This is a genomic window from Halomonas sp. NO4, from assembly GCF_010994375.1.
GTDB lineage: Bacteria > Pseudomonadota > Gammaproteobacteria > Pseudomonadales > Halomonadaceae > Halomonas.
Window position 1 is genome coordinate 54788 of record NZ_WHMA01000002.1, and the last position, 220226, is coordinate 275013.

The 220226-nt window shown below is 66.6% G+C and carries 239 protein-coding genes, 3 tRNA genes and 1 pseudogene (2 of these 243 running past the window's edge); 159 read left to right on the forward strand and 84 right to left on the reverse strand.

Going from position 1 to position 220226, the window contains the following annotated elements; genetic code table 11:
• The 3 genes from groL to FEF15_RS01780 form a co-directional block, all read right to left on the reverse strand.
• Window positions 1–887, reverse strand: partial view of a chaperonin GroEL gene (groL, locus tag FEF15_RS01770; RefSeq protein ID WP_163557376.1) — the 5' portion only. 757 nt of this gene lie to the left of the window's left edge; 887 of the gene's 1644 nt are visible here — the first part of the coding sequence; it begins with the start codon at window positions 885–887; the stop codon falls past the left edge of the window.
• A gap of 60 nt (window positions 888–947) precedes the next feature.
• A complete protein-coding gene (locus FEF15_RS01775; RefSeq protein ID WP_043518768.1) occupies window positions 948–1241 on the reverse strand; it encodes a co-chaperone GroES in 294 nt (97 codons plus the stop codon).
• A gap of 230 nt (window positions 1242–1471) precedes the next feature.
• Window positions 1472–1981, reverse strand: a complete 510-nt coding sequence (locus FEF15_RS01780; RefSeq protein WP_163557377.1) for an FxsA family protein — start codon at window positions 1979–1981, stop codon at window positions 1472–1474.
• A gap of 257 nt (window positions 1982–2238) precedes the next feature.
• On the opposite strand from FEF15_RS01780, the gene FEF15_RS01785 reads away from it, so the two are divergent.
• Window positions 2239–3000, forward strand: coding sequence for an SDR family oxidoreductase (locus FEF15_RS01785; protein ID WP_163557378.1), 762 nt, complete (start codon window positions 2239–2241; stop codon window positions 2998–3000).
• An 89-nt stretch (window positions 3001–3089) separates the two neighbouring features.
• On the opposite strand, the gene FEF15_RS01790 is transcribed toward FEF15_RS01785, so the two are convergent.
• From FEF15_RS01790 to phhA, 3 genes are all read right to left on the reverse strand, one after another.
• A complete protein-coding gene (locus FEF15_RS01790) occupies window positions 3090–3368 on the reverse strand; it encodes a ComEA family DNA-binding protein (RefSeq protein ID WP_163557379.1) in 279 nt (92 codons plus the stop codon).
• Between the two features lie 288 nt (window positions 3369–3656).
• Window positions 3657–3995: a 4a-hydroxytetrahydrobiopterin dehydratase gene (locus tag FEF15_RS01795; RefSeq protein ID WP_163557380.1), complete on the reverse strand. Its 339-nt coding sequence runs from the start codon at window positions 3993–3995 to the stop codon at window positions 3657–3659.
• Window positions 3996–4035: 40 nt separating this feature from the next.
• Window positions 4036–4875, reverse strand: a complete 840-nt coding sequence (gene phhA, locus FEF15_RS01800) for a phenylalanine 4-monooxygenase (RefSeq protein ID WP_163557381.1) — start codon at window positions 4873–4875, stop codon at window positions 4036–4038.
• Between the two features lie 313 nt (window positions 4876–5188).
• Here phhA and FEF15_RS01805 point away from each other — a divergent pair, with 313 nt between their 5' ends.
• From FEF15_RS01805 to FEF15_RS01815, 3 genes are all read left to right on the forward strand, one after another.
• Window positions 5189–6751 carry a sigma-54-dependent transcriptional regulator gene (locus FEF15_RS01805; protein WP_163557382.1) on the forward strand — a complete coding sequence of 521 codons (1563 nt, stop codon included), beginning with the start codon at window positions 5189–5191 and terminating at the stop codon, window positions 6749–6751.
• A 127-nt stretch (window positions 6752–6878) separates the two neighbouring features.
• Window positions 6879–11384, forward strand: a complete 4506-nt coding sequence (gene gltB / locus FEF15_RS01810) for a glutamate synthase large subunit (RefSeq protein WP_205598456.1) — start codon at window positions 6879–6881, stop codon at window positions 11382–11384.
• The gene (locus FEF15_RS01815; protein WP_163557384.1) at window positions 11384–12865 is read left to right on the forward strand and encodes a glutamate synthase subunit beta; all 1482 of its coding nucleotides are present in this window, start codon (window positions 11384–11386) and stop codon (window positions 12863–12865) included. The genes gltB and FEF15_RS01815 overlap by 1 nt, the downstream gene beginning before the upstream one ends.
• A gap of 60 nt (window positions 12866–12925) precedes the next feature.
• Here the strand turns inward: FEF15_RS01815 and FEF15_RS01820 are convergent, their stop codons facing one another.
• Window positions 12926–14878, reverse strand: coding sequence for an ATP-dependent DNA helicase RecQ (locus tag FEF15_RS01820; protein WP_163557385.1), 1953 nt, complete (start codon window positions 14876–14878; stop codon window positions 12926–12928).
• Window positions 14879–14906: 28 nt separating this feature from the next.
• Here FEF15_RS01820 and FEF15_RS01825 point away from each other — a divergent pair, with 28 nt between their 5' ends.
• The 9 genes from FEF15_RS01825 to FEF15_RS01865 all read left to right on the forward strand — a co-directional run bounded on the left by FEF15_RS01825 (window position 14907) and on the right by FEF15_RS01865 (window position 26133).
• Entirely contained in the window at window positions 14907–15488 is a 582-nt protein-coding gene (locus tag FEF15_RS01825) for a DUF99 family protein (protein ID WP_163557651.1), read from the forward strand.
• Between the two features lie 90 nt (window positions 15489–15578).
• Window positions 15579–16226: an alpha/beta family hydrolase gene (locus tag FEF15_RS01830; protein ID WP_163557386.1), complete on the forward strand. Its 648-nt coding sequence runs from the start codon at window positions 15579–15581 to the stop codon at window positions 16224–16226.
• Between the two features lie 135 nt (window positions 16227–16361).
• Window positions 16362–20027 carry an ATP-binding protein gene (locus FEF15_RS01835; protein ID WP_163557387.1) on the forward strand — a complete coding sequence of 1222 codons (3666 nt, stop codon included), beginning with the start codon at window positions 16362–16364 and terminating at the stop codon, window positions 20025–20027.
• Between the two features lie 11 nt (window positions 20028–20038).
• Complete coding sequence (locus FEF15_RS01840; RefSeq protein ID WP_163557653.1) at window positions 20039–20665, forward strand: hypothetical protein; 627 nt, start codon at window positions 20039–20041, stop codon at window positions 20663–20665.
• Entirely contained in the window at window positions 20662–21906 is a 1245-nt protein-coding gene (locus tag FEF15_RS01845) for a hypothetical protein (RefSeq protein WP_163557388.1), read from the forward strand. The genes FEF15_RS01840 and FEF15_RS01845 overlap by 4 nt, the downstream gene beginning before the upstream one ends.
• Window positions 21903–22775: a hypothetical protein gene (locus FEF15_RS01850; RefSeq protein WP_163557389.1), complete on the forward strand. Its 873-nt coding sequence runs from the start codon at window positions 21903–21905 to the stop codon at window positions 22773–22775. The genes FEF15_RS01845 and FEF15_RS01850 overlap by 4 nt, the downstream gene beginning before the upstream one ends.
• A 44-nt stretch (window positions 22776–22819) precedes the next feature.
• Complete coding sequence (locus FEF15_RS01855) at window positions 22820–23128, forward strand: MTH1187 family thiamine-binding protein (RefSeq protein ID WP_163557390.1); 309 nt, start codon at window positions 22820–22822, stop codon at window positions 23126–23128.
• Window positions 23129–23412: 284 nt separating this feature from the next.
• A complete protein-coding gene (gene hppD / locus FEF15_RS01860; protein ID WP_163557391.1) occupies window positions 23413–24519 on the forward strand; it encodes a 4-hydroxyphenylpyruvate dioxygenase in 1107 nt (368 codons plus the stop codon).
• Between the two features lie 153 nt (window positions 24520–24672).
• Window positions 24673–26133, forward strand: a complete 1461-nt coding sequence (locus FEF15_RS01865) for a sodium-dependent transporter (RefSeq protein WP_163557392.1) — start codon at window positions 24673–24675, stop codon at window positions 26131–26133.
• Between the two features lie 79 nt (window positions 26134–26212).
• Here FEF15_RS01865 and FEF15_RS01870 read toward each other — a convergent pair whose 3' ends face one another.
• Genes FEF15_RS01870 through FEF15_RS01885 form a run of 4 tightly spaced genes read right to left on the reverse strand, consistent with a single transcriptional unit; the run spans window position 26213 to window position 29944 of the window.
• Window positions 26213–27301, reverse strand: a complete 1089-nt coding sequence (locus FEF15_RS01870; RefSeq protein WP_163557393.1) for an ABC transporter substrate-binding protein — start codon at window positions 27299–27301, stop codon at window positions 26213–26215.
• Window positions 27298–28671: a sensor histidine kinase gene (locus tag FEF15_RS01875; protein ID WP_163557394.1), complete on the reverse strand. Its 1374-nt coding sequence runs from the start codon at window positions 28669–28671 to the stop codon at window positions 27298–27300. Before FEF15_RS01875 ends, FEF15_RS01870 begins: the two co-directional genes overlap by 4 nt.
• Complete coding sequence (locus tag FEF15_RS01880; RefSeq protein ID WP_163557395.1) at window positions 28668–29330, reverse strand: response regulator transcription factor; 663 nt, start codon at window positions 29328–29330, stop codon at window positions 28668–28670. The genes FEF15_RS01875 and FEF15_RS01880 overlap by 4 nt, the downstream gene beginning before the upstream one ends.
• Window positions 29327–29944, reverse strand: coding sequence for a helix-turn-helix domain-containing protein (locus tag FEF15_RS01885; protein WP_163557396.1), 618 nt, complete (start codon window positions 29942–29944; stop codon window positions 29327–29329). The genes FEF15_RS01880 and FEF15_RS01885 overlap by 4 nt, the downstream gene beginning before the upstream one ends.
• A 192-nt stretch (window positions 29945–30136) precedes the next feature.
• Between FEF15_RS01885 and FEF15_RS01890 the strand changes: the two genes are divergently transcribed.
• From FEF15_RS01890 to FEF15_RS01965, 16 genes are all read left to right on the forward strand, one after another.
• A complete protein-coding gene (locus FEF15_RS01890; protein WP_163557397.1) occupies window positions 30137–31123 on the forward strand; it encodes a tripartite tricarboxylate transporter substrate-binding protein in 987 nt (328 codons plus the stop codon).
• Complete coding sequence (locus FEF15_RS01895; RefSeq protein ID WP_163557398.1) at window positions 31123–31575, forward strand: tripartite tricarboxylate transporter TctB family protein; 453 nt, start codon at window positions 31123–31125, stop codon at window positions 31573–31575. The genes FEF15_RS01890 and FEF15_RS01895 overlap by 1 nt, the downstream gene beginning before the upstream one ends.
• Window positions 31575–33101 (forward strand): tripartite tricarboxylate transporter permease, encoded by a 1527-nt coding sequence (locus FEF15_RS01900; RefSeq protein WP_163557399.1) that lies wholly within the window; start codon window positions 31575–31577, stop codon window positions 33099–33101. Before FEF15_RS01895 ends, FEF15_RS01900 begins: the two co-directional genes overlap by 1 nt.
• A 411-nt stretch (window positions 33102–33512) precedes the next feature.
• Complete coding sequence (gene urtA, locus FEF15_RS01905) at window positions 33513–34781, forward strand: urea ABC transporter substrate-binding protein (protein WP_240454052.1); 1269 nt, start codon at window positions 33513–33515, stop codon at window positions 34779–34781.
• An 86-nt stretch (window positions 34782–34867) separates the two neighbouring features.
• Window positions 34868–36469, forward strand: a complete 1602-nt coding sequence (gene urtB, locus FEF15_RS01910; protein WP_163557401.1) for an urea ABC transporter permease subunit UrtB — start codon at window positions 34868–34870, stop codon at window positions 36467–36469.
• 3 nt (window positions 36470–36472) lie between these two features.
• Window positions 36473–37603 carry an urea ABC transporter permease subunit UrtC gene (gene urtC / locus FEF15_RS01915; protein ID WP_163557402.1) on the forward strand — a complete coding sequence of 377 codons (1131 nt, stop codon included), beginning with the start codon at window positions 36473–36475 and terminating at the stop codon, window positions 37601–37603.
• Window positions 37600–38439 carry an urea ABC transporter ATP-binding protein UrtD gene (gene urtD / locus FEF15_RS01920; RefSeq protein ID WP_163557403.1) on the forward strand — a complete coding sequence of 280 codons (840 nt, stop codon included), beginning with the start codon at window positions 37600–37602 and terminating at the stop codon, window positions 38437–38439. Before urtC ends, urtD begins: the two co-directional genes overlap by 4 nt.
• Window positions 38439–39137 (forward strand): urea ABC transporter ATP-binding subunit UrtE, encoded by a 699-nt coding sequence (urtE, locus tag FEF15_RS01925; RefSeq protein WP_163557404.1) that lies wholly within the window; start codon window positions 38439–38441, stop codon window positions 39135–39137. Before urtD ends, urtE begins: the two co-directional genes overlap by 1 nt.
• Window positions 39138–39406: 269 nt before the next feature.
• A complete protein-coding gene (locus FEF15_RS01930; RefSeq protein WP_163557405.1) occupies window positions 39407–40294 on the forward strand; it encodes an urease accessory protein UreD in 888 nt (295 codons plus the stop codon).
• A gap of 29 nt (window positions 40295–40323) precedes the next feature.
• The gene (locus FEF15_RS01935; RefSeq protein WP_163557406.1) at window positions 40324–40626 is read left to right on the forward strand and encodes an urease subunit gamma; all 303 of its coding nucleotides are present in this window, start codon (window positions 40324–40326) and stop codon (window positions 40624–40626) included.
• Window positions 40627–40636: 10 nt separating this feature from the next.
• Window positions 40637–40972, forward strand: a complete 336-nt coding sequence (locus tag FEF15_RS01940; protein WP_163557407.1) for an urease subunit beta — start codon at window positions 40637–40639, stop codon at window positions 40970–40972.
• Window positions 40969–42684 carry an urease subunit alpha gene (ureC, locus tag FEF15_RS01945; RefSeq protein WP_163557408.1) on the forward strand — a complete coding sequence of 572 codons (1716 nt, stop codon included), beginning with the start codon at window positions 40969–40971 and terminating at the stop codon, window positions 42682–42684. The genes FEF15_RS01940 and ureC overlap by 4 nt, the downstream gene beginning before the upstream one ends.
• A gap of 11 nt (window positions 42685–42695) precedes the next feature.
• On the forward strand, window positions 42696–43199 hold the full coding sequence (gene ureE / locus FEF15_RS01950; protein ID WP_163557409.1) for an urease accessory protein UreE: 504 nt from the start codon (window positions 42696–42698) through the stop codon (window positions 43197–43199).
• On the forward strand, window positions 43189–43893 hold the full coding sequence (locus tag FEF15_RS01955; protein ID WP_163557410.1) for an urease accessory UreF family protein: 705 nt from the start codon (window positions 43189–43191) through the stop codon (window positions 43891–43893). Before ureE ends, FEF15_RS01955 begins: the two co-directional genes overlap by 11 nt.
• A 22-nt stretch (window positions 43894–43915) precedes the next feature.
• Window positions 43916–44554, forward strand: coding sequence for an urease accessory protein UreG (ureG, locus tag FEF15_RS01960; protein WP_163557411.1), 639 nt, complete (start codon window positions 43916–43918; stop codon window positions 44552–44554).
• A 35-nt stretch (window positions 44555–44589) separates the two neighbouring features.
• Window positions 44590–44811, forward strand: coding sequence for a hypothetical protein (locus FEF15_RS01965; RefSeq protein ID WP_163557412.1), 222 nt, complete (start codon window positions 44590–44592; stop codon window positions 44809–44811).
• A 17-nt stretch (window positions 44812–44828) separates the two neighbouring features.
• Here the strand turns inward: FEF15_RS01965 and FEF15_RS01970 are convergent, their stop codons facing one another.
• A complete protein-coding gene (locus tag FEF15_RS01970; protein ID WP_163557413.1) occupies window positions 44829–45758 on the reverse strand; it encodes a YihY/virulence factor BrkB family protein in 930 nt (309 codons plus the stop codon).
• 116 nt (window positions 45759–45874) lie between these two features.
• Here FEF15_RS01970 and FEF15_RS01975 point away from each other — a divergent pair, with 116 nt between their 5' ends.
• The 5 genes from FEF15_RS01975 to dcd all read left to right on the forward strand — a co-directional run bounded on the left by FEF15_RS01975 (window position 45875) and on the right by dcd (window position 50079).
• Window positions 45875–46432: a YqhA family protein gene (locus FEF15_RS01975; RefSeq protein WP_163557414.1), complete on the forward strand. Its 558-nt coding sequence runs from the start codon at window positions 45875–45877 to the stop codon at window positions 46430–46432.
• Window positions 46433–46525: 93 nt separating this feature from the next.
• Complete coding sequence (locus FEF15_RS01980; RefSeq protein ID WP_163557415.1) at window positions 46526–47158, forward strand: hypothetical protein; 633 nt, start codon at window positions 46526–46528, stop codon at window positions 47156–47158.
• 143 nt (window positions 47159–47301) lie between these two features.
• Window positions 47302–48456 (forward strand): hypothetical protein, encoded by a 1155-nt coding sequence (locus FEF15_RS01985; protein ID WP_163557416.1) that lies wholly within the window; start codon window positions 47302–47304, stop codon window positions 48454–48456.
• 155 nt (window positions 48457–48611) lie between these two features.
• Window positions 48612–49415, forward strand: coding sequence for an iron-sulfur cluster carrier protein ApbC (gene apbC, locus FEF15_RS01990; protein WP_163557417.1), 804 nt, complete (start codon window positions 48612–48614; stop codon window positions 49413–49415).
• Between the two features lie 97 nt (window positions 49416–49512).
• Window positions 49513–50079 carry a dCTP deaminase gene (gene dcd, locus FEF15_RS01995; protein WP_163557418.1) on the forward strand — a complete coding sequence of 189 codons (567 nt, stop codon included), beginning with the start codon at window positions 49513–49515 and terminating at the stop codon, window positions 50077–50079.
• A gap of 159 nt (window positions 50080–50238) precedes the next feature.
• Here the strand turns inward: dcd and purN are convergent, their stop codons facing one another.
• Both purN and purM read right to left on the reverse strand, forming a co-directional pair.
• On the reverse strand, window positions 50239–50970 hold the full coding sequence (gene purN, locus FEF15_RS02000) for a phosphoribosylglycinamide formyltransferase (RefSeq protein WP_163557419.1): 732 nt from the start codon (window positions 50968–50970) through the stop codon (window positions 50239–50241).
• A complete protein-coding gene (gene purM, locus FEF15_RS02005) occupies window positions 50967–52031 on the reverse strand; it encodes a phosphoribosylformylglycinamidine cyclo-ligase (protein ID WP_163557420.1) in 1065 nt (354 codons plus the stop codon). Before purM ends, purN begins: the two co-directional genes overlap by 4 nt.
• 138 nt (window positions 52032–52169) lie before the next feature.
• On the opposite strand from purM, the gene FEF15_RS02010 reads away from it, so the two are divergent.
• Both FEF15_RS02010 and hda read left to right on the forward strand, forming a co-directional pair.
• Window positions 52170–53264: an AI-2E family transporter gene (locus tag FEF15_RS02010; RefSeq protein ID WP_163557421.1), complete on the forward strand. Its 1095-nt coding sequence runs from the start codon at window positions 52170–52172 to the stop codon at window positions 53262–53264.
• Complete coding sequence (gene hda / locus FEF15_RS02015; RefSeq protein ID WP_163557422.1) at window positions 53261–53962, forward strand: DnaA regulatory inactivator Hda; 702 nt, start codon at window positions 53261–53263, stop codon at window positions 53960–53962. Before FEF15_RS02010 ends, hda begins: the two co-directional genes overlap by 4 nt.
• Window positions 53963–53977: 15 nt before the next feature.
• Here hda and ehuB read toward each other — a convergent pair whose 3' ends face one another.
• From ehuB to FEF15_RS02030, 3 genes are all read right to left on the reverse strand, one after another.
• Window positions 53978–54841, reverse strand: a complete 864-nt coding sequence (gene ehuB / locus FEF15_RS02020; RefSeq protein WP_163557423.1) for an ectoine/hydroxyectoine ABC transporter substrate-binding protein EhuB — start codon at window positions 54839–54841, stop codon at window positions 53978–53980.
• A gap of 100 nt (window positions 54842–54941) precedes the next feature.
• Window positions 54942–55493: a carboxypeptidase-like regulatory domain-containing protein gene (locus tag FEF15_RS02025; protein WP_163557424.1), complete on the reverse strand. Its 552-nt coding sequence runs from the start codon at window positions 55491–55493 to the stop codon at window positions 54942–54944.
• Window positions 55494–55650: 157 nt separating this feature from the next.
• On the reverse strand, window positions 55651–56019 hold the full coding sequence (locus FEF15_RS02030) for a phasin family protein (protein ID WP_163557425.1): 369 nt from the start codon (window positions 56017–56019) through the stop codon (window positions 55651–55653).
• 265 nt (window positions 56020–56284) lie between these two features.
• Here FEF15_RS02030 and FEF15_RS02035 point away from each other — a divergent pair, with 265 nt between their 5' ends.
• Window positions 56285–57034 (forward strand): cyclic nucleotide-binding domain-containing protein, encoded by a 750-nt coding sequence (locus tag FEF15_RS02035; RefSeq protein WP_163557655.1) that lies wholly within the window; start codon window positions 56285–56287, stop codon window positions 57032–57034.
• Between the two features lie 26 nt (window positions 57035–57060).
• On the opposite strand, the gene FEF15_RS02040 is transcribed toward FEF15_RS02035, so the two are convergent.
• Entirely contained in the window at window positions 57061–57549 is a 489-nt protein-coding gene (locus FEF15_RS02040; protein ID WP_163557426.1) for a hypothetical protein, read from the reverse strand.
• A gap of 245 nt (window positions 57550–57794) precedes the next feature.
• Between FEF15_RS02040 and FEF15_RS02045 the strand changes: the two genes are divergently transcribed.
• Window positions 57795–59174, forward strand: a complete 1380-nt coding sequence (locus tag FEF15_RS02045; RefSeq protein ID WP_163557427.1) for a class II fumarate hydratase — start codon at window positions 57795–57797, stop codon at window positions 59172–59174.
• Window positions 59175–59193: 19 nt separating this feature from the next.
• Here FEF15_RS02045 and glpD read toward each other — a convergent pair whose 3' ends face one another.
• On the reverse strand, window positions 59194–60696 hold the full coding sequence (gene glpD, locus FEF15_RS02050) for a glycerol-3-phosphate dehydrogenase (protein WP_163557428.1): 1503 nt from the start codon (window positions 60694–60696) through the stop codon (window positions 59194–59196).
• Window positions 60697–60850: 154 nt separating this feature from the next.
• Window positions 60851–61609, reverse strand: a complete 759-nt coding sequence (locus FEF15_RS02055; RefSeq protein WP_163557429.1) for a DeoR/GlpR family transcriptional regulator — start codon at window positions 61607–61609, stop codon at window positions 60851–60853.
• A 246-nt stretch (window positions 61610–61855) separates the two neighbouring features.
• On the opposite strand from FEF15_RS02055, the gene glpK reads away from it, so the two are divergent.
• The 3 genes from glpK to FEF15_RS02070 all read left to right on the forward strand — a co-directional run bounded on the left by glpK (window position 61856) and on the right by FEF15_RS02070 (window position 63681).
• Window positions 61856–63340 carry a glycerol kinase GlpK gene (glpK, locus tag FEF15_RS02060; RefSeq protein ID WP_163557430.1) on the forward strand — a complete coding sequence of 495 codons (1485 nt, stop codon included), beginning with the start codon at window positions 61856–61858 and terminating at the stop codon, window positions 63338–63340.
• Between the two features lie 156 nt (window positions 63341–63496).
• Window positions 63497–63573 (forward strand) — tRNA-Val (locus tag FEF15_RS02065).
• 31 nt (window positions 63574–63604) lie between these two features.
• Window positions 63605–63681: transfer RNA gene (locus FEF15_RS02070), tRNA-Val, on the forward strand.
• Between the two features lie 41 nt (window positions 63682–63722).
• On the opposite strand, the gene FEF15_RS02075 is transcribed toward FEF15_RS02070, so the two are convergent.
• The 4 genes from FEF15_RS02075 to FEF15_RS02090 all read right to left on the reverse strand — a co-directional run bounded on the left by FEF15_RS02075 (window position 63723) and on the right by FEF15_RS02090 (window position 66985).
• On the reverse strand, window positions 63723–64181 hold the full coding sequence (locus tag FEF15_RS02075; RefSeq protein ID WP_163557431.1) for a GAF domain-containing protein: 459 nt from the start codon (window positions 64179–64181) through the stop codon (window positions 63723–63725).
• Between the two features lie 70 nt (window positions 64182–64251).
• Window positions 64252–65046, reverse strand: coding sequence for a MetQ/NlpA family ABC transporter substrate-binding protein (locus tag FEF15_RS02080; protein ID WP_163557432.1), 795 nt, complete (start codon window positions 65044–65046; stop codon window positions 64252–64254).
• Window positions 65047–65283: 237 nt separating this feature from the next.
• Entirely contained in the window at window positions 65284–65937 is a 654-nt protein-coding gene (locus tag FEF15_RS02085; protein WP_163557433.1) for a methionine ABC transporter permease, read from the reverse strand.
• Window positions 65918–66985, reverse strand: a complete 1068-nt coding sequence (locus tag FEF15_RS02090) for a methionine ABC transporter ATP-binding protein (protein ID WP_163557434.1) — start codon at window positions 66983–66985, stop codon at window positions 65918–65920. The genes FEF15_RS02085 and FEF15_RS02090 overlap by 20 nt, the downstream gene beginning before the upstream one ends.
• 399 nt (window positions 66986–67384) lie before the next feature.
• Here FEF15_RS02090 and FEF15_RS02095 point away from each other — a divergent pair, with 399 nt between their 5' ends.
• The 14 genes from FEF15_RS02095 to FEF15_RS02160 all read left to right on the forward strand — a co-directional run bounded on the left by FEF15_RS02095 (window position 67385) and on the right by FEF15_RS02160 (window position 81383).
• A complete protein-coding gene (locus tag FEF15_RS02095) occupies window positions 67385–68017 on the forward strand; it encodes a riboflavin synthase subunit alpha (RefSeq protein WP_163557435.1) in 633 nt (210 codons plus the stop codon).
• A gap of 182 nt (window positions 68018–68199) precedes the next feature.
• The gene (locus tag FEF15_RS02100) at window positions 68200–69501 is read left to right on the forward strand and encodes an NCS2 family permease (RefSeq protein WP_163557436.1); all 1302 of its coding nucleotides are present in this window, start codon (window positions 68200–68202) and stop codon (window positions 69499–69501) included.
• A 23-nt stretch (window positions 69502–69524) separates the two neighbouring features.
• Entirely contained in the window at window positions 69525–70070 is a 546-nt protein-coding gene (locus FEF15_RS02105) for an adenine phosphoribosyltransferase (RefSeq protein ID WP_163557437.1), read from the forward strand.
• 7 nt (window positions 70071–70077) lie between these two features.
• A complete protein-coding gene (gene gpt / locus FEF15_RS02110; protein WP_163557438.1) occupies window positions 70078–70557 on the forward strand; it encodes a xanthine phosphoribosyltransferase in 480 nt (159 codons plus the stop codon).
• Between the two features lie 3 nt (window positions 70558–70560).
• Window positions 70561–71259: a uracil-DNA glycosylase gene (gene ung, locus FEF15_RS02115; protein WP_163557439.1), complete on the forward strand. Its 699-nt coding sequence runs from the start codon at window positions 70561–70563 to the stop codon at window positions 71257–71259.
• A gap of 97 nt (window positions 71260–71356) precedes the next feature.
• Entirely contained in the window at window positions 71357–71986 is a 630-nt protein-coding gene (upp, locus tag FEF15_RS02120; protein ID WP_163557440.1) for a uracil phosphoribosyltransferase, read from the forward strand.
• A 276-nt stretch (window positions 71987–72262) separates the two neighbouring features.
• Window positions 72263–73351 (forward strand): ABC transporter ATP-binding protein, encoded by a 1089-nt coding sequence (locus FEF15_RS02125; RefSeq protein ID WP_163557441.1) that lies wholly within the window; start codon window positions 72263–72265, stop codon window positions 73349–73351.
• A gap of 1 nt (window position 73352) precedes the next feature.
• Window positions 73353–74453: an ABC transporter ATP-binding protein gene (locus FEF15_RS02130; protein WP_163557442.1), complete on the forward strand. Its 1101-nt coding sequence runs from the start codon at window positions 73353–73355 to the stop codon at window positions 74451–74453.
• Window positions 74446–75327 carry a sugar ABC transporter permease gene (locus tag FEF15_RS02135; RefSeq protein WP_205598457.1) on the forward strand — a complete coding sequence of 294 codons (882 nt, stop codon included), beginning with the start codon at window positions 74446–74448 and terminating at the stop codon, window positions 75325–75327. Before FEF15_RS02130 ends, FEF15_RS02135 begins: the two co-directional genes overlap by 8 nt.
• 1 nt (window position 75328) lies before the next feature.
• Window positions 75329–76222, forward strand: a complete 894-nt coding sequence (locus tag FEF15_RS02140) for a carbohydrate ABC transporter permease (RefSeq protein WP_163557443.1) — start codon at window positions 75329–75331, stop codon at window positions 76220–76222.
• A 13-nt stretch (window positions 76223–76235) separates the two neighbouring features.
• Window positions 76236–76508 carry a DUF2160 domain-containing protein gene (locus tag FEF15_RS02145; RefSeq protein WP_163557444.1) on the forward strand — a complete coding sequence of 91 codons (273 nt, stop codon included), beginning with the start codon at window positions 76236–76238 and terminating at the stop codon, window positions 76506–76508.
• A 58-nt stretch (window positions 76509–76566) separates the two neighbouring features.
• On the forward strand, window positions 76567–78306 hold the full coding sequence (locus FEF15_RS02150) for an ABC transporter substrate-binding protein (RefSeq protein ID WP_163557445.1): 1740 nt from the start codon (window positions 76567–76569) through the stop codon (window positions 78304–78306).
• A 139-nt stretch (window positions 78307–78445) separates the two neighbouring features.
• Complete coding sequence (locus tag FEF15_RS02155) at window positions 78446–80059, forward strand: FAD-dependent oxidoreductase (protein WP_163557446.1); 1614 nt, start codon at window positions 78446–78448, stop codon at window positions 80057–80059.
• A 64-nt stretch (window positions 80060–80123) separates the two neighbouring features.
• On the forward strand, window positions 80124–81383 hold the full coding sequence (locus FEF15_RS02160) for a uracil-xanthine permease family protein (protein WP_163557447.1): 1260 nt from the start codon (window positions 80124–80126) through the stop codon (window positions 81381–81383).
• Here the strand turns inward: FEF15_RS02160 and FEF15_RS02165 are convergent.
• The gene (locus FEF15_RS02165) at window positions 81374–81955 is read right to left on the reverse strand and encodes a cupin domain-containing protein (protein ID WP_163557448.1); all 582 of its coding nucleotides are present in this window, start codon (window positions 81953–81955) and stop codon (window positions 81374–81376) included. The two genes, FEF15_RS02160 and FEF15_RS02165, sit on opposite strands and share 10 nt — an antisense overlap.
• A gap of 170 nt (window positions 81956–82125) precedes the next feature.
• Between FEF15_RS02165 and mobA the strand changes: the two genes are divergently transcribed.
• The 7 genes from mobA (at window position 82126) to FEF15_RS02200 (ending at window position 87296) form a co-directional block, all read left to right on the forward strand.
• On the forward strand, window positions 82126–82719 hold the full coding sequence (gene mobA, locus FEF15_RS02170) for a molybdenum cofactor guanylyltransferase MobA (RefSeq protein WP_163557449.1): 594 nt from the start codon (window positions 82126–82128) through the stop codon (window positions 82717–82719).
• Between the two features lie 8 nt (window positions 82720–82727).
• Window positions 82728–83318, forward strand: coding sequence for a molybdopterin-guanine dinucleotide biosynthesis protein B (mobB, locus tag FEF15_RS02175; RefSeq protein ID WP_163557450.1), 591 nt, complete (start codon window positions 82728–82730; stop codon window positions 83316–83318).
• Window positions 83315–84571, forward strand: a complete 1257-nt coding sequence (gene glp, locus FEF15_RS02180; protein ID WP_163557451.1) for a gephyrin-like molybdotransferase Glp — start codon at window positions 83315–83317, stop codon at window positions 84569–84571. Before mobB ends, glp begins: the two co-directional genes overlap by 4 nt.
• A gap of 12 nt (window positions 84572–84583) precedes the next feature.
• Window positions 84584–85405: a cyclic pyranopterin monophosphate synthase MoaC gene (gene moaC / locus FEF15_RS02185; protein WP_163557452.1), complete on the forward strand. Its 822-nt coding sequence runs from the start codon at window positions 84584–84586 to the stop codon at window positions 85403–85405.
• Between the two features lie 2 nt (window positions 85406–85407).
• Window positions 85408–85857 (forward strand): molybdopterin synthase catalytic subunit MoaE, encoded by a 450-nt coding sequence (moaE, locus tag FEF15_RS02190; protein WP_163557453.1) that lies wholly within the window; start codon window positions 85408–85410, stop codon window positions 85855–85857.
• Between the two features lie 2 nt (window positions 85858–85859).
• Window positions 85860–86852: a GTP 3',8-cyclase MoaA gene (gene moaA, locus FEF15_RS02195; RefSeq protein ID WP_163557454.1), complete on the forward strand. Its 993-nt coding sequence runs from the start codon at window positions 85860–85862 to the stop codon at window positions 86850–86852.
• A gap of 153 nt (window positions 86853–87005) precedes the next feature.
• On the forward strand, window positions 87006–87296 hold the full coding sequence (locus tag FEF15_RS02200) for an H-NS family nucleoid-associated regulatory protein (RefSeq protein WP_163557455.1): 291 nt from the start codon (window positions 87006–87008) through the stop codon (window positions 87294–87296).
• 90 nt (window positions 87297–87386) lie between these two features.
• Here the strand turns inward: FEF15_RS02200 and FEF15_RS02205 are convergent, their stop codons facing one another.
• On the reverse strand, window positions 87387–88979 hold the full coding sequence (locus FEF15_RS02205; RefSeq protein WP_163557456.1) for a ribonuclease J: 1593 nt from the start codon (window positions 88977–88979) through the stop codon (window positions 87387–87389).
• Between the two features lie 232 nt (window positions 88980–89211).
• On the opposite strand from FEF15_RS02205, the gene purU reads away from it, so the two are divergent.
• Together purU and FEF15_RS02215 are read left to right on the forward strand one after the other, a co-directional pair.
• Window positions 89212–90066: a formyltetrahydrofolate deformylase gene (purU, locus tag FEF15_RS02210; protein WP_163557457.1), complete on the forward strand. Its 855-nt coding sequence runs from the start codon at window positions 89212–89214 to the stop codon at window positions 90064–90066.
• Between the two features lie 20 nt (window positions 90067–90086).
• Entirely contained in the window at window positions 90087–90758 is a 672-nt protein-coding gene (locus FEF15_RS02215; protein ID WP_163557458.1) for an energy-coupling factor ABC transporter permease, read from the forward strand.
• Between the two features lie 3 nt (window positions 90759–90761).
• On the opposite strand, the gene dinB is transcribed toward FEF15_RS02215, so the two are convergent.
• Complete coding sequence (dinB, locus tag FEF15_RS02220) at window positions 90762–91826, reverse strand: DNA polymerase IV (protein WP_163557459.1); 1065 nt, start codon at window positions 91824–91826, stop codon at window positions 90762–90764.
• Complete coding sequence (gene lexA / locus FEF15_RS02225; protein ID WP_163557460.1) at window positions 91807–92451, reverse strand: transcriptional repressor LexA; 645 nt, start codon at window positions 92449–92451, stop codon at window positions 91807–91809. Before lexA ends, dinB begins: the two co-directional genes overlap by 20 nt.
• Before the next feature lie 192 nt (window positions 92452–92643).
• Between lexA and FEF15_RS02230 the strand changes: the two genes are divergently transcribed.
• From FEF15_RS02230 to FEF15_RS02245, 4 genes are all read left to right on the forward strand, one after another.
• A complete protein-coding gene (locus FEF15_RS02230) occupies window positions 92644–93312 on the forward strand; it encodes a TetR/AcrR family transcriptional regulator (protein WP_163557461.1) in 669 nt (222 codons plus the stop codon).
• Complete coding sequence (locus FEF15_RS02235; RefSeq protein WP_163557462.1) at window positions 93312–93830, forward strand: L,D-transpeptidase; 519 nt, start codon at window positions 93312–93314, stop codon at window positions 93828–93830. The genes FEF15_RS02230 and FEF15_RS02235 overlap by 1 nt, the downstream gene beginning before the upstream one ends.
• Window positions 93831–93897: 67 nt before the next feature.
• Window positions 93898–94911 carry a beta-N-acetylhexosaminidase gene (gene nagZ, locus FEF15_RS02240; protein WP_163557463.1) on the forward strand — a complete coding sequence of 338 codons (1014 nt, stop codon included), beginning with the start codon at window positions 93898–93900 and terminating at the stop codon, window positions 94909–94911.
• A 51-nt stretch (window positions 94912–94962) separates the two neighbouring features.
• Window positions 94963–95541, forward strand: coding sequence for a hypoxanthine-guanine phosphoribosyltransferase (locus FEF15_RS02245; RefSeq protein WP_163557464.1), 579 nt, complete (start codon window positions 94963–94965; stop codon window positions 95539–95541).
• Between the two features lie 168 nt (window positions 95542–95709).
• Here the strand turns inward: FEF15_RS02245 and FEF15_RS02250 are convergent, their stop codons facing one another.
• Both FEF15_RS02250 and FEF15_RS02255 read right to left on the reverse strand, forming a co-directional pair.
• Window positions 95710–97410, reverse strand: coding sequence for an AMP-binding protein (locus FEF15_RS02250; protein WP_163557465.1), 1701 nt, complete (start codon window positions 97408–97410; stop codon window positions 95710–95712).
• 51 nt (window positions 97411–97461) lie between these two features.
• Complete coding sequence (locus tag FEF15_RS02255) at window positions 97462–97908, reverse strand: MerR family DNA-binding transcriptional regulator (RefSeq protein WP_205598458.1); 447 nt, start codon at window positions 97906–97908, stop codon at window positions 97462–97464.
• Between the two features lie 273 nt (window positions 97909–98181).
• Between FEF15_RS02255 and FEF15_RS02260 the strand changes: the two genes are divergently transcribed.
• The 6 genes from FEF15_RS02260 to FEF15_RS02285 all read left to right on the forward strand — a co-directional run bounded on the left by FEF15_RS02260 (window position 98182) and on the right by FEF15_RS02285 (window position 105470).
• Window positions 98182–99348, forward strand: coding sequence for an acyl-CoA dehydrogenase family protein (locus tag FEF15_RS02260; protein ID WP_163557466.1), 1167 nt, complete (start codon window positions 98182–98184; stop codon window positions 99346–99348).
• A gap of 19 nt (window positions 99349–99367) precedes the next feature.
• A complete protein-coding gene (locus FEF15_RS02265; protein ID WP_163557467.1) occupies window positions 99368–100522 on the forward strand; it encodes an enoyl-CoA hydratase/isomerase family protein in 1155 nt (384 codons plus the stop codon).
• 63 nt (window positions 100523–100585) lie between these two features.
• Window positions 100586–101488, forward strand: coding sequence for a 3-hydroxyisobutyrate dehydrogenase (mmsB, locus tag FEF15_RS02270; RefSeq protein WP_163557468.1), 903 nt, complete (start codon window positions 100586–100588; stop codon window positions 101486–101488).
• A 67-nt stretch (window positions 101489–101555) separates the two neighbouring features.
• The gene (locus FEF15_RS02275; RefSeq protein WP_163557469.1) at window positions 101556–102953 is read left to right on the forward strand and encodes an MATE family efflux transporter; all 1398 of its coding nucleotides are present in this window, start codon (window positions 101556–101558) and stop codon (window positions 102951–102953) included.
• 103 nt (window positions 102954–103056) lie between these two features.
• Window positions 103057–104238 carry an acyl-CoA dehydrogenase gene (locus FEF15_RS02280; protein WP_163557470.1) on the forward strand — a complete coding sequence of 394 codons (1182 nt, stop codon included), beginning with the start codon at window positions 103057–103059 and terminating at the stop codon, window positions 104236–104238.
• Between the two features lie 11 nt (window positions 104239–104249).
• Window positions 104250–105470, forward strand: coding sequence for a CaiB/BaiF CoA-transferase family protein (locus tag FEF15_RS02285; protein WP_163557471.1), 1221 nt, complete (start codon window positions 104250–104252; stop codon window positions 105468–105470).
• Window positions 105471–105478: 8 nt separating this feature from the next.
• Here the strand turns inward: FEF15_RS02285 and FEF15_RS02290 are convergent, their stop codons facing one another.
• A complete protein-coding gene (locus FEF15_RS02290) occupies window positions 105479–106243 on the reverse strand; it encodes a DUF3750 domain-containing protein (protein WP_163557472.1) in 765 nt (254 codons plus the stop codon).
• A gap of 6 nt (window positions 106244–106249) precedes the next feature.
• On the reverse strand, window positions 106250–107083 hold the full coding sequence (locus tag FEF15_RS02295) for a pyruvate, water dikinase regulatory protein (protein ID WP_163557473.1): 834 nt from the start codon (window positions 107081–107083) through the stop codon (window positions 106250–106252).
• A 236-nt stretch (window positions 107084–107319) separates the two neighbouring features.
• Between FEF15_RS02295 and ppsA the strand changes: the two genes are divergently transcribed.
• Both ppsA and ggt read left to right on the forward strand, forming a co-directional pair.
• Complete coding sequence (ppsA, locus tag FEF15_RS02300; RefSeq protein WP_163557474.1) at window positions 107320–109692, forward strand: phosphoenolpyruvate synthase; 2373 nt, start codon at window positions 107320–107322, stop codon at window positions 109690–109692.
• Between the two features lie 127 nt (window positions 109693–109819).
• Window positions 109820–111649, forward strand: coding sequence for a gamma-glutamyltransferase (ggt, locus tag FEF15_RS02305; protein WP_163557475.1), 1830 nt, complete (start codon window positions 109820–109822; stop codon window positions 111647–111649).
• A 36-nt stretch (window positions 111650–111685) separates the two neighbouring features.
• Here ggt and FEF15_RS02310 read toward each other — a convergent pair whose 3' ends face one another.
• The 3 genes from FEF15_RS02310 to FEF15_RS02320 form a co-directional block, all read right to left on the reverse strand.
• Window positions 111686–113569, reverse strand: coding sequence for a glycerophosphodiester phosphodiesterase family protein (locus tag FEF15_RS02310; RefSeq protein ID WP_163557476.1), 1884 nt, complete (start codon window positions 113567–113569; stop codon window positions 111686–111688).
• A 99-nt stretch (window positions 113570–113668) separates the two neighbouring features.
• Window positions 113669–114157, reverse strand: a complete 489-nt coding sequence (gene rraA / locus FEF15_RS02315) for a ribonuclease E activity regulator RraA (protein WP_163557477.1) — start codon at window positions 114155–114157, stop codon at window positions 113669–113671.
• 88 nt (window positions 114158–114245) lie between these two features.
• Window positions 114246–116321 (reverse strand): sensor domain-containing diguanylate cyclase, encoded by a 2076-nt coding sequence (locus tag FEF15_RS02320; RefSeq protein ID WP_163557478.1) that lies wholly within the window; start codon window positions 116319–116321, stop codon window positions 114246–114248.
• Window positions 116322–116558: 237 nt separating this feature from the next.
• Here FEF15_RS02320 and FEF15_RS02325 point away from each other — a divergent pair, with 237 nt between their 5' ends.
• Window positions 116559–117149, forward strand: coding sequence for a biliverdin-producing heme oxygenase (locus FEF15_RS02325; protein ID WP_163557479.1), 591 nt, complete (start codon window positions 116559–116561; stop codon window positions 117147–117149).
• A 101-nt stretch (window positions 117150–117250) separates the two neighbouring features.
• Here the strand turns inward: FEF15_RS02325 and acnB are convergent, their stop codons facing one another.
• Window positions 117251–119854, reverse strand: a complete 2604-nt coding sequence (gene acnB / locus FEF15_RS02330) for a bifunctional aconitate hydratase 2/2-methylisocitrate dehydratase (RefSeq protein ID WP_163557480.1) — start codon at window positions 119852–119854, stop codon at window positions 117251–117253.
• A 285-nt stretch (window positions 119855–120139) separates the two neighbouring features.
• Here acnB and FEF15_RS02335 point away from each other — a divergent pair, with 285 nt between their 5' ends.
• Entirely contained in the window at window positions 120140–120793 is a 654-nt protein-coding gene (locus tag FEF15_RS02335) for a tRNA-(ms[2]io[6]A)-hydroxylase (protein WP_163557481.1), read from the forward strand.
• A 30-nt stretch (window positions 120794–120823) separates the two neighbouring features.
• Window positions 120824–124735 carry an AAA family ATPase gene (locus FEF15_RS02340; RefSeq protein ID WP_163557482.1) on the forward strand — a complete coding sequence of 1304 codons (3912 nt, stop codon included), beginning with the start codon at window positions 120824–120826 and terminating at the stop codon, window positions 124733–124735.
• Between the two features lie 47 nt (window positions 124736–124782).
• Here FEF15_RS02340 and FEF15_RS02345 read toward each other — a convergent pair whose 3' ends face one another.
• The 4 genes from FEF15_RS02345 to queC form a co-directional block, all read right to left on the reverse strand.
• Window positions 124783–125061, reverse strand: a complete 279-nt coding sequence (locus FEF15_RS02345; protein WP_240454054.1) for a YkgJ family cysteine cluster protein — start codon at window positions 125059–125061, stop codon at window positions 124783–124785.
• A 62-nt stretch (window positions 125062–125123) separates the two neighbouring features.
• Window positions 125124–125969, reverse strand: a complete 846-nt coding sequence (locus tag FEF15_RS02350; protein WP_163557484.1) for a 6-carboxytetrahydropterin synthase — start codon at window positions 125967–125969, stop codon at window positions 125124–125126.
• Window positions 125969–126613, reverse strand: a complete 645-nt coding sequence (queE, locus tag FEF15_RS02355) for a 7-carboxy-7-deazaguanine synthase (protein ID WP_163557485.1) — start codon at window positions 126611–126613, stop codon at window positions 125969–125971. Before queE ends, FEF15_RS02350 begins: the two co-directional genes overlap by 1 nt.
• Window positions 126613–127311: a 7-cyano-7-deazaguanine synthase QueC gene (gene queC, locus FEF15_RS02360; RefSeq protein WP_163557486.1), complete on the reverse strand. Its 699-nt coding sequence runs from the start codon at window positions 127309–127311 to the stop codon at window positions 126613–126615. The genes queE and queC overlap by 1 nt, the downstream gene beginning before the upstream one ends.
• Window positions 127312–127558: 247 nt before the next feature.
• On the opposite strand from queC, the gene yegQ reads away from it, so the two are divergent.
• On the forward strand, window positions 127559–128977 hold the full coding sequence (gene yegQ, locus FEF15_RS02365; RefSeq protein WP_163557487.1) for a tRNA 5-hydroxyuridine modification protein YegQ: 1419 nt from the start codon (window positions 127559–127561) through the stop codon (window positions 128975–128977).
• A 1-nt stretch (window position 128978) separates the two neighbouring features.
• Here the strand turns inward: yegQ and FEF15_RS02370 are convergent, their stop codons facing one another.
• The 13 genes from FEF15_RS02370 to pilB all read right to left on the reverse strand — a co-directional run bounded on the left by FEF15_RS02370 (window position 128979) and on the right by pilB (window position 139647).
• A complete protein-coding gene (locus FEF15_RS02370; RefSeq protein WP_163557488.1) occupies window positions 128979–129776 on the reverse strand; it encodes a universal stress protein in 798 nt (265 codons plus the stop codon).
• Window positions 129766–132183: an ATP-binding protein gene (locus tag FEF15_RS02375; RefSeq protein ID WP_240454047.1), complete on the reverse strand. Its 2418-nt coding sequence runs from the start codon at window positions 132181–132183 to the stop codon at window positions 129766–129768. Before FEF15_RS02375 ends, FEF15_RS02370 begins: the two co-directional genes overlap by 11 nt.
• A 73-nt stretch (window positions 132184–132256) precedes the next feature.
• The gene (locus FEF15_RS02380) at window positions 132257–133138 is read right to left on the reverse strand and encodes a DNA replication terminus site-binding protein (protein ID WP_163557489.1); all 882 of its coding nucleotides are present in this window, start codon (window positions 133136–133138) and stop codon (window positions 132257–132259) included.
• A gap of 1 nt (window position 133139) precedes the next feature.
• Window positions 133140–133580 carry a DUF86 domain-containing protein gene (locus FEF15_RS02385; protein ID WP_163557490.1) on the reverse strand — a complete coding sequence of 147 codons (441 nt, stop codon included), beginning with the start codon at window positions 133578–133580 and terminating at the stop codon, window positions 133140–133142.
• Complete coding sequence (locus tag FEF15_RS02390; RefSeq protein WP_163557491.1) at window positions 133573–133977, reverse strand: nucleotidyltransferase domain-containing protein; 405 nt, start codon at window positions 133975–133977, stop codon at window positions 133573–133575. Before FEF15_RS02390 ends, FEF15_RS02385 begins: the two co-directional genes overlap by 8 nt.
• A gap of 34 nt (window positions 133978–134011) precedes the next feature.
• Window positions 134012–134230, reverse strand: coding sequence for a DNA gyrase inhibitor YacG (yacG, locus tag FEF15_RS02395; protein ID WP_163557492.1), 219 nt, complete (start codon window positions 134228–134230; stop codon window positions 134012–134014).
• Window positions 134231–134258: 28 nt separating this feature from the next.
• Window positions 134259–134879, reverse strand: coding sequence for a dephospho-CoA kinase (gene coaE / locus FEF15_RS02400; RefSeq protein WP_163557493.1), 621 nt, complete (start codon window positions 134877–134879; stop codon window positions 134259–134261).
• Between the two features lie 26 nt (window positions 134880–134905).
• A complete protein-coding gene (locus FEF15_RS02405) occupies window positions 134906–135751 on the reverse strand; it encodes an A24 family peptidase (RefSeq protein ID WP_163557494.1) in 846 nt (281 codons plus the stop codon).
• Window positions 135751–136095, reverse strand: a complete 345-nt coding sequence (locus FEF15_RS02410) for a HigA family addiction module antitoxin (protein ID WP_163557495.1) — start codon at window positions 136093–136095, stop codon at window positions 135751–135753. Before FEF15_RS02410 ends, FEF15_RS02405 begins: the two co-directional genes overlap by 1 nt.
• 11 nt (window positions 136096–136106) lie before the next feature.
• Window positions 136107–136388: a type II toxin-antitoxin system RelE/ParE family toxin gene (locus tag FEF15_RS02415; protein WP_163557496.1), complete on the reverse strand. Its 282-nt coding sequence runs from the start codon at window positions 136386–136388 to the stop codon at window positions 136107–136109.
• A 24-nt stretch (window positions 136389–136412) separates the two neighbouring features.
• Window positions 136413–136568, reverse strand: a complete 156-nt coding sequence (locus FEF15_RS02420; RefSeq protein WP_163557497.1) for a hypothetical protein — start codon at window positions 136566–136568, stop codon at window positions 136413–136415.
• A 9-nt stretch (window positions 136569–136577) separates the two neighbouring features.
• The gene (locus FEF15_RS02425; protein ID WP_163557498.1) at window positions 136578–137813 is read right to left on the reverse strand and encodes a type II secretion system F family protein; all 1236 of its coding nucleotides are present in this window, start codon (window positions 137811–137813) and stop codon (window positions 136578–136580) included.
• 40 nt (window positions 137814–137853) lie between these two features.
• Entirely contained in the window at window positions 137854–139647 is a 1794-nt protein-coding gene (pilB, locus tag FEF15_RS02430) for a type IV-A pilus assembly ATPase PilB (protein WP_163557499.1), read from the reverse strand.
• Window positions 139648–140050: 403 nt separating this feature from the next.
• Between pilB and FEF15_RS02435 the strand changes: the two are divergent.
• The 7 genes and pseudogenes from FEF15_RS02435 to FEF15_RS02465 all read left to right on the forward strand — a co-directional run.
• Window positions 140051–140155, forward strand: a pseudogene (locus FEF15_RS02435) (prepilin-type N-terminal cleavage/methylation domain-containing protein); the annotation flags it as partial.
• Window positions 140156–140392: 237 nt separating this feature from the next.
• Complete coding sequence (locus tag FEF15_RS02440) at window positions 140393–141784, forward strand: O-antigen ligase family protein (protein WP_163557500.1); 1392 nt, start codon at window positions 140393–140395, stop codon at window positions 141782–141784.
• Window positions 141785–141856: 72 nt separating this feature from the next.
• A complete protein-coding gene (locus tag FEF15_RS02445; RefSeq protein WP_163557501.1) occupies window positions 141857–142240 on the forward strand; it encodes a prepilin-type N-terminal cleavage/methylation domain-containing protein in 384 nt (127 codons plus the stop codon).
• 264 nt (window positions 142241–142504) lie between these two features.
• On the forward strand, window positions 142505–142759 hold the full coding sequence (locus FEF15_RS02450; protein ID WP_163557502.1) for a type II toxin-antitoxin system prevent-host-death family antitoxin: 255 nt from the start codon (window positions 142505–142507) through the stop codon (window positions 142757–142759).
• A complete protein-coding gene (locus FEF15_RS02455; protein WP_163557503.1) occupies window positions 142756–143010 on the forward strand; it encodes a Txe/YoeB family addiction module toxin in 255 nt (84 codons plus the stop codon). Before FEF15_RS02450 ends, FEF15_RS02455 begins: the two co-directional genes overlap by 4 nt.
• Before the next feature lie 51 nt (window positions 143011–143061).
• Entirely contained in the window at window positions 143062–143298 is a 237-nt protein-coding gene (locus FEF15_RS02460) for a hypothetical protein (RefSeq protein WP_163557504.1), read from the forward strand.
• A gap of 60 nt (window positions 143299–143358) precedes the next feature.
• Complete coding sequence (locus FEF15_RS02465) at window positions 143359–143736, forward strand: histone-like nucleoid-structuring protein, MvaT/MvaU family (RefSeq protein WP_163557505.1); 378 nt, start codon at window positions 143359–143361, stop codon at window positions 143734–143736.
• Window positions 143737–143887: 151 nt separating this feature from the next.
• Here the strand turns inward: FEF15_RS02465 and FEF15_RS02470 are convergent, their stop codons facing one another.
• The gene (locus FEF15_RS02470) at window positions 143888–144706 is read right to left on the reverse strand and encodes an AraC family transcriptional regulator (protein WP_163557506.1); all 819 of its coding nucleotides are present in this window, start codon (window positions 144704–144706) and stop codon (window positions 143888–143890) included.
• A gap of 392 nt (window positions 144707–145098) precedes the next feature.
• On the opposite strand from FEF15_RS02470, the gene FEF15_RS02475 reads away from it, so the two are divergent.
• The 3 genes from FEF15_RS02475 (at window position 145099) to FEF15_RS02485 (ending at window position 148791) form a co-directional block, all read left to right on the forward strand.
• Window positions 145099–145383 (forward strand): hypothetical protein, encoded by a 285-nt coding sequence (locus tag FEF15_RS02475; protein ID WP_163557507.1) that lies wholly within the window; start codon window positions 145099–145101, stop codon window positions 145381–145383.
• A 7-nt stretch (window positions 145384–145390) separates the two neighbouring features.
• Entirely contained in the window at window positions 145391–145852 is a 462-nt protein-coding gene (locus tag FEF15_RS02480) for a hypothetical protein (protein WP_163557508.1), read from the forward strand.
• 251 nt (window positions 145853–146103) lie between these two features.
• Complete coding sequence (locus tag FEF15_RS02485; RefSeq protein ID WP_163557509.1) at window positions 146104–148791, forward strand: EAL domain-containing protein; 2688 nt, start codon at window positions 146104–146106, stop codon at window positions 148789–148791.
• A gap of 128 nt (window positions 148792–148919) precedes the next feature.
• Here the strand turns inward: FEF15_RS02485 and FEF15_RS02490 are convergent.
• Window positions 148920–148996: transfer RNA gene (locus FEF15_RS02490), tRNA-Pro, on the reverse strand.
• A 317-nt stretch (window positions 148997–149313) separates the two neighbouring features.
• Between FEF15_RS02490 and FEF15_RS02495 the strand changes: the two genes are divergently transcribed.
• Both FEF15_RS02495 and FEF15_RS02500 read left to right on the forward strand, forming a co-directional pair.
• Window positions 149314–149676, forward strand: coding sequence for a CidA/LrgA family protein (locus FEF15_RS02495; protein WP_163557510.1), 363 nt, complete (start codon window positions 149314–149316; stop codon window positions 149674–149676).
• Window positions 149673–150404 (forward strand): LrgB family protein, encoded by a 732-nt coding sequence (locus FEF15_RS02500; RefSeq protein ID WP_163557511.1) that lies wholly within the window; start codon window positions 149673–149675, stop codon window positions 150402–150404. The genes FEF15_RS02495 and FEF15_RS02500 overlap by 4 nt, the downstream gene beginning before the upstream one ends.
• Window positions 150405–150461: 57 nt before the next feature.
• On the opposite strand, the gene FEF15_RS02505 is transcribed toward FEF15_RS02500, so the two are convergent.
• Window positions 150462–150818, reverse strand: coding sequence for a hypothetical protein (locus FEF15_RS02505; protein ID WP_163557512.1), 357 nt, complete (start codon window positions 150816–150818; stop codon window positions 150462–150464).
• 197 nt (window positions 150819–151015) lie between these two features.
• Between FEF15_RS02505 and FEF15_RS02510 the strand changes: the two genes are divergently transcribed.
• The 5 genes from FEF15_RS02510 (at window position 151016) to FEF15_RS02530 (ending at window position 155674) form a co-directional block, all read left to right on the forward strand.
• The gene (locus FEF15_RS02510) at window positions 151016–151189 is read left to right on the forward strand and encodes a DUF2970 domain-containing protein (RefSeq protein WP_163557513.1); all 174 of its coding nucleotides are present in this window, start codon (window positions 151016–151018) and stop codon (window positions 151187–151189) included.
• Window positions 151190–151378: 189 nt separating this feature from the next.
• Window positions 151379–152503, forward strand: coding sequence for a cytochrome c oxidase subunit II (gene coxB / locus FEF15_RS02515; RefSeq protein ID WP_163557514.1), 1125 nt, complete (start codon window positions 151379–151381; stop codon window positions 152501–152503).
• Window positions 152504–152560: 57 nt separating this feature from the next.
• Entirely contained in the window at window positions 152561–154192 is a 1632-nt protein-coding gene (ctaD, locus tag FEF15_RS02520) for a cytochrome c oxidase subunit I (protein WP_163557515.1), read from the forward strand.
• Window positions 154193–154223: 31 nt separating this feature from the next.
• Window positions 154224–154820, forward strand: a complete 597-nt coding sequence (locus FEF15_RS02525; protein WP_163557516.1) for a cytochrome c oxidase assembly protein — start codon at window positions 154224–154226, stop codon at window positions 154818–154820.
• Entirely contained in the window at window positions 154814–155674 is an 861-nt protein-coding gene (locus FEF15_RS02530) for a cytochrome c oxidase subunit 3 (RefSeq protein ID WP_163557662.1), read from the forward strand. Before FEF15_RS02525 ends, FEF15_RS02530 begins: the two co-directional genes overlap by 7 nt.
• A gap of 20 nt (window positions 155675–155694) precedes the next feature.
• Here FEF15_RS02530 and FEF15_RS02535 read toward each other — a convergent pair whose 3' ends face one another.
• Entirely contained in the window at window positions 155695–155889 is a 195-nt protein-coding gene (locus FEF15_RS02535) for a DUF2909 family protein (protein WP_163557517.1), read from the reverse strand.
• On the opposite strand from FEF15_RS02535, the gene FEF15_RS02540 reads away from it, so the two are divergent.
• The 6 genes from FEF15_RS02540 to FEF15_RS02565 all read left to right on the forward strand — a co-directional run bounded on the left by FEF15_RS02540 (window position 155888) and on the right by FEF15_RS02565 (window position 160787).
• On the forward strand, window positions 155888–156676 hold the full coding sequence (locus FEF15_RS02540; protein ID WP_163557518.1) for an SURF1 family protein: 789 nt from the start codon (window positions 155888–155890) through the stop codon (window positions 156674–156676). The two genes, FEF15_RS02535 and FEF15_RS02540, sit on opposite strands and share 2 nt — an antisense overlap.
• Window positions 156661–157176 carry a hypothetical protein gene (locus FEF15_RS02545; protein WP_163557519.1) on the forward strand — a complete coding sequence of 172 codons (516 nt, stop codon included), beginning with the start codon at window positions 156661–156663 and terminating at the stop codon, window positions 157174–157176. The genes FEF15_RS02540 and FEF15_RS02545 overlap by 16 nt, the downstream gene beginning before the upstream one ends.
• A 43-nt stretch (window positions 157177–157219) precedes the next feature.
• A complete protein-coding gene (locus FEF15_RS02550; protein WP_163557664.1) occupies window positions 157220–158323 on the forward strand; it encodes a COX15/CtaA family protein in 1104 nt (367 codons plus the stop codon).
• Window positions 158316–159281, forward strand: coding sequence for a heme o synthase (gene cyoE, locus FEF15_RS02555; RefSeq protein WP_163557520.1), 966 nt, complete (start codon window positions 158316–158318; stop codon window positions 159279–159281). Before FEF15_RS02550 ends, cyoE begins: the two co-directional genes overlap by 8 nt.
• Before the next feature lie 95 nt (window positions 159282–159376).
• Window positions 159377–159844, forward strand: a complete 468-nt coding sequence (locus FEF15_RS02560; protein WP_163557521.1) for a DUF2489 domain-containing protein — start codon at window positions 159377–159379, stop codon at window positions 159842–159844.
• A 262-nt stretch (window positions 159845–160106) separates the two neighbouring features.
• Window positions 160107–160787: an OmpA family protein gene (locus FEF15_RS02565; RefSeq protein ID WP_163557522.1), complete on the forward strand. Its 681-nt coding sequence runs from the start codon at window positions 160107–160109 to the stop codon at window positions 160785–160787.
• A 367-nt stretch (window positions 160788–161154) separates the two neighbouring features.
• Here the strand turns inward: FEF15_RS02565 and FEF15_RS02570 are convergent, their stop codons facing one another.
• The 22 genes from FEF15_RS02570 to FEF15_RS02670 form a co-directional block, all read right to left on the reverse strand.
• The gene (locus FEF15_RS02570) at window positions 161155–161382 is read right to left on the reverse strand and encodes a helix-turn-helix domain-containing protein (protein WP_163557523.1); all 228 of its coding nucleotides are present in this window, start codon (window positions 161380–161382) and stop codon (window positions 161155–161157) included.
• Between the two features lie 30 nt (window positions 161383–161412).
• Window positions 161413–161619, reverse strand: a complete 207-nt coding sequence (locus FEF15_RS02575; RefSeq protein ID WP_163557524.1) for a hypothetical protein — start codon at window positions 161617–161619, stop codon at window positions 161413–161415.
• 10 nt (window positions 161620–161629) lie between these two features.
• Window positions 161630–161785 (reverse strand): hypothetical protein, encoded by a 156-nt coding sequence (locus tag FEF15_RS02580; RefSeq protein ID WP_163557525.1) that lies wholly within the window; start codon window positions 161783–161785, stop codon window positions 161630–161632.
• A gap of 13 nt (window positions 161786–161798) precedes the next feature.
• Window positions 161799–162110 carry a hypothetical protein gene (locus FEF15_RS02585; RefSeq protein WP_163557526.1) on the reverse strand — a complete coding sequence of 104 codons (312 nt, stop codon included), beginning with the start codon at window positions 162108–162110 and terminating at the stop codon, window positions 161799–161801.
• On the reverse strand, window positions 162088–162375 hold the full coding sequence (locus FEF15_RS02590) for a hypothetical protein (protein WP_163557527.1): 288 nt from the start codon (window positions 162373–162375) through the stop codon (window positions 162088–162090). Before FEF15_RS02590 ends, FEF15_RS02585 begins: the two co-directional genes overlap by 23 nt.
• The gene (locus FEF15_RS02595) at window positions 162372–162650 is read right to left on the reverse strand and encodes a hypothetical protein (RefSeq protein WP_163557528.1); all 279 of its coding nucleotides are present in this window, start codon (window positions 162648–162650) and stop codon (window positions 162372–162374) included. The genes FEF15_RS02590 and FEF15_RS02595 overlap by 4 nt, the downstream gene beginning before the upstream one ends.
• A gap of 3 nt (window positions 162651–162653) precedes the next feature.
• Window positions 162654–163064: a hypothetical protein gene (locus FEF15_RS02600; RefSeq protein ID WP_163557529.1), complete on the reverse strand. Its 411-nt coding sequence runs from the start codon at window positions 163062–163064 to the stop codon at window positions 162654–162656.
• A 96-nt stretch (window positions 163065–163160) separates the two neighbouring features.
• Window positions 163161–163595 (reverse strand): hypothetical protein, encoded by a 435-nt coding sequence (locus FEF15_RS02605; RefSeq protein ID WP_163557530.1) that lies wholly within the window; start codon window positions 163593–163595, stop codon window positions 163161–163163.
• A gap of 36 nt (window positions 163596–163631) precedes the next feature.
• A complete protein-coding gene (locus tag FEF15_RS02610) occupies window positions 163632–164033 on the reverse strand; it encodes a hypothetical protein (RefSeq protein ID WP_163557531.1) in 402 nt (133 codons plus the stop codon).
• Window positions 164030–164236, reverse strand: a complete 207-nt coding sequence (locus FEF15_RS02615) for a type II toxin-antitoxin system HicA family toxin (protein ID WP_163557532.1) — start codon at window positions 164234–164236, stop codon at window positions 164030–164032. The genes FEF15_RS02610 and FEF15_RS02615 overlap by 4 nt, the downstream gene beginning before the upstream one ends.
• Window positions 164199–164540: a hypothetical protein gene (locus FEF15_RS02620; protein ID WP_163557533.1), complete on the reverse strand. Its 342-nt coding sequence runs from the start codon at window positions 164538–164540 to the stop codon at window positions 164199–164201. The genes FEF15_RS02615 and FEF15_RS02620 overlap by 38 nt, the downstream gene beginning before the upstream one ends.
• 1 nt (window position 164541) lies before the next feature.
• Window positions 164542–164736: a hypothetical protein gene (locus FEF15_RS02625; RefSeq protein ID WP_163557534.1), complete on the reverse strand. Its 195-nt coding sequence runs from the start codon at window positions 164734–164736 to the stop codon at window positions 164542–164544.
• 239 nt (window positions 164737–164975) lie between these two features.
• Window positions 164976–165101 (reverse strand): hypothetical protein, encoded by a 126-nt coding sequence (locus tag FEF15_RS19585; protein ID WP_276208184.1) that lies wholly within the window; start codon window positions 165099–165101, stop codon window positions 164976–164978.
• Between the two features lie 3 nt (window positions 165102–165104).
• Complete coding sequence (locus FEF15_RS02630; RefSeq protein WP_163557535.1) at window positions 165105–165311, reverse strand: hypothetical protein; 207 nt, start codon at window positions 165309–165311, stop codon at window positions 165105–165107.
• A gap of 248 nt (window positions 165312–165559) precedes the next feature.
• A complete protein-coding gene (gene dut / locus FEF15_RS02635) occupies window positions 165560–166066 on the reverse strand; it encodes a dUTP diphosphatase (RefSeq protein ID WP_205598459.1) in 507 nt (168 codons plus the stop codon).
• Between the two features lie 16 nt (window positions 166067–166082).
• Window positions 166083–166883, reverse strand: a complete 801-nt coding sequence (locus FEF15_RS02640) for a transposase (RefSeq protein WP_163557536.1) — start codon at window positions 166881–166883, stop codon at window positions 166083–166085.
• A gap of 295 nt (window positions 166884–167178) precedes the next feature.
• Window positions 167179–167757 (reverse strand): single-stranded DNA-binding protein, encoded by a 579-nt coding sequence (ssb, locus tag FEF15_RS02645; RefSeq protein WP_163557537.1) that lies wholly within the window; start codon window positions 167755–167757, stop codon window positions 167179–167181.
• Window positions 167758–167765: 8 nt separating this feature from the next.
• Window positions 167766–168533 (reverse strand): lambda exonuclease family protein, encoded by a 768-nt coding sequence (locus FEF15_RS02650; protein WP_163557538.1) that lies wholly within the window; start codon window positions 168531–168533, stop codon window positions 167766–167768.
• Window positions 168520–169446: an ERF family protein gene (locus FEF15_RS02655; RefSeq protein WP_163557539.1), complete on the reverse strand. Its 927-nt coding sequence runs from the start codon at window positions 169444–169446 to the stop codon at window positions 168520–168522. The genes FEF15_RS02650 and FEF15_RS02655 overlap by 14 nt, the downstream gene beginning before the upstream one ends.
• A gap of 82 nt (window positions 169447–169528) precedes the next feature.
• Window positions 169529–169843 (reverse strand): hypothetical protein, encoded by a 315-nt coding sequence (locus FEF15_RS02660; protein WP_163557540.1) that lies wholly within the window; start codon window positions 169841–169843, stop codon window positions 169529–169531.
• A gap of 9 nt (window positions 169844–169852) precedes the next feature.
• Entirely contained in the window at window positions 169853–170098 is a 246-nt protein-coding gene (locus FEF15_RS02665) for a hypothetical protein (protein WP_163557541.1), read from the reverse strand.
• 809 nt (window positions 170099–170907) lie between these two features.
• The gene (locus tag FEF15_RS02670; protein ID WP_163557542.1) at window positions 170908–171426 is read right to left on the reverse strand and encodes a helix-turn-helix transcriptional regulator; all 519 of its coding nucleotides are present in this window, start codon (window positions 171424–171426) and stop codon (window positions 170908–170910) included.
• A 705-nt stretch (window positions 171427–172131) separates the two neighbouring features.
• Here FEF15_RS02670 and FEF15_RS02675 point away from each other — a divergent pair.
• From FEF15_RS02675 to FEF15_RS02750, 16 genes are all read left to right on the forward strand, one after another.
• A complete protein-coding gene (locus FEF15_RS02675; protein WP_163557543.1) occupies window positions 172132–174135 on the forward strand; it encodes a DEAD/DEAH box helicase family protein in 2004 nt (667 codons plus the stop codon).
• Entirely contained in the window at window positions 174132–175073 is a 942-nt protein-coding gene (locus FEF15_RS02680) for a toprim domain-containing protein (RefSeq protein WP_163557544.1), read from the forward strand. Before FEF15_RS02675 ends, FEF15_RS02680 begins: the two co-directional genes overlap by 4 nt.
• Window position 175074: 1 nt before the next feature.
• On the forward strand, window positions 175075–175446 hold the full coding sequence (locus FEF15_RS02685; RefSeq protein WP_163557545.1) for a hypothetical protein: 372 nt from the start codon (window positions 175075–175077) through the stop codon (window positions 175444–175446).
• Between the two features lie 9 nt (window positions 175447–175455).
• Window positions 175456–175758 (forward strand): helix-turn-helix domain-containing protein, encoded by a 303-nt coding sequence (locus FEF15_RS02690; RefSeq protein WP_163557546.1) that lies wholly within the window; start codon window positions 175456–175458, stop codon window positions 175756–175758.
• Complete coding sequence (locus FEF15_RS02695; RefSeq protein ID WP_163557547.1) at window positions 175755–176090, forward strand: hypothetical protein; 336 nt, start codon at window positions 175755–175757, stop codon at window positions 176088–176090. The genes FEF15_RS02690 and FEF15_RS02695 overlap by 4 nt, the downstream gene beginning before the upstream one ends.
• A complete protein-coding gene (locus tag FEF15_RS02700; protein ID WP_163557548.1) occupies window positions 176087–176428 on the forward strand; it encodes a hypothetical protein in 342 nt (113 codons plus the stop codon). Before FEF15_RS02695 ends, FEF15_RS02700 begins: the two co-directional genes overlap by 4 nt.
• A gap of 2 nt (window positions 176429–176430) precedes the next feature.
• Complete coding sequence (locus FEF15_RS02705; RefSeq protein ID WP_163557549.1) at window positions 176431–176697, forward strand: hypothetical protein; 267 nt, start codon at window positions 176431–176433, stop codon at window positions 176695–176697.
• Window positions 176694–177152, forward strand: a complete 459-nt coding sequence (locus FEF15_RS02710; protein ID WP_163557550.1) for a hypothetical protein — start codon at window positions 176694–176696, stop codon at window positions 177150–177152. Before FEF15_RS02705 ends, FEF15_RS02710 begins: the two co-directional genes overlap by 4 nt.
• The gene (locus tag FEF15_RS02715) at window positions 177149–177583 is read left to right on the forward strand and encodes a hypothetical protein (RefSeq protein ID WP_163557551.1); all 435 of its coding nucleotides are present in this window, start codon (window positions 177149–177151) and stop codon (window positions 177581–177583) included. The genes FEF15_RS02710 and FEF15_RS02715 overlap by 4 nt, the downstream gene beginning before the upstream one ends.
• Window positions 177583–177768, forward strand: a complete 186-nt coding sequence (locus tag FEF15_RS02720) for a hypothetical protein (RefSeq protein ID WP_163557552.1) — start codon at window positions 177583–177585, stop codon at window positions 177766–177768. Before FEF15_RS02715 ends, FEF15_RS02720 begins: the two co-directional genes overlap by 1 nt.
• Complete coding sequence (locus tag FEF15_RS02725; RefSeq protein ID WP_163557553.1) at window positions 177768–178100, forward strand: nuclease domain-containing protein; 333 nt, start codon at window positions 177768–177770, stop codon at window positions 178098–178100. Before FEF15_RS02720 ends, FEF15_RS02725 begins: the two co-directional genes overlap by 1 nt.
• Window positions 178097–178336, forward strand: coding sequence for a hypothetical protein (locus tag FEF15_RS02730; protein WP_163557554.1), 240 nt, complete (start codon window positions 178097–178099; stop codon window positions 178334–178336). Before FEF15_RS02725 ends, FEF15_RS02730 begins: the two co-directional genes overlap by 4 nt.
• Complete coding sequence (locus FEF15_RS02735) at window positions 178317–178694, forward strand: hypothetical protein (protein WP_163557555.1); 378 nt, start codon at window positions 178317–178319, stop codon at window positions 178692–178694. The genes FEF15_RS02730 and FEF15_RS02735 overlap by 20 nt, the downstream gene beginning before the upstream one ends.
• Window positions 178687–178893 (forward strand): hypothetical protein, encoded by a 207-nt coding sequence (locus tag FEF15_RS02740; protein WP_163557556.1) that lies wholly within the window; start codon window positions 178687–178689, stop codon window positions 178891–178893. Before FEF15_RS02735 ends, FEF15_RS02740 begins: the two co-directional genes overlap by 8 nt.
• Window positions 178894–179034: 141 nt before the next feature.
• Window positions 179035–179343 (forward strand): hypothetical protein, encoded by a 309-nt coding sequence (locus FEF15_RS02745; protein WP_163557557.1) that lies wholly within the window; start codon window positions 179035–179037, stop codon window positions 179341–179343.
• Window positions 179344–179399: 56 nt separating this feature from the next.
• Window positions 179400–180059 (forward strand): hypothetical protein, encoded by a 660-nt coding sequence (locus tag FEF15_RS02750; protein ID WP_163557558.1) that lies wholly within the window; start codon window positions 179400–179402, stop codon window positions 180057–180059.
• A 2-nt stretch (window positions 180060–180061) separates the two neighbouring features.
• Here the strand turns inward: FEF15_RS02750 and FEF15_RS02755 are convergent, their stop codons facing one another.
• Genes FEF15_RS02755 through FEF15_RS02765 form a run of 3 tightly spaced genes read right to left on the reverse strand, consistent with a single transcriptional unit; the run spans window position 180062 to window position 180930 of the window.
• The gene (locus FEF15_RS02755; protein ID WP_163557559.1) at window positions 180062–180274 is read right to left on the reverse strand and encodes a hypothetical protein; all 213 of its coding nucleotides are present in this window, start codon (window positions 180272–180274) and stop codon (window positions 180062–180064) included.
• A 22-nt stretch (window positions 180275–180296) separates the two neighbouring features.
• On the reverse strand, window positions 180297–180485 hold the full coding sequence (locus FEF15_RS02760; protein ID WP_163557560.1) for a hypothetical protein: 189 nt from the start codon (window positions 180483–180485) through the stop codon (window positions 180297–180299).
• Window positions 180486–180540: 55 nt separating this feature from the next.
• Window positions 180541–180930: a hypothetical protein gene (locus FEF15_RS02765; protein WP_163557561.1), complete on the reverse strand. Its 390-nt coding sequence runs from the start codon at window positions 180928–180930 to the stop codon at window positions 180541–180543.
• 179 nt (window positions 180931–181109) lie between these two features.
• Here FEF15_RS02765 and FEF15_RS02770 point away from each other — a divergent pair, with 179 nt between their 5' ends.
• The 39 genes from FEF15_RS02770 (at window position 181110) to FEF15_RS02960 (ending at window position 217925) form a co-directional block, all read left to right on the forward strand.
• Window positions 181110–181934: a DUF932 domain-containing protein gene (locus FEF15_RS02770; RefSeq protein ID WP_163557562.1), complete on the forward strand. Its 825-nt coding sequence runs from the start codon at window positions 181110–181112 to the stop codon at window positions 181932–181934.
• A gap of 40 nt (window positions 181935–181974) precedes the next feature.
• The gene (locus FEF15_RS02775) at window positions 181975–182313 is read left to right on the forward strand and encodes a hypothetical protein (protein WP_163557563.1); all 339 of its coding nucleotides are present in this window, start codon (window positions 181975–181977) and stop codon (window positions 182311–182313) included.
• Window positions 182314–182354: 41 nt separating this feature from the next.
• Window positions 182355–182537 carry a hypothetical protein gene (locus FEF15_RS02780; protein ID WP_163557564.1) on the forward strand — a complete coding sequence of 61 codons (183 nt, stop codon included), beginning with the start codon at window positions 182355–182357 and terminating at the stop codon, window positions 182535–182537.
• Between the two features lie 71 nt (window positions 182538–182608).
• Window positions 182609–182914, forward strand: coding sequence for a hypothetical protein (locus FEF15_RS02785; protein ID WP_163557565.1), 306 nt, complete (start codon window positions 182609–182611; stop codon window positions 182912–182914).
• Window positions 182911–183126 (forward strand): helix-turn-helix transcriptional regulator, encoded by a 216-nt coding sequence (locus FEF15_RS02790; protein WP_163557566.1) that lies wholly within the window; start codon window positions 182911–182913, stop codon window positions 183124–183126. The genes FEF15_RS02785 and FEF15_RS02790 overlap by 4 nt, the downstream gene beginning before the upstream one ends.
• A 302-nt stretch (window positions 183127–183428) precedes the next feature.
• Entirely contained in the window at window positions 183429–183977 is a 549-nt protein-coding gene (locus FEF15_RS02795; RefSeq protein WP_163557567.1) for a glycoside hydrolase family 104 protein, read from the forward strand.
• Complete coding sequence (locus FEF15_RS02800) at window positions 183970–184353, forward strand: hypothetical protein (RefSeq protein ID WP_163557568.1); 384 nt, start codon at window positions 183970–183972, stop codon at window positions 184351–184353. Before FEF15_RS02795 ends, FEF15_RS02800 begins: the two co-directional genes overlap by 8 nt.
• A gap of 1 nt (window position 184354) precedes the next feature.
• A complete protein-coding gene (locus tag FEF15_RS02805) occupies window positions 184355–184702 on the forward strand; it encodes a hypothetical protein (RefSeq protein ID WP_163557569.1) in 348 nt (115 codons plus the stop codon).
• A 4-nt stretch (window positions 184703–184706) separates the two neighbouring features.
• Window positions 184707–185297 carry a hypothetical protein gene (locus tag FEF15_RS02810; protein ID WP_163557570.1) on the forward strand — a complete coding sequence of 197 codons (591 nt, stop codon included), beginning with the start codon at window positions 184707–184709 and terminating at the stop codon, window positions 185295–185297.
• 7 nt (window positions 185298–185304) lie between these two features.
• The gene (locus FEF15_RS02815; RefSeq protein ID WP_163557571.1) at window positions 185305–185508 is read left to right on the forward strand and encodes a hypothetical protein; all 204 of its coding nucleotides are present in this window, start codon (window positions 185305–185307) and stop codon (window positions 185506–185508) included.
• Complete coding sequence (locus tag FEF15_RS02820) at window positions 185508–185726, forward strand: hypothetical protein (RefSeq protein ID WP_163557572.1); 219 nt, start codon at window positions 185508–185510, stop codon at window positions 185724–185726. Before FEF15_RS02815 ends, FEF15_RS02820 begins: the two co-directional genes overlap by 1 nt.
• The gene (locus tag FEF15_RS02825; RefSeq protein WP_163557573.1) at window positions 185727–185918 is read left to right on the forward strand and encodes a hypothetical protein; all 192 of its coding nucleotides are present in this window, start codon (window positions 185727–185729) and stop codon (window positions 185916–185918) included. It abuts the gene before it with no gap.
• A gap of 75 nt (window positions 185919–185993) precedes the next feature.
• Window positions 185994–186200, forward strand: a complete 207-nt coding sequence (locus FEF15_RS02830; protein ID WP_163557574.1) for a hypothetical protein — start codon at window positions 185994–185996, stop codon at window positions 186198–186200.
• A 260-nt stretch (window positions 186201–186460) separates the two neighbouring features.
• Window positions 186461–186736, forward strand: a complete 276-nt coding sequence (locus FEF15_RS02835) for a hypothetical protein (protein ID WP_163557575.1) — start codon at window positions 186461–186463, stop codon at window positions 186734–186736.
• Window positions 186737–186876: 140 nt separating this feature from the next.
• Complete coding sequence (locus FEF15_RS02840) at window positions 186877–187452, forward strand: hypothetical protein (protein WP_163557576.1); 576 nt, start codon at window positions 186877–186879, stop codon at window positions 187450–187452.
• Entirely contained in the window at window positions 187445–189829 is a 2385-nt protein-coding gene (locus FEF15_RS19215) for a hypothetical protein (RefSeq protein WP_205598460.1), read from the forward strand. The genes FEF15_RS02840 and FEF15_RS19215 overlap by 8 nt, the downstream gene beginning before the upstream one ends.
• Window positions 189830–189847: 18 nt before the next feature.
• Window positions 189848–190291 (forward strand): hypothetical protein, encoded by a 444-nt coding sequence (locus FEF15_RS02850; RefSeq protein ID WP_163557577.1) that lies wholly within the window; start codon window positions 189848–189850, stop codon window positions 190289–190291.
• Window positions 190284–192566 carry a hypothetical protein gene (locus tag FEF15_RS02855; RefSeq protein WP_163557578.1) on the forward strand — a complete coding sequence of 761 codons (2283 nt, stop codon included), beginning with the start codon at window positions 190284–190286 and terminating at the stop codon, window positions 192564–192566. Before FEF15_RS02850 ends, FEF15_RS02855 begins: the two co-directional genes overlap by 8 nt.
• Window positions 192567–192784: 218 nt before the next feature.
• Entirely contained in the window at window positions 192785–193780 is a 996-nt protein-coding gene (locus FEF15_RS02860) for a hypothetical protein (RefSeq protein ID WP_163557579.1), read from the forward strand.
• 154 nt (window positions 193781–193934) lie between these two features.
• Entirely contained in the window at window positions 193935–194777 is an 843-nt protein-coding gene (locus FEF15_RS02865) for a hypothetical protein (protein ID WP_240454048.1), read from the forward strand.
• A 60-nt stretch (window positions 194778–194837) separates the two neighbouring features.
• On the forward strand, window positions 194838–195158 hold the full coding sequence (locus FEF15_RS02870; RefSeq protein ID WP_163557581.1) for a hypothetical protein: 321 nt from the start codon (window positions 194838–194840) through the stop codon (window positions 195156–195158).
• A 20-nt stretch (window positions 195159–195178) separates the two neighbouring features.
• On the forward strand, window positions 195179–195892 hold the full coding sequence (locus FEF15_RS02875) for a DUF6682 family protein (protein ID WP_163557582.1): 714 nt from the start codon (window positions 195179–195181) through the stop codon (window positions 195890–195892).
• A 3-nt stretch (window positions 195893–195895) separates the two neighbouring features.
• On the forward strand, window positions 195896–196462 hold the full coding sequence (locus tag FEF15_RS02880) for a hypothetical protein (protein ID WP_163557583.1): 567 nt from the start codon (window positions 195896–195898) through the stop codon (window positions 196460–196462).
• A gap of 27 nt (window positions 196463–196489) precedes the next feature.
• Window positions 196490–196870, forward strand: a complete 381-nt coding sequence (locus FEF15_RS02885; protein WP_163557584.1) for a hypothetical protein — start codon at window positions 196490–196492, stop codon at window positions 196868–196870.
• Between the two features lie 445 nt (window positions 196871–197315).
• Window positions 197316–197477 carry a hypothetical protein gene (locus FEF15_RS02890; protein ID WP_163557585.1) on the forward strand — a complete coding sequence of 54 codons (162 nt, stop codon included), beginning with the start codon at window positions 197316–197318 and terminating at the stop codon, window positions 197475–197477.
• A gap of 19 nt (window positions 197478–197496) precedes the next feature.
• Complete coding sequence (locus tag FEF15_RS02895) at window positions 197497–197883, forward strand: hypothetical protein (RefSeq protein WP_163557586.1); 387 nt, start codon at window positions 197497–197499, stop codon at window positions 197881–197883.
• Between the two features lie 12 nt (window positions 197884–197895).
• Window positions 197896–199071: a hypothetical protein gene (locus FEF15_RS02900; protein ID WP_163557332.1), complete on the forward strand. Its 1176-nt coding sequence runs from the start codon at window positions 197896–197898 to the stop codon at window positions 199069–199071.
• Window positions 199072–199100: 29 nt separating this feature from the next.
• Window positions 199101–199367, forward strand: a complete 267-nt coding sequence (locus FEF15_RS02905) for a hypothetical protein (RefSeq protein WP_163557587.1) — start codon at window positions 199101–199103, stop codon at window positions 199365–199367.
• A gap of 2 nt (window positions 199368–199369) precedes the next feature.
• Window positions 199370–200986, forward strand: coding sequence for a hypothetical protein (locus FEF15_RS02910; RefSeq protein ID WP_163557588.1), 1617 nt, complete (start codon window positions 199370–199372; stop codon window positions 200984–200986).
• A complete protein-coding gene (locus FEF15_RS02915; protein ID WP_163557589.1) occupies window positions 200983–203079 on the forward strand; it encodes a hypothetical protein in 2097 nt (698 codons plus the stop codon). The genes FEF15_RS02910 and FEF15_RS02915 overlap by 4 nt, the downstream gene beginning before the upstream one ends.
• Complete coding sequence (locus FEF15_RS02920) at window positions 203076–203480, forward strand: hypothetical protein (RefSeq protein ID WP_163557590.1); 405 nt, start codon at window positions 203076–203078, stop codon at window positions 203478–203480. The genes FEF15_RS02915 and FEF15_RS02920 overlap by 4 nt, the downstream gene beginning before the upstream one ends.
• On the forward strand, window positions 203473–203616 hold the full coding sequence (locus FEF15_RS02925) for a hypothetical protein (protein ID WP_163557591.1): 144 nt from the start codon (window positions 203473–203475) through the stop codon (window positions 203614–203616). The genes FEF15_RS02920 and FEF15_RS02925 overlap by 8 nt, the downstream gene beginning before the upstream one ends.
• Window positions 203616–204008 carry a hypothetical protein gene (locus FEF15_RS02930; protein ID WP_163557593.1) on the forward strand — a complete coding sequence of 131 codons (393 nt, stop codon included), beginning with the start codon at window positions 203616–203618 and terminating at the stop codon, window positions 204006–204008. Before FEF15_RS02925 ends, FEF15_RS02930 begins: the two co-directional genes overlap by 1 nt.
• A 34-nt stretch (window positions 204009–204042) precedes the next feature.
• Window positions 204043–204429 (forward strand): hypothetical protein, encoded by a 387-nt coding sequence (locus FEF15_RS02935; protein ID WP_163557594.1) that lies wholly within the window; start codon window positions 204043–204045, stop codon window positions 204427–204429.
• A complete protein-coding gene (locus FEF15_RS02940) occupies window positions 204422–205075 on the forward strand; it encodes a hypothetical protein (RefSeq protein ID WP_163557596.1) in 654 nt (217 codons plus the stop codon). Before FEF15_RS02935 ends, FEF15_RS02940 begins: the two co-directional genes overlap by 8 nt.
• An 11-nt stretch (window positions 205076–205086) precedes the next feature.
• Complete coding sequence (locus FEF15_RS02945) at window positions 205087–205569, forward strand: hypothetical protein (protein WP_163557597.1); 483 nt, start codon at window positions 205087–205089, stop codon at window positions 205567–205569.
• A complete protein-coding gene (locus tag FEF15_RS02950; RefSeq protein ID WP_163557598.1) occupies window positions 205566–205823 on the forward strand; it encodes a bacteriocin in 258 nt (85 codons plus the stop codon). Before FEF15_RS02945 ends, FEF15_RS02950 begins: the two co-directional genes overlap by 4 nt.
• A 9-nt stretch (window positions 205824–205832) precedes the next feature.
• Complete coding sequence (locus FEF15_RS02955; protein WP_163557600.1) at window positions 205833–207104, forward strand: hypothetical protein; 1272 nt, start codon at window positions 205833–205835, stop codon at window positions 207102–207104.
• Window positions 207105–207122: 18 nt separating this feature from the next.
• Entirely contained in the window at window positions 207123–217925 is a 10803-nt protein-coding gene (locus tag FEF15_RS02960; protein ID WP_163557602.1) for an LPD38 domain-containing protein, read from the forward strand.
• On the opposite strand, the gene FEF15_RS02965 is transcribed toward FEF15_RS02960, so the two are convergent.
• Both FEF15_RS02965 and FEF15_RS02970 read right to left on the reverse strand, forming a co-directional pair.
• Window positions 217895–218482, reverse strand: coding sequence for a hypothetical protein (locus FEF15_RS02965; RefSeq protein ID WP_163557603.1), 588 nt, complete (start codon window positions 218480–218482; stop codon window positions 217895–217897). The genes FEF15_RS02960 and FEF15_RS02965 overlap by 31 nt on opposite strands.
• Window positions 218483–218513: 31 nt before the next feature.
• Window positions 218514–219818 (reverse strand): tyrosine-type recombinase/integrase, encoded by a 1305-nt coding sequence (locus FEF15_RS02970; protein ID WP_163557605.1) that lies wholly within the window; start codon window positions 219816–219818, stop codon window positions 218514–218516.
• A 336-nt stretch (window positions 219819–220154) separates the two neighbouring features.
• Here FEF15_RS02970 and thrS point away from each other — a divergent pair, with 336 nt between their 5' ends.
• A protein-coding gene (gene thrS / locus FEF15_RS02975; RefSeq protein WP_163557606.1) for a threonine--tRNA ligase crosses the window boundary here: on the forward strand, window positions 220155–220226 show its beginning. It continues 1830 nt past the right edge of the window; only the first 72 of its 1902 coding nucleotides appear in the window; it begins with the start codon at window positions 220155–220157; the stop codon falls past the right edge of the window.

The window sequence follows — 220226 nt, forward strand, 5'->3', positions numbered from 1 at the left end:
GTGAGGATGGCGATATCCTGCAGCATGGCCTTGCGACGGTCACCGAAGCCGGGTGCCTTGGCGGCGGCGACCTTGACGATGCCGCGCATGGTGTTGACTACCAGCGTGGCCAGGGCCTCGCCCTCGATGTCCTCGGCGATGATCGCCAGCGGCTTGCCGGCCTTGGCGACGGCTTCCAGCGTCGGCAGCAGCTCGCGGATGTTGGAGATCTTCTTGTCGACCAGCAGGATGTACGGGTCTTCCAGCTCGACCTGCATGGTGTCCTGGTTGGTGACGAAGTAGGGCGACAGGTAGCCGCGGTCGAACTGCATGCCTTCGACGACTTCCAGCTCGTCTTCCAGGCCGCGACCCTCGTCGACGGTGATCACGCCTTCCTTGCCGACCTTCTGCATGGCGTCGGCGATGATCTCGCCGATATTGGCGTCACCGTTGGCGGAGATGGTGCCGACCTGGGCGATGGCCTTGGAGTCGGTGCAGGGCACGGAAAGGTCGCGGATCGCCTGGACGGCAGTGACCACGGCCTTGTCGATGCCGCGCTTGAGATCCATCGGGTTCATGCCCGCGGTCACGCCCTTCATGCCCTCGGTGATGATCGCCTGGGCCAGCACGGTGGCGGTGGTGGTACCGTCGCCGGCGTCATCGGAGGTCTTGGAGGCAACTTCCTTGACCATCTGGGCGCCCATGTTTTCGAACTTGTCCTTGAGTTCGATCTCCTTGGCCACGGAGACGCCGTCCTTGGTCACGGTCGGTGCACCGAAGGACTTCTCGAGGACCACATTGCGGCCCTTGGGGCCCAGGGTAGCCTTGACGGCATTGGCCAGCAGATCGACGCCGCGGGCCATGCGCTTGCGGGCATCATCGGAGAACTTGACTTGTTTCGCTGCCATTTTTCGTGTCTTCCTGTGAGTTCGTGAACGTCTTGGGGACGGGTTGAGTGCCGTGGCGGCTTAGCCTTCGACGACGGCGAGAATGTCGGACTCGCTCATGATCAGGACTTCTTCGCCATCGATCTTCTGTTTCTCGACGCCGAAGCCTTCCTTGAAGATCACGGTGTCTCCGACCTTGACGTCCAGCGGACGGACGTCGCCGCTGTCGAGAATCCGGCCGTTACCGACGGCGAGAACTTCACCACGAGTCGGTTTTTCCTGGGCGTTGCCCGGGAGCACGATGCCGCCAGCGGTCTTTTGCTCTTCCTCAACGCGACGGACGACGACGCGATCGTGCAAGGGACGGATGTTCATTGCTCACGTTCTCCTGATGGTTTGCTGTGCCGGGAAAGGGCCCGGCGGTTCATCATCATCCTTCCAGAACTCCCTGGAAGGTGGAGGCGAAGGTCGCCTTCCTTGTCGAAAGTGTCGAGACGACTCGACACCGTAACCTGTTGCTGACCGTGAAATGGGGACGGGCCTATGCCTTTCAAGGGGGAGGTATGAAAAAAATTGCTCTCCTCGGACGCGGTCAGGGGGTGCCCTCAGCGACGGGGCTCGTCGCGGCTGATGAAATCCCCCTCCAGCGGTGCATCGCTGCCTCTCTGCTCGGAACCCTGTTGCCGTTCCGTGTCCGGCCGGGTGCGTTCCCAGCCGGCTTCGCTGCTGCTGTGCGTGGTGCGATGCGCATAGGCCATGCCCCGCACGCCGAGGTTGAATCGGGCCAGCACGCGCGCGACCACCCGGCGGGCACCGGGGATCACGCACACGAATCCCAGGGCATCGGAAACGAAACCCGGCGCCATCAACAGGGCGCCGCCGAAGATCAGCGCGGCACCGGTGAGTAGCTCACCCGAGGGCACCTCGCCCTGTTCCAGGCGTTGACGGGCGCGGGCGAAGGTGGCCGCTCCCTCACGGCGCACCAGGTGCAGGCCGAGAAAACCGGTGGTGAGAATCAGCCCGAGGGTGGTCAGCAGGCCGATCTGGCCGCCCACCGAGAAGAGAATGACGAAGTCGAGCAGGGCAAAGAGGGTGAAGAAGAGCAGGAAAGGCATGTCGGCTCCTGACAGTCGGTTTTTCAGGAAGTGGGGGTGGGCGTCGGAAATTCAAGGCAGCCGTCGCCAGTGAAGGCGGTCAATGATGCAGCGCATCATGAGTGATAGGCTGTTTCGTGAGGGTGCCGCTCAAGTTCGAGGTGGTGGCAGCCGAAGAATAGGCTGACAGCCACCGCGGCCGGCAACTCTCGCCGGCCGGGCCGTTCCACGGCGGTCGGCACTTTTCTACGCAGCGGATTCAAGAACTGGGGAAAACCATGCAACTCGACAATCGTGTGATCGCCATCACCGGAGGGGCCCGTGGCCTCGGCTATGCCATGGCCGAGCACCTGGGACGCCAGGGCGCCCGACCGGCGCTGCTTGACGTCGACCGCCAGGCACTCGACGAGGGCGTGTCACGGCTGCACCAGGCGGGCATCGAGGCCGGTGCCTTCGTGGTGGACGTGGCTGACGAGGCGTCGGTGCAGCAGGCATTCGCCGACGTGGCCGCCTCGCTGGGGCCGGTCAGTGGGCTGGTGAACAATGCCGGCATCCTGCGCGATGCCCTGCTGGTCAAGGCACGTGACGGCAAGGTGGAGAAGCGCATGTCGCTCGAGCAGTGGCAGCAGGTGATCGACGTGAACCTGACCGGCGTCTTCCTTTGCGGGCGCGAAGCGGCCACGCAGATGATCGAGGCGGGCCACGAGGGCGTGATCGTCAACATCTCCAGCATTTCGCGGGCCGGCAACATGGGGCAGAGCAACTACGCCGCCGCCAAGGCCGCGGTGGTATCGCTCACCACCACCTGGGCGAAGGAGCTGGCACGCTACGGCATCCGGGTGGGCGCCGTGGCGCCGGGCTTCATCGAGACCGACATGACCGCCTCGATGCGTCAGGACATGCTCGACAAGCTCACCGCCGGGGTACCGCTGCAGCGCTTGGGGCAGCCGGAGAACATCGCCCAGAGCGTGGCCTTCATCTTGGCCAACGACTACTTCACCGGTCGCGTGATCGAGTGTGACGGTGGCCTGCGTCTGTAACACCCGAGTCGTGATGCAACGACGCCGCCAACCCAGGCTGGCGGGGTCGCGGTCTTGACCTGCGGGTGGCTTGGTTGGTGAGACGACTGTCAGAATTCGACCTGGTCGGCCAGCCCTTCCACGGTGGCCGGGCCGATGCCGCTGACGCGGGTCAGGTCCTCGGTATTCTCGAAGGCGCCGTTGGCGTCGCGCTCCTCGATGATCGCCGCGGCACGGCTCGGGCCGATGCCGGGCAGTTCCGCCAGCAGTTCGGCATCCGCGGTGTTGACGTTGATCGGGGCCAGGTCCTGGGCCATGCCCAGCGGGGCAAGGGCCAGCAGCGCTCCCAGCAGCAGGCCCTGTGCCAGTCCCCGTCCGTGGCGCTTCATGGATGACATTCCCTTCATGACTCCTCCCTGTGATTTCGGCTCTGTCGGTAACACCGGCAGCCATACCGGCACGGTGTCCCGACTCAAGCTAGCCGAGGCGTCCGAGCCTGGGGCGAATCCCTGAGTCGTTAGTTATGTAAGATATGTCTCATTTTTGTGTTGGCATTCGTCGGTTGAAGGTGTCATGGCGCCTGGGACGCCTACCCGGGGCGCAAACGACAACGCCCCTCCATGGCACGGCCATTCGCGGGGCGCAAGAAGGTCTGGCAGGGGATGCCAAGGGCTCGATCAGCCGGCTGCCTCATCGGTGCGGGCGGCCATGACGAAGTCGTTCTTGTGCAGCCCCTTGATCTTGTGCGACCACCAGGTGACGGTCACCTTGCCCCACTCGGTGAGCAGGGCGGGATGGTGGCCCGCCTCTTCCGCCAGGGCACCGACGCGGTTGGTGAAGTCGAGCGCTTCCTGGAAGTTGCCGAACTTGAAGACGCGCTCCAGCTGCTGGACGCCGTCACGTTCGACCAGCTCCCAGTCGGGAATATCGGACCGGTAGCTGGCGAGCTCCTCTTCCGTCACTCGGGGGGAGTCGGCGCGGCAGGCCTCGCACGACTGTTGGGAAAGTTGACTCATGGTGCCTCCTTGTCGTTGGGGATACTGAATTCATGGGGGCTCAGGCGCTGGCTTGGGCGCTGTGTGGAGCCGGTGAGAAGCGCGGCGCGTGCAGGCCCAGCGCCATGGCCCGGTGCACCAGATCCATGATGTCCTGTCGGGAAAGGTCGTGCAGGGTCGCGAGATCGTCAAGCACGTAGTAGAGCGGCTGAAGGATATCGATGCGGTAGGGCGTGCGCAGCGCCTCGATGGGGTCGAAGGGCAGGTGATCGGGCGTGTCGGACAGGGCGTGGAGCGTCTCCTTCGGCGAGGAGATGATGCCGCCGCCGTAGATGCGCCGGCCCTGCGGGGTGTCCACCAGCCCGAACTCCACGGTGAGCCAGTAGAGCCGCGCCAGTGAGACCCGCTCCTTGGGCGAGGCGGCCAGGCCCAGCCGGCCGTAGGTGGCGGTGAACTCGGCGAAGGCCGGGTTGGTGAGCATCGGGCAGTGGCCGAAGATCTCGTGGAAGATGTCCGGCTCCTTGAGGTAGTCCAGCTCCTGCGGTGAGCGGATGAAGGTGGCCACCGGGAAGCGGTGGGCGGCCAGCAGTTCGAAGAAGGTATTGAAGGGAATCAGTGCCGGGACCTGGGCGGTCTCCCAGCCCGTGGTGGCCTTGAGCACCCGGTCGATGTCGGCGAGCTGGGGCACGCGATCCAGGGGGAGTGCCAGCCGTTCCAGGCCGTCGAGGTACTCTTGGCAGACGCGCCCTTCGATCACGTCGAGCTGGCGCTGCATCAGCGTCTGCCAGGTGGCATTGTCCTCGTCGGGCCAGGCGATGTGACCGTTGGCGTCGGGCAGTCGTGCCCGGTAGCCGGTCTTGCTGGCGACGTCGCTCAAGCGGGCATGGGGTATCGTCGTCATGGGGGCTCCCGTGGGGTTGGAATTGTTCGGGTTCGTAGGGGCGGGATACTTGGGAGTCTAGGCGTTCGCTCTCGGGCAAGGCTCGCGTTCGCGGCCGACCGCCGTCACCGGCGAGGCAGGGAGTGTCACGGTTTCATGACGCATAGCGTCGCGTGGCGCGTTGCTCGGCGGAAATCGGCACGCCCGGGCGGTTGTGGGAGGGTAGGTGTCACGATATGTTGACAGATGAGTCACGGCGGCTTGACGCCGAATTCGTCCGGTCGGCGTGACGTCACGACGGCATCACGACAACGACCCCTAACCGAGTCCTTCGATGAGACTGAGATTCCACTGCCAGAACCGCATCGGCATCCTGCGCGACATCGTCTCGCCCTTCGTCGATTACGGCCTCAACGTGGCCCGCGGCGAGGTCGGCGGGGAGCACGGCAACGCCATCTACCTGCATGTGCCGCACCTGCTCAACGCCCAACTGGCCACCCTCAAGCCGGTGCTGGAGGCGGTGCCGGGGGTGTTCAGCCTGCGTCGCGTCAGCCTCATGCCCAGCGAGCGGCGCCATCTCGAGCTGGACACGCTGCTCTCCTCGCTGACCGATCCGGTGATGTCCATCGACATGGACGGCCATATCGTGGCGGCCAACCGCGCTGCCGGTCAGCTGCTTGGCGTGCGCCTCGACGAGGTGCCCGGCCTGTCGCTGGACCGCTACCTCCCCGACCTTGACCTGCCGGCGCTGATCCGGCGCAACAATGCCCGAGTCAACGGCTTGCGCATCAAGCTCTACGAGGCGACCTTCCTGGCCGACATCGCGCCGCTGCATCGCGAGCACCACGACGACGTGGGTTCGCTGGCCGGTGCCGTGGTGACCCTGCACCGCGCCGACCGTATCGGCGAGCGCATCTACCAGGTTCAGCGCCAGGAGTTGCGGGGCTTCGAGGCGATCTTCCAAGCCAGCCCCCGACTCGCCGACCTGATCCGCGAAGCGCGGCGCATGGCGCCGCTCGATGCCCCGCTGCTGATCCAGGGCGAGACCGGCACCGGCAAGGAGCTGCTGGCCCGTGCCTGCCATGCCGCAAGCGCCCGCGGCCAGGCGCCCTTCATGGCACTCAACTGCGCCGGCCTGCCGGAATCCATGGCCGAGACGGAGCTCTTCGGCTATGCGCCGGGCGCCTTCGAGGGGGCGCGGGCCGAGGGCAAGCTGGGGCTGCTCGAGCTCACCGCCGGCGGCACCATCTTCCTCGACGAGGTGGGGGAGATGAGCCCGCGGCTGCAGGTCAAGCTGCTGCGCTTTCTGCAGGATGGCGGCTTCCGCCGGGTGGGCAGTGACGAAGAGACCTACCTCGACGTGCGGGTGATCTGCGCCACCCAGCAGGATCTGCCGCGGCTGTGTGCCGAAGGGCACTTCCGCCAGGATCTCTACCACCGCCTCAACGTGCTGTCGCTGGCCGTGCCGCCGTTGCGCGATTGCCTCGACGGCATCGAGGCGCTGGGCGAGCACTTCATCGACCGCGCCGCGCGCCAGATCGGCTGTGCCCTGCCGGACCTCTCGCCGGCGGCGCTGGCGCGGCTCTCCAGCTACCACTGGCCAGGCAATGTGCGCCAGTTGGAGAACGTGCTCTTCCAGGCGGTGTCGCTGTGCGAGACGAGCACCATCGAGCCGTCGCACCTGCGCCTGCCGGACGTGGGGCAGGCGCCGGGGTTGTCGGGCCTCGACCTGGATGGCAGCCTGGCCGAGATTCTCGGCGAGGTGGAGCGGCGCGTGCTGGCCACGCTCTATCCCGACTACCCCTCGAGCCGCCAGCTCGCCCGGCGGCTCGGCGTGTCGCACACCACCATCGCCAACAAGCTGCGCCGTCACGGTATCGGGGGCGAGTCGGACTGAGCCACCCCTGTCGCCGACGCGAAACTGACCTAGTATGGCTAGGGTACAGCCACCGGCAGGGGTAACGACGTTGATGCGATACCCGGCAGGCAAGACTGGCAAGACCTCCCCAGAGTTGCGAAATGAGTTGCGACACGGCCACGCCCACTGCGGCGTGGGCGCCCTGGTCAGCCTGCGCGGCGAGGCGACCCATGCGCTGGTCGCGGACGGGCTGCGGATGCTGCGCCACCTCGACCACCGCGGCGCCCGCGGGGCCGAGGAGAACACCGGCGACGGCGCCGGCCTGCTGCTGCAGGTGCCGCACCGCTTCTTCGCCGAGGAGGTGCCCGAGCTGCCCGAAGCCGGCACCTATGGTGTCGCCCAGTGCTTTCTGCCCCGCGACGAATCGCGCCGCCACGCCATCCAGCAGCTGATGGAAGCGGCTGCCGCCGAGCTTGGCCATCGCCTGCTCGCCTGGCGGCGGGTGCCCACCGACAACCGCGGCCTGGGGCGCACCGCGCTGGCGTCCGAGCCGGTGGTGATGCAGGCCTTCATCGCCCCCGAGACACCGCTGGCCCCCGAGGCGCTGGATGTCGCCCTCTACGTACTGCGCTGCGAGATACAGAATCGCGTGCGCGACCAGGGGCTGGGCGGCGAGGGCGCCGAGCTCTTCTATCTCTGCAGCCTCGATCGGCGCCGCATCGTCTACAAGGGGCTTTTGACCTGCGCCCAGTTGGCCAGCTACTACCCCGACCTGGGCGATGGGCGGGTGGAAAGCGCCCTGGTGCTGGTGCACTCGCGCTTCTCCACCAACACCCTGGGCGCCTGGGAGCTGGCCCACCCCTACCGCACGCTGGTTCACAACGGCGAGTTCAACACCCTGCGCGGCAACGTCAACTGGATGCGCGCCCGCGAGGCGCAGCTGGCGAGCCCGCGTTTCGGCGAGGCCATCGAGCGCATCAAGCCGGTTCTCGCCGAGGACGAGCAGAGCGATTCCGCCGACTTCGACCACGTGCTGGAACTGCTGCTCGCTGGTGGGCGTTCACTACCCCATGCGCTGCGCCTGCTGATCCCCGAGGCCTGGGAGAAAGATGCCGCCATGGCGCCGGAGCGCCGCGCCTTCTACGACTATCATGCCACCCTCATGGAGCCGTGGGACGGGCCGGCGCTGGTGGTGGCCACCGACGGCGAGAGCGTGGGCGCGGTCATCGACCGCAACGGCCTGCGTCCCTGCCGCTACTGCGTGACCCGCGACGACACCCTGATCATGGCCAGCGAGTCCGGCACCCTGGACACCCCGGTCGACGATATTGTCACGCAGGGGCGACTCAGACCCGGCCAGCTGCTGCTCGCCGATACCCGCGAGGGGCGCCTGGTGCCCGAGGCGGAGGTCTTCGATCGCCTGACCCGCGCCGCGGCCTACGGCGACTGGCTGGCCCGCCACCGAGTGGCGCTCGCCGATCTCGCCGCGGCTGCCCCGGAACCGGCCATCGAACCGCTCGACTCGGCTACGCTGGATGCCCACCAGTGCGCCTTCGGCTACACCCTGGAAGGGCTTCGCGTTCTGCTCGGCCCCATGGCCGAGTCCGGCAAGGATCCGCTGGGGGCGATGGGCAACGACACCCCGCTGGCGGCCCTCTCGGCGCATCGCAAGCCGCTCTTCGCCTACTTCCACCAGCTATTCGCCCAGGTGACCAATCCGCCGCTGGACTACCTGCGTGAGGCGCTGGTCACCTCGCTAACAACCCACCTCGGCGCCCAGCAGAACCTGCTCGTCGAGACGCCCGAGCACTGCCGGCGCCTGCGCCTCGACAGCCCTATCCTCGACGACCGTGAGTTCGCCACCCTGGCCGCCCTCGATCGCGACGGGCTGGTGGCACGCACGCTCGACACCACCCATCCACCGGGCGAGGGCCTGGCCGCGGTGATCGCTCGCCTGCGCCGCGAGGCCGAGGCCGCCGTGGACGCCGGCGCCACCCTGCTGGTGCTCGACGACCGGCGCGTGGGGCCCGAGCGCGTGGCGGTGCCGTCGCTGCTTGCCGTGGGCGCCGTCCACCACGGCCTGATTCGCGCCGGCAAGCGCACCCGCGCTTCGCTGGTGTTGGCCAGCGGCGAGCCCTACGCCGTGCACCATGTCTGCACCCTGTTCGGCTACGGTGCCGATGCGCTCTATCCGTGGCTCGGCTATCGCAGCCTGGAGCGGTTGCAGTTCGAAGAGGCGCTGCGCGAGGTGGCGTCGCCCGAGGCGGCGTGTCATGCCTACCGGGCGGCCCTCGAGGACGGCCTGCTCAAGGTGATGGCCAAGATGGGCATCTCCACCCTGGAGAGCTACAAGGGCGCGCAGGTCTTCGAGTGCATCGGCCTTGACAGAGAGCTGGTCGACGACTGCTTCGCCGGCACCCCGGCGCACCTCTACGGAGTGGGGCTCGACACCCTCGCGGAAGAGGCGGAACAGGCCCACACCGTGGCCTACAGCCAGCGCATCGCCGGCAGCCTCCAGCTGCGCCAGGGCGGCGATTTCTACTGGCGCCGCGACGGCGAGTGGCACCAGTGGAACCCGAGCACCATCGGCTACCTGCAGCAGGCGGCGCGCCAGAACGACGCTGCCAGCTACCGACGCTTCGCCGAACTCGCCAACGCCCCGACTCCCAGCCTGCAGACCCTGCGCGGCCTGCTCGCCTTCGATGTCGAGGTGGAGGACGGAGCGTCGCGCGCCATTCCCCTCGACCAGGTCGAGCCGGTGGAGGCGATCCTGCCGCGCTTCGGCACCGGCTCGATGTCCTTCGGGGCGCTCTCCCGGGAGGCTCACGAGGCCATGGCCGTGGCCATGAACCGCATCGGCGGCAAGGCCGGCAGCGGCGAGGGAGGCGAGCAGGTCGAGCGCTTCGGCACCGAGGCGGAAAACTCCATGAAGCAGTGCGCTTCGGGGCGCTTCGGGGTCACCGCCCACTACCTGGCCAACGCCCGTCAGATCGAGATCAAGATGGCCCAGGGCGCCAAGCCGGGGGAGGGTGGCGAGCTGCCGGGCGGCAAGGTCGACGAAGCCATCGCCGAGGTGCGCTTCACGGTGCCCGGGGTGGGGCTGATCTCGCCGCCGCCGCATCACGACATTTACTCCATCGAGGACCTGGCGCAGCTGATCCACGATCTCAAGTGCGCCAACCCCGACGCCGAGATTCACGTCAAGCTGGTCTCCAAGGCCAATGTCGGCACCATCGCCGCCGGGGTGGCCAAGGCGCGCGCCGATGCGGTGCTGATCTCCGGCGATGCCGGCGGCACCGGGGCGGCCAAGAAGACCTCGATCAAGCACACCGGCACGCCCTGGGAGCTGGGTCTCGCCGAGACCCATCGCGTGCTGATGGCCAACGACCTGCGCTCGCGGATCAGCGTACGCGTCGACGGCGGCATGAAGACCGGTCGCGACGTGGCGATCGCTGCCCTGCTGGGGGCCGAGGAGTTCGGCTTCGGCACCGCGCCCATGGTGGTGGTGGGCTGCCTGCTGCTGCGAAAGTGTCACTGCAACACCTGCTCGGTGGGGGTAGCGACCCAGGATCCCGAACTGCGCGCCCGTTTCGACGGCGCCCCCGAGCACATCGTCACCTACCTGCGCTTCGTCGCCGAGGAGCTGCGCGAGATCATGGCCGAACTGGGCTTCACCACGGTCCGCGAGATGATCGGGCGCGTCGACCGGCTGCGCCGGCGCGAGGTGGCCCACCCGCGCGGTATCGACCTCGATGTCAGCGAGCTGCTCGCCGGCGTGACCTCGGACGACACGCCCTACCAGGTGCGCGCGCAGAACCACCAGCTCGACGACAAGCTCGACCAGCGCTTGATCGCCGAGGCGGCGCCGGCGCTCGAGCGCGGCGAGGCGGTGCGCCTCGAGGCGTCGGTGTGCAACCGCGACCGCAGCGTCGGCACGTTGCTGTCATCGGCGCTGGTCAATCGCTGCGGCGCCCACCTGCCGCCCGACGACACCCTGGAGGTGCGACTGACCGGCACCGCCGGCCAGAGCTTCGGCGCCTTCGTCGCCCGTGGCATCAGCCTGCACCTCACCGGCGAGGCCAACGACTACGTCGGCAAGGGGCTCTCGGGCGGGCGGCTCAGCGTGCGTACTCCGCCAGCGGCCGGCTTTGCAGCCGACGACAACGTCATCATCGGCAACGTGGCACTGTTCGGCGCCACCAGTGGCGAGGCCTACGTCAATGGCCTGGCCGGCGAGCGCTTCTGCGTGCGCAACTCCGGGGCGCTGGCCGTGGTGGAGGGCGTCGGCGACCACGGCTGCGAATACATGACCGGCGGGGTGGCGCTGATCCTCGGCCCCTGCGGCAAGAACTTCGCCGCCGGCATGAGCGGCGGCGAGGCCTACCTGCTCGACGAAGCCGGTGACCTTGCCGAGCGCATCAACCCTGATCGTGTCGGCCTTGAAGCGGTGACGGCACAGCGCGACATCGCCCTGGTCCAGCGCCTGCTGGAGAACCACCTGGCCTATACGGGAAGCCGCCGCGCGGCGGCATTGCTCGACGATTGGCCTGCTGCCGTGCAGACGCTGGTCAAGGTGGTGCCCGAGGCCTATGCCGAGGTGGTGAACCGTGAGCTCGCCCGCGGGCGCGACATCCGCGTCGTCCCGCCGGCGCCGGCCCGGGAGGTGGCCTGATGGACGAGAACCATCCCGACGGTTTCCTCAAGCACCCACGCGCGCCCATCGGCAAGCGCGACCCACGCGAGCGCATCGGCGACTACCGCGAGATCTATGCGCCGAGCTGGCGCGAAGAGCATCTGCGCGAGCAGGGCGAGCGCTGCATGGACTGCGGTGTGCCCGCCTGCATGGGCGGCTGCCCCATCGGCAACCTGATTCCGGACTGGAACGACCTGGTGCATCGCGGCCGCTGGCGCGAGGCGCTCGACCGCCTGCACGCCACCAACAACTTCCCCGAGTTCACCGGCTACACCTGCCCGGCACCCTGCGAGCCGGCCTGCACGCTCGCCTACAACGCCGACGCCGTGGCCATCAAGAGCCTCGAGCGGGCGATCGTCGACCGTGGCTGGGAGCAGGGCTGGATTCGCCCCGAACCGCCGGCGCGGCGCACCGGCAAGCAGGTCGCCGTGGTGGGTAGCGGGCCGGCGGGGCTCGCCTGTGCGCAGCAGCTCAACCGCGCCGGCCATGCGGTGACGGTCTTCGAGCGCGACGAGGCGCTGGGCGGGCTGATGACCCTGGGCATCCCCGACTTCAAGTTCGCCAAGTCTCAGGTCGAGCGGCGCCTTGAGCAGCTGCGCGGCGAAGGCATTGCTTTTCGCACCGGCGTCGAGGTGGGCCGCGACCTCACGCTCACCGAGCTGCGCGGACGCTTCGACGCGGTATGCCTGGCGACCGGCGCCCAGGCGCACCGCGACGTGCAGGTGCCGGGGCGCGAGCTGGCCGGCATCCACTTCGGCATGACCTACCTCACCGCCGAGAACCGCCGCCAGGCGGGGCGGGAAGGGGCCATGATCGACGCGCGGGACAAGCGGGTGGTGGTGCTCGGCGGCGGCGATACCGGTGCCGACTGCGTGGCCACGGCGCACCGCCAGGGGGCGGCGGACGTGGCGCAGATCAGCGTGCGCGACCAGCCGCCGCTGTCGCGCCCCGCCGACAACCCCTGGCCCTGGCAGCCGCGCACCTTCGAGCAGACCTACGCCCTGGAGGAGGGTGGCCGGGCGCTCTACGCGCTGGATGTCACCGCCTTTGTCGACGAGAATGGCGACGGCGCCGTGGACGCGCTCAGCGCCGAGCGCGTGCGCTGGACCCTCGATGAGCAGGGGCGGCGCGTCGACAAGACGGTGCTCGAGGCGGACATCCGCCTGCCCGCCGAGCTGGTGCTGATCGCCATCGGCTTTGCCGGCACCGAGGGGCAGCGGCTGGGCGAGCAGGGCGTGGTGCTGAGCCAGCGTGGCCTGCTCGCTGCCGACGCGACCATGATGACCGAGCTCGATGGCGTCTTCGCCACCGGTGACGCTCGCCGCGGGGCCTCGCTGGTGGTCTGGGCGATCGGTGAGGGGCGCGACGCCGCCCGCCACATCGACCGCTACCTGATGGGCGACTCGCGGCTGCCGCCGAGCCTCGAGACGCTGACGCCGCCCACCGATGACGAGCGCTGATGATCTCCTCTGCGCCCTGTCCCCGGCGCGGTATCAGCTTTCTCCGATTGCAGGGTCGTTTCAGCCGGCGGCCAGCCGCGCTCGCACCGCGGCGTAGGGGTAAGCCTCCAGCGCCGCGAAGCCGGGCAGCTGCCGCGCCTTGAGGCGGGTGAGCAGGGGGCTTGTCAGGCCGCACAGAAAGCGCGCCAGCCGGTCGGGCGTGGCGGGGTGGGCGTCGCCGTGCTCGACCAGGCGCTGTCGGAAGGGCTCGCACAGCGCTGCCAAGTCGTGGCACTCCAGCGGTTCGCCCGGTGCGGCCGCGGGCAGCTTGGCCACCTGGCCGCGGCAGGCCGAGCAGTGGCCGCAGCGTTCGGGGGTGCGGTCGTCGCCGAACCATTCGGCTAGCCGACGGGAGAGGCAAGAGTCGGCTTCGAAGAGCGCCAGCATGGCGTGCAGCCGCGCGATCTCGGCGCACTCCTTGTCGCGGAAGTAGCCATGCAGTTCATCGGTCAGCGCCGCCGCGTCGAGGTCGTCGCGCAGCACTGCGTAGACTTCGGTCATCTGCTTGCTTTCCAACATCATCCAGCCCTGGTCGACGAAGTAGTCCAGGGCGGTGAGTACCCGGGCCCGGGCGGTGTCCAGGCCGCGCTCGGCGCCGAGCCGGTCCAGGACCGCGAAGTCGAGGTTGTACCAGGTGCGCGCCTGGCTGGCTGCGTCGAGGATTGCCTGAACGAAGGCGCGCCGTTCGCCCTGGAAGCGGGCGACCAGCGCCTCGGGCTCGATGCCGAGCTTGAAGCGGTAGTCGGCGAAGTAGCTGTAGCGAGGGGCGATGATGCCGCGCAGCTCCAACTGGACGAGCAGCGTCTTGAGCGGCAACGGGCGGATGTCGCTGGCCTGCGAGAGGCGGTTGAGCACCAGCTCCCATTCGCGACCGGCGCTTTGCAGTTCGTCGATCACACGGCGGATACCGTGGGACTCCGGGGTGTCGCCGTAGACGAAGTTCTCGAGCACATGGAGGTGGTCACGGCCGGCCAGCATCAGGCAGTCGGATGGCTGGCCATCACGCCCGGCGCGGCCGATCTCCTGGCTGTAGTTCTCGATCGACTTGGGCAGGTCGAAGTGCACCACATTGCGGATATCGCTCTTGTCGATGCCCATGCCGAAGGCGATGGTGGCGACGATACAGGGCGTCTCGCCCGCCATGAAGGCGCGCTGGATGGCATCGCGGCGCTCGCCGTCGAGCCCGGCATGGTAGGCGGTGGCGGCAAGTCCCGCCTTGTTCAGGTAGGCGGCCAGGCGCTCGGCGGTCTGCTGCTGGGTGACGTAGACGATGGTGGGCTGAGGCGTGTCGGCCGCGAGCCGCGGGCGCAGCCACTCAACCAAGGCGCGCGGGCGCGTCTCGGCCGGCACCGGGGCGACCTCCAGGTACAGGTTGTCGCGGTAGAAACCGGTGGCGGTGACGTCGCTCTCTGCGATATCGAAGCGGTCGCGCATGTCGGCGATCACCTTGGGGGTGGCCGTGGCGGTGAGCAGCAGTACCTGGGGGATGGCGAACTCGCGGCGGTAGTCGGGCAGCTTGAGGTAGTTGGGGCGGAAGTTGTGGCCCCACTCGGAGATGCAGTGCGCCTCGTCCACCACCATCAACGAGATCGGCACGCGGCGGATGAAGGCGCGAAAGCGCTCGTTCTTGAGGCGCTCCACCGAGACCATCAGGATGCGGATCTCACCGCGCGTCACCCCGGCCATCACCGCTGCGGCCTCCTCGCGGCTCTGGCCCGAGTCGAGGCTGGCGGCGGCGATGCCGTGACGGGCGAGAAAGGCCAGCTGGTCCTGCATCAGCGCCAGCAGCGGCGAGATCACCAGCGTCAGGTGGGGCAGGTGCAGGGACGGCAGCTGGTAGCACAGCGACTTGCCCGAGCCGGTGGGGAAGATCGCCGCCGCCGAGCGGCCTTCCACCACTGCCTCGATCACCGGGCGCTGGCCGGGGCGGAAGTCGGGGTAGCCGAAGACCTGCTGTAATGTCTGCTGGATCATGGGATGGCACTCCCTGGCCATGGGGGGAATGGTGAGCCTGCAACGACCCCGCGCATTCTCGCATATCGTCGGCTTCGACGACGGCCCCTTTCCCCGCGGGCATCGCGGGGAGGTGCCCGTCGTGGGCGCGGTCTACTCGGGGCTTCGCCTCGAGGGCGTGCTCACCGGTCGAGTGCAGCGTGACGGCAGCGACGGTACGGGCGAGCTGGTGCGCCTGGTGCGCGACTCGAAATTCGCCGCCCACCTGCAACTGGTGCTGCTGCAGGGCATTGCCCTGGCCGGCTTCAACGTCATCGACGTGCCGCGGCTCGCCGCCGAGCTGGGGCTGCCGGTGCTGGTGGTGGCGCGCCGGGCGCCGCGCCGGGAGGCCATGCGCGACGCACTGCTGAACCACATCGCCGAGGGCGAAGGCAAGTGGGCGTCGATCGAGGCGCTGGGTCCCATGGAGCCGCTGGGCGGGGTCCATGTTCAGCGCTGGGGGCTCGACCGCGAGGAGGCGGCCGAGGTGCTGCGTGCCACGGCCGTCAACGGCGCGATTCCCGAACCGTTGCGCGCCGCGCACTTGATCGCCGGCGCCCTGGCCACCGGGGAGAGCCGCGGTCGGACCTGAGCTGGAGGCGAAGGGGGCCGGCTTTCTACACTGAAACAAGAGACGCAACCCCACGGCTCAGGATTCACGGCTCACACGAGGGTGGCAACCATGACCATTGCCGAGAGAGGTGTCGCGATCGAGCTGGCCGAGGCGACCCTGCAAGGGGATCTGCTGATGCCCGAGGGCGCCAACGGCATCGTGGTCTTTGCCCACGGCAGCGGCAGCAGCCGTTTCAGCCGACGCAACCAGCAGGTGGCCCGCTATCTCAGCGAGCAGGGGCTCGCCACGCTGCTCTTCGACCTGCTCACCCCCGAGGAGAACGTGATCGACGAGCGCACCCGCGAGCTGCGCTTCGACATCCCACTGATCGGGCGGCGCATGACCGGTGCGGTGGACTGGGTGGCCCGTGCCGAGGCGACCCGCGCGCTGCGCATCGGCCTGTTCGGCGCCAGCACCGGGGCAGCTGCCGCGCTGATCGCCGCCGCCGAGTGCCCCGAGAGCGTCGCCGCCGTGGTGTCGCGTGGCGGCCGGCCGGATCTCGCTGGCGAGGCGCTCGCGCGGGTGGCGGCCCCGACGCTACTGCTGGTGGGTGGCCAGGACGGTCCGGTGATCGAGCTCAACGAGCAGGCCCGGGCGCAGATGCACGCCCCCTGCGAGCTCACCATCGTGCCCGGCGCTACCCACCTCTTCGAGGAGCCCGGCAAGCTCGAGGAAGTCCAGGAGCACGCCGCGGGCTTCTTCCTCGATCACCTGTGACTTCTCCATGCCCCTGCGGGCCTTGGTTGGCCGGCTTGGCCGGGGCTCGGTGTCCGTTGTGCCTGGCGTGCATGCCGCTGCGCCCTCTCTCTGGCAAGATAGGCGTTTCAGATGTCAAACCATCAAGGACGCGGCATGGCCCACCTGTTACGTATCGTGATGATCCACGGCCACCTCGAGGGCGTGGTGGAGCTGAGTGTGGACGGCCACACCAACATCTGCGGCACCAACGCCTCGGGCAAGACCACCCTGCAGCGCCTGGTGCCGGTCTTCTACGGCGAGCTGCCCAACCGGGTGGTGCCCAAGACCCGCCTCAAGTTCGATGCCTTCTATCTGCCGCACCGCAACAGCTACTTGGTCTACGAGTATCGTCGCGAGGAGGGTGACGTCTGCCAGGCGGTGCTGACCCGCAAGAGCGAGGGCGGGGTGGAGTACCGCTTCGTGGGTGCGCCCTACAGCCCCGAGGACTATCTGGTGGCGAGCGAGGCCGGTGTCAGCGCCCTGGACTACGCCCAGTGGGCCAACGGCCTGCGCCGCCAGGGAGTCACGGTGTCACCCAAGCTTGGCGCCACCTCGGAATACCGCTCGGTGATCCAGAACGATTTCACCCAGCACCACGGCAACAGCCGCGAGGGGCTGCGTCTGCGCCAGGTCGCCGCCCGCTTCAGCCTGGTCCGTCCCGGGCAGCGCATCCGCCACATGGAGAAACTGGTCTCGGCGGTGCACGCCAAGGAGGGCAAGATGGACACCCTCAAGACCATGCTGGCGGCGATCTTCGAGGAGGACGGCGTCGAGCTGCCGGTGACCCGTATCCGCAACACCAAGGCGCGGGAGTGGATTGCCCGCATGCGCCAGTCCATGCGCCTGGAGCCCTTGCAGCAGTCGCTGACCCGCCTGGAGAGCCTCGACCGCGAGATCGCCGACCTCGAGGCCGCGCTGTGGCAGCTCAGGCCCCAGCTCGAGGCCGACCGCCACCGAGCCGAGCGCAGCCGGACCGACCTCGAGGCGCAGATCAAGTCGCGCCAGCGCGACTTTCAGGCCCGTGAGCAGGCCTACCAGGAGACCCGCGACGCCTTGAACGACCGCGTCAGCGAGCTGGACAGCGAACTGGACAAGACCCGCGATGACCTGGATGACCTGCAGCGTCGCTTCGAGGAGTATGAAGCGGCCGACATGCCGGGCCTCGAACAGGACCTGAAGGCGCTGCCCCAGTGGCGCGAGCAGCAACAACAGCTACGCGACCACCTCGACCTCATGGAGCAGGCGTTCAAGGAGAGCAAGGCCCGGCTGGAGGCGCGCCTGGTGGAGCTGGGCGACCTGCTCGAACAGCGTCGCGACGAGATCCAGGCGCTGATCGACGCCCTGGGCGAGGAGAAGGAGGCGTGCCGCGAGCAGCAGCGCGAGGCGGAAAGCCGCCTGGACGCCGACTACCAGGCTCGCCGCCAGTCGCTGGACGACGACTACCGCAGCCGCCTGGAACAGGGCACCGCCCGGCTCTCCGAGCTCAAGGCCCAGCTCTCCCACAGTGCCCAGACCCCGGAAGAAGCGCGCGAGGCCGAGCAGGTTCAGGCACGCCTCGACCAGGCCCAGAGCGAGCAGAGCGCCGCGGCGGCCACCCTCGAGAGTGTGCGCGGCGAGCTCGACGAGCGTAAGCAGGAGCGGGAGGCCGCCGATCGCGAGCTGGAGCTGGCCCGAGCACAGCGCTCCCGGGCCGAGGCCCATCGCGACGCCCTGCTGCTTCAGCGCGACCCTGCCCAGGGCAGTCTGCGCCAATTCCTGCGCCACCACCGCCCGGGCTGGGAGCAGAGTCTGGGCAAGGTGATCGCCCCAGAGCTGCTCGAGCGTCGTGACCTCGCCCCGCAGTTCAACGACGCCGCCAGCGACGACCTCTATGGCCTGGCGCTGGACCTGGCCGCCATCGCGCTGCCCGACTACGCCCAGGACGAGGTCAGTCTGCTGGCCGAGATCGAGGCCGCCGAGGAGTCGCTGAACGCGGCCCAGGCCGCGGTTCAGGCGGCGGAAAAGGCCCTCAAGGTGCGCCATGAGCGCGTGCAGGAGGCTTCCGCACGTCTCGATCGCGCGCGCAGCGCAAGCCGCCGCGCCGCCGAGGAGGTGGAGTACGCCCTGCAGGCTCGCCGCCAGTGCCAGGAGCGCCAAGCCGCCGCGCAGAAGGCGCGCCAGAGCGCCCGCCGCGAGGCCCTCGAAGAGCAGGAGGCCGTGCAGCAGGCGCTGCGCGACGAGCAGCACCAGGCACTGGAAGCGCTCGCCGAGACCCACCGCGCCCAGCGCCTGGAGCTTACTGCCGACCACCAAGGCCGGCTTTCCAGCTTCGAGCAGCAGATTGCCCAGCACCGCCGCCAGCTCGCCGAACTCAAGGAGGAGAATCGCCGCCAGCGCGAGGAGCTGCAGGCTGCCTTCGATCGCGAGCTGGCAGAACAGGGCGTCGACACGCTGCGCCTTGGCGAGACCCGCTCACGCCTCGAGGCGCTGGGCAAGCGCATTCGCCAGACCGCCGATCGCCAGGATGAGTTGAGGGAGTACCGCCACTTCATGCGCGTAGAGTGGGGCGAGCGCAAGCCGCGCCTGGTGGAGAAGGAAGCCGAGCTCGCCCGTGAACGCCAGGCCGCCGAGCGCGAGCGCGAGCAGCACAAGGCCGACTTCCGCGCGGCCAGCAGCGAGCACCAGGCAGCGATCGGCGAGCTGAAGGGGCGCCGGGATGCCGAGCAGGCACTGGTCGAGACCCTGGCGCCGTTGCTCGACAAGCTCGAGTCCCTGGTGCTGGAGCCGGCGCCCGAGCCCCTCGGTGAGGCGCCGGGCGACGCTGACGAGCGCATCGAGCGGGCTCGCCAGGCGCTGGCGGACCACGCCCGGGGCCTCGACGAGCTGCGCCGCGGCTGCGAGAAGATCGAGGTCGATCTGGTCAAGGGCGCCAGCAGCGACTTTCAGGATGCCCTGGAGGCCGAGCGCGCCAAGCTCGAGGATTCGAGCCCGCGGCGTCTGCTGGCCGTGCTGCGCGACATGCTCCAACTCCTCGAGGGTCAGCAGCAGCAACTGCTGCAGGAGGGCCGCAACCTAAGCGATGACCTCGACAAGTTCTTCACCGTGTTTCGCGACCTCAACCGGCGCATCAGCGCCCAGAGCCGGCGGCTCTCCGACGAGGTGGCCGACGACCTGCGCCTGGAGGGCATCGGCCGCGCCGAGGTGAAGATCCAGTCGACCATCGACGAGCTGGGCTTCTGGGAGCCGCTCAAGCGCTTTGCCCAGTGCTACCGCGAGTGGCGCGAATCCGGTCAGCCGCTGCCCGGCGACGACTATCTCGACGCCCTGGCCGACGTGGTGGAGCTGTTGCGCAGCGACCAGCAGTACAGCTTCGAGAGCCTGCTGCGCCTGGAACTGCACCTCAACGAGGGCGGCACCGACCTGGTGATTCGCAACGACCGCCAGCTGCTGGAGTCCTCCAGCCACGGCATGGCCTACCTGATCCTGTGCAAGTTCCTGCTCGCCTTCACCCGGCTGCTGCGTGGCCAGGCAGAGGTCGCCATCCACTGGCCCATCGACGAGATCGGCACCCTGGCCTACCACAACGTCGAGAAGCTGTTCGATGCCTGCGACAACAACCGCATCCATATCGTCGGTGCCTTCCCCAACCCGGAGTCGGACGTGCTGCTGCTGTTCCACAACCGCTACCTGATCGACCGCGACGAGGCCGACCCTGGCAAGCGTCGTCTCAAGCGTATCGAACCTCGCCTCAGCCGCCTGGCGCAGCGCCTGCAGGCCCGTGCCGAGGAGGCTGCCTCATGATCGAGCGCTCAATGATCGAACAGGGCCCCCTGCTGGAACGCCTGCTAGCCGGCGAGTTCATCTGTGCCATCAGCGACGAGACCGCCTTCCGTCGCCTGCAGGACGACGAGACCCGCGAGCAGCTCGACGCCTACCTGCGCCCGCTCAACCGTCGCCTGGCGACCAACGACGAAGGCAGCGTCTACTTCCTGGCCTGGCGTCAGCTCGACGAGGCTGCCCGCGAGCAGCTCTCGCGCCAGCTGGCGGACACCGTCAATAGCCTGCTGCCGCTGCTGGAGTGGCTGCAGCTGGTGCAGGAGACCCTGGGACGCGACGGCCTGGCCGCCCCCGGCGACGTGCTCAAGCCCGCCGACTTCAGCTCGCGCTGCGAGGACAACCAGGGGCTGCGCGAGCGCCTGGAACGCCTGGCCACCGACCCCTTCTTCGGCTCCCAGAGCGACCAGCTCGACGCCCAGATCAAGCAGGTCTTCAAGCGCTTGAAGGAGCACGGCTACCTGATGCAGCCCCATGCCGATCGGCAGTACTTCGTGGTCACCGCCAAGATCGACTACCTCGTCGACCTGGCGCGCTTCATCCGCGACGAGGAGAATCTGCCCGTCGACGAGGCGGTTCCCAGCAGCCAGGAGAGTCTGCTGTGAGCGGTGACGCCCATGTCCTGGAGAGCCGCCTGATCGGCACCGGTGTCGAGCGCCTGGCACTGCTCGGCAAGCACGCCGAGGCCCTGATGGCCGGCTATGCCCGCGACGAGGTGCCCCTGGAGGGGCTGAGCACCACCGCGCTGAACCGGCTGTTGGCGGCGCGCATCCTGTGGCGGCCCGATGAACAGGGTGGCGTCAAGCTCGCCCCCAAGGTGCGCGAGCTGATCGCCGAGATGCTCGCCGACGAGACCCGCCGCCATGTGAATGCCGACGTCGCCGAGACCCTGGAGCTCCTGCGTAGCCTGGTACAGAGCTACCGCGAGGCGCGCGATGCCGGCGAGTACTGGCGTCAGGAGCAGCAACTGTTGCGCCTGCGTCAGGAGGTGGACGATCTCAACGGCCGCTTCGCCGATGCCATCGACAGCCTGTGGCGACGTCTCAACAGCGACTTCGGTTTCGTCAGCCGCCTGGGCGACAAGATCCGCGAGAACGAGCGCGCCCAGAAGCAGATCGTGCGCCTGCTCGACGGCCTGGCGCTGATCGACTTCGACGAGCTGATCGAGTTGGTGGGCAGCGACGGTGCCCTGCGCAAGCTGCTGGTCAGCGGGCTTCAGCACCAGCTCACCCAGCACTACACCAGCCTGCGCGAGGTGCAGCGGCGGATGATCGAACTGCTGGCGCGCTTCCGCCAGCAGCAGTCGCGCAGCCGTCTGGTAGCCGGGATGGCCGCCTTCCTGCGCGAGCATCCCGATTTCGTGCCCGGCAACTACGCCCGGCGCAGCGAGGTGCCGGCGCTGGTCAACCGCGCCGCGCCGGTGATTGCCGCGGGTGCCGTGGCCCTGGATCACGCCCCCGACGCCCGCGTGCTCACCGAGCTGCTTCACCACTTGCCCAGGCCCGCTCAGCGTCCCGAGCCCGTCACCGCCGCCGGTGCCGCCGCACTGCACGAGGATACCCTGGTGGCCGCTCGCCAGCAGGCGCTGAAGGAGGACGTGGAGCGCTTCTACCTGACGGTGGTGGACCGCGGCGGCGAGTCGGTGAGTGCGCTGGCGTACCTGCAGGAGGGCGAGCTTGAGTGGGGCGAGGAGATATGGCTCTTCCAGGTGATCGCCGAGTACCAGGGCCTACCGAGAGGCGAGCAGCGTGCTTTCCGACTGCGCCAGCAGGAGACCCAGGCGAGCCCCTTCAACCACCTGCGGCTGATCCACGACGTCAGCCTCGAGCTGCAGGCGGAGCCATGAGTCTCTCGCCGCGCGCGCGAAACCTGCTTCGCGATGTCGCCCAATCGCTGCGGCGCGAGCCTCGCATAGAGAAGCGTCGCACCCCGGTGGTGGGGGAGGTCGTCGCCTGGTGTGCGGCGCACGATATCGAACTGGGCGCATGCTTGACCCACGCCCGGCTGCGTTTCGATCGGGACCTGCTGGCCCAGGTCGACGACACCCTGGCCGCCCTGGGGGAGCCAGGCATCAGCATCGAACTGCGCGGCCTGACCAGCGCCGAGCAGGCCCGTCATGGCACCCGCGAGGAGAAGAGCGTGCGTGAGTCGCCGCGCGAGCACCGGGTGCTGGCCAGCCTGCCTGCTGGTGCGCCCCGGACTGGCATCGCGGCACGCGCCCGCGACGTTCTCGATATCGACTGGCGCGATATCAGCCTGGAGACCTTCGATGTGCTGGTGCAGGTCGAGAACCTAGACAGTTTCTACGCCTTCGAGCCGGGGATTCCCGCCTTGAGCCACTGGCCCTGCCCCTTGGTGGCGTATCGCGGCGACAAGCACTATGGCGGCGGTTCCGCCAAGCTGGCCGAGGCGTGGGCGGCGACGGGGAAACCGCAGGTCTATGCGGGGGATTTCGATGCCGAAGGGGTGCGTATCGCCCTCGGCAGCCAGGCGACGCACCTGCTCCTGCCGCCGTTGGAGTGGCTGCAAGCGCACGCCACCGCCGGTCACTTGCCGGCCGGGCAGATGAACGCCCAGGCCGTGCTGCGCCGCTGCTTTGCCGCCCGGCCTGCTGGCCACCCCCTGCCGGCCTACCTGTCGATCCTGGTGGAAGAGCAGCGCGGCTTGAAGCAGCAGTGGTTTGACCATGACCTGATCCTGGTGCCGCTCGGCTGAGAGCCGGGCTTACACCCTTTTCCATGCTGCAAGGAGGATTTCTCATGCACGTCATCATCGATCTCTGCGTGGTGCCGTTGGGCGGCAGCGTCTCGGTTTCCGAGGAGATCGCCGCCTGCCAGCGGGTGATCAAGGCGTCCGGTCTCGCGCACCAGATGCACGCCTACGGCACCAACATCGAAGGCCCTTGGGACGAGGTCATGGCGGTGGTGAAGCGCTGCCACGAGGTGGTGCACGACATGGGCGCGCCGCGCATCACCACCACCCTCAAGCTGGGCACGCGGACCGACCGGGAGCAGTCCATGGCCGACAAGGTAGAAAGCGTGGAGGAGAAGCTGCGCAACCGGTCGTGACCAGCGAATCCCTCGCGAGTGGCAAGCTGTCTTGCTTGGGTGTCAATATTTCGTTACGCCTTGTCAGGGTTTTTCGCCACACCGGCAGGCGGTAAGCAAGCGCGGCGCACGGTGTCACGATTTCTTTACAATAAGGCTGCCCAATGCGGTGTCTGGCGGGTCGGATTACCACCAGGCAGGCATTCCGGTCGAGGCGGGGCCGGCACTAGTCTGGGGGCAAATCGACGCCGTCGCGGCGGCGTCGTCAGCCAGCGTTTCACAACAACAGACCCCTGGAGGCATTCATGAACGCGCCCGCCATCAAAGACAGCGTGCAGCCCATCACCCGCGACAACCCCATCGGCACCGATGGCTTCGAGTTCGTCGAGTACAGCGCGCCCACCGCTGAGGGCATCGAGGAACTGCGTGCGCTCTTCCAGCGTATGGGTTTCACCGAGACCCGTCGGCACCGCTCCAAGCAGGTCACGTTGTTCCAGCAGGAGAACGTCAACTTCGTGCTCAATGCCGAGCCCGACAGTCACGCCGCCGAGTTCGCCCGTGTCCACGGTCCCAGCGCCTGCGCCATGGCCTGGAAGGTGGCCGACGCCCGGCAGGCCTTCGACTACGCCGTGGCCCACGGCGCCGAGCCGGTGGACAACCCGGTCGGCCCCGGCGAGGTGGGCATCCCGGCGGTGCGGGGCATCGGTGGCTCGCTGCTCTACTTTGTCGACGAGCAGGTCGACGACGCCGGCCGTACCATCTACGACATCGACTTCGAGGCGATTCCTGGCCGTTCGCCCCGCGACAACAGCGTGGGCCTCAAGGTGCTCGACCACTTGACCCACAACGTCGACCGCGGCCGCATGGATCCCTGGGCGGATTTCTACACCGAGATCGCCAACTTCCGCGAGAATCGCTACTTCGACATCAAGGGCAAGAAGACCGGCCTGCATTCCCGCGCCATGACCGCGCCCTGCGGCAAGATGCACATCCCGATCAACGAGTCCGCGGACGATACCTCGCAGATCGCCGAATTCCTGCGTGAGTACAACGGCGAGGGCATCCAGCACCTGGCCATGGCCACCGACGATATCTACGCGACGGTGCGGGCGCTGCGGGCCAACGGCGTGACCTTCCTCTCCACCCCGGACACCTACTACGAGAAGGTGAACCAGCGGGTGCCCAACCACGCAGAGAACGTCGAGGACTTGCGCGAGCTCAGCCTGCTCATCGACGGCGGCCCGGACGAGGGCGTGCTGCTGCAGATCTTCACCGAGACGGTGATCGGCCCGATCTTCTTCGAGATCATCCAGCGCAAGGGCAACGACGGCTTCGGCGAGGGCAACTTCAAGGCGCTGTTCGAATCGATCGAGGAGGATCAGATTCGCCGCGGCGTCCTCAAGGACGACTGAGCGTATCGCCCCCGCTTCTCGGCGGGGGCTTTTGTCCACCGTCAGGATGCATCACTGATTAGGTGGTAAATAATGACAAATACCATTGCAATACCCGAATAGAGCCGTGCATATTGCTGCATCGGCACATAACAACGATTCCCTGGTGACGTAATGACGACTCCCCAACAACCTCGCGCCCAGTGGCTCGGCCGCTGGGGCTTCGTGCTGGCGGCCACCGGCTCCGCCGTCGGCCTGGGCAATATCTGGAAGTTCCCCTATATCACCGGCGAGCACGGCGGTGGCGCCTTCGTACTGATCTACCTGGCGTGCATCCTGGCGGTGGGCGTGCCGGTGATGATGACCGAGATCGCCTTTGGCCGGCGTGGCCGCGGCAGCCCCATCGACGCAGTGCGCCGGGTGGTCACCGAATCGGGGCGTTCCTCGCTCTGGTCGCTGCTGGGCTGGATGGCGATGCTCGCTGGCTTCATGATCCTGTCGTTCTACGTGGTGGTGGCCGGCTGGTCCTTCGCCTACCTGTGGAAGGCCGTGAGCGGCGGGCTGGCCGGCGCCAGCGTCGACGACATGGCGGCCATCTTCGCCGCCAACAACGCGAACCCGCTGAATCTGGGCTTCTGGAGCACCCTGGTGACGCTGGCCACCATGCTGATCGTCGGCAAGGGGGTGCAGGCCGGCATCGAGAAGAGCGTGCGCTGGATGATGCCGGGCCTGGTGGTCATGCTGGTGATCCTGATCGGCTATGGGATGTTCTCCGGCGGTTTCATCGACGCACTGCGCTTTTTGTTCGTCTTCGATGCAGGGAGCCTCTCCAGCGACGGCATGCTCGCCGCCCTTGGCCACGCCTTCTTCACTCTGTCGCTGGCCTCGGGGGCGATCCTCACCTACGGCAGCTACCTGCCGGCGCGGGCGTCGATCGCCCGTACCACCGTCACGGTGGCCATCGCCGATACCCTGGTGGCGCTGATGGCGGGGCTGGCCATCTTCCCGGTGATCTTCGCCAATGGCATGAGCCCTGAAGGGGGCCCGGGGCTGCTCTTCATGAGCTTGCCGCTGGCCTTCCAGGCGATGCCGCTGGGCGGGCTCTTCGCCATCCTCTTCTTCGTCATGCTCTCCATGGCGGCGCTCACCTCGGCGATCTCCATGGTCGAGGCCACCGTCTCCTGGCTGGTCGACAACAAGGCCGTCTCGCGGCGCACCGCGGCCTGGGGCACCGGTATCGTGCTGTGGCTGGTGAGCACCCTGGCGATGCTCTCGTTCAACGTCGGTGCCGACTGGACGCTCGCCGGCCGCCACTTCTTCGACTGGCTCGACTACCTCACCTCGCGCTGGATGATGCCGCTGGGCGGGCTGGGCATGGTGCTGCTGGCCGGTTTCGTGCTCAACAGCGCGACCTTCCGCGACGAGCTGGGCCTCTCGCCGCGCTGGCACGCGCTGTGGCTCTTCATGGTGCGCTACGTGAGCCCGCTCGGCATCCTGGTGATCTTCGTCGATGCGCTGGGCATCGCCCGCATCGAGTTCGGCGCCCACTGGCCGTGGCTCGCGGCGGTGCTGGTAGCGATCAGCGTGATCGGTGAACTGGCGAGCCCCAGGCTGCGTCGCACCCTGGCCGGTTGATGCGTGCCGCTCTCTGGTCCCCCTCGCCCCCGCCCGTGTGCGGGGGCGAGGCCTTTTGGGGCCCGCAAGGGGCACAATATCAGCGGAATGCCGGTCCCTGGCGCCCGAACTCGCGCTGCCAGCGGCTGAGTAGGGCCTGACGCTTGAGATCGTCGAGGGTGGCGAGCAGGCCCGGCCCCAGGGCGATGGGGCGCAGGGCGTCGCCCAGCTCGCTACGCAAGGCGGCAGCAGTGCCCGGCCCGTCGAGCACCGGATGGACGGCACCGAGCTCGGTATGCTCGGCGATCGTGCGCTGGCCGGCCTCGCCGATCAGGTAGTCGAGGAAGAGGGCCGCCGCCTCGGGATGCGGTGCCTGGCGCGGGATGAATGCCAGACGCTGGGTGACCAGGGCATAGTCCTCGGGCACCACCACGGCCAGCTCGGGGAGGGCGGCCACGGCGTCGCGCACGTAGCTACCTAACAGGTTGTAGCCTACCAGGTAGCGCCCTTCCGCCAGCCCCTCGAGCATCTCGCCGGTGGTGTCGGCCAGCGCCGCGCGGGCCTGGCCCAGAGCGGCGATCAGGTCCCAGTAGCGCGGCGAGATGCGCGACTCCTCGATGGCGTAGGTATAGCCCGCCCCGCTGCGTGCCGGGTCGTAGGTGACCACGCGCCCGGCCAGAGCGCGCGGGTGGGTCGCGAGGTGCTCGAGCAGGTCGCCGTGACTTTCGAGCGCGCCGAAACGCTCGGTGAAGTCGCGGTGCACCACCATGACGATGGGCTCGAAGGTGAAGGCGAAAAGCTCGTTGCGCCAGCGCGCCCAGGCGGGCCAGGCGCGGGCTGTGTCGCTGTCCAGCGGCTGGGCGTGGCCATCGTTGGCCAGGAGGTACTGCCACGGCATGGCCGAGGAGAGCACCACGTCGGCGGCGTCGGGTGTTTCCAGGAAGCGCTGATGCAGTTCGAGTGTGGTCAGGTTGCGATAGGTGATGTCGAGATGCGGGTGTCGACGGTGGAACGCCTCGAGCAGCGGGCGCGCCTGGGGCAGGTCCAGGGCGGCGTGGACGACCAGCGGCTGGAACGGGCCAGCGTCAGGGGCGGCGGGCAGGTGCAGTGACTCCTCGCCGCTGGCCGCGAGGCTCCACAGGGCGAGGCAGAGTGCGCCGGTCCAGCGCCGCAGGGCGTGCAGGCTCATGAGGCCTCCCGGGGAAAGGTCAGCGAGACGACCAGGCCACGGTTGTGTTCGCCACTGGCCAACTGCAGCCGGGCGCCGTGCGCGCGAGCGATGCCGTCGACGATGGCCAGGCCCAGACCGGAACCGTCGCCGTCGTCATGGCCGCGGTGGAAGGGGCGCAGTACCAGCAGGCGGCGGGCTTCGGGAATCCCCGGGCCGTCGTCCTCCACCGCCAGGGTGGGCGGGTTGGCGCGGGTGCGTACAGTGATGTGCCGGGCGCCGTAGCGGCGTGCGTTGTCGATCAGGTTGCCCAGTGCCTCGCCAAGTTGCCACTCGACGCCGCGCACGCGAACGCCGGTGGCGTCGCTCTCCACGCCCAGGTCGACGCCGTCGCGGTGACAGCTGGTCCAGTGCTCGCGCACCGCCTGGCGCGCTACCTCGGCGAGATCGAGCTCGATGAGTTCCGGCGTGTATTCGGGGTTGTCCAGCCGGGTCAGCGAAAGCAGCTGCATGGCCAGCCGGGCGGTGCGTGCGCTGGTGGCCTGCATGGCGACCAGCGCGTCGCGCCACCGGGTCGGCTCGTCGTGGCGCAGGGCCAGCTCGGCGCGGGCCGAGAGGCCGGCCAGCGGGGTGCGCAACTGGTGGGAGGCATCGCCGATGAAGCGTTCCTGATTGGCGCGCACGCGGCGCATGCGCGCCAGCAACTCGTTGAGGGTCTCGCGCAGTTCGGCCAGTTCGCGGGGCAGCGGCAGGTCGAGCGGAGCCAGGGTGCGCGGGTCGCGGGCGCGGATGGCACGCCGCAGGCGGGTCAGCGGCGCCAGGGCCGCGCGGAGGGCGGTCAGCAGCACCACCACGGCGAGTGCCGCCATGGCCAGGATGTAGGCGAGATTGGCGCGCAGCAGTTCACTTGCGAGGGCGTCGCGCCCCTCCCGGCTGTGGGCGACGCGGATCTCGAAGGGCTCGCTCAAGCGCCAGTCCTCCAGCTGCGAGCGGCGCACCCCCTGGCGCAGCGCCAGCTCCTGCCACGCGATGTCGCGGTAGAGCAGGGTGTCGCCGCCCGCGCTGTCTGCCCGGGGGTCGCCGGGCAGCTCGGCGTTGCCGGTAACGCGGCGACCCTCGCGATCGACCAGGCTGTAGAAGACGCGCTCCTCGGCGTCGGTGGCGAGCATCTCCAGTGCTGCCGGGGGCAGGTCGAGCCACAGGCGCTCGTCCTGCCACTGCACCTGCTCGGCGATGGCCAGGCTGGCGGCTTCGAGCAGCCGGTCGAAGGCGCGATCGGCGGTGCGTCGTGCCTCCAGCCAGGCCTGTACCACCATCAGCCCGCCCAGGGCCAGCAGCGGCACCAGCAGCCAGGTGAGCAGTCGGCGGTAGAGGCTGTCGCCGCGCGTCACACGCCCTCCAGCAAGTAGCCGAGGCCGCGTACGGTGCGCAGCGCCACGCCGCTGTCGGCGAGGCGCTTGCGCAGCCGGTGCACGTAGACCTCGATGGCGTTGGCGCCCATGGGCTCGCCCTGGAAGGCCTCATCGGCCAGGCGCGCCTTGTCCACCGGCTCGCCGGCGTGGTGCATCAGGCAGGCCAGCAGGCGCTGCTCGCGGGGTGGCAGGGCCAGCGTCTCGCCGTCGAGGGTGAAGCGCTGGGCCAGGCCGTCGAAGGCCAGGGGACCCACCTGCAGCGCCTGACTCCTTCCGCGGCGCCGCAGCAGGGCGCGCACCCGGGCTTCCAGCTCGTCCAGGGCGAAGGGCTTGGCCAGGTAGTCGTCGGCGCCCAGGTCGAGCCCGCGCACGCGATCCTGCACGGCACCGCGGGCGGTGAGGATCAGCACCGGGGTGTCGCGGTCGTGTTCGCGCAGCGTCTCGAGCACCTCGAGACCGCTGGCGCCGGGCAGGTTGAGATCGAGCAGCACCAGGTCGTGGCCGTGTTCGGAAACGGTGAGCCGTGCCCGGGCCGTGTCGCCCTCGGGCAGGTGCGTCACCGCGTAGCCGGTGAGCGTCAGGGCGTCCACCAGCGTCTCGGCCAGCAGCCGGTCGTCTTCCACCAGCAGCAAGTTCATGGCGCGGCCTCCGCGGTACGTGCCTCGCCCGGACGGGTGGCCAGCGCTTGCTCGGCGGTGGCCAGGGCGACACTGGCCTGCTCGGCAACCAGGCGCCCGGCCGGGCCGGAGAGCGCCAGCCAGCGCGGCGGTTCGCCGGGCGGTGTGGCCAGGCGCTGCACGACCATGCGGCCACCGGGCAAGTCGGGACAGGGATTCTCGTCGTCGCGCAGCGGCCAGCGGCTGCCGGGGCGCAGGTCGTGGCGCAGCGAAGTCTCGGGCAGGGCGGCCAGACGGACCTCGACCCGGCCGCCCTGGGCCTCCAGCAGGGCCGCGGTCTCGCCGGTGTCCGCGGCCAGGCCTTCGAGCAGTGGTTGTACCCGGGCGGCCAGGTGGAGGCTGGGCGGGTGGCGGCGAGCCAGGCGCAGCGGCGTGGGGCCGAGCTGCCAGCGGCCGTCGGCGGCGCGTTGCACATAGCCGAAGCGGGCCAGTGAGCCGAGCAGGCGCAGCAGGGTGCTCTTGTAAAAGCCGGTGACCTGGGCCAGTTCGGCCAGGCTGAAGGCCTCCTGGGGGGAGTCGAAGGTCTCGAGCACCGTCAGTGCCCGTTCCACGGCTTCGACGCGGTCCTGTGCCATGAGTGTCGTGCCTCTGGTAGCGTGAGGGGCAGCGTTGAACTTTCGTCGCAATTCATGCGCAAAGCGTTGACGCCGCCCTGGCAGACGCCTAGCTTTTCATCCTGAAGAACGTTGTTCTGCCTTACAGAATTGTAAGCCAGCTGACAGCGTCCTGCAAGCCACGAGTCACTGTCCGACAGGAGGACAACAACAATGTCCACGAGAACGCCACTCAAACTGATCGCCATCGCCGCCCTGACCGTCAGTGCCGGTACTGCCGCCGCCTTCGAACCCCAAGGCAAGGTGGAGTGCCTGGCCCCCGCTGATCCGGGCGGTGGCTGGGATTTCACCTGCCGCAGTGTCGGCAAGGTGATGGAGGATCTGGATATCGTTCCGCGCAGCGTGCAGACCATCAACATGGCCGGTGCCGGTGGCGGGGTAGCCTTCGGTCATACCGTCAGCAAGCGAGCCGGCGATGAGCAGTTGCTGGTGGCGGCGTCCACCGCGACCACCACACGACTGGCCCAGGGGCAGTTCCCCAACATGAACGCCGACATGGTCAACTGGATCGGGGCGCTGGGTGCCGACTACGGCATCATCGCCGTGTCGGTGGATTCCGAGTACGAAGATCTCAATGAACTGATGGATGCCCTCAAGGAAGACCCGCGCAGCGTCAAGTTCGCCGGCGGTAGTGCCAAGGGGGGCTGGGACCACCTCAAGGTGCTGATCGCCGCCCAGGCCGCCGATGTCGAGAACCTGCCGCGCATACCCTACCTGTCGTACAACAACGGTGGGGAGGCACTGACCCAGGTGATCGGGGGGCACGTGGACGCCTTCACCGGTGACATCACCGAGGCCCAGGGCTTCATGGAATCCGGTGACCTCAAGGTGCTTGCCGTGCTGTCCGAGGAGCGCCTGCCCGGTGAGTTCGAGGATATTCCCACCGCCATGGAGCAGGGTATCGACGCGCTCGGCCCCAACTGGCGCGGCTTCTACATGCCGGCGGAGATCTCCGACGACGCTCGCGACTACTGGGTCAATGCCATGGATACGATCTATGAGAGCGAGGAGTGGAAGAACGTCATGAAGCAGAACGGCCTGATGCCGTTCCACATGAGTGCCGGTGAGTTCGAATCCTTCGTCAAGGACCAGATCACCGAGATCGAAACCCTCTCCAAGGACATCGGGCTGATCCAGTGATGACCTTCAACGACCGCATCTTCGGGATTCTGATGATCGTCCTGGCCGTCGCGTACGGCTGGGGCACCACTCAGTTCCCGGAACCCTTCGGCGGGACCGAGGCTGTCGGTCCCGAGACCTTTCCCCGCCTGCTGGCCGTGGTGCTGGCACTCTCCAGTCTCTACATGGTCGTACGGCCGGATCCGGATAACGCCTGGCCGTGGAGCCGCACCGGCATCGAGTTGATCGTTGCCGTGGTGGTGCTGGTGCTCTATGCGGCGCTGTTGCAGCCGCTGGGCTTCATCATCAGCACCACCCTCGCCGTGGGCACCCTGTGCTGGCGCATGGGCTCCGCCCCGGTGCGAGCCTTCGTCACCGGCGCGGCGTCGGGCGTGGTGGTTTTCCTGCTCTTCAACTTCGCCCTCGACCTGGCGTTGCCGCTGGGCCTGCTCTCGTTCCTGGAGGTGAGCTGATGGAGACCCTTGGCTTCCTGATCGACGGCTTCGGGGTGGCGCTCGCCCCGCACAACCTGATGTTCGGCCTGCTGGGTGCCTTCCTGGGCACCCTGATTGGTGCCCTGCCGGGGCTCGGCCCGGCCAACGGCGTGGCCATCCTGATCCCGCTGGCCTTTACCCTGGGACTGGCCCCGGAGACCGCGATGATCATGCTCACCGCGGTCTATGCCGGCGCCATGTACGGCGGGCGCATCTCGTCGATCCTGTTGAACATTCCCGGCGACGAGCCGGCGATGATGACCTGCCTCGACGGCTATCCCATGGCCCAGCAGGGCAAGGCCTCCGAGGCCCTGGCGATCTCCGCCGTGGCCTCCTTCATCGGCAGCTTGGTCGCCACCATCGGCTTGATCCTGCTGGCGCCGCTGCTCGCCGACTTCGCCTTGACCTTCGGCCCGGCCGAGTACTTCGCGCTCTTCCTGCTGGCCTTCGCCACCCTCGGCGGTATCACCGGCAAGAACCCCATGAAGACCGTGGTGGCTGCCGCCATCGGGTTGATGATCGCCACCGTGGGCATCGACTCCACCGGTGTGCAGCGCTACACCTTCGGGACCCTGGAGCTCTACGAGGGCGTGGACTTCATCATCGCCATCGTCGGGCTGTTCGCCATCTCCGAACTGCTGTTCTTCATCGAGGAGAAGGCCGGCGGCGGCAAGGCGAAGATGGCCGTCAACAAGCTCACGCTCACCTGGAAGGACATCCGCAACATCCTGCCTTCCAGCTTCCGGGGCGGTGTGCTGGGCTTCATCGCCGGCGTGCTCCCCGGTGCTGGGGCCTCGCTGGGCAGCTTCATCGGCTATACCCTCGAGAAGAAGGTGGTCGGCAAGAAGGGCTACTTCGGTAAAGGCGACCCGCGCGGCGTGGCCGGCCCCGAGGCCGGCAACAACGGCGCCTCGAGCGGGGCTCTGGTGCCCATGCTGACCCTGGGCGTGCCGGGCAGCGGCACCACCGCGGTGCTGCTGGCGCTGCTGATCTCGCTCAACATTACTCCCGGACCGCTGATGTTCACCCAGAACGCCGACATCGTCTGGGGCGTGATCGCCGCGCTGCTGATCGGCAACTTCCTGCTGCTGATACTCAACATCCCGCTGGTGGGCATCTTCGTCAAGCTGCTCTCGGTGCCGCCGATGTACCTGCTGCCGGTGGTGACCATGATCGCCTTCGTGGGTATCTACTCGATCAGCAACACCACCTTCGATCTCTACTTCATGGTGGCCTTCGGCGTGGCCGGGTACATCTTCCGCAAGTTGGAGATCCCGCTGGTGCCGATCATCCTCGGCCTGCTGCTGGGGCCGGAGATGGAGAAGAACCTGCGCCATGCCATGGACATCTCCGACGGCGACTGGACCATCCTGTGGGACAGCGGCCTGGCCATCGGCCTGTGGGTGTTCGCCGGCCTGGGGCTGATCCTGCCCTATATCGTCGGGCCGATCCTGCGTCGGCGGATGCGCGCCAGCATGGGCTCCGGCAGTCCTGAGAGCGACTGAGTCGCCACTCCATCCACCAACCGCAGCGGGGCGCCGAGGGATCGGCGCCCCGTTGTCATTAATGGGGCGGTTCGCCAGGCCGGTGCAGGGGAGGCACAGCGGTGGTGCAGCCTGGTGGTGCGTCGGGCCTGGCTCGCCAGGCGTGCCTGCACAGGTACGGTGCATCGTGATGGGTAGCCAGGTTTTGAAAGCTTCGCAGTGCATTGAAAAAACAGGTTAAAACCGTTTTTTGATGCGAGTGGCGCGGTCGTTGCTACGGATTGTGTGCCCTGTGATGTGCCGCCCGGTTATTCCGGGTGGCGCGTCGACACCACAACAAGTCCTTCATCGACAGGACGCAAGGAGGTTCAAGTGACCACTCTCCCGCGCAAGACACACCCCTCACGCTGGTTCGCGGCTTCCCTGCTCAGCATGGCGGTCGCGACCCCGGCGCTGGCCCAGGACGATGACCCCATCAAGGTGGGGATCCTGCACTCCCTCTCCGGCACCATGGCGATCAGCGAGACGGTGCTCAAGGACACCGTGGAGATGCTGATCGAGCAGCAGAACGCGGCCGGCGGCCTGCTGGGCCGCGAGCTCGAGCCGGTGGTGGTCGACCCCGCTTCCGACTGGCCGCTGTTCGCCGAGAAAGCGCGCGAGTTGCTCGCCCAGGAGGAGGTCGACGTCATCTTCGGCAACTGGACCTCGGTGTCGCGCAAGTCGGTGCTGCCGGTGGTCGAGGAGCTCAACGGCCTGCTCTTCTATCCGGTGCAGTACGAGGGGGAGGAGTCCTCCGAGAACGTCTTCTACACCGGCGCGGCGCCCAACCAGCAGGCGATCCCCGCCGTCAACTACCTGCATGATCAGGTCGGCGTTGAGCGCTGGGTGCTGGCCGGCACCGACTACGTCTACCCGCGTACTACCAACAAGATCCTCGAGTCCTACCTCCAGGACGAGTTCGGTGTCGCCGAAGACGACATCATGGTCAACTACACGCCGTTCGGCCATTCGGACTGGCAGAACATCGTCTCCGAGATCAAGGCGTTCGGCAGCCAGGGCAAGAAGACCGCCGTGGTCTCGACCATCAACGGCGACGCCAACGTGCCGTTCTACCGCGAGCTCGGCAACCAGGGGATCGACGCCGCCGATATCCCGGTGGTGGCCTTCTCGGTGGGCGAGCAGGAGCTCACCGGCATCGACACCGCGCCCCTGGTGGGTCACCTGGCGGCCTGGAACTATTTCATGAGCGTCGATACCGACGCCAACTACGACTTCATCGACGCCTGGATCGAGCACACTGGTGACGAGATGGCGGTCACCAACGACCCAATGGAGGCCCACTATATCGGCTTCAACATGTGGACCGAAGCGGTGCGCAAGGCCGGCACCACCGAGGTCGACGCGGTCAAGGACGCCATCATCGGCGTCTCGGTGCCCAATCTCTCCGGCGGCTATGCGGCCATGATGCCCAATCACCACATCACCAAACCGGTGCTGATCGGCGAGATCCAGGACAACGGCCAGTTCTCCATCGTCTGGGAGACGCCCTCCACCGTGGCGGGTGACGCCTGGTCCGACTACCTGGAAGGCTCCAGGGACCTGATCAGCGATTGGCGAGCGCCCATGGAGTGCGGCAACTACAACGTGGTGCGCGGCAGCTGCGGCGGCAGCCAGGCCGAGGAAGAGGCGCCCGAAGAATAAGCCCCGCCGAGGTCCCACCGGGCCGACGAGTCGGCCCGGTGGCATATCGACACACGCCAACTCCCCATCCCCGACAGGACACGCCCATGAGGATGCTCCCACGCTTCCTGCCAGGCCTGCTGTGCCTCTGCCTGCTGCTCGGTCTGCCGCTGGCCGCCCAGGCGCAGGAGGAGGCCGGCCAGGCCTTGCTGGAATCCCTCGACACCGACGCCTACGCCGAAAAGGGGGAGGCGATCGAGGCAATAATAGAAAGCGGCGACCCGCGCAGCCGCCGCTGGCTCGAGGCGCTGCTCGGCGGCAAGCTGCAGCGTCACAAGGACACCGGCCAGTTCGTCGTGGTCGTCGAGAATCGCGGCCGCAGCTGGCCGGTGGTCGATGCCCTGAGCTTCGAGGACGCCGGCGAGATGTCGCGCCGCGAGCTGGACCGCATCGGTATCAACAACGCCCTGCGCGGCCAGTTGCAGGGGGCGCTGGCGGTGCTCGACCTGCATGCCGAGGCCGTCGACGAGCGCCGCGAGGCGGCCCGCGCGCTGCTCGGCGACGTCGACGCCAGCCTGGCCGAGCCGCTCCGTGCGGTCATCGACGGCGAAGCGGATGACGAGGTGCGTCGCCTGCTCGAACAGGCCCTGGCCATCCATCGCCTGGAACAGGGCGATACCGCCGCCGTGGACGCCCTGGCCGGCAGCCTCAACTCCCGGGTGCGAGCGGCGCTCAATACCGCGAGCCGCAGCGACGACCCTCAACTGGCCCAGGCCGCGACGGCGGCGCTGGCCGACATTGAACAGAAGATGCGCCTCAACAGCGGCCTCGAAACCCTCTACTTCGGTCTCTCGCTGGGCTCGGTGCTGGTACTGGCCGCCATCGGCCTGGCGATCACCTTCGGGGTCATGGGGGTGATCAACATGGCCCACGGCGAGCTGATCATGCTCGGTGCCTACACGACCTGGGCCATGCAGCAGCTGCTGCCCGGCCAGCCCGGCCTGGCGCTGCTTCTCGCTATTCCCGGCGGGTTCCTGGTGTCGGCGCTGGCCGGCGTGGCCATCGAGCGCGGCGTTATCCAGTTCCTCAAGGGGCGCCCGCTCGAGACGCTGTTGGCCACCTTCGGCGTCAGCCTGATCCTCCAGCAGTTGGTGCGAACGGTGATCTCGCCGCAGAACCGCACCGTGGTGACGCCCGACTGGCTGAGTGGCTCGGTGATGCTCAACGAGGGGCTGTCGCTGACCCTCAACCGCCTCTACGTGCTGGGCTTCGCCCTGGTGGTGTTTGCCGGCCTGATGCTGGTGATGCGGCGCACGCGCCTGGGCCTGGAAGTGCGTGCCGTGACCCAGAACCGCGCCATGGCGCGCTCCATGGGCATCCGTGCGACCCGCGTCGACATCCTCACTTTCGCCCTGGGTTCCGGGGTCGCCGGCCTGGCGGGTGTCGCGCTCTCTCAGCTCACCAACGTGGGACCCAACCTGGGCCAGAACTACATCATCGACTCCTTCATGGTGGTGGTGTTCGGGGGCGTCGGGAACCTCTGGGGCACCCTGGTGGCGGGCCTTTCGCTGGGGGTGATCAACCAGATCCTCGAGCCCTGGGCGGGCGCTGTGCTCGCCAAGATCATCGTGCTCGTCTTCATCATCCTGTTCATCCAGAAACGCCCCCGCGGACTCTTTCCGCAGAAGGGCCGTGCGGCGGAGGGCTAGACGATGTGGCTGACACAACCTTTCACTGAGCGCTCCACGCAGCTCTTCATCGGCGTGCTTCTGGCCGCCCTGGCCCTGGTCACGGTGCTGCACCTGGCCGTGCCGGAAGGCCATCCCCTGCATGTCACGGCCTATACCGTCAACCTGTTCGGCAAGTACCTGAGCTATGCCCTGCTGGCGGTGGCGGTGGATCTGGTCTGGGGGTATCTCGGCATCCTCAGCCTCGGGCACGGCGCCTTCTTCGCCCTGGGCGGTTATGCCATGGGCATGTACCTGATGCGCCAGATCGGCGATCGCGGGGTCTATGGCCACCCGGTCCTGCCGGATTTCATGGTGTTTCTCAACTGGGAGAGCCTGCCCTGGTACTGGGCCGGCTTCGACATGGCCTGGTTCGCCTTTCTCATGGTGCTCCTGGCCCCGGGCGCGCTGGCGCTGGTGTTCGGCTTTCTCGCCTTTCGCTCGCGGGTTACCGGGGTCTATCTGTCGATCATCACCCAGGCGCTGACCTTCGCCCTGATGCTGGCCTTCTTCCGCAACGAGATGGGCTTCGGCGGCAACAACGGCCTCACCGACTTCCGCGATATCCTCGGGTTCAGCCTGCGCAGCGATGCCACCCGCCTGGGGCTGTTCCTCGCCACCGGCGTGGCGCTGGCGCTGGGCTACGTGGTCTGCCGGGCCATCGTCGGCAGCAAGCTGGGGCGGGTGTGCGTGGCGACCCGGGATGCCGAGTCGCGTACGCGTTTTCTCGGCTATCGGGTCGAGCGCTTCCAGCTCTTCGTCTTCGTGGTCTCGGCCATGCTGGCGGGGCTTGCCGGGGCGCTCTACGTGCCCCAGGTGGGGATCATCAACCCCAGCGAGTTCTCGCCGATCTTCTCCATCGAAATCGTGCTCTGGGTGGCACTGGGCGGACGGGCAACCCTGTATGGCGCCGTGATCGGGGCGATTCTCGTCAACTACGCCAAGACGGTGTTCACCGGGGTGATGCCCGACGCCTGGCTGTTCGCGCTCGGGGCCATGTTCGTGCTGGTCACCGTGTTTCTGCCCAAGGGCGTGGCGGGGCTGCTCGCCTACCGCGTCAAGCGCCCGCGACACTCGTCGGATGACACCTCGACACCCCAGGAGGCAAGCGCATGAGTCTTCTCAGTTCCCTGGCCGACCGTGACCGGGTCTTCGACTTCCTGGTGCCGGCAGCGTCTCCCGTGGACGTGCGCCACGGGCCGATCCTCTACCTGGAGGACGTGACCGTGAGCTTCGACGGCTTCAAGGCCATCGACAACCTCAACCTCACCATCGACGATGGCGAGCTGCGCTGCATCATCGGCCCCAACGGTGCGGGCAAGACCACCATGATGGACATCATCACCGGCAAGACGCGCCCTGACAGCGGCTCGGTATGGTTCGGCAGCCGCCACGACCTGCTGACGCTGAACGAGCCGGAGATCGCCAGCCTCGGCATTGGCCGCAAGTTCCAGAAGCCCACGGTCTTCGAGGCGCTGACGGTCTTCGAGAACCTGGAGTTGGCCATGGCCGCCGACAAGCGGATTCTGCCGACCTTGACGGCGCGCCTGACCGGTGAGATCCGTGACCGCATCGGAGAAATCCTCGTCACCATCGGCCTGGCCGATCTGCGCAACCGCCCGGCGGGTATCCTCTCCCACGGCCAGAAGCAGTGGCTGGAGATCGGCCTGCTGCTGATGCAGCGGCCGCGCCTGCTATTGGTGGACGAGCCGGTGGCCGGCATGACCGAGCAGGAGATGGAGCGTACCGCCGAGCTGCTCACCGGCCTGGCCGGCAAGGGCAAGCAGTCGGTGGTGGTGGTGGAGCACGACATGGGCTTTGTGCGCTCCATCGCCCGCCAGGTGACGGTGCTGCACCAAGGCAGCGTGCTGGCCGAGGGCAGCATGGATCAGGTTTCCAACGACCCGAAGGTCATCGAGGTCTACCTGGGCGCCGAAGAGGAGGCCGCCTGATGCTGACCGTCGACACCCTCAACCAGTACTACGGCGAGAGCCACACCCTCTGGGACCTCGACCTCGAGGTGCCCGATGGGCAGTGCACCTGCGTGATGGGGCGCAACGGGGTGGGCAAGACCACCTTGATGAAGGCGATCATGGGCGAGGTCGCGGTGAGCTCGGGCCGCATCCGCTATGCCGACGATGTCGAGCTGACCCAGCGCCCCGTGGAGGCACGCTCGCGGCTGGGGATCGGTTACGTGCCCCAGGGGCGGCAGATATTCCCGCTGCTCACCGTGGAAGAGAACCTGCGTACCGGTCTTGCCGCCCGGGGGGACGGCCGCCGCACCATTCCCGAGCGCGTCTATGAGCTCTTTCCGGTGCTCGAGGAGATGCGCCATCGCCGCGGCGGGGATCTCTCCGGTGGGCAGCAGCAGCAGCTGGCCATCGGTCGCGCCTTGGTGCTCGAGCCGCGGTTGCTGATCCTCGATGAGCCGGGAGAGGGCATCCAGCCCAATATCGTCACCCAGATCGGCGAGGTCATTCGCCGGCTGATCGCCGAGGACGGCCTGACCGTGCTGCTGGTGGAGCAGAAGCTGCCCTTCGCGCGCAAGTACGCCGACCGTTTCGTGATCATGGATCGCGGCCGGCCGGTGGCTAGGGGGCCCATCGGCGAACTCTCCGACGCGCTGATCAAGGAGCATTTGACCGTCTAGCCTTCCAGCACCCAGCCTCCAACGCCCGCTTCGGCTCTCGCCGAAGCGGGCGTTTTGCATCATGGTGGTGCGTGTATCGATGGCGTGTATCGGATTGGTGCAAGAGCCCGGCCACCCAGGCGCATCGCTGGTGCGCTCGGTATCCGAATCGCTCTTTGTGTACAAAACAAGCCTCTGTTTAATAACAGGTTTTCGGGTAATTCACCATCTTGGTACGCGGCTTGCTCTGGGAGAGGAAACTCTCACCGGACGCACAGGACCCTTTGTCAATGACGGCCATCCCGCGCGCCATCCCTTCTTGTTCCGAGTCGGGCCACCGTTTCGACGCCGGACGCCGCTGGGCGGCCTCCCTCGAGCTCGCCTTCGCCACCCGCCAGGGTGCCACCCGGATGGTCACCGCGCGACATCAGGGCCCGCTGCGGGTGCAGCGCCCCTTTCATCCCGAGGGCCATGCGGGCACCTGCCACGTCTATCTGCTGCATCCCCCCGGCGGCCTGGTCAGCGGCGATGCCCTGGCCATCTCGGCACGGGTCGAGGCGGGGGCACAGGCGTTATTGACCACCCCCGCCGCCAACAAGCTCTACGCCGCCGACAGCCATGGCGTGGCCTGGCGCCAGCACACCCGGCTGAGCGTCGCCAGTGGCGGGGCGCTGGAGTGGCTGCCCCAGGAGACGATTGCTTTCGACGGCACCACGGGCGAGCAGGCCACCGAAATCGACCTGGCCGCGGGGGCTCGCTGCCTGGGCTGGGAGGTGCTGGCGCTGGGGCGGCCAGCCAGTCGGCTGCCCTATGTCACCGGGCGCATCGAGCAGCGATTCCGCCTGATCCGCGACGGGGCGCCGCTGTGGCTGGAGCGCCAGCCGCTCGACCCCGGCCACTCGCGTTTTCTCGGTCGCTGGGGGCAGGGCGGGGCCAGCGTCCAGGCCACGCTCTGGGCGGTGGGGCTGGCCGACGAGGCGGGTGCCATTGACGCCCTGCGAGAGGCCCTGCCGGGCTCGCCCCGCTGGGCGGTCACTGTGCGCCACGGCGTGCTGCTGCTGCGCTACCTGGGCCAGGCGCGCAACGAGGCCTGGGACCTCTGCCAGCAGGCCTGGGAGACCCTGCGCCCCGGACTGCTCGGCAAGCCGGCGCAGGTGCCGCGAATCTGGTTGACCTGAATCTTCCCCCTCACGACGGAGACGCCACCATGGAATTGACCCCCAGAGACAAGGACAAGCTGCTGCTCTTCTCGGCCGCCCAGCTTGCCGAGCGACGCCTGGCGCGCGGCTTGAAGCTCAACTACCCCGAGGCCGTGGCGCTGATCAGCTTCGAGATCCTGGAAGGAGCCCGCGACGGCAAGAGCGTGGCCGAGCTGATGAGCACCGGCCGCGAGATTCTGACCCGCGACGACGTCATGGAGGGGGTGGCCGAGATGGTCGATGAAGTTCAGGTCGAGGCCACCTTCCCGGACGGCACGAAGCTGGTCACCGTCCACGAACCCATCGTTTAAGGAGCTCCCGATGATTCCTGGTGAATATCAGTTGAAGAATGGCGAGATCGAGCTCTGCGCGGGGCGCGAACGGATCAGCGTCGAGGTCGCGAACACCGGCGACCGACCCATCCAGGTGGGGTCCCACTATCACTTCGCCGAGACCAATCCGGCGCTGCGTTTCGACCGTGACAAGGCGCGTGGTTACCGCCTCGACGTGGCCGCCGGCACGGCGATCCGCTTCGAGCCGGGCCAGACCCGTGAAGTCACGCTGATTCCCTATGCCGGTAGCCGGCACATCTATGGCTTTCGCGGCGAGGTGATGGGCAGCCTCGGTCAATCCAGCCAGACAGGAGGGCAGCCGTGAAGTCCGTTAACAAGATCAGTCGCCAGGCCTATGCCGACATGTACGGCCCCACGGTGGGCGACCGGGTGCGCCTGGGCGACACCGAGCTGTGGATCGAGGTGGAGCGCGATGCCACCCACTACGGTGACGAGGTGAAGTTCGGCGGCGGCAAGGTGATCCGCGACGGCATGGGGCAGAGCCAGCGTCATGACGGCAGCGTGATGGACACCGTGATCACCAACGCCCTGATCCTCGACTGGTGGGGCGTCGTCAAGGCCGACGTCGGCCTCAAGGGCGGACGCATCGCGGCCATCGGCAAGGCCGGCAATCCGGATACCCAGCCCGACGTGGCGATCGTCATCGGCCCCGGCACCGAGGTGATCGCGGGGGAAGGCAAGATTCTCACCGCCGGCGCCCTGGACGCCCATATCCACTTCGTCTGCCCGCAGCTGGTGGAAGAGGCGCTGATGAGCGGTATCACCACCATGCTCGGCGGGGGCACCGGCCCGGCGACGGGCACCAACGCCACCACCTGCACGCCCGGCGAATGGCATATCGGAAAGATGCTGCAGGCCGTCGATGAGCTGCCGATGAACATCGGCTTTCTCGGCAAGGGCAACGCCAGCCTGCCCGAGGCGCTGGAGGCGCAGCTCGAGGCCGGCGCCATGGGCCTCAAGTTGCACGAGGATTGGGGCACCACCCCGGCGGCCATCGACAACTGTCTCGCCGTGGCCGAGCGCTACGATGTCCAGATCGCCATCCATACCGATACGCTCAACGAATCAGGTTTCGTGGAGGATACGCTGGCCGCCTTCAAGGAGCGCTGCATCCACACCTACCACACCGAGGGCGCCGGGGGCGGCCACGCGCCGGACATCATCACCGCCTGCGCCAAGCCCTACGTGCTGCCGTCATCCACCAACCCGACCCGGCCCTACACGGTCAACACCATCGACGAGCACCTCGACATGCTGATGGTGTGCCACCACCTCGATCCCGGGATTCCCGAGGACGTGGCCTTCGCCGACTCGCGCATCCGTCGCGAGACCATCGCCGCCGAGGACATCCTTCATGACCTGGGGGTGATCTCGATGATCGCCTCCGACTCCCAGGCCATGGGGCGGGTGGGCGAGGTGGTATGCCGCACCTGGCAGACCGCCCACAAGATGAAGGTGCAGCGCGGCCTGCTGCCGGAGGACGAGACCCGCGGTGCCGACAACTTCCGCGCCAAGCGCTATATCGCCAAGTACACCATCAACCCGGCGATCACCCATGGCATCGCCCACGAGGTGGGATCCATAGAGGTGGGCAAGCTCGCCGATCTGGTGCTCTGGAAGCCCGCCTTCTTCGGGACCAAGCCGGCCATGATCCTCAAGGGCGGCATGATCGCCGCGGCGCCCATGGGCGACCCCAACGGCTCCATTCCCACGCCGCAGCCGGTGCACTACCGCGCCATGTTCGGTGCCCTCGGGCGTGCGGCGAGCCAGACACGGCTCAGCTTTGTCAGCCAGGCGGCGCTGGATGCGGGCATCAAGGAGCGATTGGGCCTGCATAGCCCGCTGTCGGCCTGCCGCGATGTCCGGGGCGTGAGGAAGGGCGATATGAAGCTCAACGATGCCTGCCCCGATCTCGAAGTCGACCCGCAGACCTACGAGGTGCGCTGCGACGGCGAGCTGCTGACCTGCGAGCCGGCCACCGAGCTGCCGCTGGCCCAGCGCTACCACCTGTTCTAGGAGAGCCCGACATGCTGAGACTGACCGAACGCCTGGGGCCCATCGCGGTGGACCAGGCCGTCGACACCCTGACGTTGCCTTATGAGCAGCGCGTGCTGGGCCGCCTCAAGGTGGTGAGCGACGCCGGTCGCGAGCTGGGGCTCTTCCTCGATCGCGGCCCGGTGCTGCGCGACGGCGAGGGGCTGCGCGCCGAGAGTGGCGAGATCGTGCGAGTGAGGGCCGCCGACGAGCCGGTGGTCACCGCCCGCGTGGCCGTTGGCTTGCCGCTGGCACGTCTCGCCTATCACCTGGGCAATCGCCATGTGCAGCTGGCACTGGGCGAGGACGAGAAGGGCGGTTTCGTGCGCTTTCCACCGGATCATGTCCTGGAAGCACTGGCCGAGCGACTGGGGGCAAGCCTTGAGCGGCACGAGGCACCGTTCGACCCCGAGCCCGGCGCCTATAACCAGCTGGGCCACGCTCATTCCCACTCTCATGGCCACCATCATGAACATGACCACAGCCATGCGCACTGATCCGGCCCCGTCGTTGACAGAGCAGGGCGGTGACCTGGCGCTGCTGGGGCTGTTGCAACTGGTCAGCCCGGCGCTGCCGATCGGCGCCTTCGCGTTCTCGCAGGGGTTGGAGAGCGCCTTCGAGCTGGGCTGGGTGTGCGATGAAGAGAGCCTCGGCGAGTGGCTCGCCGGCGTGCTGGAGGACGGCTTGACCCGCTGCGAGCTGCCGGCGCTGGCGCGGTTGCAGCAGGCTTGGGCGAATGGTGACGGCGAGACGGTAGCCGAGTGGGATCAGTGGCTTGCCGCCAACCGCGAGACGGCCGAGCTTGCCGCCGAGGATGCGCGCCTGGGGGCGTCGCTGGCGCGACTGCTGGGCAGCCTGGCACTGCTGCCGAGCGAGCCAGCATCGCCACCCGGGGCGGGTTACGTCACGTTTTTCGCCTGGGCCGTCCACGTCCGCGGCATTCCGCCACGTCAGGCCCTGCTCGGCTTTGCCTGGGCGTGGCTGGAAAACCAGCTGGCGGTGGCGTGCAAGGCGCTGCCGCTGGGGCATACCGCCGCCCAGCGGCTGGTCGAGCGGCTGCGCCCGGCGCTGGTCGCGGCGGTGGACAAGGCGCTGGCACTGCCCGACGGCGAACTCGGCCCCGCGCTGCCCGGCCTGGCCCTGGCCAGCGCCCTGCACGAGACCCAGTACTCACGACTGTTTCGAAGCTAGTGTAAAACACCAGGAGAACGACATGACCCATTGCCTGCGTATCGGCGTCGGCGGCCCGGTGGGCTCCGGCAAGACGGCCCTGCTCAAGCAGCTCTGCCGGGCGCTGCGCGACCACTACGACATCGCCGTGGTCACCAACGACATCTATACCCGCGAAGACGCCGACTTCCTGCTCAAGCACGAGGCGCTGCCCGCCGATCGCATCCTCGGCGTGGAGACCGGCGGCTGCCCGCACACGGCGATCCGCGAGGACGCCTCCATGAACCTCGCCGCCATCGACGAGTTGCAGGAGCGCCACCCGAACCTCGAGTTGGTGCTGGTGGAGTCCGGGGGCGACAACCTCTCGGCCACCTTCAGCCCCGAGCTTTCGGATCTCACCCTCTACGTGATCGACGTCTCCGCCGGCGACAAGATTCCGCGCAAGGGGGGGCCGGGCATCACCAAGTCAGACCTGCTGATCATCAACAAGATCGACATCGCCGAGCAGGTCCACGCCTCCCTGGAAGTGATGGAGCGCGATTCGCGCAAGATGCGCGGCGAACGCCCGTTCGTCTTCACCAACCTCTACGATGGCGTGGGGCTGGAAACCATCATCCAGTTCATCCTCGACCGCGGCATGCTCCCGGAGCGCCGGCCACGGACCGAAGCCGCCGCCAGCTGAGCCTATTACCCCACCCCTGCACAAGGAGATTCGTCATGACGTTACCCATGCGTTCTGTTGCACGCCTTGCCCCAGCTTCGCTGCTGCTGGTCGCCGGTTCGGCCCTGGGCCATTCCGGGCACGGCGCCCCGTCAGTGCACGCCCACACCGGCAGCCCCTCGCTGCTGGCAGTGCTGGCCATTGTCGCCCTGGGCGTGGCGGCGCTGGTGCCGCTGGCACGCCTTGCCCTGCGTCGCCGGCGCCGCCGCCAGCGCTGATAGTGCCGGGCGGTGGCTCAGTCCAGGTGGGTCACTGCTTCGCGCCGCGGGTCTACGTGCCAGGGCAGCCCGCGGCGGGCGTTGTGTTCCAGTTCGGCGATCACCTGGGCGCCCAGCAGCAGGATGATCGCGCCTACCTCCAGGCTCAGCAGCACCACGATCAGGGTGGCCAGCGAGCCGTAGACGGCGTTGACCAGCGACAGGTTGGCAAAGTAGAAGACCAGCAGCAGCCGTATCCCCTCCCACAGCAGCGCCGCCACGAAGCCGCCGACGACAGCGCGGCGCAGGGCGATGCGCACCAGCGGCAGCACCTTGTAGATGGCGCTGAACAGGATGAAGACGCCGCCGAAGCTGAACAGGTTGAGCGCTGTTTCCGAGAGGCCGGCGAGGGGCAGGTCGCTGCCGAAGAGCGCCAGCCACAGGCTGTTGAGCGCGCCCGCCAGGGTCACCAGCAGCGTCAGGGCCAGCAGGCCGGCGCCGAGTACCAGCATGAACACATAGGGCAGCAGCACCGAGACCCAGACGCTACGCCCCACGTGGGCGTCGGGTGCATGGAAGATGATCGCCAGGGCATCCTCCAGCATGCGAAAGGCGAAGGAGCTAAACACCAGCAGCACCAGGATGCCGAACAGGCCGATGACCTCCGGCGTATCGACCAGGGTGCGCACGGCATCGAGCAGCACCTCGGCGTGGGCCGGGGCGAGATGGCGCGCCTGCACGCTGAGCACATTGAACAGGGTCTGCTCGTCGACCACCTGGGTGAGCAGCACGGCGAGCAGGGCGAACAGCGGCACGATGGAGAGCAGAATGTTGTAGCCGACGCCGCCCGCCAGCAGAATGCCGCGATTGCGCAGGAAGGCCGTCAGCACGCGCCACAGGAAGCTCGCGATCCGCGGTAGCAGAACGAAGGCCAGGTGGCGAGAGCGAGTCGGTGGTCGAGAGGCCATGCGCTATCCCTGTCGGGGCTCTATCCGGCATGATACGTGCTGTTCGACATCGACGGTCAAACGAATCCCGATATCGCCGTCGTCAGTCGCCGCCCATTCGCCACAAGGAACCCGTCATGAGCGAGGCGCTGCCGCCCGAGAAGCCCCGTCCCGACACCCCGCGAAGCCGTCTCGAGCGGCGTTTCGAGCATTTTCTCTGGCAGTCCCGCCTGCTGGTGTTGCTGGCGGTGATTCCCGCACTGCTCGGCGCCCTGGTGCTCTTCGTGATTGCCAGCCTCGATATCCTCGGCGTGGTAGCGAGTACCTGGCGACACTACCTCGACGGCGGCCACGACATCCACAAGAGCGTGGTCACCGACATCATCGTTGCCATCGACATCTACCTGATCGCCCTGGTGCTGATGATCTTCGGGCTCGGCGTCTACAAGCTCTTCGTGTCTCGCATCGAGCCCGCCGAGGGGCGCGATCCGTCCCATCCCTTCAACGTCCGGTCGCTGGACCAGCTCAAGGACAAGATCGCCCGGGTGGTGATCCTGGCGGTGATCATCGAATTCTTCCGGGCGGTGGTGGGCATCCAGTTCGATACCCCGCTCGATGCCATCTACCTGGCGCTCTCGGTGCTCGCCCTGGCCCTGGCGCTCTACCTCATGGCGCTGGCGCACAAGGCCGAGTGAGCCTTGCCAGGTGTCCGGAAGAGGCCACCGCGACCACGGGGACTGCCTTGCGACTATACTGGCTGGCACTTCCTGTCTTGCGGGTGCGATGTCATGACGGTCAGGCGCACACCACGGCGGCACTGCCGCTGCGACCCCGCAAAGAAGGCGCGCCGCGCCGGTGTCGCTCTGCTGCTGGCGGCTTGCGTGCTGCTGCTCACGGGCTGTGCCGGCCGGCTGGTGCCGCCCGCCGAGGTGGCCGATCCGGTGGACGTCTACCTGCTCGACCATGGCCGCCACGCCAGCCTGGTGCTGCCCCACCATGAGAGCGGGGTGGTGCGCTACAGCTACGGCGACTGGCAATGGTACGTGGAGGGGCAGCGGCACCTGCTGTCCGCGACGGCGGCGATGCTGTGGCCCACGTCTGGCGCCCTGGGGCGGCGCGTCGATGAGGGGCTGGCGCTTCCCCGAGAGCTCTCCCGGCTGGCCCCCGAAGGGGTGGCGGAAAGCTATTCGCTGGTCGTGGAACGGTCGCGCGCCAGGGCACTGAGCCGACGACTGGATGCTCGCTTTGCCGCGGCCGCCCCCGGGGTGGAGAGCCCGACGTTCAACTTGGTCTTCGTGCGCGACCCGCGCGGCTATTGGCTGGCCCATCAGTCCAACCTGGTGGTCGCGGACTGGCTGGAGGAGCTGGGCGTCGAGGTGCAGGGGCTTCCCTGGCTGTCGCGTTGGCGCCTCGACCCCTGAGCGTTGAAAGACTGATGCCGATCATCTCCGGGTCGGTGCAAGACTGTGGGAACGTATCAGTGTGTGTATGCTGATGAGTCGACGGCACGAGCTTGTCGCGGCTCTGGCGACAGGCGTCATCGATCAACTGGAGGGTCCAGCCCATGTCGGATAACCCCAACAGCTCACCATTCAAGGACAATCGCGTCAGGGCGCTGGCCGCCGTGGCGGTGGTGGCCATCATCTGGGCGATCTTTGCCCACACTAGCGGCAGCTCCTATCGCGAGCACAGCGAGGCGCTCGAGTCGCAGCTCTCGGACCTGGAAGCCGAGAATCAGGCGCTCACCAGCCAGTTGGAGGAGCGTGAGTCCCAGCTCGACGCCAATGCCGAGGCGGGTGAGGATCTGGATGCGCTCGAGACGCAGATTGCCGAGCTCGAGGAAGAGCGTGACGCCATGCAGTCGGCCATGGCCGAGGAGCAACAAGCCGCCCAGGAGGAGCTGGAGCAGCTGCAGGCCGAAGTGGCGGACACCGAGTCGAATCTCGCCGAACTGCGCGAGCAGCAGGAATCGCTGCAGGCCGATATCGAAGCCCGTCAGTCTGAGCTCGCCGAGGCGGAAGAGAGCCTGGCGGCGGTGCGCGAGGAGCAGCAGTCCGCCGAGCAAGCCCTCGAGGAGGCTGTTTCGGCGCGCGCAGAAGCTGTCCAGGAGCGCGAAGAGGCCGAGGTGGCCCGCGATGATGCCATCGAGGCGCAGGAGAGCGCCGAGGCGGCGCGCCAGGAGGCCGAGGTGGCGCGCGACCTGGCGGACAATGAGCTGGCCGCCATCGAGGACGAGATCACCGCGGCCCTGGAGCGCCTGGAGTCCCTCGAGGCCAACATCGCCGAGCGCGAGACCGAGCGCGAGGCCCTCGAGAACGACATCGCCGCGCTGGAAACCTGGCGTGACGAGGTGGCCGACGAGGTGGCCGCCGTGCGCGAGGAGCGCGATGCCCTCCAGACCGAGGTGGAGCAGGCGCGGGTCAACCTCGACGACACCATGGCCGCCATGCAGATCGGTCGTGAGGAGATGGCCAGCATCGAAGAGCAGATCGACCAGCGTGAAGCCCAGCTGTCACGTCTCGAGTCGCAGCTGGCCAACTGGCGCAACGAGCTGGAGCAGCTCCAGCAGCGCACGGCCTCTGATGAGGCGTCAACTTCTGAATCCGAGGCAACGGCGGAATCTGACGACAGGGCTGGCGATGAAGAGGCTGGCGAGGTCGACTCCGCCATGGATGCCCAGGCCGAAGCCCTCGATGAACAGACTGCTGAACAGCAATAATCGGCTAAGCCAACAAAACAGGACAGTAGGAAGTCACGAACGGTGAGCCAGGCTCGCCGTTCGTCGTTTCGGGCCCCTGGAAGGGCGCGTTATACTGCCAGGAAAGCTTACCGTTGCGGCGGTTGCCGCTTCGCCATCAGCACGAGGAGTCAATCGTGATCGAAGGGGTCAAGCATATCGTTGCCGTGGCATCCGGCAAGGGCGGGGTCGGCAAGTCGACCGTCACCGTCAACCTGGCGCTGGCCGCGGCCGCCGAGGGCTACCGGGTGGGCATCCTGGATGCCGACATTCACGGCCCCAGCCAGGCGCAGATGCTGGGCGTCGGCGAAGGCGTGCGTCCCCAGGCTGCCGGCGAGAACCGCATGCGCCCGCTCGAGGCCCACGGCATCCAGGCCATGTCCATGGCCTTCATGGTCGACATTCGCGAGCCGATGGTATGGCGCGGGCCCATGGTGGCAGGGGCGTTCCAGCAGCTGCTCACCCAGACCGTGTGGGACGACCTGGACATGCTGTTCATCGACATGCCGCCGGGGACCGGCGATATCCAGCTCACCCTGGCCCAGAAGGTGCCGGTGAACGGCGCGGTGATCGTCACCACGCCCCAGGACATCGCCCTGCTGGATGCCCGCAAGGGCATCGAGATGTTCCGCAAGGTCAACGTGCCGGTGCTGGGCGTGGTGGAGAACATGAGCCTGCACGTCTGCTCGAACTGTGGCCACAGCGAGCCGATCTTCGGCGAGGGGGGCGGGGAGCGCATCGCCGGTGAATATGAGACGCGGGTGCTGGGGCAGCTGCCGCTTACCCTCGCCATTCGCGAGCAGGCCGACGGCGGGCGGCCCACCGTGGTGGCCGAACCGCAGAGCGAGGTTACCGCCACCTTCCGCGACATGGCTCGCCAGGTGGCGGCGCAGCTGGCGGATCAGTCGGCCGAGGGGCCGTCCATCTCGTTCAGCGAGTGAGGCGGCGCTACCCCCGTGACGCCCGACCCCGGGGCCGCTATCATGGCGGCCCCGGTGCCGTGAGGCCCCTTTGTCAACCCCAGCAGGAACCGTCCCGATGAGCATCAAGTCCGACAAGTGGATTCGCCGCATGGCCGATCAGCAGGGAATGATCGAGCCTTTCGAAGCCGACCAGGTTCGCTACGTGAACGATCGGCGGGTGATCTCCTACGGGACGTCCAGCTATGGCTACGATGTGCGCTGCGCCGACGAGTTCAAGGTGTTCACCAACATCCATTCGGCGGTGGTCGACCCCAAGGGCTTCGACGAGAAGAGCTTCGTCGACATCAAGGGCGATGTCTGCGTGATTCCGCCCAACTCCTTCGCCCTGGCGCGCACCGTGGAGTACTTCCGCATCCCGCGCAGCGTGCTGACCATCTGCCTGGGCAAGTCGACCTACGCGCGCTGCGGCATCATCGTCAACGTCACGCCCCTCGAGCCGGAGTGGGAAGGGCACGTGACGCTGGAGTTCTCCAACACCACCAACCTGCCGGCCAAGATCTACGCCAACGAGGGCGTGGCGCAGATGCTCTTCCTGGAGTCCGACGAGGTGTGCGAGACCTCCTACAAGGACCGCGGCGGCAAGTACATGGGACAGCGGGGCGTCACGCTCCCACGTACGTGAGGCTCTGCGACCAGTTGCAAGGCACGAGGAGCGAGGTTCAAGGGAACCCCTTGGCTCGCTTCTTGTTCATGGTTCAGGCAATACTGCCTCTCGAACCTCGAACCTCGAACCTCGAACCTCGAACCTCGAACCTCGAACCTCGAACCTCGAACCTCGGTGCTACTCCTCGTCGAGCTCTTCCGCGGCGTCGGCGTGGGACATGCGCAGCCCGTGTGGCGGCAGCGTCATGCCGTCGAAGGTGGCGCCGCCGTTGGCGAACCGCAGGCGGCCCTCCAGGCACCATCTCACGGCGATGGGGTAGATCAGGTGCTCGCGGGCGTGCACCTTGGCCTTGAGGCTCTCCTCGGTCTCGTCCTCGGCCACCTCGACCACGGCCTGTAGCACCACGGGGCCGCCGTCCAGTTCCTCGGTGACGAAGTGCACGCTGCAGCCGTGCTCGGCCACGCCGTCGGCCAGCGCCCGGGCGTGGGTGTCGAGCCCCTGGTAGGCGGGCAGCAGCGAGGGGTGGATGTTGAGCATCCGCCCAAGGAAGCGTTGCACGAAGCGCGGCGTCAGGATGCGCATGAAGCCGGCCAGCACGATGAGGTCAGGCTCGTGGCGCTCGATCACCTTGATCAGGGCGCCGTCGTAGGCGTCGCGGCTGTCGTACTCGCGATGCGGCAGAACCACCGCCTCGATGCCGGCCTCACGGGCGCGGTGCAGGCCATAGGCGTCGGGCTCGTTGGAAACCACGGCGACGATCTCGCCGCCCAGACGGTCGTGAGTCTGCTCGTCGATCAGCGCCTGGAGGTTGCTGCCGTTGCCGGAGATCAGCACCACGACCCGGCGCACGTCGGCGGGCTGCGGCGTCATGTCGTTGAGGGTGTCGCTCCCGTAGTCGCTGTCGCTCATGCCGTGAGGTGCTCCAGCTGGACCGGTTCCTCGCCGTCGCCCTGGGCAACGATCTCACCGATGCGGAACACCGCCTCGCCCTGGGCCTGCAGGTGGGCCCGCGCCTGGTCGGCCTTGTCGGCCGGCACCACCACCACCATGCCGATGCCGCAGTTGAGGACGCGGTACATTTCGCGTTCGTCGACGTTGCCCTGACGCTGCAGCCAATCGAACACTGCCGGGCGCTCCCAGCTTGCGACGTCAACGCGCGCGGCGAGGCCGTCCGGCAGGACCCGGGGCAGGTTCTCGGTGAGGCCGCCGCCGGTGATGTGGGAGAGAGCATGCACCGGCACGCCGCTGTCACGGATCAACGACAGCAGCGGCTTGACGTAGATGCGGGTGGGGGCGAGGAGGGCATCGGCCAGCGGCTGGCCGTCGATGGCGGTGTTGAGGTCGGCGCCGCTCACCTCGAGGATCTTGCGGATCAGCGAGTAGCCGTTGGAGTGGGGGCCCGAGGAGGCGATGCCCAGCAGCACGTCGCCCTCGGCCACGCGGCTGCCGTCGAGAATCTCGGACTTCTCCACCACGCCGACACAGAAGCCGGCCAGGTCGTAGTCGCTGCCCTGGTACATGCCGGGCATCTCGGCGGTCTCGCCGCCCACCAGGGCGCAGCCGGCCTGCTCGCAGCCCTCGCCGATGCCGGTGACCACGTCGGCGGCGATGTCCACCTCGAGCTTGCCCGTGGCATAGTAGTCGAGGAAGAACAGCGGCTCGGCGCCGGCCACCACCAGGTCATTGACGCACATCGCCACCAGGTCGATGCCGATGGTGTCGTGACGCTCCAGGTCCATGGCCAGGCGCAGCTTGGTGCCCACGCCGTCGGTGCCGGAGACCAGCACCGGCTCCCGGTAGCCGGAAGGTAGCTGGCACAGGGCGCCGAAGCCGCCCAGGCCGCCCAGCACTTCGGGGCGGGTGGTGCGCTTGGCCACGCCCTTGATGCGGTCGACCAGAGCGTTACCGGCATCGATGTCGACGCCGGCATCCTTGTAGCTGAGCGAGGGACGGGAAGGGGAATCGGTCATCTCGGGTCCTGTCGTGGGTCGTCGGCCGTGGGTGTCGCGCGCCGGCCGACAGGCAGTGGGCAAGATCGGGGCAGGAATTGTAGCATCATGGCACGCGACTGGCAGCCGCCAGCGGCGCTGCGATACAGGGAGAGCGGGATGCGCAGAGAGTGGTGGGTGGCCATCGGCCTGACAGCGCTGGTGCTGTGGTTTTTCGTCAGCATCGAGCCGGTGCTGATGCCGTTTTTCGTCAGCATGATCCTCGCCTACCTGGGCGATCCCCTGGCCGATTGGCTGGAGTGCCGCGGCCTGTCGCGCCGCCTGGCAGTGGCCATGGTCTTCCTGCTGTTGACGCTCGTCGTGGTGATCACCCTGCTGCTCGTGGTGCCCGTGCTTGGTCGCCAGCTTGGACAGCTGCTCGACTCTCTGCCGGCGGTGCTCAACTGGGTCGAGCAGAGCGTGGTGCCGCGGGTCCGGGCGCTGACCGGCCTGGACCTCTCCACCGACATCGGCCAACTGCGCCAGGCGGTGGTCGACAACTGGCGGGAAACCGGCACCGCGGCGGCGTCGCTGCTGGCCCAGGTGTCACGCTCGGGGCTTGCCCTGGTGGCGTGGATCGGCAACCTGGCGCTGATTCCGGTGGTCACCTTCTACCTGCTGCTCGACTGGGACATCATCGTCGCCAAGGTGCGCGAGGCGCTGCCGCGGCGCTGGGAGCCCGATGCGGTGCGCCTGGCTGGCCAGTGCGACGAGGTGCTGTCGGCCTTCCTACGCGGCCAGCTGATCGTGATGCTGTGCCTGGGCGTCATCTATGCCGTCGGCCTGACGCTGCTGGGCGTGCGTTTCGGCCTGCTGATCGGCCTGCTCTCCGGCCTGGCGAGCATCGTGCCCTACCTGGGGGTGATCGTGGGGATCAGCGTGGCCGGGCTGGTGGCGTTCTTCCAGGCCGGCGATTGGCTGATGTTGCTCGGCGTCGCTGCGGTGTTCGCCTTCGGTCAGGTGGTGGAGAGCGTGGTGCTCCAGCCCAAGCTGCTCGGCGACAAGATCGGCCTGCATCCGGTGGCGGTGATCTTTGCCGTGCTGGCCGGCGGCAACCTCTTCGGCTTCACCGGCGTGCTGCTGGCGCTGCCAGCGGCCGCGGTGATCATGGTACTCTTGCGAGAACTCCACGACCGCTACAAGCGCAGCCGCTTGTACGATGCCAGCCAGGTCGGGGAATTTCCCCGCCACCCCCGGGACGAGGAGTCGCCATGAGCCGAGCACCCGCGCAGCTGCCGCTGGGCGTGGGGCTGCGCGATGACGCCACCTTCGCCAACTTTCACGCCGGCCCCAACGCGAGCCTGGTCGACCGCCTCGAGCGTCAGCTGGATGGCGAAGGCGAGCCGTTTCTCTATCTGTGGGGCGCTGCGGGCACGGGGCGCAGTCATCTGCTGCAGGCGGCCTGCCATGCGGCCTCCGGCCGCGATCGCCGCGCCCTTTACCTGCCGCTGCGCGAGCTGGGCCATTTTCCGCCGCTCATGCTGGAGGAGGTCGAGCGCCTCGACCTGGTGGCGATCGACGACCTGGAAACCGTGGTGGGGCGCCGGCGCTGGGAGGAGGGGCTCTTTCATGCCTTCAATCGGCTGCGCGACGCCGGGCGGCGGCTGGTGATGGCGGCCGATGCCCCGCCGCGTCAGCTGCCGGTCAAGTTGCCGGATCTCGCCTCGCGGCTCACCTGGGGCATGACCTTCCACGTCAAGGCACTCGACGACGAGCAGCGCCTGGCCGCCCTGCAGCTGCGCGCCCGAGGGCGCGGCATGCAGCTACCCGACGAAGTGGCGCGCTATATCCTGCATCGCGGGCCGCGCGAGCTGGGCGAACTCTGCGAGTCGCTGGCCGTGCTCGACCGCGCCTCGCTCTCCGCCCAGCGCAAGCTGACCATTCCCTTCGTCAAGCAGGCGCTGGGGTGGTAGCCGCCGCGGCGAGGCTCACCCTTGGCAGAGCTCTTCGGTGGAATACTTGAAGGAGTTGAGCACATCCTCCTGGGTGAAGCCATGGGCGGTGAGGGTGTCCTCCCAGGCATCGGTACGCTTGTACGCCAGCAGGGCCTCGTTGACGGCGTCGCGCAGCGCCTCGGCCTCGGGGCCGAAGGCGAAGCCGCCCCAGCTTCTCACTTCCTCGCCCTCGATCACCGGGTCGCTGAAGTTGCGTGCGGCTTCCACCTCACGGCTTTGCTGCTCGAGCGTGGTCACCGTGAGACCGGTGGCGGCATAGGCATCGGCCTCGCCGTTGACGATGGCGTCGATGGCCTGCTCATTGCGCTCGATGGTGACGATCTTATCCTCGGGTACGCCGAGGGTCGTCAGGATCTCCCGCTGATCCGCTCCGGCCATCACCGCCACGCGATACTCATTGCGCCCCGCTAAGTCGTCGTAGGCGGTCAGCTCTTCCGGATTGCCGGCGCGGACCAGCAACCCCTCGCCATAGGTGGTGTTGGGCACGGAATAGAGCACCTGCTCGCAGCGTTCGGGAAGAATCGCCATCTCCGCGGCGGCCATGTCGAAGCGCCCTTCGCGCAGGCCGGGAATGAGGTCGCTGAAGTCGGTGACGATCCACTCGATGGAGCCGATGCCCAGTTCCTCCATCAGGTGCATGGCGACTTCCGGGCCGGCGCCGTGGGCGTCGCCCTGCTCGTCGACGTAGCCGTAGGGCTCTTCGTTGGCCACGGCGATGCGAATGCTGTTCTGTTCGCGAATCGTCTCAAGATCGGCAGCGCTGGCCGTCGCCAGGCCGGCCAGCAGCGTGGCGGCAGCGACCTGTATCGCTCGGCCGGTCAGGCTGTGGTGGCGCATGTCCGAACCTCCCTTCCTGGTGCATCATGGCCCCGACGGATGCCGGCCGGCCCTCTGGCATCAACATAGGTGAGAGGCCCAAGCGCCGCCAGCCGGGACCTCAGCGCCTCAGGTTGACTTGGAGGTTGCGGCCGCTGCCCAGCGATACCTGGCGGATGATGATCCTGGGCTCGCCGCTGCGAGGATCGCGCAGGCTGCCGGAGACGTAGAACTCGCCGGATGGCAGGCCGTTCAAGCTGAAGCGACCGCTGCCGTCGGTGCGCGTGGTGTGGGTATACTCCCGGGCGCGCGGGTCAGCGGGTGCCACGGCGATGCCGGCCAGCGCCTTCTCGGCGGCCTCGGCGGAGTAGGTGGTGACCGGCGCCACCGAGATGCCGGCATTGGGAACCGGTCGGCCGTCGAGGGTCAGTTGACCGCTGATCGAAGCCGTACCGCGCTTCTCGAGCCGGGCGTATTCGCCCTCGGGAAAGGCGACGTCGCGTGCCACTCGGCCCGGTGCGGTGGTCGGCGCCTCGGGTTCGGCTTCGCGCGGCGCAGGCTCGCCGCGGTCGATGATTTCGATGCGCTCGGGGGAAGTGGCGGGGCGGGGCTCCATCATCTGGCAGCCGGCCAGGGCCAGGCCCAGCAGCAGTGCGATGATCCAGGCTTTCATGGTGAGCTGTCCTCGTGGTCGTGGGCCCCGTGCCTTGCAGAGGATAGCCGATGCGACCCCGTGGCCGACAGCCGGGGAATCGGAGGGTGCCGCACAAACGCGCGGGGCCCGCCGGTTGGCGGGCCCCGCGATCAGCAACGTCGCGCGATGGCGGGCGTTACTTGGTGGCCTTGGTGGCCGCTTCCTGAGCCTGCTTGACGTTGGACTCGGTCAGCTTCTGGCTCTGCTGCACGAAGTCCTGCTGCAGGGCGACGACCTTCTCGGCGTTGCCTTGCAGGCGCTCGGTCAGCTCCTTGGCGACCTTCTGCTGGCCTTCCAGGTAGCTGCGCAGGCTCTCGGCGTCCTTGACGTCGAGCAGGTTGCGCACCTGGGTCAGGCTGGTGTCGGCATACGCCTTGGTGGCGTCAAGCTGGGCGTTGACCAGCTTCTCGGTATAGTCGACGCTCAGCGCGGCATAGGCACGTGCCGGGCCGAAGAAAAGGGATTCGAACTGTTGGCTGAACTGCTCGGTGCTGAAGTTGGCCATGGGGGCCTCCGTTTGCTCGTATGAGTGGGGTTGGGTGGCGTGTCATCACGCCCTGTGTTCTTGTGCGTCGCAGCATAACAGCTGTGCTTTGTGCAGTGCAATATCCGTGACTGCATTCAATCAATGGCGTCCGCTTCGACTCGGCGAGAGCGCGCCTCCAGTCCCTGGGCAGATACCAAAGGACCAGAGGATTCATCGTCTTGCGTCTTCGCAGCGCGACTACACTGCAGGGTGACAGCCCAAGGAAACATTGGGGGTGTCGACCATGACCAGCATCGGCAAGCCGCTGCACGCGGCGAGGCTGCAGGGTGCCGATTGCAAGTCGTGCTATCTGAATTCGCTGTGCCTGCCGGGTGAGCTCTCCGACACGGAAGTCGTCGAACTGCAGGCCATCGTTCGGCCCTTGATCCGGCTGGCCAAGCATGAGGTGCTCTACGTGCAGGGCGCCCCCTTCAGCAGCCTCTACGCCGTGCGCTCCGGTAGCTTCAAGCAAGCCACCACGGCCGAGTCGGGTGAGTACCTGGTTACTGGCCTGTTCCTGCCCGGTGAACTGCTCGGTCTCGACGCCATGGCGGAAAAGCGCTATTCCGGCACTCTGGTGGCGCTCGAGACCAGCACCGTCTGTGAACTACCGTACCAGGCGCTCGTAACGCTGTGCGATCGCCTGCCCGCGCTGCGCCATCGCCTGCAGCGCAGCCTGAGCCGGGAGATTCACGACGAGCGGCTGCGACTTTGCCGGTTGCTGCGCCGCACCGCCGATCGCCGCCTGGCCTGCTTCCTCACGTCGGTATCGAAGCGATTTCAGCATCGCGGTTACTCGCCGTATCGCTTCCGTGTGAGCCTGTCGCGCGCCGACCTGGGCAGTTACCTGGGACTGACGGAGGAGACCGTCGGCCGTGCCCTGAAACGCTGCGAGGAAGACGGCCTGCTCACCGTACACGGGCGCGAGTTTCATCTGAAGGACCTGCCGCGGCTGGAGCACCTGGCCCGGGCCAGCGGTCGGCGCAAGGCGTAGGCGGGCCACGGTTATCGGCCCAGTGCCTAGGGAAGGCGGGCTTCGAGATGCCACTCCTGGCGGCGCTCTTCGAGTACCTGCCACTCGGCGTGCTTCTGCTGGACAAAGGCGTGCAGCGGGCGATAGAGCTCGGGGGTGGCATTGGTGGCCAGCAAGGCGTCGAAGAAATGCCAGGAGTGGTGCGCCGCCTCCACGGCCTCATCGAGCACGTCACCGGCCATGTGTCCGTTGACGACGAAGAAGTGGCGGCGGCTGGGTGCCAGGGGGGTGGCAGTCTTGGACTCCTTCTCGCCGAGGCAGGCAGCGAAACCCAGCTTTTCGGCCACCGCGTTGAGCACCTCGAGGCGCTGTTCGCACTCGATCCCCAGCGCCACCATCAGACGGCTGATGTCGGGGGCGGTAGGCAGCAGGCGCAGGGCGAGCTGCCGATAGCGCCGCATCTCTGCCTGCTCGTGAAGATGGGCGAGGGTAAGCTGTTCCTGGGGCAGCAGGTTGGGGCTCTTCGAGTTGATCATGGGCGCAGTACCGTTGTGGTTGTGAGGTAGTTTGGGCCTGGCTCGGTGGGCGCTGTCTTTCACGAAGGGATCGTAGGCGGTGTCTGTCGATGCTGGCCACGACAGTTGTCACCTTTCGCGCGATCGGCGCCGCGAAGCTGCCGGGCGGCCACAGAACGCATCACCACGGTGCACGCCGGACCTTGAAAGCCACCGAGCAGGGCACGATGCTGCAATCAGGTCCTCGAGACAGCCAGGAGCGAGCCATGAGCGAATACCGCATCGAGCGCGACAGCATGGGCGAGCTGCAGGTGCCGCGCGATGCCCTTTACGGCGCCCAGACGCAGCGTGCCATCAACAATTTTCCGGTCTCCGGTCAGGCGATGCCGGCGGCCTTCATCCACGCCATTGCGCGGGTCAAGCTGGCAGCGGCGCGGGTCAATGCCGACCTGGGGTTGCTTGACGCGTCGCGCGCCGAGGCGATCGCAGAGGCGGCCCAAGCGATCATCGATGGCCGGCACGACGACCAGTTTCCGGTGGATGTCTTCCAGACCGGCTCGGGTACCTCGAGCAACATGAACGTCAACGAGGTGATCGCCCACCTGGCCAGTCGCGACGACCTGGCGGTGGGGCCCAACGATCACGTCAACATGGGGCAGTCAAGCAACGACGTCATTCCCACCGCGCTGCATCTGTCGGCGGCGCTGGCGGTGACCGCGCGACTGCGACCGGCACTGGTGCACCTGCGCGAGACGATCGATGCGCGGGCGGCGGAGCTCAACGGCGTGGTGAAGACGGGGCGCACCCATCTGATGGATGCCATGCCGTTGCGGATGAGCCAGGAGCTGGGCGGCTGGTCGAGTCAGGTGGGCCAGGCGATCGAGCGCTTCGACGCCGCCATGCTGCGCCTGACCCGGCTGGCCCAAGGCGGCACGGCGGTGGGCACCGGCATCAATGCCCATCCCGAATTCGCGGCACGCATGGCGCGCGCCTTGAGCGATCAGACCGGCCTGTCGTTCGCGCCCAACGACAGTTTTTTTGCCAGTCTGGGCAGCCAGGACGCCGCCGTGGAGCTCTCCGGTCAGCTGCGCGGCCTGGCCTGCGTGATCATGAAGATCGCCAATGACCTGCGCTGGATGAACTCCGGCCCGCTGGCCGGTCTCGGCGAGATCGAGCTCGAGGCGCTGCAGCCGGGCAGCTCGATCATGCCCGGCAAGGTCAATCCGGTGATTCCCGAGTCCGCTGCCCAGGCGGCGGCCCAGGTGATGGGTCTCGATACCGCGGTGACCGTGGCCGGGCAGAGCGGCAACTTCCAGCTCAACGTCATGCTGCCGCTGATCGCCAACAACCTGCTTACCCAGATCACCCTGATGACCAGCACGGCGCGGCTGCTCGCCGACCGGGCCATCGCCACCTTTCAGGTGCGCGAGGGGAACCTGGCGGAGCCGTTGTCGCGCAATCCCATCCTGGTCACGGCACTCAATTCGGTGATCGGCTACGACGCCGCGGCGGCCATCGCCAAGCAGGCCTATCAGGCGGGGCGGCCGATCATCGACGTGGCCGAGGAGCAGACCGACCTGTCGCGCGACGAGCTCGAGCGGCTGCTCGACCCCGCGACGCTGACGCGGGGCGGCATTCCGGAATAATGAGCGGCCGTGGTAACCCTCAGGCCGCGACAGCGCGCCGGTGGTGCGCGATATAGCGCGCTAGGCGCTCGGCCTGGTCGGGCGTGAGGCGCAGCCCGAGCTTGGTGCGCCGCCACAGGATGTCGTCGGCATCACGGGCCCATTCGTGGTCGATCAGGTAGTCCACCTCGGCGCGGGTCAGGCCGGCGCCGAAGTGCTCGCCAAGGTCGTCCGGGCGCTTGGCATCGGCCAGGAAGTGGTGGCACAGCGAGCCATAGGTGCGAGCGAAGCGGCGGACCTGTCCGTCGCTCAGGAAGGGATAATCGCTGTGCAACGCGGTCCGGAAGCCCTCCTGGGTGCCGATGTCGCCGCCCGGCAGCGGCGCGGCGGCCGTCCAGGGAGCGCTCATGGGCGGCAGGTGGGGGGCCAGGCGCTCGAGCGCCGATTCAGCGAGCTTGCGGTAGGTGGTGATCTTGCCGCCGAACACCGAGAGTAGCGGGACGCCGTCGTCATCGAGATCGAGGGTGTAGTCGCGGGTCATGGCGGTGGGGTCGGCGGACTCGTCGTCACACAGCGGGCGTACCCCGGCGAAGGTGTGCAGCACATCGGCGCGCGTGAGCGGGGTGCGGAAGTGATCGTTGACCACCGCGAGCAGGTAGTCGATCTCCGATTCGCTGGCCGTGACCCGTCCGGGATCGCCGTCATGGCGGCAGTCGGTGGTGCCGATCAGACTGAAGTCGTCCTCGTAGGGAAGCACGAAGACGATCCGGCGATCCGTGTTCTGGAGGATGAACGCGCGTTCGTCGAGGTTGCGCCGGGGCACGATGAGGTGGCTGCCGCGAATCATGCGCACCGCGTAGCGCGATCGGCGGTGGGATCGGTCGCGCACCACCTGCTCCACCCAGGGCCCGGCGGCGTTGACCAGCGTGCGGGCCTGGCGGACGACTCGCTGGCCGGTGGCCATGTCCTCCAGGGTGAGCTCCCAGTGACCGCCCACCTCGCGGGCGTCCACGCAGCGCGTGCGTACGTGAATCTCGGCGCCGCGCTGGTGTGCCTGAAGGGCATTGAGGAGCACCAGGCGGGCGTCATCCACCCAACAGTCGGCGTACTCGAAGCCGCGGGAAATGTCCGGTGCCAGGCCCTGGTCGGCGGTGAAACGCACGCTTCGCGACGCCGCCAGTTGCTGCCGCCGGCCCAGGTGGTCATAGAGAAAGAGGCCGGCACGCAGCATCCAGGCGGGGCGCAGGTGGGGACGATGGGGCAGGAGGAAGCGCAGTGGCCAGATGATATGAGGTGCCTTGGCCAGCAGTATTTCGCGCTCGTGCAGCGCCTCGCGGACCAAGCGGAATTCGCGATGCTCCAGGTAGCGAAGTCCGCCGTGGATCAGCTTGCTGCTCGCCGAGGAGGTGGCGCCGGCCAGGTCGCCCTGCTCGCACAGGGCCACCGAGAGGCCGCGACCGGCGGCGTCGTTGGCAATGCCGGTACCATTGATGCCGCCTCCGATCACGAACAGGTCGACGGTGCCGCTTGTGGTGTCGTTCATGCGCTCTCCCGCGCCTCCCCATGCAAGGGGGTACGTGAATGTTTGAAAGCGAAAATAGACGATAAGAAAGCGAACATCAAGCGGTCGCGCGGATCCTCGTGTCGGCTGTCAGGGGACTGGGCGGTCGGCAGGATGGGAGAGGCGAGCGGTTCGCTCAGGCGACGTGGAGGGCGACGTCGTGCTGCTGGAGCAGGCGCTGGATGGACTCGGGGGGCGCGCGGTCGGTGAACAGGGCGTCGAGCTGGGCGAGGTTGCCCTGGCGTACCACCGGGTTGCGCTGGAATTTGGAGTGGTCAGTGGCCAGGAACACCTGCCGCGAGTTGCGGATGATGGCCTGGGCGACACGCACCTCCTGGTAGTCGAATTCGAGCAGTGAGCCGTCCTCGTCGATGCCGCTGATGCCGATGATGCCGAAGTCCACCTTGAACTGGTTGATGAAGTCGATGGTGGCCTCGCCGATGATGCCACCGTCGCGGGAACGCACCTGGCCGCCGGCGATGATGACGTTGAAGTCCTCCTTGTGCTGGAGGATGGCGGCGACATTGAGGTTGTTGGTGATGACTTCCAGTTCGTGGTGATGCAGCAGCGCTTCGGCAATCACCTCGTTGCTGGTGCCGATGTTGATGAACAGCGAGGCCTGGTCGGGTATGTGCTGGGCCACCAGGGCGGCGATGCGCTGCTTGGCATCCAGGTTGAGCGTCTTGCGCGTGGAGTAGGCGGTATTGACGGTGCTCGACTCCAGGCCGGCGCCGCCGTGGACGCGACGAATCAGCCCCTCGGCGGAGAGGGCGTTGAGGTCACGACGGATGGTCTGGGGAGTGACCGCGAAGTGGTCGGTGAGCTGCTCGATACTGGCGTAACCCTGCCGGCGTACCAGCGCGATGATGGCGTCCTGTCGGTGTTGCTGATTCATGGCGTCTCCTCGGCTGGTCCGGATTCTACGCGATCCGCTGAGCCGCTGCAGGCGGTTGCGGGCCGCTTCCGGCTGCACCGAACGTCGTAGCGGTCTGCCCGGAGCGATAATTGAGCGTGCTGACCGGCTGGAGTAGGCTGTTATGATCGTAAACGAACATTTGCGTTGAAAACCGAAATCTACCGGTCACGGCGTTCGTCGCCGCCCAGGCGTCATCACAACCACAATCACGACAGGATGCTTGCCATGGCTTCTTACCTGCTGGCCATCGACCAGGGCACGACCAGTTCGCGCGCCATTCTCTTCGACCGTCAGGGCGCGGTTGCCGCCACGGCGCAGCGCGAGTTTCCGCAGCAATTTCCCCATGATGGCTGGGTCGAGCACGACCCCGAGGCGATCTGGGATTCGGTGCTCGCGACCAGCCGCGAGGTGCTCGACACCGCCGGCGTGTCGCTCGACCAGGTCGACGGGTTGGGCATTACCAACCAGCGCGAGACCACGCTGCTGTGGGATCGTCGTACCGGGGAGCCGTTGTACAATGCCATCGTCTGGCAGGACCGGCGTACCGCCGATACCTGCCGGCGACTGCGCGAGGCGGGGCATCTCGATACCGTCCAGGCGCGGACGGGCCTGCTGATCGATCCCTATTTTTCGGCGACCAAGCTGGCCTGGCTGCTGGACGAGGTGCCGGACGCCCGGGAGCGCGCCGAGCGCGGCGAGCTCGCCTTCGGCACGGTCGATACCTTCCTGATCTGGCGCCTAACGGGAGGGCGCGTTCACGCCACCGATGCCACCAATGCCTCGCGTACCTCCTTGTTCAACATCCACGACCAGTGCTGGGATGCGCAACTGCTCGAGCTCTTCGGTATTCCCGAGTCGCTGCTCCCCGAGGTGAAGGACTCCAGTGACGACTTCGGCACCGTCGAGGAGCAGTGGCTGGGTGGGGAGCTGCCGATTGCCGGGGTGGCCGGCGACCAGCAGGCGGCGCTGATCGGCCAGGCGTGCTTTACCCCCGGCATGGGCAAGAGCACCTACGGCACCGGCTGCTTCATGGTGGTCAATACCGGTGGCACGGCCGCGCAGTCGCGCAATAAGCTGCTGACCACCGTGGCCTATCGCCTGGCCGGACGGCCCACCTATGCCATGGAGGGCAGCATCTTCGTGGCGGGTGCGACGGTCCAGTGGCTGCGTGACGGCCTGCAGCTGTTTCGGGACGCGGCCGAGACCGAGACCCTGGCGCGCCAGACCCGCAGCGGACACAGCGTCTATCTGGTGCCGGCCTTCACCGGCCTGGGCGCCCCGCACTGGGACCCTCAGGCGCGCGGCGCCATCTTCGGCCTGACGCGGGATACCGGGATCGCCGAGATCGTTGCCGCCGGCCTGCAGGCCGTCTGCTACCAGACCCGCGACCTGCAGGCGTGCATCAGTGACGACATGACCATGCCGCCGGGCACGCTGCGGGTGGATGGCGGCATGGTGGCCAACAACTGGCTGATGCAGTTTTTGGCCGACATGCTCGGCGTTCAGGTGGATCGCCCCACGGTGCTCGAGACCACGGCGCTCGGCGCCGCCTACCTGGCCGGCCTGCACCTGGGCTGGTATCGCGACCTGGACGAGATCGCCGAGCTCTGGCAGTGCGAGCGCGCCTTCGTGCCGCGCATGGAAGAAGCGGAGCGCGAGCGTCTCTACGAGGGCTGGCTCGAGGCCGTGGAGCGGGTGCGCACCCAGTAGGCCAAGTCCTTGATGCACCAGTCCCGGATGCTCGGCCGACGAGGCGTTACGAAAGGCAGGGAAGGCTTGCATTCACGGCGCGAATGGGTAGAATACGCATCCGTTGCCACGGCAGTGATGCCGCCACGCGTGACAAGATCGCGTGACCGAATAGATAGGACCATAGCTCAGTTGGTTAGAGCGCCACGTTGACATCGTGGAGGTCGGCGGTTCAAATCCGCCTGGTCCTACCAGTCACCCCGCAGTCACCTTGGCAACCGCTTCAGGACCATAGCTCAGTTGGTTAGAGCGCCACGTTGACATCGTGGAGGTCAGCGGTTCAAATCCGCTTGGTCCTACCAGCTTTCCGAAACGCCCCGCAGCCACGCTGCGGGGCGTTTCGCTATGCGAGATCGGTACGCTCGATGAACACCGCCACCAGGGCTTCGATGCCGGCCTGATCCGCTGCATTGAAGCGCCCCTTCACCGGGCTGTCCAGATCGAGTACCCCCCAGAGGTGACCGTTCACCGAAATCGGCACGACCAGCTCGGCGTTGGAGGCCGCATCGCAGGCGATGTGGTCGGCCACGGCGTGGACGTCGTCGACGCGCTGGGTCTGCTGGGTGCGCGCCGCGGCCCCGCACACCCCCTTGGCGAAGGGGATGGGGTGGCAGGCCGGCTTGCCCTGGAAGGGGCCGAGCGAGAGCACCTCGGGCTGGCGCTGGAGGTAGAAGCCCACCCAGTTGAGGTCGGGGATCTCCTGCATGATGAAGGCGCAGGTCTGGGCGCTGTTGGTCAGCCAGTCGCGGCCGTCGAGCAGGGCCTCGAGCTGGCGGGCGAGCAGGGCGTAGTCAATCGGCATGGGTAGGGCTCCGTAAAACAGAAGGGCCGGCTCTGCGGCCGGCCCGAACCAAGGATGACTGTCGATGGGCTTATTTCCAACCCGGGACTGCCTGCGCCCCGAACAGCTCCTCCGCCTTGGCCTCGACCTCCTCGGTCTGATAGGCGTCGACCAGCTGCCGGATCGCTTCGCGGTCCTGGTCACCTTCACGCACCGCGATCAGGTTGACGTAGGGCGACTCCGGGCCCTCCTTGATCAGGGCGTCGTCCAGGGTCAGGCCGGCGGGCTGGGCGAAGGTGTTGTTGATGAAGGCCATGTCCACGTCGGGCAGCACGCGCGGCAGCTGGGCGGCCTCGATCTCGCGGAAGCGGAAATCATGGGGGTTCTCCGCCACATTGAGCGGGGTGGCCTCGAGGTTTTCCGGGTCGTCCAGCTGGATCAGTCCTTCGTTGTGCATCAGGATCAGCGCCCGCCCTTCGTTGGAGGGGTCGTTGGGCAGGGCGATCTGCGCCCCCTCGGGCAGCTCGTCGATGCTGTCGTGCTTCTCCGAGTAGGCGCCGATCGGGTAGACGAAGGTGTAGCCGGCGACGGCGAAGTCGTAGCCGCGGTCCTCCACCATGGAGCGCATGTAGGGCTCGTGCTGGTAGGCGTTGGCGTCCAGGCTGCCGTCGGCCAGGGCGGCGTTGGGGGTGACGTAGTCGGTGAACTCGACGATCTCCACGGTCAGGCCGTATTCGCGCTGGGCGATTTCGGCGGCCACTTCCATCACCTCGGTCTCGGGGCCGGCCACGGTGCCGACCTTGATGCTGTGCTCGTCGGCGAGGGTGCTGCCGGCGCCGAGGGCCAGGCTGGAGGCGAGCAGGGTGCGGATCAGTGTCTTGCGCATGACGGGTCTCCTGTGATGATGATTCGATGATAACGGAATAAAAAAAATAATTTAAATAGCAAAAGGCTATTGATAGTGGCGGAAAAGGGACTGATTTACGTAGCGAGCGAAGTCAGGCCGGTCGCCGCCGCAGCGCAGCTCCCGGAGTGTAGCCTGCTACATGAGGAGAGCGACGGTCCGACGCTTCGGCAGCGCCGGCGGCCGGGATGTCGAGCGCAGCAGGAAATCAGTGCTCTTTTATTTGTGGTCGCTCTTACGCACCAAATAATCCCCCAGGCTCTGGAAGCCCTGCACCATCACCACCAGGATCGCCACGGTGATCAGCATGATGGTGGGGTTGAAGCGGTTGTAGCCGTAGCGAATGCCCAGGTCGCCGAGGCCGCCGCCGCCCACGGCGCCGGCCATGGCCGAGTAGCTCACCAGCGTCACCACGGTGACGGTCAGGGCGGTGAAGATGCCGCCGCGCGCCTCGGGGAGCAGCACCTTGGTGATGATCTGCCAGGGGGTGGCTCCCATGGACTGGGCGGCCTCCACCAGGCCGGGATTGATCTCGTTGAGCGCGCCCTCCACCAGGCGGGCGATGAAAGGGATGGCGGCGATGGTCAAGGGGACGGCGGCCGCGTTGGTGCCGATGGACGTGCCGACCAGTGCGCGCGTGAAGGGAATGATCGCCACCATCAGGATGATGAAGGGGATGGAGCGACCGATGTTGGTGATCACGCCCAGCACGGCGTTGGTCACCGGCTGGGCCAGCACCTGGCCCGGCCGGGTGACGTAGAGCAGCACGCCCAGGGGAATGCCGATCAGGGCGGCAATCGTTCCGGAGACGGCCACCATGTAAAGGGTATCGAGCGTGGCCCGGAGGATCAGGTCAATCATCGCGCTGGACATGGCCGAGCACCTCCACGTGCAGATCATGGGATTCGAGGTAGTCGAGGGCTTCGCGGGTCTTGGCTGGCGAGCCCATCAGTTCGGCGATCATCAGGCCAAGCGTGCGCTCCTGGATCGACTCCACCTTGGCCTGGAGAATGCTCACGTCGACCCCGCACTCCCGGGCGAGGCGCGAGATGAGCGGCGTGGAGACGGCGTCGCCGGAAAAGGCCAGGCGCACCACCGGGTGGGAATGCTCGCCGGGGGCTTCCTCCAGGCGTTCGATCAGAGCCCGCGGCGGCTCCAGCTTGAGAAAGTCGTTGAGGAACTCGCGGCCCAGCTGCGTCCGCGGGGCGGTGAAGAAGTCCCCCACGTCCGCTTCCTCCACCAGCTCGCCGCCGGAGATCAGGCTGACCCGGTGGCAGATCGACTTGACCACCTCCATCTCGTGGGTGATCAGCAGGATGGTCAGCCCCAGCTTCTGGTTGATGTCGCGCAGCAGGGCGAGGATCGAGCCGGTGGTCTGGGGGTCGAGCGCCGAGGTCGCCTCGTCGCACAGCAGCACCTTGGGCCGGCTGGCCAGCGCGCGGGCGATGGCCACGCGCTGTTTCTGGCCGCCGGAGAGCTGGGCCGGGTGCTGGCTCGCCTTGTCCGCCAGGCCGACCAATTCCAGCAGCGGGGTGACGCGCTCGCGGATCGCCGCGCGTTTCATGCCCATCAGCTCCAGCGGCAGGGCGACATTGGCGAAGACGGTGCGATTGGTCAGCAGGTTGAAGTGCTGGAAGATCATGCCGATGCCGTGGCGCGCCTCGTTGAGCGCCTGGCCGGAGAGGGCGGTGAGCTCCTGGCCGTTGATCGCCACCGTGCCGGTGGTCGGGCGTTCGAGCAGGTTGACGCAGCGAACCAGGGTCGACTTGCCAGCCCCGGAAAGGCCGATCACGCCGTGGATCTGTCCTTGGGGGACATGGAAGTCGATAGCCTTCAAGGCCTGGACAGTGCGGGGCGCGCTGCCGTCATCTCGGCGCCCCTTGATGGCGTAGGTCTTGGATACGTTGTGGAGTCGAATCATGGGTGCCACCGCAGGTGGGCGCCGGGCGGGCGAGTGCGGCGGGCGAAAAAAAGGCCACCCTGGCGGGTGGCCATCAACGCTGGACACACCCTTTTAGCTGCACTTCACGCCGAGGAAGGCCTCGTCGCAGGCGCCCGCAATCCGGGTACAAATCGGCGCCAAAAATGGTGCGGCGAATCCTAAGACCAAAGGTGGGGCTTGTCAATGCCTCCTGGATGGCTTTGGCGCCATGCGGGAAAAGTGCAGAAGTATCCACTAGATCATGCTGTCTGTTTCATAAGATGTCCTGTCTTGAGTGGTGTGGGTCGGCCGGGTGGATGGACGCCACGGCCGTGACTACCTACACTGCACCGCTCGATTCCATCTTCCCGACTCGCGGGAGCAGCGTGAGGAGCGCCCATGTTCACAGGCATCATTCAGGGAATGGCCGAGATCGTCGCCATCGAGGAGGCGGAGGCGTTTCGCACGCACGTGGTGATCTTGCCGGAAGCCCTGCGCCAGGGCCTTGAAACCGGGGCGTCGGTTTCCCACAACGGGGTCTGCCTGACGGTGACGGCCATCGACGGAGAGCGGGTCAGCTTCGATCTGATGCGCGAGACCCTGGCCGTGACCAATCTCGGTGCACTGGCGGTGGGCGACCGCGTCAACGTCGAGCGAGCGGCGCGCTTCGGCGACGAGGTGGGTGGTCACGCCATGTCGGGCCATGTCATGGCGATGGGCGAGCTGGTCGAGCTCGATGAAGCCCCCAACAACCGCCGCCTGTGGTTCGAGGTGCCGTCGCCGCTGGGCCGTTTCCTGTTCGCCAAGGGCTATATCGGCGTGGACGGCGCTAGCCTGACCGTCGGTGCGGTGCGCCCGGCCGCGGCCGATCATGGGCCGCGCTTCTGCGTCGACCTGATTCCCGAGACGCTCTCGCGCACCACCATGGGCGAGCGTGCCCCCGGCGATCGCGTCAACATCGAGATCGACCCGCAGACCCAGGCCATCGTCGAGACGGTGGAGCGCGTACTGGCGTCCCGCTTCCCCGGCTGAGGCGGCGTCGGGCCTGCGTTGGCCGTCATGCTGGCGTATGGCCCGCACTTTGCTTATACAGAGCGAACCGTGCCGCCAACCGGTGGCCTTGGCGGCCTCGCATCGCGGGGCCCCTTTGGTTACCATGTGCGGCTTTTCTCGCCCCTGCTGGAATACCAGCCCAAGTGCGCAGGAATACCAAGATGAAGAACCTGATCGACAGCCACTTCAAGCTCACCGAGCACAACACCAGCGTGAAGACCGAGGTCATTGCCGGGATTACCACCTTCCTGACCATGGCCTACATCATCTTCGTCAACCCCAGCATCCTGTCCCAGACCGGCATGGATTCCGGCGCCGTCTTCGTGGCCACCTGTCTGGCGGCAGCGTTCGGCTGCTTGATCATGGGGCTGTGGGCCAACTACCCGATTGCCCAGGCACCCGGCATGGGCCTCAACGCCTTCTTCACCTACGGCGTGGTGATGGGCATGGGCTACAGCTGGGAGGCCGCGCTGGGGGCGGTGTTCTTCTCGGGCTTCATCTTCTTCCTGCTCAGCGTGTTCAAGGTGCGCGAGTGGATCATTCACTCCATTCCACTCTCGCTGCGCCTGGGCATTGCCGCCGGCATCGGCCTCTTCCTGGCCATGATCGCGCTGCAGAACGCCGGCATCGTGGTGGCCAACGAAGCGACCTTCGTGGCCTTGGGCGATCTCTCCGAGCCGGCGGCCATCTATGCCTTGCTGGGCTTCTTCGCCATCACCGCCATGGCCTACCTCAAGGTCACCGGGGCAGTGATGATCGGTATCCTGGCGATCACCGTGCTGGGCATGGTGCTGGGGCACAACGAGTACGGCGGCCTGCTCTCCATGCCGCCTTCCATCGCGCCCACCTTCATGGCGCTGGATCTCGCCGGCGCGCTGGATGTCGCCATGCTCAGCGTCATCTTCGCCTTCTTGTTCGTCGACCTCTTCGATACCTCCGGCACCCTGGTGGGCGTGGCGCAGCGCGGCGGCCTGCTCGACAAGGACGGCAAGCTCCCGCGCCTCAATCGCGCCATGATGTCCGACAGCAGCGCCTCCATGGCGGGGGCGCTGCTGGGTACCTCGACCACCACCAGCTACATCGAATCGGCGGCTGGCATCGCTTCCGGCGGGCGTACCGGCCTCACCGCCGTGGTGGTGGCGATCCTCTTCCTGGTGAGCCTGTTCTTCGCGCCGCTGGCCGGGTCGATCCCCGCCTACGCCACGGCCGGTGCTTTGCTTTACGTGGCCGTGTTGATGGCCGGCAGCCTGGCGCATGCCAACTGGGAGGATCCCACCGACGCTGCCCCGGTGCTGATCGCGGCGCTCGCTATGCCGCTGACGTTCTCCATTGCCGAGGGCATTGCGCTGGGCTTCATCAGCTATGCTGCGATCAAGACGCTCTCCGGGCGTTTCCGGGACCTCAACCCCGCAGTGGTCGTGCTGGCGATCCTCTTCGTGCTGAAATTCCTGTTCCTTGACTGATCACCCTTCCACCGAGACCTGCGATGAGCATCTACGGCGACTACATCAAGTCCGTGATTCGAACCGTCCCCGACTGGCCGCAGCCGGGGGTCAATTTCCGCGACATCACCCCGTTGCTGCAGAACAGTGCGGCGTTTCGCAAGCTGATCGACAGCTTCGTGCACCGCTACCAGGAGATGGAGATCGATGCTGTCGCCGCCATCGATGCGCGCGGGTTCATCATCGGTGCGCCGCTGGCCTACGAGCTGGGCTGCAGCTTCGTTCCGGTGCGCAAGAAGGGCAAGCTGCCGTTTCGCACCATCAGCGAGACCTACACCCTGGAATACGGCCAGGCCGAGGTGGAGCTGCATTCCGACGCCTTCCGCGAGGGCGACCGTATCCTGATCATGGACGATCTCATCGCCACCGGCGGCACCATGCTGGCGGCGGCCAAGCTGATCACTCGCAGCGGCGGCCAGGTGGTGGAAACCGCCACCATCATCGACCTGCCCGATATCGGCGGGTCGGAGAAGATCCGCGAGGCGGGCTACAGCGTCTTCGCGGTCTGTTCCTTCACCGAGGACGAGTGACGCGGCCATGAGTACCCATCGCTACCACCAGCATTTCACCGTCTCCTGGGACCAGCTGCACCGCGACGTGCGCGAGCTGTGCCACCGCCTGATCGAACGCGACTTCCAGGGCATCGTGGCCGTCACCCGCGGGGGCCTGATCCCTGCGGCCCTCTTTGCCCGCGAGCTTAACGTGCGGCTGATCGACACCGTCTGCATCAAGAGCTACGACCATATGGACCAGGGCGGCCTCAAGGTGCTCAAGGGCGTGGATCACGACGGCGAGGGCTGGCTGCTGGTCGACGATCTGGTGGACACCGGCAAGACCGCCCGCAAGGTGCGCGAGATGCTGCCCAAGGCGCACTTCGTCACCGTCTACGCCAAGCCCGAGGGCAAGCCGCTGGTCGACCAGTACCTCACCGAGGTGGCCCAGGACTGCTGGATCCAGTTCCCCTGGGACATGGGCGTGGCCTACGTGGAGCCCCTGGCCGACCAGGTCAAGCGCTGAGCCATGGGCACGCCGCTTCCCGACAGCTGGCAGCAGTGGCTGGGCAGTGAATTCGGCGCGCCCTACATGCAGGCGCTGCGCGACTTCCTGGCCGCCGAGAAGGCGGCCAGGAAGGTGATCTACCCGTACTCGTCGGACTGGTTTCGCGCCTTCGAGCTCACGCCGCTCGACCGTGTCAAGGTGGTGATCCTCGGCCAGGATCCCTATCACGGCCCGGGCCAGGCCCACGGCCTGTGCTTCTCGGTACGCCCCGGCGTTCGTGTGCCGCCTTCGCTGGTCAATATCTACAAGGAGCTCGCCGCCGACGTCGGCTTTCGGCCGGTCGATCACGGTTGCCTGGAGCACTGGGCGCGCCAGGGCGTGTTGCTGCTCAACACCTCGCTGACGGTGGAAGAGGGCAACGCCGGCTCGCATCGCGGCAAGGGCTGGGAGACCTTCACCGATCGCGCCATCGAGACCGTCAACGCCCATGCCGAGCCCTCGGTGTTTCTGCTGTGGGGCAGCCATGCCCGCCAGAAGAAGGCGCTGGTGGATACGTCCCGACACCTGGTGCTGGAGTCGCCCCACCCGTCGCCGCTCTCCGCCCATCGCGGCTTCTTCGGCAATCACCACTTCTCGCGGGCCAACGCTTTCCTCGAGCAGCACGACCGCGAGCCCATCGACTGGCAGCTGCCCGACCGTCCCGACGAGTGTGCGCCTTAACCTCAACGCGGGATGCGGGTAGAATGGCGCGCAATTTGTCGGTGCCGTCCATCCGACCAAGGTCGCCCCCCTTCACTCCGTCGCAATGAGGTCCCCCATGAGCGTACATGCCATCCAGCACCCCCTGGTCCAGCACAAGCTGGGACTGATGCGCGAAGCCGGCATCAGCACCAAGAGCTTCCGCGAGCTGGCCGGGGAACTGGCCAAGCTGCTCACCTACGAGGCGACCCAGGACCTGGAGCTCGAGACCCAGCAGATCGATGGCTGGAGCGGCAACAAGATTCCCGTCCAGTTGCTGAAGGGTAAGAAGGTCACCATCGTGCCGATCCTGCGTGCCGGGCTCGGCATGCTCGACGGGGTCACCGACCTGATTCCCAGCGCGCGCATCAGCGTGGTGGGGCTCTACCGCGACGAGGAGACGCTGGAGCCGGTGCCCTATTTCGCCAAGTTTGCGGGTGACCTCGACGAGCGCCTGGCCATCGTCATCGATCCCATGCTGGCCACCGGCGGGACCATGGTGGCGACGCTGGACATGCTGCGCGAGCGCGGCTGTGAGCACATGAAGGTGATCGTGCTGGTGGCCGCTCCCGAGGGGATCAAGCGCGTTCAGGATGCCTATCCGGACATCGAGATCTACACCGCCGGGGTGGACGATCACCTCGACGAGAATGGCTATATCGTGCCGGGGCTGGGTGATGCGGGGGACAAGATCTTCGGTACGCGCTGACAGCCGCTTGCTGCGCTGGCCGGGCGCGATGTTCGTATGCGAACATCGCGCCCGGCTTTTTCGTGGCTGGGGTCCCCGGTGATGCCTTAGCCAAAAGTTCTATATCTGGTATTAATACCTACAAAACAGTGCATTGGAAGGGTGATTGCGGACCTCGCTCTCCCTGAGTGGGCGTTTTCGGTAATACACATTTGTGTAAGAAAGCGAATCTCGACTATCGTGAATCCACGCCGACCTTGCGCGTATTCACACAACGAAGAACAGCCGAGATCCGCAATGTCATTGATCCTCGACAACATCGACCTGGTGGTCGGTGGCGCCACTCATATCGAGGGAGTGAACCTGGAGCTCAAGCCTGGCTCCTTCAACGTGCTATTGGGGCGCACCCTCGCAGGGAAGACCACCCTGATGCGCCTGATGGCCGGACTCGACAGGCCCTCCCGCGGGCGTGTGCTCATGGAGGGGCGGGACGTCACCGGGGTGTCGGTAAGGCACCGCAACGTGTCGATGGTCTATCAGCAGTTCATCAATTACCCCGGCCTCAGCGTCTACGACAACATCGCCTCCCCGCTGCGGCTGGCCAGGGTGGACCGGGCCGAGATCGACCGACGCGTGCGCCAGACCGCCGAGCTATTGCACATCGAGCATCTGCTCGAGCGCTCCCCCCTGGAGCTTTCCGGCGGCCAGCAGCAGCGCACCGCCATGGGCCGGGCGCTGGTCAAGGATGCCGATGTCATTCTCTTCGACGAGCCGCTGGTCAACCTCGACTACAAGCTGCGTGAGGAGCTGCGCGAGGAGCTTCGCACCCTGTTCGACGAGCGCCGCTGCATTGCCGTTTATGCCACCACCGAGCCGGCGGAGGCGCTGGCCCTCGGGGGCAACACGGCGGTGCTGCATGAAGGGCGCCTGCTCCAGTACGGGCGCACGGAGGATGTCTACCATCGACCGGCCAGCCGGTCGAGTGCCGAGATGTTCTCGGAACCGCCGATCAACATGATCCGCGGCCTGATCTCCGGCAGCGAAATCTCCTTCGATCGTCGGGTAGCCTTTCCCCTCAGCGATGACCTGCGCTCGCTGCCCCCCGGGGAGTACCACTTCGGCGTGCGCCCCTCGCACATCTCCCTGCAGCCCCGAGACGATGACGATCTGGCGGTCGAGGTAAGCGTCGAGCTGGCCGAGATCAGCGGCTCGGAGACCTTTCTGCACGTGGCCAACGACCTCTTCGCCATGGTGGTGCACTTGAGCGGCGTGCACGAGTTCGATGTCGACCAGCGCATCACCATCCACTTCCCGATCCATAAGGTATATGCCTTCGACCGTCATGGTGACGTGGTGCATATCCCTTCCCACCTGGGAGGCCTGTGACATGGCGGAAATCACCCTCAAGTCCTTGGCCCATACCTACCTGGCCGAACCCGCGGGCCCCGAGGATTACGCCATCCGCGAGATGGATCATGTCTGGCAGCAGGGCGGGGCCTATGCCCTGCTGGGGCCTTCCGGCTGCGGGAAGTCGACGCTGCTCAACATCATCTCGGGGCTGCTGCAGCCGTCCAGCGGTGAGGTCCTGTTCGATGGCCGCAGCGTCAATGCGCTGCCACCGGAAGAGCGCAACATCGCCCAAGTGTTCCAGTTCCCCGTGGTCTACGACACCATGACGGTCTACGACAATCTCGCCTTCCCGCTGCGTAACGTGAAGACCCCGGAGTCGCGCGTCCACGAGCGCGTGACGGAAGTGGCCGACGTGCTCGAGCTGACCGCCCAGCTCAAGCGCAAGGCGCGCAACCTCACTGCCGACGAGAAGCAGAAGGTGTCGATGGGGCGCGGCCTGGTGCGCGAGGACGTAACCGCGATCCTCTTCGACGAGCCCTTGACGGTGATCGATCCGCAGCTGAAGTGGAAGCTGCGCCGCAAGCTCAAGGAGATTCATCGCCGGTTCAACATCACCATGGTCTACGTCACCCACGACCAGCTCGAAGCGTCGACCTTTGCCGACAAGATCGCGGTGATGTACGAGGGGCAGGTGGTGCAGTTCGGTACACCGCGCGAACTCTTCGAGCGGCCTTCCCACACCTTCGTCGGCTACTTCATCGGCAGTCCCGGGATGAACTTCCTCGACGTGGCGCTGCGCGGCGGGGCGGTGATGGCCGGCGATGTCGCCCTTCCCGTGAGCGGCGCACTGCGCGATGCCATCGCCGGGGCGCGATCCTCCAACGTCAAGCTGGGCATTCGCCCCGAGTTTATCGAGGTCCACCCCGAGCCGGTGGCCGGCAGCGTCATGGCCGACGTGGAGGACGCCCAGGATCTCGGCACCTACCAGATTCTCTCCCTGCGCCTGGGTGAGCACGCCCTGAAGGCTCGCGTCGAGGAGGGCGGGGCGGTGCCGCGACGCACGGCCCACCTGCGGTTCCCCGAGGAGCGGCTCGGGTTGTACGTCGACGACTTCCGCGTGGAGATCGATCATGAATAAGGTCTACAACAATCGGGCATGGCTGCTGATCCTGCCCATGCTGCTGCTGGTGGCGTTCTCGGCGATCGTGCCGCTGATGACGGTGGTCAACTACTCGGTGCAGGATGTGTTCGACACCCATACGCGCTTCTTCACCGGTACCGAGTGGTTCGAGGCCACCCTCAACGATCCGGCCTTGCAAGCCGCCCTGCTGCGCCAGTTCGCCTTCTCCTTCACCATTCTGGCCATCGAGGTGCCGCTGGGCATCGGCATTGCCCTGCTGATGCCCAAGCAGGGCTGGCGCGCTTCGGCGGTGTTGATTCTGGTCACCTTGCCGCTGCTCATTCCCTGGAATGTGGTAGGCAGCATCTGGCAGATATTCACTCGCGGCGATATCGGCCTGATGGGCTGGAGCCTGCGCGAGCTGGGCTACAGCTACAACATCACCCGCAGCGCCGTGGATGCCTGGGCCACCATTGTTCTGATGGACGTGTGGCACTGGACCCCGCTGATCGCGCTGCTCTGCTACAGCGGACTGCGCTCCATTCCCGACGCCTACTACCAGGCAGCGCGCATCGACCGGGCGTCGCGCTGGGCGGTGTTCCGCTACATCCAGCTGCCCAAGCTCACCAACGTGCTGGTCATCGGCGTGCTGCTGCGCTTCATGCACTCCTTCATGATCTACGCCGAGCCTTTCGTGCTGACCGGCGGGGGACCGGGCAGTTCTACCACTTTCCTGAGTCAATCGCTGACCACCATGGCCATTGGTCAGCAGGACCTGGGCCCCTCGGCGGCCTTCTCGCTCATCTATTTCCTGATCATCCTGCTGGTCTGCTGGGTCTTCTACACCGCCATCATGAACCTGCAGAAAGACAAGCAAGAGAGGGGGGGCTGACATGTCCGATTCGCTGCCCACCACGCCGGAAGCCGTGCGCCGTCGCGCGGCGGCGATGGCCGCCAAGCGCCGCCGCCAGGCCCGTCCGGCCGTCCGCCAGTGGCGTCGCACCGGGCTGATGACGGCCTACATCTTCTTCGTGCTGTTGCCGATCTACTGGCTGCTGAACATGTCGTTCCAGTCCAACAGCGAGATCCTCGGTGCCCTGACGCTGTGGCCGAGCGACTTCACCCTGGAGCACTACGCGAAGATCTTCACCGATGCCAACTGGTACATGGGCTACGTCAACTCCATCACCTACGTGCTGATGAACATGCTGATCAGCATCGTGGTGGCGCTGCCCGCGGCCTATGCCTTCAGTCGCTTCAAGTTCATCGGCGACAAGCACCTCTTCTTCTGGCTGCTGACCAACCTGATGGCCCCGCCGGCGGTCTTTCTGCTGCCCTATTTCCAGCTCTACTACACCGTTGGCCTCTTCGATACCCACGTGGCCGTGGCCCTGGCACATTGCCTGTTCAACATTCCACTGGCGGTATGGATTCTCGAAGGCTTCATGAGCAGCGTGCCCAAGGAGATCGACGAGACCGCCTTCATCGACGGCTACAGCTTCCCGCACTTCTTCGTGAAGATCTTCATCCCCATGATCCGCTCGGGCATCGGCGTGACCCTGTTCTTCCTGTTCATGTTCTCGTGGGTCGAGCTGCTGCTGGCCAGCACCCTGACTTCCACCGGGGCTCAGCCGATCGGCTCGGTGATGACCCAGACCAAGGGGGCCTCGGGGATCGACTGGGGCGCGCTGTCGGCGGCGGGGGTGCTCACCATCCTGCCGGGAATCGTGGTGGTCTACTTCGTGCGCAATCACATCGCCAAGGGCTTCGCCCTGGGTCGTACCTGAGGGGGCCGACGTTATGGAATGGATGGTATGGACCACACCCACGGCGCTCTTCTTCGCGGCCATTGCCGCCATCCTGCTGGGCATGACCGCCTGGGAGGTCGTCTCGCCGACGGTGGAGCGCAAGGGCTTTCTGCCGATCGCCACCAGCCGCGGCGACCGCCTCTTCATCGGGCTGCTCACCTCCGCCTACATCCATCTGGTGGTGGTGGGCTTCACCCCGCTGAGCATCTGGCTTGCTCTCGGTGCATCGGTCGTGTGGTTGCTCGTACTGCTGCGCTGGGGCTGACCGGGAATCATGGAACCAATCGTTCAGGGAACGAACCACAACAACCAATGAGGTCAACATGAAATCGATAACAATACGACTCTCGCTACTCGCTAGCGGCGTCATGCTGGCAAGCGCGCCACTGCACGCCGACAACCACGATGCCCGCGCCATTGCCGAGCGCCTGGTGGACGAACACTTCCAGAATTCGACCCTCAGCCGCGAGCAACAGATCGAGGAGCTGCTGTGGTTCGCCGAGGCGGCCGAACCGTTCCGCGGCATGGAAATCAACACCGTCGCGGAAGGGCTCACGACCCACATCTACGAGCGTGACGTGCTGGCCGAGGCCTTCACCGAGCTGACCGGCATCGAGGTGACCCACAACATCATCGGCGAGGGCGACGTCGTCAACAACATGCAGACCCAGATGCAGTCAGGGCGCAACATCTACGACGGTTACGTCAACGATTCCGATGCCATCGGTACCCATATTCGCTACGGCACCACCATCAATCTCTCCGAGGCGATGGAGAACGAGTGGGCCGATTACACCCTGCCGACGCTGGATCTGGATGACTTCATCGGCATTCAGTACACGACCGGCCCTGACGGCAGTATCTATCAGCTGCCGACCCAGCAGTTCGCCAACCTCTACTGGTTTCGCTACGACTGGTTCCAGCGCGAGGACTTCCGGGAGCAGTTCCGCGAGATCTACGGTTATGACCTGGGAGTGCCGACCAACTGGACCGCCTACGAGGACATCGCCGAGTTCTTCACCGAACATGTCGGCGAGATCGACGGCGAGAGGGTCTACGGTCACATGGACTACGGCCGTCGCGATCCCTCCCTGGGCTGGCGCTTCCACGACTCCTGGCTATCCATGGCCGGCATGGGCAGTCCCGGGGTGCCATTCGGCAATCCGGTCGACGACTGGGGCATCCGCGTCGATGAGGAGAGTCGCCCGGTGGGGGCCAGCGTCAGCCGCGGCGGGGCGACCAACTCGCCCGCTTCGGTGTTCGCGGTGACCAAGATGGTCGAATGGCTCGACCAGTACGCTCCCCCCGAGGCCCAGGGCATGACCTTCGGCGAGGCCGGGCCGGTGCCGGCCCAGGGCAACGTGGCCCAGCAGATCTTCTGGTACACCGCGTTCACCGCGGACATGACCGATCCCGGGCTGCCGGTCACCGAGGAGGACGGCACACCCAAGTGGCGGATGGCGCCATCGCCTACCGGCCCCTACTGGGAGGAGGGCATGAAGGTGGGCTATCAGGACGTGGGCTCCTGGACCTTCTTCGACTCCACCCCGGAGGATCGGCGCACGGCGGCCTGGCTGTTCGGCCAGTTCACCACCGCCAAGACGGTGTCGCTGGAGAAGCTGATGGCCGGGCTGACGCCGATTCGCGAATCGGACATCTTCTCCGACCAGATGAGCGAGATGGCGCCCAAGCTGGGAGGCCTGGTGGAGTTCTACCGCAGTCCCAACGAGTCCAACTGGACGCCCTCGAGCACCAACGTGCCGGATTACCCGCGCATGGCGCCGCTTTGGTGGCAGAACCTGGCTCCGGCGGTCAGTGGTGAAATCGAGCCTCAGGAGGCGCTCGACAACCTGGCGGGCGACATCGACAACGTGATGGCGCGCCTCGCCCGGGCCGGCGTCTTCCAGGTCTATGCGCCGCAGCTCAATGAGGAGCAGGACCCCGAGGTGTGGCTCTCGCAGCCCGGGGCGCCGAAGGCCAAGCTCGATGATGAAATGCCGCAGGGCACCACCGTCCCCTACGAGGAGATGATGGAGGAGTGGATGGCGGCCGGTACGCGCTGAAACCCGACGGCGGGCCGCCGCCCGCCGTCACCCGGCCCGGCCGGGAGCACGATACCCGTGTGACCGGTTGCCCGAACGGGACCCAGGCCCCGCTCGGCTAGCGCCGAGCGGGGCCTTTCGCTGCAGAGAAGGGCTACACATGCAACTTCGCCAGAACAACCTCCGAAAGCTGCGCGAGCATACCTTCGATGTGATGATTGTCGGCGGCGGCATCAACGGTGCCGCGGCGGCCGCTGCCTTGAGCGGCAAGGGCGTCAGCGTCGCGCTGATCGACAAGGGGGATTTCGCCAGCAGTACCAGCATGCACTCCTCCAACCTGGTGTGGGGCGGTATCAAGTACCTGGAGAGCCGTGACTTCGCCCTGGTGCGCAAGCTGTGCAAGAGCCGCAACCACTTGATCAAGAGCTATCCCTCCACGGTGCAGGAGATTCGTTTCCTCACCACCGTCAATCGAGGTTTTCGTTACCACCCCGCCTACCTCTGGGCCGGCACCTGGCTCTACTGGCTGATGGGCAGCATGTTCACGCGGATTCCGCACTACCTGCGCCCCGCAGATATCCGCCGCCGCGAGCCGATCATCGATACCGCCGAGGCGGTGGGGGGCTTCGAGTATTCCGATGCCTATCTGCACGACAACGATGCCCGTTTCGTCTTCAATTTCGTGCGCGATGCCATGGACTATGGGGCGGTGGCGGCCAACTACGTCGAGTCGCTCGGCGCGAGCCGCGACGGCGATAGCTGGGTGGCCCGCGTGCACGACCGCATGAGCGGCGCGCACTTCGACCTGCGCTCGCGGGTGCTGATCAACGCCGCTGGCCCCTGGGTGGATGCGCACAATGCGCTCTCCGAGCAGCGTACCGAGCATCGCCATCTCTTCTCCAAGGGCATCCACCTGATCGTGCCGCGTCTCACCGACAGCCAGCGCGTGCTGGCCTTCTTCGCCGACGACGGACGCCTCTTCTTCGTGATCCCCATGGGCACGCGCACCTGCATCGGCACCACCGATACCCGGGTTGAGCAGCCCGACGTCGATGTCGAAGCCGAGGACGTCCGCTTCGTGCTTGACAACATCAACAAGCGGCTGCGACTCGACAGGCCGCTCGACGCGCGTGACATCATCGCCACGCGCTGCGGGGTGCGTCCCCTGGCGGTCAAGGCCAGCGCGGGCGGCGATCGAGACTTTCTGCAACTGTCGCGCAAGCACGCCATCGACATCGATGAGGCCAGGTGTCACCTGAGCATCTTCGGGGGCAAGCTCACCGACTGTCTCAATGTCGGCGAGGAGATCGTCGCCGCCGTGGCGGAGCTTGGCGTGGCCGTGCCTCATCCGCGCTTTCGCTGGTACGGCGAACCGCCGGCGTCGCTGCACCGCGATTTTCTGCATCAGGCCCAGCGCATGCGACTCGATGCCATGACCGCGGCCGATGCCTCGGAGCCGCTCAGCTCGCGCCTGTGGCGACGCTATGGCACCCAGGCCATCGAGCTGCTCGAGGACATTCGCCAGGACCCCGGTCAGGGCGAGGTACTGATCGAGGGGACCGAATACTTGCGCTGCGAGCTCCAGCAGGCGCGTCGTCGTGAAATGGTCACCCGCCTGGAGGACTTCCTGCGCCGGCGTTCCAAGATCGCCCTGGTGGTACCCGAATCCAGCATCCGCGACTCTCCGGGGCTGCGGGAGGCGTGCCGCATCCTCTTCGGCGACGCGGCCGAGGAGCGCCTCGAGGAATACCTTCAGGAGTCGGTTGTAGGGTAGACTGCGCCGCGGACGGGCTCGGCCTCGTCCGAACCGCCCGACCTGACGACCTGGAGACGCTCCCATGACCGACCACGCAGCGGCCGCGACGAGGCCAGCCGACTCCCTGCCACGTACCCTGCTGACCGGGGCCCAGATGCTGTTCGTGGCTTTCGGCGCCCTGGTGCTGGTACCCCTGCTGACCGGTCTCGATCCCAGCGTGGCCCTGTTCACCGCCGGCATCGGCACCCTGATCTTTCACGGCGTGACCCGCGCCAGCGTGCCGGTCTTTCTCGCCTCGTCCTTCGCCTTCATCGCGCCCATCCAGGGTTCGGTGGCAAGCTTCGGCATCTCCGCGACCCTCGGCGGGCTGCTCGCCGCCGGCCTCCTCTATGTGGCGATCGCCCAGTTCGTGCGCCTCAAGGGCACCGCCTGGCTGCATCGGCTGCTGCCGCCGGTGGTGGTGGGGCCAGTGATCATGGTGATCGGCCTCGCCCTTGCGCCGGTGGCGGTGGACATGGCCACCGGCGAGACTAGCGATCACATCGGCTACGGGCGGGCCATCCTGCTTTCCATGGCGAGCCTGCTGGTGACGCTGGTGCTGGCAGTGTTCGGCCGCGGCCTTCTGCGCCTGGTGCCGATCATGGGGGGCATTGTCAGCGGCTATGCCCTGGCCCTGATCATGGGCGTGGTCGACTTCACGCCGGTGCACGACGCGGCCTGGCTGTCGCTACCCAACTTCACGGCCCCGAGCTTCCACTGGGCGGCGATCCTCTTCATGATTCCGGTGGCCATCGCGCCGGCCGTGGAGCACATCGGCGACATGATCGCCATCGGCTCGGTGACGCGCAGGAACTACCTCGACAAGCCCGGCCTGCACCGCACCCTGCTCGGCGACGGCCTGGCGACCTCGGCGGCGGCCCTGTTCGGCGGCCCGCCCAACACCACTTACTCCGAGGTGACCGGGGCGGTGACCCTGACCCGCGCCTTCAATCCCAAGTTCATGATCGTCGCGGCCTGCCTGGCGGTGGCGCTAGCGTTCATCGCCAAGCTCGGCGCCCTGCTGCAGACCATTCCCGGGCCGGTGATGGGCGGCATCATGACGTTGCTGTTCGGCTCCATCGCCGTGGTGGGCATGAACACCCTGGTGCGCGCCGGCCATTCGCTCACCGCGCCGCGCAACCTGGTGGTGGTGTCACTGATTCTGGTATTCGGGATCGGCGGCATGCAGTTCGGCGGGGGCCAATTCACCCTGCAGGGCGTGAGCCTCGCCGCCCTGGTGGGCATCGTGCTCAACTGGGTGCTGCCGGGCAGCGAGGAGGACACCCCGCCCGCTCACGCATGATGCTGCTCGCGGCCGGCGTCGGAGAAGGAGGGTGGCGTGTTGGCGCTGACGATCACGCACGCCGTCTCGCCGGGGTTGCGGAAGCGGTGGGGCAGCCGCGAGTCGAAGTAGTAGGCATCGCCGGGGCCGAGGACCTGGACGTCGCCGGCCACGGTGATCTCGATCTCGCCGGCGATCACCACGCCGCCTTCCTCGCCCTCGTGTTCGAGCATCTCCTCGCCGCTGTCGGCGCCGGAGGGATAGCGCTCGTGGATGATCGAGATGCTGCGCCCGGGGCGCCGAGCAGCCACCAGGCGCCAGGAGAGATAGCCGTCGCCGATCTCGGTGAGTTCCTCGGCCTTGTAGAAGTGGCGCGGCGCCGCCGGCTGATCGCCGGCGAAGAAGGCGCTGATCGACACCGGCAGGGCGTCGAGGATCTTCTTCAGCGAGCTCACCGAGGGGCTCACGCTGTTCTGTTCGATCAGGGATATGGTGCTGTTGGTGACGCCGGCCCGCTTGGCCAGCTCACGTTGGGAGAGCCGGCGCGCCTGGCGCAGCTCTCGCAGGCGTCCGCCCACATTGAATCCTTCCATTGCTCTGTCTGCCGTCAAGCGTTCGATTTGTTTGACGGATGATACCCGCTCGAGGCGCTCCATCTCCATGGCAGATGACCGACGTCATGGCGCACCGCGGCGGGCGTGGCACGCCGACGCTCGCTGAGGCATCATGGGGCGAGATGTCGAGCGGTCGAGCAGGAGCGGCGATGAACCCACGACAGGAAGTGACCGGCCTGATTCTCGCCGGCGGCCAGGGGCGCCGCATGGGCGGGCGCGACAAGGGGCTGGAGCCCTTTGCCGGACGGCCGTTGGTCACCCATGTGCAGGCGCGCCTGGCAGGGGAGGTGGCGGCGGTGTGGATCAATGCCAATCGTCACCTGGCGGACTACGAGTCGCTGGCCGAGCGGGTGGTACGCGACCGCGAGACAGGCTTCCAGGGGCCCCTGATGGGCATCTACAGTGGCCTGTGTGCCGCCGCCACCCCCTGGGTGCTGGTGGTGCCCTGCGACAGCCCGGCACTCCCGCCCGACCTGGTGGCACGGCTGGTGGCGGGTATCGGCGACGCCGATATCGCCGTGGCCCACGACGGTGAACGGCTCCACCCGGTGGTGGCCTTGATTCGCACCGCCCTGGCCGAGGACCTGGGCGCGGCCCTGGCGGGCGGCGAGCGCAAGATCGACCGCTGGTACGCCCGCCACTACTGGCAGGCGGTCGACTTCAGCGACTGTCCCGAGGCCTTCGCCAATCTCAACACCGACGACGAGAAGCAGCGCCTCGAGGCGCGCTTGAGCGAGGAGTGACGCCTGCCATGAGTGTCGTGATCGACGCGCCCCTGCCTTTCGACGACGACCTGCCCCTGCTGGGTATCGCGGCCTGGAGCGGCACCGGCAAGACGACCCTGCTCGAGCAACTGTTGCCGCAGTTGGCCGAACGGGGGCTGCGCACGGCGGTGATCAAACATGCGCATCACGCCTTCGATGTCGACCAGCCGGGCAAGGACAGCCACCGCCTGCGTCAGGCCGGGGCCTCCCCCATGCTGGTCGCCTCGCGGGCGCGCCTGGCGCTGATGATGGAGACGCCCGATCAGGAGGAAGCCGACCTGGCCCAGCTGATCGCGATGGTGCGCCTCCAGTGCCCCGACCTGGTGCTGGTCGAGGGGTTCAAGGCGTGGCCTCTGCCCAAGCTGGCCCTGCACCGCGAGGCCGTGGGCAAGCCCCTGCGTGTGGACGCCGACCCCTGGATCAAGGCGGTGGCCAGTGCCGAACCGCTGGCACTGCCCCCGGGTGTGGACGCCCTGGCTCTGGACGACCTGGCGGCGATCGCCGACTGGGTGGCCGCCTGGCCGGCGCGTTGGCCGCACGAGCAAAGACCACGCCCGCTGGCGGAGGAGCAGGCATGAGCCTCTCCTGCTTCGATCTCGGTGAGCGCATGCTGAGCGTGGCCGAAGCGTGCGAGGCCACGGCCGCGCTGGCCGTGGCGCCGTTACCCGCCGAGTGGCAGCCCCTGGCGCACCTTCACGGCCGGGTGCTGGCTGAATCGCTGATCTCGCCCATCGACGCTCCCCAGAACACCAATGCCGCCATGGACGGCATCGCCTTGGCGTGGCCGGCAAGGGAAACGCCTCCCGAGAGCTGGCCGCTGGTCGGCGAGGTCTTCGCGGGTCGCTGTCATCCGACACCGCTGGCGCCCGGCGAGTGCGTGCGCATTACCACCGGCGCCCCGTTGCCCGCGGGCGCCGACACCGTGATCATGCGCGAGCAGCTCGACGAGGCGGCCGGCCGCGTTCGGGTGCGTCACCCCGATCGCGTACGTACCGGCCAGAACGTGCGCGCGGCCGGCGAGGACATTGCCTGCGGCGCCACGGCCCTGGCCGCCGGTGTGCGCCTGGGCGCCGCCGAACTCGGCCTGCTGGCCTCCCTGGGGCTGGCCGGTGCCCTTGTGCACCGCCGCCCGCGGGTGGCGCTCTTCTCCACCGGTGACGAAGTGACCGCGCCGGGCGAGGCGTTGCCGCCGGCCGGCATCTTCGACGCCAACCGCTTTTCGCTGCGTGGCCTGGTGGCCGAGTGCGGTGGGGAGGTCATCGACCTGGGCATCCTGCCCGACGACCAGCCTCGGATCGTTGCGGCGCTCGCCGCGGCAGCCCACGAGGCCGACCTGGTGATCACCAGTGGCGGCGTCTCGGTGGGCGAGGCGGACCGGGTGCGGGCGGCGCTGGCCGAAGTGGGGGAACTGGGCTTCTGGAAGATCGCCATGCGCCCGGGCCGGCCGCTCGCCTGCGGACGACTCGGGGAGTCGGGAACGCCCTTCTTCGGGCTGCCCGGCAACCCGGTGGCGGCCATGGTCACCTTCCTGCAGTTCGTCGCCCCGCTGCTGAGGCGCCTGCAGGGGGTGCGAGACGCCTGGCCACGGCGCTTGACCGCCCTGGCCGGCGAGGCGCTCGCCAGCCGTGCGGGGCGCGTGGATTTCCTGCGCGGGGTGCTGGAAAGCGACCCCGAGGGCCGCCTCTGGGTGCGCAGTACCGGCCGGCAGGGATCCGGCATTCTCACTTCCATGGTGGCCGCGGACTGCCTGATCGAGATCGATGCCGAGCGTGACGGCGTCGATTGCGGCCAGCCCGTCACCGTGCAACCGTTATCCGATCACCTGTTCTGAGGCGTTGCGGACATGACCCTGACCCATCTCAACCAGCGCGGCGAAGCCAACATGGTGGACGTCGCCGACAAGCCGGAAAGCCGCCGCGAGGCGACCGCCTCCGGCTACATTGCCATGCAGCCGGAAACCCTGGCACTGCTCGCCGAGGGCGGCCTGCCCAAGGGGGACGTGCTGGCCACGGCGCGCATTGCCGGCATCCAGGCGGCCAAGCGCACCCATGAGTTGATCCCTCTCTGCCACGCTCTTCCGCTCTCCAAGGTAAGCGTGGATTTTCACCTCGACGAGGAGAGCTCGCGGGTCGAGGTGAGTGCCACCTGCCGCCTGAACGGACGCACCGGCGTGGAAATGGAGGCGCTGACCGCCGTCTCCGTGGCGTGCCTGACGCTCTACGACATGTGCAAGGCGGTGGACAAGAGCATGGAGATCGGCGCCATTCACTTGGACGCCAAGAGCGGTGGCCGTTCCGGCGACTATCGGCGCGAACCGGAGGCCAGCGTGGCACCTCCCGAGGCGCCGATCGTCACCGGCGAGGGGGCGGCTGGCGAAGTGTCGGTGGGGTCGCGCTGCGACCTGTCGGCCCACTGCGTGCGCGTCAAGTGCCTGGCTGAGCTGCGCGAGAGCCTCGGGGTCAGCGAGCTCACCGTGCCCCTCGACGACCTGCCTACGGCGGACGTGGGTGGGCTCAAGGCGGCGCTGATCGAGCGCGACGCGCGCTTCACGCGGCTCTCCAAGAGGCGGGTACTCTGTGCCGTCAACCAGGTGATGGCGGTGGATGCTACGCCGATTACCGACGACGACGAAGTGGCCTTCTTTCCGCCGGTCACGGGAGGCTGACCATGATCCGGGTACAGCAGGCGCCCTTCGATGCCGGCGCGGAACAGCGCGCCCTGCTCGAGGGGCGCTCGGATATTGGTGCCGTGGTGAGCTTCACGGGGCTGGTTCGCGACTTCAACGAGCGACCGGAGGTCAATGCCCTGACCCTGGAACACTATCCCGGCATGACCGAGGCGGCGCTCGGCGAGATCGTGAGCGAAGCCGAGGCGCGCTGGGCGTTGCAGGGAATCAGCGTGATCCACCGAGTTGGACGGCTGGCCCCGGGTGATCCTATCGTACTGGTAGTCGTGGCCAGCGCGCACCGACGCGAGGCCTTCGAGGCCTGTGATTTCATCATGGATTATCTCAAGACCCGGGCGCCTTTCTGGAAAAAGGAACACAGCGCCAGCGGTGACTACTGGGTCGCCGAGCGCGAGTCCGACCAACGGGATGCCAGCCGCTGGGAGACATGAGAATGGATCGGGAGCTGATCGACGATTTCGGCCGCCGCGTTCGCTATGTGCGGATCTCGGTGACGGATCGTTGCGATTTTCGCTGCGTCTACTGCATGAGTGAGGACATGACCTTCCTCCCTCGTGCTCAGGTGCTCACCCTCGAGGAGCTTGCCACCGTGGCGCGCGCCTTCGTCGAACTGGGGGTGGAAAAGATTCGCCTCACCGGCGGGGAGCCGCTGGTACGACGCAACATTGGCCATCTGGTGTCGGAGATCGGTGCGCTTCCCGGGCTCAAGGACTTCGCCATGACCACCAACGGGGCAGGGCTCGGCAAGCACGCCGTCGCCCTGCGCGATGCCGGTCTCCAGCGCCTCAATATCAGCCTGGATTCGCTGGATCCGGAGCGCTTTCGTCGCCTCACGCGCACCGGTGATCTCGAGCGGGTGCTGGCCGGCATTCGCGCCGCCCGCGATGCCGGCTTTGGGCGCATCAAGCTCAATGCCGTCATTCTCAAGGGGCGCAACGACGACGAGGTGATGGATCTGGTCGACTTCGCCCGCGACGAGGGGCTGGACATCAGTTTCATCGAGGAGATGCCGCTGGGGGATGTCTCCGACCATTCCCGAGCCGAGACCTACTGTTCCAGCGATGAGGTCCAGGACCTGATCGAGGCGCGCTATCCGCTCTTGCCCACGGCGGAGAGTACACTCGGACCCTCGCGCTACTTCCGCATGCCCGACAGCGAGACGCGTATCGGTTTCATCTCGCCGCACAGCCACAACTTCTGTGCCAGCTGCAATCGCGTTCGTGTCACCGTGGAAGGGCGGCTGTTGCTGTGTCTCGGCAACGAGCATTCAGTGGATCTTCGTGCGGTACTGCGCCGCCATCCGGGGGATCTCGACGCCCTCAAGGAAGCCATTGTGAACGCCATGCCCCTCAAGCCGGAACGCCACCACTTCACCACCGACGGCGATGTTCAGGTAGTGCGCTTCATGAACATGACCGGGGGATAATCGCTCCCGGACAATGCTGTCGAACGACCAACACCGCGGAAAACCCGCGGTGTTTTTTTATGCACCTTTTCTTGCCAAGGCGCCGTCAACGCATATACTTTTGACGAGAAAGCCATCAGGCTCTTTTGTCGTTTTCCTGCATGGAGGAGGCCAATGTCCAGCGAAACCCTGGAGCGTATCGCCCGCAACAAGAACGTGGCTCGAGCCGCTGCCCGTCAGTTGAGCATGGAGCAGCTGCACAAGCTTTCCGATGTCATTGGCGAAGTCATCGAGCAGAAGAAAGAAGAAGAGAAGCTTCGCGAGCAGGAGGAAGCGGACAAGGAAAGAAAGCTGGCCGAGATTCGCGAGGCCATGCAGGATGCCGGCCTCTCCGTGGAGGATCTCGTGGGGGAGCCGCCGCGTCGGCGTCGCGGTCGGCCTCCCAAGAATGCCAACGGCAATTGAGCGCCTGGCGCGCCAGCGTGGCGTACCATCGGGGGCCGGCCGTCAGGTCGGCCCCCTTGCTTGCTGGCCACAGGGCCAGGGACTCGGGGCTCAGCGCGAGGCGTCGAAGGCGGGGGATTCCACGGCCATCAACTGCAGGTGCACGTCGGGTAGCTGACGCAGCCGCTCGCTCAGCCAGGCGGTAATGACGGGCTGCAACTGCAGGCGCAGTTCGGCGAGGGTCTCGGCCGTCAGGCTGTCGAGTCGTTCGTCCAGCCAGTCGCTGAAGGCGTCCTCATCCAGCGGGCGCATGTGATGGGCATCCAGCATCAGGCGGCCCAGGCGCGTCCAGCCGCTGCCGGTTGCGGCGACGGGAATGGCGAGGTAGAGGATGCCATGGCGCGACGAGCCGTGCTCGGCGGCCAGGCCGGGCAGGGGCGCGACCCCATCCTGGCTGACGATGCAGGGGCGCTGCGGGTGGCGCGACACCCGGCTCAGGCCGTCCGCGTCCAGGCGGATCAGGTCGCCGTTGACCGGCGACAGCGGGGCCTGGATGCCCAGCGATTCGGCGAGCTCGCGATGCGCCCGCTGGTGGCGCGCCTCGCCATGTACCGGCAGCAGGTGGCGGGGCCTGACCCAGCCGTAGAGGGTACGCAGTTCGTCCTGAGCCGGGTGGCCGGAGGCGTGGAGTTCGGGATGGTTGAACTCGTCCCAGATGGTGACGCCGAGCTGGCGCAGGCGGTGCTTGAGGCGTTCGATGAGCGGCTCGTTGCCGGGTATCGCCTTGGCCGAAAAGATCACGGTGTCGCTCGGCAGCAGTTCGAAGCTGGCATGGCGGCCGCTGGCCAGCCGGTTGAGGGCCGCGCGCGGCTCCCCCTGGCTGCCGGTGGCAATCACCAGCACCTCCTCCGGGGGGAGGTAGCCGAGGTCCTGCACCGGCACCAGGGGCGGCATGTCGTCAAAATACCCCAGTCCCCGCGCCACGCCCACCATGCGCTCCATGGCGCGTCCCATCAGGCTGACTCGTCGGCCACAGCGCTCGGCGGCCTGGGCCACGGCGAGCAGTCGCGCCAGGTTGCTGGCGAAGCAGCTCACCACCACGCGACCGGTACAGTCGGTCAGGGTGCGCTCCAGGGCGCGTGCCACCTCGCCCTCGCTGCGCGAATGGCCGGGCAGGGGGGCATTGGTGGAGTCACCGACCACCAGGTCGAGCGGCGCCAGGGCGCGCAGGCGGTCGCCGTGGATGGGCGGTCCGATCAGGGGTTCCGGGTCCAGCTTCCAGTCGCCGGTGTGCAGCACGCGGTAGTCGCCCACGGCGATCAGCAGGGCGCAGCTCTCGGGAATGGAGTGGGTGAGCGGGAGGAAGCGGATCGTGAAGGCGCCGCACTCCAGCGCCTCACCGGGTTCGATCACCCGAATGGCATCGGTTGAGAGCCCCCGATCGACGAACTTGGTGCGCAACAGACCGGCGGCGAGGGGAGTGGCGTGAATGGGGCAGCCCCATTGCGGCCACAGCCAGGCCGCGGCGCCGATGTGGTCCTCGTGGCCGTGGGTGATGAACAGCGCCGAGGGCGTGATATCGAGCGTTTCGAGTGTCTCGACGCTGGGTACCTGCAGGGGGGTGTCGGGCAGGTCCTGGCGCAGCATCATGCCGCAGTCCACCGCGATCCAGGCGTCCTCGTGGCCGTAGAGTCCGAGGTTCATGCCGATCTCTCCGCAGCCGCCCAGGGGGAGGTAATGCAAGGGCGGGCGGCGGCGGGGGCGGATCGTCACACGGGGTGGATGCATCGGCAGTTCTGGGTCGATCAATGGGTCTTTCACTATACGGGATGGCCCCGCGGCTCCACAATCCGCTCCGCCCCGGCGCTGCCAAGGCGGCGGCATCTTCGCTACAATGCCTGCCCCGTTCCTCCCGAACTGCACAGCGTTGGCCGCCATGCCCCACTACTATCGCCTGGTTGTTTCCTGTCCCGATCGTCGCGGCATCGTGGCCCGCGTGTCCGGCTTCATTGCCGGGCACGGCGGCTCCATTACCGAGGCGAGCCAGCATTCCGACCTGGAGTCGGGGCGCTTTTTCATGCGCTACGAGATTCTCGCCGACTCCATCGGTATGACCGCCGATGAACTGCGCGAGGCCTTCGCGCCGGTCGCGCGGGAGTTCGACATGCAGTGGGCACTGCGGGATACCCGCCATCGCCCGCGAGTCGTGGTGATGGTCTCCCGTGAGCGCCACTGCCTGGTCGATCTGCTGTATCGCTGGACGGCCGGCGAACTCGAGGGGGATATCGTCGGGGTGATCTCCAATCACGACGACATGCGCGGCCTGGTGGAGTGGCACGGGCTGCCCTACCACCATGTCCCGGTACCTGCCGATGACAGGGACGCGGCCTTTGCCAAGGTGGAAAGTCGCCTCGAGGCGCTGGGCGCCGATACCGTGGTGCTGGCCCGCTACATGCAGATCCTGCCGCCGGGGGTGTGCCGTCGCCATGCCGGTCGGGTGATCAACATCCATCACAGCTTTCTGCCCTCCTTCGCCGGGGCTCGCCCCTATCACCAGGCCCATGCCCGGGGAGTCAAGCTGATCGGGGCGACCTGCCACTACGTGACCGAGGAGCTGGACGCCGGCCCGATCATCGAGCAGGACATCCACCGGGTGAGCCACTGTCATACCACCGGGGATCTGGTGCGCTTCGGTCGCGACGTGGAGCGGGCCGTGTTGGCGCGGGGCCTGCGCTGGCACCTGGAGGATCGCGTGCTCATCCATGGCAACAAGACGGTGGTGTTCGCCTGACATCACCGTGGGAGGCAGCCGTGACCTTCTCCGAGACCCTGCTCGAGCCCTGGCTGCTGCTGCTGGCCGGCGTCGTGGCGCTGGCGGTGGTGGGGCTCGCCCTGGCGCAGCGCCCCTGGCAGGCACTGCTGACCGACAGCGGCCTGCAGCATCGCTGGCTGGCGGCCACGGTGGCGGTGCTCCTGCTGTGGCAGCTGCGTGCCCAGGCGGTGGACTGGCTGACCCTGCACCTGATGTTCACGGCGCTGTTGACGCTCGTTTTCAAGGCGCCGCTGGCGCTGGCCACCAACCTGATCGTCAATCTCTCCCTGGTGGTGCTGGGCAGGACGGCCTGGCCGCTTCTGGGGGTCAACATCCTGATCACCGGCGTGGTGCCGGCACTGATCACGGTGCTGGTGTGGCGGCTGGTCGACCGCCGGCTGCCCGACAACCTGATGGTATTTCTCTTCGTGTGCGGCTTTTTCGGGGCGGCGCTGGCCACTTTGGGCACCGGGCTCGCCGGGCTGGGGCTGGTCATGCTCGGCGCCACCGACCCCGAGGCGATCCATCTGGCCCGCGAGTATGCGCTCTTCCTGCCGCTGCTGATGCCCTCCGAGGCGTTCATCACCGGCATGCTGCTGAGCATTCTGATGGTCTACCACCCGAGCTGGGTGGCGACGTTCAATGACCATCGCTATATCGACACGAAGTGACGGTTACAGCGGCAGCGTCAGCTGACGGCGGGCGTCCTCGGACACGAGGCGCACGCCGACGCCGAGGAGGCGCACGGGGCGCTGGCGCCGCGCCCAGGCCTGGTCGAGCAGACCGAGAAAGCCGGACAGGGCGGGCTCACCGCTGCGCTCCTCGAGGGTGGTGAGGCGGAAGTCGTCGCAGCGCAGCTTGACGAAGCGCCCGGCCACCGGCGGGTGGCCGTGGCGGGCCAGGCGCGCCTCGAGCCGCTCGCACAGCGGCGCCAGCGCCTCCCAGCAGTGCGCCAGGTCGGGCAGGTCGCGGGCGAAGGTGGTCTCCACGCTCACCGACTTGCGCTCGCGCTCCACGCGTACCGGGCGCTCGTCGATGCCGCGGGCGAGCTCGAAGAGGCGCCGGCCGAACTTGCCGAACTCCTGGAGGAGGGTCTCAAGGGGCAGGCGCTCGAGGTCGGCACAGGTGGCAATGTCGAGCGCGCTGAGCCGTGCGGCCGTGGCCGGGCCCACCCCGTGCAGCTTGGTCACCGGCAGCTCGCGCACGAAGGACGCGACGCGCTCGGGGGGAATCACGGTGAGGCCGTCGGGCTTCTCCCAGTCGCTGGCGATCTTGGCCAGGAACTTGCTTGGCGCCACGCCCACCGAGACGGTGATGCCGGTGCGCGCCAGGCTCTGCTCCTTGAGCCACTGGGCCATCCAGGTGGCGCTGCCGGCGAAGCGGGTCACCTCGCTGACATCGAGGAAGGCCTCGTCCAGCGACAGCGGCTCCACCAGCGTAGTGAGCTCGTGGAATATCGCCTGAATCTGCCGCGAGACCTCGCGGTACTTGTCGAAGTCGCCCGGCAGCAACCTGAGGTGCGGGCAGAGGCGCAGGGCCCGGGCCGTGGGCATGGCGGAGTGGATGCCGTACTGGCGGGCCGGGTAGTTGCAGGTGGCGATCACTCCGCGCTGTTCCGCGCGGCCCCCGATCGCCAGCGGCACCTCGCGCAGCCGCGGGTCGTCGCGCATCTCCACCGCCGCGTAGAAGCAGTCGCAGTCGGCGTGCAGGATCTTGCGATCAGCCGAGGGCGTTGCCATTGCCGCCGCGGATGACGCCTACACCGATCCCCTCGATCTCCAGCGCCTCGTGACGCAGGTCCACCTCGATGGGGGCGAAGTCCGGGTTCTCCGCCGCGAGGGTCACCCGGTGGCCGTGGCGCTGGAAGCGCTTGACGGTCACCTCGTCCTCGAGGCGAGCGACCACGATCTGCCCGTCGCGCACCTGGTCGGTACGGTGCACGGCCAGCAGGTCGCCCTCGAGGATGCCGGCATCCTTCATGGAGAGGCCGCGTACCTTGAGCAGGTAGTCGGCGCGGGGGGTGAAGAACTCCGGCGGCAGCGGGCAGTAGCGGTCGATGTGTTCGGCGGCGAGCACCGGGCTGCCGGCCGCCACCTCGCCAATGATCGGCAGACCTTCGGTACCGCTGTCAGGCGGCGGCTCGGGTTCGGCCATGGCGAGGCGAATCCCTCGCGAGGTGCCGCGCATCACCCGGATGACGCCCTTGCGCTCCAGGGCCCGCAGGTGCTCCTCGGCGGCGTTGGGGGAGCGAAAGCCGAGTGCCCGGGCGATCTCGGCGCGTGTGGGCGGATAGCCCAGCTCGTTCATCGTCTTGACGATGAAGTCGAAGACGTGCTGCTGGCGTGGCGTAAGGGGGCGAGTCATGCGACCTCCGGCTGGCGCTGCTTTATTGGTCAAGTATACAGCATGGAAGTTCATCCAGTAAGTGAGGTGGCACCCGGCCGCCAGGTCCCTGGCGTTTCAAACAGGATGCTCCAATCCGGCGTTGAGAGAGCACCTGTATTCGCGTAGGATTTCTGTACGTTTCAAACAATCGTTTCCATCGAGGCCCGGATCATGGCCCAGACAGATACCGTCACGCGCATTCTCGATACCGCCGAGGTGCTGTTCGCCGAGCGCGGCTTTGCCGAAACGTCGCTGCGGACCATCACCAGCAAGGCGCGGGTCAACCTGGCCGCGGTGAACTATCACTTCGGTTCCAAGAAGGCCCTGATCCAGGCGGTCTTCGCCCGCTACCTCGACCCCTTCACCGAGCGTTTCCACGGTGCCCTGGACGCGCTCGAGGCGCGTCATCCCGACGGCACCATCCCCCTCGAGGAGCTGCTCGAGTCCATGGCGCGCACCGTGCTGGAGGTGCCCGCCGAGCGCCATAGTCTCAAGGTGTTCATGAAACTGCTGGGGCTCGCCTACAGCCAGGCCCAGGGCCATCTGCGCCGCTATATCCAGGAGGAGTACGGCAGCGTCTTCACCCGCTTCACCGAACTGGTGCGCCGCGCCACCCCCGAGCTGCCCGATGCCGAACGCTTCTGGCGGCTGCATTTCGTGCTGGGCACGGTGATCTTCACGCTCTCGGGCCTGGATGCGCTGCGCGACATCGCCGAGAAGGACTACGGCGAGCACGTCTCGGTGCGCGACCTGGTCCGGCGCCTGCGCCCCGTGGTGGTTGCGGCCCTGAACGCGCCGCTGCCGGAGGCGCCGATGGCCAACCGCGCCGAGGCCAGCTGATGCGCACCCCGCGGCTGGAGACGCTACCGCCCGCCGGCGCGCCCTGGCTGGAGGTCGATATCCCGGCCCAGCGCCTGGTGGTGTGGCGGGGGGACACGCCGGCGTCGAGCTATGCCGTCTCCACCGGGGCGGCTGGCACCGGCCAGCGGGAAGGCAGCGGCCAGACGCCGCTGGGCTGGCACTATGTGCGCGCCGCCATCGGTGACGGGCTGCCGGTTGGCGCCGTGTTCCGTGGGCGCCGCTTCACCAGGGAGGTCTACAGCGAAGCTCTTGCTGCCGCTCACCCGGGACGTGACTGGATTCTCACCCGCATCCTGTGGCTCTGCGGGCTGGAGCGGGGCATCAATCGCGGGGGAGACGTCGACAGTCAGCGGCGCTATATCTACCTGCATGGCACGCCGCCTAGCGAGCCCATGGGCGAGCCACGCTCTCACGGTTGCATTCGCCTGCGCGACACCGATCTGCTGGCGGTGTTCGACCTGGCGGTGCCGGGTACGCCGGTGTGGGTGCACGACTGAGGCGAGTCGCTGACACTCGCCGCCCACTGGGCTAGAATCGACCCCCTGTGGCCCAAGGATTCCTACCATGACCCATTCCCTAGGCCCGGTGATGCTGGACCTGGAAGGCACCCGCCTGAGGGTGGAGGAGCGTAAGCTTCTGGCGCGCCCCGAAGTGGGCGGCGTGATCCTGTTCGGGCGCAACGTCCAGGATGCTCAGCAGGTTCGCGCGCTGTGCGATGCCATTCGCGGGGTGCGGCCCGACCTGCTGCTCGCCATCGACCAAGAGGGCGGTCGCGTGCAGCGCCTGCGCCAGGGCGTCACCCGCCTGCCCGCCATGGGGCGCATCGGCCGCGACTTCGCCGTGGCCCCCGAGGTCACCTTGCGACTCTGCCAGGATACCGGCTGGCTGCTGGGCATGGAGATGGCGGCCTGCGGCCTGGACTTCAGCTTCGCGCCGGTTCTCGACGTCGACGTGGGCCTCTCCAGCGTGATCGGCGATCGCAGCTTCGGGGCCGACCCCGAGACCGTGGCCGCCATGGGAGGCGCCTTCGTGGCCGGCCTGCACGAGGCGGGCATGGCCGCCGTGGGCAAGCATTTTCCCGGCCATGGCGGGGTGGCGGCCGATTCCCACCTCGAGATGCCCGTGGACGACCGCCCGCTGGCCGAGCTCAAGCGTCGTGACCTGGTGCCGTTCTCCGCCCTGGCGGCGCGCCTCGACGGCATCATGCCGGCTCACGTCATCTATTCCGCCCTCGATGCCCGCCCGGCGGGGTTCTCGGCCAGCTGGCTGGGGATGCTGCGCGAGACCCTGGGCTTCAAGGGCACGCTCTTCTCCGACGACCTCGGCATGGCGGCGGCCAGCGTCGCCGGCGGGCCGCGCGAACGGGCGCGGGCGGCACTCGCCGCCGGCTGCGACGCGGTGCTGGTGTGCAACGACCGCTCCGCCGCCCTGGAAGCGCTCGATGCCTGCAGCGGCCGGCGCTTCCGCCCCGCCCGGCGGCTGCGCTACGGCCGTGCGCGCCCGGAGCTGGAAGCCCTGGCGGCCCTCAGCCGCTGGCGCCGGGTGCACGCCCGCCTCGAGGCCATGGCCGGCCACTGAGCCGCCGCGGCCTGACATCTTACTTACCCGACTGCCCGACGAGTTCCCTGCATGCCCAAGCTTGAACCCGATATCCATGACTCCCTGGCTACCATGCGCGAGGTCATGGAGACCGCCGACTGCCTGATCTCCCACGACGAGGTGGAAGCGGCGCTAGATCGCATGGCTGCGGCCATCACCGCCGATCTGGGCGATACCCTGCCGGTCTTCTACTGCGTGATGAACGGCGGTCTGATCACCACCGGTCACCTGCTCACCCGGCTGGGCTTCCCCCTCGAGGTCGACTACCTGCACGCCACGCGCTACCGCGGTGGCATTCGCGGCGGCGAACTCTTCTGGCGGGTCTCGCCGGAAGTGCCGATGGCCGGCCGTCACGTGGTGATCGTCGACGACATCCTCGACGAGGGGGCGACGCTCGCGGCGATTCTCGACTACTGCCGCGAGGCGGGAGCGGCGAGCATTTCCACCGCGGTGCTGGTCGACAAGCGCCACGACCGCAAGGCGGTGCCCGGCCTCAAGGCCGACTACTGCAGCCTGGAGGTGGCCGACCGCTACGTCTTCGGTTTCGGCATGGACTACAAGGGTTACTGGCGCAATGCGCCGGGGATCTTTGCGCCCAAGGGGCTGTAGGCCCTTCGGGCAGGGACAAGGGGCGAGGTACAAGGGGCCCCGTTCCTCTCCCTGCAATCAAAAGCCCCGCGAGCCATGCTCACGGGGCTAGTTTTCCATCCAGCAGTAACTAGCGTTGCCAACCTCGAACCTCGAACCTCGAACCTCGAACCTCGAACCTCGAACCTGTCAGGCCAGCCCCAGCTCGTGGGTGGCTTCCTCGCGCATCTTGAACTTCTGGATCTTGCCGGTGACGGTCATCGGGAACTCGTCGACGAACTTCACGTAGCGCGGGATCTTGTAGTGGGCGATCTGGCCCTTGCAGAACGCCTTGAGCTCGTCGGCGGTGAGCTGCTGGCCGTCGGTGAGCTTGACCCAGGCCATCACTTCCTCGCCGTACTTCTCGTCGGGCACGCCGATCACCTGGACATCGGAAATCGCCGGGTGGGTGTAGAGGAAGTCCTCGATCTCACGCGGGTAGATGTTCTCGCCGCCGCGGATGATCATGTCCTTGATGCGCCCGACGATCGCCACGTAGCCCTCGTCGTCCATGGTGGCCAAGTCGCCGGTGTGCATCCAGCCCGCCTTGTCGATGGCCTTGGCGGTGGCCTCTTCGTTGTTCCAGTAGCCGAGCATCACGCTGTAGCCGCGGGTGCACAGCTCGCCGGTCTCGCCGCGCGGCACCACGGCACCGGTCTCGGGGCTGACCAGCTTGACCTCCAGGTGCGGGTGGATGGTGCCCACGGTGGTCACGCGCTTCTCCAGCGGAGCGTCGGTCTGGGTCTGGAAGCTCACCGGGCTGGTTTCGGTCATGCCGTAGCAGATGGTGACGTCTTCCATGTGCATCTTGTCGATGACCTGGCGCATCACTTCGATGGGGCAGATGGAGCCGGCCATGATCCCGGTGCGCAGGGTGGACAGGTCGAAACGCGCGAAGTCCGGGTGCTCCAGCTCGGCGATGAACATGGTGGGCACGCCGTACAGGGCCGTTGCCTTCTCCTCCGACACGGCGCGCAACGTGGCTTCGGGCTCGAAGCCGTCGCCGGGGTAGATCATGGTGGCGCCGTGGGTCACGCAGCCGAGGTTGCCCATCACCATGCCGAAGCAGTGGTAGAGCGGCACCGGGATCACCAGGCGATCCTTCTCGGTGAAGCCCATGGTGCGGGCCACGAAGAAGCCGTTGTTGAGGATATTGTGGTGCGACAGGGTGGCGCCCTTGGGCGCACCGGTGGTGCCGGAGGTGTACTGGATGTTGATCGGTTCGTCGAACTGCAGGGTGGCCTGAATATCGGCGAGGTGCTCGGCGGAGACCTCATCGGCATGCCCCAGCATGCTCTCCCAACTGAGCATGCCGGTCAGGGCGCGATCCGCGTCGAGGCAGATCACGCGCTTGAGCTCGGGCAGCTTGGCGCTGGAGAAGGTGCTCGGCGCGCCGTCACGCAGCTCCGGGGCCAGCTCGGCCAGGGTCGCCACGTAGTCGGAGGTCTTGAACTGACCCTGCAAGATCAGAGTGGAGGTGGCAGACTGCTTCAGCGCATACTCCAGCTCATGAGTGCGGTAGCTGGGGTTGATGTTGACCAGCACGGCGCCGATCTTCGCCGTGGCGAACTGCGTAATGGTCCACTCGGCGCAGTTGGGTGACCAGATGCCGACCCGGTCGCCCTTGTTCACGCCCAGGGCGAGAAGGGCGCGGGCGGCCCGGTCCACCGCCTGCTGCAGCTCCTTCCAGGTGTAGCGCAGTCCCTGGTGCAGGCTGAGCAGGGCATCGCCATCGGGGAAGCGGGCGACGGTCTCGTCAAAGCAGTCGCCGATGGTCTGGCCCTTGAGCGGCGTGTCGCTGATGCCGCTGACGTAGCTGTTATCTACCTTGTGAGCGTCTTGGCGTGTCATTGATGTTACCCGTCTTGTTGTTGCGAAAAGGGTGGCGCCGTTTGCCGCGCGTCAGGCGTCCTGACGAGCAAGCCGGTCCAGCACCTCGCGGGCCCGGCTTTCCACGTCGTCGAGTTCGCGCTGCATCAGGCGGATGTCCTCGAGCTGGCGCTCCATGTTGGCGCGCTTGTCGGCCAGGATTTCCAGCAGCCGCTTGAGCTGGCGGGCGTTGCCGTCCGGCATGGCGTCATACATCTCGATCACCTCGCGGATCTCGGCGAGCGAGAAGCCCAGCCGCTTGCCGCGCAGCGTGAGCTTGAGGCGCACCCGGTCCTTCTCGTGGTAGATCCGCGTCTGGCCGCGCCGCTCGGGGGCCAGTAGGCCCTCCTGCTCGTAGAAGCGGATGGTTCGCGGCGTTACCTCGAACATGCGCGCCAGTTCGCCGATGGAGTAGGTGCGGCGCTGGCGGGGGAGGCTGCCGTTGACCGAGGCATGGGCGTCGGGGCTGGGAATCATCATTGCTGCTGTCCTGTAGCCGGGTGGTGCGCCGTGCGGCTGTCCACCATCGTATTCGCAACACTAGACGACGTTGACGTTAACGTAAAGTGGTTGTCGACTAAGGGTGGTATGCGCTAAAACCTAGCAAGTGCTAGGTTGGTCCGCATCGACCCGCTGCTGGCGTGTTGGTGCTCGGCGTCGACCGTCTCGCTGCCGTCCCCATGTCGAAACCCACTGTCGAAACCATGCGCGTTTCGTAACCACGCGTATGTAGATACCAAGAGGATGCCCCCGATGGACTTTTCCCTGACCGATGACCAGAAGGCGCTCGTTCAGGCGGCCGCCGACTTCGCCAAGGCCGAGCTGGCCGAGCATGCCGCCGAGTGGGATGCCACCTCGCATTTCCCCGTCGACGTCATTCGCCGGGCCGGCGAGGCGGGCTTTCTGGGGATCTACACCCCCGAGGAGCAGGGCGGTCTGGGGCTGTCGCGCCTCGACGCCTCGCTGATCTTCGAACAGCTCGCCCAGGGCTGCATCTCGACCACCGCCTACCTGACCATTCACAACATGGTTACCTGGATGATCGCCACCTGGGGCGACGAGGCGCTGCGCGAGCGCCACGTCGCGGACATGATAGCAGGGCAGCAGCTGGGCTCGTACTGCCTCACCGAGCCCGGCTCGGGCTCGGATGCCGCCAGCCTGCGCACCAAGGCGGTCCGGGAGGGCGACGAGTATGTGATCTCGGGCTCCAAGATGTTCATCTCTGGCGCCGGCGAGACCCAGGTGCTGGTGGTGATGGCGCGCACCGGCGAGGCGGGCAGCGGTGCCGGTGGGGTATCCGCCATCGTGGTGCCGGCCGATGCCGACGGCGTCAGCTACGGCAAGAACGAGGAGAAGATGGGCTGGAAGAGCCAGCCCACGCGCCTGATCAGCTTCGACGGCGTGCGCGTGCCGGTGACCAACCGCCTCGGTCAGGAGGGCGAGGGCTTCCGGTTCGCCATGAAGGGACTTGACGGCGGACGACTCAATATTGCCAGCTGTTCGCTGGGTGCCGCTCAGCATGCCTTGACCCTGGCGCGGGACTACATGGCCGAGCGCAAGCAGTTCGGTCAGTCGCTTTCCAGCTTCCAGGGGCTGCAGTTCAAGCTCGCCGACATGGCGGCCGAGCTCACCGCCGCGCGCCTGATGGTTCGTCATGCCGCCTGGCGGCTCGATCAGGGCGACCCCGAGGCCACGGCCTACTGCGCCATGGCCAAGCGCCATGCCACGGACATGGGCTTCAACGTGTGCAACGAGGCCCTGCAGCTGCACGGCGGTTATGGCTATATCAAGGAGTACCCGCTGGAGCGCCTGGTGCGCGATACCCGGGTGCACCAGATCCTCGAGGGCACCAACGAGATCATGCGTCTGATCGTGGCCCGTCGCCTGCTGGCGGACGGCGTGATCGAAGCCCTGCAATAACAACCAGGAGAGAACGAGCATGACGGACCTTGCGGTCATCTTCGATGAACTGCCGACCCGGGACGGTGGCCGGATCGGCGTGGCCACCCTCAATGCCCCCAAGTCGCTCAACGCCCTGTCGCTGGAGATGGCGCGTCAGCTCGACGCCAAGCTCGACGCCTGGGCAGTGGACCGCAGCATCGTGGCGGTGTGGCTGGAAGGCGCCGGCGACAAGGCGTTCTGCGCGGGTGGCGACATCGTGGCCCTCTACCGCTCCATGACCGAAGAGGGCGAGAACCGTGGGTCAGGCCGCGACAGTGTCTTCGCCGAGACCTATTTCACCACGGAGTACCGGCTCGACTATCGCATCCATACCTATCCCAAGCCGCTGCTGGTTTGGGGCGACGGCATCGTCATGGGCGGGGGGCTCGGCCTCATGGCCGGGGGTTTCCAGCGCCTGGTCACCGAGACCACGCGCATTGCCATGCCCGAGATCACCATCGGTCTTTACCCGGACATCGGAGCGAGCTGGTTCCTCAACCGCATGCCGCCAGGCGTGGGGGCCTACCTGGGCCTGACCGGCGCCCAGCTCAACGCCCGCGACGCCCTGGACCTGGGCATGGCGGATCACTTCGTGCCCCGCGAGCGGCGCGAGGCGCTGCTCGACGCCCTGGCCGCCGCGGACTACGGGACTCGCTCGCCCGAGGCGCTGCGCGCGGCCGTCCAGGGCGCCCTGGACGGGCAGGAAGCGCGCGAGTCGGCACCGGCCGGGCAGGTGTGGCCGCACCTCGATCATATCCAGCAGCTGGTGGGCCAGATCGACGCGCCCAGCGCGGTGGCACGGATTCTCGCCGACACCCGCGACGACGACTGGCTTGTCGCCAACCGGGCGCGCCTCGCCGCCGGCAGCCCGCTCTCCGCGCATCTGGTGTGGCGCATGCTGGAACGCCATCGTCACACCGGCCTGGCCGAGGCCTTCCGCGACGAGCTGTCGCTGTCGGTGCAGTGCTGTCGCCAGGGGGACATCGCCGAGGGCGTGCGCGCGCTGCTGATCGACAAGGACAAGAACCCGCAGTGGCAACATCGTGACGCCGCCAGCGTGCCGGAAACCGACGTTCTGGCGCTGATGACGCCGCTGTGGTCGGATGAGGAGAATCCGCTGCGCGACCTCGGCAGCGGTCATCGCGTCGGTTGACCCGGCCGGTCCTCAACTCGCGTTTGGCATTTCAGCCGATAACAACACTCAGGAGCTACGCACATGAAAATCGCCTTCATCGGTCTCGGCAATATGGGGGCCCCTATGGCCACCAATCTGGTCAAGGCCGGCCACGACGTTCGGGTCTTCGATCTGGTCGAAGGGGCTGTCGAGGCGCTGGAAGCGGAGGGGGCGAGCCGCGGCGCGAGCGCCGAAGCCGCCGCTCGCGGTGCCGAGGTGGTCATCTCCATGCTGCCGGCCGGCGCCCACGTGCGCGGCCTCTATCTCGGCCGCGACGGCGAGACGGGCCTGTTCGACGCCCTCGAGGGCAAGCCGCTGATCATCGATGCCTCCACCATCTCGCCGGAGGATGCCCGCTTCGTGGGCGCCGCCGCCGCCGAGCGCGGCCTTACCTACCTAGATGCCCCGGTCTCCGGCGGCGTGGGTGGCGCGAAGGCCGGCACCCTGACCTTCATCGTCGGGGGCGCCGAGGCAGGCTTCGCGCAAGCCAAGCCGGTGCTCGAGGACATGGGCAAGAACATCTTCCATGCCGGCGAAGTGGGCGCCGGGCAGGTCGCCAAAATCTGCAACAACATGCTGCTCGGCATCCTGATGAGCGGTACCGCCGAGGCGCTGGCGCTGGGCGTGAAGAACGGCCTCGACCCGGCCGTGCTCTCCGAGATCATGAAGCAGAGCAGCGGCGGCAACTGGGCGCTCAACGTCTACAACCCCTGGCCGGGCGTCATGGAGGGCTCGGCGGCCTCACGCGACTACCAGGGCGGTTTCCTGACCGACCTGATGGCCAAGGACCTGGGGCTCGCCTGGGAGCTGGCGCTGGGCAGCAAGGCCACGGTGCCGATGGGTTCGCAGGCGCGCAACCTGTTCGCGCTGCACAGCGCCCAGGGCAACGGGCAGCTGGATTTTTCCAGCATTCAGAAGCTGTATCGTGCCGGAGAGGACGACTGAATCCGTCTTTGGCAGGCATCGGCGAAACGGGCACAATCGGGTGCCCGTTTTGCCGTCGAGAGCCCGAATGAGCGCCCGCACCCCCGCGTCATCTGCCGTTCCCCCGTCCCGTCGTCCCGTTCGCCGCGAGCTGCTCGAAGGCCCCATCGCCGCGACCCTGCTGCGCAAGAGCCTGCCGGTGGTGGGCGGCATGATCGCCATGATGAGCTTCAACCTGGTGGACGCTTGGTTCATCGCCCGGCTGGGCACCGCACCGCTGGCGGCGGTGTCGTTCACCTTCCCGGTGGTGTTCACGGTGATCAGCCTGGCCATCGGCCTGGGCATCGGTACTTCGGCGGTGGTGGCGCGCCGCCTGGGGCAGGGTGACCTGACGACGGTGCGCCGCCGGGCCACCGATGCGGCGCTGCTGGCACTGGCCGTGGGCGTGGTGCTCAGCGCCCTGGGGCTGGCCACGCTCGAACCCCTGTTTCGCCTGCTGGGGGCCGACGACACCCTGATGCCCCATGTGCGCGACTACATGGGCATCTGGTACCTGGGCGCGGCGGCGGTCATCGTGCCCCGCGTGCTCAACAGCGTGCTGCGTGCCCAGGGTAATACCCTGGTACCGGGACTGACGATGGCCTTGGCGGCGCTGCTCAACGGCGTGCTCGACTGGCTGCTGATCTTCGGCGCAGGCCCGCTGCCGGCGCTCGGCGTCTCCGGGGCGGCGCTCGCCACGGTGCTGAGCTGGAGCGCCATGGCGCTGGCACTCGTCTTCCAGCGCGACCTGCGCGAGCTGATCGATCTCGCCGGCCTCACCCTGGCCGGGCTCGCCGACTCCTGGCGGGAGCTCTCGCGCATCGCCGTGCCGGCGGCCATCACCAGCGTCTTCACGCCACTGGCCATGGGCATGCTCACGCGCATCATGGCCGGCCACGGCCACGATGCGGTGGCGGGCTTCGGGGTCGGCACGCGTCTCGATGCCATCGCCCAGATCGGTGTGCTGGCACTCTCCATGACCCTACCGCCGCTGGTCAGCCAGAACAGCGGTGCCGGGCAGATCGACCGGGTGCGGCGGGCCATTCTCGGCTGCTTTGCCTTCGTGCTCGTCTGGCAGCTGGGGGTGTGGTTGTTGCTGCAGGGGCTCGCGCCCTGGCTGGTGGCGAGCTACGCCGACGGGCCGGCCATGGGTGAGGTGCTGCGCACCTTCCTGTGGTGGGTGCCCCTGGGCCTGGGTGCCCAGGGGGTAGTGATCCTGTCGGTCTCTTCGCTCAACGCCCTGCACGAGCCGGGGCGCGCCATGCGCCTGTCGGTGATCCGGCTGTTCGTGCTCACTGTGCCGCTGGCCTGGCTGGGCGGCCGGCTCGCCGGGCCGACCGGGGTCTTCGTGGGCATGCTGCTCGCCAATGCCCTGGTCGCGCTGGTGGCCTGGTGGCAGATTCGGGAGCGGCTGGCCGTGGCCGGCCGGGTGGCGGCGTCGGCATGACCATCGGTAGCGGGTGATACCGAGACGGGTTGGCAGTCGGGCGGTTTTGCTCTACATTTAACAAAAATGTAGAAATTATTCGTCCGTCACCGAGGAGCCTGCCATGAGCCAGATCACCCCCGTCACCTGGGATGACCCCTTCCGCCTCGTCGACCAGCTCGGCGAAGAGGAGCGGATGGTGCAGCAGACCGCCCACGACTACTGCCAGGAGAAGCTGCTGCCCCGGGTGCTGGAAGCCAACCGCCACGAGATATTCCACCGCGAGATCATGAACGAGATGGGCGAGCTGGGCCTGCTCGGCGCCACCATCGACGGCTACGGCTGCGCCGGCATGAACTACGTCAGCTACGGCCTCATCGCCCGCGAGGTGGAGCGCGTCGATTCCGGCTACCGCAGCGCCATGAGCGTGCAGTCGAGCCTGGTGATGTTTCCGATCCATGCCTTCGGCAGCGACGCCCAGCGCGAGAAGTACCTGCCGAAACTGGCCAGGGGCGAGTGGGTGGGCTGCTTCGGCCTGACCGAGCCGGACCACGGCTCCGACCCGGGCAACATGTCCACCCGTGCCGTACGCACCGACAACGGCTGGCGGCTCAACGGTACCAAGACCTGGATCACCAACTCGCCGATTGCCGATGTGTTCGTGGTCTGGGCCCGCGACGAGGAGGGCGTGGTCAATGGCTTCATCCTCGAGAAGGGCATGGCGGGGCTTTCGGCACCCAAGATCGAGGGCAAGTTCAGCCTGCGCGCCTCCATTACCGGCCAGATCGCCATGCAGGATGTGGAGGTCTCCGACGAGCAGCGCCTGCCAGGCGTCACCGGTCTCAAGGGGCCTTTCTCCTGCCTCAACCGTGCCCGCTTCGGTATCGCCTGGGGCAGCATGGGTGCCGCCGAGGCGTGCTGGCACGCGGCGCGAGAGTACACCCTCGACCGCAAGCAGTTCGGCCGCCCGCTCGCCGCCAATCAGCTGATCCAGAAGAAGCTCGCCGACATGCAGACCGAGATCGCCCTGGGCCTGCAGGCCGCGCTGCGCGTGGGACGCATGATCGACGACGGCCAGCTGGTGCCCGAGGCGATCTCGCTGATCAAGCGCAACAACTGCGGCAAGGCGCTGGACATCGCCCGGGTCGCTCGCGACATGCATGGCGGCAACGGCATCGCCGACGAGTATCACGTGATCCGTCACATGATGAACCTGGAGGCGGTGAACACCTACGAGGGGACCCACGATGTCCACGCCCTGATCCTGGGTAGGGCGCAGACCGGCATCCAGGCCTTCACGGGATGAGTGATGTGGCCATGAGCGGACCGCTGTCGGGCATCACGGTGCTGGACCTCTCGCGGGTGCTGGCGGGCCCTTGGGCCGGCCAGCTGCTGGCCGATCTGGGGGCACGGGTGATCAAGGTCGAGCATCCCCAGCGCGGCGACGACACCCGCGGCTGGGGCCCGCCGTGGCTCGCCGAGGATCGGGAAATAGGGCAGGACGACCTGGACAGGGTCGCTGCCTACTACCTGTGCGCCAACCGCGGCAAGCAGTCGCTGGCCGTGGATATCGCCAGCCGGGAAGGGCAGGCGCTGGTGCGCCGGCTGGCCCGGGGCGCCGACGTGATGCTCGAGAACTTCAAGGTCGGCGGCCTGGCCAAGTACGGCCTCGACTATGCGACTCTGCACGCCCTCAATCCGCGGCTGATCGGCTGCTCGATCACCGGCTTCGGTCAGGACGGCCCCTACGCTCACCGCGCCGGCTACGACTTCATGATCCAGGCCATGGGCGGGCTGATGAGCATCAGTGGCGAGCCGGACGGCATACCCATGAAGACCGGCGTGGCGATCACCGACGTGATGACCGGGCTCTATGCCACCATTGGCGTGCTCTCGGCCCTGCACGAGCGGGGCCGCACCGGCGTGGGTTGCCACATCGACGTGTCGCTGCTCGACGTCCAGGTGGCGGCGCTCGCCAACCAGGCGCTCAACGCCCTGGTGAGCGGCGTCTCGCCCGAGCGCCACGGCAATGCCCACCCCAACATCGTGCCCTATCAGGCCTTCGCCTGTGCCGACGGCCACCTGGTGCTGACGGTGGGCAACGACAGTCAGTTCGTGCGCCTGGCCGCGCTGCTCGGTCACCCCGAATGGGCCGAGGACCCCGCTTACGCCACCAACGCCGCGCGGGTTGGCAACCGCGAGGCGCTGGTCCCCCAGCTCCAGTCGATCTTTCTGACCCGTGGCCGTGACGACTGGCTCGCCGACCTGGAAGCGCGGGGCATTCCCGCCGGCCCCATCAACACCGTGGCGGAAGTGTTCACCGACCCCCAGGTGCTTCATCGCGGCATGCGGCGCACCCTGCAGCGGGATGGCCTGGACATTCCCCAGGTGGCCAACCCCCTGCGCTTCGACGGCCGGACGGCCATGAGCGAGGTGGCTCCGCCACGCCTGGGTCAGGACAGCGACGCGCTCCTCGCCGAGATGGGGCTCTCCGCCGCAGATATCGCCCGGCTGCGCCGCGAGGGCATCGTGCACTGAGCCGCGGTTCAGCAGCTGACGTGTTCAGTGCCCCGGGCGAGGCCGGGAATCGCCACGCTACCGATGCCCGGCAGCTTGAGGCCGGGGGCGAGGGGGTCGATGCCCAGTACCAGACCGCCAAGGTTCACCTCGAGCCCCTCCGCCGTACCCAGGGTGGCGCCCAGCACGCCGCCCAGCGAGACCTGTACGCCGCGGCCCCCCGGCGGCACGGCGACCAGCTCGCGGCCCAGGTAGTCCTTGCCGATGGCCGTGGCGGGCAGGGCGACGTCGAGCTCCGGCACCTGGCGTACCAGCCAGGCCACGAAGGTGTTGCTGTTGGGGCCGGGCCAGGTGCGGTAGACGTCGCGATAGGGATAGTCGGGCAGCAGCGTTGCGATGCGCTCGATGGCCGCCGCGGCCGGCGGGCCGCACAGGGTGGCGTGCACCCTCGGCGTGCTGCCGAACCAGGCGCGGTCGGGAATGCCGGAGCGTGAGCTGAGAGTGGGGCGCCCCCAGCCGGTCACCTGGTGAAGGGTGTAGTTCGCCGCGCCCTGAGGCTTGGTGGTGACCCAGGTGTGCACGGCGAAGAGACCGCGCCAGTTGAAGGCTCGCGCGGAATAGACCTGGACCACGGCCTCGCGGGTCCGCTGCGGGTCGGGGGCGAGCCCGGCGCTGGAGCGGTCGGCGCTGCGCCAGTGGCCCTGCAGGTCCACCTCGCCGCTCACCCAGAGGGCGAGCGGGCCGCCGGCGAGCAGAGCCAGGACCAGGGCGGTTGCGGAGAGCCAGCGCGTCATGACGGCTCAGCGCGGTGAGAAGCGACGGTGCAGGCCCGTCTCGGCGATCATCCGCGTGGAGATCTCCTCCACCGAGAAGCGGGTGGTGTCGATGAACGGGATGTGCATCTGGCGGTAGAGCGCTTCCGCCTGCTGAACCTCCTGCATGCACTGGTCCATCGAGCTGTAGCGGCTGTTGGGGCGACGTTCGTGGCGGATCGCCGCTAGCCGGCGCGGGTCGATGGTCAGGCCGAACAGCTTGTGCCGGTGTTGCGCCAGCACGCGGGGTAGCTTCAGGGTGCCGTCCTCGTCCTGGTCGTCCTCGGTGAGCGGGTAGTTGGCCGCGCGGATGCCGAACTGCAGCGCCAGATAGAGCGAGGTGGGCGTCTTGCCGCAGCGCGAGACGCCGATGAGGATGATATCGGCCTTGTCGTACTGGTGGGTGCGCGCGCCGTCGTCGTTGTCCAGGGCGAAGTGCACCGAGTGGATGCGATCCATGTAGACGTCGTCGCGGCCGATGGAGTGGGTGCGCCCGACGCTGTAGCTGGAGTGGGTGCCCAGCTCCTCCTCCAGGGGCTTGAGGAAGGTGGAGAAGATGTCGACCTTGAAGCCGATCGCCTCGCGGATCACCGCGCGCACCGCTTCGTCGACGATGGTGTCGATGATGATCGGCTGCTCGCCGTCGCGCACCGCGGTGGCCTCGATGATCTCCACCAGCGAGTGGGCCTTGTCGAGGGTGTCGATGTAGGGCTTGGTGAGCATGCGGATCTCGACGTCCTCGAACTGGGCGAGCAGGCTGCGGCCCAGGCTCTCGGCGGTGATGCCGGTGCCGTCGGAGATGAAGAAGGCGGTACGGGGCATGGGAAGTCGGCTTCCTTGGCGTGACGAGATATCCATTGTCCGGCCTGCTGCGGCGGCCGGCAAGGCGAGCGATGCGGCGGCGACTACAGGAAAGCCGGGATTGCACGATCTGTTGTAAAAATCCTCCACTGCCTTCGATGTTAGACCAATGGCGAATATGGCCGCGAGTGGGTATGGTGGCGACCATTGCATTGGCGCCCGACGCGCAGCCGGGCATCGCAGATCAAGGGGGTCTCGTGGAAGCTTACATCCTGTGGTTCGATCAGCTCGGCATGGACGACGTGGAGCGAGTCGGCGGCAAGAACGCCTCGCTCGGCGAGATGATCTCCAACCTCTCCGGTGCCGGGGTGACCGTCCCCGGCGGCTTTGCCACCACCGCCCACGCCTACCGCGAATTTCTCTCTCACGAAGGGCTCAACGAGCGCATCAACCAGGCGCTGGCGCGTCTCGACGTGGACGACGTCGGCGAGCTGGCGCGTGTCGGCGCCGAGATCCGCCAGTGGGTGATCGATACCCCGCTGCCGCCGCGCTTCGAGGCCGAACTACGCGAGGCCTACGAAGCCCTGGCGGCCCAGCATCCCCACCTCAAGGTGGCGGTGAGAAGCTCCGCCACCGCCGAGGACCTGCCCGACGCCTCCTTCGCCGGCCAGCAGGAGACCTTCCTCAACATCGAGGGCTTCGGCAACGTCAAGCGCGCCGTGCACGAGGTGTTCGCTTCGCTCTTCAACGACCGCGCCATCTCCTACCGCGTGCACCGCGGCTACGCCCACGAGAACGTGGCACTCTCCGCCGGCATCCAGAAGATGGTGCGCTCCGAGACCGGTGCCGCCGGGGTGATGTTCACCCTGGACACCGAGTCCGGCTACCGCGACGCCGTCTTCGTTACGGCGTCCTGGGGGCTCGGCGAGACGGTGGTGCAGGGAGCGGTCAACCCCGACGAATTCTATGTCCACAAGCCGACGCTGGCCGCCGGTCGCCCCGCCGTGCTGCGCCGCAACCTGGGCTCCAAGCTTATCAAGATGGTCTATACCGACGACGCCAGCGCCGGCAAGTCGGTAGAGACGGTGGACGTGCCGCTCAAGGAGCGCGGTCGCTTCTGCATCAGCGACGAGCAGGTAATGGCCCTGGCCCGCCAGGCGGTGACCATCGAGCAGCACTACGGCCGCCCCATGGACATCGAATGGGCGCTGGACGGCGACGACGGCGCGCTCTACATCGTCCAGGCTCGCCCCGAGACGGTGGTCTCCCAGCAGGAGGGCGGCAAGCTCGAGCGCTTCCACCTCAAGGAGAAGGGGCGCACCCTGGTCGGCGGGCGCGCCATCGGTCAGCGCATCGGCCGCGGCGCCGTCAAGGTGGTCTTCTCGCCGGAGGACATGGACAAGGTGCATGCCGGCGATGTGCTGGTGACCGACATGACTGACCCCGACTGGGAGCCGATCATGAAGCGCGCCTCGGCGATCGTCACCAACCGCGGCGGACGCACCTGCCACGCGGCGATCATCGCCCGCGAGCTGGGCATTCCCGCCGTGGTGGGCTGCGGCGACGCCACCGAGGCGCTGGCCGACGGTCGTGACGTCACCGTCTCCTGCGCCGAGGGCGATACCGGCCATGTCTACGAGGGGCTGCTCGAGTTCGACCGTCGCGTCACCAGCGTCGACGCCATGCCCGAGATCCCCTTCAAGATCATGATGAACGTGGGCAACCCGGACCGCGCCTTCAGCTTCGCCAGCCTGCCTCACGCGGGCGTGGGCCTGGCGCGCCTCGAGTTCATCATCAACCGCATGATCGGCGTGCACCCCAAGGCGCTGCTCGAGTACGACACCCTGCCGCTCGACCTGCAGCAGACCATCGACCTGCGCACTGCCGGCTACGCCGACCCGGTGAGCTTCTACGTCGACAAGCTGGTGGAGGGCATATCGACGCTGGCGGCGGCCTTCTACCCGCAGCGGGTCATCGTGCGTCTCTCGGACTTCAAGTCCAACGAGTACGAGAACCTGATCGGCGGCAAGCTCTACGAGCCGGGCGAGGAGAACCCCATGCTCGGCTTTCGCGGCGCCTCGCGCTACGTCTCCGAGACCTTCCGCCCCTGCTTCGAGCTGGAGTGCCAGGCGATCAAGCGGGTGCGCGACGTCATGGGTCTTGACAACGTCGAGATCATGGTGCCCTTCGTGCGCACCACCGACGAGGCGCGCGAAGTGGTCGAGCTGCTCGCTGCCAACGGCCTGTCACGCGGGCAGGACGGCCTCAAGGTGATCATGATGTGCGAGCTGCCGGCCAACGCCCTGCTCGCCGACGACTTCCTCGAGCACTTCGACGGCTTCTCCATCGGCTCCAACGACCTGACCCAGCTGACCCTGGGCCTCGACCGCGACTCCGGCATCGTCGCTCACCTCTTCGACGAGCGGAACCCGGCGGTCAAGCGGCTGCTCTCCATGGCCATCCAGGCGTGCCGCGCCCAGGGCAAGTACGTGGGAATCTGCGGTCAGGGCCCCTCGGATCATCCCGAGCTCGCCAAGTGGCTGATGGACCAGGGCATCGACTCGGTGTCGCTGAACCCGGACGCGGTGCTGGAGACCTGGTTCATGCTGGCGGGCGAGACCCTCGGCTGATCCCGACCCACTCCGCTGGCTCCCTTGCTGCGCCCGGCTGACTCGCGTCCGCCGGGCGAAGGTCGTTATGCATCGCCTATGCTGTGTGTCTGCCCCTCCCAAATGACGATATAGAGGAGAGTCGCGCATGCATTGGTTCCTGTCTTCCGGGTCGCCTCGCTGGTCGCTTGGCACGCTGATCGCGGTGCTGCTGACGGTCCCGACCGCCCTTCAGGCCGAGCAGGCCTTCGACTATCAGATGCCGGCCATCGACCCGGAAACCGCTTCCAGCGTCGAGGAGAAGCCGGGCTGGTCCACCGAACGCTTCGCGGTGGCCGCCGCCAACCCCCTGGCCACCGATGCCGGCTATCAGGTGCTCAAGGCGGGGGGCACGGCCATCGACGCCGCGGTGGCCGTGCAGATGGTGCTGACCCTGGTCGAGCCGCAGTCCAGCGGGATCGGCGGCGGCGCCTTCCTGATGCACTACGACGGAGAGGAGGTGGTGGCCTACGGCGGCCGCGAGACGGCGCCCGGCTCGGTAGATGAGACGCTGTTCCTCGACGAGGAGGGCGAGCCGCTGGACTTCATGACGGCCGTTGCCAGCGGGCTCTCCGTCGGGGTACCCGGTACCCTGCGCATGCTCGAGCGGGCCCATGACGAACACGGGCAGCTGCCCTGGGCGGAGCTCTTCACCCCGGCGATCCGTCTCGCCGAGGAGGGCTTTGCGGTGAGCCCGCGCCTCCACGCCAGCCTGGCCGAGGAGGAGCGACTGCGCGACGACCCGCTGGCCGGGGTCTTCTACTACACGGAGGACGGCGAGGCGCTGCCGGTGGGGCACGAACTCCAGAACCCCGCCCTGGGTGCCATCCTGCGCGACATCGCCGAGCAGGGCAGCAGTGCCTTGCACACCGGGGCCATCGCCGAGGATCTGGTGTTCCGCGTGCAGAACCACCCCGAGCGCCCCGGGGCACTGACGCTGGAGGACCTGGCCAGCTACGCTGCCCAGGTCCGCGATCCGCTGTGCACGGAGTGGCGAAGCTATCGGGTCTGCGGCTTCCCGCCCCCCTCGTCGGGGCACCTGACGATCATGCAGATGCTCGGCATGCTCGAGCAGTTGCCTGTCCTCGATTCGCCGCTGGCTAACGACCTGCCGAGCGCTGAGTGGCTGCATCGCTTCCTGGAGGCCGCGCGGCTGGCCTTCGCCGATCGCAACAAATACATCGCCGACCCGGAGTACGTCGAGGCGCCCGGGGGCGACTGGGCGACAATGCTCGCTCCCGGCTACCTGGAACTGCGCGCTGAGCGCATCGGCGAGGAGAGCCTGGGCAGCGGCAGTGCCGAGCCGGGCAACCCGGGCGCGCTGGACACGGCCTGGGGCATCCAGCCCACCCAGCCGGAGGCTGGCACCAGTCATATCAGCATCATCGACGAACACGGCAATGCGCTCGCCATGACCACCACCATCGAGCAGGGCTTCGGCGCGCGGATCATGGCCGACGGCGGCACGGGGATGCCCGGTGGCTACCTGCTCAACAACGAGTTGACCGACTTCTCCTTCACGCCCGAGGACGAGGCGGGCAACCCCATCGCCAACCGCGTGGAAGCGGGTAAGCGGCCCCGGTCCAGCATGAGTCCCACGCTGGTATTCGACCGCGACAGCGGCGATCTGGTGGCCAGCCTCGGCTCCCCGGGCGGGGCCGCGATCATCCACTACACGGCCAAGACGCTGGTGGCCATGCTCGACTGGGGGCTGGATGCCCAGGCGGCTCTCGAACTGCCCCATGCCGTGACCCTGGGGGGACCGGTGTTCCTCGAGACGGGTGGTTTTCCCGCCGCCACGCGCGAGGCGCTCAGCGCCCGCGGGCACGAAGTGAGCGAGCGCGAGCTGGTCAGCGGCCTGCAGGCGCTGCAGGTCACCGAGGAGGGCCTCTACGGCGGTGCCGACCCGCGCCGCGAGGGCGTGGTGAGGGGGGAGTAGCCGAGTGCAGGCACTTTGCGGACATTGCGGACAAAGCTAGTTGGCGAGCCAGCTGCGCAGCTTGACCAGCAGCAGCTCGCCGTCGCTGAGCGCGTCGCGCTGCGCCATGAGCTCGGCGAGGCGCGCCGGACGGTCGGTGATGATGGCGTCGACCCCCAGGTCGATGAGTCGCGACATCTGACGGCTGTCATTCACCGTCCAGGCATGCACCTCGTAGCCGTAGTGACCGGCCAGGCGGATCTCCTCTTCGGTGATGCGGTTGTAGCGCAAGCCCAGGGCGTCGAAGCCGTGACGCTCCAGGGTGCCGGGCAGGATCAGCTGGGCGAGCAAAGTGATGCGCAGCCCCGGCTCACGCAGGCGAATGGCGTCGATCAGCCAGGGTTGGGCCACTGCCATGCGGTTATCGCCGATCACATCGGGATCGCCGCAGTGGGCGGCGGAAAGGGGCGCACGGATCAGCGCCCGGCAGGCGTGGCGCAGGGCCGCCTCCTGTTGCATGGCGTCGATCACCGCCTCGGCCAGGGCCACCTCGCGGCCCGCATCCGGCTTCATGTCGATCATCAGCGCGGCCCGACCGCGCACGATGGCAAAGGCCTCGCCGAGGGTGGCGATCGTCTCGCCGCGGAAGGCGTCGCCGAACCAGTGCCCCACGTCGAATTCGCGCAGCTCGTCCAGCGTCAGCTCGCCGACCTGGCGGGGATCGCCGGTCAGGCGCTGCAGGCTGCGGTCGTGATAGAGGACCACCTCGTTGTCGGCGGTGAGGCGTACGTCGATCTCCACGGTATCGGCACGGTCGGCGATGGCCCGTTCCACGGCGGCCAGGGTGTTTTCCGGCGCCGCCAGGGAGCTGCCGCGGTGGGCGATGATCGACACCTCATCTTCCAGCTCGAAGCTGTTGACGATCCACCAGGCCTGGGCCAGGGCGAAGAGCAGTACCGAGAGCTCTACCACCCAGGCGAGCCGTCCGGGATGGGCATCGGGCGGCGGGGCTTCCGGGTGAGGCTCGCGGTGGGCGAGGCGCAGGTAGAGGCAGGCCGAGAGCAGTGCGTTGGCGGCGATGCCGACGAAGGTGACCGCCAGGGTGACCAGCACGTGAACGGTCACGTAGGTGAGGGTGGCGGGGATCAGCACCGCATCGCCTTCCGGCAACCACCACAGTAGCGGGCCGAAGAGGCGCTCGAAGAGCTCGCTGACGGCCAGCGGCAGGGTGACGATGATCAGCAGCAGGGCGATGACGGCCAAGGTGAGCTGTCGTGAGCGGCCGCGGGTGAGCCGATGGCTGCGCTTGAGGGCGGCCAGGGGAGCAAGCTGCTCCAGGGTGACGATGGGCAGGGCGAGAATCCAGCGCACATAGAGGTGCCCGGCGATGACCGCCCACAGCAGGGTCGGCAGCAGGGCCACGGCCAGGAACAGCCACAGGGCCAGGGGGCGCACGCGCTGCACGTAGTAGGGGTCCAGGCCGCCGAGGAAGACCCCGTGAAGCCAGCCCAGCAGCACCACCAGCGGGATCAGCAGTAGCAGATGGGCACCCACCTGCAGGACAACCAGGCCGAGCAGGGCAGGCAGGCGGTGCAGGGTCTGCCAGAGGGCGATGAAGGCGAGCTGGAAATGGTTGTCGCGTCGCCGCACCGCCACCAGGATCATGCCCGCCTGCTGCAGGTAGAGCACCAGGAAGGCAAGGCCCGTGGCGAGCAGCAGCCACAGCACGCCCCCCGGACTGAGCAGCAGGTCGAGCAGCTCGCCACTGGTGAGGATCGGTCGGTTGAAGCGCCCCAGCAGGTGGCTCAGGGTCCAGGCGACGGCGGGTAGCAGCAGGCTCGATGCCAGGACGGTGAAGAAGATGTGGTAGGCGACCAGCGGGCGCAGGTGCTCGCGCAGGGCACGCAGGACGCTGCGATTCAGCGACCTCAGGGTCAGCATAAGGAACGGACGGTAATCAGCATGTCATCAGGGTGGCACCGGCGGGCTGCGCCGGGCAAGCCTGCCGGTGGGGGCATGACAAACGGTGCCGCGGCCGGCTCAGCCGTCCAGGGGCAGGCGCTCGTCGGCGACCAGGATGCCGTTGTTGTCGGCATAGAGCCACTGACCGGGCTTGAGCGTCACGCCGGCAAAGGTCACGGGGATGTCGCGCTGCCCCTCGCCGCGCTTCTCGCTCTTGCGCGGATGACTGCCCAGCGCCTGTACGCCCAGGTCGGTCTCGGCGAGCACATCGACGTCGCGCACGCAGCCATACATCACCACCCCGGCCCAACCGTTCTCCGCGGCCTGTTCGGCGAGCATGTCGCCGAGCATGGCGCAGCGCTGCGAGCCGCCGACATCCACCACCAGCACGGCGCCGTCACCCGGCTCGGTGACCGCCTCCTTGACGCGGGAGTTGTCCTCGAAGCACTTCACGGTGCGTACCGGCCCGCAGAAGGCCTCGCGACCGCCGAAATTGACGAAGATGGGGTCCAGCACCTGCACCTCGGGGTGGGCGTCGCAGATGTCCGGGGTGATGATCGCGCTCATCGGGTGCTCCTTGGTTGAGTGGCCGATACCTCGATGATGCCATAGGCAGCCGACGGGGAAAGACGGCTTTGGTGGGGGACGGGACGGGTCAATCCGCGCAGTGGATGCAGTTACGGCCGGTCTGCTTGGCGGCATACATGGCCTGGTCGGCACGCTTGACCAGAGTTTTGGTGGTGTCACCGGGCTGATAGGTGGCGATACCGATGCTCACCGTCACCTGCCCCACTGCCTCGAAACAGGTATCGGCGACACGCTGACGCAGTCGCTCGGCCAGCTCCTCGGCGCCGCGCGCCGATGTGCCGGTGGCCAGCACCACAAACTCCTCGCCACCCCAGCGGCCCAGGTGGTCGGCGTCGCGCAGGCCGGCTTGCACCGTCGTGACCAGGGTCTTCAGCACCTTGTCGCCGATCTCGTGGCCGTGCTTGTCGTTGATGGCCTTGAAGTGGTCGACATCGAACAGCAGCAGGGCAGAGTCGCGCTGGTAGCGCGTCGCCGACGCGATCTCGGCTTCGATGGACTGTTCGATGCGATAGCGATTCCAGACGTCGGTGAGGCTGTCCTGGGTGGCCAGGCGTTCGAGGCGCTCATTGACCTGGTGCAACCGGGCATTGAGCAGATGGATCTCGTGACTGGCGATCAGCGCGGCCAGGTTTTCCGCCAGGTCGCGGGCGGCACGACGCTCGTTGCGCCGCCACACCTTGGCTTGATCGCGAACCTTCTCCTGCCATTCGGCAAAGGAGCGGCGCGGGCTCAATACCCACTGATTGTCCTGGTAGTCGAGCGGCTTCTGCGGCGAGCCGGCCCAGCGACGGGTGATGTTCTCCTCGTCGCGAAACAGCAGCAGCCAGCTGGGCGTGTGGGTATCGATCGGCAGCGGGATGGCCAGCAGTCCGCAACTGGTACCTCGCCATTCGGCCAGGGGGGTGGTCGAGAGAGCATGGCTGTACCAGGGGGCAGCGGCGTTCTCGGGGCCATTGAGCCAGTCGACGATCGCGCTGCGAGCCGACACATCGGGCACCTTGCCGCACGTGCCCGACCGCTGGCGGTGGTGCAATGCGACCCCGTCAGCGCGGAACAGCGACAGCCACTCATCGCCTCGCTGGGCCACGATCGATGCCGGCTGCACCTGGTGTTCATCCACGGGGTTGAGCAAGTCGCGGCTGAGCTGCACGCGCTGCATGAGTTCGTTGTCGGCCTTGGCCTGCAGCAGCATCAGTTGGGGCACGGCAACCTGCACCAGCGCGCGGACCGTGTCGCGGACGCTGGGTGAGAGCGGATGGTTCGCCAGGCCGTGGCAGGAAAGCAGGCCGCTGAGACGCTCCTCGTCATCGTGCAGGGCGACGGAAAGCGCCGTCTTCACCCCCATGTTGGCGAGGTAGGTCTGGTGCACGGGGGACACCGCGCGCAGCAGGCCCCGCGAAAGATCGAGGGGAGCGGCATCGACGGGGTCGACGGCCGGAACGAGGGGAACCGGCGGGGCCGTGGCATCGGGAATGCTGCGTAGCCGGTTGATGTCGTAGAGCCGGCGGACCTGGGGAGGAATGTCGCTGGCCGGAAAGTGGTGGTCAAAGAAGCTCTCGGCCGTGTCGTTGCGGCGCTCGGCGACCACGCTGCCGTTCCAGCGCTCATCGAAACGGTAGACCATGACGCGATCGAGTCCGGTCAGCGTGTACACCTCATCGACGAGTTGCTGCAACAGTTGCTCGGAAGTGGGGGCATCGGCCACGGTGACGAGCCAGCGATTGAGCATCCCCAGAAGGTGGTGTTCCTCCGCGTCGGTCAGCGGCTCGAGTTCGACCACGACGCGTGAACCGCTGCGATAGGTCGTTACTTGAAAGCGGCGCCGGGAATCAGGGCCCGCCAGGTCGGCCGTCAGGGTGTGGTGTATGGGGTGTTGCGGGTCGAGCAAGTGGCGGATGCGCTCGACAAGGTCGTCGCCGAGCAGGTCGCGCGGCGAGCCGTCGAGCGCCTGTTCCGGGGGCACGCCGAGAAAGTCCCCCAGGTTGGCGCTGACCTGACGGATCTGGCGACACTCGGCGTCCAGGCTGAGCAGACACCCGCCGGGTTGAATGGCGCCCGGAATGTGGACCGGCTCTTGGGCACACTGACGGAGGGCGTCGGCGAGTCGTGCCTCACTGACGGGGAGATCGGAAGGGGAGGTCACAGTGTTTCGTGTCTCGATTAGCCGGCGACGATCCCGGAGGACCTGATTTAGCGAGTTACCCTACCAGAAAAGGGGCGCTGCATCGCTCTGGTCCGGCATCATTTCCCTTCGGCCGGTTTGTTTCGGCCGGTTTGTTTCAGCGCAGCCGATGGGTACCCTGATCCCTCGACGTCGTTTTCCCACTCGATAGAGGGGCCGTTTGTGCCACAGCTTGCCAGCCAAGCCAGGAGTTACCCGGTGGCGCGTGCGTTGCGTCAGGCGACCCGCCAAGCCCACCAGCGGCTGGATCACCACCCGCTCCTCCAGCAGCTGATTCGTCCCGGCTTGACCCGGCAGGCCTACGGCGCCTCGCTGCTGGCCCTCTATCAACCCCACGCGCGGCTCGAAGCCTGCGTGGCGGCCGGTGTGGCGCGGCTCGGGCTGGACGTCGAGCCTGAGGTGCCATCGCCGCCGCGGCTGGCGTTGCTCGCCGCAGATCTGGCCGCCCTGGGGCTGGCGGTGCCGGCTGCGGACGGGCGTGCGCTTCCAGTCGCCGCTTCGGTGGCCACGCTGGCCGGCCAGCGCTATGTGCTGGAAGGCTCCCGTCTGGGTGGGCAGGTGATCGCGCGTCACGTGGTCGCGGCGCTGGGGGCATCCGCGCCGGTGACCTTCTTCACGGCACCGGGTGCCGGAGAGCACTGGCAGCGTCTTCTCGGCTTTCTCGAGCGCCGCTGTTCCGGTGGCGACGTCGCGCTGGCGGTGGCGGCGGCACAGGCGGCGTTTGACGATTTTCAGTGCTCGTTGGGTGGTGCAGCGCATGCCGCCCCGGTAGCGGACACCGGCCCCTGACGTAAAAAAGCGCCCCGCAGGGCGCTTTGGTATCGGCTCTGGCCGCCGCGAGCGGCGGCCGTCGATGGTGCGAGCATCGGAGTCGACTGAGTGATCCGTGGTCAGGCTTCCTGAGCCAGCGGAATCACGTTAGAGGCGGCTTTCTGGAACTCCTCGATCTCGTGGAAGTTCATGTAGCGGTAGATCTCGCCGGCCATGGCGTCGAACTCGCCCATGTAGCGCTGGTACTCCTCCACGGTCGGCAGGCGACCCTCCACCGCGGCCACCGCCGCCAGCTCCGCGGACGCCAGGTAGACGTTGGCACCGTCGCCCAGGCGGTTGGGGAAGTTGCGCGTGGAGGTGGAGACCACGGTGCTCTTGGCGGCCACGCGGGCCTGGTTGCCCATGCACAGCGAGCAGCCCGGCATCTCCATACGCGCCCCGGCGCGACCGTAGATGCCGTAGTAGCCCTCTTCGGTCAGCTGGTGCTGGTCCATCTTGGTGGGGGGTGCCAGCCACAGGCGGGTCTTCAGGCTGCCGGCCGGCTGCTTCTCGAGCAGCTTGCCCGCGGCGCGGAAGTGGCCGATGTTGGTCATGCACGAGCCGATGAACACCTCGTCGATCGTTTCGCCGGCGACGTCCGACAGCAGGCGGGCGTCGTCGGGGTCGTTGGGCGCGCAGAGGATCGGCTCCTGGATCTCGTCCAGGTCGATCTCGATCACCTCGGCATACTCGGCGTCCTTGTCGGCACGCATCAGGCTCGGGTTGGCCAGCCACTCTTCCATGCCTTGGATGCGGCGCTCGATGGTACGGCGATCGCCGTAGCCGCTGTCGATCATCCACTTGAGCAGGGTGATGTTGGACTTGAGGTACTCGGCGACGCTCTCTTCACCCAGGGTGATGGTGCAGCCGGCGGCGCTGCGCTCGGCGGAGGCGTCGGAGAGCTCGAAGGCCTGCTCCACGGTGAGATCCTCGAGCCCTTCGATTTCCAGCACGCGGCCGGAGAAGGCATTCTTCTTGCCGGACTTCTCGACGGTCAGCAGCCCCTGCTTGATGCCGTACAGCGGAATTGCATGGACCAGGTCACGCAGGGTGACGCCGGGCTGACGCTTGCCCTTGAAGCGCACCAGCACCGATTCCGGCATGTCCAGCGGCATCACGCCGGTGGCGGCGGCGAAGGCCACCAGCCCCGAGCCCGCCGGGAAGGAGATGCCCATCGGGAAACGGGTGTGGGAGTCGCCGCCGGTGCCCACGGTGTCGGGCAGCAGCATGCGATTGAGCCAGCTGTGGATGATGCCGTCGCCCGGGCGCAGCGACACGCCGCCGCGGTTCATGATGAAGTCGGGCAGGGTGTGGTGGGTATCCACGTCCACCGGCTTCGGGTAGGCGGCGGTGTGGCAGAAGGACTGCATCACCAGGTCGGCCTGGAAGCCGAGGCAGGCGAGGTCCTTGAGCTCGTCGCGGGTCATCGGACCAGTGGTGTCCTGAGAGCCCACGGTGGTCATCTTCGGCTCGCAGTACATGCCGGGGCGCACGCCCTCCAGGCCGCAGGCCTTGCCGACCATCTTCTGGGCCAGGGTGTAGCCCTTGTCGGTGTCGACGGGCTGTTCGGGCAGGCGGAAGACGTCGGAGGGGGCCAGGCCCAGGGACTCGCGCGCCTTGGCGGTCAGGCCGCGGCCGATGATCAGCGGGATGCGGCCGCCAGCGCGCACCTCGTCGAGAATCAGCTGGGTCTTGAGCTCGAAGGTGGTGAGCACCTCGTCGGTGCCGTGCTTGCACACCTTGCCCTCATAGGGGTAGACGTCGATGACGTCGCCCATCTCGAGCTTGGAGACGTCCATCTCGACGGGCAGGGCGCCGGAATCTTCCATGGTGTTGAAGAAGATCGGGGCGATCTTGCCGCCGAAGCAGAAGCCGCCGGCGCGCTTGTTGGGCACGTTGGGAATGTCGTCGCCGAAGAACCACAGCACGGAGTTGGTGGCGGACTTGCGCGAGGAGCCGGTGCCGACCACGTCGCCGACGTAGGCGACCGGATAGCCCTTGGCCTTCACGTCCTCGATCTGCTTCAGCGGGCCGGTGGTGCCGGGCACTTCGGGCTCGATGCCGTCGCGCTCGTTCTTGAGCATGGCGCGGGCGTGCAGGGGAATGTCGGGGCGCGACCAGGCGTCCGGGGCAGGAGAGAGATCGTCGGTGTTGGTCTCGCCGGGCACCTTGAAGACCGTGAGGGTGATCTTCTCTTCCAGGGCGGGCTTGGAGAGGAACCACTCGGCGTCGGCCCAGGACTGGATGACGTCCTTGGCCACGGCATTGCCCACCTTGGCACGCTCTTCCACGTCGTGGAAGGCATCGAACATCAGCAGGGTGTGTTTGAGCTGCTCGCCCACTTCCTTGGCCAGGTCGGCGTCATCGAGCAGTTCCACCAGCGAGACGATATTGTAGCCGCCCTGCATGGTGCCCAGCAGCTTGACTGCGTGCACCTTGTCGATCAGCGGGGAGCTGGTCTCGCCCTTGGCGATGGCGGTGAGGAAGCCGGCCTTGACGTAGGCGGCCTCGTCGACGCCCGGCGGCACGCGGTTGGTGATGAGGTCGAGGATGGCCTCTTCCTCGCCGGCGGGCGGATTCTTGAGCAGCTCGACCAGTTCGGCGACCTGCTCGGCATTCAGGGGCTTGGGGGGGACGCCCTCGGCGGCGCGTTCCTCGACATGTTGACGATAGGCTTCAAGCACGTTGGGGCCCTCATTGGTTGTGGTGGCCAATGCGCGGCAGCTGGCGCAAATGTCGCCGAAACGCCGCGATGGCACGTGAAACGGTCTCGATGAATCGGGTGTCCTTGGGTGGCGAGATTCTACGGCAAACTGTCGACAATGTTAAGCTGAGCCGCGTTGCTGCCCCCTAGAACTTTTGGCAAACAAGACCTTGGGCAAGGCCTTCTCGACGCCCGCCGAGGGCGGGTGCGCTTTGGCCAGGCGGTGGGGCGGGTTACCATGAGCGCCAACTGCATGAGGATCGCTATGGCCGCTGCCGACACTTCCGTTTCATCCCCTGGCGCCTCTGAGGTCGAGGCGCTGCTTCCCGCCGACCTGATCGACTTCCTGGGCTGCGCCACGCCGCAGGCCTGGATCGACTGGGCGCTGGCCAACCCCGAGCTGCTGCTCATCGACCATGCCCAGTGCGAAAAGAAGGCGGCATCCACCGCCATGAGCCTGCTCTACCGCTACGTCAGCGAGCCGCTGCTGCTGACCAAGATGAGCCAGCTCGCCCGCGAGGAACTGCTGCACTTCGAGCAGGTGGTCAAGCTCATGGAGGCGCGCGGTATCGCCTATCGCCACTTGAGCGCCTCGCGCTACGCCGAGGGGCTGCGTCGCCATGTGCGCCCTCAAGAACCCGATCGGCTGGTCGATATACTGATCATAGGTGCCTTCATCGAGGCGCGCAGCTGCGAACGCTTTGCGCGGCTCATCCCCCACCTGGATGAGGAGCTTGCCAAGTTCTATCGCAGTCTGGTTAAGTCGGAAGGCCGTCATTATGAGGATTACTTGATGCTGGCGCAGCATCTGGCGCCGTCACCCATCGAGGACCGGGTGGCTTTCTTCGCCGAGCGCGAACGCGACCTGATCGTGACGCCGGATACCGATTTCCGTTTCCACAGCGGTGTGCCTGCCTGACAGGGCCACACCGCCACGCAGGGTGCCAACATGCAGGACGCTTCAGACGTTCACGATACTGACCGGGACCGGCTGGCCCTGTTTGGCCACTTCTCGCTGTCGCTGGGTGACGATGTCCTGACCCAGTTCAGCTACGACAAGGTCAAGGCGCTGCTGGTCTACCTGCTGCTTCATCAGCAACCGGTCAACCGGGCCAGTCTGGCCGAGCTGCTCTGGCCGGACCAGGGGCTGTCGTCGGGGCGTACCAACCTTCGCCACGCGCTGCACTGCCTGCGCCAGTCGCTAGGCGAGGAGGCCGAGCGGGTGTTGGTGGTGTCGCGCCAGACCATCGCCTTCCGCCTGCCGGAGGCGTGGCGTTTCGACCTCCACGTGCTCGACCGCCTGCTCGACGGCCCTCAGGACGTGGCCAATCTCGAGACCGTGCTGCAGCACTACCGCGGCGACTTGGTCGAGGAGCTTCAGCTGCCCTCCTGCACCGAGTTCCAGCGCTGGCTGGTACAGCTGCGCAACGAGTGGCGCCAGCGCGTCATCCGGTTTGCCGAAGGGGTGCTCGAGGCGCACGAGGAGGTGCCCGACCGCCTGCTCGAGGCGCTGGTCAGCCGCTTCTCCGGCTACGGCCCCTTCCACGAGCGCCTGGTGCGCCAGCTGGCCGAGCAGGATCAGCTCGCCGCGGCCCACGAACAGTACAACGCCTACCTGCAACTGCTGGCGCTCTCCGGCCAGCAGCCCGAGCCGGGCTTTCTGCAGCTGGCCCGCTACTGGTCCGACAGCCAGCCCGACCTGCAGGGCATGTCGCCCCAGGGCGCCTTTTCGCGCACCCTGGCCGCCGACAGCACGCCGCTGCGCGAGGACGAGATCGAACAGCGCCAGCTCTCCGTGATGGCCATACGCCTGCGCCTCAAGGGCGAGCTCTCCGCCCGCGACGAGACGCGCGCCTGCCTGACACTGCAGATCGAGCTGCTGCGCTGGCTCGAGCAGCAGTGCCGCCACCTGGGCGGCTTCTGGCTGCCCGGCGCCACGGGGGGGCTGGGGCTGGCCTGCTTCGGCACCCACGGCCCGGCCCACCAGCTCGCCGAGCTGGTGGCGCTCTACGAGCACTGCCGACGGGTGCTGCCCGACGAGATCGCCCGCCACTGGAGCGGCGAGGGCGAGCCGCCGCGGCTCGAGCTGGCCGCCGGTCTCAACAGCGGCCGCGTGGTCTACCTGCCGGAGCGCCATCTGGTCGATCCGCTGGGTCAGGTCACCCAGGGCTCGCTGGAGCTGATGAACGCCGCCGAGGGCAGCGAGCTGGTGATCTCCCAGGAGGCCAGCCAGCACATGCCGCCGGCGCTGGACCTGCAGCCGCGGCTGGCCTCGCGGCTGGTGGCCAGCGATGGCCGGGTGCGCCTGCGGGCGCTGGTCCTGGGGGCCAATGAAGGCGGCCGCGATGCCATGCCGCCCAGCCTGGTGGGGCGCGAGAGCGCCCTGCGCGTGCTGCGCGATGCCCTGGCGCGTGCTGGCATCGGGCTGCGCCAGAGCGTGCTGGTGCGCGGCGCCTCGGGCATGGGCAAGTCGGCACTCATGGTGGGCTTCCGCCAGCTGGAGATGAGCCGCGACGCCGCCATCTGCTGGCAGCCCACCACGCGCCTTTCGGTGCTCGAGCCCTACGGCGTGGCGCGCACCCTGCTGCGCTGGCACCTGGGTGGCGAGCTCGATGCCGAGGGGCTGACGTCTCTGTTCGCCGCCCATCCCGACTGTGAGCCCAGCCCCGAGCAGCGCGAGCTGATCGAGGAGGCGCTGGGCGTGCGCCAGTCGCCGGAAGCGGCCCAGCTCGCCAAGAGCGGCGAGGTGGCCGAGCGCGTGGTGGCGCTGCTGTGCCGGATGATCGAACGGCAGGCCGCCGAGCGGCCGCTGGTGCTGATGATCGACGACCTGCAGTGGCTCGACGAGCCCTCCTTCCGGGTGCTCACCGGCCTGCAGGCACGTCTGCCGATCAACTGCGCCTTCCTGCTGGTGGCCAGCCACCACGGGCGCGAGGCGCTGCCCACCCGCCTGCACTGGGATCAGCAGATCACCCTCGGGCGCCTCGATGCCATGCAGTCGTCGCGGCTGCTGTCGCAGCTGGCGCGCCGCTACCGCCTGCACCTGAGCCCGCGCCTGCGCGGCCAGATCATCGAGCGCTGCGACGGCGTGCCGCTCTACATGCAGGAGATCTGCCGGCGCCTGGAAATGGACCGCCGCGAGGGGCGCAGCGTGCACCTCGACGAGCTGCCCCGTGGCCTGCTCGGCCTGCTCGCCAGCCGCATCGACCAGCTCGACGGCGACCGCGAGGTCGCCCATGTGGCGGCCGTGCTGGGGCGTCGCTTCCGCCTGGACTTCCTCGCCGAGTGCAGCGGCTGGGAGCTGGCTCGCCTCAATCGCGCCCTGGAGCAGATGCGCCGCCTGGAGATCATCGAGTCGGCGAACGGCGATGAGGGCGGACGCGAGTTCCAGTTCAGCCACCAGCTGCTGCAGGAGGCGGCCTACCTCTCCTGTCCGCGCGACGTGCGCGTGCGCATTCACCGCCAGGTGGTCAGCCTCATCGAGGAGCGCTTCCCGATGTGGATCAGTCGCCATCCCGGCGACTTCGCCACCCACCTGCGGCGTAGCGGCCACTACGCCCGCGGCGCCCGCTACTTCGAACTGGCCGCCCGCGAGGCGCTCAAGGTCAGCGCCAATCGCACCGCCCTGCGCATGGCCGATTTCGGTCTCGCCAGCCTGCGCCACGTGGAAGAGCAGGAGGAGCGCGAGATCAGCCTGCTGACGGTGCGCGGCCAGGCCGCCTTCGCCCTGGAAGGGCACGGTTCGCCCACCGCCCACGAGAGTTTCGTGCGCGCCCGCGAGCTGCTGGTCGACCAGGGCGACTACGGCGATGACCCCGAGGACCTGGAGCAGGCGTTTCTGGTCAAGTGGGGGCTGTGGGTGGGTTGCAGCCAGCGTCACGTCCACGCCGATGCCTTCGCGCTGGCCGCCAAGCTGGCCGACCTCGCCGCTCGCCTGGAGGACCCGCGCTATCGCCGCCTGGCCGACTACGCACGGGCCAACTGCGAGTACTGGGCCGGGCGCATTCGCCAGGCCTACGAGCACCTCGACGAGATCGACCCGCTCGAGCAGCCGATGCTCATCGAATGGCTGCCCTTCTCGGATCATCCCCAGGTGGCGGCAGCCTGCTTCCAGGGCTGGGCGATGTGCCTGCGCGGCGACTATCGACGCGCCGAACAGCAGGTAGAGTCGGCGATTCGCCTGGCCGAGCGCCTCGGCCATCCGGGTTCGCTGGCCATGGCGCTGCTCTTCGCCGCCTCCCTCTATCGCCAGATGGGCCATGTGCACCTGGCGGCTCGGCGTGCCGAGCAGGCCGTGGCTCTCACCGAGACGCCCGACCTGCACCTCTGGCAGGTGACCGGCCAGGGCGTGCTCGGCTGGCGCCGCGCGCTCTCCGGCGATCGCGACGGCCTGGCGCTGGTCGACGAGTCGCTCGAGGAGCTCAGCGAGATCACCGGGCGCGACCGCTTCCATCGGCCCACCCTGTGGTACAGCGATGCCTGTATCGCCCTGGGCGAGTTCGCTCGCGCCGAGGACTACCTCGACCAGTGCCTGATGATCGCCCGGGAGCGCAGCACCCTGTTCGTGCCTGAGCTGGCCATCCAGCTCGCCAAGGTGCGCCAGCACTTGGGGCAACCGCGCGACGAGGTGCGCCGTCTGGTTCAGGAGGCGCTCGATGTGGCGCGCCGCCACGAGAACCGTCACATGCAGCTGTGCGGACTCGAGGCCTGGCTGACCCTAATCGACGGCAATGACGAGGCGGCGCGCGAGGCGTTCCGCCATCGGCTGGGCGAGGTGAGCCACAGCGATGCCCCGGTGCTGGGGCGTTGGCGCACCCTGCTCGATCGCCGCTTGACGCAGGCGGTACAAGTCGAGGAGTGAGCCCTCAGCGGAAAGGGTGAGCCCTCAGCGGAAAGGGAAAGCGTCTCTCAGGTGGCGACTTCCAGTGCCGTGATGCGGGCCAACGCCTGGTCGCGGCTGTCGCCGCACAGCTCGGCGTCATAGTCGAAGCGGCGGCACACCGCCGGGCGGCGCGGGTCGCCGAACAGCCGACAGAGGTTGGCATCGTCGAGCTGCACGCAGCGCACCCCCGCCGGCTTGCCATTCGGCATCCCGGGAATCGGCGAGCTGATCGAGGGCGCGATGCAGCAGGCGCCGCAGCCGGGGCGGCATTCTTCGGCCGCCTCGCTCCCGGCGTGGATCGGCACGTCGCTCTCCAGCGCCGCGCCGTCTGTGGCGATCACTGCGTGGTAGTACGCCGCTTCGACCGTCATGGTCGCGCCTCCGCGATGGCCCCCTTGTCGATTCCCTCGAAGGCCTGGACCCGCGTGGCTTGGCCGCTCTCGCGAGCGATCCGTCCGGCCAGCCAGGCGGCGATGTACTCCACCGTGGTGGGCGTGGGCAGGATCACGCAACGCTCGTGCGGCAGACACAGAGAGAAATGGCCCTGGTCGGCAGTGTAGCGAATCGCTTGCCGGCCGAGGTGCTCGTCCTCGCCGGCGTCGGCGAGGTCGGCCGCGTCCACCAGGTAGCGGTCGGCAAGTCGCTCGGCCCATTCGGCCTCCCGTGCTGGCTGGCGACGCCCGGCCTGCCAGATATGAAGCCGCGAACGGTGGCCGTGGGCGATGCGCTGGCAGTTGCCGGCATGGCGTTTGAGGCCGTGGCTGTAGGTGTAGGCGGCGCCTTCGATGGCCTCGTCGCGCAGCTGCAGGCGAATGGCCGCGACGCGGGCCGGCGGGTGGCGCGACAGCTCGGCGGCGAGATGGTCGGCCAGTCGCTCGGGCGTGATCTCGGCCCACGGCAGCAGGGTGAAGGCCTGACGCGGGGCGCGTACCTCCAGGGGGTAGGAGTGAGTGGTCCGCACGCTGAGCCCTTCGCGACACTCCTGCACCGTCACGCCCGGGGCGCGGGTGGGGACCAACAGGGTGTGGTCGAGGCTGTCGTCCAGGTACGCCTTCAGCCAGGGCTTGACCTCGCCGAAGTCGAACAGCATGCCGTCCTCGCCCAGCTCGCCGTCGAGTTCCACGTCGACTAGCCAGCTGGCGCCGGCCAGCCCCCGTGTCGGGCACCACAGCGAAACATCAAGGTGGGTGAGGTGGTTGACGAACAGCGTCATCAGTCGATCCCCGCGATCTTGTGGATCTGCAGCGACAGGCGCCACTGCGGATGGCCCAGGCAGTAGGCTGTGGTGTCGGCCAGGGTCGAGCGCGCCTCCCCCAGCGGCTTGCGGTCCAGCGGCTGCAGAAAGAAATGGTCGAAGTCGAGGGTGGCGAAGCGCTCCGGGGGGGCCTCGGCCTGGGGGTAGACCAGCTTGAGCTCGTTGCCGGCACGCACCGCCAGGGCGTTCTCGCCCTTGGGACTCACGCAGAGCCAGTCGATGCCGGCGGGTGGCGCCAGGGTGCCGTTGGTCTCCACCGCTACCTCGAAGCCGCGCGCATGCATGGCGTCGATCAGCGCGGCATCGAGTTGCAGCAGCGGTTCGCCGCCGGTGAACACCACATAGGGGGTGACGACACTATCCGGGTCGGGCCACAGGGCACCGAGGTGTTCGGCCAGCGCCTCGGCGTCGGAAAAGCGCCCGCCGTGCTGGCCGTCGGTGCCGATGAAGTCGGTATCGCAGAAGCGGCAGGCCGCGGCAGCTCGGTCGGTCTCGCGGCCCGACCAGAGGTTGCAGCCGGCGAAGCGACAGAAGACGCTGGCGCGCCCGGCCCGGGCGCCTTCCCCCTGCAGTGAGTAGAAGGCCTCCTTGACGTGATACATCAGGCCACCTCGGTCGCGTAGGCAAGGGGATCGCGGGCACCGTTGGCGGCGAACGCGGCGAGCCGCTCGCGGCAGCTGCCGCAGCGGCCACACGCCAGGGCCTCGCCGCGGTAGCAGGTCCAGGTGTCGGCATAGTCGAGCCCCATGGCCAGCCCGTCGGCGAGGATCTCGGCCTTGGTCGAGCGCAGATAGGGCGCGTGGATCGTCACCGCCTCAAAGTTGGCGATGCCCGCCACGGCGTTCATGCGTTCGACGAACTCGGGGCGACAGTCGGGGTAGAGCACGTGGTCGCCGCCGTGGGCGCCGTAGTCGACGCGCCCGGTGCCGATGTTGACCGCCTTGGCGATGGCCAGCGACAGCAGGATCATGTTGCGATTGGGGACCACGGTGTCCTGGAGGTTGGCCGCGGCGTAGTCGGCTTCGGGCAGCTCGCGGCTGGCATCGGTGAGCGCCGAGGCATCGATCAGGCCGTGGATGGCACGGATGTCGACCACCTGGTGAGGTACGCCGAGCGTGCGGCAGACACGGGCCGCCACCTCGAGCTCACGGGCGTGGCGCTGGCCGTAGTCGAAGGAGAGGGCATACACCTTGAGCCCTTCGCGCAGGGCGCGGTGCAGGACGGTGAAGGAATCCATGCCGCCGGAGTAGATCACCACGGTGGCACGGCCTTCCGCCGTGGGGGAAACAGAGAGGGTCATGTCGGGTCTCGTCGCGGAGAATTTGTGGCGCCGCGTTCTGGAAAACGACGGCGATCCGGGGTCCGGTCCGGAGGGGTCAATAGTCTACTTGACGGGCAGGACAAGCGCCAACAAGCCTCGTCCCTCGTCCCTCGTCCCTCGTCCCTCGTCCCTCGTCCCTCGTCCCTCGTCCCTCGGCGCTGCTATAATTCTGCTCCTTCACTCCAAGCGCCGCTGTGCGCCATCGTCCTGACAACGGTGACTTCCCATGCAAGCTCCCGAACTGCTCTCCCCGGCGGGGACGTTCAAGAACATGCGCTACGCCTTCGCCTACGGCGCCGATGCCGTCTACGCGGGGCAGCCGCGCTACTCGCTGCGCGTGCGCAACAACGACTTCAAGCTCGACAACCTGCACCGCGGCATCGCCTACGCTCGTGAGCGCGGCAAGCAGTTCTACGTCGCCTCGAATATCGCGCCGCACAACAGCAAGCTGAAGACCTACCTGCGCGACATGGAACCGGTGATCGAGGCCGGCCCGGATGCGCTGATCATGTCCGACCCGGGGCTGATCATGATGATCCGCGAGCGCTGGCCGGAGCAGCCTATTCACCTCTCGGTGCAGTCCAACGTGGTCAACTGGGCGGCGGCGAAGTTCTGGCAGCAGCAGGGCATCAGCCGCATCATCCTGTCGCGGGAGCTCTCGCTGGAGGAGATCGCCGAGATCCGCGCCCAGTGCCCCGATCTCGAGATCGAGACCTTCGTGCACGGCGCGCTGTGCATCGCCTACTCCGGGCGCTGCCTGCTCTCCGGCTACTTCAACCACCGCGACCCCAACCAGGGTACCTGCACCAACGCCTGTCGCTGGAAGTACAACACCGTGGCCGCCGCCCAGGACGAGACCGGCGACCTGGTCCCGGCCAACTCGGCGGCGGCCCACGCGGCCAGCGGCGTGTGGACGCCCGAGCAGGGGCAGGCCGGGCTGATCGCCTCCGGCGGGGGCAGCACGACCCCGACGAGCACGACCACCGCCGGTGGGGTGGAGGGCCAGGATGAGCTCTCGGCACTGATCGAGGATCGCTCGCGTCCCGGCGAGCTGATGCCGGTGTTCGAGGACGAGCACGGCACCTACATCATGAACTCCAAGGACCTGCGCGCCGTACAGCACGTCCCGCGGCTCGCCGAGATGGGAGTCTCCTCGCTCAAGATCGAGGGGCGCACCAAGTCGCATTACTACGTGGCGCGCACTGCCCAGGTCTATCGCCGCGCCATCGACGACGCCGTGGCCGGCCGGCCCTTCGACATGCGCCTGATGGACGAGCTCGACAACCTCGCCAACCGCGGCTACACGGAGGGCTTTTACCGCCGCCACGTCCACGACGAGTACCAGAACTACGAGCGCGGCAACTCGGTGGGCGTGCATCAGCAGTTCGTCGGCGAGGTGATCGGCTACGACCCCGACCGCGGCGTGCTGGATGTCGACGTCAAGAACCGCTTCGAGGTGGGCGACGGCATGGAGTTGATGCTGCCCGGCGGCAATCGGCGTTTCACGCTCGAGCATATCGAGAACAAGCGCGGTGAATCCGTGGGTGCGGCCCCCGGTTCCGGTCATCGCGTGCGCATTCCGGTGCCCGGCGAGGCCATCGCTCCCGACCGCATCGAGTTCGCCCTGCTGATGCGCGACCTCTAGATCAGTTGACCACCACCACCGGCAGGGGCAGTCGCGCCAGCATATCGGGGTCCTCGTCGAGCAGTTGGCGCAGCTCGGCGCAGCTCAGCAGCAAGCCGCCGACCTCGCTGCGCGCCAGCAGGCGTTCCAGCTCGCCGGCGTGATGGAGCGGCAGCGGCATGGCGGCGTCGAACAGCGCGGCCAGCCACTCCGGCAGGCGGTTGGTTTGCGAGGTGTCCGCCGCCGGCTCGAGATAGCGCAGCGGCCCGCGCCGGAAGGCGTGGCGTTCGTCCCAGACGAGCACCGTGCAAGGGGCCTCCAGCAGTAGGCGGCGGCTGGTGGAGCCCAGCCGCGGGCCGAAGCGTTCCGACATACCCGCCTTGCCCAGTACCAGTACATCCGCCGGCCCGGCCGCGGCCAGCGCCTCGACCGTCACCTGGCCTCGGCTAACCTCCAGGCGGTGGTGCAGCTCGCGGCCGGCCACGGCGCGTTCCAGGGCCTGGTGGATGCGGCCGCGCTGCCGGGCGATGGCGGCCTCCAGGCTGGTGGTCGACAGCGGCCGCGCGAGGCCCGACTGGGCGCCGATCTCCCGTGAGAAGGGGAAGGCGGTGCAGCGCAGCAGGTCGAGATCCTCCACGTAGAGGGCTACGAGCTCGGCGTGGCGGCGACTGGCCAGATCCACCGCTGCGCTCAGCGCGGCCAGGCTGTGGCGCGAGGCGTCGAGCAGGGCCAGCACGCGAGCGAGTTCCTGCGAGGTGTGCTTCTCCGCCGGCTGGCCGGTGGGATGCTTCGCGCTGTCGGCAGGGCTCTCAGTCATCATGGTTGTGGGCCTCCTCGTCGCGGTCTTGGCCCGTCCGGCCGGTGTGCTTGACCGTCTCGTGGAAGGCGGTCAGGCGCTCGACCACGCGGGCATTGAGCGAGCTCTGGGGATAGCGGCCCTCAGCATCGGCTTCGCCCGGCGTCATGCCGGTCAGCAGGGCCAGCGCCTCGTCGAGGTCGTGAATGGCGTAGAGGCGGAAACGGTCGGCGGCGATCGCCTCGCGCACGTCGCGATCGAGCATCAGGTGCTCGACGTTGGTCGCCGGCAGCAGCACGCCGTGGCCGTCGAGTTCGCCGCGGGCCCGGCAGATGGCGAAGAACCCCTCGATCTTCTCGTTGACCCCGCCCACGGCCTGGACGCGGCCGTACTGGTCGATGGAGCCGGTGACGGCCAGGCGCTGGTCGATGCCCACCCGGACGATGGCCGAGATCAGCGCGCAGGCCTCGGCCACCGAGGCGCTATCGCCCTCGATGCCGCCGTAGGACTGCTCGAAGGCGAGGCTCGCCGAGAGCGACAGCGGCGTGTCCGGCGCGTAGCGACCGGCCAGGCAGCGCGACAGGATCATCACTGCCTTGGAGTGCACCCGCCCGCCGAGGCGCGCCTCGCGTTCGATGTCGACCACCTGGCCGGCTCCGGGGCGGGCGGTGGCGGTAATGCGTGTCGGCTGGCCGAAGGTGAAGTCCCCTAGCGACAGTACGGAGAGGCCGTTGACCTGGCCCACCTCGCGGCCTTCGGTGCGGATGGCCAGGGTGCCGCGGGTGATCTGTTCGTGGCTGCGTTCGCGTAGGCGACTGGCGCGCCAGCGCTGCTGTTCCACCGCGGTTTCCACGTGGGCACGACCGATCACCGCTTCGCCCGCCTCGCCGGCCCAGTGGTTGGCCTCCTGGAGCAGGTCGCTCAGGGCGCGGTGGCGGGCGGTCAGCTTGTGCTGGTCATCGGCCAGGCGGCTGGCGCGCTCGATCACCGCTGCCACCCCGCCGCGGTCGAGGGGGCGCAGCGCCGACTCGCGCGCCTGGGTGGCCAGCATGCGCGCGAAGAGCGGCAGGGTCTCGTCGCTGCGCGGCAGGTCGTCTTCCAGGTCCGCCTGCACCTTGAAGAGCTCCAGGAAATCGGGGTCGTGCTCGCACAGCAGGTAGTAGAGCAGCCGTTCGCCGAGCAGCACCACCTTGAGGTCCAGTGCCACCGGCTCGGGCTCCAGGGTGGTGGTGTTGATCAGACCGTAGGCCTGCTCCAGCGACTCGGTGCGGATCTCGCCGGCGCGCAGCACGCGCTTGAGCGTCTCCCAGGCGCCGGGCTGGGTGAGCAGGGCGCGCACGTCGAGCACCAGGTAGCCTCCGTTGGCGCGATGCAGCCCGCCGGCGCGAATCAGCGAGAAGTCGGTGAGCAGAGTGCCATTGTGCACGTGATGCTCGATGCGCCCCACCAGGTGCTGGTGGCTGGGCAGGTCGAGGTAGATCACCGGGGCGCCGTCGGTGCCCTGGTTGTCGACGATCAGGTTGAGGTGGCAGCGACTGAAGACCGCCCCCGGCGGGATGTCCGGCTGCTCCTCGATGAAGGAGTTCACGTGCACCAGTATCGCCTCGCGGATCGCCGCCAGGTGCGCTAGCACACCGTCGTGGCCGGCATAGCGCTCGTCCAGTTCGTCCAGCGGTGCGCCGATGGCCGACTGCAGCATCTCCTCGTTCAGGGCATCGATCTGCTCGCGCAGCTGCTTGGCCAGGCGCGGCATCCGGCGAATCGCCGCGCTGAGCTTCTTCTGCAGCACGGCGACGGTACCCTCGATGCGCTCGCGCTCGTCCTGGGGAAGCTTCTCGAAGGCCTCCGGCGACATCATCTGGTCGTCGCCTTCGGCCGGGGCGAAGGTGAAGCCGTTGGGGGTGGAGAGCAGCAGGATGTCGTGCTCGCGGGCCTCGCGGCGCACCGCCTCGATGGCGTCGCGCTGGCGCTCGCCCATGGCCTGTTTCAGCTCGTGCAGGCGGTTCTGGTACTCGTCGCCCTCGAACACCGCGGGAATCGCCGTGCGCAGCTCGTCGACCAGGTTCTCGATGTCGGCGCGCAGCACGCGGCCCGTGCCGGTGGGCAGCGACAGGCAGCGCGGTCGGGCCGGGTCGTCGAAGTTGTAGCAGTAAGCGATGTCCGGCGGGGTGGCCTCGTCATGGGAGCGCTCGGTGAGAAAGCGCCCCACTAGCTCGTGCATGCCGTGGCCGGGGTGGCCGAGCACGAAGAGGTTGAAGCCTTCGCTGCGCATGGCGGTGCCGAAGGTCAGGGCATCCCGGGCGCGCCGGTGGCCGCTGAGCCGGTCCAGGGAGCTGAGTTCGCTGCTGACCGTGAAGTCGAAGGCGTCCTCCGGACAGGCTCGGTACACCTGATCGACGGAGAGAGGGGTGATGCCGTCCTGGGATTCCAACGTGACTGCCTCCCTACAGGGCTCGCGGTTTCCGCCAGTATGGCCGAGTCGCCCCGTGGGTGCATGACGTCGGTCAAGGCGTGGCGTCGCGGTAGCGGTGGATGCGCAGGCTGGGCAGGAAGGGCTCGGCTTCCAGGCGCTCGTCGCGGCGCCGGGCCCGTGTGCGGCTCTCGGGTGGCGTCGCCGGGGGCTCGTTGCGGTCGGGCAGCCGGCCGCGGGGCGCCGGGATGAACACCGGCAGGGCGACGTTGAGGGCGCGTCGAGTGCGGCCGTCGTCCAAGGGCTCGGCGAAGAAGAGGTTGGCGCGCATCAGCGGCGCCTGACTCTGTACCTGGGCCAGCGGCTCGTCGCTGGGCAGACCGGCCAGCTTGCGCAGCTGGATGCGCACGTGGGGGGCGTCGCTGTCCAGCACCAGCAGCTTCTGCTCCGCCTCGCGCACGCTGAGGCGCTTGATGGAACGCCCGCTGGTGTACCAGGCCAGGCGCACTCGCGCCACCGGCGCCTCGGCCACGGGAATCGCCCGCCAGCACTGCTTGAGGTGCAGGCGGGCCAGGCCGCTGCCGCGCAGGTGCTGGTGCAGCTCGGGGTGGCGGAAGGGCAGCACCGCCTTGATCTCGGCGATGAGCGGCGGGTGCGCGTCGCGGATGCGGGCGAGCAGGGCGGCGAACTCGGCCTTGGCGGCGTTCACCGCGGCGACGTGCTGAAGCAGGCTGTCGTCGGCGGCCACCAGCCCCACGTGGCTGCGGGTGGCGCGGCCGTCCTGGCCGTCCTGGTACCAGAAGTCGAGCAGGGCGTGGCGCAGCCACTCGGTGCTCGCCTCGGTCTGGAAGGCCCAGGCCTCGCTGGGGGATTGCTGGTAGACGGAAAGCAGCGCCTCGGTGCGCTCGATCAGGATATCGAAAGCGGCTTCCAGCTCCGCCAGCAGACGGTATTCCGGGGCGTGCACTTGGCTCATCTCAGCCGCTCCTGCCCGCTCGAGAAAGCGCCTCGATCGCCTGTATCCCGAAGGCCAGCAGCGTCCGATAATGGTCCTGTTCGATGACGTCCTGGATGATCTCGGGGTCCACGTCCAAATAGTCATGAACCAGCGCGTTGCGCAGGCCGATGACCTTGCGCCAAGGCACTTCATGGCCAATCCGGCCACGATCGATCAGATGCTCGAAGGCGCTGGATGCTTCGCTGGTGGGTCTGCCAATCTCGTGTCGTGCCCAGTGTTTGGCGAGGCCGATACAGCCTTCGATCAGCACTTGCAGGGTGCGCTCGGCGGCGTGACGCTCCAGGCGAGACCACGGTCGCTCGGCCAAGATCGACTTCAGCGTCGCGATATCGGTCTCGCACTCATCGAGATGCTCCTTCACCGCCATGAGGTAGGCAGCGGTGGGTTTGGCTTCAGCCATATCGTCTTGCTCGGTGTGAGTAATCCAACTCCCAGCGTGACAGGATCCGGGATTCGTGGGTCATGCGGACCTGCGGGTGGCGGTCCAGTAGTAGCTTGCCCTCGCTGAGGATGCTCCAGCCGAGAGGGACGGGACAGGTCGCCAGATCCACCACGCTCAATTGACCATCAGGCAACTCCAACGCTTCCTGCCATGTCATGGCCAGAAGCTCCGGTCTCAGGCGACGCTCTAGCGCTTCCGGAATCCAGTTGGTGAAAGCAACGGCGATATCGTAGTCGCTGCCTGAATAGTGGTCGCCACGGGCTCGGGAACCATAGAGCCAGAGTGCCGCGATCTCCTCGTGTTGTTTGGCCAACTCGATCAGTTGATCCACCAGCGGGTTCTGTTCCGGCATCATGCCCCTTCCTGTGGTGTGTGGGCGAGGCGCTTCTTCAGTCGCCCCGATCGGCGCGGGCCAGCCACTCGTCGATGTTGGTTTCGTCGAGGGCGGGCTCGCCGGCGATGCGGTGCGACTCGTCGGCCCAGGCGCCCAGGTCGATCAGCTTGCAACGCTCGCTGCAGAAGGGGCGGTGCGGGTTGTCCTCTCGCCACTCGACCTTGCGGTGGCACTGCGGGCAGGGGACGGTCAGGGGTTTTTGCGCTTGGCTCATGGGTCCAGCCGTGTCGAGTATGTACCGCTCATTCTAGCGAGGAACGCCCGGTGGACGACAGCCGCCGGTAGCGCTGGTTGAGTTGTCTGACCTGCACCGCGAGGGCGGCCTCGTCGCCGCCGTTGTCGATCACGTCGTCGGCGCGGGCGAGCCGCTCGGCACGCGGCATCTGGGCGGCGACGATGGCGCGGGCCTGGGATTCGTCGACGTCGTCGCGGGCGGCGGTACGGGCGATCTGCACGGCCTCCGGCACGTCGATCACCAGGCAGCGATCGACCATCTCGGCCTGGCCCGACTCGAAGAGCAACGGCGAGACCAGCAGACCATAGGGAACATCGCCGGCCTGGAGCCGTGCCAGATGCGCGTGCAGACGCTCGCGGATACGCGGGTGGGTGACGGACTCCAGCCAGCGCCGCTCGTCGGCATCGGCAAAGACGATCTCGCGCAGCGCACGGCGGTTCAGGCTGCCGTCGGCGTTGAGCACGCGCGCGCCGAAGCGCTCGGCGATCTCGGCCAGCGCCGGCTCGCCGGGAGCGACCACCTCGCGGGCCACGTCGTCGGCATCCACCCAGGGAATACCCAGTCGCTCGAAGGCGCGCGCCACCGTGGATTTACCTGAAGCGATCCCGCCGGTCAGACCGATGATCATCCTGTTCTCCTGTCGCGCCGAGTGCGTCACATTGTCCAGGCAACATAAGCTGCCATCAGCGGCTCGCCGGCGAGCAGGGCGACCCAGCCGGCCACGGCGAGATAGGGCCCGAAGGGCATGGGGGCGCCGCGCAGGCGGGGCAGGGCGATCTGCACGGCGATGCCGATGAGGGCGCCGGCGCCGGCGGCGAGGATCAGCACCAGTGGCAGGTACTGCCAGCCCAGCCAGGCGCCCAGGGCGGCGAGCAGCTTGAAGTCGCCGTAGCCCATGCCCTCCTTGCCGGTGACGAGCTTGAACAGCCAGTAGACGCTCCAGAGGGCGAGATAGCCGGCCATGGCGCCGATCACCGCATCGGTGAGCATCAACGGCTGGAACAGTAGCTGGTAGACCAGTCCCGCCCACAGCAGCGGCAGGGTGAGCAGGTCGGGCAGCAGCTGGGTGCGAAAGTCGATCACCGTGAGGGCGAGCAGCGTGAGGCAGGCGCCGAGCACGAAGAGCGCCGGCCAGGTCGCGCCGTAGAGCGCTAGCACGGCCAGCGTCAGCACGCCGCCGGCGAGCTCCACCAGCGGATACTGCGGGCTGATGCGCGCCTGGCAGTGGGCGCAGCGTCCGCGGCGCTTGAACCAGCCGATGAGCGGCAGGTTGTCGTGCCAGGCGATGGGCTGCTCGCAGTTGGGGCAGATGGAGCGCGGCACCAGCAGGTTGAAGCGTGGCCGATCCTCCTCGGGCAGCTCCAGCGCCTCGCGCGCCTCGGCGCGCCAGCTGTACATCAGCATCACCGGCACACGCACGATTACCACGTTGAGAAAGCTGCCCAGGCACAGGCCCAGGAAGGCGGCCAGCGGCCAGAAGAGCGCGGGGGGAAGGTCCATCAACGGTGTTGCCCCTCTGCCTGACCCTGACGGCTTTGCGTTTCGAGACTGGTGAGCAGGCGCACCTTAGCCAGTTCCTCGTCGGGATTCTGTTCGGCTTCCCACACATCCAGGGCAGTCTGCATGTTCAGCCAGCTCGCGACCGAAGTGTCGGTGGCCTTGGCAACCCGCTGGGCAAGCTCTCGGCTGCACGGCACCCGTCCGTTAACGAAAGCGGATAGGTGCTTGCGGGAGATGCCGAGTGCTTCGGCGGCACGCGAAACGCTCAGGCCCAACGGCTCGAGCACGTCGTGCTTGAATACAATGCCCGGATGGGAGGGCTTGCGCTGGCGTTGACGGCTCATGGGATAGCCTCTCAATGGTACTGCTCATAATCCACGACAATGGCATCTTCACCTTCGAAGGCGAATGTGAGGCGCCAGGCACCTGATACATCAATGGAATAGCGACCTTTCATGCGTCCCTTCAGAGCATGCAAGCGGTATCCTGGCAAGTCCATATCGCTTGGCCCTGTGGCAGCATCCAAACGGTCCAGCCGGGTGCTCAACTTCCCGGCATGCTTAGGGTTTATGCCACGGGTGCTGCCGTCATAGAAGAAGTCTTCCAGTCCCTTGTGTCGGAAGCTTTTGATGGTCATCCATGCAACCTAGTTGGTAACAGTCTATTTGGGTTTTTCTGGGCTTGCAACCGGGTTGGTGACAGTTGGCGGTTGATTGCCTCTTCGGCGTTGCGCCAAGCATTCTTTTGCCTGTTCCCTTGCCTTGGCGACGACTTCGGGATCGAGCCGTTTGAGCAATTCAGAAAGTGGCTTGGCCATTAGGCCTCCTTACAACACTGTCCCCAGCTCGAAGATCGGCAGGTACATCGACACCACCAGGCCGCCGACGAGCACGCCCAGCACCACGATGATGAAGGGCTCGAGCAGCGAGGTGAGGGCGTCGACCTTGTTGTCGACCTCCTCCTCGTAGTAGTCGGCCACGCGGTTGAGCATGGCGTCGAGCGCGCCGGACTCCTCGCCGATGCCGACCATCTGCACGGCGAGGGGCGGGAAGCGTTCGGTGAGGCGCATGGCGAAGTGCAGCTGCTGGCCGGTGGCCACGTCCTCGCGAACCTGTTCGATGGCGCGCTGGTAGACGAGGTTGCCGGCGGCGCCGGCGGAGATGTCGAGGGATTCGACCATGGGCACACCGGCGCCGTAGGTGGTGGCGAGCGTGCGCGAGTAGCGTGCCACGGCGGACTTGTCGAGAATGTCGCCGATCACGGGAATCTTCAGCGCGAACTTGTGCATGCGGTAGGCGAAGCTCTCCGAACGCTTGATGCCCTGGCGCAGCAGGAAGATGGCGGCGACGATGCCCCCCAGGCCGTGCAGCCAGTAGGCCTGGGCGAACTCGGAGAGGTTGATGGTCATCTGCGTCATCGCCGGCAGTTCGGCGCCGAAGCCGTGGAAGAGGCTCTCGAACTGCGGCACCACCTTGATCAGCAGCAACGCGGTAACGCCGATGCCCACGGCGATCACCGCCGCGGGGTACCACATGGCCTTCTTGACGCGCCCCTTGAGCGACTCGACCTTCTCCTTGTAGGTGGCGATGCGGTCGAGCATGCGGTCGAGCGAGCCGGAGGTCTCGCCGGCTTCCACCAGGTTGCAGAACAGCGAGTCGAAGTATTCGGGGTGGCGGCGCAGGGTCTGCGAGAAGCTGGAGCCGGCCGCCACCTCGTTCATCATCTGCTGCACCACGGCGCTCATGGCGGGCTTGCGGATGCTCTCGGCCACCACCTGAAAGGCCTGCAGCACCGGCACCCCGGCGCGGATCATGGTGGCCATCTGGCGGGCGAAGAGCATCACGTCGCGCGGCTTGACCTTGCCCATACCGCCGCCCAGCCCGCTCTTGCGGCGGATGCTCTTGACGATGATGTTCTGGCCGGCCAGCGTTTTCTCCACTTCGAGCTTCTGGCTGGCGACCACCTCGCCCTTGACCTGGCGGCCGCCGGGGCCCTTGCCGGACCACTTCCAGCGGTAGAGCTTGAGTTTCTTGCGGGGCGCTTGTGCGGTTCGAGTTGCCATCGAGGGTTCCTGCGAAGTGGGTCGAGCGGCCGGGCGGCCATCAATCCTTCGTCACGCGGTTGATTTCGGTCAGGCTGGTCACCCCCTGCATCACCTTGAGCAGGCCGCTGCGGCGCAGGTCGGGGTGTCCCTCCTGGCGGGCGAGCTGGTCGAAGTCGATGGAGTTGCCTTGGCGCATGATCAGCTGGCTCATGGCGCTGGAGATGGGCACCACCTCGTAGATGCCCACCCGGCCCTTGTAGCCCTGGGTGCAGTGCTGGCAGCCCACCGCCTCGAACACAGTGGCGCTCTCCACCTCCTCTTCGGTGAAGCCCTCGCGCAGCAGCGCCTCGCGGGGGATCTCCGCCGGCTGGCGGCATTGCTTGCATAGCCGCCGCGCCAGGCGCTGGGCGATGATCAGGCTCACGGAGCTGGCGATATTGAACGGCGCCACGCCCATGTTGGCCAGGCGGGTGAGGGTTTCCGCCGCCGAGTTGGTGTGCACCGTGGAGAGCACCAGGTGGCCCGTCTGCGAGGCCTTGACGGCGATCTCGGCGGTTTCCAGGTCGCGGATCTCGCCCACCATCACCACGTCCGGGTCCTGGCGCAGGAAGGCGCGCAGGGCGCTGGCGAAATCCAGGCCGATCTTGGGCAGCACGTTGACCTGGTTGACCCCCGGCACCTTGATCTCTACCGGGTCCTCCGCGGTGCAGATGTTGCGCTGTATCTGGTTGAGGATGTTGAGCCCGGTGTAGAGGGTCACCGTCTTGCCGCTGCCGGTGGGGCCGGTGACCAGGATCATGCCTTGGGGGTGGTCGAGCACGCCTTCGTAGAGGGCGCGCTGCTCCGGCGTGAAACCCAGGGCGTCGATGCCCAGCTGTGCCGAGGCGGGGTCGAGGATCCGCAGCACGAGCTTCTCGCCGTAGACCGTGGGCAGCGAGTTGACGCGAAAGTCGATGGTGCGGCTCTTGGAGACCTTGAGCTTGATGGCGCCGTCTTGCGGCAGGCGGCGCTCGGAGATGTCGAGCCGCGCCATCACCTTGAGGCGCGCGGCGATGCGCGTGCGCATGGCAAACGGCGGTCGCGCCGCCTCGATCAGCATGCCGTCGATGCGCATGCGCACCCGGTAGCTGGTCTCGTAGGGCTCGAAGTGGATGTCCGAGGCGCCGCGGCGGATGGCGTCGAGCAGCACCTTGTTGACGAACTTGACGATGGGGGCATCGTCCGCCGCGCTCTGGGCGGCGTCGGTGGTGCCCTCGTCGCTGAGGTCCTCGCCTTGGTCGTACTCCAGCTCGCCGATGGCGTCGTCGACCCCGGCCAGTTCGTCCATCATGCTCGCTTCGCCCTGGGCGAGGTAGGCCTCGAGGAAGGGCACGAGCTGGTCCGCCGGGCTCAGTACCGCCTCGATGCTCAGGCCGGTGGCGAACTGCAGGTCGTCGAGCTGGGCCAGGGTGGAGGGGTAGGGCACCGCCACGATGAGCCGATGGCCGCGCCGCGCCAGGGGCACCACGCCGAGCTTGCGCAGCAGCTTCTCGGGGTATTCGCCCGCCGGCGGCAGGCTGGAGAGGCGCACGGCGTCCAGGTCGATGATCGGCAGGCCGTACTCCCAGGCGGCGCTCAGGGTGGCGCGCCGTGCGGTGACCAGGCCGGCGTCGATCACGTGGCGCAGCAGGGTCACTTCGGCCTCGCGCGCCTCCTGCTCGGCGCGCTCGGCGGCAGGCAAAGTCAGATGGCCATCTGCCACCAGGCGCCGCGCCAGGCCCCGCAGCGAGCCCGGCTGGGCGGCGCGCTTGAGCGGGGCATCCGCATCGGCGGCCGCCGCATCGGCGTTGGGCGGTGTCAGGTAATTGGTCATGGCAACCCCGTAATCCCCCGCGCACCGGTGTAATGAGCCCCGGCGTGCTGGAAACGTTGAAGAAACACTGTTTTCATTGTAACCCGCCGCTGGCGAAAGTGGCAGGCTTGGTGCCATCATGCCAGCGACGGGCGATCAACGAACTCGTACATTACGCTGAGATTGACCTCGGGCAAAGGGGCGAGACAAAGCCCTTGCCGGGTGGTGAGAGATGCCATACTGTCTGCATAGCGTACGATTCGGCGATCGTTTTGCCATCGCGTAACGCACTTGGCGAAAGCGGCGCAACGCGATGGCCAGAAAACGGAAGGCGTGGCCAAGCCCGCCGCCGGACGAGAGTCGAGGCAACCAAGGGGAACCCAGGGCGATGAAAGAGACCATGGAAATGAACGACGTGAAAAAGATGCCGGCCGGCAAGCAGGGTGGCTTTACCCTGATCGAGCTGCTGATCGTGGTAGCAATTATTGGCGTGCTAGCGGCAATTGCGATTCCTCAATATGCAAATTATCAAGACAATGCCGCAGCAGCTGCATGTGAACAGGAGCTTTCTGCAGCTAGAACAGCACTGCTGTCTGGAAGTGCAACTGTAGATAATTACTCATGGAGTGCTTGTACCAGTGTTTCAATGGATACTGATAGTCTTGATGCCACAAGCGCACAAAGAAATCAGAGTGTTTCTGTCCCGATCGGAGCGCAGGTTAATGTAGGGAGCTTGTGAGAATATAGCTGATTATGAGCCGGCGTCGTGCCGGCTTTTTTTATGTATGGATTTGATCAATTGCGCATTTTGGCGCTTGTCATGTTGCTTGCCGTCCTTTGGTCAGGGCTTATAGCCTGTCTGCGCATACGGCTTACCATTTCATTTTCGTTGGCAGGAGGCAGTCGCCGTTTGATTTTTGTTGCGGCGATTGCCTTGGTGCTTTCGGCCTTGATAGTAATGGGAAGTTTGTCACCGCTGATCAGTCTTCTGGAGCTTGTCTTTTTGGCGGTGGCTGGGATGATGCTGTTCTTCGTAGGCGTAATGGCCACGACACTTCGGAGAGTCGTAGTTTGGCAAGTGCTGGGTGGCCTGGTGATGCTGGGCTGCGCCGTTTATGGATTTAAGGCCCTGGATGCCATCTATTGGCGCCGAGAGTTTCTGGAAGCCCGCGATGTGACGCCGGGTCTGCCCAATATTCGCCTCTTTTCCGATATTGCCGCGGGTCTAATGCCGCTGGCGCTGCTCTATATCACTGCTCGCCGCTCTCCTTCGCGGGTCGCCGCACTGCTTAGCTTGCCGCCGCTGGCGGTGTGGTGGTATCTGCTGTTTTTGACTGAGGGACGGGCGGGCATTCTGGCGCTGACCTGTGCCATGGGAGTGGCACTTTTGCTCTTTGGCCGCCAGGCGCGCTTTCCGGTAGCCACACTATTCGTTGCGGCGCTGATCGGTCTGCTGGGCTGGTGGATCTATAATCCGCTTATGGGTGAGCGGGCTGAATCACCCTTCCGGCGCGATCTTACCAGCAGCAGCGGTCGCCTCGATCTCTGGGCCGACGCGCTGCGCTACTCTATCGAAAACTTTCCTGTTGGCATCGGCCCCATGATGTTTGCCGGGGACGGACATATTCGCAGTGCGAGTGCCCACAACCTATTCCTCAATACCGCGGCGGAGTGGGGGCTGCCTCTGGCACTGCTGCTGATGGCGCTGGTGGTGAAGGGGTGCCTCGTCATCGTCAAGCGGGCGCGCGCCATGCCGGAGGCGGACAAACCACTCTATGCGTGCCTGGTGATGGCCTTCGTGGGGGTGATGGTCAACGTGCAGTTCAGCGGGGCGCATATCGCCCCGCTAAGTTCGCTGGTGATGGTGTTGGCGATTGGGTTGGTATTCGGCTATCGCCATTCCGCTCAGCCGGCGCTGGCGACATCGAGCGGGCCGGTGCCCCTGGGCGCCAAGCTGCTGTGGGGATTTGTATTAGCCTGCATGATCTATCTGGTGGTGGCCGGGTGGGCGCTTTACGAACTTTCAGTGGCGTCGACGCAAGTCTGTATGCAGGAAATTGGCCGTGCCTATCTTTACCCACGTTTCTGGGCCCAGGGGCGCCTGGAGTGCATGCAAATGGTCGATCCCGATCACTGGCTGTTCTGGAACTGGCGATGAGAACTTGATTTCGCGACACGCTCGCTGATTAAGCTATGTAATAAGGAAAGTTTCGATTGAAGGACTTCAAGGATGGAAAAACAAACAGCGCAGGAAAGCGGCGACTCAGGTCAGCAGGGTTTCAGCCTGATCGAAGTGTTGGTGGCGGTGGCGATTATCGGGGTGCTGGCTGCCATTGCCATTCCGGTGTACATGGGTTTTCGAGAGCGTGCTGCCAACGGTGCCTGCCTAGCCGATGTGCGCGCCTATGCCTCGGCGGTGTATGCCACGCACTATGACGAGGAAGCCGAGAGTACGCCTTCCGTGGCGAGCGTGCTTGCGACTTACCCCGATGATGGCGCCTGCACGGCAATTACGGTCAACGGCGACACGCTGGAAGGCACGCCCCGAGCGCCGGGCGATGTCGAGGCGCTGCAGGTCGTCGAACTGGGCTTTGCGCCGGCGGAGGGTGGCTGACGGCAGCGCGAGGATCGGCGTTGGGTGCAGGGCTATCGCAGTTATTTTGTGGGAGGGACGGTTCGACGCCTCGACTTCAGCTCGCGAAGCAGCGCGCAGCGCTGCCCGATCTGGGCGCCTTTCGGCGCCTTCGCCCGGCAGAGCCGGCCTCCCACTTTGCCCCTCTCTACTGTGGGTGCCATCAACTGCGATTGCCCTGGCGTTGGGCGCTGGTGCTGACGTACAAGAATACGTACAATGGCAGTGTTCGCACTGGAGGTTGCCATGGACACTGTCACCTATTCTCATTTCCGCAGCCATTTGGCCAAGACCCTGGACCGCGTCAACGATGACCATGTGCCGGTGCTCATCACGCGCCAGAATGGCAAGCCCGCTGTGGTCATGTCGGTCGAGGATTTCAAGTCCTATGAAGAGACCGCTTATCTGATGGCCAGTCCGCGGAATGCACAGCGGCTCAACGAGTCGATTGCTGAAGTGGAGCACGGTGAAGGGGCTGAACATGGGCTGCTTGACCCATGAGGCTGACCTGGGCAGGCAATGCCTGGGAAGATTATCTCTATTGGCAGGCTCGCGACAAGAAGACCCTGAAACGCATCAATACGTTGATCAAGGACATTCAGCGTCAGCCATTCGACGGACTGGGAGACCCGGAGCCGCTGCGGCATCAATGGTCCGGCTTCTGGTCTCGCCGCATCGACCGTGAGCACCGGCTGGTTTACAAAGTCACGGATAACGCCATCGTTATCGTTCAGTGTCACTACCATTACTGATGCTGGCCGATAGGTAGTCGGGTTCAGGTCGTCGATGCCAAGCTCAAGGCAATGGTCGAGCTGCGCCGTGAACTGGGAGATCAAAAGATCGATCTGGTGATACATCGGCGCGCGGTGCCGGACGCGCCGATCTATCGCATCGCGCAAGATACTGGCATCTTGCTTTGGATTCATACGGCCGCTCTCCCCAAGCCTTCTTTGCTATCGCTTCTTACTGAGCGCTTCAGCTGTGCGAGCTTAAACTCTTTCTTTAATTCTGGAAAAAAACCGGCCATGCTGTTGTCATAAACGTAGAAATGCGGTATCTATGTGCGCCGCATCCCATTCATTCATCAACAAGGCAAGGCCATGTCATTACTTAGCGAGTACGTCCAGAAGGAACAGCAGCTCAAGCAACTCCAGGACGAGATGGAGCGGCTGCAGAACGACGAGCGCCTGAAAGCGGAGCTGGCGTTCAAGGAGAAGCTCGAGGCGCTGATGCGCGAGTTCAACAAGAGCGCCGCCGATGTCATTCAGCTTCTCGACCCGCAGGGGGCTGCCAAGCCCGCCGCCAAGGCACCGACGACCGGCGCCGGACGTCGCAAGCGCAAGCTGAAGATCTACAAGAACCCCAACACCGGGGAAGTCGTGGAAACTCGCGGCGGCAACCAGAAGACGCTCAAGGCGTGGAAGGACGAGTACGGTCCCGAGATCGTCGAGAGCTGGCTGGTACGCGTCGAGGAGTGAAGGCTGCACTTCGGATGTTTGCATCCTGAACTCAAGCAACAAGTGCAATGCCTAGCATAAGAAGTGCAATGCTCAGGTAACCGGCGGTGCTTCACTGTCGCGATGGGTCCGGGGCGCTGTCGACAACCGTTCGGCGACGCCCCGGCCCCAATCACTTTCTCGGCGAGGCCTTGGCCAGCAGCGGTAACTGGACTTCCAGGCCTCGCGGGTGCCAGTGCACTTGAACGGGCTCGCCATTGGCGTAGCGCCGATTCTGGGGCAGGCAGTAGGTAACCAGCTGATGAACTGCGGTGGGAATGTCGCTGAAGGCCTCCACGACCACGCAGGCGTGTTGCCGGGGCGGCAGTTCGAGCAGGCGGAAAGTCGGCGGAATGGCGAGCCCTGTGCCTGCGTTGGGCGGTATCATCAAGCCCAGATCGATCCGCTCCAGCCGACAGGGCTGCAGCAGGTTGTGCATCACGGCCATGCCTGGCGCCCGGTTCAAGCGGTTCGGTAAGGTCTCGCTACCGTGAAGTTTCCGGGCCAGGCGGGTGAGGTCGTTCACCCGTTGCAGGGGCTTGTAGACACGGGTCACTAGGGCTTTGCGGGTGGCGTACTGGCGAATCTCGAACGGCGGAGGCGCTGCCTCGGGGCAGAGCGCAGCCAGCCTGGCCCGATGATGGCGACGGAACTGGCGCGGGCTTTGCCCATACAGGCGCTGAAAGGCGCGGCTGAAGGAGGGGTGATTGCGGTAGCCGCAGTGGGTGGCAATGGTGCTGATACTGTCGGGTGTCAGGATCAGCAGGCGTGCGGCCTTCTCCAGGCGTAGCACGTCGCGATAGGCGCTCGGGGTGATCCCGAAACACTGCTTGAACCGGCGCCGTACCTGGGAGGTCGAATAGCCGAGACGGTTGGCCAGTTCATCGATACCCTTCTGGCTTTCCAGATGCTCCTGCAACCAGATTTCCGCTCGCATCATCTCATTGAACATTATCTGGCCCTTGCGGTGTTCCCTGTGACAGGTCTGGTCTGTCGGTGTGTTATGTCGTTGAGCCGCGCGATGGCGTTCAACAGGGGCGATCCTCTCCGGGAGCGTGCCCAATGATTTGATAGCTGTTGTTTCTGTCTTTATGCGACGGCGGCGCTGACGAAGGCAAACTTGGGCGCGTTGTTTGAGCGTTTGTGCACATTTTGCAGAATTAGAGGTAATGACTCCGATTTGCGAGTGAGAAGCGGGCGTGCGACAAGGTGCTGAATGAGCGCGCAGAGCAGAGGGGAATCGTTATCAAACCCATGGCGCTTCGTTGGCGCCGTATCCGACGGTATACTCGCGGCGTGCCACGCCTCGAGTTATGGCGGGTATTTGCAAACCGATGGATGCCGATGAAACAGAAAACCAATCGCCCCATGGACGAACGCGAGAAACTGCGCAAGTTTCGTGAACTCGACGACGCCTTTGCGCAGGCCTTGCGTGATCTGGATGCCCCACAGACCGAACCCGAAGCGGCCGTTGCAGCTTCCGGCAGTGACGCCGACGTGCGTGGCGAGTCGTCCGACCCCGATACCTTCGAGCGGCGCCTGCACGCACTGATGCAGGAGTACGCCCAGCCCCGGGAGAAGGTGGCTCACCTGCTGCGTACCCTGCAGTCGCTTGGCCGCATCGCTTGAGCCTGGCATGACCTATTTCCTGGTGATGGGCACTCTCGCGGTGTCGACCTGCTTTGCCCTGGGCTGGGGGCTGTGGCGCAGCCTGAGCTGGTTGCTGGCCTGCCTTCCTGGCCAGCGCGGCGCGCGCAAGCCGGCCCGGCAGGCCCAGCGCCGCGCTGCCAAGCGGGGCGGGAAAACCCCGAGCGCCGCCGCTCGGCGCAAGCCCTCGGCCAAGCCGGCGCCTCGCAAGCGCCGCGACCCCGGCCGCCTGACCTGCTGGCTGGCCGCTCGCCATGCCGCCCTGCCACTGGCCCTGGTCGCCAGCCTGGCCTACCTGGCCGTTCGCCTGGCGGAATACGGCCTGCACTTTCGTCCGCCCCATGACGCCCCCGCCGGCTATCAGTCGGTCCTCGTGGGGCTGGGCTGGCTCGCCGCCGGGCTGCTGCTGATGGCGCTGTGCCAGCGCCTGGCGACGTGGCGCTGCCGCTGAACGGCATAGCCTTGGCACACCCTTCCCGCTTGCCTGCTTGATATGTTTGACATGCATCAAGTATATCGGCATCTTCTGATTGATTTCGTCTAATTACATTTCGTCACTGCTGTAATGCTCTAGTCTGATATCGGTAAAGATATTGTTGCAGGGTCGTTTGCGCCTTGCGGCAGGTTGGCTGCGATGGCGCCGTCCGGCCTAGGGGCAGCGAGAGGGGTGGCGATAGGGGCAGGACGGGATCAGGGGGAGGCATGCGTGAGCGGAAGGAGGGGCGCGGCAGGGTGGTGTGGTCGGCGGCGGATGGCGGTCGCTCGACGGCCGATCTCAGCCAGGAGCTGAAGCATTTCTACACCGCCGTGGAGCAGAGTCCGCTGGCCACGGCGATCACCGATCCCAGCGGGCGGCTGCTCTACGTCAATCGCCGCTTCATGGAGGTGACCGGCTACCGCCGTGAGGAGCTGATCGGGCACACCTCGGCGTTGATCCAGTCCGGCAAGACGAGCGAGCGCACCTACCGCGAGCTGTGGGAGACCTTGCGGGCCGGGCGCGAGTGGCGCGGGGAGCTGCTAAATCGGCGCAAGAACGGCGAGGAGTACTGGGAGTACGAGCTGATCACGCCGATCTTCGACGAAGCGGGGGAGATCACCAGCTACGTCACCGTGAAGCAGGACATCACCGGGCGCAAGGAGCAGGAGGATCAGCTACGCCTGATGGCGACGGCCTTCGAGACCGGGCAGGCGACGCTGATCACCGATGCCGAGATGCGCATCGAGCGCGTCAATCGCGCCTTTACCCAGATCACCGGTTACCGCGGCGATGAGGTGATCGGCCAGACGCCGCGCCTGTTCAAGTCGGGGCGCCACGGCCCCGAGTTCTACGCCGCGCTGTGGGCCTCGCTGCAGCAGCAGGGCCACTGGCAGGGGGAGATCTGGAATCGCAACAAGCGCGGCGAGATCTACCCCGTGTGGCAGTCGATCACCGCCGTGCGGGGCGACCACGGCGAAGTGCGCCACTACGTGTCGGTGTTCCACGACATCGACGAGCGCAAGCGCCTCGAGCAGACCCTGGCCCGGGAGGCGAGTCGCGATCACCTGACCGGTGCCGCCAACCGTCGCTCCTTCGATCGCGCCCTGATCAAGTCGATTCGCGCGGCGCGCCAGGACGGCAGCGAGCTGGCCCTGATGCTGTTCGATATCGTTCATTTCAAGGCGGTCAACGACAACCACGGCCACGATGTCGGCGATGCCATCCTCCATGCGCTCACCGAGCTGGTGCAGCGGCGGCTGCGCAAGAGCGACCTGCTGGCACGCTGGGGCGGCGAGGAGTTCACCCTGCTGTTGCCGGAGACCTCCGCGCAGGGAGCCTGCCGGATCGCCGAACGCCTGCGCGCCGACGTGGCGGCGGCCGACATGCCGGGCCCCAGGGTCACCATCAGCATTGGCCTGACCACCCTGCAGCCCGGCGACACGGCGCGCGACATGCTCCTGCGTGCCGATCGGGCGCTCTACCGGGCCAAGCGCAGCGGGCGCAACTGCGTGGAGCGGCTGGATCGCGACTCCGCTCTGGCCGACAGCGCCAGCCGCACGGCATCGAACCTGGCGATCCTGCCACCGCTGGGCGCGGCGGCGCGCTATATCGACGAGTATCGCGGGGCTTCCCAGCGCTCGCGCCTGATCCATCGCCTGGAGCAGGCGCTGGATCAGGCGCGCCGGCGCGAGGGGCGGCTGCTGGTGTGCGCGCTGGATGTCGACCACTTCAAGACGCTCAACGAGCGGCTCGGACAGCCGGTGGCGGATCGCTTGATCCTGTTGCTGGTGCAGCGCCTCAATCGCCAGCTGGGGCGTGAGGATCTCATCGTGCGTACCGGCGGCGACGAATTCGTGCTGCTGATTCACGATTCGGAAGGCGACGGCATCGCCGAGCAACTGCTGACGCAGATCCGCCGGCCCTTCGTGCTGGGCAAGCGTACGACGAGCATCACCGCAAGCCTCGGCATGGCGCTCTTTCCCCCCGATGATCGCGAAGCCGACATGCTGCTGCGCCATGCCCAGCAGGCCATGTTCCGCGCCAAGCAGAGCGGCCGCAATACCGTCAGCCGCTTCGATGCGGGCCAGGACCGGCGCCTGCAGCACTGCCTGAGCCAGCGCCGCCGCGTGGAGCAGGCCATTGCCGAAAACGAGCTACGCGTGCATTACCAGCCGCAGATCGACATGTCGACCTCGGCCGTGGTGGGCTTCGAGGCCCTGGTGCGCTGGCAGCACCCCGAGCGGGGGCTGTTGGCACCGGCGGAATTCCTGCCGCTGATCGAAGGCTCCTGGCTGGAACAGGCGCTGGGCGAGTGGGTGCTCAAGGCGGTGCTGGACCAACTCGGCTGCTGGACGCGGGAAGGCCGGGAACTGCCGGTCAGTGTCAACATCAGCCCGAGCCACCTGCTCGCACCGGACTTCGCCACCCGCCTGGACGGCCTGCTCGCCACCAAGCCGGGCGTGTCGCCCTCGCGGCTCAAGCTGGAGGTGGTGGAGACCGCTGCCATGCGCGACATCGCCGCCGCCCTGGAGGTGATCTCGCGTTGTCAGGCGATGGGCGTACAGGTCGCCATCGACGATTTCGGCACCGGCTTCTCGTCGCTGACCTACCTGCGTCAGCTGCCGGTCGACCTGATCAAGGTGGACAAGAGCTTCGTGAGCGACATGCTCAGCGACACCGACGACCGCGCCATGGTCGAGAGCGTGATCTACATGGCCAGGCGCTTCGACCGCGAGCTGCTCGCCGAGGGAGTGGAAAGCCTCGGTCACGCCTCGGCACTGCTGGGGCTAGGATGCCGGCTCGCCCAGGGCTACGGGATCGCCCGCCCCATGCCGGCGGAAACCCTCGCCGACTGGCTCGAGGCATGGCCCGCGCGGCGCGAATGGCAGGAGCTGGAGCCCGCGCCCGCGTAGTGCGTGGGTAGGTAGTACGCGCGGGGGCCGTCGAGCGGAACCCATATGGAACCCAGTCGCGTTTTTGCTAGGCACAACGAAAAACCGCCACCCGGAATGACCCGAAGCGGCGGTTTTGTCGGCATTTCTGGTCGGAGCGACAGGATTCGAACCTGCGACCTTTGCAACCCCATTGCAACGCGCTACCAAGCTGCGCCACGCTCCGACTCTGGTTGTTTTCGAGCGACGACCCTGGCGGGTGCTGCCCGAGAACGAGGCGTATACTAGCGCCTCCGCCGGCAAATGAAAAGCCCCTGGGGCGTATTGTCTTCAAGGCATTGCGTTTTTTTTGCCGGCTCCGGTGACAGGGGCCGGGGCTATCGCAGTTATTTTGTGGGAGGGAGCTTCAGCTCGCGAAGCAGCGCGGAGCGCTGCCAAAAGGGCGCCTGCGGCGCCTTCGCCCGGCAAAGCCGGCCTCCCACCATGCAGCCTGCAGAACAGATTCACGCCAAAGTGGGAAGAACCAAAGAAAGGAGCGTTGTCATGCCGTTGATCATGGGAATGAGTGTCTTGCTGGCCTGCCAGTTTGCCGGTGAACTGCTGGCAAGGGGCCTGGAGCTGCCGATTCCGGGGCCGGTGCTCGGCATGGTGATCCTGCTGGCGGGGCTGGTGATACGCGGCAAGGTGCCCTCGAGCCTGCGGCTGACGGGGGAGGGGCTGCTGCGCTACCTGACGCTGCTGTTCGTGCCCGCTGGGGTGGGGCTGATGGTCCACGCGCGGCTGATCGGCATGGATCTGCTGCCCATTGCGGTGACCTTGGTTGTGTCGACGGCGTTGACGCTGGCGGTCACCGGCTGGGCGCTGGAGCGCCTGCAGCGTCGGCAGGGCCCGGGGAGCGGCGCATGAACGTAGTGCCGCTGGACCAGCTCTGGGTCTATCTCTCCGGCCATCCGCTGCTGTCGCTGCTGGTGACCCTGTTGGCCTTCGTGGTGGCGGTGCGCATCAACCGGGCCTTGGGCGGGACGCCGCTGGTGCATCCGGTGACCCTGGCCATTGCGCTGCTGATCGGCTTTCTGCTGTTGGCGGATATCGAGTACGCCACCTATTTCGAAGGGGCGCAGTTCATCCACTTTCTGCTGGGGCCGGCCACCGTGGCGCTGGCCATTCCCCTCTACGACCATCGCGAGCGAGTGCGGCGACTGCTGTGGCCGCTGCTGCTCGCCTGTGGCGTCGGCATCGTCACGGCCGTGGGCTCCACCCTGGGCCTGGCGATGCTGATGGGGGCGCAGCCGGAAACGCTGCTGACCCTGGCGCCTCGTTCGGTGACCTCGCCCATCGCCATGGGGATCGCGGAGCAGATCGGCGGCATTCCATCGCTGGCCGCCGGCCTGGTGCTGCTGACCGGTTCCATCGGCTGTGCGCTGGGGCCGGGCCTGTTCCGGCTGCTGGGCATTCGCGACCAGGCGGTGCAGGGCTTCACTCTGGGGCTTGCCGCGCATGGTTTCGGTACGGCCCACGCCTTCGCGCGCATCGGCGCGGTGGCGGGCGCTTTCTCGGGGCTGGCCATGGGCCTGACGGGGCTGCTCACGGCGTTCCTGCTGCCGCTGATCGTCAAGGTGTTCGGGCTGGGATAAGGCGGGTTGCCCCGGGGCGAGGGCGCGACGGCGTCTGTGGAGCCGCCGCGCATGGCGTCAAATCTCTTCCCAGATGCGGCGACGGAATTCGTTGGGCATCTCGGCGACCTTCTTCATGCGCTCCATGTGATGGTCGCTGATCTCGTTGGCAATGCTGCGATAGCACTCTCCCATCTTCTCGGGATCGCCGCCATGGGTGTCGTAGCACTCGGCGAGCCTTTGGCTGGCGTCGGCCATCGCCTTCAGGAAATTGGCTTCCTGCTCCATGACTTCGGAAACGCTCTGCATCCACGCCAGCTGAAGGCGCGTCATGGGGTTGGCGTTCTGCATCCATTGTTGAGCCCACCACTCCATCATCTGGCTTGGCATCTCCATGCTGGGAGTGCTGTTGGAATCGGGTTTGCGTTCGCTCATCGTTGGCTCCTGTGCCTCCTCATTATGCGAGTGGCAGAGAGGGTGAAGGGACTCTCACCAGCAGTATAGGACAGGCCCTGTGGTGAGCTCGTTCCGCGCACGCTGAGACAGTTGACACCCATCAATCAACGTGTCGATTTCGCCAGCCGGATGGGCCTGTGGCATGCTGCCAAGGTGGCTGGCTCAGGGAGTAGGACATGTGGGGCGTGATCAAGTCGGTACTGGCCGCCTTCTTCGGCGTGCAGAAGGAGGGACAGCGTCGCCAGGATTTCGAGCAGGGCAGGCCGGTGCCTTTCCTCGTCGCGGGGGTGTTGATGGCGCTTGTGCTGGTGGGCCTGGTTGCCCTGGTGGCGGTGCTCGCGTCACGTTGAGTCGCCCTGAGCGCCGAGCGTTGACAGGCGCGTTGGTCAGGAGCCTGGCTAGCGGACCGCTCTTACCGGTATCTCTCTATACTCGATGCAGCAGCGACTAATGTTCTTGTTGACGATATCGATAGAACCCCTCGTTCCCTGACGATGGTGAGTCGCTGACGAAGACAATGACAAGATCAGGAGGCGTCGATGCGCACTCTGCTCGTCTTGCTGGCAGGGGGAGGACTCCTTGCGGGCTCGCTACAGACGGCTCTGGCCAACGGCTGGAACATGCCCGTGGGCGTCACCGAGCTCAGCGGCGAGATCTACTCCCTGCACATGATCATCTTCTGGATCTGCGTGGCGATCGGGGTGGTTGTGTTCGGGGTGATGTTCTATTCGCTGTTTCGCTTTCGCCGCTCCAAGGGAGCCAAGGCGGCCAACTTCCACGAGAACACTCTGGTGGAGGTGATCTGGACGGCAATTCCGCTGCTGATTCTCGTCGGCATGGCGGTGCCCGCCACCGCCACCCTCAAGAAGATGTACGACGCCTCCGACGCCGACCTGGACGTCATGATCATCGGGCAGCAGTGGCGCTGGCGCTACGACTACCTGGGTGAAGGCGTTGCCATGACCTCGAACCTGGCAACGCCGCGCACCCAGATCCGCGGCGACGAGCCCATCGACGCCAGTGCCAACTACCTGCTGGAAGTCGACGAGCCGCTGGTGTTGCCGGTCGGGCAGAAGGTGCGCTTCCTGTTCACCTCCGACGACGTCATCCACTCCTGGTGGGTCCCGGAACTGGCCATCAAGCAGGACACCGTGCCCGGGTTCATCAACGAGAACTGGGTGCGTATAGACGAGCCGGGGATCTACCGCGGGCAGTGCGCCGAGCTGTGCGGCGTCGACCACGCCTTCATGCCCATCGTGGTGCGTGCCGTGGAAGAAGAAGAGTTCGAGGCCTGGCTGGCCAGCCGCCGTGAAGCGGCCGAGGAGGAGGCCATGGGCATCGATCGCGAATGGCAAATGAGCGAGCTGATGGAACGCGGCGAGCAGGTGTATGGTTCGGTGTGCGTCTCCTGTCACCAGCAGGAGGGCACCGGCAATCCCCCGGCTTTCCCGGCCCTGGCCGGCAACGAGCAGCTGCTCAGTGATGCCGATTGGCACACCAGCACCGTCATCAACGGGGTCTCGGGGGCGGCCATGCCGGCCTTCCGCAACACGCTCAACCCGGTTGAGATCGCCGCCGTGGTGACCTACACCCGCAATGCCTGGGGCAATGACACCGGTGACAGCGTACAGCCGTCGGAAGTCGCCGAGCGGCTTTCCGACTAGGCGGACGCGCTCGTCCTTTCCGTTGCTCTATCGTGACCGATGACAGGGAGATTTTCGATGGCGATGAACCCAGGGTCCAAGCCGGTTCTCCAGCATTCCACCGCCACTGCGGGCGGCATGGCCGAGGCCCATCCCGCCCCGCCGAGTGGCCTGCTGCGCTGGCTGCTGACCACCAACCACAAGGAGATCGGTTCCCTTTACCTGATCTTCTCGCTGGTGATGTTCTTCATCGGTGGTATCTTCGCCATGGTAGTGCGCGCCGAACTGTTCCAGCCGGGCCTGCAGCTCGTGCAGCCCGAGTTCTTCAACCAGATGACCACCATGCATGGCCTGATCATGGTCTTCGCCGCGGTGATGCCTGCTTTCACGGGCCTGGCCAACTGGATGATTCCGCTGCAGATCGGCGCGCCGGACATGGCTCTGCCGCGGCTCAACAATTTCAGCTTCTGGCTGCTGCCGGTGGCCTTCACGCTGCTGCTGTCGACGCTGTTCATGCCGGGCGGCGGGCCCAATTTCGGCTGGACCTTCTATGCGCCCCTCTCTACTACCTACGGGCCGCCCTCCACGACCTTCTTCATCCTGTCGCTGCACATCGCCGGTATCAGCTCCATCCTGGGGGCGATCAACATCATCGCCACGATCCTCAACATGCGTGCGCCGGGCATGCGCATGATGGACATGCCGCTGTTCGTCTGGACCTGGCTGATCACCTCTTTCCTGCTCATCGCCGTGATGCCGGTGCTGGCGGGGGTGATCACCATGATGCTCATGGACATCAACTTCGGCACCAGCTTCTTCGATGCCGCCGGGGGCGGCGATCCGGTACTCTTCCAGCACCTGTTCTGGTTCTTCGGGCACCCCGAGGTGTACATCATGATCCTGCCGGCCTTCGGTATCGTCTCGGCGATCATCCCTACCTTCGCCCGCAAGCGCCTGTTCGGCTACGCCTCCATGGTGTATGCCACTGCGGCCATCGCCATCCTGTCGTTCCTGGTCTGGGCGCACCACATGTTCGTGGTGGGGCTGCCGCTGGTGGCTGAGCTCTTCTTCATGTACTGCACCATGCTGATCGCCGTGCCCACTGGGGTGAAGGTGTTCAACTGGATCACCACCCTGTTCCGCGGTTCGATCAGCTTCGAGCCGCCGATGCTCTTCGCCCTGGCCTTCGTGGTGCTGTTCACCATCGGCGGTTTCTCGGGGCTGATGCTGGCCATCGCCCCGGCGGACTTTCAATATCACGACACCTACTTCGTGGTCGCCCACTTCCACTACGTGCTGGTGCCCGGGGCGGTGTTCGCCATCATGGCCGGCGTCTACTACTGGCTGCCCAAGTGGACCGGCCACTATCCCAACGAGCGGCTGGCGCAGTGGCATTTCTGGCTGTCGGTGGTGGGGGTTAACCTGACCTTCTTCCCCATGCACTTTGCGGGGCTGGCCGGCATGCCGCGGCGCATTCCCGACTACGCCCTGCAGTTCGCCGACTTCAACCTGGTGTCGAGCCTGGGCGCCTTCCTGTTCGGCGCCTCTCAGCTGCTGTTCGTGGCGGTGGTGGTGCTGTGCGTGCGCGGCGGTCGCCGGGCGCCGGCGCAGGCCTGGGATTACGCCGAGGATCTCGAGTGGAGCGTGCCGAGCCCGGCACCGCTGCATACCTTCGACACGCCACCCACCTTCGAGCGCCCCGCGCACTGAGGGCATTGCGTGATCGACGAGGGAGGTTCGCATGACAAGCTCGGATCCGCATCGCGACAACCGGGCCGGGGTACGCCGCACGGTGTGGCGCAGCGTGGCGGCACTGGCGGGCATGTTCGCCTTCGCCTTCGCCCTGGTGCCGCTCTACGACGTCTTCTGCCAGGTGACGGGGCTCAACGGCAAGGTCAACAACAGCGCCCAGGCCGTGATGCACGACGGGGTGGACGAGTCGCGCCTGGTCACGGTGCAGTTCATCACGCGCAGCGGTTCGGGCTTGCCCTGGCAGTTGGAGGTCGAGACGCGCCAGATGCGCGTGCATCCCGGCCAGCCCACCGAGGTGAGCTTCACCTTCGACAACCAGGGCGACGAGGAGAGCTGGGGGCGGGCGGTACCCAGCGTCTCGCCGTCGCAGGCGTCGCAGCACCTACGCAAGATCAGCTGCTTCTGCTTCGACGAGCAGCGCCTCGAGGCCGGCGAGCGGCGCGACATTCCGCTGGTCTTCCAGCTCTCGCGGGATCTGCCGCCCGACGTCAAGACCGTGACCCTGGTCTACACCCTCTACCCGGTGGAGGCTCGTAACGCGCCGCAGCAGGCGAGTGCCGTGACCCTGGAAGGAGAACAATCATGAGTGGCAGCTATTACGTACCGGCGAGCAGCAAGTGGCCGGCGCTCGGTTCGCTGGCGGTAGGCGTGATGATGATCGGCTCGGGCATGCTGCTGGTGCACGGGTCGGGCGGGCCGGTCATGGCGATCGGACTGGCGGCGGTGCTCGCGGTGATGGCGCTGTGGTTCCGCGACGTGGTGCGGGAGTCCCGTCACGGGCTCTACGACAGCCAGATGGACCGCTCCTTCCGCTGGGGCATGGGCTGGTTCATCTTTTCGGAGGTGATGTTCTTCGCTGCCTTCTTCGGGACGCTCTTCTATGTGCGTACCTTCGCCGTGCCCTGGCTGGGCGGCGAGGGAGAGAAGGGACTTGCCGCCCTGCTGTGGCCGGAGTTCACGGCCCACTGGCCGCTGCTCAACCCGCCGGGCGAGGGCATCACCGGCCCCCGGGAAGTGCTCAGCCCCTGGCAGCTGCCGCTGGTCAATACCCTGATCCTCGTCGCTTCGAGCATCACCCTGACGGTGGCGCACGAGGCGCTCAAGGAGGGGTATCGTCACACCTGTCGCAACTGGCTGGCCGGCACGGTGCTGCTCGGGCTCTGCTTCATCCTGATCCAGGGCGTGGAGTACTACGAGGCCTATGCGCACTACGGCATCACCCTGGATGCCGGCATATACGGTGCCACCTTCTTCATCCTGACCGGCTTCCACGGGCTGCACGTGATCATCGGCACCGTGATCCTGGCCGTCATGCTGATGCGAGTCCATCGTGGCCATTTCTCCGAGGAGAGCCATTTCGGCTTCGAGGCCGCAGCCTGGTACTGGCATTTCGTCGATGTGGTCTGGGTGGGGCTGTTCCTCTTCGTGTATGTATTCTAGGCACGGGCCCGCAAGGGCCTTCAATCGCCCAGCCCGCCGAGGAAAAAGCCGTAGAGCAGCAGCGCCAGCAGCAGCACGGTCAGGGCAATACGGATCTTCAGCGACAGCAGCAGGCGACGGGAGTGGGTGTCATCGCGCAGCAGGAAGCCGGCTCCGGCGGCCATGCTGGCGATGATGGCCACAAAGACAATGGCGATCAGGGTCTTCAGCAGCATGACACACTCCGTCAGGGATCGGTGGTCGGGGGAGGTTCAGGCGCCATCGAGTCGCCGTGCCGGCTGGCGACTGTGGCTCTGGTGCGCGCTGTGGTCGCTGCTGGTGGCGCTCGGGCTTTTTCTTGGACTATGGCAGTGGGAGCGTGCCGCCGACAAGCGCGACTATCTGGCCCGCCTGGCGGCTGCGCCGCATCTCGAGGCGCCAGAGCAGACGCCGCCCGAAGGAAGCCGCCTCACCCTGCGGGGCGAGTTCCTCACCGAGCACACCCTGTTTCTGGACAATCGCACCCGGGATGGCCGTCTGGGCGTTGCGGCCCTGACCCCGCTTCGCGGGGAGGACGGGCGACTCTGGCTCGTCCAGCGCGGCTTCCTGGCCACTGGGCCCGACCGCGAGACGCCGGAGGTTTCGACACCCGCTGGCCCGGTGGTGGTCGAGGGGCGCTGGCAAGCGGCTGGCGACAGCGCGCCTCTCTTCGGCCTCAATCGCGAGGGGCAGCGACTGCAACGCATCGACCTGGCGGCGTGGTCGGAATTGTCGGGCTTCGCGCATGCCGGATGGGTGCACCAGGAGGCTGGCTCCGGTGCGTTGAAACCCTGGTGGGAACCCAGTGTGATGCCGCCCAGCCGCCATGTCGGCTATGCCGTACAGTGGTGGGGGCTGGCACTGGCGGCGTTGGCGGTGATGTTCCTGGGCGGCCGTCGCCTGCTTGCCGAACGTCCATCGGCGCGCCTGGGGCGCCAGTCACGCACCCATGACCCGGAGGAGCTGCCATGCCGCAGCCGTTGAACCCACGCCGCCAGCGCCTCAAGCTGCTGGCGTTGATTGCCATCTTTGCCGCCCCCATGCTGGTCGCCTGGGGCATGGTCGAGTGGCGTGTCGGCATTCCCGACCAGCGCACCGCCCACGGCGAGCTGACGCCGGAGGTGCCGCCGCTGGGGCAGTGGCCCTTGACGGATCCCAGCCAGGCACTGCCGGAGGGTGACTGGATTCTGGCCTTCGACTGTTCGCGGGCCTGCGACGCCCTGGCCGACCAGTGGTGGCGCCTGCACCGCGCGCTGGGACGCGAGGCGCCGCGGGTCAGCCGCTTGCGTGTCGGCGGCGACGCGGCGGCGCTGCCGGGCGAGATGGTCGCCCAGTGGGCCGAGCGGCCGAACTGGCTCTCCCCCGGGCGGCTGTGGGTGCTTGACCCGCGTGGCGAGCCGGTACTGGCCTATGCTGATCGAGTTGAGGCGCGCGATGTACTGGACGATGTCAATCAGCTGCTGCGCATGAATCCGCAGCGGTGATTGCCGGCGCACGGACAAGGAGCTTCTGTTGGTGGCCAAGTCGATGATCGGAGCGGTGGGTAAAGAGCGGGCAGGGGGTGAGCTGACCGCGCGACTGCGTCTGCTGAAGGCGTTGAGCCTGGCCGGGGTGCTGCTGACCGCACTGGTGGTGCTGGTGGGGGCCTGGACCCGGCTGGTGGATGCCGGCCTGGGCTGCCCGGACTGGCCCGGCTGCTACGGGCAGCTGGTGGTGCCGGACGCCGAGCGCGCCCGGCTGCACTCGCCCGATGCACCCCTCGAGACGTTCAAGGCCTGGGTGGAGATGGGGCATCGCTACATCGCCTCGGCACTGGGCCTGCTGGTGATCGCGCTGCTTGCCCTGGGGTCGCGACTGCGGCGTGTCGACGGCTATCCGTGGCGAGTGAGCGTGGTGCTGCTGGTGGTGATCCTGCTGCAGGGCGCCTTTGGTGCCTTCACCGTGACGCTGCGCCTCTGGCCGCAGGTGGTCACGCTGCATCTGCTCGGGGGGCTCACGGTGCTGGTGCTGTTCCTGTGGCTGTACCTGCGCCTGCGCCGTTTCAAGCAGGGCGCGTTGACTTCCGAGGGCACGGTGGCTCCCGCGAGTCCGCCGCGGCGGCTTTCATCGCTGTGGGGCGTGGCCATCGGTGCGCTGGTGCTGCAGCTGGCGCTTGGCGGCTGGGTGTCGAGCAACTATGCCGGCATTGCCTGTCAGGGCTTTCCCACCTGCAACGGCCAGTGGTGGCCGAGCATGGACTGGAGTGAAGGCTTCCACCTGACCCAGACGGTGGGCCCCAATTATCTGCATGGCCAGTTGCATGCCGATGCGCGCGTGGCAATTCACCAGGGGCACCGCCTGGGCGCGTTGCTGCTGGGGCTGGCGCTGGTGCTTCTGGCCGCTCGCCACTGGAAGGAGCGCGCCATGCGCCCCTGGCTGGGCGGCCTGGTCGGCGTGTATGGCGGGCAATTGACGCTGGGCGTGGTCAATGTGCTGCTCTGGCTGCCGCTCTCGCTGGCCCTGCTGCACACGGCCGGTGCCGTGGCGCTGGTCGTGCTGATGACGCTGGCCGTGTGGCAGCGGCGTACCGCCGCCGCGACGGCGGATGAAGCAAGTGTGCAAGGTCCGGGCAAGGAGTGGACGCATGGCTAACGTGGCAATCAAGCGCGAGGATATCCGGCATGCCCTCAAAGGGGTGCTCGCGGAGAAAGGGGCGCTCGTGGAGACAGCCCCGGCCAGCTGGTCGTGGCGGGACCTGATCACCCTGTGCAAGCCACGCGTGGTGGTGGTGATGCTGGTGTGCTCCCTGGTGGGCATGGCGCTGGCCACGCCCGAACTACCGTCGCCGCAGGCGGTGCTATTCGGGCTCACCGGCATCGGCCTGGCCGCCGGCGGCGCAGCGGCCTTCAACCACGTGGTGGATCGGCGCCTGGATGCCATGATGTTGCGCACCTCGCGCCGCCCTCTGGCTACCCGTCGCATGCCCACGGCGCTGGCGCTGGGCTGGGCGACCCTGCTTTCCGTGGCCGGTATCGGCCTGCTGCTCTGGCAGGTCAATGCGCTGACCGCCTGGCTGACCCTGGCCTCGCTGATCGGCTATGCGCTGATCTATACCGCCTTTCTCAAGCGCGCCACGCCCCAGAACATCGTCATCGGCGGGGTGGCCGGTGCCGCGCCGCCGCTGCTGGGCTGGACGGCGGTGACTGGTCAGCTGGGGCCGGAGCCCCTACTGCTGTTCCTGATCGTGTTCGCCTGGACGCCGCCGCACTTCTGGGCGCTGGCGATCCACAAGCGCGACGAGTACGCCAAGGCCGGCGTGCCCATGCTGCCGGTGACCCACGGCGAGGCCTTCACGCGGCTGCAGGTGTGGCTCTACGGCTGGCTGACCGTGGCGGTGACCCTGCTGCCCTTCGTCATCGGCATGAGCGGGGCGCTCTATCTGGTTGGCGTGATGGCGCTCAATGCGCGCTTCATGTACTGGAACGCCAAGGTGTGGCGTGGCCACGACCCCCGTGCGCCGCTGGCGGCCTTCTGGTTTTCGATCCGCTATATTCTCGGCGTCTTCGGCGTGCTGTTGTTCGATCACTACGCCAACGCCTGGATTGTCTAAGGGCGGTTGGCGGTTGGGGGCGCTCACACTTGCCGTGCCGCGGGGCCTGGAATGGTACAATGCGTCATCCATTCCCCCGACAGCGTGAACACTCCATGACGACCACGACCGCCCTGATTCTACTGGCGCTGGCCCTGGCCATCATCGCCGGGCTCGGTGCCTATGCCTTCACCCTGTGGCGCGAAGTGCGCCGCCGCCAGGCCTTTCGCGAGGACGAATTGCGGCGGGCCCACGAGAACTGCCTGGAGAACCTGGAGATGGTGGCCTCGGCGCTGGTTCAGGAACAGGTGGAGGTCACCGAGGGGGCCTGGCGCTGCAAGGTGCTGCTGGAGATTCTCGACCCGGGGTTGATCGAGCGTCCGGATTTCCGGGTGTTCGGCGAGGTCTATGCACGCACGAGTCACCTGCATACCCACTCGGCGCGCCACGCACTGAGCCCGCGGGACCGCATGCGCGAGGATCGCGAGCGCCTGGCGGTCGAGGACGAGCTTCGCCAGCCGGTGCTTCAGGCCGCCCAGGCGGTGCTGGTGTTTCGCCGCCATTGGCCCGACAGCCTGCATTGAGCGGCAAGGCGACGCCGCTCTCTCGGGCATTCCGTTTCTACCGAATATTCTGATTGCAAGATTCCTGATGCTACGGCAAGCTCTGCCCGCGGTCGCCGGACGAGGTGCCGCCTCGTCCGGTTTTACCGTTCCGGCCAGAGGTAAGGGTTTGAGCATATCGCAATTGTGCCTACACTTTATGACTGTCGGATCGAGAAAATCCCTGGACGTCCGGGTCGCTCGACATCGAGCTCCGCGGATTGGCAATAAGAAGGAGTCTTGCATGAAGAAATCAACGGCAGGCTTGCTGCTGGGTTCGGCGCTGGCCCTCGGCCTTTCGGGCTGTGCTGCTACCATCGAGGGCGGGGCTACCAGCGCGTCCAGCGACACCTCCCCGCGTCCCTGGTACCAGCAGCCGGTCGTCTGCGGCATTGCCGGCGGTCTGGCGGGTGGCGGCATCGGCTACGCCACCAGCGGCGAGTCCGACGAGGAGACCGGTGCGGCCATCGGCTTCACGACCGGTGCGGCCATCGGCGGGCTGCTCTGCGCGGATCGCACACCTGAGCCCGAGCCGGAACCCGAGCCGATGCCGGAACCCGAACCCGAGCCTGCTCCTGAGCCCGAGTTCGAGCCGGTGGTGCTCTCCAGTGACGTGAACTTTGCGTTCGATTCCGCGGAACTGCGCCCCGCTGCCGAATCCCGGCTGAACGAGGTGGCCGAACGGCTGCGCGAGAACCGTGACATCAACGTCACCATCGCCGGTCACACCGATTCGATCGGTAGTGCCGAGTACAACCGCGACCTCTCGCAGCGTCGTGCCGATTCCGTCAGAGACTACCTCGTCTCCCAGGGGATCGACACGAATCGGATGCGCACCGTCGGCTACGGCGAGGAGCGTCCTGTCGCCACCAATGAGACCGACGCGGGGCGTGCGCAGAACCGCCGCGTCGAGATCAGCAACTGACCAACGGCGCGCCTGCGGCGCGCCGTCTCGTCATCAACTCGGGTCCCTGATCCGACCGGCGGGGGTGCCTACGGGCACCCCCGCTGCTGTTGGGGCTCCGCGTTCCCGGCGTGGCGCCGCCGGGGCGGCATCTGCTAGGATACGCCGCTGGCGCAGCGCGCGGCGGGGCGAGGTGAGTCGTACCCGTATCGCCCAGAGTAGTGGGTGGGCCGCGTGCCTGAGCCGATTTCGCTTTTTCTACGCCATCAACCGCGTCATGTGGGCCTTGGTATGGATCGGCACATACCATTTAAATCAATGGTTTATCTCTGATTTGGCGGGTGGCCATACAGGTGGCCATACAAGATGGGCGAGGGTAGGGGCGTGGTTACCCCTGGCGGGCGAGGATTTTCTTCTTCATGTAGGCCTCCACTTCTCCCTTCACCCAGCGGATCGACCGTCGCCGTCCATCCCCGTGTGACATCACGACCGGGTCGGGGAAGTCGACGTCATCGCGACGAATGCGCTTGAGCGTCGTCTTCGACACCCCGAGCTTCTCCATCACGTCAGCCGTGGTCAAGAAGACCAGCTCGCTCTCCGGGGCTGCGTCCGTCATGCGGGCTCTCCTCGGTTGCCATATTAGCTATCAATCATGTCGTGCCCGGGCGTCCCAGGCGTCCAAGGCGTCATCTGACCAGTGCTCGATGCGGTCATGGCCGGTGCGGACCTCGGGGCCTTTGGCGCCGCAGCCAGGACAGACCACGGCGCCCCACTTGAAACCCTGGCTTTCGTCCGGCTCGATGCAGTCGGCATCGACCTCGCTGTTGCAGAACGGGCAGTTCTTGTGGTTCACGGCGATCCTCCTAGTCGGGCTCCACAGAGGCCACTTGGTCGTGGCCGAAGCGCTGCTTGACACTCTCCCGGGCGTGGTCGAGCCCGCGTCCTTCCATATCGAGCATGGTGATCTCCTGGCCGGTCACCAGGCGGATGCGGTACACCTTGATGCGTTGCGTGGCCATGGCTCACCTCCGGTCACTCGTTGCGTGGGCTATCCACCGTGGCGGGCATCCAGCCGGTGTCGCGCACGATGGTTTGCCAACGTCCGTGTCGGGATTCTTCCTCATCCAGACAGGTCACTTGGTCGGTGCCGCACAGCGAACCGCAGTCCAGCGTGAGACGCGGTTTTCCCACCAGCTCCCCCAGCATGGTGGCGGCCATGCTGGTCTCCGCGACACGGTGTATCTCCCCCTTGCGATCCTTGTTCACCTTCGGCCCATCCAGCAGCACCTTGCTCCCCACCCGGATCGGCACGTCGTGTCGGTCAAACCCCACGATTGTCGTCATTGCGAAGTCCTCCCTCGGTCGCGCCCAGGTGGCGCCACTCCGACCGCTGCTTGCCGGTCTTGCCGATGGCCTGGCGCTCCATGGGTTTCATGCGCAGGGCTTCCTCCAGGCCGATGCCGTACTTCCGCATGCGGTTGCGGATCGTGCCGGGGTTCTTGCCGGCCTCCCGGCAGCGGCTATCCAGCTCCGATTCCTCCTGCCTGGGCGGCCTTTCCCTGGCCTTCTGCTTGAGCAGGCGGCGGCGCTCGTGGTCGGTTATCTTCATAGCGAATAGTCAATAGCTTCGATGTCTTCTAGCATGTCTGTCGCCAGATCAATGGCATCTTCCCTGAGCCTTGCGATAAGCTCGTAACGTTCTTCTTCTTCCATTTTTCCGATGTTGCTAGGGTCAAGCCCTTCTTCCTCTTCCTTTGTTCCTTCTGGCTTATACCAGGGGCTTGCCAGCATCCCTTTCAACAGCTCGGTCGCCACATATTCATGCTTGGTCAAGCAGGCCGGGCGCTGTTCGGTCGGGAAGGCGGGAAGATAAAGATTGCTCATGGTTCACCTCTCTGCCTCATGGCTTCGTTGGCTCAAAAGATTGCCGAGGCGCTGGATCACCAATCCGGCCTTTCGCCGGTCCTCGAAGCACCGGCAGCCGCCATTGGTGCCCATGCCTACGGGCTTGCTGATGCAGCAGCTGTTGTCGCCACAGCCGGGAATACCAGCCAGGACGGACTGCAGCAGCTCGGCGTCGTGGCGGGCGAGGGTTTCATGAGGCGTTCGCTGCAAGACGGCCTTGGCATCGTCGGCGTATTCGCGGGTCACTTCGCCGGAGCGAGCCAGGCTGTGCAACACGCCCTGGCAAGCTGACAGCTCGAACACCAAAGCTTTCTGGTGTGCCGCCAAGGCATCCCGCTCGTCTTTCAACTCCTGCCAGCTAGGGCTAACATCCATTCCTGTATCATCGGTCATAACGCCTCCTTCAGTTCTAGATTGCGGCCGACGCGGGTGATGGCGGCGCGCACGGCGCCTAGCCGGCGACTGGCCGCAACGATGTCGGTGAATGGCTCAGCGCTCATGGCCACCCCCATTGGCCTGGTGGTAAAGCTCGATGGCTCGCCCTTCGAGACGCTTTGCGTCCACGGGGTCGATAAACTCGCGGCTTTCCTCGTCAAGCACAGCGGCTTGGGCGAGCTTTATGTTGCCGTAGCCGGCGCGGTGGAGGCGTCGCATTGCATCGGCCATCACGCCGCTCATCGTGTAATGGCCATCGGTGCGCTCCACCACAGACAGCATGGCCTCGACCGCCTCATCCTCGGCCCGCTGGTCGGGGGTGCAGATGGGGTGTAGCTCGCTTGATGTGGCCATGTCGTAGCCGCCATAGTCATCACGAAGCCAATACATGTCGCCGTCACGTGCCAATATGGTGTGCTCGCCGTGGCATGTGTCACCTTCCTGCCATCGGCAACGGTCACCAACTTTCCATATGCCATCACATTCCATAAAACCTCCCCTGAATCAGGTGTCTTTCAGTTCCAGTTATCGCGTCTTCTCGCGAATCCTCTCCAGCACGATGCGGATGCCGGCGGCATCGTGAAGCCGGCGTTCCGCCATGGCCTGGTCGTGCTCCTGAAATGCGCTTTCCTCGATCTCGCGCAGCCAGCTGGCCTTGAGGTGACGAAACGCCTGTTCGATGTAGTCCTCGTCCAGGCAGTCGTACATGGCGGCGGCACATTCCTCCCAGGTGGTATGCAGCTCGCTGGTCGCCTCGTAGTGCCGCCGGGCGTTCTCGATCTGCAGGGTCTTGCCGGCCAACGCCTTCCCCAGATGCTGACAGCGGCGGTTCATGTACTCGTGACCGCCGGCCAGCTCTATCACCTCCGTGGCGGTCAATCCCTCGCGCTGGGCCTTGGTTATCAGATGGTGTTTTCTGGCAGTCATAACGGGCGCCCCTCCTGCGCACGGCGCAGTTGCGACAGGGTGTTTTTTACCGTGCGGTTGTCACTCGGGGTGCTGCTCGTGAAGATGGTGGGGTAGCCGGGGCGGCGGAATTTAAGGTGGTTTTTGCGGGTCATCGACACCTCGAAGCCGTGCCGATGGGCGTAGTCAATCAGGGGTTTTACTCGTTTCGAGGGTGTCTTCATGGTCACCTCCGTGGCGGTTGTCCAGGCCGTCGACGTAGCGGTGAATGAGGCCCAGGATGCGATGCAGTCGGTCGGCATCCACCACCTCGATCACACCGCCCACGTCATGCTCCAGTCGGGTGGGAGCATTCAGGCCGCTCGCGGCCATCATCCGCACCGTGGCCAATGCCCTGGCCAGGTCGTCTCGCTCGTCGATGGCTCGGGCGCACAGCCGCGCCTCCTCGGCGTTCAGGCTGACTCTCGACGGCGTGATCGCGGCGCCCCGGGCCCGGGCCCGGGCCAGCAGGTCTCCGGCATCGTTCATGTCAGCCCCCTCGCATGGTGGCCATCTGACGGCGCGCTTCTCTTTCCTCTGCCCGAGCCGCATCGCGTTCGGCCTTCAGGGCGTGGATGGCGGGCACCACGTCGCTCGTCACGTCGCTGCCGGCGGGCAGGTCCAGGGCGTGGGCCGCCTCGTGAAGGGTGTTGGCCTGCAGGGCCAGTTCAACATTCGTGTTCATGGTCCTCCCTCCAGTGGTCTTGCGGCATGTTGGGTGCCTCAAGGTCGGGGTTGTTCAGCGCCATCCAACGGCCACGGCGCTGACTGTCTTTCACACCGAGACGCTTGGCGCGAGCCAGTCTCACGTTCTGGCTGTCGAGGTCGCTGCGCCAGTGGTGCGCCACATGGGGCGGTCGCTTCATCCGTCGTCCCAATGCATCGCAGGGCGCGTCATGACGAGTTCGTTTCACGCGGGTCACCTCAGAACACGAATCGCTCGGGTCGGTCGGTTGTCACCGGCGCGGTGGGCTGGCAAGCCAAGGTGGTGTCCGGGGTGTCCGTCACCCCCTGGCCGAGCAACAGTAGGGTCAAGGCAATGGCGGTCATGGCTCACCTCACCCACTCGTATCCGCAGTGCAGGCAGTGGTCGCGCTCGCTGTTCTTCATGCGCGGCTCGTGCTCACACTCTTGTGCCTGTTTTAGCCGTCCGATTTGCTTGTCGATGTAGGCCAGCTGCTGTTCGACCGTGGCGCGCTCCTGGCGCCGGGCGGCAAGCGATTCGCTGATAAGCTCGTCGATCTCCAAAAGGTTGCGCATCGGTCACCTCCATCAAATGGCCGTCAAATGGAGTCCCTTGTCGCGGGCCAAACGGTCGGCGCCTGGAACCTCCCGCTCGCGCGGTAGACCCGGCTCGCCACTCCGACCTCACTGCCGGACTGATGGCGAGGTAGGGACAAGGGTGGGCCCATCGCCGACTGCTCTGGGATATTGCGGCCGCCGTATCGGCCGCTACTCCCGCTGCGCCCGTCCCGGCGAGCAACGCGGTAACAGCGGGGCCTGCACGTTCAGAACGAGCCCGAGCTGCCGAAACCGCCATTGCCGCGACCGGACGGCGCCAGGCTCTGGGATTCTTCGGCGTCGATGAGACAGGGGACCACCACCAGCTGCGCGCAGCGCTCGTTGCTCTCCAGGCGAATGAGGTCGAGGCCGCGGTTGATGACCGCGACGCGCACCTCACCGCGATAGTCGCTGTCGACCACCCCGGCCAGGCGATCCAGGCCCTGGTCCACGGCCAGGCCGGAGCGCGGCCAGATGAGGCCGACCCAGCCCTCGGGGATCGCCACGGCGATGCCGGTGTGGAGCAGGGCGCGCTCGCCCGGCGCCAGGGTCACGGCGTCAGCGGCCACCAAGTCCCAGCCCCCGGCCCCATCCGTGGCTCGGGTCAGTGGCGGCGTATTGGCGCGCAGGGGCCGCCACTGCATCACCGGGTTGAGGCGATCCAGTAGCTGGGCGTGGGCCGTCATCAGTTCATCGTGGCGCTGTGCCAGTTGCTCGAAAACGCTGTCCGTCATCCTCACCTCCAGAAGTTCACGCTGGCACCGCGATCTTGTGTGCGTGCCCCAGATGGGCGATGGGGTAGGGCGCCGGTGGTGCCTCGCCGTAGTGCTCGCGGTAGGCCACTTCGTGCCAGTGACTGAGGAACAGCTTGACCGCATAGCGTTTGGCGCGGGCGTGAATATGCGCCGGCGGCAGCTTGCCATTGCTGTACCACTGGTACGCTTCGGTGGTCTTACCGATGGAATAATCCTCCAGCTTTTTCGCTGCCTGGTCGGCGAATTCCCCGTCATCATTGCGCTGAATTTCCAGGGCCTTTCGTTCCAGATAGACCTTTCCGTAAATGTCATCGTCTCGGCCGCTGACCTTGACGAACGACTCGCCGATCTTCCAGCACAACGTCTTGAGTCGCGCGTTCCATGGGCGCACCTTTCCCTTCTCCCACCGGACGGTGGGGTCCAGACCGGCGTACCGCCAGATATGGCCCACGGTCGGCGCCCTGGTGATGTCGATATGGGCCATCAATCCGGCGGCAATCACCGGGCCAATGCCGCAAATACCACGCGCCCATTCGCCGATAGGCCGGGAGGCGCTGTAGACATCCAAGGCGGCCTTGATCTGGTTTTCCATCATGCGGTTCTGGTCGGCCAGCCACTGGAGGACAAGGTGGGGTTCGCCGTTCTCGCCCAAGGCGCGAACCTGATTGTCGGCGCGCTTACGGTCCTCCTGCATGGTGTAATAGGCGTCGACGAGGAAGCGGGCTTCCTCATCACTCAGGGTGACGCTGGCCTTACGCAGGTCACGTTTCAGGCGTTCAAGTTGCTCCAATGCCATGAATCCCTCCCGGTTTTGTCGCTCCCGTTTCTTGGTCCTATCAGGTAAATTGGCTCGATCCCCACTATGGTTCTCTCCGATTACTTGTCTCACTCACAGCATTTGGTTTCCTCCGACTTTCTGGTTCGATCATTCCAAGTGGTTCTCTCGACCTGTTTGTCTCGATTCGGCGGTGGGGTTCTCTCTGAGGCGATGTCTCACTTCACGAACTTGGTTCTCTCCGGCACATTGGGTCACTTCCTGCCTATGGTTCGCTTCGGGCTAATGGGTCTCTTGACGCCAGTAAGTAACTGATTCAGAAGGGAATATCGTCGTCGAAGTCATCGAACCCGCCCTGATAGGGTCCGCCGTTATGCCCCTGTTGCGGGGGCTGTTGCGGTTGCTGCGGCTGACCCTGCGGCGGCGGCTGATTGGGCGGCGGGCCACCTTGCTGCGGGTGTCCGTTCGGCCCCGGTGCGCCGTAGACGCCTTGCTGCGGTGGCTGCTGAGGCGGCGGCTGCTGGCCTTGCTGTGGTTGCTGTTGCTGCCCATTGGGGCGGCTGTCAAGCATCTGCAGGTCGGTCGCCACGATCTCGGTCTTGTAGCGATCCTGACCGTCCTGCCCCTGCCACTTGCGGGTCTGCAGGCGTCCCTCGACGTACACCCGGCTACCCTTGCTCAGGTAGTTCTGGGCGACCTCGGCGAGCTTGTTGAACAGCACCACGCTGTGCCACTCGGTACGCTCCTGGCGCTGCCCGCTGTTGCGGTCCATCCAGGCATCGGTGGTGGCCAGGCGGATGTTGGCGACCGGTTTACCGGAGGACGGCATGGCGCGCACGTCCGGCTCCTGCCCCAGGTTGCCGATGAGAATGACCTTATTGACTCCGCGTGCCATGTCTCCTCCTATGCGGCGTTTTTGCGCAGTTCGGTTTCGTAGGTGTCGACCAGTGACGAGAACTCTCTCAGGTCGCTGGCGAGCGCCTCGATGTAGGTGTCGTCTCGGGCGAACTCCCGCCACCACAGCTGCTTGCCGACCGGCTCCAGGGCCTCACAGTAGAGGCCGATGTGCCACCAGCGGCGGCCGGTGATCCACATGCAGCCCTGCACTTGGTCGATGACCTCGCTGACGTCGCCGTCGATATGGAAGGCGCGCAGCTTGTCGGGCGCGATGAAGCACTTGTATTCGCTGCCTCCGTCCGGCTCGATGAGTCCGTCCGCCGAGGCGCCGAATAGCCCGTCATCGGTGACGACGAAGCCGGCCCGCTCGACCATCAGACCGCTCTGCAGCTCGTGCTCCATGCGGGCCACGGGCTCCAGCTCATGGCCGCGCCGCATGGCCCAGGTCTCGAACCCCTCGTCCAGGGGCTCGCCGCTGATCCGTTCCACGGCGACCCGGAAGGCGTAGTTCTTGGCCGATTCGCTGGGCTCGCCGACGACCTCCCCAGCCAGGGCACGCCGGATCGTCTCCGACTTGGGCGCCTGCTTGTAGCCGGCCAGCTCGCGCGCCTCGGGCTCGGGGTTGCCGGCCAGGATGTGGTCGACATACACCTTCTGCTGGGCGGTTAGACCGCCCACCCGGGAGCGGGCGACCTTGAAGTTGCTGGCCGTGATGATGCCGGCCCTGGCCTGGTGCCATTCGGGGCTGCCCTGCGGGCACTCAATCACTCGCATCGTCGGCCTCCTGGGCACGCAGCCGCTTGCCGCGTGCCTCGACTCGCTCGCGGAAGTCATCGGCCAGGTCACGCTCCCGATAGCGCTTGAGCGTCTTCAAGCCGTCCTTCCAGACCTCCTTCAACGTCTCCGGGGTCTCGGCGGCGTTGACCTGCTCGGCCAGGGTGTCGATGAGGGACTGGCGGCGGGCCTCGACCAGCTGCGCCAGGGTCGTGTCGAAGGCGTTACGCGGCACCAGGTCGGCCTCGCCGAAGGTCTGGGCGAACCAGTCGCGGGTGGTCTCGGGGCAGTCCTCCAGCTTGGCCTTGAGCTGGGCCGACTGGGTTTCGGTAACGGCGGGTTCGCCACCGGCGGCATTGCCGTCGTCGTCCTCGTCGGCCATGGCCAGGTTGAAGATGAGCAGGGTCAGGTAGCGCCGCGCATAGCTCATCGTCGAGCCGTGGGCGTGGGTGGCGGTCTTGTTCTGGTTACCCTTGAACCCCTGCGTGTCCAGCGGCATGTCGACTTTCTTGTGGTCGATGTGCCCGTCGACGTGGGCCACGTCGCAGGTCACCCGGATATACCCCTCATAAGGGCAATCGCCTGTGCCGAAGGACAGCGAGAAGCCGTGGCGGGTATAGATGGGGCGGATGGAGCGGTCGATGGTCTCCAGGCGCGTGTACCGGGAATGGGTCTGGTTATTCTCGGCGTCTCGCACGACAGGGCGCATTTCCTCCTGTGCGCGGTTCATGGCCTGGTGGAAGGCGATGTGCGCCTGCTCGGCCAGGATTTTCTCCTGCATCTGCAGCAAGCGCTCCATCTTGTCGATGTCGACGTTGGGGTCGGTTGCCGCCCGCTCGATGATATGGAGAACGCTGCTGTTCCGAGCGGCCTCCGGGGGAGCGGCATCGCTCTGTTGAATCTGCTGTGCCATGGTAGACTCCTTTGCGACTCGTTTACGTGCCTGTTGCGGGTCAATGGCCCGCCCTCCAGTTGCCGCTGGAAGGCGGGCTTTCTCATGTCAGGACGCCGTACTCATCCAGCTCGCCGGCCGCTTCCTCGTGAGCCCATGCCTTGAGCCAACTGTGGCCCAGCGGCGTCCTGATGTACTGCTCGATCCATTGCCGGAACGTCATGTCCAGATCGAGTTCGGCCTGGCAGCCCATGACGCCTTCGTCGGTCAGGTAGTCGGCGAAGGACTGCATCAGCGATTCCTCGCCGTCCCTGACTCCCTCGGCTAGGCGATACGCCTGGTAGCGAATGTCACCGGCCGTGGCCGAGGGGTGCGAGAAGGCGGGGCGTCCGGCGACGATGTAGTTCTGGGTCAACATGACGGCCTCCTATGCGACTTCGGGGTGCTCCTCGAGGTAGGCGTCCATGACAATCTCGATGGCGTTGTTCAGGGAATTGCTGCGGCAATGCCCTCCGGTGAAGAAGGCGTCCTCCAGGGCCGGCAGCAGCTCTCTTGTCTCCTGGCGATCTTGCCGGATCGCCCAGATGACGGCCTGGCGTACCAGCTCCCTGTCCTGGGCGTCGCGCGCATCCTCGATGCTGTCGGGGTGCCGCGCCCATTGATGCATTAACATAAGGAACCTCTGATCTAGTGATAAAAAACGGCCGCCAGGGGATGGCGGCCGTCAAGGTCCGTCGTGGTGACGGATATGCCACAGATACATGAGAGCAATCACATGCGATGCGCCAACAGCACATCCGGCAGGGCTCGGCCGAAGCAAGGGTGGGCGCGGGGGAACCGGACTCCGACCGGAACCCTGCCGGATGCGCAATGTGCGCTGGCGAGGCTGGGCATCGCTTGCTGCCCGGGGCGCCACCCCGACCGCGTTCGGCGGCCCGCTTGGTTGGCCTCGCCCACCGCCAGAATGGGTCTGACGGTGCCCACCTTTAAGCCGGTGGGAGGCATGCCGCATTTTTAAAGATCAGGCCAATCAATCCGTGATCGGATCAAGTAAGGCTATATGCTGCTGTCCGTTCGCCTTTAACCTGAAAGGTAGAGCCCAAAAAAACGGCCGTCAAGGACGGCCGTGGCAAAAAAATGCTTAGGAGTGCTGTCGGGGGGCGGATCGGGGAGGCGGAAAACCCATCTTGCGGAAATAGAAGAGATCAAACGCCCTGTTCATGCGCGCCCGCCCCGGGTGTTCCAAGTCAAAACCCTGATTTTCATCAAGATTTTTTATCGAAGCCTCCATTTATACCTCCTGCGCATCTCATGAGGGATCTGTATATCCATACAGTAGTCCCTCACCATCTGTCTCGCAATCTCGATCTAATAACAATGAATCCTCCCTACTCTATGACAGCACCATCCCACGGTAAATAGCGAACACTGTTCGGGTAATACCCAAGGCTTATCAAGCTGTTTCTTTATGAATATTTGCTGTCACTCCTCCTGCGGAGCTTCCTCACCATTCTTCTGATTGTCCTCCTGCCCATCCTTGCGTTTCACGCCTATCTCGTAGAAGAGCTGACCGCGCGCCTCGGCATCGCTCATGCCGTCCAGCAGCAGCTCGTGGGCACGATTCATGACCGAGACGAAGTCATCCACGGACCCGTCCGGCAGTAGAACAGAGCACACCATTTCCGTCAGATCGGCCGCCCGGTGGAGCAGCTCGTCAGGCGGTCCCAGCTTTTCGTAACCAGTCGGGGCGAAGCTCGTATACCCGGACACCGACTCGGCCGTCACCCCGTACAGCGTCGCCAAGCGGCGCAGGGTGGCGTCCTCGGGGTAGCTGATGAGGTTCTTCCATTCGCTGACGGTGGCCTTCGACACCCCCGCATCGTTGGCAATGATGGTCACCATCCCGTGGCTGTCGGGGTGGTTGTGATAACTCTTGGCTGCAGCGAGGAGGCTTTCCCACATCGCTGCCTTGATGGCCTCTCTGGGCTTTCTCCTGGGCATAAAAGTAATCCTAATTAGGTTGATTCCTGACTTCTTGGGTCAAGTTTTCATGACTCGATAAAAATGTAGCAGATATATCAAACCAGCAACACCCAGTAACCATCCCTGCATCGCCTCTACCTCGGGCTTCGGTAGCCGACTTCCACATCACACCTTGCGAGCGCAGGCTCTTTCTCCTACGCTGTTCGGTGTAAAGGCGATGTTCGTCAGGTCGATATAGACCCTTCATCGCCTGTATCGGTTACGAAGTACGAGGCTGGCGGACTACCGCTCGGAAGCTGGCTTATGCGTCCCACCAGACGGTGACACGGTTCGGTCAGCTTTCGTGACAAGGCCGGAAGAATGACCCCTCACGCCGGCAGGGAGGGGGAAGCGCATCCCCGGCACAGGATGCGTGGGCGGCTCCCGAGGATGCCCTGGTCGCAGGGTGAATCCCGCCCAAGCCACAGCGGCGACCTGACTGTGGCCACCATCGCTGATCGACAAGCGCTCTGGTGATACTTCCACGCCCGGCCAAAACGTCGAAATTTTTTCGGCGTCGGGTATGGGGAAGATGTGCCCAGCCAGGGGCACATGCCCAGCCAGGGAAGGATGGCACTAAGGGTAGTAAGAAACCACGCGCGCGGGGAGCGGCACTTGAACGAACGCTGAATCAACCTGCGCTAATGCAGTCCTCGCGAGGGCTGGACGAGAAGAGCCCCGGCCGTGCTGGGGAGCAGGAAACCGGGGCTCAGAACACAACCACTGGTTGCGGAGGCCATTATGCCACAGCAGCTCTTCCCCCACCAAGCAACCGCCCTGGACGAAGTGAAGCGGCAAATAGTGAGCGGAATCAAGGCCTTGGCGGTCATGATGCCCACTGGCTCGGGCAAGACAGCGGTTGCCAGCCGCATCATGGCCGGGGCCGAGGCGAAGGGGCATCGCGCCTACTTCGTGGTCGACTCCGTGGAGCTGGTCGACCAGGCGTTTCAGCGCTTCACCGAGGACGGTATCTCGGTGGGCGTGATCCAGGGGCAGAACCGCTTTACCGACTACAGCCAGCCGGTGCAGGTCGCCACGATCCAGACCCTGCGCAATCGGTGGCCCGAGATCGCCGAAGCGAACAAGCCGGCGGTGGTCGTTATCGACGAGTGTTTTGTCGCCGGCACCCAGGTCAAGACCCAAGAGGGCAATAAACCCATCGAGACCATCAAGCCGGGAGACGTTGTCGCCAACGCCGCTGGTTGGGGCGAGGTGACAGCTACGTCAGAGAAGACTGCCAGCCAGCTAGTTGAAGTGGAGCTGTCCGATGGAAGCGTTATCACCTGCACCTCAAACCACCCCTTCTTCACCTCAGCAGGCTGGGTCGAAGCCGAGGCCCTGGCGGTGGGATCGCGTCTATACCGCGAGGAAGACCTGCGAGCACTGCGGGGAGGAGTTCGCCCCGAAGATTTGGACGGGGAAGGACGCCTTCTTGAGGTCGTGCGGGTGGACCGTTATCCGGGTGAAGAATCAGGACGCGGTACGCCTGTCTTCAATCTGCAAGTCGCCGGACACCCTTCTTACTTCGCTGAAGGCGTCCTAGCCCATAACTGCCACGTCCTGCACAAGGCGCACGAGGAGATCATCGAGGAGTGCAAGGCGCGCGGCGTCCCGGTCCTGGGGCTCAGCGCGACGCCATTCCGCCGGGGCATGGGCCAGGTGTTCGACTCCCTGGTCGTGGGGGCGACCACCCAGCAGCTCACCGACGAGGGCTATCTGTGCCCCGCCACCTGCTATGCGCCCTACGTTCCCGACCTGGCTGGGGTCAAGACGCGCCACGACGGTGACTTTCAGGAAGACGCCCTGGCCGAGTTCATGGGCGATGCCAAGATCGTCGGTGACGTCGTCACGTCGTGGTTCAGCCTCGCTGAGGGGCGCCAGACCCTGGTCTTCGCCGCCACCGTGGCGCATTCCCGGGAGCTGTGCGACGCCTTCCGCCGGGCGGGTGTCGAGGCGGCGCACATCGACGGCTATGAGCACGACCCGGTGCGTCGCCGGGAGGTCATCGAGGACTTCCGAGCCGGCAGGATTCGGGTGCTGTGCAACGTGGCCGTCCTCACGAAAGGCTTTGATGCGCCCGAGACCGACTGCATCGTCATGGCGCGTCCGACGAAGAGCCTGATGCTGCACTACCAGATGATGGGTCGGGGCCTGCGCACGACGCCGGGCAAGGTCGACTGCCTCATTCTCGACCATTCCGGCAACTGCCTGCGCAACGGTACGCCCACCGACCCGTTGCCCGACCACCTCGATGACGGCGAGAGCCAGCACAAGCTCGACCGGCGCAAGCGGGACAAGACCGACCCGGTCAAGAAGCCCTGCCAGTCATGCGGCTACGTGAGCAGCCGCCACGAGTGCCCCGCCTGCGGGTTCAAGCCGGAGAAACGCGAGGACGTCGAGGTTCGCGACGGCGAGCTGTACGAGATCGGCACCCAGACCCGGCCGCGCTGGTCGCGGGAAGGGGTCCGCACCCTGTATGCCGAGCTGCTCGGCCACGCCCAGCTCAAGGGCTTCAAGAAGGGCTGGGCCTGGCACACCTGCAAGGAGTTCACCGGCACTGCGCCGCGCGACACGCGCCAGATCGAGCCGATGCACCCCTCCAGCCGCACGCTGGGGATCATCAAGCACATGCGGATCAAGAAAGCGAAGGCGGCCGAGAAGCAGCGCCGCCAGGAGGTCGCATCATGAAGATGCCGACCCGTGAAATCGCCCGTCATCGCTGGCAGAGCATCCTGCTGTCCATGGGACTGCCCGCCAAGTACCTGAGCGGCAAGCACATGGCGTGCCCGCTGTGCGGCGAGGGAGAGGACCGATTCCGCTGGGATAACAAGGACGGAAGGGGCACCTACTACTGCTCCCAGTGCGGCCCCGGCGACGGCTTCCAGCTGGCCTCTGGCTGGACCGGCAAGTCGTTCACCGAGGTCGCCCGGGAGATCGACGACATCCTGGGCAACCGCGACCCGGTGCCGGCGCCGCAGCCCGAGAAGCAGCAGGACGAGGCGGCCAGGACGCGCCGCCGCCTGCAGCGCATCGGCCGTGACCTGCAGCCGGTGGGCGACCTCGACCCGGTGGCGCGCTACCTGCGTCATCGGGGCATCAAGCGCATCCCGCGCGATCACCTGCGCTATCACCCCAGCCTGCCGTTTTTCGATGGCGGCCCCAGGCCGGTGGCGCATTACCCGGCCATGGTGGCGGCCTTCCGCCGCTCGGACGGCGCCATCGAGACGTTCCACGTCACTTACCTGACCCGGGACGGCTACAAGGCGCCGGTCGATCCGCCGCGCAAGGTGACCGGCAAGCAGCAGGGGCTGCCCGGGTGCGCCATCCGCCTGTCGGAGGTCGAGCGCCACATCGGCATCGCCGAGGGCGTGGAGACGGCGCTGAGCGTCACCGAGCTGTACGGCCTCCCGTGCTGGTCCTGCTACTCGGCCAATGGCCTGGAGACCTTCGAGCCGCCCGAGGGCGTGGAAGAGATCAGCATATTCGCAGACGCCGATGAAAACTTCGCCGGCCAGGACGCCGCCACATCGGCGGCCCGGCGCCTGACCAAGGCGGGATACACCGTGCGCCTGGCCCAGTTCCTGCGCCCGGGCCTGGATTACAACGACTTGCTGGAAGAGGGCTGATATGACGGACCTGGCGCTCGACACCATGCCCGAGATGAGCGAGGACGAGACGCTCAACAGCCTGCTGGAAACCTTCAACGCTCGTCTGCTCGCCGCCGAGAGCAAGGATCACTACATCGGCAACGTGACCACGCGCGTGCGGATCGGCGAGCACGAGTACCTGACCCTGCCCACGGTGCGCATCACCGTGGCCGCCCACAAGGCGGAGCTGGAGCGAGCCAGGGCGACGATGTTCGCGACCTACCTGCTCCAGCTGGGCCGGGAACAAGCCCGCGAACTCTGGAAGATGGCTGCCCCGTGGGAGGGTCAGCACTTCATGGCCTGGGTGAAGCTCGACATCGAGTGGAAGCGGGCCAACGGGGAGCACGCATAGGAGGTCGTCATGACGGTAGCCGCGACATCACTGGACGCTTTCCACGAGCACCTCGTCACCGGCGGGGTGAGTCAGCAGCAATGCATTGTCCTGGGCATCTTGCGTCGCTTCGGCGCGATGACTCGCCAGCAGATCGCCAGCACGTCGGGCATCCCTCTGTCGTCGGTGTGCGGTCGCTGCAACGAGCTGCTGGCCGTCGACCAGATCGAGGTCGTGGGGGTCCAGTACACCCAGGTCGGGAAGCGGCGTTCGCCCCGCGAAGTGCTCGAACTCGTGCCCGACATGCTCGACAAGCTGGAGGTGACGTCATGAGGAACCTGGGAATGGGGCGCGCGATGGTCGAGCGCGTGATCGCTGGTCAGGTATCGGAAGGGCTGTGGAGCCACTGCCCGAACCACACCCGCTTCCATGTCGTGATGCTGGCCCAGGCCATCATCGACCTCGTTGCGTCGTTTCCGGGGCGCCGCGAGGATGCCTATGCGTATCTGTTCACCGGCGACGAGCCGATGTCGGCTCAGCTCCTGGGCGTCAACCCCGAGTTCCTTCACCGCCTGGCGCATGCGTATGTCGAGCTGGTTGCTGAGCACCGCCCGGCGCTGCGCAAGGCGGCGAAGGCCAGTCCGATCAACCGGGAGGCGGCATGATCCGGCGAGTCTATGAGAGTTTGACCGGCGTGCTGGGCCGCGACTGTCAGGGCAGGCCCTTGCGCCAGGGTGACTGGGTGGAGGTGATCGACGACGGCACGGTGCGCCCCAAGCTTATCGGCCACCGTGACCGGGTGGCGGGACGCGCTAAGGTGGCTTCCCGAGCACTCGGCCATGGCCCTGCCGTCTGGCTGGATGGCGGCCTGCGCGGCCGGACGCACAGCATGATGAAGCTCGACGACACGCGCGGCAGCTGGGATCGCGTTGCCGACCTCACCGCCTGGACGCCCCGTGAGGTCAGGGTGCCTGCTGAAGCCCCCGCCAAGGCAAGGAGCTGATTATGGTGAAGCCCGTCGAGCCAGGGTGTCTGGCGATCATCGTGCAGAGCGACGTGCCCGAGAATATCGGTCGGGTGGTCGAGGTGATCCACTGGGACGTCGAGGACAAGACGTGGTTTTGTGAAGCCGGCGATGCCCTGATGGCGACTCAGCGGGTCGGGGGTCGCCATGTACTGGCGGTGCATGGCCACTGCGAGGACCGTCAGCTCATGCGGATCGACGGGGACGTCAGGCCTCAGAAACGGCGCCGCAAGGGTGCTTCGCAATGACCACCCGGCTGATCCGCGACGACCGTGACAAGGCGCGCCTGGTGCGCTGGATCGAGGGTCAGGAGCCGCCGTTCACCGCCAGCCTCGCCAAGGGGTCGCTGCGCAGCCTGGCCCAGAATCGACTGCTCCACCAGTGGTTTCGCGACGCGGCGGAGCAGGGCGATATGACGGCTCAGGAGTACCGGGCGCAGTGCAAGCTCCATTTCGGGGTGCCGATCCTGCGCGAGGAAAGCGACGGATTCCGCGAGAAGTACGACCGGCTTATCAAGCCTCGCTTATATGAGGAGAAGCTGGAGTTCATGGTCGAGCCCTTCGACTTCCCGGTGACGCGCCTCATGACCGCGCGCCAGTTCCGGCGCTTCCTCGACACCATCCACGAACACTTCACCGGCCTGGGGTTCGAGTTAACCGACCCTCGAATGCTGGGCATCGAATCGCTGATGGAGGTGGCATGAACATCGTTTTCGACCTCGACGGCACGCTCGCCCTGGTTGGGCACCGCAAGCACCTGATCCAGGGCGACGCGCCCGACTGGCCCGCGTTCTACCGTGCGTGCGTCCACGACGAGCCCAACTGGCCGGTGCTGCGCATCCTCCAGTCCCTGGCTGGGCGTTATGACATCTGGGTGCTCACCGGGCGCAGCAGCGAGGTAGCCGACGAGACAATGGACTGGCTGGAGTCATGCCTCCCGGGCATCGACCTGACCCTGTTGATGCGCGACGAGGGCGACCACACGCCCGACCACAAGCTCAAGGCGTGGTGGGTCGAGGAATGCGGGCTGACCCCGGAGAACACCACGGCCGTGTTCGAGGATCGCGACAAGGTGGTGGCCATGTGGCGGGACAAGGGTTTTACCTGCTGCCAGGTCGCCGAAGGAGGTTTCTGATGGCGGTATGGCAAGGGCTGGCCGAGTTCGTTTTCTGGGCCGTTATCTGGATCGCCTGCATGGTCGGCTTGGGCGCCAATAGCGCTAGAGCGGTGGTCGGCATGACGCTGCTTTGGCTGCTGTCCGGTGCGGTGGTCTCGGCCATGGTGATGTTGTTTGCGTTCGCAGTTGGGGAGTTTCCCTGATGTACCTCAAGCCGCAGCCTATCCGTTCTAAGCAGGTTCGCGACGCCGCCAGGGGCGAGCGCTGCACGCTGCAAATCCTGGGCGTGTGCAACCACGACGACAGCACCACAGTGCTATCCCATCTGCCCGACGAGAGCCACGGCATGGCGCGCAAGGGTGACGACATCTCGGCGTGCTTCGCCTGCCATGCCTGTCACGACGTGATCGACGGCCGCCGGGACTGGCCCGAGGGCGAGGCCGAGCACCGCGAGTGGTACATGCGGCGCGCCCAGACACGCACGCTGCGTCGGCTCATCGAGCGCGGCATCGCCAACGTCAAGGGGGTGGCATGAAGACCGTATCGAGCGACGCCGGAACCCGCCTGGCTCGGGCCAAGTGGGCCATGGACGAGTGGGGAAAGGCGTTTCAGATCGGCCGGGAGTACGAGTCGCGGAATCTTGCTCGGCTGCATGTCGAGTATTTGAGGGCGAGGCAGCACTTCATCGAGGTCGCCGAAGGGCTGGCCGATGAGCTGGTTGCGCAGAACTTTCATCGGATGGAGGACGGTAATGGCCAAGGCAAGCCGTGAGAAGGGGCGTAAGGCCGAGGGCGAGGTGGCCCGCCTCCTGGGCGAGCGCCTGGGGCTGACCCTCAAGCGCCGCCTGACGCAGACCCGTACCGCCCGGGAGCACGACTTGGACGGCTGGGATGGCGTGTGCATCGAGGTCAAGCGCCACAAGCGCGCCACGCAATCCGACATCGCCGCCTGGTGGCGGGAGACGCTGGGGCAGTGCCATGACGGCGAGGCACCCCTGCTGGCGTACCGCGCCGACATGCAGGACTGGCGTTTCGTGATCCGGCCCAGCGACTGGGGCGTGCCGATTGATGAGCCGATTCAGTTGGACATCGAGGGCCTGGCCGCCTGGCGGGAGGCGACCGATGGATAAGCCCCGCCTGCGCGCCTATCCCGTCCATCCCGACCTGTCCGTGCGCTACTGGCACTGCCGGGGCCAGGGCCTGGTCGGATATGGCATGACACCTGACGAGGCGCTGTATCAGTGGCAGCTCAGCCGCCAGCTGCGCCGCGCCCTACGCTCCACCACGAACGGGAGGCTTCCATGCCATGCAATCGTGCGTTCGAGCTGAAGCCACACTTATACCGGATCAGCTGCTTTGGCGATCTTGTGTGGCTGTGTGTCAACCGCCAAGCCATTGGCGTGGGTGACACCCCTTGCGAGGCATACGACATTTGGGCGTCCTTGCGCGACGTCCCTGGAGGGTAACGACATGGGCGACAACGGCGTCGTCGAACTTGCCGAGTGGTATCCGTCACTGGCCACGGGGGAGGAGCCCATGGGAGAGCCAGTCAGCATGCATGAGCAGATTGCCGACATTGTCTCCCATCATGCGGATGACCTGCTGGGGGAGTGCATGGAGGCGGAAGCGTTGACCCTGTGCGAGGCGGTCAACGAGCTGAGCGTTGTCACCGAGTACCAGAACGACGGCGAGGGTAGTCTGATTGCCACCATTGTGGTGTGGCGCCTGTCCGAAGGCGAGCAGATAGGCCGGCGTGACCTGCGCCTCAATTTCCAGTGAGTGGACAGCGTCAACGAAGGCGTTTCCATTAGTTTACAGCGATGGAGTGATGGCTAATGAAATACGAGTCAGCACGCCAGATGGTCTTCGAGGCCTACCTGTACCAGGGCGGGTCGCTCATGGCACAGGCCATCGAGAAGGCTCGCGTAGGGGCCGACGTCCAGCTGACCAACTACCGCCCCGTTGACGGTCGCATCTGCCACGGCCTGGAGGCCGGGCAGGTCATCAGTCGTGTCGAGTCGCTGCCGGCGTTCCTGCAGTCCCTTCTCGTGGTTCTGTTCGGGCCTTTCACGGCCGACGAGCTGGATGCCGACCGTGAGTGGGTGCAGCTGTCGCTGTTTCGTGCGCTCATCGAGTCGGGCGTGCGGCCGCCGGCGCGTGGCAAGGGGAATCAGGTTCCCTCGGTCGAGCAGCTGGAGGCCATGCGCGCGCTGTGCCATGCAGCCCTGTACCACCACGCCGAGACGACGTGGCCGTATAACCGTCCAGGCCTGCCCACGGTGCGTTCGGTCAAGCGCTGTCTGTGGGAGGAGTTCGAGCTTGAGCTGGACGCCAGCAACTGGTCCCGCCAGGACCGGCCCAGCTGGGGGCGTGTATGGCGGTCGGCGTTGACGTGCCTGCAGGAGTGGGAGGGTACTGCCCTGGCTCCGGTTGCCGAGCTTCTTCGCGAGCACAAGGAAGCCCGGCGCGAAGGCCGGGCGGTGTCACAAGGGTAGACTCAGGGAAATAGCCTGAGGTCGTACTTGTCGCGGATGCCTTCCTCGTCGCTTTCGACGACCTCGATGTCGTATTGGGCGAACCTATCGAGACCCAGGTTCTCGGACGTGCTCACCGCGATGTTGGAGCGGCTGAGCTTGGTGCTGTGGTCCTCGGCGTGGGCGGTGGCGACGGTTTTCCGGGTGTCGCGGTCGCGCAGTGTAATGGTAATCATGGCCATATCCTCCTGCCGTTTATCAGATAATGCTGAAGGCGCCGCTCCATGTGGGCCAATCGTCCTGCGGGCCAATGGCCAGCACCTGGGGCAGGCCGTGAGACATGCGCACGACGCAGACGTCGCCGCGTTGATGCCAATGCCAGCCGTGCCAGGAGCGGGGGTCGGTATGGCAGCCGGTCCAGGCATGGGTGTCGGTGGGGGTGGTCATGGTCGCCTCCTGGGCCCGGCCCTCGGGCCGGGCACTGTCGTGATGGGGCTTTCGGTTACTCGAACTCGCCGGCCTCGAGCTTCTCGATCACGGCCTTCTTTGTCGGGCCGAATACGAACGGAGGCACGTCGCTGCCATCCTCGACCTGGGCGAACCACTTCATGTCCTTGGTCGGCTCCCAGTCGGGTCCGGTGCGGTCGATGGTCACCGGGTAGGCCTCGACGACGTAGGCCTCCGGGTAGCGATGACGCCACTCGCTGACCGTCTTCTCGGCCAGGTCGCGACGACCGGAGAATCCGAGTATCCCGTCAGGGTCTCCCGTGAACACGTCCCGGCCTTTCCGAACGACGGTGGTTGTGCCGGAAAAGACGGCGTGCGTGTACTCGCGGGTGGTGTTGCGGGTCTCGATGTCACCGTTGGCGGAAAAGGCGATGTAGAGCGTCATGGTGTGCCTCCTCGGGTGTTGATGTCCGGCAGCAACCTGCCGTCACCCCGCAAGCTAGCCGAACCCTGTTCGGTAGTCAAGGAAAGATAAACCAGACGATGCAAAGGTCTATACTTGACAGGTGGGAACTGGGTTCCCTACCTTGAGGGGTGCAACACACGGGAGCAGGAGGACAAACCATGTTGGCATCCAAGTTCGGTCGCATTTCCGCCGCGCAGGAAGACCGCCCCCTCACCAACGCCGAGATCGAGCGCGCCGCGCCGTCGATCTTCGCCCACGAGGCGCACCACAGCCGCAGCCAGCGCTACACCCAGATTCCCACCATCGAGGTGCTGGATGGTCTGCGCAGCGAGGGGTTCCAGCCGTTCTTCGCCTGCCAGACGCGGGTCCGCAAGAGCGACAAGGTGGAGTTCACCAAGCACATGCTGCGGCTGCGTCAGGAATCCGCCCTGGCTGGGCGTGAGGTGAACGAGATCATCCTGCTGAACAGCCACGACGGCTCCAGCAGCTACCAGATGATCGCCGGACGCTTCCGCTTCGTCTGCCACAACGGCCTGATCTTCGGCGACACCGACGCCGACGTCCGGGTGCGCCACAAGGGCAACGTCGTGGATGACGTGATCGAGGGCGCCTATGACGTGGTGGATCACTTCGAGCGGGTCGACGCCCACAGCGAGGCCATGCGCGCCCTGGAGCTGCCCCAGGAGGCCCAGGAGGCCTACGCCAAGGCAGCCCTGGAGTACCGATTTGGGGGCCAGGACGAGGCGCACATCCCGCTGACCCCCAGCCAGGTGCTGCTGCCGCGCCGCAACGAGGATCGGGGCAACAACCTCTGGAGCACCTTCAACCGGGTGCAGGAAAACCTGACCAAGGGCGGGCTGACCGGCCGCACCCGCAAGGGCACACGCCGCCGTACCCGTGCCGTCACCGGCATCGACAGCGACGTGAAGCTCAACCGGGCGCTGTGGACCCTGGCCGAGAGCCTGGAGGAGGCCCTGGCGTAACCCACTCAAGCGCCAAGGACGGCGCCCACGGAGGCACACCATGACGACCTACAATTTCGACACCGAGCAAGTCACCGAGCCGCTGAAGGTCATGTTCCTCGAATGGTGCCTGGCGCAGCCCGAGGATCGCCCCATATGCCACACCAGCTGGGAGAACTGCGCCGTGGGCGACTTCGCCCGGGCGCATGGATTCCAGGGGTATAAGGACGGCTATGAGGCGCCGCCCGGCTACCGCAACTGGAGCGACTACACCCGCGAGCATGTGCCGATGGCGCTTCTCAACGCCCTGGATACGGCCCAGCAGGGCAATCGTTATCCCACCTACGGCCGGCTCGCCCAGGCGATCAGGGCGCAGTACGTCGTCAGCAGTCAGGAATGAGGCCCGCGCCACGGATGGCGCCCAGTCCACAGGAGTCAATCATGATCAAGTACGAAGCCACCACGACCGGCGTCAGGCTGCTTCTCAAGAGCCTGGACAGCCTGCGCGACAAGACCGGCATCACCGTCGACGGGGAGCTGCTGAAGCGCCTGGAAGGGCAGGGCAAGGTCACCCTGGAGCGAGGCGGTGAGAGTTGGACAGTTCGCAAGGCTCAATCTTTATAACCACTCAACAGGTTACAGCCGAACGAGGTTCGCATAACCTGTGGGGTGTCAAGCATTCTCTGGAGGGACGCATGATCGACGATCACGACAACGCCCAGGAGCTGGACGCCTTCGAGCGGAACGCCCTGCGCCATATCAAGGCGTTTCTCGACCCCGAGCGAGCCAAGTCACAGCGCACGCATCGGGTCGGTCAGCCTCCCCGGGGCACCCGAGTTCGCCTGGCGGTGCGACGCAAGCGGCTCGACGTCGACAGCGAGTTCATCCACGACTCGGACAGTATTTCGTTTTTGGAAGCGCGCTTCGACGCCGAGAAGGCCGCTCGCGCCGCAGGTTATCCCGTTATCGGCTACGTCATCGAATATGAGGCCCGGCGATGATTGACGCGCGAACGCAATACACCCCGGAGAGCGTTCCGACCCTGATTACCCGAGCCAAGGCTTCGCTAGGCGTTAGCAACGCCGAGTTGGCCGAGCGCCTGGGACTATCGGAGCGCTACATCCAGATGCTGGAGAGGGGCGAGCGGACGCCACGCTACCCGGTCCAGATCGCCCTGGAGCAGCTTGTCATTTCGCCCGACGTCAGGCATTGACCTGGGGGTTGATAACCTGACGCCGAATCATGTACCGTAACCCCACGATCCGGTAATGCGCCCTGACGTCCTCGTCGGGGCGTTTTTGCGAGTGTCGCGCCTGTTGCCTCCAGGCGGCAGGTAGGGAATGGCCGCGCCCTACAAAGACGGCCTCGCTCAACATACCCGCCACGCCTCTGCCAGGGAATGGGAATGCCCGTTCGACGGCACGCATAAATCGGCGGGTCTTACATGCAGCGCCTCGCCTCCCCGGCGGGGCGTTGTCGTTTCCGCTCCCCTGCCGCGAGGCACCGGAGGTCGCCATGCCCAGCATTCGCCCCCAGGACGCAGGCGGGCATAACGTCTGCGCCTTCCTCGACATGATTGCCTGGGCCGAAATCGGCCGCGCCATGCTCGATGCCAGCGACGACGGCTATGACGTGCTCGTGGGATCGACGCCCAACGACATGGCCATTTTCAAGAGCTACGACGACCACCCGCTGGCCGGGCCGGACGCCGCCATCGAATACCGCCAAGGGCTGCTATCCACGGCCGCCGGTCGCTACCAGATTCTCTACCGCTTCTGGAAGCACTACCAGGGTCTGCTCGGGCTCAAGGACTTCTCCCCCGTCTATCAGGACATGTACGCCATCCGCCAGCTCGAAGAGCAGGGCGCGATGGGGCACGTCAAGGCGGGGCGAATCCGCCGGAGTATCGACAATGTCGCCAATATCTGGGCGTCCCTACCGGGCGCCGGCTACGGCCAGCACGAGCGAGACCTAGCGGAATTGCTGCACGAGTATCGCCAGGCCAAAGGGCGCCTGGATGACGAGGATTGGCACTGGTACGAGCAGGTGGCAAAGCATGGATGACCGCCGACCGAGCAAGGAGAACTGTACCCCCGGCTACGCACAGCTGGCGGTCCAGCTCGACCGGATGGAAGGGTCGCTGCAGCACGTCGACAAGAAGCTGGGCCAGGTGCTTGAGAGGCTCGCACGAATGGAACAACGCCAGGACAGCCAGGCTGCCGAGATCGAGTCGCACCGCTCGCAGCTGGAGTCGCACGACCACCGCCTGCGCACCGTCGAGGTCAACCAGGCCGTGGTCGAGAAAGCCACGCAGAACGCCGATACCCGTAGCGACGGACGCTGGTCGAACCTCGGCGCCGTGGGGCTCGTGCTCCTGGGCGCCATCGTCACCGTCCTGGGCAAGGGTCTCATCGACTTCCTTCTCTCAACGGGAGGCTGACATGCGCCGCCTGATCTTGGTTGCCGGTCTGGGTGTCATCCTGGCTGGTTGCGCAACGAATGACGTCGAGACACCCCTGGACGACGGTTACCAGCCCGGTGACGTGGTGGGCACCGTCGACACCCTTCAGGCGCAATACTGCGCCAACGCCGACCCTCGGCAACGCGCCTATGCCCTGGCCGCTCTCGAGGCACTGAAGGTCACCATCCCGGACCGTGGCGCCTGCACCGACATCCTAGAGCTGGTCGACGACCGAGAGGTCGAGGCCCTGGACGAGGTCGATGTAGAGGCCGCCAAGCAAGACCAGAAGGAGGCGCAGGAGCGACTGGAGGCCCAGGAAAAGGAGTGATCCCGTGCGAGCCCACCTGAACCACGGAATCAACGTTTCGGACGGTGGCAAGGGCAGTGTGGGCAGCCTGACCCCCTACTTCGAGGAATCCGGGCACGACGCCATCCTGCACAGCTACGGCTGGGTGGGCTTCCTGCGCGTGCGGTGGCGCAACGAGACCGCCACCCAGGCGATCCGCCCGCATGTCCATGACGGCGACGTGCTGGTCGGCCACTCCAATGGCTGCCTCATCGCCTGGGAGTTGATCGAGGCTGGCGTCAAGCCATCGGCGGTCATCTGCATCCAGCCGGCCCTGCGCCGCGACACGCTCTGGCCCGACGACATCCCGGTCCTGTGCCTCTACAACCAGGCCGACTGGGCGGTGAGTCTGGGCCGCATGTGGGGCCGCTTTGCCAGCGTCGCCAACCCCTTCCGCGACATCCACGGGTGGGGCGCCGCCGGCCGGCATGGCTTTACCCGGGGCCAGGCCAACGTCACCAACTGGGACACCGACATCGAGGAATTCCCCGCCCGAGGCCACTCCGGTGTCTTCAGACGCCCGGCGCTCTTCTACTGGGCGCCGAACATCGTGGGATGGGCGCGGAGCCACGCTTGAGGTGAGCATGAGCGAGACGACCGACAAGACACGCGTCAAGAAGGTGATCGAAGGCAGCCGCAACAACGCCGAAGGTGCCGGCTATGCCCTGGCTGTGGCCCTGCCCACGCTGCTTGAGCAGGGGTTCGGCGTCAGCGTCACCCCGGAAATGCTCAGCATCGGTGCCGCCCTGGTGACCAGCGTCGCCGTGCGCATCAAGGAGCACGTCTAATGCCGCTGTGGCTCACCGAGATTGTGCCCCGCTTCGTTACCGAGGACTGCGCCGTCACCATCGACGACACCGGCACGGTGATCGACATGGTGCGCCTGGTGGACGTGGACACTGGCGAGCGGTTCGACCGCATCGTGCCGATTCGTTGCCTGGCCTGGCTGGGCTTCGGTTTCTTCTGCCGTGACGCCGGCCCCGACCGGCCCTTCGAGGGAGGCTGAATGACGACCTGGCTTCCGGCGGTCTGCCTGGTGTGGACCGCGCTGTGCGGCGTGGTGGCGTCCACCGACCCGACCTTCAGCCGGGGCCGCGACTACGCGGTCGGCGCTGTCGTGGGCGTGCTGTTCGGTGGCGCCACGTCCGTCGCTGCCTACATCGTGATCCGCCTGGCTGCCCTGGTGGTGTCGGGATGACCGAGGCCGAGCGCCGCGCGATCAACGCGCAACGCCAGAAGGGCTACACCCAACGACCCCAGCATCGAGGCTGACATGGCACTGAGCGAGTACACCGACATCGAGCTGCTGCGGGAGCTGCTGAGCCGTAACCGGCTGCAGCCGACCCCGTATCATCGCATCTTTGCATCGCCGCACCAGGAAGCGGTGGTGGGCATCGGCGCCGACCATACCGCCGACATCACCCTGGACGAGGACGCCTTGGCGCTGCTCAACCTGGCCGGCAGCGACCCCTGCGCCTGATCCACTGCCGGCGGCATCGGCGGGCGTTCCGCGAGCCGGTTCTGACGGCCTCTCCGGTGAGGACCGGGGCGCCCAACCCATGCCGCTGGCAACCGAATCCCCGCGCCTGGGGTAGGGGCACGTCGGGAGACGTCCCCCGCTCTACAACCACCATGCTCGCCAACTGGGCCAGACGTCGGGCTCCTTCATGGATGCGCTGAAACTCAGGAAGACGAGTAACCGCCCGCGAGGGCATCGAAGCAGCAGCAAGAGGAAGCGTCATGTTCACCATCAAGATTCAACGCCAGGGCGAAGGCCAGCAGATCATCTCAACGGATAGCCAAGTGACGATTCTCCGCGAAGGAGATCACGAGTTCACGGCGCACTCCCTGACTCTGGAGAAAGAGCACCAGAAGAGGATGGAGCGCCAATGCCCCGAGCTGCCTTATGTGAGCCCGCAAACGATCCTCTGCTACGGCTTGGCCATCGCGTATCTGTACGACGGTGATCGCGCCTGGGTCATGAACGCCAACGGCAAGACCGTGGCGACGGTGTAGCGGCTACCGCTGCATCTGATCGACCCCCCTCCGTTGGGGGGTAGGGCCATGCCGTGAGGCACCACCCGCACCTGCCGGCTCGTCGTGAGACGCCCGGCCCTTATTCAGGAGGCGCGGCCCGCGAGGGCCGCGTAATCCCTATGGCCAACCGCGATCAATACGACTGGGAGGCGATCAAACAAGACTACCGCACCGGGCGTTTCACGCTGTTCGAGCTGTCGCGCCGCCACGGCCCGACCCGTCAGGCGATCAGCAAGAAGGCCCGCCAGCAGGAGTGGACCAAGGACTTGACCGACGAGGTGCGCCAGCGCACTCGCGAGAAGGTCAGCCGCGCCACGCTGCCGCCCGAGGCCCAGGAGGCCCTGGACGAGCCCGACGACGAGGCCATTGTCGAGCACGCCGCCACCGAGAACGCCGCCGTGGTCAAGGGCCATCGCAAGATGCTGTCGGCCTGGCGCGAGCGCCTCGAAGAGTACACGGCGCTGCTCGGCCAGCAGATGGCGTCCAGCACGCGCACCGTCCTCGACCGCGAGGGCAACGAGGTCGACGTCGACGTCGAGCTGGACTACGTCGGCAAGTGCATGAGCTACGGCACCCAGGCCCTGGATCGGGTGGTGAAGCTGGAACGCCAGTCCTATGGCCTGGACGAGAGCGACAGCGACGACGACCTCAAGACGTTCGACGAGCTGATGCAGGAGGTCGCCAAGGGTGACTGACCGGGCCAGCGAGGTACAGCGCGCCGATGTGTTTCTCGACGCGCTCGACGCCGGCCGACTCACCGACCCGGCGGACCTGCTGGAAGCCCTGAGCCTGAAATGGTTTCGCCTGGGCGCCCTGTACCACATCAAGGACAAGTACGGCGTCATCCAGCAATTTCGCCCCAATGGCGCGCAGCGGCAGCGCTACCTCGATGGGCACACCCGTGACCTGATCCTCAAGGCCAGGCAGCTCGGGTTTTGTGTCGATCCTTCCACGCGCGTGCTGACTGCCAACCTGCGCTGGGTGGCCATCGCCGACCTACAGCCAGGCCAGGCAATCATCGCGGTAGACGAGCACACCCCCGGCGGCAAGGGTAAGGCGCGCAAGATGCGCACGGCCACGGTGGAGCGGGTCGGCCGGGTCACCCGCCAGGCGTACCGCATAACCCTGGACGATGGGCGCGAGGTGGTCTGCACCGACAAGCACCCCTGGCTGACGCGCAAAGTGGCCACGGATGCCAAGTGGCGCAGCCTGTCCGGCGAGGGCAATCAGGTGGTCGGCAAGATCGAGGTGGGAACCCAGGTGCGCTGGGTCGCCAAGCCGTGGGATGGAGGCGACTACGCTGACGGATGGTTCGGCGGGATGCTCGATGGCGAGGGGTCGATGGCCCTGCCGGGAAGTTCTGGCGCCGAGGTCAATGTTGCCCAGGTTGAAGGTCCGGCCTTGGCGCGCCTGGAGCATTATCTGCACGAGCGTGGCTATCACTACCGCACCGAGGCAGATACCCACGAGCGGGACAGCAAGCACGGCAGCGTTCCCGTCCATAAGCTGTGCATCAGCCGCATGGATGAGATGTTCCGCCTGGTCGGGCAGACGCGACCCTCGCGATTCGTGGGGCGCCGCTTCTGGGAAGGCAAGGAGCTGCCGGGTAAGCGCAATGGTGGCGTTGGCTGGGCCACGGTGACGGCCATTGAGAAGCTGGGCGAGCAGGAAATGGTTGACCTGCAAACCAGCACTGGCACCTACATCGCCGAGGGTTTCGTCTCCCATAACACCACCTTTGAAATGCTTGATGCACTCGATGACTGCCTGTTTATCGACAACTATTCGGCGGGGTGCATCTGCCACAAGCTCGATGACGCGCGGGACATCTTCGACAACAAGATCGCCTTCGCCTACCGGCGCATTGCGCCGGCCTGGCATCGCATCTTACGCGAGCTTGGCATCCGCATTCCCAAGGCGCGCAGCGACAAGTCGGGGGCGTTTCATTTCGACAACGGCAGCCAGATCACGGTGAGCACGAGCTACCGGGGCGGCACGCTCCAGCGGCTGCACGTCTCGGAGTTCGGCAAAATCTGCCGCGAGTTCCCCACGAAGGCCAAGGAGATCGTCACCGGCGCCTTCGAGGCAGTCGGCTTGGGCAATCCGATCACCCTGGAGAGTACAGCCGAGGGGCGGGAAGGCTACTTCTACGACTACTGCGAGCTGGCCCGGCAGATGCAAGACCTGGGGCGTCCGTTGGGGCCGATGGACTGGCAGTTCCACTTCTTCCCCTGGTGGGCCGAGCCGGAATACCGCCTCGATCCCGAGGGCGTGGTGGTTCCGCAGCGACTCCGTGAATACTTCGAGGAACTGGAGCACAAGCACGGCATCAAGACCGACGCCGCCCAGCAGGCGTGGTACGCCAAGAAGTACGAGACCCTGCAGGACGACATGATGCGCGAGTACCCGTCCACCCCGGACGAGGCGTTCGCGCAGTCGGTCGAGGGCGCCTACTACGGCACGCAAATGCGCTACCTGCGCAAGCACGGCCGGATCGGCGCCCACGTCGAGGTCAACCCCACGCTCCCGGTCTACACCGCCTGGGACTTGGGCATGAACGACACCATGGCCATCTGGTTCTGCCAGGTTGTCGGCCGCGAGGTCCACCTCGTCGACTACCTCGAAGACAGCGGCGAGGGCATCGAATACTACGCCGACCTGCTCAACCAGCGCGGCTACCGCTACGGCGGCCACTTCGCCCCGCACGACATCGAGGTGCGCGAGCTGGGCACCGGGCAGAGCCGCAGCGACGTGGCCAGGCAATACGGCATTCGCTTCGAGACGGTGCCGGCGGTCAGCAACCAGGCCGAGGGCGTCCAGGCCGTGCGCAATTTCCTGCCCATGTGCTGGATCGCCGAGGAAGCCTGCCATGACGGCATCAAGGCGCTCGACAACTACCGCAAGGAGTGGGACGAGAAGCGCGGGTGCTACAAGGAGAAGCCCCGCCATGACTGGGCATCCCACGGGGCCAAGGCCCTGGAGACCCTGGCCCGGTCAGGCCTGTTCGAGCGCACCGGCCTGCCCACGCCGAGGCCCGCCCGCGAGCGAGGCGGCTGGGCCGCCCACACCTGAACCCTGTCGGGAGACAGCATGCAGTCACTCAACGCCGACAAGCACCGCGCGTTCCGTACCGCCGCGCGGCTGGCCAACGTGCGCAGCGTCGACCAGCTGGAGGACGTCATGCGGACCATCGGCCGTGCCCTGGCCGAGCAGCTGGCCGAGGCTGACATCCCGATCAAGAGCCGCCGCTTTCGCCCTGACGTGGGCCACGTGCAGATCGACAACTGCATCGCCGAGGAAAAGGTCACCAAGCCCCACCCGGTGGTGCGCCTGCAGTTCGAGGTCGACGGCGGCATGGGCATCGACCTCAAGGTCAAGGTGGTCGACTTCCTGACAGACCCGGCGGGCTATACCCGCGACTTATTCGCCCACCTGGGGCCGATGCGCCGTAACGTACTCCGCCTTCGCCAGGAGAAGCGGGAACTCAACAACGCCTTCTACAAGGCGCTGACGGAGGGCAGCGGCGATGGCTGAGCTGGGGATGCTGCAGTATCGGTCGGCGTCGGACCTTCGCGCCGACGAGCAGGCCGAACAACTCCGGGCCGAGGAAGAGCGCCGCAAGGAGCTGATGGAGTCCTCCCTGGCCGCGCATATTCGCCGCAGCTGGGAGGCCGCCCGCTGGGCCAAGCAGGAGGTCGAGGATCGCCTGCTGGACTGCCTGCGCCGCCGCAAGGGCGAGTACGACCCGCAAAAGCTCCAGGCCATCCAGAAGGAAGGCGGCAGCGCCATCTACATGATGCTGACCGCCACCAAGTGCCGGGCCGCCGCCGCGTGGCTGAGAGACATCCTGCAGCCGCCCAACGACCGACCCTGGGGGTTGGACCCGACCCCGGTCTCGGACGTCCCTGACGCCTACCTGGCGCCGCTCGCGCAGCAGATTCAGCAGCAGGCCATGGCCGCCCAGCAACAGGGTCAGCCGGTCGACATGGAAGCGCTCAAGGAGAAGGCCCGCGAGCAGCTTCGCCAGGCCGCTCAGGAGCGCGCCGAGGAAGCCGCCGAGCGCCACGAGGACGTGATCGCCGACCAGCTGATGGAAGGCGGATTCGACGAGGCGTTCGAGGCGTTCATCGACGACTTCGTGACCTTCCCGGCAGCGTTCCTGCGCGCGCCCATCCTGCGCCGCGTGCCGACCCTCGAATGGCTGGAGGGCTGGCAGCCGGTCAAGAGCGAGACGATTCGCCCCGAGTTCGAGCGCATCAGCCCGTTCGACGTCTACCCCAGCCCCGATGCCACCGACATCGACGACGGGGCGTTCCTCATCGAGCGCTGCCGCTTCCGGCGCCGCGACTTCGTGCAGATGCTCGGCGTGGCCGGCTTCGACGACGAGGCGGTGCGTCGGGTGCTCCACGACTACGGCCAGGGCGGGCTGCGCGACTGGCTATGGCTCGATGGCGAACGCCAGGAGCTGGAAGGCCGCGAGCACGAGTGGATGAACCCGGGCGACACCATCGACGGGCTCATCTACTGGGGCAGCGCACAGGGTGTGACCCTGCTGCAGTGGGGCATGAACCCCGACGAGGTGGACGACCCGCTGGCCGAGTACGAGGTCGAGGCCATTCTGGTCGGCGAGCACGTAGTGCGGGTGCGTATCAACCGCGATCCCTTGGAGCGCCGCCCCTACCACAAGGCCTCATTCCAGCCGGTGCCGGGCAGCTTCTGGGGCCAGGCCATCCCCGAGCTGATGGCCGACATTCAGGACGTGTGCAACGCCACGGCACGCAACCTCGTCAACAACCTGGCCATTTCCAGCGGACCCCAGGTGGAGGTCTACGAGGACCGCCTGAGCCCCACCGAAGACCCCAGCGACATCTATCCCTGGAAAATCTGGCGGACCAAGGATGGCCGGGTAACGGGCAACAATCGCGCTCTGCAGTTCTACCAGCCGACCTCCAATGCCGGCGAGCTGCTGCAGGTCTACGAGAGCTTCGAGATCAAGGCCGACGACGCCACCAATATCCCGCGTTATGCCTATGGCAACGAGGACGTGGGCGGCGCCGGGCAGACCGCCTCGGGCCTGTCGATGCTCATGGAGAGCGCCAACAAGGGCATCAAGGATGCGGTGCGCCACATCGACCGGGGCGTGATCCGTCGTGTCATCGAGGCCCTGTGGCTGCACAACATGCAGCACAGCGACAACCAGGCCATCAAGGGCGACGTGGCCGTCGTGCCGCGTGGCTCCAGCGCCATGCTGATCCGCGACCAGCTTGGCCAGATGCGCCAGGAGTTCCTGCAGTTCACGGCCAACGACTACGACATGAGCATCCTGGGCCGCGAGGCACGCCGCAAGCTGCTCGACAGCATCGCCGCGCAGCTCGACATGCCTGGCCTGGTGCCCACCAAGGAAGACCTCGCCCAGCAGGACCAGCAGCGCCAGAAACTGGAGCAGGTGCAGCAGCAGATCGAGCAGGCCAAGGGCCAGGCCGAGGCCGCCGAGCGCCAGGCCAAGGCGCAGAAGACCCAGGCGGAAGCGGTAGAGACCCAGGCCGATACCCAGATCGACCAGCAGATGGCGCCCCTGGAGGCGCAGAAGCTGCTCGCCGAGATCGCCAAGCTCATCGCCGAGGTGAGGGGAGACACCGATGGACGAGGAACGCAAATGGAAGGCCCTGGCCCGGATACGCGAGGCCCCGCAGGGCAAGGTGCTGCTGGAGCTACTTCGGGAGCGCCGGGCCGAGGTACGGGACTCGCTGGAGTCATGCCCGGTGGAGGACGTGGCATGGCACCAGGGCCGCGCCGCCCTGTTCGCTGAGTTGATCGAGGAAATCGAGCAGGCCTCCGAGGTCATGCACCGCCGATTCACCTGAGCCGGGCACCGCCCGGCCCACCGCAAAGCCGCTCGTGGTTCGCCCCGGGCGGCTTTGTCGTGGGTGGACGCTCGGGACTGCAGCCCGAAACCGCTACCCGAATCGTGAACCCCGGCCAATGCCGGCTCACAGACCGCGCCGTGAGGCGCCGTAGGAGTAGGAAATGTCACTGCCCAGGAGCGTGCAGGAGCAAGTCAACCGTTCCAATGAGCACTTCGAGAAGCCCGTGAACCCCGAGGAAGAGACCTCGACTCACGAGGGCGAGCGAAACCCGCCGAAGGATCAGGACGACACTGTGCCCCCGCCCGAGGGAGACACCGCCGGGCAATCCGCCGACACCGAATCACCGAAGGGTGGCCAGAAAAGCCAGGAGCAGGCCAAGCAAGAGCCCGACAAGGACGCGTTGTACTGGCAGCACCGCTTCAAGGTGATCGAAGGCAAGTACAACGCCGAGGTGCCGGCGCTGCAGAAGGAGGTAGCCGACCTCAAGCGGGATAACGAGGCCAAGGCCGAGCGGATCAAGGAACTGGAATCGCAGCAGGGCTCGACCGGCCAGGCCGGCGATCTGAGCGACGAGAAGTTGGCACAGTTCCGCGAGGACTTCGGCGAGGACTTGGTGGACTTCGTGGAGCGCATGATCGCGCAGAAGGCCGCACCGTCACAGGCAGAAAGCGACGACGTCTCGGAGCTGCGTAGTGAAGTCGAGAGCCTCAAGCAGGAGAAGCTCGACCATGCAAAAGCCGGGTTCTGGCGCGATCTGCAGTGGGCGGTGCCCAACTTTCGTGAGGTCAACGCCGACCCCGGATTCCTCCAGTACCTCGCCCAGGTCGATCCGCAGTCGGGCAGGCAGCGTCAGCAGCTGCTCGACGAGGCACAGAAGGCCCTGGACGCCAAGACGGTCATTGACATCTTTCAGCTCTATCTGAACCAGGCCGGGCAGGGCGCTGAGCGCTCGACTCGCGTGCCCGAGGAAGAGCTGGAGCCGCCCCGCTCACGTTCCACCGACACCCCGCCTGCCGGCGGGGGCAATGTGTGGACCGGCGCGGGGATCAACCAGTTCTACCGCGACAAGCGCGAGGGGCGCTACAGCGCCGATGAAGCCCAGCGCCTGGAAGCCGACATTTTCGCCGCCCAGAAAGAAGGCCGGGTGCAACCCTGACCCTGGCCGGGCGTTTTCGATTCTCGCCGTGAGGCGATAAACGGAGGTATGAGTCATGGCAGGTCCGACTCGCGACTCCGGCCATCCTGACTATTCGAGCACGTCAAGCTCGGGGTTTATTCCGCAGGTATGGTCCGGCAAGCTCATTGAGAAGTTGTACGCGTCCACCGCGTTCGCCGAGGTCTCAAACACCTATTACGAGGGGGAGATCAAGAACAAGGGCGACACGGTGGAAATCCGCACCACCCCGTCCATCACCATCAACGACTACGAGATCGGTGGTGGGCTGAGCTACGAGAAGCCGACCAGCGACAAGGTCGAGCTGAATATCGACCACGCCAAGTACTTCGCCTTTGAAGTCAACGACGTGGACGCCTATCAGTCCGACATCAAGCTGATGGACGACTGGTCCGACGATGCCGGTCAGAAGATGAAGATTGCCATTGACGTGGACATCCTCGCCGATGTTTACGGCAGCGTGGCGTCCGACAACGCTGGCACCTCGGCGGGCACCATTTCCGGGTCGTATGACCTGGGCGCGCCCGACGACCCGGTGGCGATCACCAAGTCCAACATCCTCGACACCATCGTGGATTGTGGCTCGGTACTCGACGAGCAGAACGTGCCGGACACCGACCGCTGGTTCATCCTGCCCGCGTGGATGAACGGGATGCTCAAGAAGTCCGATCTGCGCGATGCGTCGATCATGGGCGACAGCACCTCCGTGTTCCGCAACGGCAAGGCCGGCACCCTGGATCGGTTCACGGTGTACATCAACAACAACATGGACACGGTGACCGACGGCACCACCGGCAACCAATGCACCAACATCATCTTCGGGCACAAGAAGGCCCTGACCTTCGCCTCGCAGATGACCAACATGGAGCGTCTGCCCAACCCGGACGACTTCGGGCAGTTGGTGCGTGGCCTCAACGTCTTTGGCTTCGAGGTCATCGACTCCGATGCCATGGGCCACCTCTACGCCGAGCGCGGCTAAGGCTCGGCATCCTGACGGCGCCGCCCTCCGGGGCGGCGTCTTTTCGTAGGAGGAACACCAATGGCAGACCAGATCGAGCAAATCAAACAGGCCGGCAACAAGGAAGCGCTCGCCCCCTTGGCCGAGGAACTGGGCGTCGAGCTGGACAAGCGCAAGGGGCTCGAAACCCTGCGCGCCGACGTACTCGCCGCTGCCGAGAAGGCGCAGGAGCCCACCGAGAAGGCGAGTGGCGATACCCACCACCTGGCTGGGCAGGGCAAGGCCGCGAAGGACGGCAAGAAGGACGGCAAGAAGGGCCGCTACCTCAAGAACACCACGACCGGCCGCGTCTTCACTTATTCCGCACGCCTGGCCAAGCGCAAGGACATGAAAGAGGTGTGACACCTCGCTAGGAGGAACCCATGGCAGTCACCACGGTGGGAACCGTCATCGACAATGCCAAGCTGGTCCTGCAGGAGGTCACCTCGGCGGGTACGCGCTGGACCAACGAGGAATTGATCGGCTGGCTCAACGAGGCGTACCAGGCCATCGTGCAGCTCAAGCCCGATGCGTCCTCGGTCAACGAGACCATCACCCTAGACCCGGGGACCAAGCAGTCCATCCCCGACGACGGGCTGCGCCTCATCGACGTGGTGCGCAACACCGCCACCGACAGCGACAAGTTGGGCATTCTCGTGACCTCGCGGCGCGCCCTGGACACCACCCGCCGCAGCTGGCACGCCGATGACGAGAGCGTCAACATCGAGCAGTTCGTCTTCGACGACCAAGACCCGACCCACTTCTACGTCTATCCCCCGGCCGCTACCGGAGCGGAAATCGAGATCATCTATTCGTCGGTGCCCTCGGCGCACGACGCCTCGGGCGGGCTGTCGGCCATCGAGTCAGACACCATCAAGCTCAACGACAGCTACGTGCCGGCGATCACTGATTACATCCTGTACCGGGCGTACAGCAAGGACGCCGATCACGCGGCCAACCTTCAGCGGGCGCAGATGCACCTCGAGGCGTACATGAACTCGCTGGGCCAGAAGGTTCAGGTGGATCGCCGCACCTCGCCCAACTCGCCCGACCTGCAGGACAGCCACTACGGCCGCCGGCCGCCGCAGCAGGGGTAAGCCATGGCAACCCTGGACGAGCTGGTCGACAACGTGGTGATGGAGGTTCCCGACGCGCCACTCATGACGATCCGCGACATGCTGCGCTGGGCGGGGCGTCGCCTCTGCACCGAGGCGGACGTCTGGGTCGAGCGTGACGGCCCCATCGTGGCCGGGGCGGACACCGACTATCCCGAGGTGATCGTGCCCGCCGGGGCCGAGGCGCTGCGTATCCGCGAGCTGAAGACCGACGACGACTTCACCTACGAACTGGGCGTCCACTTCACCCAGCCCACGCCGTCGACGGTGGCCTTCGAGATCGACCCTTCCGACAGCCTGCTCTACGGCGAGCTGGCGGTGCGCCCGCAGCCGGGCAAGACGCCGCCCGAGTCGGTCATGGAGCGCTATTACGAAGCGCTGTGTGACGGGGCACGCTCGCGCCTGTTCCTGCTCCCTCAACCCTGGCAGAACGCCGACCTGGCGACACTCTATCAGCGCCGCTTCCAGGCCGCCATCACCGAAGCCAAGCAACACGCCCAGCTGGGCCATGCCCGGGGCACGCGGCGCGTCAAGGCGCGGCGCTTTATCTAATCCACCGCTTACCGTGAGGTAACCGTCATGGCGAAGTTTGCATCCGACAACGTCCTCGACAATGGCCCTGCCCATATCCAGGCCAACTGCGAGCGGCAGGTGCTGATCAGTTCCTACACCTTCGGGGACAGCTACTCGACCGTCACCAGCAACATCCTGGCCGAGGCATCGATGGCGTCCGGCGACTTCACCTTCTCCAGCTCCGGCGATGACCGGGTGCTGACCACCGCGTCCGGCAAGAGCGACTCGTCGGCCAACGACTCCGGCACGGCCTCCCATATCGCCTTTCTGGACGACACCGCCTCCGAGGTGCTGTGGGTGACCGAGGAGACGAGCGGGCAGTCCATCACCAGCGGCAACCCGGTGAACTTCCCGCAGCTCACCTACACCGTCACCCAGCCGACCTAATAGGAAGTCGTTATGACCCAGAAATCACAGGTATTCACTTCGAGCGGAACGTGGACACGGCCCGCTGGTGTCGAGTGGGTTTATTTTTGGGCCGTCGGAGGGGGAGCCGGCGGTGAAAACGAGACCGGCACTGATTATTCCTATGGAGGCGGGGGTGGAGCTGTTATGCATGGCTTGATCCCCGCGAACTCCGACCTGACGGTTACGATAGGAGCTGGTGGTGCTGGAGGCGCATCGGGCGGTTCGAATTACGGGGCTGATGGGGGAGACTCTAGGATCGAGAATAGCGCAAACGAGCTTTTGGTTGTAGCTCCAGGCGGAAAGACTCCGCCCTTTGATTCGGAGAAGCCTTATGATATGGACAATATTTCCGGCCCATGGTCCATGTCAAGGGAATTATCGGCAAGCTGGTGGGCATCGCCAGGCGCTGAAGGAGGCGATGCAAATGGCGGCGGTGGTGGTTTTGGTTTCGGCCCCGATGGGCATGGTAAAGGAGGCGACGGAAGCGGTGACGCAGGCGTCAGAGCCAGCGATGGTGGAACGGGTGCTGGCGGCGGTTCCTCCACCAACGACGGCGGTGGCGGCGATGGTGGACAAGGCCTGGTGATCCTAATGTGGAGTGAATGATGGCTAAGATCGCGCTTTTTGATTCACAGGGTCGAGTTATAAATACCGTCATGGGTTCTCTGGATCAATTCCCCGACGGAGAAGACATCACTGGTAAGCCCTATGGGGTCGGGTGGGTAAAAGGAAGCGATGGGAGTTGGACGCCGCCCGCGCAACGCGCCCCTACGCTATCCAGGGTCGAGTTTCTGAAAAGATTTACCCGCGACGAACGAATCAATATTCGGAAAGAAACCAACACCGATGATGTCGTGGGTGATTTCAAGGAAATGCTGAACCTTGCTGTCTCGGTAAATCTCGCTGATCCCGATGTTGTGGAGGGAATGGATTACCTCGTGCAAGTGGGGCTGCTAACCCAGGACCGCCGCGACAAAATCCTCTCTTACTGACGGTGAAGTGGCATGAGCTTGCTCCTATTCCGTGAGGAAGAAGAGTCGGGGACGGTAACCGATCACGACCTCGCGGGCGCGAATGTCACCCAGGAGGCATCCGCTGCTGGCGGGTCCGTCACTCAGACGCATGAAACATCGGGGGCGTCGGTCACCGTCGAGGCGACCAGCGCCACCGGGGCCGTGGAGTCCGTCCATGTCCTGGGCGGCGTGGATGCCATCCAGGCCACCGTGGCATCGGTCGGGGCCGTCGATACCCAGCACGACCTCGCCGCCAGCAGCGCCACACAGGCCGTCACCGCCGCGACCGGGGCCGTTGGCCAAACCCACGAGCTGACGGCGGCCGACGCCACCCAGGCCGCCACGTCCGCGGCCGACGCGGTCGAGCAGGTCCATGACATTGCAGCGGCTGGTGCCACGCAGGACGCGCTCTCGGCCTCCGGTGCCGTGGTGCAGGACCACCTCCTGGCCGGGGCGGATGCCACGCAAGGCACATCTACCTCCACCGGATCGGTTGACCAGACGGCCTCAGCCCAAGGCGAGGACGTCGTCCAGGCGGCGAACTCGGCTTCCGGTGCCGTCGACCAGACGCACCTGATCGACGGGGCTGACGCCACCCTGAGCGCGACCTCGGCCGCGGGCGCGGTGATCCAGACGCACCCCTTGACCGGGGCATCCGTCACCCAGGCGGCGACGACCTCGACCGGGGCCATCGAGCACGTCCACCAGCTGGCGGCCAACGCCACGACCCAGGGCACGGCAGCCTCGACCGGCGCGGCCTCACAGCGGCACGTCCTGTCGGCATTGCCGGCGGCACAAGAGGTGACATCGTCAGTCGGGTCGGTCACGCAGACGCACGGCCTGGTGGCGGCGTCGGCCGTTCAGGGCACGGCGTCCGTGGTGGGCGCGGTCGGCCAGACCCACCGCCTGGACGGGGCGAACGTCATCCAGGGGATCGAGGTTAAGGTCCCGCATGTCCTCCAGGGCGCCGCTGTCGTGGTGAGCGCCCTGAGCGCCATGCAGGCCAGGGCGCCGCTGGGTCCCACCCCCGAGGACCGTACCATCCACCTGCTGGCCGAGAACCGCACCCTGCACCTGGCGCCCCAGGACCGGGACCTGGCCGTGGCGTACCAGCACCGCACGGTGACCCTGGCCAGTGATCCACGGCGCGTCGATCACGGCCATTGAATGAATCAGCCCCTGTCGGGAGATAGCGGATGAAAGTCTTTCGCAAGCAGCCCAACGACCACCTGGACTATCGCGTCGACCTGTCGGAGTGGCTGGAAGACGGCGACGAGGTGACGAGCGTCGAGGTGACAGCCCCGGACGGCATCGAGCTGACGGGCGACAGCATCTCCACCGACAAGGTCGAGCTGTGGATCAAGGGTGGCGAAAGCGGCAAGTCCTACCAGTTCTCGCCGCTGATCCATACCACCACCCGCACCAAGGAAGTCGACTTCCTGATCGTGGTCGCGGAGATTTAATCATGCGGCTGGTCTACAGTGCCTTCCAGGGCGAGCGCCCGATCCTCGATGCTCGCCTGCTGCCCGAGAATGCCGCCCAGACGGCCGAAAACGTCTACCTGCGCCACGGCACGCTCCAGCCCGAGCAGGACACGGCCAGCCAGTCGGTCACCACGGTCAGCGACCCCACCACCCTGTACCGCTACCCGCACGGCAACAACGGCGATGGGTTCTGGCTGAGCTGGAGCGGCGACCCGGTGCATGTGGTGCCCTCGCCGCTGGCCGACGACGACCACGAGCGCCTCTACTGGACGGGCGATGGCGTGCCGCGCATGGCCGCCATCGACCACCTGACCAGCGGCACCGCACCTTACCCCGGCGCCTCCTATGAGCTGGGTATCCCGGCACCCGACAGCGCGCCCTCGGTATCGGCCCCCGCCGACCGGGTGGCCGAGGGGGAGTGGCCCGACACCGCCCTGGAGACGGCCTATGTAGTGACCCTGGTGAGTGGCTATGGCGAGGAAGGCCCACCCAGCGACCCCAGCGGCACCATCACCCGCTGGGACATGGTCAGCGGCGCCCCGGACGGGGGTGAGGTCGAGGTCAGTCTGCCAGGCATCGTCAGCGGCAACCACGACCTTGTCACCCAGCGTCTCTACCGGGTCGAGTCGGGCGGCATCTACCAGTTCGTCGCCGACCTCGACGCGGCGGCGACCAGCTACACCGACGCCGTGACCAGCGACAGCCTCGGCGCGGCCCTGCCGTCCGTGGACTGGGACGCCCCGGACCCGCGCCTGGTGGGGTTGACCGCACTGCCGGGTGGCATCCTGGCGGGCTTCTTCGACAATACCCTGTGCTTCTGTGAGGCCTACCGCCCGCACGCCTGGCCGGTGGGGTATCAGCTCGCCTTTCCCTACCACATCGTGGCCATCGCCAGCGTGGCCAATGGGCTGGTGGTGGTCACTGACGGCCATCCCTACATGGTTACCGGCTCCAGCCCCGAGGCCATGGCGCCCACCGAACTGGAGGTGCCGCTGCCGTGCGTGTCGGCGGCCTCTCTGGTCGACATGGGCGATTACGCGCTCTATGCCTCGCCCGATGGCCTGGTGGCCGTGGGCGGCCGGGAGGCCCGCCTGGTGACGCGTGAGATAATGAGTCGCGATCAGTGGCGTGCGCTCGATCCGTCGACGATCCACGCCTACCGCTACGACGAACGCTACCTGGCGTTCTATGACGGCGGGAGCTTCGCCTTCTCGCCCGAGGACGGCATCGAGTTCTTCACCATCGAGGCCGATGCCGGCTATTACGACCTGGCCGACGACACCCTCTACCTCGTCCAGGGTGGCAGCGTCACCGCCTGGGGGCAGGGTAGCGACCTGACCTACATCTGGCGCTCGCGCATCGAGGAAGTGGTGCCCGGGACATCGTTCACCTGCGCCAAGGTCATCGCCGCCGATTACCCGGTCACGCTGCGCCTCTACGCCGATGGCAACACCGTGATCGACCGCGAGGTGGACAGCCATGACCTGTTCCGCCTGCCCGCCGGCTACGCCTTCGCCCGTGACTGGGAGGTCGAGGTCGAGGGAACCAATGAGGTCAATTCCGTGCAGATCGCCAGCAGCCCGCAGGAGTTGGTATGAGTCGACGCCGCACGCTGCCGCCCGTCTCGCCCAATACGCCGCCCGAGCAGCGCCGCCTGGTCGAGGCCATCAAGGAGATCGTGGAAACCGGGGAGGGCGTGCGCGGCGATCCCCTGGACCGCAAGGTGACCCTGCGCGACCTGCTCGACACTGGCATCGCCAACCGCAAGGCCGGCGGCAACGTGGGGCATCAGGGCAGCGGTGCCCTGGAGCCCGGCGCGGGCGGTAGCGAACCCGACATGAGCACCCCGGCTGCGCCCGAGGGGTTCGCCGCGAACGGCAGCTTCAACGGGCGCATCGTGCTGACCTGGGACAACCCCGACGACCTGTACGGCAATCACGCCCACGCGAACATCTATCGCAACGAAAACGACAACTTCGCCAACGCCGTGCTGGTGGGCCGGGACAGCGGAATCGTCTTCACCGACTATGCCCGCGACGACGACCTGGCGCCCGACGATCCCGACCACCTCAAGGGGTATTATTATTGGGTGACTTTCACCTCCACGGCGGGTGTCGAGGGGCCGCCCAACGCCACGGCGGGCACCTACGCCGAGCCCATCCCCGACGTGGGCTACCTGCTGGAAACCCTGACCCGCAACCTCGACGACGAGCCCGCCGACCTGGGTGCCCCGAACGAAACTCTGATCCTTCACGCTGACCGCCTGGCCGTGCGCACGGGGCCTGGCGAAGACCCGGTCTACCCGCTTCTCATCGAGGACATCGACGGCACGCCCACGGTGTTGATCGACACCGCCCTCATCAAGGACGGCTCGATTCAGGAAGGCCAGCTCGGCCCCATCACCATCGGCAAGATCGAGGACGACGCGGGCGACCCCATAACCACCGTCGACGGAACGATCCGTGCCGAGCTGATCGAGGCCGACCAGCTCAGCGTCGCCGAGGCCGCGACCTTCTACGATGTCGCTCAATCCGACAACTATGTTGCTGGCTCATCAGGATGGATTTTGCGGCCCGACGGCTATGCCGAGTTCGGCGGCACGGATACGCACATTCCGCTGGCCGGTATTACCGATGCTGGTTCACTGGCAGGCAAGGATAGCGCGGATTACGACGCTGACGTCACCGGCACCAAGCCGCCGGCCGATGCCGACAAGACTGACTACACCGATAGCCGGGTGTCGAACGATGTGGTTCGTGATGAAATGACCGGCGTTAACTATTCCCTTGACGCCACTTTCACCGACAGCGGCAGTGGAAGTGATCTCGGGAGGCTTAATGACGGCGTCAAGGAATTATCTGGCGACTATTGGAGCTTGGGTAGCGGGGCGCAGTACGTCACTGCTGACCTGGGGGCTTTCAAATATATTGCCGAGAGCCGGGTCTACTTCTACAACCTCGATGATCGGCAATACAACTACGCCATCGCCGTCTCCGAGACCGGCAGTGGCGATTGGGTCTTTGTCGTAGGTGAGGGTGATTCAAGTGGCAACGTCTCCAGCTATTCCACCTCCCGCGACGGCGGTGATGGTAACGAGGGCGACATCATGCCCACCGTCGACGGCATTGGTCGACATGCCCGGTATATCCGCCTCTACTCCGACGGGTCTACCGCCAACGACGGCAACCATGGTCACGAGTGGGAGATTCTCGGGGTCGCGGCGGGTATCGGCGACCCTTTCTGGGTGCGCCCTGGCACCACCCGGATCGACGGCAACAAGATTTATACCGGCGACGCCTACGTCGACACCCTGCAGATTAAAGGGCAGGCGGTTACATTTCCGCGAGCTTCCTATACCGCTGGACTCACCACCGGTCACTACTCGTCATGGCATACTATGCAGACGTTGTCGATACCGGGTGGAGAGGATCAACTACTGACATGTAGCGCAGTTATCGCTAACGGGGGCGGCTATACTTATCCGCTTCATTACCGCGTTGTAGTAGGTGGGTCAGTAATTCTTTCAGCCTCTGACGCAATGGCCCCCTCATCCGTGGGAACGGTGTGTGTTAGCGTCGTGACGACGGCAGGGGGTACGGTCTCTTTTCAGTGTCGGGTCCCTGAAGGCAACGAAAATACCGATATAGGCTACAAGGCTCGGGCTATCAGCTGCATAGAGTTAAAACGATGAACTATGTCATCTATGGATCAGACCTTCCGTCACCCATTCACCGAATCGTCACCCTCCCAAAAGGTAGCGACAAAGAGGCAGAGGGAAATTGTCTCGATGGTGAGCGATTTATTGCAGTGGATGTCAGTTCATTCGACGACACCACTCATTACGTCGACCTCTCCGGCGATGAGCCGGTCGTCAAAGAGCGGGAATCACTGGACACCACCCACACCATTGCCGGGCTCGAAGTCACGTTCCAAGCCCTGCCGTCGGGAACTGAAATTGAGGTAAACAGGCAGACAATGATCGCTGACGGTGACGACGTCATCGAGTTCGATCTGCCGGGAACCTACTCGATCAGTCTGGCAGGACCGCCGGCCTATCGGGATGAAGAACTGGAGGTAACCGTCGATGCGTAACATCATCCTTGCCACCCTCATCGCCATGATGCTCGCTGGATGCAGTTCTCTCGAGCCTGTCGGCCACGACACGGCCAAGTGGCACGGCGAGCAACACCTCGACATCATGAAACACCCCAACGGGCGCCGGTACTGATGGCCAGGCTCAGCATCAAGACATTCCCCGACACGGCCGCGTCACGCGCCCACTACTTGGATAAGGTGGATGCGGCGGCAGAGGCGGCCCGCAAGCGCTTCATCTCCCCTGGCGAGGGCCAGGCCATGGCCTACGAGGCCAAGCTGGCCGAGGCGCGTCGTCATCCCGACAATGGCCCCTTCCCCTGGCTCGAGAAGGAGGCGCAATCGCGCGGCATCTCGACCGCCGACATGGCGGCCCTGGTGCTGACACGGCGCGACGAGTGGGTCAATGCCGGCTCCGACATCGAGGCGGCCAAGGCCAATGCCAAGCGAGCGATACGCAATGCCGACGCCCCGTCCGCCATGCACGCCGCCGTGAAGGCGCTGGAAGACGACCTCGACGCCATTTGATACCCTGCCGACAAGCCCACCGTGAGGTGCGCCAATGTCTCGACTGACCCCCGCTCGCATCGAGGACCACTGGCAGGCCATCCGCCCCTGCCTCGACAAGGTGCAGACGAAAGCCCCGGCCCGATGGTCGCCCGATGACGTCTATGCGGCCTGCGTCGAGGGTCGCGCGTTCCTCTTCGTTTGCCCCGAAGGCTTCTGCATTCTTCGCCCGCTCGCCGGCTCCGTGACCACGGTGCAGGTGTGGATCGTCTATGGCGAGGGAGACTCCCTGATTACCCGCTATGAACCCGAAATAGAGCGTCTCGCCCGTGAGATTGGGGCACGTCGCCTCGTATTCACGTCGACACGCCCCGGCTATCGGCGCGTCATGCGTCGCTGGTCACGGGATGGCAACGATTACGAGAGGTATATCCATGAGTGATGGTGGTGGCGGCGGCGACAACACCGTCGAGGATACCCCGGAGCAGCGCTACCTGGCGCAGGTCGCCGCCGAGAAGTGGAACTTCGCTCAACGCGAACTGGCGCCCCTGGAAGACGAGTACATGGAACAGGTGGCGGGCATGACCGACCCCGACCGCATGGCGTATATCCGGGGGCGGACCATGCAGAGCCAGCAGCAGGCGGCCAGCGACCTGCGCGGCGAGGCCGCCGGGCAGCTGGGCGAGGCAGGCATCGACCCCACCAGCGGTCGCTATCAGGACACTATGGGCGGCCTGTCGCTGGACGCCGCCGAAGCCGGCGGTGAGACGCTGGGCCGCGCGCAGTTCGAGCAGGAGAACCAACAGATTCAGGGCCTGCAGAACATCACCGCCATCGGCCAGGGACAGGCCGGGCAGGCACAGCAGGGTTTGGCCGGCGTGGCCGACGTGGCCGCCGCCGACGCTCGCGACACCGCTTCCCAGCGCTTCAACCGGCGCAGCGCCAACCTGCAGCTGCTTGGCCAGGTGGCCGGCGCCGGCACCCGCTACGGCCTGCAGGAACTCGGCGGCGAGACTCAAGGGCTGGGCATGGATGATGGCGTATCACAGACCGCCATCGACACCTCGCGCGACATCTACGGCTACTGAGGGAGGATGCCATGGCGACCGATTTTCGCAGCAGCCTGCCCAACGTTCCCGCCCCATCGGGCAACAGCGCTCAGCAATACATCAACCCCGGCCAGGCGTTCCGTGGCGACCAGGGCGCCTCGCGCCTTCTCGGCCGCCTCAACCGCGCGCAATGGGAGGACTGGAAGGCGCGCTTCCGCCCCTACGTGCGCTCCCTGGCCGACATCGCCCAGGACGAGACGGCGCCCCGCGATGCCGCCCGCCAGGCCAGCCAGTCCATGGGCCTGGCCTTCGACGCCAACCAGCAGGCGGATGAGCAGTGGCGCCAGGGGCTGGGCGTGAGCCGCGACAGCCGCCAGCAGGCCGCCGACGAGCGCGAGGCCGACGTGCGCCGCCGTGCCGCTCAGGTGAGCGCCGGCAACCAGGCGCGCATTTCCGCCCTTGACCGTCAGCAGGCCATCCTGGCTGGCGGCATGGGCCTGTCCAACATTCCCGACAAGGTGATGGACCAATGAGCTACGGACTTCTCGGGCTGCGCGGTCAGATGGAAGGCGAGGCCATGCAGGGCCTTCAAGACCTGGCCGGGCAGCAGCGCCAGGCGGAACACTTGGAGAGCCAGATGGAGCAGGCCGAGCATCAGCAAAAAATGCAGGCCGTGGGCACCGGGGCCGGTATCGGCGCCATGGTGGGTGCCGGCACGTCCGTGGGCGGCCCCGTGGGCGGCCTCATCGGTGCCGGCGTGGGTCTGCTGGCCGGCTCACTGTTCTAGGAGGCAGACATGGCAGAAGGACTCGACACGCGTGGTCTCGCCAGCGGCTTCACGCAGGGCTTCGGCCTCATGGATCAATACTACCAGGGCCAGGCGCAGCAGGAGCGCGCCGATGAGAAGCTGAATATGCAGCGCGAGCGCTTCGATATGGAGCGCGAGGAAGTCGAGCGCGCCCGCGACCTCGAAACCGTGCAGCTCGCGCTGGGCAAGATCGCCAATGGCATGGCCCCCAGCGAGGAAGAGATCGAGACGCTGCGCGACAACCCCAAGTACTGGCCGGCGCTCGACCCCGACACCGATGATGCCCTGGCCGTGGCCGAGCAGGTGGTCGATCCCGAAAGCCCCAAGTCGATCAACGACCCCGATTCGTTGGCCTCGCTCAACCAACTGTTCGGCAGCGAGGTTGCCAAGGGCGAAGGCGGACAGAAGCTGGTCACCGGCGTCTACCCCGGCACGCAGGGCGACACCGTGACCCTGGACCTCGAAGTCACCGGCGAGGACGGCAAGACCTACCGCGCCCCCATGACCGATGGCCGTTCCAACCGCGAGGATGACGACACCGTGATGGAGGTGCCGGTCGAGAAGCTGGTGGAGAAGACGCAGGGCATGAAGGCGATCCGCAAATCCTTGCAGACCCCCGAGGCGCAGGCGCAGGCCAGCAAGGTGCTCCAGCTGCTGCGCGGCGAGGAAAGCGACAACTGGGAGCTGGAGGAACATGAGACCCTGGGCATGATCCAGCGCAACACCGATACCGGCGAGGTGAAGCCGGTACGCGGTGGCGCCGGCAGCGCCGATGCCGCTCGACGGGGCGGTGGCGACGACCGGCCCAGCCGTATCCGCGAGGCCGAGCTGCTGGTCGAGAACGGCATCGCGGGCGACATGGAAGAGGCCTACAACATGGTCCGCTCGCGGGCCGGCAGCGCGTCTGGATATGACCGGGCTCAGGACGAGATCAACTACCTGTCCGACCGCATCGAGAGCATCAACAACACCCTGCAAGACCGGGCTGCCATGGCGCAGATTCCGGACGAGGATCGCGAACAGATGCGTCGCGAGCTGGAAGAGCTGAAATCCCGTCGCGAGCGTGTCGCGCAGCAGGCCTTCCCCTCTGGCTCGGGCCTCGACACCGGGGACCAGCCGGAACCCGAGCCGGAAGGCGAGACCGAGGAAGGCAAGTCGTCCGAGGAGGACCAACCGAACCGCGAGCGCGGACGGCGCCCTGGTCCCGACACCAGCCCCGACGAAAGGGCCGACCAGATTCTCAACGACGTCCTGGGGTAAGACCGAAAGGAGCCGCGTGTGAACGCCGCCACCGACAAGTCGACGACGTGGAAAGAAGTCACTCAGAGCGAGGGCTTCAAGCAGGCCGATCCCGAGACCCGAAAGATCGTCCGCGACAAGTTCTTCGATCAGGTAATCCGCCCTAAGGCGCCCGAGGGCAAGGTCGAGTACATGCGGGACAAGTTCGTCTCGACCACCGAGCCGGACGTGTTCCCCAGCCAGGAGGCGGGTGACGAAGGAGGCGACGAGGGCGCTGGAGAGCCCCGTGGCCTGTCGCTGCCCGACGCCAGCTACACGGGCGGCAGGCCTCAGGAACGCGCCGTGAAGGAACGCCAGGATCGCCAGCAGCGCCAGGCACGCACCGACCTGCGCGAGAGCAGCGAGCTGGACACCGCCGCCCTGCAATCGGCCCAGGACGTGGCCGACGAGCCCGAGGGTATCAGTGCCAGCGACTACGGCCTGGAAACCCTGGAAGGCGGCGTGCGCGGCACCGGCGGCGTGGGCGGTGGTGCCGGCGACTTCTTGGAAATGGGCGGCGAGCAGGTCGACCGGGGGCTGCGCAAGCTGGGTCTCGGCGAGCTAATCGACCGTGGCGATGAGGCCCTGCAGGGCCGCAAGCCCAGCGACCTCTTCCAGCGCTTCGAGGACTGGATGAATGAGGGCGCCGAGCAGATCGACGCGCAGCAATCGCAGGAATTCAGCGAGGCGGTCAAGGGCTCCATGCCGAAAGGCGACCTCACCGACCCCAGTAGCTGGTCGATGGGCGACGACCCCAGCGCCGCCGGCTACATGGGCCTCATGGCCGGCCTGATGGGCGAGTTCGCGCCCCAGGCCGCGACCCTGATGGCCGGCTCCCCGCAGCGCGCCATGGCGGCCATGTCCGCTGTGGGCGGCCTGCAGGCCGGGGGCGGCCAGGCCCGCGAGGCCGAGGAATACGTCGAGACCATGGACCACGACCAGCTGTACGAGGAGGCAGGGCTCTACAAGGAGCTGGTCGACGGTGGCATGGACCCCGACGAGGCCAAACGCCAGACCGCCAAGACGGCCGGCGCGGCGGCGAGCACCGCCGGCATGGCCTTGGGTGGGGCCGGTGGCGCCGCCATGGGTTATGTGCTGGGTCCGCTGCAGAAGCGGCTGGGCGGCAACATCGTCAAGCGCGTGGCACAGAGTGCCGGTATTGAGGGGGCCATTGAGGGCGGCCAGGAAGCCACCGAAACCATGGCCGCACGCGGGCTCTCCAACCAGGCCATCGACGCCGCACGCGACGTGACCAAGGGCACCTGGGGTGACTTCATGACGGGCACCATGCTGGGTGGCCCTATCGGTGGCCTGGGTGGTGTCGGCGGCGCGGCCCGAGGCGGCAAGCCGCCGCGCACGCAGAGCGACATCGTGCGCGAGCGCACTCCCGAGGACATCGCCGCCCTCAACGAGCGCTTCGAGCAGGAGCAGGCCCGGGATGCCCGCCAGGCCGCACGGCAGCGTCGACAGGATGACGACGCACCCGACACCACCGTCACCGTAGGCGGCGACCCCGTGGAAGGTCTGGCGATGGACGAGGCCCCGGTCAGCGACAGCCGCCGTCGCTTCCTCGATACCGTCAGCTCCCTGGCCGGCGACATGGAAGACGGGGCGACGATGCCCGACTTCGACGGCGAGGGTCAGCTGACCGTGCGCAAGGATCGGCGCGACGACGGCACCGAAACCCTGCGCGTGGAGCGCGACAATGGCGAGCCGGCATTCGAGTTCGAGCGCGACGGCGATGCCTGGCGCCCCGTGGGCGTATCGGCTGGCGAGGCCGTGTCCGGCGAAGCCATGGCCGCGTCCCAGAATGTGATCCAGGCCCTGAACGGGACGTCCGCCCAGGCCACCGACCTGCTGCGCACGCCGCGCAGTGAACTCGATGCCGAGCAGCGCGCGCAGCGTGACTCCCTGGCGTTCGGCGACACCTTCAAGACGATCCGCGAGCAGGCCGAAGCGCAGGGCATGGACGACGTCGTGCGCGACCTCGATGCCGCCAGCGAGGAGGTGTCGGCCGCCCTGGAGGACGAAACCCTGGCCCGGACCAACGAGGATCAGGAGGGCGTCGAAGCCGCTCGCACCCGCCTGTCGAGTGCCGCCGAGCGCTTCGGTAGTGCCCTGGAGCGCATGGAGAGCGCCGAGACGGGCGCGAGAATGGACACAGAGGCCGCCACCGGCGAGACGGAGGGTGAGGTCGGCCGTCGCTTCCGCAGCCGCCAGGAGTGGGAACAGGCGTGGCAGCAGCAGGGGGTGGAAGACCCCTCCGCCAATATTCCCGACACCACCATCGAGATCGACGGCCAGCGCCTGGGGCTCGACGAGATCAGCCAGGGAGCAGCCGAGGCCGCCACGCGCAAGCCACGCGCCCAGGTTCGGGCAGACCTGCAGCCGCGTGGCCTGGACCTTGATGAGGCCACCGCCCAGCAGCAGGAAGAACCCGAGATAACGCCAGAAGCCCGGGAAGCCGCCGAATCGGTGGCGACAGAGGAGACGGGCGACCAGCGCACGGCCTCCGTGCCGACCATGGTCACCAACCGCATGAAGCGTGACCTGGGCAACCTGGGGTACAGCCGCGACGCGATCAAGAAGATGAAGCCCCAGGAGGCCTGGGACATCATCCAGCAGAGCCAGGCCGGCACCCAGGAAACGGACGCGGCGACCGACGAGCAGGCGGCCGACCCCGAGCTGTTCCGCCGCACCAATGGCCAGCCCTTCAAGACGGAACGTGGTGCCCGGGCCAGCCGTCCCTTCCGCGACGCCCTGCGCCAGGAGCGCGAGCCCATCGTGGAGCCGGTCGACGGCGGTTTCGCCGTACGCGTGCCGCGCCCGCGCCGCATGGAGGCACCGACGCCGTCCGAGGTGGAGGCCGGAGCCAGCCGTGCGGAGACTGACCCGAGCGACGCCCAGATCGAGGCCGACAACTACCGCAAGGGTCGAGTGCGCCTCCAGGGCATGGACATCGCTATCGAGAACCCCAAGGGGTCGGAGCGCAGCGGGACCGACGAGGATGGTGGATTCTGGCGGTCGCGCCTGGCGCACCACTACGGCGACATCAAGGGCACCCGAGCCCCGGACGGGGACAACGTCGACGTCTTCGTGGGCGACTCCCCGGATTCCGAGCGGGCCTTCGTCATCGACCAAGTCGACCGCGACGGCGAGTTCGACGAGCCCAAGGTGATGATGGGCTTCAACTCGGCGGAGGAAGCGCGCCAGGGCTACCTCGCCAACTACCCGAGCAACTGGGACGGCCTGGGCGCGATCACCGAGACCGATCCCGACACGCTGCGCCAGTGGCTGGAAGACGGCGACACCAACCGCCCCTTCGGCGACCTCGATGCCCAGGCGGAGGTGGCCCCCGAACCCAAGGGCATCGCCGCCCAGCGAGAACGGGACGCCCGATCAACCCGAGACCGCACCCTGTATCGCGGCTCGGGACGTCAGGATCGGGGCGAGCGTTACGCCGGTGCCGACGTCCCCGTCATGGGCGAGGGTCGCTACTTTGCCCTGGACCGCGAGACGGCCGAGCAGTACGGGCCCGACATCGAGACCGCCAGCCAGTCGGACGTGGCCGAGAACCCGCTGGTGATCCGTGGCGACAAGGACTGGGCGCGGCTCACCAAGGAAGCCGGGTGGGACGTTCCCAACCCCGCCGGCAAGAGCGAGGCCGAGATAAAGCGCCTGACCCGCCAGCTGCGCGAGGAGGTGACCGGCCGTGGCCACGACAGCATCGTGGTCGACTGGGACGACAGCACCCCTTACGACATGGACGACAGCGGGCGCTCGATCAAGCTGCTGCGGGACGTCTTCGACACGCCCCAGGTGGTGAGCTACCAGGCCCCCGACCAGACCCGCTATCGCCAGACCAGTCAGCCCAGCGAGCACGCCCGCGCCGTGAGCGACGCCGTGCAGCCGCTGCGTGACGAGGGGCTGCCGGCCGAGGTGGTCGACAGCGTCGATCAGTTGCCGGCGCCCATCCGCGAGGCCATCGAGCGTGACGGCGTGGCCGATCAGGTCAGCGGTGTGCGTCACCAGGGCACGTCCTGGCTGGTCGCCGACAACCTCGACTCCCCCGACGAGGCGGTCAGGACCGCCCTGCACGAGACCGTGGGCCACGGCGGAGTCCGCCAGGTGCTGGGCGACACCATGAACCGCACCCTGGACGCTATCTACCGAGACATGCCGGCCCGAGAGCGCCGCCGCCTGGAGCGCACCTACGCCGGTCAGCTGAACAACCAGTCTCCCGAGCAGGCCCGCCGCACGGTCGCCGAGGAGCACATGGCCCACTTGGCCGAGACGCAACCGCAGAGCGGCTGGGTTGACCGGGCCGTCAGCAAGGTCCGCCAGTGGCTGCGCCGCCTCTTCGGCGACCGGGCCGCCAAGCAGTGGGGTCGCCAGGAGATCGTCGACCTGCTGGCCCGGGCCCGGGGCGCCGCGATCACGCCGTCGAGAGATACCGCCCCGCGCTACGCGCTGCGCTTCAACCGCGAGTTCGGAGGCTTCAAGGCACACGTCGCGCCCGATGGCACCCTGACGGTGAAGGGCGACCCGGACGAGATTCGTGCCCAGCTGCCCGATTCGGTCAAGGGGCGCAAGGTCAAGGAGGGGTTGCGCTTCACGCCCAACCTGGCCGCCCAGGCACGCAACGCCCTGGAAGGCTTCAAGAACGCCTATACCCGGGGCGGCGAGGTGCTTCGCCAGAAGCCGATGAAGAACGGCAAGTACATCGGCGCACCCGACAAGTTCAACACCCCGGGCAAGATTGGCAAGCTGCGCCGTATTCTGCGCGGCCTCGCCGAGGAAGGGGCGCCCGGCCGCTACTGGTATGAGAACAGCGGCGACGCGATCCTGCGCATGGTGGGCGGTGATGTACGCAGAGCGCGTCAGTTTGCCTCCCTGTTGTCGATCTACTCGCCCCAGGCCAAGGTGGGCTCCAACGGCACCTTCGCCCTGCGCGCGTGGGCTCAGCACGAGGCCGGTCACCCGATCAACGTCAAGACCGGGGATCAGGACCGCAAGGCCGAGCGAGCGCTGAGCGACGTCGATGAGTTCTGGAGCGGGGAGAAGACCTCCAACTTCTTCAACAACCTGCTCCGCCAGATCGACCCCAGCACCGAAGGGCGCCAGGGCGCGACCATCGACATGTGGATGATGCGCGCCGCGCAATACGACCACGACCGTCCGACCGATTCCGAACAGATGTTCATGCAGGACGAGGCCAACCGGGTCGCCAAGCAATTCGGCTGGGAGCCTCAGCATGTCCAGGCAGCCATCTGGGTGGCCATCAAGGCCCGCATGGAGAACCCCAAGGTCAAGAAGCGCGCCGACGAAATTTCGGAGCGCAAGGGGTGGATCAGCTTCAGGGAGGTCGAGAAGGACGGCAAGACCCGCAAGGAGCGCGTCACCCACAACGAGGCGAAGCACTGGGACAACTGGTTCGACCAGGCGATGAAGTCGGACGTCGACCCCCAGGAGACGGTCAAGGCCAAGTTCGACTTCGAGGAAGCCATCCTCAACCACGTCGGTCAGGTCTCCTGGGAGGCCCGGCCAGGCCGCACCACGGGCGTGCTGCCGGGCGTCCACGACGCGCCCTATGAACAGCAGGTGGAGTTCCAGCAGGCGGTCCACAACGCCCTTCGCGATGAGAACGGCGTGGACATGGTCGCCGCTCGCCTGGGGTTGATCGCCGAGCCGGACGACCTGATGGCACCCGGTGCCTGGCAGGGCGAGGTCTCGGCCGGCATGCAGAAGCAGGTGGCGGTGGCTCCCGACCGGGGCGGCACCCAGCGTGGCGCCGTCGACCCGGCTCAGCGGGAAGCTCTGGACCTCTACGCCAACCTCCTGGGGCTGCTCACGTATCAGGAGGGCATCGGCTGGCACCGGCCCTTCCCGGCCACCTCAAAGAAGCGTGCGAACGCCCTGGACGTCAACGTGGGGCGCCCGCTGTCGGCGCAGGAGATGGCCGACCTGTCGAGCGCCCTGGACGCGCACTTCAACGAGAAGGGGCAGCCCGACTGGCAGGACGACCTGGCCCTTGTCAGCACACCGCAGGGTGTTAGGCTGCTCAATATGGGCACGCTGCCGGACGGCAATGCCCTTGAAGCGCTGGATGCTGTCTTCGCACCGGCAATACCTGATTCTGAAACGAAGCTATTGCGGTTCGACGGCGGTTTCGCCGCCAACGACTGGCAGGAGAATCCTAATGGGCAAGGTTACACGTCGCGGATTAGCGAAGCCGGACGATCCGATCTTCTCGACTGGGCCCGAGATCAGCTCCAACCACGCGTACAGCGGGTCTTCGAGGACTTCAGCGAGCGATACGGGTGGGGAGACCCCGGCGACGTCCGATTCAGCCTACGATCCGAACGCACCGGAGACCGAGGAGGACGCCAAGCGCGCCGAGGCCCAGCGCCGCTTGAAGGTGCGCCGTCAGTACGAGGGGCTTCGGGGCCGGACCCGGAACTCGTAGCGGTTGCCGAGCAGTATGCCCGCGACCATGGCATCGAGCTTCGTCGACAGGCGGAATACGTCAAGGTCGACGAGGACCGTGCGCGGCGCATCGCTGACGCCTATGCGGCGATGGAGCACGCCCCACAAGACCCCGAGGTACAGCGCGCCTACCGTGACATGATCCGCCAGACCCGGGCGCAGTACGACGCCCTGGTCGACGCCGGATACGAGTTCTACTTCTTCGACGCCGATACCGACCCTTACGACGGCAACCCTTGGAACGCTGTTCGCGACCTGCGCGCCAATAAGCGGATGGCGGTATTCACCACCGAGGGCGGCTTCGGCACCGACGAAGAGTTCGACCCCACCGACAACCCACTCCTCGAGGACACCGGCCTTGAGTGGGCCTTCGGCAGCCCGGACGGCCCCAAGCGCAAGGTGCTTGCCAACGACCTCTTCCGCGCGGTTCACGACGCCTTCGGGCATGGCCTGGAGGGCGCCGGCTTCCGTGCGCGTGGCGAGGAGAACGCCTGGCAGGCGCATATCCGGCTGTTCACCGGCCCGGCAGTGGGCGCCGTGACGTCCGAGACGCGCGGGCAGAACAGCTGGCTCAACTTCGGCCCCTACGGTGAGCACAACCGCACCGCCGGCATCGAAGACACCGTCTTCGCGGACCAGAAGACCGGCCTCATGCCCGAGTGGACGTGGACCGAGGGCCGTGCGCCGAGCGAGGACACCCCCGAGCCGCGATTCAGCCTGGCGCCGCCGGTGAAAAGCCCGGCATTCCGTCGCTGGTTCGGCGAGTCGGTGGTGGTCGATGCCGAGGGCGAGCCCCTGGAGATATACCACGGCACCCAGACCGACATCGCCTACGCCACCGAGAACGGCGGCCCGATCTACCTGACCGACTCGGCCCGCTACGCCAACTACTACGCCGGCGGCGAGGCCACCGGCTCCCCGATGACCTTCGCTGACCAGTACCCGGTTGGCGACATGACGCCCGAGCAGCAGCGCGACGAGGTCGAGCGTATCGAGACCGAGGCGATGGCCACCAACGACGCGGTCACCGAGGAGGAGGCCGAGTTCTACTATGGCGAGGGTGCCAACCTGTCGCGGATGTGGGAGGCCTTCGACGACACCGAGCGTCAGCAGATTCGCGAGCGCAACCCGTCGGTGGCCGACAAGATCGACCGCTACCAGGCGCTCGACGCCCGAATCCGCGAGACCGCCCGTCGCCAGCAGAGCCTCAACGAGGAGGCCCGTCGCGTGGAGAGCCGCGGCCGGATCGCCACGCCGAACGTGGTGCCGGTCTACGCCTCGATCCAGAACCCCTACTACGTACAGGACGAGATGGGGATTTATAACCTGGGCGACGACCCCGAGGCCGTCCAGCGCCTTAAGGACCAGGGCTACGACGGCGCGATCTGGATCAACCCGGGCGTCGACAACCTGGGCGAGGCCGCCAACCTGCCCTACGGCAGCGAGGTCCTCGCCTTCTCCCCGGGCCAGGTGAAGTCGGTCTATAACAAAGGCGAGTTCGACATTGGCGATCCCGATATTCGCTTCTCGCTGCGCCGTCCCGTGGGCGGTCGGTATCCGTCCGGCGACTCGGCTCACTTCAGCCTGCCCGACGAGACCCTCACCGAGGTCGCCGCGCGTAAGGCAGTCGACAAGATGCGCCCCCTCAAGGTTCTGGAGCAGCGCATCGAGGAGCATGGCGGTCGCGTCAACGAGGACAACGACGTCTACCTGGCCGAGGAGCTGTTCCACGGCAAGACGGAGACCGACCTGCGTGACCTTGAGCAGGACTACGTCCAGCGCCTCGCCGAAGGCCTGGCCGAAGCCGACATCAGCCAGTCCGACTTCGACGACTTCCTCTACGCCCGCCACGCGCCGGAGCGCAACGCAAAGATCGCCGAGCGCAACCCCGACGATGAGCGCTATCAGGACGGTGGGTCGGGGATGACCGACGCCGAGGCCCAGGAAATTCTCGACCGCAAACTCAACAGCAGCAAGGCGGATGACTACCGGCGCCTTGCCCAGATCGTCTATGACATGCTGGCCCTGCGTCGCGAGGCGATCCGCGAGGGCGGCCTGGAAGACAACGAAGCGGTGGACGCCTGGGAGGCCAGCTACGACTACTACGTGCCGCTCAAGGGCTGGGCTCACGACGAGGAGGCCCAGCCGCAGTTCGGCGTCGGCACGGGCACCGGCAAGGGCTTCGAGGTCCAGGGCCGCGAGGGACGCACCGCGCTGGGCCGTCGCACCCAGGCCGCTTCGCCCTCGACCCAGGCTATCGTGGACACCATCCAGTCGCTGATTCGCCGCCGCAAGAACGAGGTCGGCAACTCGCTGCTGTCGCTGGTGACCGACAACCCCAACCCCAAGCTGTGGCAGGTCTTCACGCGGGACAACCCCGATATGGAGCGTGCCAAGGTGACCCGCACCGACCCCGAGACCGGCGAACGCCGCATCGAGGTCCAGATGCGCCCGGTGGCCATGGACGGCAACCCGCGCTACTTCAAGACCAAGAAGGGCGGGCGCACCTACTACATCAAGATCAACGACGAGCGACTCGCGAACGCCATGCGAAACGTGGGGCCCGAGCAGAACGGACTCCTCATCAACGCCATGGCCTCAGCCACGCGCCTGATGTCTAGCCTGGTCACGAGCTACAACCCCGAGTTCATGGTCAGCAACTTCGCGCGCGACCTGCAGACGGCGATCCTCAACCTGTCGGCCGAGCAGACCCGCGAAGACGGCAAGGCGAAGGGCAAGCGGATCGTCCGCCAGACCGTACGCGACATCCGGCCGGCGATGCGCGCTGCCTACCGGGCCCTGGCTGGGCGGGAAGGCCGTGATGCCAATTCCCGTGTCTGGGACCAGTGGATGCGCGAGTTCATGGAGGACGGGGCGAAGACCGGCTACTTCGACATGAAGGACATCGACGCCCAGGCCAAGGAGCTTCGCCGCGTGATGCGCCGCTCGCAGCGAGGCGCGGTGTCCGACATGCTGCGCGCCCGGAAGCGCGCCACCGACCTCGTGGAGAACGTCAACGGGGCGGTGGAGAACGCCGTGCGTCTGTCGGCCTACGTCAATGCGCGCAAGGGCGGCCTGTCACGCAAGAAGGCCGCCAGCCTGGCGAAGAACATGACGGTTAACTTCAACCGTCGCGGCGAGCTGGGCACCGCCTTCAATGCCGCCTTCATGTTCTTCAACGCCTCCGTCCAGGGCACCATGAACGTGGTGCGGACGCTGGGGAGCATCAACGATGCACCGCCGGGCAACAGCCGCATGAATATCTGGTCGCGGATGAACGCTGCTCAGAAGATGGCCGTGGGCATGACGGTGGGGTCGTACATGCTCAGCATGTTCAACCGCTGGATGTCCGAGGAGGACGACGATGATGAGTTGTACTGGGACAAGGTGCCCTCGTTCGAGAAAGAGCGCAATCTGGTCTTCATGACCAGCGGCGAGAACTACGTCAAGATTCCGCTCCCCTACGGCTACAACGTCTTCTCGGTGATGGGCACCCATGCCGAGGGCGTCATCAACGGCAACAAGTCGATCACCGACTTCGGCAAGGACATCGCCCTGTCGGTCCTGGGCAGCTTCTCGCCCATCGGCTTCGAGGACTCGCCCGAGATGCAGAACGTCCTGGCGAAGAACATGACCCCCACGCTGTTCCGCTCCATCACCCAGGTGGCCGTCAACGAGGACTTCGCCGGGCGACCCATCTACCGCGAGAACTTCGTGGGCGGGGCACCCAAGCCCGACAGTCAGCTGGGCATGGGCTCCACCCCCGAGGCATTCAACGCCATGGCGGAGTTCATCAACGAGCACACCGGCGGCAGCAAGTACCGCAGCGGTGCTGTGGACCTCAACCCGAGCGTCATGCAGCACTTGGTGAACTACTACGGGGGCGGCGCCTGGGGCTTCACCGAGAAGACGGCGGACGCCGTGGCTCGGGTCTTCCAGGGCGACGAGATCAAGCGCTTCCGCATCCCCTTCGCGGGCCGGGTGATGGGCGAGGTCATGCCCTACCGGGACATGCAGACCTTCTACCAGCGCCGGGACGAGCTGGCCCAGCTCAACGAGGAGTTCGAGAACATCGACGCCGACAAGGCGCTCGACTTCCACGACAAGCACGAGGCCAAGCTCGGCCTCCATGAGCTGGCCACGGAGGTCTCTGACACGCTGGCGAAGCTGCGCGACGTTCGCGACGCCATCAAGGAGGATGACGAGCTGTCAGAGGCGGAGCGCAAGGAGGAGGTCGAGGCCATCGAGGAGGCCATGCAGGCCGAGGTCGACTTCTTCAACAAGCTCTACAATGAGGACACCCGCGAGTCGAGGTGACGCCGCAGCCGATGGCCGACCCCGTAGCCGATGGCGAAGATGAACGGGAACCAGGCGAGCGTGATAAGCGTCGCCACCCAGCCGCCGTAGGGCAGCAGCTCGAAGAAGGGCAGGAAGGTGTACGGCCCGAACATGGCGGCGAACGCGAAGACAGCGCCGCAGCTGAACGGGGTGACGGCCACCACCTTGCGATCTATCTGCTCCAGCAGGGTGGGAGGCCGCTCGGGCAGCAGCGGCCGCTCATACGGCTGCGTGGCCCGAGAATCGGCAAGCGCCCACCACGACAGGAGGCGGCGATAGACGAACTGTCGCACCCGGTAGCGGACCCAGACCCCGGCCAGGAAGCCGACCGGGATACACCCGTAGCTGGCATAGGCGTGATACCAGTGCGGCTCGCCGGCCCACGGGGCCTGCGACATGAAGACCAGCACCGTGACCGCCACGCCGACCACCAGCCCGATGGCGGTGCGGCAGAAGTCCAGTGTCAAGGCGCGATCTATCCGTCGATGCTCGGCCTCCGTGAGGCGTACCACGGAACTCCACTGCGAGGGGATCATATCGCCTCCGTCTTTCCTGCCATAAGGGTAGTCATCTGCCCGGCGTCATTTCCAGACGCTCCCCGCCCATGCCAGGCACGATGATCCGGGCATCGAACTCGTCGATCATTTCCTGAGTGATACCGGCCTCCAGGGCATCGAGGTAATCGCTGTACCACTGCATCATGATGCTCCGGGGCTTGATCCAGGCCGCCTTGTTGTAGACGCCCTCCAGGCCAGGCAGGGCGTGGGCCAGCTGCATCTCCGTCCAGTCGCGCGGCCAGCCGTGCTCCGACAGCAGCGTCTTGGCGGTGTGCCGGCTCCCGTGGCCTGTCATCCTTCCTTTATATCCCGCCAGGTCGATGCAGTTGTTGATCGCGCTCGACGACAGCACGGGTGTCTTGCTCCCGTTGCGGCTCGGGAAGACGTACCCCCGGCGATTGGCCAGCGGCCTCACCCCTTCGAGCAGCTCGATCACCTGACGGGTCAAGGGAACCAGATGGTCGCGGGAGGACTTCATCCGCTCGGCCGGGATCGTCCAGATGGCGTTGTCGAGGTCAATCTCGTCCCAGTGCATCCAGCGCACCATGGCCGGGCGGGAGGCCGTATGCACCACGACCCAGACCGCTGTGCTGACGATGGTTCCGCTGGACACCTGGCGGAGCGCCTGAAGAAATCCCGGGAGGTCGCTCTCCAGCAGGTGGGCAAAGGGCTTCGAGGGAGTCTTGCGACGGGCGACCACGCCCATGTCGGCGGCCGGGTTGTGATCGCATCGGTCGTGGGCGATGGCATAGCGGAATATTGCCCGCAGCCAGACGCGCATCTTGCGCGCCCGCTCCAGGGCGTTCCGCTTTTCGATTCGCTGTTGTACCCTTACGCAGTCGGCCCGGGTGACTCGGGAGATGGGGATGCGGCCCAGGATGGGGAGGGCGTCGTTGTCCAGCCATCCGCGGACATGGCGCTCATATTCGTCGTTGACGCCTTCCTTCAGCTTGTGTTCGAGCCATTCCTCGGCCGTGACCGACCAGGGGGCCATGCGGTCGCTCGACTTTTCGGCCTTCTCCTGGCGGCGCTTCTCCAGGGGGTCTTCGCCGTGCGAGACGGTTTCCGCGACCTCCTGGGCGCGGGATCGGGCGAGCTTGACCGAGGTGTCGGGGTACGCCCCGATGCCCAGCCAGGCCCAGCGTCCCGTATCCGGTTTCTTGTAGCGGACCTCCCAGCGCTTCCGGCCGCTCGGGCTGACCACGAAATACAAGCGGTCGACGCCGTAGGCCTCGCGGTATTCCCGGTCCTCCGGCTCCAGCTTGGCGAGCACGGTGTCGGCCAGGGGGCGACGTTTGATGGCAGTGCGTTTCATGCGTGTGCTGTCCTGTATGGCGAGGGCGATGATGCTACACCATACATCACCATACACGACACCATACAAGGTGCTGCGCCGTACATCGGACCACGTTGAACTGCGATGAACCGCCAAATCGTTTTTAAACAGACACTTAACCGAAAGACAGCGCAGGATGGCCTACATTGGCTCCCCTCTCAGGAGCCCTGGTATGGATCAGCCTAATCCTTCAAAATCAACCAGTTAAGGCGCAGAGCGGGTGCCGCCATACACGCAGCCATACAAGATGTACGCCCATGGCGGTTTCCTCTTAGGCTCCTTGGTATGGTCCACCACTGCGCAAAGGACGCTTGCATGCCCATCGTGACCCTGCCCGACGGCAGCCAGAAGATCTTCGATGCCCCCCTGACCGTGATGCAGTTGGCC

Coding starts and splice junctions, on each gene's coding strand:
- FEF15_RS02040 (WP_163557426.1), bottom strand. CDS start 57,549: ATGATCAACTCGAAGAGCCCCAACCTGCTGCCCCAGGAACAGCTTACC.
- FEF15_RS01805 (WP_163557382.1), top strand. CDS start 5,189: ATGAGACTGAGATTCCACTGCCAGAACCGCATCGGCATCCTGCGCGAC.
- FEF15_RS02805 (WP_163557569.1), top strand. CDS start 184,355: ATGCGCCGCCTGATCTTGGTTGCCGGTCTGGGTGTCATCCTGGCTGGT.
- FEF15_RS02930 (WP_163557593.1), top strand. CDS start 203,616: ATGGCCAGGCTCAGCATCAAGACATTCCCCGACACGGCCGCGTCACGC.
- glpD (WP_163557428.1), bottom strand. CDS start 60,696: ATGAACGACACCACAAGCGGCACCGTCGACCTGTTCGTGATCGGAGGC.
- FEF15_RS02590 (WP_163557527.1), bottom strand. CDS start 162,375: ATGAAGATAACCGACCACGAGCGCCGCCGCCTGCTCAAGCAGAAGGCC.
- urtA (WP_240454052.1), top strand. CDS start 33,513: ATGGCGGTCGCGACCCCGGCGCTGGCCCAGGACGATGACCCCATCAAG.
- FEF15_RS02135 (WP_205598457.1), top strand. CDS start 74,446: ATGAATAAGGTCTACAACAATCGGGCATGGCTGCTGATCCTGCCCATG.
- glpK (WP_163557430.1), top strand. CDS start 61,856: ATGGCTTCTTACCTGCTGGCCATCGACCAGGGCACGACCAGTTCGCGC.
- dcd (WP_163557418.1), top strand. CDS start 49,513: ATGAGCATCAAGTCCGACAAGTGGATTCGCCGCATGGCCGATCAGCAG.
- FEF15_RS02770 (WP_163557562.1), top strand. CDS start 181,110: ATGTTGGCATCCAAGTTCGGTCGCATTTCCGCCGCGCAGGAAGACCGC.
- FEF15_RS01855 (WP_163557390.1), top strand. CDS start 22,820: ATGCACGTCATCATCGATCTCTGCGTGGTGCCGTTGGGCGGCAGCGTC.
- FEF15_RS02310 (WP_163557476.1), bottom strand. CDS start 113,569: ATGCTGACCCTGAGGTCGCTGAATCGCAGCGTCCTGCGTGCCCTGCGC.
- phhA (WP_163557381.1), bottom strand. CDS start 4,875: ATGACGACGATACCCCATGCCCGCTTGAGCGACGTCGCCAGCAAGACC.
- upp (WP_163557440.1), top strand. CDS start 71,357: ATGAGCGTACATGCCATCCAGCACCCCCTGGTCCAGCACAAGCTGGGA.
- FEF15_RS02385 (WP_163557490.1), bottom strand. CDS start 133,580: ATGGCTGAAGCCAAACCCACCGCTGCCTACCTCATGGCGGTGAAGGAG.
- FEF15_RS01830 (WP_163557386.1), top strand. CDS start 15,579: ATGACCATTGCCGAGAGAGGTGTCGCGATCGAGCTGGCCGAGGCGACC.
- FEF15_RS01780 (WP_163557377.1), bottom strand. CDS start 1,981: ATGCCTTTCCTGCTCTTCTTCACCCTCTTTGCCCTGCTCGACTTCGTC.
- ggt (WP_163557475.1), top strand. CDS start 109,820: ATGCATTGGTTCCTGTCTTCCGGGTCGCCTCGCTGGTCGCTTGGCACG.
- FEF15_RS01795 (WP_163557380.1), bottom strand. CDS start 3,995: ATGAGTCAACTTTCCCAACAGTCGTGCGAGGCCTGCCGCGCCGACTCC.
- FEF15_RS02100 (WP_163557436.1), top strand. CDS start 68,200: ATGAAGAACCTGATCGACAGCCACTTCAAGCTCACCGAGCACAACACC.
- FEF15_RS02055 (WP_163557429.1), bottom strand. CDS start 61,609: ATGAATCAGCAACACCGACAGGACGCCATCATCGCGCTGGTACGCCGG.
- FEF15_RS02445 (WP_163557501.1), top strand. CDS start 141,857: ATGGAAAAACAAACAGCGCAGGAAAGCGGCGACTCAGGTCAGCAGGGT.
- FEF15_RS02880 (WP_163557583.1), top strand. CDS start 195,896: ATGGCAACCCTGGACGAGCTGGTCGACAACGTGGTGATGGAGGTTCCC.
- FEF15_RS02800 (WP_163557568.1), top strand. CDS start 183,970: ATGGATGACCGCCGACCGAGCAAGGAGAACTGTACCCCCGGCTACGCA.
- FEF15_RS02735 (WP_163557555.1), top strand. CDS start 178,317: ATGGCCAAGGCAAGCCGTGAGAAGGGGCGTAAGGCCGAGGGCGAGGTG.
- cyoE (WP_163557520.1), top strand. CDS start 158,316: ATGGCTAACGTGGCAATCAAGCGCGAGGATATCCGGCATGCCCTCAAA.
- FEF15_RS02290 (WP_163557472.1), bottom strand. CDS start 106,243: ATGACGCGCTGGCTCTCCGCAACCGCCCTGGTCCTGGCTCTGCTCGCC.
- FEF15_RS02620 (WP_163557533.1), bottom strand. CDS start 164,540: ATGAACGATGCCGGAGACCTGCTGGCCCGGGCCCGGGCCCGGGGCGCC.
- FEF15_RS02950 (WP_163557598.1), top strand. CDS start 205,566: ATGAGCTACGGACTTCTCGGGCTGCGCGGTCAGATGGAAGGCGAGGCC.
- FEF15_RS02165 (WP_163557448.1), bottom strand. CDS start 81,955: ATGGAAGGATTCAATGTGGGCGGACGCCTGCGAGAGCTGCGCCAGGCG.
- FEF15_RS02465 (WP_163557505.1), top strand. CDS start 143,359: ATGTCATTACTTAGCGAGTACGTCCAGAAGGAACAGCAGCTCAAGCAA.
- urtB (WP_163557401.1), top strand. CDS start 34,868: ATGAGGATGCTCCCACGCTTCCTGCCAGGCCTGCTGTGCCTCTGCCTG.
- FEF15_RS02160 (WP_163557447.1), top strand. CDS start 80,124: ATGACCGACCACGCAGCGGCCGCGACGAGGCCAGCCGACTCCCTGCCA.
- ureE (WP_163557409.1), top strand. CDS start 42,696: ATGCTGAGACTGACCGAACGCCTGGGGCCCATCGCGGTGGACCAGGCC.
- moaA (WP_163557454.1), top strand. CDS start 85,860: ATGGATCGGGAGCTGATCGACGATTTCGGCCGCCGCGTTCGCTATGTG.
- FEF15_RS02535 (WP_163557517.1), bottom strand. CDS start 155,889: ATGCTGCTGAAGACCCTGATCGCCATTGTCTTTGTGGCCATCATCGCC.
- FEF15_RS02870 (WP_163557581.1), top strand. CDS start 194,838: ATGGCAGACCAGATCGAGCAAATCAAACAGGCCGGCAACAAGGAAGCG.
- FEF15_RS02755 (WP_163557559.1), bottom strand. CDS start 180,274: ATGATTACCATTACACTGCGCGACCGCGACACCCGGAAAACCGTCGCC.
- FEF15_RS02130 (WP_163557442.1), top strand. CDS start 73,353: ATGGCGGAAATCACCCTCAAGTCCTTGGCCCATACCTACCTGGCCGAA.
- FEF15_RS02140 (WP_163557443.1), top strand. CDS start 75,329: ATGTCCGATTCGCTGCCCACCACGCCGGAAGCCGTGCGCCGTCGCGCG.
- FEF15_RS02205 (WP_163557456.1), bottom strand. CDS start 88,979: ATGAACCTCGGACTCTACGGCCACGAGGACGCCTGGATCGCGGTGGAC.
- FEF15_RS02550 (WP_163557664.1), top strand. CDS start 157,220: ATGATCGGAGCGGTGGGTAAAGAGCGGGCAGGGGGTGAGCTGACCGCG.
- FEF15_RS02690 (WP_163557546.1), top strand. CDS start 175,456: ATGACGGTAGCCGCGACATCACTGGACGCTTTCCACGAGCACCTCGTC.
- FEF15_RS02425 (WP_163557498.1), bottom strand. CDS start 137,813: ATGGCAACTCGAACCGCACAAGCGCCCCGCAAGAAACTCAAGCTCTAC.
- FEF15_RS01850 (WP_163557389.1), top strand. CDS start 21,903: ATGAGTCTCTCGCCGCGCGCGCGAAACCTGCTTCGCGATGTCGCCCAA.
- FEF15_RS02855 (WP_163557578.1), top strand. CDS start 190,284: ATGGCTGAGCTGGGGATGCTGCAGTATCGGTCGGCGTCGGACCTTCGC.
- FEF15_RS01865 (WP_163557392.1), top strand. CDS start 24,673: ATGACGACTCCCCAACAACCTCGCGCCCAGTGGCTCGGCCGCTGGGGC.
- FEF15_RS01940 (WP_163557407.1), top strand. CDS start 40,637: ATGATTCCTGGTGAATATCAGTTGAAGAATGGCGAGATCGAGCTCTGC.
- dut (WP_205598459.1), bottom strand. CDS start 166,066: ATGACGGACAGCGTTTTCGAGCAACTGGCACAGCGCCACGATGAACTG.
- purM (WP_163557420.1), bottom strand. CDS start 52,031: ATGACCGATTCCCCTTCCCGTCCCTCGCTCAGCTACAAGGATGCCGGC.
- yacG (WP_163557492.1), bottom strand. CDS start 134,230: ATGAGCCAAGCGCAAAAACCCCTGACCGTCCCCTGCCCGCAGTGCCAC.
- FEF15_RS01790 (WP_163557379.1), bottom strand. CDS start 3,368: ATGAAGCGCCACGGACGGGGACTGGCACAGGGCCTGCTGCTGGGAGCG.
- FEF15_RS02460 (WP_163557504.1), top strand. CDS start 143,062: ATGGTCGAGCTGCGCCGTGAACTGGGAGATCAAAAGATCGATCTGGTG.
- hda (WP_163557422.1), top strand. CDS start 53,261: ATGAGCCGAGCACCCGCGCAGCTGCCGCTGGGCGTGGGGCTGCGCGAT.
- FEF15_RS02125 (WP_163557441.1), top strand. CDS start 72,263: ATGTCATTGATCCTCGACAACATCGACCTGGTGGTCGGTGGCGCCACT.
- FEF15_RS02760 (WP_163557560.1), bottom strand. CDS start 180,485: ATGACCACCCCCACCGACACCCATGCCTGGACCGGCTGCCATACCGAC.
- pilB (WP_163557499.1), bottom strand. CDS start 139,647: ATGACCAATTACCTGACACCGCCCAACGCCGATGCGGCGGCCGCCGAT.
- lexA (WP_163557460.1), bottom strand. CDS start 92,451: ATGACTCGCCCCCTTACGCCACGCCAGCAGCACGTCTTCGACTTCATC.
- FEF15_RS02700 (WP_163557548.1), top strand. CDS start 176,087: ATGATCCGGCGAGTCTATGAGAGTTTGACCGGCGTGCTGGGCCGCGAC.
- purU (WP_163557457.1), top strand. CDS start 89,212: ATGCCCCACTACTATCGCCTGGTTGTTTCCTGTCCCGATCGTCGCGGC.
- FEF15_RS02630 (WP_163557535.1), bottom strand. CDS start 165,311: ATGCGCAACCTTTTGGAGATCGACGAGCTTATCAGCGAATCGCTTGCC.
- hppD (WP_163557391.1), top strand. CDS start 23,413: ATGAACGCGCCCGCCATCAAAGACAGCGTGCAGCCCATCACCCGCGAC.
- FEF15_RS02415 (WP_163557496.1), bottom strand. CDS start 136,388: ATGACCATCAAAAGCTTCCGACACAAGGGACTGGAAGACTTCTTCTAT.
- FEF15_RS02105 (WP_163557437.1), top strand. CDS start 69,525: ATGAGCATCTACGGCGACTACATCAAGTCCGTGATTCGAACCGTCCCC.
- FEF15_RS02940 (WP_163557596.1), top strand. CDS start 204,422: ATGAGTGATGGTGGTGGCGGCGGCGACAACACCGTCGAGGATACCCCG.
- FEF15_RS01895 (WP_163557398.1), top strand. CDS start 31,123: ATGACCTTCAACGACCGCATCTTCGGGATTCTGATGATCGTCCTGGCC.
- FEF15_RS02390 (WP_163557491.1), bottom strand. CDS start 133,977: ATGATGCCGGAACAGAACCCGCTGGTGGATCAACTGATCGAGTTGGCC.
- mobB (WP_163557450.1), top strand. CDS start 82,728: ATGAGTGTCGTGATCGACGCGCCCCTGCCTTTCGACGACGACCTGCCC.
- FEF15_RS02565 (WP_163557522.1), top strand. CDS start 160,107: ATGAAGAAATCAACGGCAGGCTTGCTGCTGGGTTCGGCGCTGGCCCTC.
- FEF15_RS01975 (WP_163557414.1), top strand. CDS start 45,875: ATGAGCGAGGCGCTGCCGCCCGAGAAGCCCCGTCCCGACACCCCGCGA.
- FEF15_RS02850 (WP_163557577.1), top strand. CDS start 189,848: ATGCAGTCACTCAACGCCGACAAGCACCGCGCGTTCCGTACCGCCGCG.
- FEF15_RS01825 (WP_163557651.1), top strand. CDS start 14,907: ATGGTGAGCCTGCAACGACCCCGCGCATTCTCGCATATCGTCGGCTTC.
- FEF15_RS02860 (WP_163557579.1), top strand. CDS start 192,785: ATGTCACTGCCCAGGAGCGTGCAGGAGCAAGTCAACCGTTCCAATGAG.
- FEF15_RS02350 (WP_163557484.1), bottom strand. CDS start 125,969: ATGACGCTGTTCGTCAACCACCTCACCCACCTTGATGTTTCGCTGTGG.
- FEF15_RS02780 (WP_163557564.1), top strand. CDS start 182,355: ATGATCAAGTACGAAGCCACCACGACCGGCGTCAGGCTGCTTCTCAAG.
- urtD (WP_163557403.1), top strand. CDS start 37,600: ATGAGTCTTCTCAGTTCCCTGGCCGACCGTGACCGGGTCTTCGACTTC.
- nagZ (WP_163557463.1), top strand. CDS start 93,898: ATGACCCATTCCCTAGGCCCGGTGATGCTGGACCTGGAAGGCACCCGC.
- FEF15_RS02280 (WP_163557470.1), top strand. CDS start 103,057: ATGAGCCAGATCACCCCCGTCACCTGGGATGACCCCTTCCGCCTCGTC.
- FEF15_RS01785 (WP_163557378.1), top strand. CDS start 2,239: ATGCAACTCGACAATCGTGTGATCGCCATCACCGGAGGGGCCCGTGGC.
- FEF15_RS02475 (WP_163557507.1), top strand. CDS start 145,099: ATGAAACAGAAAACCAATCGCCCCATGGACGAACGCGAGAAACTGCGC.
- FEF15_RS02785 (WP_163557565.1), top strand. CDS start 182,609: ATGATCGACGATCACGACAACGCCCAGGAGCTGGACGCCTTCGAGCGG.
- FEF15_RS02640 (WP_163557536.1), bottom strand. CDS start 166,883: ATGGCATTGGAGCAACTTGAACGCCTGAAACGTGACCTGCGTAAGGCC.
- gpt (WP_163557438.1), top strand. CDS start 70,078: ATGAGTACCCATCGCTACCACCAGCATTTCACCGTCTCCTGGGACCAG.
- FEF15_RS02370 (WP_163557488.1), bottom strand. CDS start 129,776: ATGATGACTGAGAGCCCTGCCGACAGCGCGAAGCATCCCACCGGCCAG.
- FEF15_RS02900 (WP_163557332.1), top strand. CDS start 197,896: ATGAGCTTGCTCCTATTCCGTGAGGAAGAAGAGTCGGGGACGGTAACC.
- ehuB (WP_163557423.1), bottom strand. CDS start 54,841: ATGCGCCACCACAGCCTGACCGGCCGAGCGATACAGGTCGCTGCCGCC.
- FEF15_RS02650 (WP_163557538.1), bottom strand. CDS start 168,533: ATGCGAGTGATTGAGTGCCCGCAGGGCAGCCCCGAATGGCACCAGGCC.
- FEF15_RS02660 (WP_163557540.1), bottom strand. CDS start 169,843: ATGTTGACCCAGAACTACATCGTCGCCGGACGCCCCGCCTTCTCGCAC.
- ureG (WP_163557411.1), top strand. CDS start 43,916: ATGACCCATTGCCTGCGTATCGGCGTCGGCGGCCCGGTGGGCTCCGGC.
- FEF15_RS02085 (WP_163557433.1), bottom strand. CDS start 65,937: ATGTCCAGCGCGATGATTGACCTGATCCTCCGGGCCACGCTCGATACC.
- urtC (WP_163557402.1), top strand. CDS start 36,473: ATGTGGCTGACACAACCTTTCACTGAGCGCTCCACGCAGCTCTTCATC.
- FEF15_RS02885 (WP_163557584.1), top strand. CDS start 196,490: ATGGCGAAGTTTGCATCCGACAACGTCCTCGACAATGGCCCTGCCCAT.
- FEF15_RS02595 (WP_163557528.1), bottom strand. CDS start 162,650: ATGAGCAATCTTTATCTTCCCGCCTTCCCGACCGAACAGCGCCCGGCC.
- FEF15_RS01935 (WP_163557406.1), top strand. CDS start 40,324: ATGGAATTGACCCCCAGAGACAAGGACAAGCTGCTGCTCTTCTCGGCC.
- moaC (WP_163557452.1), top strand. CDS start 84,584: ATGACCCTGACCCATCTCAACCAGCGCGGCGAAGCCAACATGGTGGAC.
- FEF15_RS02540 (WP_163557518.1), top strand. CDS start 155,888: ATGACACACTCCGTCAGGGATCGGTGGTCGGGGGAGGTTCAGGCGCCA.
- FEF15_RS01890 (WP_163557397.1), top strand. CDS start 30,137: ATGTCCACGAGAACGCCACTCAAACTGATCGCCATCGCCGCCCTGACC.
- glp (WP_163557451.1), top strand. CDS start 83,315: ATGAGCCTCTCCTGCTTCGATCTCGGTGAGCGCATGCTGAGCGTGGCC.
- FEF15_RS02670 (WP_163557542.1), bottom strand. CDS start 171,426: ATGCCCAGGAGAAAGCCCAGAGAGGCCATCAAGGCAGCGATGTGGGAA.
- FEF15_RS02485 (WP_163557509.1), top strand. CDS start 146,104: ATGCGTGAGCGGAAGGAGGGGCGCGGCAGGGTGGTGTGGTCGGCGGCG.
- FEF15_RS02405 (WP_163557494.1), bottom strand. CDS start 135,751: ATGGACCTTCCCCCCGCGCTCTTCTGGCCGCTGGCCGCCTTCCTGGGC.
- FEF15_RS02665 (WP_163557541.1), bottom strand. CDS start 170,098: ATGTTAATGCATCAATGGGCGCGGCACCCCGACAGCATCGAGGATGCG.
- FEF15_RS02580 (WP_163557525.1), bottom strand. CDS start 161,785: ATGGCCACGCAACGCATCAAGGTGTACCGCATCCGCCTGGTGACCGGC.
- FEF15_RS01970 (WP_163557413.1), bottom strand. CDS start 45,758: ATGGCCTCTCGACCACCGACTCGCTCTCGCCACCTGGCCTTCGTTCTG.
- FEF15_RS01985 (WP_163557416.1), top strand. CDS start 47,302: ATGTCGGATAACCCCAACAGCTCACCATTCAAGGACAATCGCGTCAGG.
- dinB (WP_163557459.1), bottom strand. CDS start 91,826: ATGGCAACGCCCTCGGCTGATCGCAAGATCCTGCACGCCGACTGCGAC.
- FEF15_RS01880 (WP_163557395.1), bottom strand. CDS start 29,330: ATGAACTTGCTGCTGGTGGAAGACGACCGGCTGCTGGCCGAGACGCTG.
- FEF15_RS02255 (WP_205598458.1), bottom strand. CDS start 97,908: ATGATGATTCCCAGCCCCGACGCCCATGCCTCGGTCAACGGCAGCCTC.
- FEF15_RS01900 (WP_163557399.1), top strand. CDS start 31,575: ATGGAGACCCTTGGCTTCCTGATCGACGGCTTCGGGGTGGCGCTCGCC.
- FEF15_RS01840 (WP_163557653.1), top strand. CDS start 20,039: ATGATCGAACAGGGCCCCCTGCTGGAACGCCTGCTAGCCGGCGAGTTC.
- FEF15_RS02335 (WP_163557481.1), top strand. CDS start 120,140: ATGGCCGCTGCCGACACTTCCGTTTCATCCCCTGGCGCCTCTGAGGTC.
- FEF15_RS01885 (WP_163557396.1), bottom strand. CDS start 29,944: ATGGCACAGGACCGCGTCGAAGCCGTGGAACGGGCACTGACGGTGCTC.
- FEF15_RS02230 (WP_163557461.1), top strand. CDS start 92,644: ATGGCCCAGACAGATACCGTCACGCGCATTCTCGATACCGCCGAGGTG.
- urtE (WP_163557404.1), top strand. CDS start 38,439: ATGCTGACCGTCGACACCCTCAACCAGTACTACGGCGAGAGCCACACC.
- FEF15_RS02505 (WP_163557512.1), bottom strand. CDS start 150,818: ATGAGCGAACGCAAACCCGATTCCAACAGCACTCCCAGCATGGAGATG.
- FEF15_RS02090 (WP_163557434.1), bottom strand. CDS start 66,985: ATGATTCGACTCCACAACGTATCCAAGACCTACGCCATCAAGGGGCGC.
- FEF15_RS02080 (WP_163557432.1), bottom strand. CDS start 65,046: ATGCGCAAGACACTGATCCGCACCCTGCTCGCCTCCAGCCTGGCCCTC.
- FEF15_RS02740 (WP_163557556.1), top strand. CDS start 178,687: ATGGATAAGCCCCGCCTGCGCGCCTATCCCGTCCATCCCGACCTGTCC.
- queE (WP_163557485.1), bottom strand. CDS start 126,613: ATGTATCACGTCAAGGAGGCCTTCTACTCACTGCAGGGGGAAGGCGCC.
- FEF15_RS02890 (WP_163557585.1), top strand. CDS start 197,316: ATGGCGGCGGTGGTGGTTTTGGTTTCGGCCCCGATGGGCATGGTAAAG.
- FEF15_RS02560 (WP_163557521.1), top strand. CDS start 159,377: ATGACGACCACGACCGCCCTGATTCTACTGGCGCTGGCCCTGGCCATC.
- FEF15_RS02470 (WP_163557506.1), bottom strand. CDS start 144,706: ATGTTCAATGAGATGATGCGAGCGGAAATCTGGTTGCAGGAGCATCTG.
- FEF15_RS02910 (WP_163557588.1), top strand. CDS start 199,370: ATGCGGCTGGTCTACAGTGCCTTCCAGGGCGAGCGCCCGATCCTCGAT.
- FEF15_RS02245 (WP_163557464.1), top strand. CDS start 94,963: ATGCCCAAGCTTGAACCCGATATCCATGACTCCCTGGCTACCATGCGC.
- FEF15_RS02625 (WP_163557534.1), bottom strand. CDS start 164,736: ATGAACACGAATGTTGAACTGGCCCTGCAGGCCAACACCCTTCACGAG.
- queC (WP_163557486.1), bottom strand. CDS start 127,311: ATGACCCTCTCTGTTTCCCCCACGGCGGAAGGCCGTGCCACCGTGGTG.
- FEF15_RS02875 (WP_163557582.1), top strand. CDS start 195,179: ATGGCAGTCACCACGGTGGGAACCGTCATCGACAATGCCAAGCTGGTC.
- FEF15_RS01930 (WP_163557405.1), top strand. CDS start 39,407: ATGACGGCCATCCCGCGCGCCATCCCTTCTTGTTCCGAGTCGGGCCAC.
- FEF15_RS02790 (WP_163557566.1), top strand. CDS start 182,911: ATGATTGACGCGCGAACGCAATACACCCCGGAGAGCGTTCCGACCCTG.
- FEF15_RS02265 (WP_163557467.1), top strand. CDS start 99,368: ATGACGGACCTTGCGGTCATCTTCGATGAACTGCCGACCCGGGACGGT.
- FEF15_RS02510 (WP_163557513.1), top strand. CDS start 151,016: ATGTGGGGCGTGATCAAGTCGGTACTGGCCGCCTTCTTCGGCGTGCAG.
- FEF15_RS02935 (WP_163557594.1), top strand. CDS start 204,043: ATGTCTCGACTGACCCCCGCTCGCATCGAGGACCACTGGCAGGCCATC.
- FEF15_RS02450 (WP_163557502.1), top strand. CDS start 142,505: ATGGACACTGTCACCTATTCTCATTTCCGCAGCCATTTGGCCAAGACC.
- mobA (WP_163557449.1), top strand. CDS start 82,126: ATGAACCCACGACAGGAAGTGACCGGCCTGATTCTCGCCGGCGGCCAG.
- ssb (WP_163557537.1), bottom strand. CDS start 167,757: ATGGCACGCGGAGTCAATAAGGTCATTCTCATCGGCAACCTGGGGCAG.
- FEF15_RS02150 (WP_163557445.1), top strand. CDS start 76,567: ATGAAATCGATAACAATACGACTCTCGCTACTCGCTAGCGGCGTCATG.
- coxB (WP_163557514.1), top strand. CDS start 151,379: ATGCGCACTCTGCTCGTCTTGCTGGCAGGGGGAGGACTCCTTGCGGGC.
- ung (WP_163557439.1), top strand. CDS start 70,561: ATGGGCACGCCGCTTCCCGACAGCTGGCAGCAGTGGCTGGGCAGTGAA.
- FEF15_RS02155 (WP_163557446.1), top strand. CDS start 78,446: ATGCAACTTCGCCAGAACAACCTCCGAAAGCTGCGCGAGCATACCTTC.
- FEF15_RS02605 (WP_163557530.1), bottom strand. CDS start 163,595: ATGGAATGTGATGGCATATGGAAAGTTGGTGACCGTTGCCGATGGCAG.
- FEF15_RS19585 (WP_276208184.1), bottom strand. CDS start 165,101: ATGACCGCCATTGCCTTGACCCTACTGTTGCTCGGCCAGGGGGTGACG.
- FEF15_RS02025 (WP_163557424.1), bottom strand. CDS start 55,493: ATGAAAGCCTGGATCATCGCACTGCTGCTGGGCCTGGCCCTGGCCGGC.
- FEF15_RS02920 (WP_163557590.1), top strand. CDS start 203,076: ATGAACTATGTCATCTATGGATCAGACCTTCCGTCACCCATTCACCGA.
- FEF15_RS01980 (WP_163557415.1), top strand. CDS start 46,526: ATGACGGTCAGGCGCACACCACGGCGGCACTGCCGCTGCGACCCCGCA.
- ctaD (WP_163557515.1), top strand. CDS start 152,561: ATGGCGATGAACCCAGGGTCCAAGCCGGTTCTCCAGCATTCCACCGCC.
- FEF15_RS02965 (WP_163557603.1), bottom strand. CDS start 218,482: ATGATCCCCTCGCAGTGGAGTTCCGTGGTACGCCTCACGGAGGCCGAG.
- FEF15_RS02295 (WP_163557473.1), bottom strand. CDS start 107,083: ATGCCCCGTACCGCCTTCTTCATCTCCGACGGCACCGGCATCACCGCC.
- FEF15_RS02495 (WP_163557510.1), top strand. CDS start 149,314: ATGCCGTTGATCATGGGAATGAGTGTCTTGCTGGCCTGCCAGTTTGCC.
- FEF15_RS02500 (WP_163557511.1), top strand. CDS start 149,673: ATGAACGTAGTGCCGCTGGACCAGCTCTGGGTCTATCTCTCCGGCCAT.
- FEF15_RS02715 (WP_163557551.1), top strand. CDS start 177,149: ATGAACATCGTTTTCGACCTCGACGGCACGCTCGCCCTGGTTGGGCAC.
- FEF15_RS01835 (WP_163557387.1), top strand. CDS start 16,362: ATGGCCCACCTGTTACGTATCGTGATGATCCACGGCCACCTCGAGGGC.
- purN (WP_163557419.1), bottom strand. CDS start 50,970: ATGAGCGACAGCGACTACGGGAGCGACACCCTCAACGACATGACGCCG.
- FEF15_RS02815 (WP_163557571.1), top strand. CDS start 185,305: ATGAGCGAGACGACCGACAAGACACGCGTCAAGAAGGTGATCGAAGGC.
- FEF15_RS02825 (WP_163557573.1), top strand. CDS start 185,727: ATGACGACCTGGCTTCCGGCGGTCTGCCTGGTGTGGACCGCGCTGTGC.
- FEF15_RS02970 (WP_163557605.1), bottom strand. CDS start 219,818: ATGAAACGCACTGCCATCAAACGTCGCCCCCTGGCCGACACCGTGCTC.
- FEF15_RS02830 (WP_163557574.1), top strand. CDS start 185,994: ATGGCACTGAGCGAGTACACCGACATCGAGCTGCTGCGGGAGCTGCTG.
- FEF15_RS02600 (WP_163557529.1), bottom strand. CDS start 163,064: ATGACCGATGATACAGGAATGGATGTTAGCCCTAGCTGGCAGGAGTTG.
- FEF15_RS02585 (WP_163557526.1), bottom strand. CDS start 162,110: ATGACGACAATCGTGGGGTTTGACCGACACGACGTGCCGATCCGGGTG.
- FEF15_RS02380 (WP_163557489.1), bottom strand. CDS start 133,138: ATGAGCCAAGTGCACGCCCCGGAATACCGTCTGCTGGCGGAGCTGGAA.
- FEF15_RS01815 (WP_163557384.1), top strand. CDS start 11,384: ATGGACGAGAACCATCCCGACGGTTTCCTCAAGCACCCACGCGCGCCC.
- FEF15_RS02925 (WP_163557591.1), top strand. CDS start 203,473: ATGCGTAACATCATCCTTGCCACCCTCATCGCCATGATGCTCGCTGGA.
- FEF15_RS02410 (WP_163557495.1), bottom strand. CDS start 136,095: ATGAGCCGTCAACGCCAGCGCAAGCCCTCCCATCCGGGCATTGTATTC.
- FEF15_RS02610 (WP_163557531.1), bottom strand. CDS start 164,033: ATGACTGCCAGAAAACACCATCTGATAACCAAGGCCCAGCGCGAGGGA.
- yegQ (WP_163557487.1), top strand. CDS start 127,559: ATGCAAGCTCCCGAACTGCTCTCCCCGGCGGGGACGTTCAAGAACATG.
- FEF15_RS02795 (WP_163557567.1), top strand. CDS start 183,429: ATGCCCAGCATTCGCCCCCAGGACGCAGGCGGGCATAACGTCTGCGCC.
- FEF15_RS02075 (WP_163557431.1), bottom strand. CDS start 64,181: ATGCCGATTGACTACGCCCTGCTCGCCCGCCAGCTCGAGGCCCTGCTC.
- FEF15_RS02820 (WP_163557572.1), top strand. CDS start 185,508: ATGCCGCTGTGGCTCACCGAGATTGTGCCCCGCTTCGTTACCGAGGAC.
- FEF15_RS02250 (WP_163557465.1), bottom strand. CDS start 97,410: ATGACACGCCAAGACGCTCACAAGGTAGATAACAGCTACGTCAGCGGC.
- FEF15_RS02615 (WP_163557532.1), bottom strand. CDS start 164,236: ATGAAGACACCCTCGAAACGAGTAAAACCCCTGATTGACTACGCCCAT.
- FEF15_RS02420 (WP_163557497.1), bottom strand. CDS start 136,568: ATGGCCAAGCCACTTTCTGAATTGCTCAAACGGCTCGATCCCGAAGTC.
- FEF15_RS02655 (WP_163557539.1), bottom strand. CDS start 169,446: ATGGCACAGCAGATTCAACAGAGCGATGCCGCTCCCCCGGAGGCCGCT.
- FEF15_RS02685 (WP_163557545.1), top strand. CDS start 175,075: ATGACGGACCTGGCGCTCGACACCATGCCCGAGATGAGCGAGGACGAG.
- FEF15_RS02235 (WP_163557462.1), top strand. CDS start 93,312: ATGCGCACCCCGCGGCTGGAGACGCTACCGCCCGCCGGCGCGCCCTGG.
- coaE (WP_163557493.1), bottom strand. CDS start 134,879: ATGATCATCGGTCTGACCGGCGGGATCGCTTCAGGTAAATCCACGGTG.
- FEF15_RS02840 (WP_163557576.1), top strand. CDS start 186,877: ATGGCCAACCGCGATCAATACGACTGGGAGGCGATCAAACAAGACTAC.
- FEF15_RS02200 (WP_163557455.1), top strand. CDS start 87,006: ATGTCCAGCGAAACCCTGGAGCGTATCGCCCGCAACAAGAACGTGGCT.
- FEF15_RS02750 (WP_163557558.1), top strand. CDS start 179,400: ATGAAATACGAGTCAGCACGCCAGATGGTCTTCGAGGCCTACCTGTAC.
- FEF15_RS02095 (WP_163557435.1), top strand. CDS start 67,385: ATGTTCACAGGCATCATTCAGGGAATGGCCGAGATCGTCGCCATCGAG.
- FEF15_RS02525 (WP_163557516.1), top strand. CDS start 154,224: ATGACAAGCTCGGATCCGCATCGCGACAACCGGGCCGGGGTACGCCGC.
- FEF15_RS02945 (WP_163557597.1), top strand. CDS start 205,087: ATGGCGACCGATTTTCGCAGCAGCCTGCCCAACGTTCCCGCCCCATCG.
- FEF15_RS02710 (WP_163557550.1), top strand. CDS start 176,694: ATGACCACCCGGCTGATCCGCGACGACCGTGACAAGGCGCGCCTGGTG.
- FEF15_RS02695 (WP_163557547.1), top strand. CDS start 175,755: ATGAGGAACCTGGGAATGGGGCGCGCGATGGTCGAGCGCGTGATCGCT.
- FEF15_RS02570 (WP_163557523.1), bottom strand. CDS start 161,382: ATGACGGACGCAGCCCCGGAGAGCGAGCTGGTCTTCTTGACCACGGCT.
- rraA (WP_163557477.1), bottom strand. CDS start 114,157: ATGAGCGCGATCATCACCCCGGACATCTGCGACGCCCACCCCGAGGTG.
- FEF15_RS02285 (WP_163557471.1), top strand. CDS start 104,250: ATGAGCGGACCGCTGTCGGGCATCACGGTGCTGGACCTCTCGCGGGTG.
- FEF15_RS02010 (WP_163557421.1), top strand. CDS start 52,170: ATGCGCAGAGAGTGGTGGGTGGCCATCGGCCTGACAGCGCTGGTGCTG.
- FEF15_RS02915 (WP_163557589.1), top strand. CDS start 200,983: ATGAGTCGACGCCGCACGCTGCCGCCCGTCTCGCCCAATACGCCGCCC.
- FEF15_RS01955 (WP_163557410.1), top strand. CDS start 43,189: ATGCGCACTGATCCGGCCCCGTCGTTGACAGAGCAGGGCGGTGACCTG.
- FEF15_RS02545 (WP_163557519.1), top strand. CDS start 156,661: ATGCCGCAGCCGTTGAACCCACGCCGCCAGCGCCTCAAGCTGCTGGCG.
- FEF15_RS02035 (WP_163557655.1), top strand. CDS start 56,285: ATGACCAGCATCGGCAAGCCGCTGCACGCGGCGAGGCTGCAGGGTGCC.
- FEF15_RS01775 (WP_043518768.1), bottom strand. CDS start 1,241: ATGAACATCCGTCCCTTGCACGATCGCGTCGTCGTCCGTCGCGTTGAG.
- moaE (WP_163557453.1), top strand. CDS start 85,408: ATGATCCGGGTACAGCAGGCGCCCTTCGATGCCGGCGCGGAACAGCGC.
- FEF15_RS02835 (WP_163557575.1), top strand. CDS start 186,461: ATGTTCACCATCAAGATTCAACGCCAGGGCGAAGGCCAGCAGATCATC.
- FEF15_RS01870 (WP_163557393.1), bottom strand. CDS start 27,301: ATGAGCCTGCACGCCCTGCGGCGCTGGACCGGCGCACTCTGCCTCGCC.
- FEF15_RS02725 (WP_163557553.1), top strand. CDS start 177,768: ATGTACCTCAAGCCGCAGCCTATCCGTTCTAAGCAGGTTCGCGACGCC.
- FEF15_RS02455 (WP_163557503.1), top strand. CDS start 142,756: ATGAGGCTGACCTGGGCAGGCAATGCCTGGGAAGATTATCTCTATTGG.
- FEF15_RS02720 (WP_163557552.1), top strand. CDS start 177,583: ATGGCGGTATGGCAAGGGCTGGCCGAGTTCGTTTTCTGGGCCGTTATC.
- FEF15_RS02045 (WP_163557427.1), top strand. CDS start 57,795: ATGAGCGAATACCGCATCGAGCGCGACAGCATGGGCGAGCTGCAGGTG.
- FEF15_RS02775 (WP_163557563.1), top strand. CDS start 181,975: ATGACGACCTACAATTTCGACACCGAGCAAGTCACCGAGCCGCTGAAG.
- FEF15_RS01965 (WP_163557412.1), top strand. CDS start 44,590: ATGACGTTACCCATGCGTTCTGTTGCACGCCTTGCCCCAGCTTCGCTG.
- FEF15_RS02480 (WP_163557508.1), top strand. CDS start 145,391: ATGACCTATTTCCTGGTGATGGGCACTCTCGCGGTGTCGACCTGCTTT.
- FEF15_RS02745 (WP_163557557.1), top strand. CDS start 179,035: ATGGGCGACAACGGCGTCGTCGAACTTGCCGAGTGGTATCCGTCACTG.
- FEF15_RS02905 (WP_163557587.1), top strand. CDS start 199,101: ATGAAAGTCTTTCGCAAGCAGCCCAACGACCACCTGGACTATCGCGTC.
- FEF15_RS02145 (WP_163557444.1), top strand. CDS start 76,236: ATGGAATGGATGGTATGGACCACACCCACGGCGCTCTTCTTCGCGGCC.
- FEF15_RS02955 (WP_163557600.1), top strand. CDS start 205,833: ATGGCAGAAGGACTCGACACGCGTGGTCTCGCCAGCGGCTTCACGCAG.
- FEF15_RS02680 (WP_163557544.1), top strand. CDS start 174,132: ATGAAGATGCCGACCCGTGAAATCGCCCGTCATCGCTGGCAGAGCATC.
- FEF15_RS02765 (WP_163557561.1), bottom strand. CDS start 180,930: ATGACGCTCTACATCGCCTTTTCCGCCAACGGTGACATCGAGACCCGC.
- FEF15_RS02895 (WP_163557586.1), top strand. CDS start 197,497: ATGGCTAAGATCGCGCTTTTTGATTCACAGGGTCGAGTTATAAATACC.
- FEF15_RS02705 (WP_163557549.1), top strand. CDS start 176,431: ATGGTGAAGCCCGTCGAGCCAGGGTGTCTGGCGATCATCGTGCAGAGC.
- FEF15_RS01820 (WP_163557385.1), bottom strand. CDS start 14,878: ATGATCCAGCAGACATTACAGCAGGTCTTCGGCTACCCCGACTTCCGC.
- FEF15_RS02030 (WP_163557425.1), bottom strand. CDS start 56,019: ATGGCCAACTTCAGCACCGAGCAGTTCAGCCAACAGTTCGAATCCCTT.
- FEF15_RS02340 (WP_163557482.1), top strand. CDS start 120,824: ATGCAGGACGCTTCAGACGTTCACGATACTGACCGGGACCGGCTGGCC.
- FEF15_RS02260 (WP_163557466.1), top strand. CDS start 98,182: ATGGACTTTTCCCTGACCGATGACCAGAAGGCGCTCGTTCAGGCGGCC.
- FEF15_RS02275 (WP_163557469.1), top strand. CDS start 101,556: ATGAGCGCCCGCACCCCCGCGTCATCTGCCGTTCCCCCGTCCCGTCGT.
- FEF15_RS02730 (WP_163557554.1), top strand. CDS start 178,097: ATGAAGACCGTATCGAGCGACGCCGGAACCCGCCTGGCTCGGGCCAAG.
- mmsB (WP_163557468.1), top strand. CDS start 100,586: ATGAAAATCGCCTTCATCGGTCTCGGCAATATGGGGGCCCCTATGGCC.